The organism is Streptomyces sp. Mut1, from assembly GCF_030719295.1.
Taxonomy (GTDB): Bacteria; Actinomycetota; Actinomycetes; order Streptomycetales; family Streptomycetaceae; genus Streptomyces; species Streptomyces castrisilvae.
Genome location: NZ_CP120997.1, coordinates 4,285,172 through 4,509,191, shown reverse-complemented (window position 1 = coordinate 4,509,191; position 224,020 = coordinate 4,285,172). Strand labels below are relative to the sequence as shown.

Below are 224,020 nucleotides of genomic sequence, written 5' to 3'. Positions count from 1 at the left end.
TAGACCGTCGGTGGCTCCGTGTGGGCTCCGTCGCCGGTCAGCGAGAAGCCAAAGATCACGAAGGGCCCGGTGACCATCCCCGAGTGCGCACCAGCGGCGAACGGCGTCACGCGAATCGAGATATTCGGCAGCCCGGCGACGTAGACCAAGTGGGCAAGCTGCCGGGCCATCTCCTCGGGGCCTCCGACAGGCCGACGCAACACCGCCTCGTCCAAGGCGACACGCAACACCAGCGGGTCCATGGATCTGGTCAGACGCGACTGTCGCTCCATACGCAGACGAAGGCGCCCGTCCAGGTCCGCGTCACTGATCCCTCGGATGTGTGTACGGATGATCTCGCGCGCATAGCCCTCGGTCTGGAATTGTCCGGGAATGAGATCGGTCTCGTACACAGCCAGACTCTCCGCGGCCTCTTCCAGCGCGACGAAGACGCGGAAGCCCTCCAGCACCGAGTCGCCGTAGGCGTGCCACAAACCACGCGCCTTGGTCTCCTTGGCCAGGCCCATCAGCGCCTCGGTGAGATCCCGCGGAGCGCCGTAGACCAAGCACATTGCCTGAACATCCAGGCTCCGCAATGCGGTCTGCCCCGTCTCAATGCGCCACATCTTGGCCTCGGACCACTCCAGCTTGGCGGCCGCCGCACGCACGGTGAGATGTGCCCGATTGCGTAAGTCTCTGAGTTTACCCCCTAGTTGGCGTCTCGGAACAGTTGACCCCGTCGGCCGTTCAGCCACATCGACTCCTTCCGTATGCCCCGGAATGAAGGACATCCATCACTCGCAATGCAAGCACCACGACGTCCGTCATGCAGGACGAAGCAATCGTTCGACGCCTTTTGATCAGTGCAGGGCCATGAATTCTTGCGCGGGCATTGCATCGCTGTGCAGCCTGGAAGCCACTCTCCGTGAGCGCCCGACGTTGCTGACGACCGCGTCGATGCGCCCCCTTCGCCTGCCCTGCACGGCACTCGCCATGAGGAAGCCCCGTGATCGATCTCCCCCAGGTCATCCAGTCCGTCTGCTGCACCACCCCCGGCCCACCCCGCTCCCTGCTCCTCGCCGCCGAGCCCCAATCCGTGGGCCACGCACGGGCGTTCACTCGCGAACACGTCGGCCACCACGCCCCGCACGCGACGGAACACCACACGGACACCGTCGTCCTGATCACCAGCGAACTCGTCACCAACGCCTACCGGTACGGGACCGAGCCCGGGGACCTGATCGCCGTCGTCGTCGATATCGACGACGCCCGGACCCGTATCGAGGTGCACGACCCCGTACGACGCGTGCCCCGACGCCGGGCGGGCGGGGCGGAGTCGGGCCACGAACACACACGCGGGCGTGGCCTGTTGATTCTGGACGCGCTGTGCCCGAAGCGATGGGGCGTCGGTGACCGGCCGCTCGGAAAGTTCGTCTGGGCGGAGGTGCCGTACGCCGACTGACCTCGCACGAGGTGTTCGCGGCGGGTGCCGGGCCACGGTACGCGCGGCCGGCTCCGCGCAGCGAACGGATTGACCGCACCACCGGCGTTCGGCCGCACCGCGTGGCCGACCGAATAGAGGAGGCATACAGCATGACCACTGCCGTCATGGGGCCACGGGAAGCGTTCCCGCTGGCCGCCGAAAGGCTGAGCACCGTCCACAGGAGTGAGTCCCCGAGTGGGGTGTCCACCCGCCCGTGGGTCCTCCGGTTCGCCCGGACCCCCGACGCCACACAAGCCGTCGTCAAACCGCCTGCCGTCTACGACAACGACGCGCAGATGTCCGTGGGCCTCTACGACGGGCCACTCCCCTATATGCAGACCCACACACCCACCGTTCCGGACGGGAGCATCACCAATCCGCCGGCGCTCGACGAGGGCCCGAAGGACTGACGCCATGCCCGCCGTACTCGTGATCGCAGCGCGCGACGACTGGCCGACCGACCGCGTCGTCCGGGCCCTCACGGACGGTGGGGCGGAGGTGTTCCGCATGGACACCGCCGAGTTTCCGCAGGAACTCACCCTCGCCGGGCGCATCGACGCCCGGCGAGGGTGGACCGGCGGACTTGCCACCGCCCACCGCTCCGTCGGCCTCTCCGATATCTCCGGCGTCTACTACCGCGCCCCGACTCCATTCGTATTCCCCGCTTCCATGTCCGAGCCCGAGCGGCGGTTCGCGGCCGCCCAGGCACGCGCCGGTCTCGGCGGTGTCGTCACCGCACTCGACTGCCAGTGGGTCAACCACCCGGCCGCCATGTCCCGCGCCGAGTACAAGCCCCTCCAGCTCGCCACCGCGCGGGACTGCGGCCTGTCCGTCCCTCCCACGCTGATCACCAACAGCCCTGCGGCCGTCCTCGCCTTCTGCGGCGATGTCGGCGGGGACCTCATCTGCAAACCGGTGGCCACGCCCGTATTCATCGAGGGCGACCGGCTGAAGACCGTGTACACCCGCCGTGTCACCGAAGCCGATCTCGACGACCTGCGCGGCATCGACACCACGGCGCATCTGTTCCAGGCATGGGTGAACAAGGCGTACGAGGTGCGGCTCACCGTTGTGGGTGACCGGCTGTTCGCGGCCGAGGTTCATGCCGGGAGCGAAGATGCCCGTACGGACTGGCGCAGTGACTACGCCTCGCTCACCTACCGCCCCTGCACGACACCGGGCCGCGTGGCGAAGGGCGTGCGACGCTACATGGACGCGCTCGGGCTGCGGTTCGCCGCCCTGGACTTCGTCGTCGGTCCCGACGGGGCGTGGACATTCCTGGAGGCGAATCCGTGCGGCCAGTGGGACTGGATCGAACACGCCACCGGCCTGGACATCGCGCGGGCCATCGCCGACGAGTTGCGAGGAGTCCCCGGATGAGCGCGTCACCCCACGTCCCGGCCCGCCCCCACATGACCGCCCTCGCCGAGGCGCTCACGGCGGCCGGCGCGGTCCGGACGGACGAGTGGGCGGAGGTGTTCGCACGGGTGCCCCGGCACGTGTTCGTGCCGCGATGGTTCGAACAGGAGACGGATGCCCGGGGGATCACCGTGTGGCGTGAGCGCCGGGGCGGGTCCACCGAGGGCGATCTGGCCGCCGTGTACGGCGACCGGACGCTCGTGACCGCGCTCGATCCGGGCACCGCCGAGCGGGTGGACGAGAGCGCGTGGACGGGTATCCCGACCTCGTCCAGCACCCAGCCCGGTCTGATGGCCGGAATGCTGGAGGACCTGGACGTCCGGGACGGCCATCGTGTCCTCGAAATCGGCACGGGCACCGGGTACAACGCCGCTCTGCTGAGCGCCCGGCTCGGGGACGGCCGGGTGCACTCCGTGGACATCGACGCCGCGCTCGTCCGGGACGCGCGGCTCCGGCTGTCCGCCGCCGGGTTCGCGCCACGGCTCGCGACCGGCGACGGAATGCGGGGACACCCGGCCGGGGGCACGTTCGACCGGATCATCGCGACCTGTTCCGTACCCTCCGTACCGGACGCCTGGATCGAACAGAGCGGGCCGGGCACGGTCCTGGTGACCGACCTCGCCCTCGGCGTCGAAGGGGGAGTCGTCCGGCTGGTGGTCGACGAACGGGGCCGCGCGGCCGGGCACTTCACGACGAACGCCGGACGCTTCATGGCGGCACGGACCGAGGCCACGTCGTACCCGCCGGCTCGACGCCCCCGGCGGGCCGCCGAAACGGGCACCCGGCCGTCATCGGTCACCGCCGCCGACGTACGCGCCCACTACCCCTTCCGTCTGCTGCTCGGCTTCTGCCTGCCCGAGGCGGAACTCGTCTACCACGTCGACGATGCCGGAACCATGGCCCTCCAGATCCAGGGACCCGACGGCTCCTGGGCTCGCGCGCCCCTCACGGGCGACGCCAACAGCCGGGTCGCCCACGGCGGCGAACCCGCACTCTGGGACCGCATCGAGGAGGCCTGGCGCTGGTGGAACGAAGCCGGCCGCCCCTCCCACGACCGGTTCGGCTACGTCCGCGAGGCGGACGGAAGCGCGTACGCGCGGTACATCCCCGACGGCGCCCGCTGGGACCTGCCGGTACCCGGGTGACCCGGCCGCGCGTGCCCAACACGGCACTGCGACCGTCCGCCCTACGCCGCCGCCTCCCCCTCCGCGCCCTCCGCCTCGTCGGAACGGGCCACGGGGCCCGTCGTCGGTGAGCCTCGGAAGGACAGCAGGAGGGCCAGGGCGCAGCCGCAGGTGATGGCCCAGTCGGCGAGGTTCATCACGCTGAAGCCCCGGACGGAGATGAAGTCGACCACCGCGCCCTGGAGGCCGCCGGGGGTGCGGAAGAGGCGGTCGGTCAGGTTGCCGAGGGCGCCGCCCAGGAGCAGGCCGAGGGCGATGGCCCAGGGGGTGCTCGCCAGGCGGCGTGAGTAGCGGACCACGACGACGGCGACGGCCGTGGCGATCAGGGTGAAGACGATCGTCGTCGCCTCACCCATGCCGAAGGCGGCGCCGGGGTTGCGCTGCACCCGCAGGACCAGCCAGTCCCCGAGCACGGATACGGTCGTACGGCCTTCGAGCCTCGCGACCACCGCCAGCTTGCTCCCCAGGTCGACGGCGTACGCGAGGGCCGCGATCGCCCACAGCAGGTACGCGCGCCTGCGCGTGGGCGACGACGCGTCCGTCACCGTGTCGCTCGTCGTCACGTCCGGTCTCCTCGCACTCCTGGCCCTCGTCGCGCCACGCACAGCTCTTTCCCGTGAGGAGGGTATCCGGGCGACCGCACCGGGCCCGCCCGCCGGCCGCCCGCTCACCGACCTCCCGTCACCGGCCTCCCGCCCACCGGCCGCCCGTCACCGCCCGTCCGCCCGTTCCCGCAGTTCCCGTGGTTCGCGTAGTTCCCTGCGGAGGATCTTTCCCGAGACCGCGCGCGGGACCGTCTCGATGAACTCGACCTCCCGCACCTTCTTGTACGGGGCCACCCGTTCCGCCACCCAGGCCATCAGGGCGTCCGCCGTCAGGTCCGCTCCCGGGGTGCGGACCACGTAGGCCTTCGGGATCTCGTTGCCGTCGGGGTCGGGGACTCCGATCACCGCCGCGTCGGCGACCGACGCGTGGCCGAGGAGCAGCGCTTCCAGTTCGGCGGGGGCGACCTGGTAGCCCTTGTACTTGATGAGTTCCTTGACGCGGTCCACGACGAACAGCCAGCCGTTCGCGTCGACCCGGCCGACGTCGCCGGTGTGGACCCAGCCGTCCGGGTCGATCATGGCGGCGGTGGCGTCGGGGCGGCCCAGGTAGCCCTTCATGGTCTGGGGGCCGCGGATCAGGATCTCGCCGTCGGTGCCGATGCCCAGGTCCTCGCCGGGGGTGTCCAGGGACGTGATGCGCAGTTCGGTGTTGGGGAGCAGTTTTCCGACGGTTCCGGGCGGGGCGTCCCGGGCGTCGATGGGTACGACGTTGGCGCCGGGGGACAGCTCCGTCATCCCGTACGCCTGGAGCACGGCCGGTACGCCCACGCGGGCGGCGCACGCGGCGGCCAGGTCTGCGTCGAGGGGGGCGGCGGCGCTGACGATGTACTCGACGCCGGACAGGTCGTAGGCGTCGACGGCCGGGTGTTTGGCGAGGGCCAGGACGATCGGCGGGGCCACGTACAGGCCGGTGACGCGGTACTCCTGGATCACGCCGAGGAACTGGTCGAGGTCGAAGCGCGGCAGCACGACGACCGTGGCGCCGCTGCGCAGCGGGACGTTCAGCAGGGCGGTGAGGCCGTAGATGTGGAAGAAGGGGAGTACGGCCAGGATGATCTGGCCGGGCTCCATGGGGATGAAGGGGCGCAGCTGCTCCAGGTTGCTGCCGATGGAGCGGTGGGTGAGCATGACGCCCTTGGGGGTGCCGGTGGTCCCGGAGGAGTACGGGAGTACGGCGACGTCGTCGGCGTCGAACGCGATCTCCGGTTCCGGGGCGGTGGAGCCGAGCATGTCGAGGACGGAGGTGTGGCCCTCCGCCCGGTCGCAGACGTAGATCTCCTGGACACCGCCCGCCAGTTCGGCCGCCCGGCGGGCCACGTCGAGGAACAGCGAGACGGTCACGATCCAGCGGGCGCCGCTGTCCTCGATCTGTTTGGCGAACTCCTCGGCCGTGGCCAGCGGGTGCACGGTGGTGACCGCCGCTCCGGCCCGCGTCGCCCCGTAGAAGACGGCCGGGTAGGCGATCGTGTTGGGGCTGTGGAGGGCGAGGACGTCGCCCTTGCGCAGGCCGGCCTCGGCCAGGTGGGCGGCGATGCGGCGGTGGAACGTGTCCAGCTGGGCGTAGGTCACGCTCATGCCGTTGGTGCCGTCGATCAGGGCGACGGTGTCCCCGTGGGCCGCGGCCCCGCCGAGGACCACGTCGTGGATGGGCGCTTCCAGGACCGGAACGTCTGCGTACTCGCTGTGGAACACCATGGTCGTTCCCTTCGAGGGCGGGACGAAGGACTGCGGCCGGTGGCCGCCGCCCGTACGTACGACTGTGCTGCGCTCAGTACGACTTCGGCAGCCCCAGCGTCTGGTGGGAGATGTAGTTCAGGATCATTTCCCTGCTGACCGGTGCGATCCTGGCCACCCGGGCGCCCGTGATCAGGGACGCGAGGCCGTACTCGCGGGTGAGGCCGTTGCCGCCGAGCGTGTGCACCGCCTGGTCCACCGCCTTCACGCACGCCTCACCGGCCGCGTACTTCGCCATGTTCGCCGCCTCGCCCGCGCCGAAGTCGTCGCCCGCATCGTAGAGCCGGGCGGCCTTCTGCATCATCAGGCGGGCCAGTTCGATTTCGATGTGGGCCTGGGCCAGCGGGTGGGCGATGGCCTGGTGGGCGCCGATCGGCTCCTTCCACACCTGGCGGGTCTTCGCGTAGTCGACGGCCCGGCCGAGCGCGTAACGACCCATGCCGATCGCGAAGGCGGCGGTCATGATGCGTTCGGGGTTGAGGCCGGCGAAGAGCTGGAGCAGGCCCGCGTCCTCATCGCCTACCAGGGCTTCGGCCGGCAGCCGTACGTCGTCCAGGACGAGTTCGAACTGCTTCTCCGGCGCCTGGACCTCCATGTCGATCTGCGACCGCTGGAAGCCGGGTGTCTCGCGGGGGACGATGAACAGGCAGGCCTTGAGCTTGCCGGTCCTGGCGTCCTCGGTGCGGCCGACGATGAGCGTGGCGTCCGCGATGTCGACGCCGGAGACGAAGACCTTGCGGCCGGTGAGCAGCCAGTCCTCGCCGTCGCGGCGGGCGGTGGTGGTGATGCGGTGCGAGTTGGAGCCGGCGTCGGGCTCGGTGATGCCGAAGGCCATGGTGCGGGAGCCGTCGGCGAGGCCGGGCAGCCACTGCCGCTTCTGCTCCTCGGTGCCGAAGCGGGCTATCACCGTGCCGCAGATCGCGGGCGAGACGATCATCATGAGGAGGGGCGAGCCGGAAGCCCCCAACTCCTCCAGAACGATGGAGAGTTCGGCCATGCCCGCGCCCCCGCCCCCGTACTCCTCCGGGAGGTTCACGCCGAGGAAGCCGGCTTTCGCCGCCTCCGCCCACAGCTCGCGCGGGTGGGCGCCCTCGGTGACGAGGGAGGTCATGTAGGCGCGGCCGTACCGCTTTCCGAGGGCGGCGACGGCGGCGCGCAGGGCCTGGTGCTCTTCGGTTTCGAGGACGGTGCTCGTGCTCATGCGTGCTCCTCAGCAGAGTCTGCGGATTCCGTGACGACGGCGAGCAGGGCGCCCACCTCCACCTGGAGGCCGGGCGCGGCGTGCAGGGCGGTGAGGGTGCCGGAGGCGGGGGCGAGGACGCGGTGCTCCATCTTCATCGCCTCCAGCCAGATCAGCGGCTGCCCCGCCTCGACGGTGGCCCCGGCGGCCAGGCCGTCGGCGAGGCGGACGACGGTGCCGGGCATGGGGGCGAGCAGGGAGCCGGGTTCGGTGCGGCCGGCGGGGTCGGTGAAGCGGGGCAGGGCGGTGAAGGTGTACGCGCCGGAGGGGCTGTCCACGTACGCCCGGCCGTCGCGTACGGCCACGTGGAAGACGCGGGTCACGCCGTCGATGTCGAGGGTGGCGCGGATCCGGTCTGCGGAGACCACGCGGACGCCCTCCGTGCCGACGGTCAGGCCGTCGCGGGTGGGGCGGTAGGTGATCTCGTACTCGCGGCCGTCCGGTTCACTGCGGTAGCGCCGGAGCTGGGGCTGCGAGGGGAGGTTGCGCCAGGCGCCGAAGCGCATGAACCCCCCGGCGTCGAGCGTGGCGTTGCGGGCCGCCTCGACTACGGCGGCGGCGGTCGCGGCCTGCCGTACGGACGTCTCGTCGGGCGCGGGGGTCAGGGCGGCCAGGTGGCGGTCGTAGAAGCCGGTGTCCAGGCGGGCCGCCAGGAAGTCCGGGTGGCGCAGGGAGTGGACGAGCAGCTCCCGGTTGGTGACCGGGCCGTGGATACGGGCGCGCTCCAGGGCGCGGGCGAGGAGCCGTACGGCCTTGTTGCGGGAGGGGGCGTGGGCGATGACCTTGGCGAGCATCGGGTCGTAGTGCACGCCGATGGTGTCGCCGCCCGTGTAGCCGGTGTCCAGCCGCAGTCCGGGTTCCTCCGGTACGTCGAACGAGAGCAGTGCTCCGGTCTGCGGCTGCCAGTCCCGCGCCGGGTCCTCCGCGTAGAGCCGGGCCTCGACGGCGTGCCCGCTCGGCTCCGGCGGCGCGGCGGCGGGCAGCGGCTCGCCCTCCGCGATCCGGAGTTGCAGGGCGACCAGGTCGAGCCCGAACACGGCTTCCGTGACGGGGTGTTCGACCTGGAGGCGGGTGTTCATCTCCAGGAAGTACGGGCGTCCGTCGGCGGCGACCAGGAATTCGACGGTGCCGGCGCCCCGGTAGCCGACCGCGCGGGCGGCGGCCACGGCGGCCTCGTGCAGCCGTTCCCGCAGCTCGTCGGAGAGGCCGGGCGCGGGGGCCTCCTCGATGACCTTCTGGTGCCGGCGCTGGAGCGAGCAGTCCCGGGTGCCGAGCGCCCAGACCCCGTCGTGCCCGTCGGCCATGACCTGGACCTCGACGTGCCGGCCGCGCTCCACGTACGGCTCGGCGAAGACCTCCCCGTCCCCGAACGCGGACAGCGCCTCGGCCCCGGCGGCGGTCAACTCCCCCGGCAGCTCGCTCAGTTCCCGTACGATCCGCATTCCGCGCCCGCCACCGCCCGCCGCCGCCTTCAGCAGCAGCGGCAGGTCGTCGGCGGTGGCGGCGGCCGGGTCCACGGGGGCGAGGAGCGGCACCCCGGCGGCGTCCATCAGCTCCTTGGCGCGGGTCTTGGACGCCATCAGCTCGATGGCCCTGGCCGGCGGCCCGACCCACACGAGCCCGGCGTCCCGCACGGCGGCGGCGAAGCCCGCGTTCTCGGAGAGGAAGCCGTACCCGGGGTGCACGGCGTCCGCCCCGGCGGCGAGCGCGGCGGCCACGACGAGATCGCCGCGCAGGTACGTGTCGGCGGGGGCCGCGCCCGGCAGCCGTACGGCGGTGTCGGCCTCCCGGACGTGCAGGGCGCCGGCGTCGGCGTCCGAGTACACGGCGACGGTGGCGATGCCGAGCGCCCGGCAGGTGCGGAAGATCCGGCAGGCGATCTCGCCCCGGTTGGCGACGAGCAGGCTGGTGATCACTTCACTCCTCACATCCGGAAGACGCCGAAGCCGCCGCGGGCGCCCTCGACCGGTGCGGTGTGGACGGCGGACAGGCACATCCCGAGGACGGTCCTGGTGTCGCGCGGGTCGATGACCCCGTCGTCGTACAGCCGCCCGGACAGGAACATCGGCAGGGACTCGGACTCGATCTGCTGCTCGACCATGGCGCGCAGTCCGGCGTCGGCCTCGTCGTCGTAAGGACGCCCCTTCGCGGCGGCCGAGGCGCGGGCGACGATGGAGAGCACCCCGGCCAGTTGCTGCGGTCCCATGACGGCGGACTTGCTGCTGGGCCAGGCGAAGAGGAAGCGCGGGTCGTAGGCGCGGCCGCACATGCCGTAGTGCCCGGCGCCGTAGGAGGCGCCCATCAGGACCGACAGGTGCGGGACCTTGGAGTTGGAGACGGCGTTGATCATCATCGCGCCGTGTTTGATGATGCCGCCCTGCTCGTACTCCTTGCCGACCATGTAGCCGGTGGTGTTGTGCAGGAAGAGGAGGGGGATGTCGCGCTGGTTGGCGAGCTGGATGAACTGGGCGGCCTTCTGCGACTCCTCGCTGAACAGCACGCCCTGCGCGTTGGCGAGGATGCCGACCGGGTAGCCGTGCAGCCGCGCCCAGCCGGTGACCAGGCTCGTCCCGTACAGCGGTTTGAACGCGTCGAAGTCCGAGCCGTCGACCAGCCGGGCGATGACCTCGCGCGGGTCGAACGGCACCTTCAGGTCCCCGGGCACGATGCCGATCAGCTCGTCCTCGTCGTACTTCGGCGGTTCGGCCGGGCCCGGATCGCTGTGCGCCTTGCGCCAGTTGAGGCGGGCGACGATGCGGCGGGCCTGGCGCAGGGCGTCCTGCTCGTCCACGGCGAAGTGGTCGGCGAGCCCGGAGGTACGGGCGTGCATCGCTGCGCCGCCGAGCGATTCGTCGTCGCTCTCCTCACCGGTCGCCATCTTCACCAGGGGCGGGCCGCCCAGGAAGACCTTGGACCGCTCCTCGATCATGACGGTGTGGTCGGACATGCCGGGGACGTACGCCCCGCCGGCGGTGGAGTTGCCGAAGACCACGGCCACGGTCGGGATGCCGGCGGCGGAGAGCCGGGTGAGGTCGCGGAAGAGCGCGCCGCCGGGGATGAAGATCTCCTTCTGGGACGGCAGATCGGCGCCGCCCGACTCGACCAGGCTGATGACGGGGAGCCGGTTGGCGAAGGCGATCTCGTTGGCGCGCAGCGCCTTCTTCAGCGTCCACGGGTTGGACGCGCCACCGCGTACGGTCGGGTCGTTGGCGGTGATCAGGCACTCCACGCCCTCCACCACCCCGATCCCGGTGACGAGCGAGGCGCCCACCGCGTACTCGCTGCCCCAGGCGGCGAGCGGCGACAGTTCGAGGAACGGGGTGTCCCGGTCGACCAGCAGCTCGACGCGCTCGCGGGCCAGCAGCTTGCCGCGCGAACGGTGCCGCTCGACGTACTTCGCGCCGCCGCCCTCCAGCGCCTTGGCGTGCGCGGCGTCCAGTTCGGCGAGCTTGTCGAGCATGGCGGCCCGGTTGGCCGCGTATTCGGGGCTCGCGGTGTCGAGCCCGGTGGGCAGGACGGTCATACGTGGTCCTCCGGCTCCAGCAGGGTCACGGGTATGTCCAGGTGGCGGGCGCGCAGCCACTCCCCCACGGCCTTGGCCTGCGGGTCGAAGCGGTGCTGGGCGGCGACGCCTTCGCCGAGCAGCCCGTGGACGGTGAAGTTCAGGGCGCGCAGGTTCGGCAGGACGTGGCGTACGACGGTGAGTCCGGCGGTCTCCGGGAGGAGAACGCGCAGTCGCTCGACGGTCAGTTCGTGGGCCAGCCAGCGCCACGCCTCGTCGTCCCGGGCCCACACCCCGACGTTGGCGTCCCCGCCCTTGTCCCCGCTGCGGGCCCCGGCGACCCGGCCGAGCGGCGCGCGGCGGGTCGGTCCCGGCTCCAACGGCGGGGGCAGCGGCGGCTGTTCGACGTCCGTCAGGGCCTGCGTGCGTACGGGGTGCGCGATGGTCCGGCGCGTCCCGTCGGACAGTACGGCGACATGCTCGACCTCCCCCGCCGGTACGTACCCGGCCTCGAACACGCCGTAGGGTGCTCCCTTGCCGGGCGGGGCGGTGACATGGAAGCCGGGGTAGCTGCCGAGGGCGAGTTCGATCGCGGCGCCGGACAGCGCGCGCCCGACGGGGTCCGGCTCCCGGTCGCGGACGACGAGCCGGAGCAGGGCGCTGGCGGTCTCCTCGGTGTCGGCGTCGGGACTGTCCGTACGGGCCAGCTCCCAGCGCACCTCGTCGGGTGGCCGTCCGGCGCGCGCGAAGGCGTCCGCGAACTGGTCCCGCACAAGCCGCGCCTTGGCCTCGATGTCGAGCCCGGTGAGCACGAAGACGACCTCGTTGCGCCAGCCCCCGAGCCGGGTGAGCCCGGCCTTGAGGGTGGGCGGGGGCGCCTCGCCGCGCACGCCGGAGATCCTGACCCGGTCCGGCCCGTCGGACGACAGCCGTACGGTGTCGAGCCGGGCGGTGACGTCGGGGCCCGCGTACCTGGCTCCCTGGGTCTCGTACAGGAGTTGGGCGGTGACGGTGCCGAGGTCGACCACGCCGCCCGTGCCGTCGTGCTTGGTGATGACGGACGTGCCGTCGGCGTGGATCTCGGCGACGGGGAAGCCGGGGCGGCGGATGTCGTGGGCGCGGAAGAAGGAGTAGTTGCCGCCCGTGGCCTGTGTCCCGCACTCCAGGACGTGCCCGGCGACGACGGCCCCGGCGAGCGCGTCGTGGTCCTCCGGGCCCCAGCCGAAGTGGGCGGCGGCGGGCCCGGTGACGAGGGCGGCGTCGGTGACCCGGCCGGTGACGACGACATCGGCCCCGGCCCGCAGGCAGGCGGCGATGCCGGCGCCGCCGAGGTAGGCGTTGGCGGTGAGGAACCCCTCCGGTACGGGCAGGCCGTCGCCCTCGACATGGGCGACGCACACGGGCACGCCGACCTTCGCGGCCAGCTCGCGCACGGCGTCGGCCAGCCCGGCCGGGTTGAGCCCGCCCGCGTTGGCGACGATCCGCACGCCCCGCTCGTGGGCGAGCCCGAGCCCCTCCTCCAACTGCCGCAGGAACGTGGTGGCGTAGCCGCGCGAGGGGTCCTTGAGGCGGCCGCGGCCGAGGATGAGCATGGTCAGCTCGGCGAGGTAGTCACCGGTCAGGACGTCCAGAGGGCCACCGGTCAGCATCTCGCGCACCGCGTCGAAGCGGTCGCCGTAGAACCCGGAGGCGTTGCCTATACGGAGGGGCGGGGGCGACGGGGGCGCTGGGGACGCAGACGCTGGGGACTCGGGCGCCGGGGACCCGGGCGCCGGGGGCGGGGGCGCGGACGACGGGGACTCGGACGCTGGGGACCCGGCCGACGGGGTCCCGGGCGCCGGGGGCGGGGGCGCGGACGACGGGGACTCGGACGCTGGGGACCCGGCCGACGGGGTCCCGGGCGCCGGGGGCGGGGTCATCGGTGGGCCTTCGGCGGGCGGCCCGGACCGGCGGGGCCGGCGAAGGCCTGGGCGACGGAGAGCCAGGTGTCGGCGTCGGCCCCCTCCGCCCGGACGGCGAGGTCGTCGCGGTGGGCGCGCTGCGTGACAAGCAGGCAGAAGTCGTGCAGCGGCCCGGTGACGCGCTGGGCGCCACCCTCGGGACCGTACGCGATCAACTCGCCGTCCGGCGCCGTCAGCTCCACCCGGAACTCCTCGCCGGGCGGCTGCATCCCCCGGACGAGGAAGGCGTAGTCGCGGGCCCGGACCCCGATGCGCGCGACGTGCCGCAGCCGGGCGGTAGGGGCGCGGGTGGCCCCGAGGGCGTCGGCGACGTCCTGGCCGTGCGCCCAGGTCTCCATGAGCCGCCCGGTCGCGACGGACGCGACGCTCATCGGCGGCCCGTACCAGGGGAACTTCGCCCCGGCGGGCGCCGCCCGCAGCGCCTCCTGCAACCGCTCGCGCCCCTCGCGCCAGCGGGTGAGCAGCGCGTCCGGGGCGTACGCGGCGACGATCTCCCCGGCGGCCACATCGACGAAGCCCGCGGGGTCCTTCATCGCCTTCGCCACCTCGTCGCCGAACCGCCCGGGGTCGGTGACGGAGATCAGCGCGACGTCGTCGGTCCAGCTCAGGTGGGCGATCTGGTGGGCGACGCTCCACCCCTCGGCGGGGGTCGCCCCCGCCCACTGTCTCGCGCTCGCCCCGGCGACGAGCAGATCGAGCTCCCGGCTCTCGCTGCGCAGATCGTCGAGCACGGCTGAGGCATCGGACACGGTGCGCTCCCCTCGGGGCGTGGCGGTGTGCCCGGGAGCCTGCCAGCGGAACGGAAAACAATCAAGCATGCTTGCATGATTTTTATTGCCGTGCCCGGGTCCGCCCGCCCCTGTTAGCCTGCCGGAGGCCGTGCGAAGGACCGAGGAGGTGGTACCCGTGAACGTTGTATCGACATGGGTGCTCCCCTCAGGGGTCACGGTCGGGCGATAGGTCGTCGTCCGGGAGCGCCGTTCCACGCGCTTTCCCCGAAAGGCACGACCATGCGTTTCACCTCCGAGCAACGCCTCGACAACGGCGTCCTCGTACGCGAATTCACCCTCGGCGAGATCCCCGGCACCCTGTGGACGCCCGCGTCCGCCGAACCGGCCCCGCTGATCCTGATGGCCCACAACGGCGGCCTGCACCGGCGGGAATCCCGGCTGGTGGGCAGGGCCCGGCAGGCCGCATCCCGCGGTTACGCGGTGGCCGCGATCGACGCCCCCGGACACGGGGACCGGCCGCGTTCCGCCGACGACGACGCGGCCCGCGCCGAATTCCGCCGGGCGATGCGGGCGGGCGAACCGGCCGACGAACTCTTCGAGGCCTTCGTCGGCCCGCTGGTCGGCAAGACGGTCCCGGAATGGCGGACCACCCTGGACGCCCTCCTCGAACTGCCCGGCATCGGCGGCTCCGTCGGCTACTCGGGCTGGACCGCCGTCGGCGTCCGCCTCGCGGCCACCGATCCCCGCGTCCGGGCGGCCGTCTTCTTCGCCGGCGGCTACGTGCCCCGCGCCCAGCACGAGGAGGCCCGCCGGGTCACCGTCCCCCTGTTGCTCCTGCTCCAGTGGGACGACGAGGGCAACCCGCGCGAACGCGCCCTGGACCTGTTCGACGCCTTCGGCAGCGAGGAGAAGACCCTACACGCCAACGTGGGCGGGCACGCGGGCACCCCGTGGTTCGAGGTGGACGACGGCGAACGGTTCTTCGCACGCCACCTGAGCTAGGACGGGCGCCGACCCGGCAGCGGACGGTTGGCCGCTGCCGGGCCGGCCCGGGGCCTGTCGTCGGATTCCCGTCGTTCGCCCGGAGGGCGGGATTGTGTCGGCAGGCCCCAGCGGGCGTTCCGCTCCGCGGCGGCGTGCCACCAGCCGGGCGGGGACGGGCCGGTGACCCGGGATGTGGGCTGGCCGGGATGGAGTCCGAGCCGCCGCAGCTCGTCGGCGTGCACCCGGATGTCGAACCAGCCGTGCCAGTGGCCGTCGGGACCGATTCCGCAGGCCAGGTTCAACCGGATCTCCTCCGGGTCGAACGGCATCCAGTCGATGCCCCGGTCACGCAGTCAAGCGCGGACGGCCGCCGACGGGCTCGGGCGGCCCGGCAGGTTCTCGTAGGCGGCGACGGTGATCCACTCTGTGCTCGGTGTGTCCATGGCCCCATGGTGCCGGGCCGGGCCGCCCGCGGGCTACTGCCCCTTCGACGCCGCCTCGGCCATCTTCGCCGTCGTGTTCGCGCCGTCCAGCGCCTCGCGGATGATGTCGGCGTGGCCGCTGTGGTGGGCGATCTCGCGGAAGACGTGCCACAGGACGCGGCGGACGCTCCAGACGATCGGGTCCGGGGGCGACCAGGGGTACGTGGGGAGCGTGATCTCGCGGTCGAGGTCGGCCTCGTCGCGTACCGCGCCGTCGAACGCGGCGGACGCCGCGTGGAAGGCGTCCAGCAGCTCCGGCAACGTATCGGAGTCGGTCATCCGGTTACCGTCCGGGTCGAGGTCGCTCCACTCGACCTTGGCGGGGGCCGTGCCGTCGATGACGGACAGCCACATGCGCTGCATGAAGCCGAGGTGCTTGACGAGGCCGCCGAGCGTCAGCTCGCTCACCGTCGTACGGGCGCGTGCCTGTTCGTCGTCGATCTCGGCGACGGTGAAGAGGAAGTTGGCGCGCTGGTCGGTCACGAGCGCGAGCAGGTCGTCACGTTCCGTCATGGGGTCCTCTCGATCGGATCTTATGATCACCTTAGGAGCGGAGGCCCGGCTTCGGCAGTTGATCCACGAAGTACGCGGCACTTTCGGCGTCCGCCGGGCAGTACGGCTCGTTCGCGGCCTCGCCCCGACAGCCCCTGATGGAGTGCGCCGGGCCGGGGATCGGCGGCGACGGCGAACGGCCCGCCCCCGTCACCGCTTTCCGGCGCCCCGCACCTGCCCGCGCACCGCGCCCATGCTCGCGCCGATGACCAGGGCAATGGCGAGGGCGTCCGTCGTGGAGAGGGCCTGGTCGAGGAGGAGAAAGCCGGCCAGGGCCGCGATGGCGGGTTCCAGGCTCATCAGGATGGCGAAGGTGGGCGCGGGCAGGCGGCGCAGGGCGATGAGTTCGAGGGTGTACGGGAGGACGGAGCTCAGCAGCGCGACGGCGGCGCCGAGCCCCAGCGTGCTCGGGACGAGGAGCCTGGAGCCCGCGTCCATGATGCCGAGCGGCAGCGAGAGGAGGGCCGCCACCACCATCGCCAGGGCCAGCCCGTCGGCCTGCGGGAAGCGGCGGCCGGTGCGGGCGCTGAAGACGATGTACGCCGCCCACATCACCCCCGCCGCGAGGGCGAAGGCGGCGCCCACCGGGTCGAGCCGGTCGAAGCCCCCGCCGCTGAGCAGGACGACCCCGGCCAGGGCGAGGGCCGCCCAGACGACGTTGACCAGGCGGCGCGAGGCGATCACCGACAGGGCGAGCGGGCCGAGCACCTCCAGGGTGACGGCGGCGCCGAGCGGGATGCGGTCGGCGGCCTGGTAGAACAGCGTGTTCATGCCGCCCATCGCGAGGCCGAAGGCCAGCACCGTGCCCCAGTCGGCGCGCGAGTGGCCGCGCAGCCGGGGCCGGCAGACGACGAGCAGCACCAGCGCCGCGGCGGCCAGCCGCAGCGTGACGACGCCGAGCGCACCGGTCCTGGGCATGAGCAGCACGGCGATGGCGGCGCCGAACTGGACGGAGAGACCGCCCGCGACCACCAGCGCGACCGGAGCGAGCGCGGCCCGTCGCCCGCCGGTCCCGTCCGGGCCGCCGAGCCCGGGGGCCGCGACCGCCTCCGGCACGGCTACGGCGGCTGCGGCCGGCTCTGCGGCGGTGCTCTGGTCGTTCACCCGGGGCCTGTCCTTCTTGGTTCCATGAACATCACGAGTGCAGCATGATGCACCACCCGATACACGGTACTGCACTCATCGGATGCGGCCCGTCCGTCCACGGTAAGGACTCGCGCCGGGCTTACGAAATGAAATGCCGCCGGGGTCGGCCCCGGCGGCATCGAATGTCCATGGCGCTCTACGAGTTGCAGGCCGGCAGGAACTCAAGACCCTCCGGCACCCCGTACTCGAAGACGGCGGTGTACGCCTCCACGGCGTCGCACCCCTTGTCCATCCACTGCACCGCGACCAGGCTCCAGATCACAAAGGCGATGACGCACGCCCACCCCACCAGTTTTGACATGTTCGCGAATATCCCCGCGCATTCGGCGGAGTAGTCCCCTCCGGCCCCGGGCGTGGCCGGGGCCGTCCGGGTCAGTCCGTGAGCCCTTCCGCCAGCACCTCCGCCAGGTGCCGGCCGCGTACCCCGCCCAGCTGGGAGAGCTGGGTGCGGCAGGAGAAGCCGTCGGCCAGGACGCGGGTGCCGGGGGCCGCGTCCCGGACCGCCGGGAGGAGCTGGTCCTCGGCGCAGGCCACCGAGACGTCCCAGTGGCCCCGCTCGAAGCCGAAGTTTCCGGCCAGGCCGCAGCAGCCGCCCTTGAGGTCGCCGGTCAGGCCCGCCCGCTCGCGCAGCCTGCGGTCCGCCTCGTCGCCCAGGACCGCGTGCTGGTGGCAGTGGGTCTGGCCGGTGACCGGCGCGTCCAGGCGCGGGGGCGTCCAGTCGGGGACGTACGCCTCCAGGTACTGGGCCAGGGTGTGGACGGAGGCGGCGAGGCGGGCGGCGCGCGGGTCGTCCGGGAGGAGTTCGGGCAGGTCGGTGCGCAGGGTCGCGGCGCAGCTCGGTTCGAGGACGACCACGGGGTGGTCGAAGCCGTCCCCCAGCCGGTCCAGGGTGCGGCGCATCACCGCACGGGCCTGGTCGAGCTGGCCGGTCGAGACGTAGGTGAGGCCGCAGCAGAGCCCCTTCCCGGGCAGCAGGGCCGTACCTCCCGCCGCCTCCAGGACCCGGACCGCCGCCCGGCCCACCTCGGGCGCGAGGTGCTCGGTGAAGGTGTCGGGCCAGAGAAGGGCGACCCGGTCGCCGGGGACGGGCCGCGCGCCCTCGCCGGGAAGGGGCCGCGTGCCCCCGCCGGGGAGGCCCCGCGCGCCCTCGCCCCGGCGTCGCCGGCCACCGCCCCCGAGGACCCGCGCCCCCTCGCCCCGGTCCCGCAGCAGCAGCCACCGCGTGAACGTCTCCCGCGCCAGCACCGGAATCCCGCGTTCGGGTGCGATGCCCGCCAGCCGCTTGGCGAGGGCGGCGAGCGGGCGGATGCGGGCGAGGGCGTTCAGCGGGCCCGCGAAGGGGGCGGCGAGGCGCAGCCACTGCGGCAGCCGGCCCATCGCGTAGTGGGAGGCGGGGCGGAGCCGGTGGCGGTAGTGGTGGTGCAGGAACTCCGCCTTGTACGTGGCCATGTCCACGCCCACCGGGCAGTCGCTGCGGCAGCCCTTGCAGGACAGGCACAGGTCGAGCGCGTCCCGTACCTCCGTGGAGCGCCAGCCGTCGGTGATCACGCCGCCCGCGGCCCCGGCCAGCATCTCGTGCAGCAGCCGGGCCCGGCCGCGTGTGGAGTGGGCCTCCTCGCCGGTCGCCCGGAAGGAGGGGCACATCACGGACGGGCCCGCGGCCCGCTCCGTACGGCACTTGGCGACGCCGACGCAGCGGCGGACGGCGGCCGAGAAGTCGCCGCCGTCGTGCGGGTAGCCGAAGGCCACGTCGACGGGCCGGCGGGACAGGACGTCGAAGCGGAGGTTGTCGTCCAGACGGGCCGGGCGGGCGAGGATGCCCGGGTTCATGCCGCCGTCGGGGTCCCAGAGGTCCTTGAACCGGGCGAAGAGCGCGACGAGTTCGTCCCCGTACATCTTCGGGAGCAGTTCGGCGCGGGCCTGGCCGTCGCCGTGTTCGCCGGAGAGCGAGCCGCCGTGCGCGACGACGAGTGCGGCGAGGTCCTCGGAGAAGCGGCGGAAGCGGGCCACGCCCTCGGGGCTCAGCAGGTCGAAGTCGATCCGGACGTGGATGCAGCCGTCGCCGAAGTGCCCGTACGGGGTGCCGCGCAGGCCGTGCTCGGCGAGCAGCGCCCGGAAGTCGCGGAGGTAGCCGCCGAGCCGGGCGGGCGGCACCGCGCAGTCCTCCCAGCCGGGCCACGCCTCGCTGCCGCCCGGCATCCGGGTCGCCGTGCCGGCCGCGTCCTCCCGGATGCGCCACAGCGCCCGCTGCCCGGCCGGGTCGGTGACGACGGCGGTGTCCACGGCGTCGGCGGACGCGGCCCGTACGAGGCGTTCGGCGTGCGCCCGCGCCTCGGCGGGGGTCGCGCCGCCCGTCTCGGCGAACAGCCAGGCACCGCCGCGCGGCAGCCCGGCCGGTTCGCGTACGAGGTCGGCGGCCATGCCCTCCACGGTCAGCGGGTGGTACGGGAGGAGGCCGGGGGCGGCCTCGGCGGCGGCGGACTCGTCGGCGTATCCGAGGACGGCGAGGGCGCGGGCCGCGGGCGCCTCGACCAGCCGCAGGGTCGCCTCCGTGACGACACCGAGCGTGCCCTCGCTGCCGCAGAACGCGCGAACGGGGTCGGGACCGTTCTCGGGGAGCAGGGCGTCCAGCGCGTAGCCGGAGATGCGGCGCGGGAGGTCGGGGAAGCCGGTGCGCAGGAGGGCGAGGTGGTCCGCGACCAGCTCGCGGACGCCGGGCGGGCCGGGCGCGCCGCGCTCCAGGCGCAGGGTGTCGCCGCCGTAGCGGGCGACGGTCAGGGCGTGGACGTTGTCTGCGGTGGTGCCCCAGGCGACCGAGTGGGAGCCGCAGGAGTTGTTGCCGATCATGCCGCCGAGGGTGCAGCGGCTGTGCGTGGAAGGGTCCGGGCCGAAGGTGAGGCCGTGCGGGGCGGCGGCGGCCCGCAGGTCGTCCAGGACGACGCCCGGCTGGACGACGGCGGTACGGGACGCGGGGTCCAGCTCGACGACGGACCGCAGATGGCGGGTGAGGTCGAGGACGACGCCGGTGCCGGTGGCCTGGCCGGCGATGGACGTACCGCCGCCGCGCGCCACGACGGGTACCCCGTGCGCGCGGCAGACGGCGAGCGCGGCGGCGGTGTCGGCGGCGTCGCGCGGGGCCACGACGCCGAGCGGCACCCGCCGGTAGTTGGACGCGTCCATCGTCGTGAGCGCCCTCGCGGTGGCGTCGAACGCGACCTCGCCGCGTACGGCCGCCCGCAGGTCGCGGGCCAGCGCGGCGGGCGCGGTGGTGGTGGGCGTGCTGCCGTGCGGTGCATTGCCGGATGCCATTCGACCAGAATGCCGCCACAGCTCCACGGTCACCGGAACGACGTCGGTCAGTCGGAAATCGGTAGGGATGCGAACGGAAAGAGAACAGAGAACACCACAAGTTCTTCCCAAACAGATCGTCAATTCTCATATAGTGACCGAGACTTATCCAGGAATTCGCTGCTCCAGTTGTCCCGATTCACCCCGAGTGCCACCGACCCGCCCGAACCGCCCCGTCCGCCACCGTCCGCCCCCAAGGACTCCGCTTTGAGCCCCTCAATCCGGCCGACCTCACTGGCCCTTCTGGTCACGGTGGCCCTCACCGGACCGCTGTGCGCGTGGGCGATCGTCGCCGCTCCCGAATCGGCCAGGACCGCGGTGGCCTGGGGCGCCTGTGCCGCCGCCGTACTGCTCGCCGCCGCCGTCGCGACCGCCGTCCACGCCCGCGCCACGATCCGCCGGCTCCGCGAGGCGCACGCCGCCGAGAGCGGGCGCTTCACCGCGGAGGTCTCCCGCCTGGTCTCGGCCTCCGCCGCCGAGGCCCAGCGGTTCACCGCCGAGAACGCCCGCGTCAAGGCCTCCGCCGCCGCCGAGACGGCCCGGATCACCGCCGACGCCGAGGCCGCGACGGCCCGCCTCACCTCCGAGACCAAGGCCACCACCGCCCGCCTCACCACCGAGAACGCCGAGCTCAAGACGGCCGCCGCGCGCAGCAGGACCGAGCGCTCCGCGGCCCTCTCCTCCTGCGCCAACGCGGCCGGACGCATGCAGGCCCTGGCCACGGGCATGCTCGCCGACCTGCGCGAGATGGAGCACCGGCACACCTCCGAGGACGTGCTGACCGACCTGCTGCACCTGGACCACCGCACCGCCCAGGCCGGCCGCCTCGCCGACTCCATCGCCGTACTGACCGGGGCGCGTTCCGGGCGGCGCTGGGCCAGGCCGATCGTCATGGAGTCCGTCCTGCGCGGCGCCATGGGCCGGATCAGCGGCTACCAGCGCGTCCGGCTCCACTCCACCAGCGACGTCGCCGTCGCCGGCCACGCCGCCGAGGGCGTCATGCACGCCCTGGCCGAACTCCTCGACAACGCGGCGAACTTCTCGCCGCCCACCGCCGAGGTCCATGTGTACGTGGAGGAGGTCCCGGCCGGGATCGTGGTGACCGTCGAGGACAGCGGCCTCGTCATGAGCGACGTGCAACTGCGCCGGGCCGAGCGCGCGGTCTCCGCCGACGACACCGACCTCACCGCCCTGACCGGCACCCGCCTCGGCCTCGCCGTCGTGGGCCGGCTGGCCCGCAAGCACGGCCTCACGGTCTCCTTCCGGCCCTCGGCACGCGGCGGTACGGGCGCCCTGATGATGCTCCCGCAGGAGATCATCACCCGCACCCCGGCCCGCACCGGACCGGCGCCGGCCCAGGCCGCCGCGGCAGCCGAGCCGGAGCCCGTCCACACCTCCGGCGCCGAACCGGCCGCCCCCGGCGACCGGCACAGCGCGCCCGTCGCACCGCCCGCCGACGAGCCCATGCGCTCCGACTCGGCGTCCGACACCACCGGCAACCTCCCCAGGTTCGGGGAGAGCGGCCTGCCCAAGCGCTCGCGCGGGCGCACCCTGGCGGCCGCCGAGGCCCGCGCACGGTCGACCTCCGGCGCCGAGAACACGGAGACCGGTGCGGACGGCTCCGTACCCCGGCCCACATCGGACCCCGGGGCCCAGGCGGCCCGCTTCAGCAGCTTCCGCAAGGCCGTACGGCCCAACTCCCCAGACCCGGAAGGCAACACCCGATGACCGCGACCACCGACGAGAAGCTCAGCTGGCTGCTGGAGGGGCTCCTGGAGCGCACCCCCGGCACCCGTCACGCCCTCGTGCTGTCCAGGGACGGCCTCAAGCTGTGCCGCACCCCCGAGCTCTCCGTCGACCAGGCGGACCAGCTGGCCGCGATCTCCGCCGGCATCCAGAGCCTGTCGCACGGCGCCTCCGTGGAGTTCGGCAGCGGTGGCGGCGGCGTACGGTCGGCGATGACCGAGTTCTACGGCGGCATCCTGTTCATCGTGGAGGCCGGCGCCGGCGCCCATCTCGCGGTCGTCGCCGCCGAGAGCGCCGACGTGGGCCTCGTCGGGCACAACATGAGCGAGCTCGTCGAGCAGCTCGGCGAGCACCTGGTGGCCCCGCCGCGCGAACCCGCCGAGGCCGCCTCCGCCCCGGGCACGGCCGTATGACGCGCCGCCCCCGGCCCGGCAGGGACGACGGCCCGGACCGGCTCTACACCCTCACCGGTGGCCGTACCCGGTCCGACTCCGCCGCCTTCGACCTGGTCACCCTGGTGGTCGCCGAGTGCGAGCCGGCCCCCGGCATGCAGTCGGAGCACGCCGCGATCCTGCGGATGTGCGAACGGCCCACCGCCGTGGTCGAGGTCTCCGCGACCCTGGACCTGCCCGTCAGCATCGTGCGCATCCTGCTGTGCGACCTGCTCGACACCGGCCGGATCAGCGCCCGCCACCCGCGTACCGCACGCGTATCGGACCGGCTTCCCGCCCCCGACATCCTGGAACAGGTGCTCGTTGGACTCCGCAACCTCTGACCGCGCCGCCCTGCAGGCGACGGCCGACAACGGACTGAAGATAGTCGTGGTCGGCGGCTTCGGGGTCGGCAAGACCACCATGGTCCGATCCGTGAGCGAGATCCGTCCGCTCAACACGGAGGAGACGATGACCCGCGCCGGCGAGGCGGTCGACCACCTCGACGGCGTGGGCTCCAAGACGTCCACCACGGTCGCCTTCGACTTCGGGCGGATCAGCCTGGACGAACGCTCGGTGCTGTACCTGTTCGGCGCACCCGGCCAGGAGCGCTTCTGGTTCCTGTGGGACCGGCTGTTCTCCGGCACCCTGGGCGCCGTCGTCCTGGTCGACACCCGGCGGCTGGCCGACTCCTGGTACGCCATCGACCGGCTGGAGCACCACGGCACGCCGTTCATCATCGCCTGCAACGACTTCGGCGGTCCGCTCCACACCGAGCAGCAGATCCGGGAGGCGCTCGACCTCTCCCAGGACGTGCCACTCGTGGAGTGCGACGCACGCGACCGGTCCTCCAGCAAGTACGTGCTGATCACCCTGGTCGAGCACCTGCACCGGATGTCCGCCGCACGCGCCGGGGACGCCACCGGGCCCACCGCGCCCGACGCCGACCCGGCCCTGACGGCCGCCCTGACCTCGGAGCCCACCCCGTGACCCAGTGCCCCCACGCGGCGGCCGGTGCCGTACCGCTGTCCGGCCCCCGGTTCCAGGCCGAACCGGCCCAGCTGTACCGGGAGATCCGGCGCGAACACGGCCCGGTCGCCCCGATCGTGCTGCCCGGCGACATCCCCGCCTGGCTCGTGCTCGGCTACCGCGAACTGCACCAGGTCACCGGGGACCCGGTCCTGTTCACCCGCGACTCGCAGCTGTGGAACCAGTGGGACGCGATCCCCGAGGACTGGCCGCTGATGCCGATGATCAGCCGGACCCAGCCCTCGATCCTCTACACGGTCGGCGAACGCCACAGCCGGCGCGCCGGGATGATCGGCGAGGCGCTGGAGGCCGCGAACCCGTTCGAGCTGAAGAAGAGCACCGAGGCGTTCGCCGACGAGCTGATCGACGCGTTCTGCTCGGCCGGTACGACGGACCTGATCGCCCAGTACGCGATGCTGCTTCCCGTACGGGTGCTGGCGAAGCTCTACGGGTTCTCCGACGACAAGGGCCCCGCCCTCGTCACCGCGATGAACGACATGATCAACGGCGGGGCGAGCGCGCTGGCCGGCCAGAAACACATCGCCACGTCCATGTACCAGCTGCTGGCCGAGCGGCAGGCCGAGCCCGGCGACGACGTCGCGACCCGGATGCTCGCCAACACCGGCGGCTTCACCCAGGAGGACGTCGCCCGGGACCTGATGGTCATGATGGCCGCCGGGCACCAGCCGACCTCCGACTGGATCGGCAACTCGCTGCGCCTCATGCTCACCGACGACCGCTTCGCCGCCTCCCTCTCCGGCGGCCGGCACAGCGTCGCCGAGGCCATGAACGAAGTGCTGTGGGAGGACACCCCCTCACAGAACATCGCCGGGCGCTGGGCGGCCCGCGACGCACGCCTCGGCGGCCGCCACATCAAGGCGGGCGACCTGCTCGTCCTCAGCCTGGCCGGGGCCAACGCCGACCCCCAGGTCCGTACCGACGGGTCCACGCTGACCGGCGGCAACAACGCCTTCTTCTCCTTCAGCCACGGCGAGCACCGCTGCCCGTTCCCGGCGCAGGAGATCGCCGAGGTCATCGCCCGTACGGCCATCGAGGTCATCCTCGACCGGCTGCCCGACGTCGACCTCGCCGTCCCCGCCGAACAGCTGACCCGGCGCCCCTCCCCCTGGCTGCGTGGCCTGACGGACCTCCCCGTGAGCTTCACGCCCACCCCGGCTCTTGGAGACCCCAGATGACCGCCACCACCACCGATCCGGCCGGCACCGGCAGCGACCCCGACCGCATCGTCCTCGACCCGTTCGTCGCCGACCTCGCGGGCGAAAGCGCGCGGCTGTACGCGGCGGGCCCGCTCGCCCGCGTCGAACTGCCGGGCGGCGTACCCGTCTACAGCGTCACCCACTACGCCGAGGCGAAGGCGCTGCTCACCGACAGCCGCCTGGTCAAGGACATCAACGTGTGGGGCGCCTGGCAGCGCGGCGAGATCCCGCTCGACTGGCCGCTGATCGGCCTGGTCAACCCGGGCCGCACCATGCTCACCGCCGACGGCGCCGAACACCGCAGGCTGCGCGGCCTGGTCGCGCAGGCGCTCACCGTGCGTCGCGTGGAGCGGCTGCGCGCCGGCATCGAGGCGCGTACGAACGAGCTGCTGGACCGCCTGGAGCAGCACGCGGCGGGCGAAACGGTCGACCTGAAGGCGGAGTTCGCCTACCCGCTGCCGATGAACGTCATCAGCGAGCTGATGGGCATCGACTCCGCCGATCTGCCCCGGATGAAGGAACTCTTCGACAAGTTCTTCTCCAACATGACGCCCCGCTCCGAGGTGCCGCAGATGATGGCGGACATCCACACGCTGTTCTCGCGCATCCTGGACGAGAAGAAGGAGTCCCCTGCCGACGACCTGACCGGCGCGCTGCTGGTGGCGTCCGAGGACGGGGACCACCTCACCGACGACGAGATCCTCAACACCCTGAAGCTGATCATCGCGGCGGGCCACGAGACGACGATCAGCCTCATCGTGAACGCGGTCGTGGCGCTCCAGAGCCACCCCGAGCAGCGGCGCGCGGTGCTGGCCGGCGAGGTGAGCTGGGACGGAGTGATCGAGGAGACGCTGCGCTGGTCCGCGCCGACCTCGCACATCCTGATCCGGTTCGCCACGGAGGACATCGAGGTGGGCGACCGGGTGCTGCCCAAGGGCGAGGGGATCATGATCTCCTTCGCGGCCATCGCGCACGACGAGGGGCAGTGGGGCGGGACGGCGACCGAGTTCGACGTCACCCGCTCCCCCAACCGCCACATCTCCTTCGGCCACGGCCCGCACGTCTGCCCGGGGGCCGCGCTGTCCCGCCTGGAGGCGTCCGTCGCCCTGCCCGCGCTGTACGCCCGCTTCCCGGACCTGGCGCTGGCCGTTCCGGCGGGCGAGCTGCGCAACAAGCCGATCGTCACGCAGAACGACCTGTACGAACTCCCGGTCACGCTGCGCTGACGGCTGCCCGTACGGATGTTCCTCCTACGACCACGAGTCGGGAACCCTGTCTCATCCGACGGACAGGGTGCGTAGCCGCCGCACGGAAGGGCTACGCTCCGACTCGTGGCCGACATCCAGATTCCCGCTGACATCAAGCCCGCCGACGGACGCTTCGGCGCCGGTCCCTCCAAGGTGCGGACGGAGGCGCTCGACGCGCTGGCCGCCACCGGAACGTCTCTGCTCGGTACGTCCCACCGCCAGGCCCCGGTGAAGAACCTGGTCGGCGCGGTGCGCGACGGTGTGCGCGAACTCTTCTCCCTCCCCGAGGGCTACGAGGTGATCCTCGGCAACGGCGGCTCCACCGCCTTCTGGGACATCGCGACGCACGGTCTGATCGAGTCGAAGTCCCAGCACCTCAACTTCGGCGAGTTCTCCTCCAAGTTCGCGAAGGCCGCCAAGCTCGCCCCGTGGCTGGCCGACCCGACCGTCATCGCCTCCGACCCGGGCACCCACCCGGACCCGCGGGCCGAGGAGGGCGTCGACGTCTACGCCTTCACGCACAACGAGACCTCGACCGGTGTCGCGGCCCCGGTCAAGCGCGTGGCGGGCGCCGACGAGGGCTCCCTCGTCCTGGTGGACGCCACCTCCGGCGCCGGCGGCCTGCCCGTCGACATCGCCGAGACCGACGTCTACTACTTCGCCCCGCAGAAGTCCTTCGCCTCCGACGGCGGCCTGTGGATCGGCGTCTTCTCCCCGGCGGCCCTGGAGCGCGCGGCCCGTATCCACGCCTCGGACCGGCACATCCCGGAGTTCTTCTCGCTGCCCACGGCGATCGACAACTCCCTGAAGAACCAGACGTACAACACCCCGGCGCTCGCCACGCTCTTCCTGCTGGACGAGCAGCTGAAGTGGATGAACACCCAGGGCGGCCTGGCCTTCACGACCGGCCGCACGGCCGCCTCCGCCGGCCACCTGTACGGCTGGGCCGACGACTCCAAGTACGCGACCCCGTTCGTCACCGACCCGGCGAAGCGCTCGCAGGTCATCGGCACGATCGACTTCGCGGACGAGATCGACGCCTCGGCCGTCGCCAAGGTCCTGCGCGCCAACGGCATCGTGGACACCGAGCCGTACCGCAAGCTGGGCCGCAACCAGCTGCGCGTCGCGATGTTCCCGGCGATCGACCCGTCCGACGTCCAGGCCCTGACGGCCTGCGTCGACTACGTGATCGAGAAGCTGTAGGGCGTACGCCTCGAAACGGCCCTGCGCACCGCGAGGTGCGCGGGGCCGTTTCTGCTTCACCCGGCGACTTCACTCCACCGAGTGGCATATGCCGGAAACACGGTCCGTAGCCGTTCCGCCCTACGATGATGGTCTCGACACCAGCCCATTCCAGGAGGCCCGCAATGTCTGCAGCAGCAGTCGAGCACCCCTGTGACGATGGACCGGAGCCCCTGCTCGTCACCGCCAACCGGCTCGCCGAGCAGCATCCCGGCTATCGCGTCGAGATCATCGGAGGCGTCATCACCGTGGCTCCGCCCCTGGACGGCCCGCACGCCCGCGCCCTGACCAAGCTCATGCGTCCGTTCATCATGGCCGGGCTCGACGATGGGGAGACGGCAGTCCTCCAAGGCATCGGCCTGTGGCTGCCGGGCGGTCCGGAGGACTACGCGATCCCCGATCTCGCCCTGGTCGACGCGGATTTCGACGAGCATCCGATCGAGTACAACTGCTACGACCCGGCCGTCTTCCGCCTGGTCCTGGAGGTCACCTCCAGCAACTACAACAGCGACCTGCGGCACAAGGTCGCCGCGTACGCCGAGGCGAAGGTCCCCGTCTACGTGATCCTCGACCGGAAGCACGGCCGCGTCCACGTCCTGACGGAGCCGCTGGAGGGCTCGTACGACCGCCACGAGGTGTACGCCCCCGGCCAGCAGGCGCCGCTGCCCGCCTCGATCGGCGCCGAGGTGAGTCTCGATGTCGCCGAGCTGATCCAGGCGGGCCGGGCCAAACCCCGTACGCCCGAGACCTGAGGCTCACCCCTCCCCCAGCCGCCACCGTTCCTCGCCGTCCTCCCACTCCCCCGTCCGCTCCAGACCGGCCCCGGCGGCCACGGCGGCGGACGCGGTGTGCTCGGGGTGGATGTGGGCGACGACGGTCCGTATCCCCGTCCCGCGCAGGTGGCCGACGAGCCCCCGGGCCGCTTCCCCGGCGTACCCCCGCCCCTGCCACGGGACGCCCACCACCCAGGCGATCTCGGCGAGCCCGCCACGCACACTGGCCTGCACATAGCCGATCAGCCGGCCGGTCTCCCGCTCCCGCAGCACCCAGTTCCACCACAGCTCGGCGGGGTCCGGCGAACCGGCGGTCTGGCGTGTGTACCGCGCCCGCAGGGCCTCGGCGGTCTCCGGGGCGCCTCCGGTGAAGGTGTGCAGGGCGGGGTCGGCCAGCACGGCGGCCATCTCGTCCGCGTGCGCCACCCGCAGGGGCAGGGCGTCGAGGCGGGGAGTGGTGAAGGGGGCGGGGCTGCGAGGGCCGCGATCGGTCGTCATGGACCGGGGACCTTACGCGAAACGCCTGTCGCCCGGCGGCTGCCGGGATGACACCGGGCCGAACCGGCGCACCATGGAGGTATGGATACGATCCCGGAGCTCAAGCCCTACGTGAAGCAGTACACCGTCCTGCTGAGCACGCAGCGGCAGGACGGGACGCATGCCGACACCCCGGTGCACATCGCGGTCGAGGGCGACCACGCCTACATCCGTACGTTCTCCTCGGCGTGGAAGGTGGAGCGGATGCGCAACCACCCGAGGGTGCGGATCGGCCCGTGCACCGTACGCGGGCGCCCGACGGGGCCGCAGATCGAGGCCCACGCGCGCCTCCTCCCGGCCGGGTCGAAGGAGAACACGCACGCGTCCCGGATGCTGTCCCGGAAGTACCCGGCGATGCAGGGCGTGCTCGTACCGCTCACCCACCGCGTCAAACGGGACAGGACCCTGCACTACGAGATCCGGCCGCTGGAGACCTGAGCGCGCTCACCCCTTGCGGCGCCGCCGGCCCAGGAACAGCAGCAGCCCGATCCCGGCCAGCACGGCGACTCCGGTCAGCGTGGTGCCCTTCACCGGCACCCCGTCGCCGTCGGAGTCCGCCGACTCCTTGATCCCCCCGGCCCGGTGGGTGGCACCGCCCCCGCCGCCGTCCCCGGTCTTCGGCAGGTCCACCCGTACGACACGGCTCCGCTCGCCCTCGGAGCCGTACATCAGGGCGGCGCCGTCCGCCGTGTACGTCACGGACTCGGACTGCGGGAGGAGGGGCGATTCGACGGGGTAGTCCTTGCCGAGCCGGCCGTTGGCGAAGGTGTAGCCGCGGGCGCTGAAGTAGGAGCGCAGGACCAGTTCCTTGCCGTCCGGGGAGAACGCCCCGTCCGTCACCCACGGCACCTCTCCGACCCGCCGGAAGACGTTGTCCGAGCCGGTCTTCAGCTCGGCGGGCCCCTCGTACAGCCCGCCGCCCTCCTCGTTCTTCGACGCGATGTAGACGCGTCCGGTCCTGGGGTGGACCATCAGCGCCTCCGCGTTGCGCGGGCCGTCGGCGTACTTGACGTCGAACTGGGTGGCCCGGACGGTCGCGTCCTTCAGCACCTTCGGCTCGGGGAACCGGTAGATCCAGACGTGGTCCCAGCTGCCGTTGAGGTTGTCGCCGATGTCGCCGACGTACAGATTCCCGTCGGACCCGAGCGAGATCGCCTCCACGTCGCGCGGGGCGCCGACGCCCTTCATGGTGATCGTCGCGACGGTCTTCCCGGTGCGGGAGTCGACGGCGAAGACGTACGGCCCGTCGTCGCTGTCGTTGTGCGTCCAGTAGATCCCCGGGTGGGCGCGGCTCGCGGCGAGGCCGCTGGACTCGGTGATGCGGGGGTCCTCGATCGTGAAGGTCCGGTCGGCCCCGTCGTCATCGGCCGCGGCGGGCGCCGCCACGGCGAGGGAGAGCAGGGCGGCGGAGCCCAGGGCAGTCAGTCGGTACGAACGCATGGCACAAGTGTCCATCGTCACGTACCGGGCCGTAGCCAAGATCCGCCATGATGGCGCCATGCGTTTCATGTGTGTCGGCGATTCCATGACCATCGGGCGCGCCGGCGACTTCACGTGGCGCTACCGCCTGTGGCAGCACCTGTCGGCGTCCCTCGACGGCCCCTTCGCACTCGTCGGCCCGCGCACGGAGCTGTACGACACCGAAACGGGCGCCGCGGCCTCCTCCGCGTACGCCGCCGAGGACTTCCCGCTCCCGGCCCGCCGCCACCTGGCCGGCTGGGGCGAGGGCTGGCTGCACATGGCCCCGGTGATCGCGGAGACGGTCGCCGCGCACCGCCCGGACGTCCTGCTCGTCTCGCTCGGCCTGATAGACCTCGGCTTCTACACGAACAGCGGGCAGACCGCCCGGAACGCCCGCGCCTTCCTGGCCGCCGCCCGTACGGCGAACCCGCGCGTCCGGTGCGTCCTGCTCCCGGTCATCCCGAACATACGCGCCGAGTCGGACGCCCCGTTCGCCGCCGAGTGCGCCCGCTTCAACGAACTCCTCGCGAAGGCGGTGGCGGACCTGGACACCCCGGCCTCGCCCCTCCTCCTGGCCTCCCACCCCCCGGCGTACGACATCCACACGGACACGTACGACGGCACCCACCCGGGCCCGACCGGCGAACACCACCTGGCCGCCGCCTTCGCCGACGCGATGCACCAGGCGTGGGACGTGGGCGGGGCGTACGCGGGGGCGGCGGCGGGGCGGCCGGTTGCCGGGGCGGCTGCTTCAGGGGGCCGCTGAGGTCACCGCCCACCCGGAAACCGCCTTGACCTGCTGTTTCAACTGCTGTTTCTCCAGCACTCCCGACTGGCCCGGCCGCCTGTATCCGTTCTCGCAGTTGGACGCACCGGGCCCCCGCTGGGTACGGGGCCCGCGCCCGTCGCGAAGGGCCGGCCCGCTCCTATCCGGCGGGTTCGGGGGAGGGCCGAGGGAGGGTGGGGGAGGTGCTGGCGACGTATCCATGTTCCATGGAGAGTGCGCGGGCGGCCCGCAGGACGGATTCGGTGGCGCGGGTACGGGCCAGCGGGTCCCGCATCCGCTGGCCCGCGGCAGCGAGGGTGATGCTGGACGTGGTCTGGCCGGTGGAGCCGAATACGGGGGCGGACACCGCCCAGACGTCGTCGTCCAGTTCGTTCTCGCACACGTCGAAACCCTGCATCCGCACCTGGACGAGATGGGCCGTCACGTGCCCCGCCGTGTGCGGGGTGTCTGTGGTGTAGGCCGTTAGCTCCTGCTCGCGCAGCACCATGGCGACGGTCTCGGGTGTCTGGTAAGCGAGGATGCTGCGGGCCGAGGCCGCCGCGTGCGGTGGCATGTCCTGGCCCACCCGAACGAACAGGCGTAGCGGGTGTATGCCCTCGACCAGAGCCACGCAGAGCAGGCGTGAGCCTGTCAGTTCGGTGAGGAACACGGTCTCGCCGCTTTCCTTGGCGACCTCTTCCATGGGGCGCGGCGGGCTGACCGCCGTGCCCTGGGAAGTGACGGCCATCGTGGACAGCTCGCTGAAGGCCGGTCCGATGAAGTACCGGCGGTTGCTGGGAGAGCGGGTCACGTAGCGTTCCGCGACGAGCGCAGCCATCACCCGGTGCAGGCTGCCTATCGGGATGCCCAGCTCCTCATGCAGTTGTTGCAACGACATGCCGCGCAAATGGGCCGCGATGACCCGCAGGATGCGCAGCGTTCTGGTGTAACTGTCGGTACTCAGCGGTCCGTCCGTTCGTCGGGGGCAAGGGGCTACCGGGCGCGGACGGAGGACATCGTCCTGGCGCCGTTGTCACGCCCGCTCGCGAGTGCTCCAGTGATGTGCAGTCACCCGTGCGCTGTCGAGGTCGTGATCGCGGTGCCCGCCTGCGGATCGCCGTCGTCCGAGAGTAGCGCCGCCGCGCTCACCGCCACCCGCAGCATGGCGAGTTGCGCGGGGCGGTAGTCCTCAAGCCAGTCGTCGGTGGCACGGTTGGCGTGCGCGACCAGCACGGCACCTGCTCGTACGCCGAGGGCCCCGGCCACCGCCAGCACCGTCTCGGTCTCCATCTCCAGGCCGTCGATGCCCAGTCCTCGCAGGACGTCCATCCTGGCGGCCGCGCGCTCCTCGTGTCCGGGAAGTGGCCGTCCCTGCCCGAGGTAGTACGAGTCGACGGTGGCGACGGAGATCTCGGTGAGCGGTACGTCCAGGCCGCGCGCTGCCTGCCGGAGGGCGGTCAGCACGGCCGGATGGGCCGTCGGCCCATCCGGGTCGCCGGGATAGTGCGAGGCGGCGCCGCTGCCGGGTACCGCCCGAACAGCCGCGCACACGGTACCCGGTGGGATACGGCCGGTCAGGGCGCCCATGCCGCCGGTGCGCAGAACGGTCGTTACTCCGAGCCGGGCGAGCTCGACAACGGCGATCTCGGTGGAGGGGCCTCCGATACCGGTCGAGCAAACCGCGATCCGCCGGCCGCCGGGTGCTCGGCCGGTACCGATCCTGAACTCTCGGTTCTGGCCGAGGATTCGGAAGTCGTCGAGCACCTCGGCGGCCAGGTCGACCCGGGCGGGGTCTCCCGGGAGCAGACAGACCGGTGGGAGGGTGCCGGCTCCGGCCGGGAGATGGGGCGGCGCCCCCTTGCGCCATGGATCCTGTGCGCTTCTCGCCATCGGCGACGACCTCCTTATGAAGACTCAATTTTCATGAGTGGAAGAAGTGTGTGACCGGGAACGTAACTTTCCAGCACGCGGGTTGCTCCTGCGTCGGCCCCACACATCCGGAAAAAGCGAACACGCCTGACGGTATACCCGATTTGCGGGCCGAGATCTAGGGCCTTGACTATGGCCGAAAAAGCATCCAGTCTCTGACTAGCGAAGTGGAAGCCCGTTTTCCAAATACGGAAATCTTGGTGGTGTGCCGGTGATCCGGAACGATCCCGCTGGGCTCCGTACGGGCACCGACGCCGTGACGATTGAGGAGATCTTCATGCCACACCACTCCACACACACCGATGACGGGTGTCACCGCGGCACGAGCGTCTCGGACCGTGCGATGTCGGGGGGCGGGGTCCGCATGAGCCCTCTCCTGTCGGTCCGAGGGGTCCACAAGACCTACACCTCTGCCAAGCGCTCGACGGTGGTGGCTCTGGAGGACGTAGATCTGGACGTGGGCGAGGGCGAGATCGTCGCGCTCATCGGGCCCTCCGGGTGCGGCAAGTCGACACTGCTGAGGATGATGGCCGGCCTGGACACAGACTTCGAAGGAGACCTGGACTGGAGTGTCCCTCCGCGTCCGGGCAAGGACATCGGCTTCGTCTTCCAGGAGCCGGCGCTGCTTCCGTGGCGCACAGTCCGGCGCAATGTCGCCTTGGGTCTGGAGGCGCAGCGCGACACCTCGGAGCAGGGGCGCGAGCAGGTGGCGAACCTGCTCGACCTGGTCGGTCTCACCGACTTCGCCGACTCGTTCCCCAAGGAACTGTCCGGCGGCATGCGCCAGCGCACCGCCATCGCCCGCGCGTTGGCCTACAACCCCCGGATCCTGCTCATGGACGAACCCTTCGGGGCGCTGGATGCCATCACCAGGGACCGGCTCCACGACGACCTGCTACGCATCTGGGAAACGACCCACAAGACCATCGTCCTGGTCACCCACAGCGTCGAGGAGGCCACCTACCTCGCCGACCGTGTGGCCGTGATGTCGGCACGGCCGGGCCGCATCAAGGCCATCCACACCGTCCCCCTGGACCGTGACCGCACCCCCGAGACCAGGCAGCTGCCCGAATTCGCGAAGTTCTCCGGCATGCTCCGTCAGGAGCTGGTGTGAGTACGGAAACCCTCACCCGCCGCCCGGCTCCCGGCCGGGACGGGAAGCGTCCCGCAGGATCCGGCCTCCGCCACAGCGGCGCCCTCCGCAGGACCGTACGGATACTGACGCCGCTCGCCTACGCGGCGGCCGTGCTGGCGGCCTGGAGCACCTATGTCAGGCTGGCCGACGTACCGTCCTATCTGCTGCCCGCTCCCGGCGACGTACTGGACGCGGGGGTGAAGCTGGTAACGGACGGCACGCTGTGGCCCAACCTCAGCTACACCCTGCGCAACATCGTGCTGGGATTCCTCGGCGGGTCATTGATCGGTATCGCCCTGGGCTGGGTGCTGTGGGCCTCCCGTACGGTGCGGGAGATCCTCGCGCCCTACATGGTGCTGCTCCAGGCCGCTCCCAAGATCGCCGTCGCACCGCTGCTGGTGCTCTGGTTCGGTCTCAGCCTGACCTCTCAGTACGCGCTCATCCTGCTGCTGGTCTTCTTCCCGATGGCCATGGCCACGATGCTCGGGCTGAAGGAGGTCACCGCGGACGTCAGCTCACTCGGCCGGCTGCTGCACCTGTCCCGCTGGCAGTATCTGCGGAAGATCCAGCTGCCCGCGGCTGTCCCCGCGCTGCTGGCCGGCGCCAAGATCGCCGTCATCGACGCCATGACCGGCGCGTTCCTGGCGGAGTACCTCGCCTCCGAACGTGGCCTGGGATACCTCATGGTGCTCGGCAACACCTCCAGTGACACCCCCCTGCTGATAGCCGCAGTCCTCATCACGGTGGCGGTCGGGCTCCTCGGTTTCGGCCTCGTCTCCCTGGCCGAGCGCAAGCTCCTGCACTGGAACCGCTGAGTTTCACTCCCACCTCGCCCCAAGGAAAGATCATGAACAGAAGGTCCCAGAAGCTGGTCGGTATCCCCGCCGCCCTGGCCGTAGCCGCTCTTCTCGCCGCCTGCAGCCCTGGCTCCTCCGGCTCGGCGAAGACATCGTCCGACGGCACCAAGAAGGTCACCGTCCAGATCGACGGCGCCGCGGTGCCGTACTACGCCCCGCTGTACGAAGCCAAGGAACAGGGCTACTTCTCCGACGCGGGCCTGGACGTCGATTTCACCTACGCCCAGGGCTCCGACATCGTGAAGAACGTGGCGTCGGGCAACGTCGACTTCGGCTTCCCGAACGGCGACTCGGTCGTCACCGCGTACGGCAAGGGCATCAAGACCAAGGTCGTGCACACCACCTATCAACAGGGCATCGGCTCGCTGCTCTCCCAGCCCTCCGCGAACATCGACTCCCCCGCGGACCTGAAGGGCAAGACCGTCGCGGTCACCGACCTCGGCAGCCCGAACTACATTCAGCTCCAGGCGATGCTCCAGAGCGCCGGTCTGAAGGTCTCCGACGTGAAGGTCCGCACCCTGGGCACTGGCGTCATCGTGGACGCGCTGAAGAACGGGCAGGTCGACGCGATCATCTTCTCGCGCCTGCGGTACTACGCGCTCCAGTCCGCCGGGGTCGAGGTGAACCAGATCCTGAGCGACAAGTACCTGCCCTCCTTCGGCAACGTGATCATCACTGGTGAGGATGCCGTCAAGAGCGACCCGGACACGGTCAAGGCGTTCGGCAGCGCGCTGAACAAGGGGATCGAGTACACCGTCAAGAACCCGCGTAAGGCGGTCGATATGTCGGTAAAGAAGTACGCCACCTCGTTCAAGGGCCAGGAGGAGGAGATCACCACGATCGTCGAGGACCTCTTCGTCAAGAGCCTGTGGCAGTCGGACAACACGCAGAAGAACGGCCTGGGCTCACCTGACCTCGCCCGCTGGCAGAAGGCCATCGACTCCCAGAAGCAGTTCAAGCTGCTCGACACGTCCTTCGACGCGAGTGATCTGGTGGTGAAGCCGGATGACCTCGACTGAGGCGGCCGCCCGCCCTGGCCGGACGGCCGACGCCGTCCGGCCGGTACTGATCGGCATGCTGTCCCTGCTGGCCGGTGTCGCACTTTGGTGGCTGGCCACAGCGGCCTTCGGTATACCGGCTTACAAGCTGCCGAGCCCGGCCACGGTGGCCAGTCAGGCCTGGCAGTACACCGGGGACGGCGTGCTCACGGTGCACATCCAGCAGACGCTGGCCGAGGTGGTGCAGGGTGTACTGATCGGCTTGGTGGCAGGGGTCGTCCTGGCGATCCTCTTCACCCGCGTGCCGCTCGTCGAACGCATTCTGATGCCGCTGGTCATCGTGGCGCAGGTAACCCCGAAGATCTCGATCGCCCCGCTGATCGTGCTCTGGCTGGGGCTCGGCATCGGCTCCAAGATCGCTCTTGTGGCCATGGTGTCCTTCTATCCGATCATGATCAACATGGTGACACGGCTCCGGTCCATGCCCACGAGCATCGACGACCTGGTCCGCCTGCTGCGCATCGGGCCGGTCGCCAGAGCCGTCAAAATCGACCTGCCGTACAGCCTGCCGGCCATCGCCGTAGGTCTGCGCCTGGGGGTTCTGCAGGCGGTGACAGCGGCGGTCATCGGCGAGTTCATCGGAGCGCAGTCGGGGCTCGGTTACCTGGAGAAGCAGGCCCAGGACAACGACGACATCAAGCTCGTGATCATCTGCCTCGGGCTGCTCTGCCTCATGGCGTGGGTCATGTACGCCCTCATCGGCTGGGCCGAGCGCAAGCTCACCGAGCGATTCGGCGGCTGACGCCCCGCGCCCCCGCCGCCCCCGCGCCGGTGGCCCGGACACCGGCCGGCCCGGCGCGCTTCCGCCCCCTTTCCCCCGATCCCTCCGACGCAGAAGGCAGGCCCCCATGATGGAGGTCCAGGACCACAGTCCCGCAGTGCTCGACGACCGTGACCGGCACTTCGCGGACCACGCCGCGTACCGGACCGACCTCGCGGTCCGGCTCGGCCCGCTGCGTCTGGCCAACCCCGTCATGCCCGCGTCGGGCTGCTTCGGTCCTGAGCTCGCCGCTCTCCTGCCGGTACATGAGCTGGGCGCGGTGGTCACCAAGACGCTTTTCTCGCAACGGCGTTCCGGCAACCCCTCGCACCGGCTCACCGAGAGCGCAGAGGGCATGCTGAACAGCGTGGGGATCCCCAGTCCGGGCTCGACGGAGTTCATCCGCACGGTGCTGCCCCGCTATCGGTCGTTCGGGGTGCCCGTCGTGGTGAGCGTCGGAGGCCTCAGCGTGGAGGAGTACTGGCGGATCACCGAGGATCTCGCGGACGCCCCCTGCAGGGCACTGGAGGTGAACGTCTCCTGCCCGAACCTTGAGCACGGTGGGCTCGCCATCGGAACGGACGCGTCGACCGTGGAGCGCGTCGTCTCCGGTGTCGTGGCGCGCACTTCACTGCCCGTCATCGTCAAACTGACCCCGAACGTGACATCGATCAGTGACATCGCGCGGGCCGCCGAGCAGGCGGGCGCGACCGCCGTGACAGTCGCCAACACCTTCCCCGGCATGGCCATCGACGTGACCGGGCGGAGCGCGGTGCTGGGCAACGGAGTGGGAGGACTGTCCGGGCCCGCGGTCCGGCCCATAGTGCTGCGCCTGGTGTGGCAGGCCGCCTCGGCCGTCGGGATACCCGTCATCGGATGCGGCGGCATCAGCACCGCGCGGGACGTCCTGGAGTTCGTCCTGGCCGGAGCCACCGCCGTACAGATCGGCACGGCGACGTTCACCCGCCCGTACGCCATGACCGGGATCCTGCGGGACCTCGACGCCCTGTGCCGCGAACTCGGCATCGCCCGTCTCGCGGACGAACGCGGCACGGTGCGGACCTGACTCCTCTCCGCGGCCGGGCCACACCTCCCGGCGCCTTACCCCGACCCCGCGCGGTCTCCACCGACTCCCATCCACGGAGCCCCCATGAACCTTGCCCAGGCCCTGCACACGGCACCCGACGTCCCCAGCGCTTTTCAGAGCGCCCAGCAACGAAGCGCCGAACTGTACGCCGACATACTCGCGGTGGCCCCCGCCGGCGACGGCCGGGTCGACGTCGTAGCCGTCCAGAGCCGGCCGTCCATCCTGCGCCGCACCGCGGCGCTGCTCTCCGAGGCGCTCCCCCCCGGAACCGACCGGCTGGTGTGCGCCGCCCCCGACGGCATCGCCGCCACCACCGCCCTGGCCCTGCACACGGGGCTGCCGTTCGCGACGGTGACCGGAAGCGGACAGGACGCCCGCCTGACCGGCGAGGCCCACGCGGGCGAGTACACCGTCGCCGTCGTGCCGTTGATGCGCACAGCGCAGGACGCGGCACCACCGCTGCGGGCCGCCCTGAAAGCCGGGATGAGGGTCTCCCACGTCCTCAGCGTGCTCAACCGCAGCGACAACGGTGTGGCGGACACGCTCCTGGAACAGTACGGAGTACGGTTCCACGCGCTCTTCTCCGCCACCCCTTCGCGGGCCCCGCTCGGGCCCGCGGCCGACCAGAAGGAGGACGATCCCCGATGACCGAAAGCACCCTCGCGATCCTGTCCGCCGCCCGTGAACTCGGCGCGGCCACGGACGCCTACGGCACCACCCTGAACACACAGGTGTCCCCGGCCACGGCCGATCTCATCGGCCGGGCCGTCGCCGACGCCGTACGCGACCTGAGGCCGGACCACATCGCGGTGTGGGAGAGCAGCGACGACGCCGTGCTCGCCCACATCGTGGCCCTGGCGACGGGCGCGACCGTCCTACGGGTCACCGACGCGTCCGGAATCGCCACCGTCACCCCCACCATCACCCCCGGCGACCGGGTCGTGCTGCTGGCGACCGCCTGGGAGCCGCGCTGGCTGAAGGCCCTGCTCAGCCTTTTGCACGGCGCGGACGCCGAAGTGGCCGCGGTGGCAGCTGTCCTGCACACGCCGGCACTCGACGCCGCGGGTTCCGTCCCCGTGGTATCGCTGCTCTCTGAGGCGGAAGCCGCGTCGGCCGGACTCCGATGACCGCGCCCGCCCTCGCCTCCCTCCCGCGCGCCGACGCCGGCCGGCTCCAAGCGCACCTGGACGCCTTCGCCGGATTGTCGGAGCCCGGCCGGGGCCCTGGCGTCACCCGACTCGCGTACACCCCGCTCGAACGCCGGGCCCACGACAGGTACGCCGCGCACATGCGGGCGCTCGGCCTGGACGTGCGCACGGACACGGCCGGCAACACGATCGCCGAACTGCCCGGCACGACCCCCGAACTGCCGGGCCTCGGCACTGGCTCCCATCTCGACAGCGTGCCGGGCGCCGGCGCGTACGACGGCATAGCCGGTGTGGTCGCGGCGATGGAGGTGGCGCAGCTGTATGTCTCCAGCGAGACCCGGCTCACCCGTCCGGTCCGGTTCGTGGCCTTCGCCGCCGAGGAGGGAGCCCGCTTCGGACAGGCGTGCACGGGCAGCCGGATCGCCGCAGGACTGACCGGTCCGGCCGACCTGGAGACCAAGCAGGACGCCGAGTGCGTGTCGCTGGCGCAGGCCATGACAGCTGTCGGCCTCGATCCGAACGACACCGAGGCGGCCCGCTGGCGCGGCGAGGACTGGGCCGCCTTCCTGGAACTGCACATAGAGCAGGGATCCCTGCTGGCGTCCGAGTCCGTTCCCCTCGGACTCGTCGACCTGATCTCGGGCAGCACCCGGCTGCGCCTCGATCTCACCGGACGGGCCTCGCACACCGGGGGGACCCCGATGCGGCTGAGGGCCGACGCGATGGCCGCGGCGGCGGAGATCATCCTGATGATCGAGTCCCTCGCCAACGACAGCCGCCATCACGGCACCCGCGCAACCGTCGGACGTATGAATGTCTCACCTGGGTCCCTCACCACGATCGCAGGGAGCGTCGAGGTGTATGTCGACGTCCGGGACGTCGACAACGACCGACAGCGGCTGACCGCTGCGGAGATCGTCGAAGGCGCACAGAGCATCTGCTCCCGGCGCGGAATCGGATACGAATCCCGGCTGCTGGCCGACGCCTCCCCCGTCATCCTTCCCCGATGGCTCCGGGACACCGTCGCCGAGGCCGCGACGGAGGCCGGGGTCGCACACCGGGTCATGCCGAGCGGGGCCAGTCACGACGCACAGATGATCAACCATGTGGTGCCCACCGGCATGATCTTCGTCCCCAGTCACAACGGCGGGGTCAGCCACAGCCCCGAGGAGCTGACCCGTCCGGCCGAACTCGCCGTCGGAACCGACATCCTGGCAGCGAGTCTCCTGCGACTTGAGGCCCGGCTGTCCGCACAGGAGGCCCTCGTAGCATGAACACCCTCGACATAACGGACACAGCGGCCGGCGTACCGGTCCGGGACAGCGTGACACCGCTGTCCGGGTCCGAGACCGACCGGCCCGCCCCGACCTGGCACCGTGCCCGGGTCCTCGCCTCCGCCCCGCACGGCCGGGGCTACCACCTCCTGCGCCTGGAAGCACCGAGCATCGCCCGTACATGCCGGGCAGGACAGTTCGTCATGCTGACCGCGGCCCGGGACGGGGACACGGGCCCCGTCCTGCCGCGCCCCATGGCCGTGTACAGCCGGAACCCGGAGGCCGGCACCCTCGACATCGTCCTCGGGGTGGTCGGTGACGGCACCCGCCGGCTGGCCTCCTTCCGCCCCGGCGAACGGATGCTGGTCGTGGGACCGCTGGGCCAGGGATTCCGGATCGCCCCGCGAACGCGGCGCGTTCTTCTGGTCGGACGCGGTATCGGCACCTGTTCACTGACCACGGTCGCCCAGGAGTGCGCCGGGACCGAAGTCGAGATCGTCGCCGTGGCCAGCGGCAGAAGCGCGGACAGAGTCGTAGGTGCCGACGTCTACCGGGCGGCCGGCGTGACCCGACTGCACGAGGTCACCGACGACACCGGCAGCAGCGACGTGACCCGGCTCCGGGCCATGCTGACCGCAGACCTCGACCAGGCCCCTCCGCAGCAGATCCTGACGTGCGGTTCGGAACGGCTGGCCCGGCTCTGTGAGGAGCTCGGCCAACGCTGGGCATCGGACGTCCAGGTATCGCTGGAAGCCCACATGGCCTGCGGCCTCGGGTACTGCCATGGCTGCGCCACCGGGACCAGGAGCGGTCCCGAGGAGTCCCCGCTGATCTGCGCGGACGGACCGGTCTTCCGCCTCACGCGCCCGGACACCGACCGGTGAACGGCACCTGGGCGGACGGCCCCGCAAGGATGATGACCCTGCGGGGAGTACGGCCCCTCGGCGGCCCACCCCGGGACGTGACCGTACGGGACGGCCGGATCGCCACCGTGACGTCCCCCGGGAACGCGGGCGGCACGAGTGCCGCGGACACGACGACAGCCGACTGCGACGGCCTGATCATGCTGCCGGCCCTGGTGGACCTCCACACCCACCTGCGCGAGCCCGGCGACGCGGCCTCGGAGACCATCGCGAGTGGTACCGGGGCGGCGGCGCACGGCGGGTACTCCGACGTGCTCGCCATGGCCAACTGCGTGCCGGCGACCGACACCCCCGAGCGGGTACGGCACATCATCGAGCGGGCGGCACGAACCGCGTCCTGCCGGGTGCACCCGGTGGGGGCCGTCACCAGCGGGCTCGCCGGCCGCAGCCTCGCCCCCCTCGACGCCATGGCGGCCGCCGGCGCTCTGATGTTCTCCGACGACGGTGTATGTGTCGAGGACCCAAGGCTCCTGCTGCGGGCACTGGAGGCAGCCCGCCGCACCGGAACTTTCGTCGCCCAGCACGCGCAGTGCCCGCGTCTCGCGGAGCGCGGCCAGGTCAACGCCGGCGCGGCGGCGCACGCCACTGGTCTGCCGCCCTGGCCGGCTACGGCCGAGGAGACGATCGTCGCCCGTGACGTGGTAATCGCCGGGGCCACCGGCGGACGGCTGCACATCTGCCACGTCTCCACAGCGGGGACCGTTGAAATCGTCAGGTGGGCCAAGTCGCGCGGCTGGCCGGTGACGGCCGAAGTGACCCCCCACCACCTGCTGCTCACCGATCTCCTGGCGCGCGACGGGGACCCCCTGCACAAGGTGAACCCGCCGCTGCGCACCGCCGGGGACGTGGCGGCGCTGCGCGCGGCCCTGCGCGACGGGACCATCGACGCCGTTGCCACCGACCACGCCCCGCACACCGCGTTGAGCAAGGACAACCACTGGTGCGAGGCGCCCTTCGGCATGCTGGGCCTGGAGACTGCGCTCCCCGTGGTCGCAAAGGCCCTGGGCGACGGCGGCGAACCGGACTGGGGCCTCCTGGCCACGGTGATGTCGACCCGGCCGGCCGGTATCGCGGGACTCGCCGACGTAGCGGGCCGTCCGCTGCGCGCCGGGGAGCCCGCGACGTTCACCCTGGTGGACCCCGAGGCCGACTGGCGGGTGGACCGGACGGAGTCGGTCAGCGCGTCGGACAACACCCCGTTCCACGGCATGACGTTCGGCCATCGCGTCGTCGCCACCATGGTCGAGGGCCGTGTCACCGCCGACATCGGCCGCCGGCTGGCCTTCCCGACGGCCGATGCCGACAACCCTCCGGTGTCCAGCTCCACCGGTTGAGCCGAGGCCCTCGTGGTTGCCGTCACGGGCCACACCGAGCCCAGGGGGAAACGGGCCCACCAGGCGTCCCTTTCACGGGTGCGGCCGACTCGTGACGGGGGGGAAAGCGCATGGAACGCCATACCGTCGGCTCGACCGCGAGGGGCGGGCCCGGCTCCGGCAGCCGAACCGTCCGGTCCGCGTGAATCTCCTCCCCGCCGACGCGCAGGCGCCGCTCACCGCCCAGCGGCCTGAACTCCCATCCGGGCTTGAAGTGCAGGCCCTCCCAGCGGGAGTACACCAGATGCACGGCGGCCAGAATCTGCCTCAGCCCCGCCTGCCCGGTGACCTCGTTCTCGGGGACGTCGAACTCGTTCCACTCGCCCGGCATGTACGGGGATGTCGGCCGGGGCTGTGGACGACTGGTTGGCGAAGTGACTGGCCGGCGGGCGGGACGCACTGCTCTCCCGCTCGCAGGGTCGTCGCGTGGGAGAGCACCAGGTCCTGTCGGAGGCCGAGCAGGCCGCCGTGCGGCAGGCTGTCCTCGATCACATCCCCTCCGACCTGGCGCTTTCGGGTCGGCTGTGGGCGGGGGCAGATGGCCGAGCTGATCTTCAAGATGTACGGGATCCGCTTCACCGAGCCCGGGGGGGGTAGGTACCTCAAGCGTTGGGAGCTGACCTTCCAGCGTCCAACAAGCGGGCGGTAGAGCAGGACGCGGAAGCGGTCCGGGTCTGGCACGAGGAGACCTGGCGGGCGATCCGGGCCAGGGCGAAGGCGGACAATGGTGAAGTTCTCTTCGGCGCCCAGGCCGGGATCAGCTCGGACCAGGTCACCGGCCGCACCTGGGGCGCCGAAGGCACGACGCCGATTGCCCGCCGGACCGGGAACCGGTTCTCCGTGAACGCGATGTCCGACGTCCGCTACGTCCTGGACGAGGAGCCCATGAGTTTCTGACCAATATCACGACAAAGAACTCCCATCGGGATGCTCTGGGCCGTCGAAGGAATGCGAGAAATTCTTTAACCTCGATCTTTCTTGAGGGTCCGCCGACGGTGTCTCAATTAGTGTCGAGGCTGGTACGCACCATGCCATCCCATTGTCCGTAGGAGCCGGCGCTGGAGCCGAAGTGGGAACGCAAAATCTCATACACAACAGAATAGGCCACCCCATCATCTGTGAATTCCACGACCACACGGGGCGTGCGGGCCTGCTGTCTCACGCGCCCCCGGAGGCAAAAATGTACGAGATGGTCCTTGCGGCTCGAACCTCGCACTCCGTGAACTACGGAGAGCTCATCGCGGGAGTTCTTGTGGCCGTGATCGGCTCGCTCCTTGCGTTCAACATTCGAGGCTGCGCCGAGGCAGTCGCCGACTTCTTGGGGGAGATGATATTTTCGGCCTTCTACCGCAATGACCTCATCCTGAGGCTTCCAGCCGGATTCGCCGCAATAATGGGTACCGCATTCGCTTTCATAAACATCAAAATCCTACTTTTTGGGTTCTAGCCTCAACCTCTCCCAAGAGCCCCACCAACCCAGAGGGAGCGAGAATCCACCACCTTGAATAAGTTCACAGCTGTCACCCAGAGAGGCAGAACGTTCCACAGTAAGGTTCGTTACCTAGGACTGACTGCAACCGTAGCAATGTTCGGGGCAGGAGCATCCCTTGCGATAGTTCCAGGGAAAGTGGAGGAATCGCTGATCAATAGGTCACTCACAGGTGGAACCATTAGCGTGACAATCGCCTGGATGGCGTGGGTACTCACCGTCCGCCCGCAGGTGACGCTGTCCGACGAATCCGTCACGGTGCGCAATTTTGTAACGGAGAGCGTCATCCCGTACGGACAAATAAACAGAGTGAGCGTCAGTGATGGGCTGACCTTCAAGCTCAGAGACGGTAGCGAAATCAAGGGACGCGTGGTGGGCACTTCGATGATCGGCCAGCTCGCGGGCTATCCATCAGCCAAGCTACTCAGGTGCAAAATCCTCCCGTTCATGAGCAGTGCTGATCCTCACGAAAACGAAAGGATAGTGCAGACCTTTTCCTTGTCTCTCAGAGTTCCATTGATTGTCGCAGCGCTTCACGCGCTACTGTATGGATCCTTGAGATACATCTTTCACGTGTCATGACGAGCCGTACCGACGAAGATCGCAGGGGCTGCCGCCCGTCTTCCCTCCGCCACCGCACCCCGCCGCTCATGTGCCCCCGGTCCCCGCTTGAGCTTCGCTCGAATGTGCATCCGTTGCCGCTGCGGCCCGGACCGGCCCAAAATCTCCACCGGCTCCAGCCCCTCCGCGCACCATCAGTGCCGAAACAGGTGTCGAACCCACTGGGGGAGGGCTGCTCTCAAGAGCAGCAGGCAGCCCTCCCACAGTGGACGTGCTGCTTCAGCTGAGCGCTTGGAAGTTGAGCCATCCGGTGGTGCCGGCGACGGTAGGTGATCCTATGCCGGTCGTGGTGATGGACGGGTAGAAATAGATTCCCTTGTTGGTGTCGTGGCTCGTGGCATAGAGGTCGGGTTTGCCATCGCCGTTGCTGTCGCCTTCGGAAGTGATCAGCGGGTGGGTATTGCTGTCCCAGCCGCTGGATTTGAGGTCGATGGTGGTGTGGCCAAGGCCTTCACCCGCTGGGCCGGTTCCCGTGTAGAGGCGAGGTTCCTGGCTCATGAACTTCGCGTCGGGCCCAGCATGGAGTGGCGGAATTGACCCGCACGCGATTCCTGCCGGAGACCCGTGGCAAGACCACTAAGATTCGGCACATCGGGGTCCCTGTACCCACCAGGGCCCCCGGTGCGTCACCCGAACTTCGCGAGGAATTGTGAGATACAAGGACTTCAAATACGACATCTCTGGGGCGCTGTGGAGCTCGCCCGCGAAGACCGAAGCGGTTTACTCGAGAGTGGATACGCCACTTGGCGAGGTCACACTGCTTCGCGGCCCGTCCAGCACTCGCACCCCAGTCGCCCTGGCTGACGCCTGGGAGGATTGGGTCGTTACCCTGACAGGGGTAGCCGAGGTAAAGGTCAGGGACCTGGGCGTACCCCTCTACGCGGGTCGAAAGCGTCTGGAGTCCGGAGCCGAGGGTGAGTTGAACGGTACGGAGTTCAGCATCCGCACCCACTCGTCTCTTCGTCGATCCGCCAGAATCATTGCGTTTGACGGCCTGGGGATCACATTCACCGTGCGCAGGCTAAAGATCTACGTCCATGAAGGTGACAACTGCGTAGCCACGGCAGTCGCAGGCGATTGGGACATCGTCACACCCTCAGCAGCAGGAATAATGAGTATCTGCCTCTTCGTGTGGGCCGACATGGCCTACTTCCTGCGCACCCCCTTCTTCAGAATACTCTGACGTGTTCGAGCACATCCCCACCGAGTGGAGGGACATCCGCACGTCGCCTCTACCACTGCGGCCTCAACCGGCTGGAGGCCATACACCACCCCGACAACCCCGCCTCCGCCCGCGTCCTGATCAAGGCCGGACCCACATCGGGACGTCCGACCGGCAGACTCATGGCGAAACCACCGTGCCGTACCAGGTGTACGCCCGGGTCGGGACGGGCGTCGTCCAGGTCAGATGTCGCTTGGGGCGGCGACGGCGGCACAGGACTCCTGCGTCATCAGCGGGACCGAGCCGCGCTGCACGAACGTCGGTGGAACATACGTCACAGGGGTGGAGAAGGAGTACACGACCCCTGATCGACTAAGAACCCCTGACGAAATGAGTGGCGGGTACCGCTAGTCTCTGTGGCCATGAGTCAGAGCGGTTCGCAAGCGGCAGCGTTCTTCCGGGATGTCCGCCAAAGCAGAGTCGTCTGGCTCGTCCGGGATGACGACGGAATGCCGAGCCACCTCTCCGCGGACGGCGCGCGAAGTCTTCCCTTCTGGTCGACCCCGGCCCGCGCCCAGAGGGCAGCGAAGATCTGGGGGCATGGGCTACGCGTTGAATCCATGCCGCTGGAGACCTGGCGCGATCGCGAACTGCCCGATTACGCCCGGGATGGACTCAAGATCGGCATCAACTGGAGTGGGCCGCGCCTGGTCGGCTGGGATTTCACTCCCATGGAAGTTCTCAACCGGCTGACGGCGGCTGACTAGCCCAGGGCATCGCTCGCCGGAGCACACAGTCGCCGCCGGCAGATGAGTGCGAATCCGAGGGTGAGGAAGGATTCGTGGATGTCGTCGCGTATCTCCCCGCGGATCCGCAGGCGACGGAACCAGTGCAGATGGGCGAACACGCGCTCAACGACCCAGCGTTGGGTGCCCAGGCCGGAGCCGTGCCCGGCGCCGCGGCGGGCGATCAACGGCTTCACGCCGAGGTCCCGGGCCAGGCGACGGTGCTTGTCGTGGTCGTAGCCGCGGTCGCCCAGCACCACGTCCGGGCGGCGCCGGGGCCGGCCGCGCTTGCCCCGCACCGGCGGCACGGCCTGGAGAAGAGGGATCAGCTGGGTGACGTCGTTGCGATTGCCGCCGGTCAAGGTGGCGGCGAGCGGAATGCCGGTGGCGTCGGTGATCAAGTGATGCTTGCTGCCGCTTCTGCCCCGGTCAACAGGGCTTCGTCCCGTCTTGGAGCCCCCTTTAATGCGCAAATGTGGGAGCCGTCGACCGCGGCCCGGGAAAGGTCCAGGGCGTCCGCGCTGCGGAGCTTGGCGAGGAGGACCTCGACTCGAGCTCCGTCACCGGCTGCGGGCCCTGGCCGAGGACCGTATCCGGGCCGCCCGAGCCACCGGCCTGCGCAACCTGCCCCTCCACACCACCGCCGCACTGGACCAGCTCGCACTCCTGCCGAACCCCGGCTGACCAGTAACTTTCTCGTCCCTACGACAGCAGCCCGACATCGGAGCAGTGGAACTCGGCGCCTCCCCGAGATGACACTCGGGCCTTCGACCTGCCCAACCTCAGCTCACGGCACGAAAACGGGCCACCGACGGAATCGTCGGCCCGTCACGACACTTCGAGGTTAAGAGTGGGATGGATAAGGTGAGGGACACAATCAATGACCATTCCACTCTCCTCGGTTACGTCGGCGTGGGCTCGGAATCGCGTCCATGATCACGCCACTCGGTGGCGTTGCGGTCGCGGCCTTCTACTTGGGGACCGCCCTTGCCGCCGCAACGACAGAGACGCATGTGTGAGGAATAATTGGAATGGCTGTGAGACTGGAGCTGTAGGGCTAAGGTTTGCGGGGTGGGCTTTGGAGCAGCCAAAGCAGCCAACTCCATCCACAAAGGCGCCAGCTCATTCGGAAGGGCCAAGGGAGGCTTGACCTCGATAGAGTGGCGCCTTCTGCAGGGGGTGGACGGGTCACTGACGCGGGTTCCGTTCTGGCGGCGACCCTGGCTATCAACACCCCTATTATGGAATCAAACAGGGATTAGGCGCGTAAGGAATCACGACAATGAAGCAGCAGCCCCAGCCCCCTCACATTCTCTCGATTGAGCATGAAGACAAGGTACCCTTCTCTGCTCGCCGCACGCTGCAGCGTGCAAAACGACGTGAACGGTCGGGGCTGCTGTTCTACTGCACCATGCGGAACGGCTTCCGAAATGTGAACCGAAAGTGGTCGATCGCATCCGTCGAGGAGGGGGGGCAGGTGCTTTGCAAGATGGACAGCACAACCCTCAAGCGTACGAAATTTATCGATCTAACCCCAGGTCGACATGTCCTTACATTTCGGGTAATTCGTGCACGGAGAAGTGAGTGGACCAACTTTGAGCAAGAGGTGCTATTCCGAAAAGGGGATGTACTCGTGGCGATGTGCGATCCCGTGCAACCCGATACCTTTTATCAGAAAAGCCCGGAGCGAGACACTTGGAAAATGCTCCTAACGAGAATGCGAAAGTGAGACGTTTCCAACCTGACTGGTGGCTGAAAAGGGCTCAGTAGGGAATTCCGTACTCATGCGATCCTCGCTTTGGCGACTGGAACGCACGTTGAACCAAATGAGAAAGGATGCAAATGGGAGCTAGAGCTCCACTCCGGTACCGATGAAAAATGACCATTGGAGGAATTGCGACCATCGGCGTTTTCATCGCATCCAACCCACTACCGAACCCCTTCAATATTGTTGTTCCTGTGACTTTCGGGATAGGTCTCGGGAGTGCGATCGGTAGATCCCGAGAACAGCGATAAGCTGCGGCAGGCTAGAAATGTTCTACGGACATAGCTATTCAGCTGACTGGCGGAAACACAAAGGCGTGAACACGGAGCCTCTTCCGACCTCACGCTGAGGCGTGGTGGAGGAGGGCTGCCTGGACCATGGTCGTGATGCGATGCCACCAGGAGTGAGCGCTACCCGGGCTGTTGCCGGACATCTCGCGCCCCTTGGCCGGGCGAGGCCACCGCAGTCGCCCGGGTTCGTGGTCAGGCAGTCAGGCAGTCAGGCGCGTGGTGCCGCCGGCAACACGCCTTGCAAGGCTTCCTGCACGCAGGCTTCTACGGGGTGGGTTCGTTGGTCTGGTTCGCGGAGAGGTTCCTCTGGGACGGGGAGCGTCCTGAATGGAGGTGGGATCCATTGAAGTCCGTGGGGCCCATGCGGTTCGGTCAGAGCAGGGAAGAAGTCTCAGTCGCTCTGGGCGAGCCGGTCCACCGCTTGAGGTGCCGCCCCCGAAACGGTACGCCAACGGAGCTTGCGTAGGAGGCGCCAGTTCTTGAGAATGGCCATGGCCTGCTCGCAGTCGGCCAACCAGAGGAATGCCGTCGATGCTTACCTGCGGCCCACGGCAGCCCCTACTACTCCGGGAAACACAAACGCCACGGCATGAACACCCAGGAGACCGTCGCGATCCCGATGCCGAACCCGGCGGCCGGCTGGGCCCGCGCTTTCGTGGCCGAGCGTAGCGCCGACAAGGGGTCTTCCAATTCAACTAACCGACAAGTTCATATCTTCAGTGACGTCTCGTGGACGTGCTGACGCAAGACCACTACTTGGCGCGCCCCGAGGGGAGAAAATCCAATGCTGCTCGTATTCTCTGCCATATTTATAACAATCGGATTGGCGATTAGGAGAAATTGGTGGGGCGTAACAGACCAGCTCTCCGGTAAACATGTAAGCCACAGACCATTGGTGCACGAGAGGTCGTGGGCATGGCATGCAACTAGAGCCTCTGGGGGAGTTTTTATCGGCGTGGGCGGCATCACATTCCTGAGTTTCATATACTTCTCAATTCGACACTTCGCGCAGTAAACTCCACCCTCCCCCCCCCTTCCCTCTATTTTAACTAGGTCCACGAGATGCCGTCATCACTGATCCTCTCTCTCTTCCTGCCGCTCGGGGTGCTCTTTCTCTGGAATCCTGGAGGGTGGGCGGACGGCTTCAAGTCCGAGCTTGAGGGATACGGACTGCGCAGGCCACTCATGGTTGCGATCGCCATAGGGTGGGTGGTGGTCGGATCAGTGGCACTGCTGAGGTTGGGCTCGTGATGTCGCCGAGTTGCCCAGGCATCGTGCAGCCAGGAATGGGGGGGATGCTTGACATTTACAGCGCGCGACGAAATATTACGCCGCCGTTCCTGGCCCACCCGCTGCGACATATTGATCGCAGGTCTCGGGGTCGCGATGCCGGCTCCTTGCCATCCGGTCCTGAACCCGTTGATCGAGGTGACCCTGCACATCGCAGAGTCTTCGTTGGCACTGGCGGAAATTCTCGCGAGATTCGCCAATGGATTCGCTCTGGCTGCGCGACGATGGTTCTCGATGCCTCCGTCGCGCCCCGACCTCATGCACACGGTGTGCGAGCGCTGACGCCTCTCTCATTTTGTGCGCCGTTCTCGCAGTTCTCACCGGTTTCGGCGCGCTCTGAATGACGTTCAGTGGCCGGCAAGAGCCGGAACACCACACTGCGCCGAGTCAGTAGGCAGGATGGGAGGAGATAATCGGGTATGGCACGCAGCAAATACCTGATCCATCTGATCCCTCTGGGGATTCTGATAGTGGCGGTCACGACATGGGCCAGATGGCTCGGTGGTCTTTACGCAGTCATCCTGCCGCCCGCCTTCGCCATAGGATCGGCGGCCCTCCTGGGGCGATTCCTTCAACGACGCCTCGCAGGCAAGGCAAGGGATGACGGGCCCTTTTGAGGCGCCCGTCCGCTCCACGCCCCGGCGCGTCCCCGCGCCCCCTCACATTCGGCTGGGGAACGCCTCGTCCTGCGTAGGCACCGTCAGTTGGCCCGTCGTCAGGGCGTCCAGGACGTCGTCGAGGCGGAGGTAGCGGCCCTGTTTGATGCTCGGGGTGATGTTGGCGATCCTGCCGGCCTCGCGGAGGTGGAAGATCGTCCAGGGTGTCCCGAAGGTGTCCAGCCGTTCGCCGTCGCACAGGATGGCGCGGGTTCGGGCGCTCGCGGGGCGGGTTCCGTCGATCTGCTGGTTGACCGTCTCGACCGCGTCGACCCCGAAGACCAGGCCCTCGCCGCCCCGCTGGTACATGACGAGCATCTTGGGGCGCGCGAGCCCCACATGCGCGCCGCTGCCCAGTTGGCACACATACGCCCCGTGCTCCTTCAGGTCCGCCATGGTCCGGGCGTTCGCGGACACGATCACCGCGTGCTCCTGGAGGGAGCGGAACCAGGCCAGGGCGGGCGCTTCGTGCCACACCAGTTTGCCGCGGTTGCGGTAGGCGGGGGCGGCGAGAAGGCCCCGTGCCGCCATCCGCTCGGCGCCGCGTGGGGGCCGCCCCACCAGGGACCCGAAGTCGGCCCGCGTGATGACTTCCGGCAGCCCCTCGAACCAGGCCGTCGAACCCTCGTTACCGCTCACGTTCCCCCCGTACCTCTTTTCGGTTTCGCTCGTACGTGCATGCGTTCCCCCTGCGGTCCGAACAGGCTCAGGAACTCCACCGGGTCCGGGCCCGCCGCCCCCCACCAGTGCGGGGTGTGGGTGTCGAACTCGGCCGCCTCCCCCGCCGTGAGGATCAGGTCGTGGTCGCCCAGGACCAGGCGGAGCCGGCCGGAGAGCACGTACAGCCACTCGTAGCCCTCGTGCACCCGTTGTTCGACCGGGCCCGGAGGGGCCGTCGCGCCAGGCATGACCTGCTTGTACGCGTTCACGCCGCTGAGGTGGCGGGTGAGCGGGACGAAGGTCATGCCGTGGCGCTTGAAGGGCCGGAAGGTGACCCGGGGGTCGCCCGTGTCCGGGGCGCCGACCAGTTCGTCCAGCTGGACCCCGTACGCCTTGGCGAGCGGGAGCAGCAGTTCGAGGGTCGGTTTGCGGCCACCCGATTCCAGGCGGGAGAGCGTGCTGAGCGAGATCCCCGTCGTCTCGCTCAGCTGCGTCAGCGTCGTCCCGCGCTCGGTGCGCAGCGCCCGCAGGCGCGGGCCGACGCCCGTCAGCACGGACGCCAGCTCGTCGTCCTTCATGGGTCCGCCGCCGTCGCCATCGCCGCCGCCGCCGTCGTTCCGTTCCTTCGCTGCCATGAATCCATTTGCCGACCCGGCAAGCGGCCTTGTCAACCGGAAGGGACACCGGAGGAGACCCCGGAAGAGACCCCGGAAGAGACCCCGGAGGCCCGCTAGGAAGCCCCGGTGGCCGCCCCGGTGGCGCCCACCGACCCGTCCGCCGGGCCGATCATCGCCATCGAAAGCCTGGTCAGCTCGCTGGTCAGCAGGTCCGGCGGCATCTGGCGCGGGTGGCGGCCGTGGTGGGCGAGCAGCTCGTCCACGGACCGGGTCAGGACCTTCACGACCACCTCCAGGTCCCCGTCCACCGCGTGCCCGCGCCCCCGGGCGCGTTCCGCCTCGTGGCCCAGGAAGTCCGTCCACACCTGGCGCCACATCGTGAGGTGCTCGTCCATCGCCGGGCTCACGCCCAGCACCTCCACGAACGCCACCCTGGCCGCGTGCGGGTCGGGCGTGACGGCCCGGACGTAGGCGGCGAACAGCCTGTGGACCCGCTCCTCCGTCGGACAGGTCTCCATGCCCTCGGCCGCCAGCTCGGCCTGCGACGCCTGCATACCGGCCATCGCGACCTGGTCGTACAGGTCGGTGAGCAGCGCCTCGCGCGACTCGAACTCACGGCGGAAGTCCCTGACTTCCACCTGCGCCTCGGCGCACAGATGCTCGACCGACGTATGGGCGTAGCCGTACACCGCGAACAACGTCCTTCCGGCCGCCATCAGTTGTGCCCGGCACCGCGCGGGGTCACGCACCGCCCTTACTCCGTCCCAAAGTTCCACCACGGTATCCACCACGGGTCCTCCTCAGTCCGTCCCGGCCCCCGCCGCCCACTCTGCTCGTTCCACCGCGTCTACGGCGGAACCGCCACACCGGCGAACAGCCTTGCGCCTCACCGTTCCCCGGCATCCTTCTCAAGGACCGCCGCGACCCGCTCCCGCCAGGGCAGCCGGTCCGGCTCCTCGAAGTCCTCTCCCGGCCGCGACCGCGGCCACTTCGCCTCGTGCGCCTCCCAGGCCTCCGCCCGTACGCACGTCGGGCACACCGTCTCGTCCGCCCGGGGCCGGAACACATGCTCCGGCCCTCCCCCTTCGCACGGCACGTGCGGCCGTACCGCAGGCGCGTACGCCGGTTCCTCCGGCAGCTTCTGTACGAGCCGGTGCCGTACGAACCCGAACGCCGACCGCACCCCGTCCGCGGGCAGTTCGCTCACCAGCGCGAGCCGCAGCTCCGCCGCCTTCACGCCGCGCCGCAGCCAGTCGGCCGCCGCCCCGGACAGGGTCCGCGCCTCCCGTACGCCCAGGTGCAGTTGCGGGCTGGCGTGGCGCAGCGACAGCAACACGCGCTCGGCCTCCACGACTTCGGGGGCGCGCGCCACGGGCTCCGCCGGTTCGGCTGATTCGAGCGGTTCGGCTGATTCGGCTGATTCGGCTGGTTCAGCCGGTTCCGCCGGTTCGGCCGCAGGTGCTTCGGAGGGTGGGTGGGAGAAGTTCTTCTCACGTTCTTCAACCTCCGGTTGGTAACCACCGATCGACCGAGTCCCCGGATCACCGACCGTCGGATACTGATCACCCGGTGCCACCTGCGCGTTTGCGTCTCTCAGCCGCCGTGCCTCGTGGTCGGTGAGCGGTACGTTCGAGAACAGCTGGTCCGTCACCCACAGCCCGCCCTCACCCTGGCGGCGCCACTCGTGGACGAACCCGCATCCCTTCAACTGCTCCTTGGCCTTCTGGTACGCCCGCCCCTTGATCCCCAGCCTCTTGGCATGGTCGCTCAACGCCATGCCCGCACGCCTCTCGGGCAGGCCCTGCACGTACGTGATCAAGATCTTGGCGTCACTGCTGAGTTTCGGATTGCGCACAATGTCGTGCGCCGCCTTCACATAGCCGTAGGAAGGCGAGATAGCATGCCAAAGCATTCTCGGTGGACCTCTTAGCATCCATCGTTGGGTGAAGGCCCTCGGTCCGGGTGTTGGTAGCACCCCCGGGGGCCGCCCCATGCGCTGAAGCGCACGGAGCGTAATGACTCCGTCACCGTACAGCAGGAATCTCGTCCGCAACCACCTTCATCAGCAGCTCGAACAGCAGTGCCGTTTCCACAAACGGATCCTGCGCCGTCGGCCGCGAACGCCAGTCCAGCGGGTACGTCAGCCCGTCCAGCGCGGGCACTCCGACGAAGTCCGATCCCTTGCGCACGAGCGCGTCGACCCTCGCCGGCCACAGATGGGCACTCGCCGTGCCGGGCGGGACGAGGAAGTACATGCTCCGCTCCCCGATCCGGGACCGGACGATCGGGCCGGCCTGAAAGTCCGTGAACTGCATGATCTCGTACGCCACTTGCTCGCCGAGCAGCCCGGAGATCCGGATGGCGTCGAAGTGAATCCCCGCGTGCCGCAGGGCGTGCCCGCTCGCGGGAATCCACGAGGGCATCAGGTCCGGTGAATTTTTCGGTTCCATACGGAAAGCGTCGACCCCCGCACGTACCGTGACCAGGGACACAAGGCGTCTGTGCACTGTTGTGCACTTGGAGGTGGGGCTGTGCACTCCAGTAGTACCGGTGGCGGGACAGCCGAGATGTTCGGGGCGTTGTTGCGGCACTACCGCGAACTGGCCGGGCTGTCACAGGAGGGCTTGGGGAGCAGGATCGGTTTCTCCAAGTCGCAGGTTGCGATGGTGGAGCGGGGGCAGAGGCCGCCGAAGGGGGACTTCATCCCGCTGGCCGATGTGGCGCTCGGTGCCAACGGTGCTCTGATCGCTGCGGCGGTGAAGTTGCAGTTCAGTCGCGTGGCTTCCTGGTTCGAACCATTCGCCGAGGAAGAGGCCAAGGCCGTAGCGCGGTACGAGTACGAGAGCCACGTCATCCCCGGCCTGTTGCAGACCGAGGCACACGCGCGTGCCGTGTTCAGCCAAGCATGCCCGCCTCTTGATGACGACGAGATCGAGAGACTGGTCGCCGGACGTCTGGCACGGCAGACCCTGCTGATCCGCAAGCCGCTGCCGGACATCAGCTTCGTCCTGGAGGTCAGCGCACTCAAGCGCCCCATCGGCGGACGGGACGTGCACCGAGCGCAGCTCCAGCACATTCTTGAGGTCAGTCGACTGCGTCATGTGCACATCCAGTTGATGTCACCTCGGCGGGAATCCCACTCCGGCCTGGGCGGCTCTTTTGTCCTGCTGGAGACCGACGATCGGCGGCGACTTGGGTACATGGAGGTCCAGGGGCGGAACTTCCTTGCGAGCGAGCAGCCCTACTTGGGAGACCTGTTCGCCACGTATGGCATGCTGCGGACCCAGGCTCTCGGACCGGAAGAGTCGCGCGAGTTGATCAAGCAAATGGCAGAAGGACTATGAACACTGACCTCACTTGGTTCAAGAGCAGCTACAGCGGCCCAGAGGGCGGCAACTGCGTCGAGGTCGCCCTCTCCTGGTCCAAGTCCAGCTACAGCGGCACGAACGGCGGCAACTGCGTAGAGGTCGCCGCCTGCCCCCACACCGTCCACGTGCGCGACTCCAAGGACGTCACCGTCCCCGCCCTCACGCTCTCCCCCGGCGCCTGGTCCGCGTTCGTACAGCACACCGCTGCCTGAGGCGCGCTTCCCGCAGTCGGCGCGGCCGGAAATTCGTTACGGTCCGCGCCCCGGCGCTGCCATCATGAGCCGATGGACGCCCCCGCCCCCATCGACCTGAGCACCTGGCCGCGCGCGCAGCACTTCGCGCACTACCGGGACCGCGTGCCGTGCACGTACTCGATGACGGTGGAGGTCGACGTCACCGAGTTCACGGCGGCGCTGCGCCGGTCGCCGCGCAAGTCGTACATCGCGCAGGTGTGGGCGCTGGCCACGGTGGTCAACCGGCACGAAGAGTTCAGGATGTGCCTTACGGGGTCGGGCGACCCGGCGGTCTGGCCGGTCGTGCACCCGGCGTTCACGGTGTTCAACCCGGAACGTGAGACGTTCGCGTGCGTATGGGCGCCGTACGACCCCGACTTCGGGGCGTTCCACGACACCGCGGCCCCACTGCTCGCGGAGCACGGCCGGGCCACGGACTTCTTCCCGCAGGGGCCACCGCCACCGAACGCGTTCGACGTGTCGAGCCTGCCGTGGGCGTCGTTCACCGGGTTCAACCTCAACATCGGTGGCGGCTGGGACCACTTGGCGCCGATCTTCACCCTCGGCCGCTACACCGAACGCGAGGGCCGCACCCTGCTCCCCGTCTCCGTACAGATCCATCACGCCGCCGCTGACGGGTTCCATACGGCGCGACTGGTCAACGAGCTGGAGGAACTGATGGCGGAGTCTTCGGCGTGGCTGACCGCGCGGCGCGAGGGCGAGGGCGCGTAAGAGGGTCTGACGCGACCGTCCGGGACGCGACGCGGGGTGGTGCTGTTCCGCGCAGCCGCGAAACAGCACCACCCCGCTTCCTTCGGGTACGTCAGCCGATGTCCGGGCCGTTGTCGTTGGACAGGTCCAGGCCGAAGCGGGCGTTGAGCACCGGGGCGCCCAGGTCGACCGGGTTGAAGGCGAACGCGCCCGTCGCGGTCAGGCCCGAGGCGGTGCCGCGCAGGGACCACACCGCGCCGCCGTCCGCGACCGCGTCGAGGTCCTCGTCGGGGGCGCCGGCCGCCAGGTCCGCCTTGCCGTCGTTGTCGATGTCGAGCAGCCGGACCGATGCGCCGAAGTGGTCACCGGTCTCCGCCACGCCCGGCACACCGGCGGTCTCCTGGTGGAAGGCCTGCGAACCGGTGCCGCTCAGACCGCCGGGGCCGCCCTTCAGCAGCACCACCGCGCCGGCTCCCTGGGTTTCCTCGATGGCCTCGAACGGCACACCTGCGGCCAGGTCGTCGTAACCGTCGCCGTTGACGTCACCCGCGCTGAGCCGGGCACCGAACTGGTCACCCTTCTCGCTGACCCCGGGCACGCCCGCGGTGTCCTGGGTGATCGTCGTGGTCCGGGTGGTGCTCGGACCGGACGCGGAACCGTAGTAGATCTTGATGGTTCCGGGGTCCGTGGCCAGGTCCTCCACGTTGCCGTTGGGGATCACCCGGGTGGCGAGGTCGGCCTTACCGTCGTTGTCGAAGTCACCGACCGCGGTGGCCCCGGCGCTCGGGAGCGCGGTCGGTGACTTCGACAGGCCGTTCGGGGTGCCCAGCCACAGCTTGCCGCCGTCGGCGTGGTTGTTGCTCACGAAGAACGTGCACAGGTCGTCGATGCCGTCACCGTTGAAGTCGCCGGCCGCGGTGCCCGACATGGAGCTGCCCGTGTCGGACATGAAGATCCGCTGCTCGCGGGTGGGTGCCCCGTCCCGGGTGAACGGCCCGTAGAGCACGCTGCGCTGATCCCCGTCGTCCCCGTGCAGCATCATCAGGTCCGTCGTCCCGTCGCCGTCGAAGTCACCGGCGGTGAGGTTGTCTCCCAGCTGGGTGTCGGGCGCGGCCGGCATACGGACCGCGCCCTGCCCGGTGATGCCGTCGGTGTTGCCCCACAGCACGATGACGGAGCCGTTGATGGCGGAGCCTTCGAGCAGGAACCTTTCATGGGTGACCAGAGCGAGGTCGGTCAGCCCGTCGTGGTCGAGGTCCTCGGCGAGCAGCCGGTAGCCGAAGCCGTGATCGTCACCGGGCGCGCCCGGCACGCCCGGGGTGTTCTGATCGATGACCGTGGTGTTCGCCGTCGTCAGACCATTGGCCGAGCCGTAGCTGACGGCGATGTAGCCGGCTCGGGCATGGCCGTCCACCGTGGCGGCGGGGGCGGCGACGGCGAGGTCCTGATAGCCGTCCCCGTTGAAGTCCTCGCGCACGGTGGTGGTGGTGGCTGCTGTACCCCCGGGCGCGGCCGTACCCGCGGACGTCCCGCCGGGAGCTGCGACGGCCGTGCCGGCCGTACCGGCCGACAATGCCGCGGCCGCGCAGACGGCTATGGCCAGCGTGGTGCGCATGCCCACAAAATCCTCCTTGGTCGCGTACGCGGAGCCAATGGCGTACGAGGTATGAGGGCTCGCATGGGAGACACGTACGACGGGGAGAAGGTTGCGCGGCGAACGGACGGTGAACTCGCTTGCCGGGCAAGGCAGTCGGGGCAGCCGGGGGGCTGTCCTCGCCGCCCGCGCCGCTGTTGGGAGGGCCGGGAGCGTCCGGTACTGCGATCATCCCGATCGCGTCATGGCTTCGTAACCGCGGCTCCCGTTGGTCGCGGCAACGGGCAGAGTCATGATCAAGTACGGATGCGAGCCAGCCATGACCAAGCTTCGGCCGCATCACCACGACCCGTTCACGACCCATTGGGGGAACCCGCCATGCTTCGCAGCCACCTTCGCAAGACCGTCCTCACCGCCTCCGCCCTGCTGGCCACGACGCTGCTGCTCACGTCCTGCCAGGACGGGGACGCGGAAGGCGTCGGCGTGTCGGACGCGCCCTCGGCGTCCGAATCGGCAGCCAAGGGCGGGGCCGGCGGCAAGGGCGGCGACGACGCGCAGGCGGGCCAGGGCTCGGGCGACAAGGTGAGCGGCAGCTGGGCCGGCGCCGTCTCCTACATGGCGCCGGGCAAGTACATGGTGACCCGCAAGGGAGAGGCGGGTCAGGCGTTCTTCACCTCGGAGGACACCGACATCGAGGGCGCGGGCAAGATCTGCGGCGACGCGGACGGCCAGGCGGCGACCCCTTGCAGCGAGGACCAGCTCGAAGCGGCGGCCAAGAGGGGCTTCGGCGCGACGGTCAAGCTCGAAAACGGTGTCGCGGTCAGCATCATCGAGGACCACGCCGACAGCGGCGGCGGGACCGACGACGACTCGGGCAAGGGCGAGGCGACCGGCCTCTTCACGGGGACGCTCGGATACATGGCCCCGGGCAAGTACACCCTGACGAAGACGTTCGAGGGCCCGGACCGCATGTTCTTCACCGCCACCACCACCAAGATCAACGGCGCCGGGTGGATCTGCGGGGACCCGGACGGCCAGTCCACCAAGCAGTGCACCGAGGACGAGCTCGAAGCGGCGGCCAAGAAGGGCGACATCATCGTCGTCGTAGACGTCAAGGACGGTATCGCCGTCGCCATTGACGAGAACCACAACTGATCGAGGCGGGCCCGGAGCCCGAGCCGCCAGTGACGTCCGCCGCCTGCCCCTCCCGGGCAGGCGGCGGACGTCATTCGGCGGCGAGGTGGGCGGAGAGTACGCGCACCGCCTCCCGGGGGCTGTCCACGGCGAACCGGACCTCCCGTACGTCCTGCGGCGGCTGTCCGGGCTTGGGCACGACGGGGCAGGGCTCGCGCAGGGTGACGCTCAGTGTCGTGGAGTCGCCGATGGGCATCGCGAGGACACCCTCGTGGATCTGGACGGCCCTTCGGTAGCCACTGTGGCGGCTCATGCGGACGGACTCGACGTGGTCGAGAGGGATCTCGATCCGCACGAAGTGGGCGAAGCGGAGCACCATCCTGCCGTCACCGACGACATGCGGGCGGACGGACAGCGCCGCGACGAAGCCGAGGACCCAGAGGGTCCCGTAGACGGAGATCACGAGCAGCACGACACGCACGGCGGACCAGGGCACCAGGAACTCGACGGCGCCGATCTCCAACGGTACGAGGAAGACCATCGCCCACATGACCGGCTTGATCTCCGAGCCATAGGTCAGAACGTCATACCCGGCCGGTGCGTCCGGCTTACGACGTATCCACAGCCAGAGGGCGCGGAACAGGCCGAACTCCAGGCCCACCGCCCTGGCGACGGGGGACGGCAGCACAGCGGCCAACGCCCGGTCGAGGGCTTCCTGCCCGTCGGCGCCCCGGGCCCTGGACGCCTTGTACGCCCGCCCGGCCAGGGCGAACTCGGTGAGGACGATCCCGGCCAGCAACAGTTCGACCAGCAGCCCCACGGCCACGGCCTCACCCGGGCCGAAGACTCCGCCCCACACGAGGCAGATCTCGGCGACGACAACGGCGGGCGCCACCCACCGGACCCCGGCCCTCCACGCCCTCCGCACCGCCAACCGCCCTCCCCCGCCGGACACCCCCCTCCCACTGTTCCCCGAACGCGCCGCGCGCGTCGAGGCCGCGGGCAAGATCACGCCAGGGGCGAGGGCATGCCCGGCCGGGGTGGTCAGCCCCGCAGCTCGGCGATGTCCTCCTCGCTGAGGACGAGGTCGCCGGCCGCCATGTTCTCCTCCAGGTGGGCGAGGTCGCCCGTGCCGGGGATGGCGAGCATCACCGGGGACGAGGCGAGCAGCAGGGCGAGCTGCACCTGCGCGACCGTCGCGCCGATCCGGGCCGCGACCTTCTCCAGCCGCCGCGTGTCGAGGGGCTCACGGCCGCCGCCGAGCGGGAAGAACGGCACGTACGCGATCCCGGCGGCCTCGCACTCCGCCAGCAGCGCCAGGTCGTCGGCGTACGGGTTCTGTACGCACGCCACGGGCGCGACGGTACGCGCCTCGGCGAGCTGGGCGGCGTCGACGTTGCTGACGCCGAGGTGCCGGATCAGGCCCTCCTCGCGGAGTTCGGCCAGCGCGGCGAACCGCTCGGCCACGGACTCGCCGCCCGGTGCGCTGAGGCCGCCGACCCTGAGGTTGACGAGATCGAGGCGGTCGACGCCCAGGGCGCGCAGGTCGGCCTCGACCAGGCCGCGCAGCTGGTCGGGGGTAGCCTGCACGCTCGGCATGCCGTCCGGTCCGGGGAGCGGGCCGACCTTCGTCGCGATGACCAGGCCGTCGCGGTAGGGGGCCAGGGCCTCGCGGATCAGCGTGTTGGCCCGTACGTCGCCCCGGGCGTAGAAGGCGGCCGTGTCGATGTGGTTCACGCCCAGCTCCACGGCGCGGCGGAGCACCGCGATGCCGTTCTCCGGGGTGCGGGTGGGGCCGTCGAACGTGCTCATCGGCAGGCGCATGGCGCCGAAGCCGAGGCGGTTGACGGGGAGGTCGCCGCCGAGGTCGAAGGTGCTGGGGTGCGTGGAGATCGTCATGGCCTCATGGTGTCGCGGGCTCCCGGCGCGTCCCAGTCCGTGGCAGTTTGCTGCCAGACTTACGGAATGCGGAACGAACAGATCTTCTCCGTCCGCGGGGACGCGGAGCTTCTCGCGCGCGCCGGTCACTTCTTCGAGTCCGCCCGCACGGACTTCCTGTGCGCCGCCCGGGACCTGAGCACCTGGGCGCAGCCGGAGGCCAGGGCGGCGATCCAGCGCCGGATGCGCCCCGCGGCCTCCCCGGGCTTCACCACGCGCAAGCTGCTCAGCCCGGTCGCGCTGACCGATGAGGGGTCCCGCGCGCACCTGCGGCAGGTACGGAGCAACGGGGCGCAGGTGCGGATCACCGACTCGGTGCTGCCGCACGAGACGATCATCATCGACCGGCGCGTGATGATCCTGGCCGGCCGGGACTCACCGACCGGCCGCGAGTACTCCGTGACGACGTCGCAGAACATGATCGACGGCGTCCACTCGCTGTTCTCCGCGATGTGGGACCAGTCGACGGACTACGACGCCTACCTGCGCACCGACACCCCGCACCTGGACGCCGACGCCCGCGTGATCCTCGAAGCCCTCGGCTCCGGCCTCACCGACGCGTCGGCCTCCCGCCGCCTCGGCCTCTCCCTGCGCACGTACCGGCGCCGCGTGGCCGACCTGCTGGTCACCCTGGAGGCCGGCTCCCGCTTCCAGGCGGGGCTGCGGGCGGGCGAGCTGGGGCTGCCGGGGCGCTGATGGTTCGCGGGGCCTTATCCCCGCGGGATCGGCTGGGTGAGGTTCACCGCGTTGCCGTCGGGGTCGCGGATGTGGGCGACGCGCTGTCCCCACGGCATGTCGCTGGGGCCACCACTGACCGAGCCGCCCAGCGCCTCCACCCGGTTGAACGTGGCGCGGACGTCATCGACGCCGATGCTCAGCAGAATGCGCGGCGCCGCCCCCGGCTCCAGGTCCGGCTTCGCCACCACCCCGAGATCGGTGTCACCGATGCGCAGGCCGAGGTAGAAGGCCGGGCCCTCCGCCGGCACCCGGAAGATCTCCTCGGCGCCGAACAGATCCGTATAGAAGCCGACCAGAACGTCCTGGTCGGCGGTCAGGATGACGGGCTGAATGGTGGACATGGCACTCCTGTCGTGAACGATCGCGTCACTGGATGGACCGTTCGCGAACGCGGAACTCATCGGCGGGGTTTCGGCCGGGGCCGCCGGACTCGGCCGGGCCACCGACTAGGCCGTCGATCAGGCCGTTTCGCTCGGATCACGCGGCGGACCGACGGAAGACGCGGGCGAGGTGGCCCTCTGCCGGGCAGATGGTGGCGGCCTTCTCGTACGGTCACGACGCCTCGCCACTGCCTCAGACTGCGATGTGAGCTGCGAGCCGTTCGGCGACGGTGCGGGGGTTGCGGCCGAGCAGTTCGGCCAGCAGGGGGCCGGTTTCGGCGAAATGGCCGGCGCGGGCAGCCTGGTACCAGGTGAGCATGAGCCGGGCCATCTGCTCCGGGACACCGATCGCGACCTGGTCGGCCAACCACCGTTCGTCGTCCAGGACGACACGCTCAACCGGACGACCGGTGAGGTCGGAGGCAGTCTTGGCGACCTCGCCGAAGGTGACCGCGTTCGGCGCGGTGAGATCGACGGAGCCGTCGAAAGCGCGGTCCCCGGCGAGAACGACCGCGATGGCCTCGGCGATGTCGGAACGGTCGGTATAGGGGACGGGGCCGTCCTGCGGCTGGGCGATCACGCCGGTCCGCTGCCATGGGCCGAGCACCTGGTCAAGTGGACCGTAGGCGCCGTTCCGCAGCGCGGTCCAGGCGACGCCCGAATCGCCGAGAATCGCCTCGGTGGCGATGTGGATGCCCGACGGTCCGTACGGGTTGCCGGGGACGGCGCCCTGCTGGCTGGTGTAGAGGATGCGCCGGGCTCCGGCCGCGACCGCGGCCTCGACGGCGTTGCGGTGCAGGCCGACCATGTCGGCGTGCGGGTCGTTCCCGGATACCAGAAGAACCTGCTCGGCACCGGCGAAGGAGGCGCGCAGTGCGTCCGGATCCTCGTAGGTGCCCTGCCGTACGTGTACGCCGCGGTCGGCGAAGTGCCGCGCCTTGGCGGGATCGCGCACGCTGACGCCGATCCGGTCGGCCGGTACGCGCTTGAGCAGGTGCTCGACGGTGGTACCGCCCAGCCCACCCGTGGCGCCAGTCACAACGATCATGGTTTTGGCCTCTCGGGCTCGTAAGTTGACCACCGGGGTCAGATTTTGTTCCGGTCACGACCGTAAGTAAACTGACCACATGAGTCAAGTTGTACCGGCGAGCGGAACGGGACGGTGAGTGCGGTGCCTTCGGAACCCCGGCTGCGCGCCGACGCCCGGCGAAATTCCGAACAGATCCGCTCTGCCGCGATCGGCGCCTTCCGGGGGCAGGGCCTGACGGTGCCGCTGGAGAAGGTCGCCGAGGCGGCGGGGGTGAGCAAGGCCACGATCTTCAACCGGTTCGGCGGTCGGATCGGCCTCATCGAAGCCGTCATCGAAGAACTCGTGGCGAGTCAGCTGTTCGCCGTCATCGACCATGCGCGGGCCATCGATGACGTGGGTGAGCGGATCACGTACTACCTCACCGAGCTCCGCGACCTCCAGTACCGCCAGCCCGCCTTCAACGACGTGCTGTTGCAGACGTATCCGCATTCACAGCAGCTGATGGAGATCTGCCGGGTCGGAAGCGAGGCCAACGAGGAGATCGTCGCAGCGGCGCGAGCCGCCGATGTGCTGCGGCCGGAGTTCACGGCGGGCGACCTGCACGCACTCGTCGTGGACAACGCCCTCGCCCTCAAGCACGGCGAACGGCCTCCCCGGGACGGCTACGACCGCCGCACCATCTACCTCCTTGACGGAATCCGGCGCGCGCCCGCTCCCCGTCACAGCGGAGGGCCGGGGCGCCCTTGACGCCGGTCAGGGGTGAGGGCGACGCACATGCCGAGGCCGATACGACGGCTGCCCCGTGAACGACCGGGCACATCCCCGATGACCGGGAGGTCGACGCAGGCGCGGCCGGGGACGCCGGATTCCGCCCCGAACCAGCACCCCGGGTGCCGCTACGGCGCCAGCGTCCGCAGCACGCAGAATTCGTTGCCCTCCGGGTCCGCCATCACGACCCAGGTGCGGTCCGGGCCCTGGCCCACGTCCGTGCGGGTGGCGCCGAGGGTGAGGAGGCGGGTGACCTCTTCCTCGGTGGTGCGGTCGATGGGGCTGACGTCGAGGTGGAGGCGGTTCTTTCCGGCCCTGGACTCGGGCACCTGGAGGAAGACCACCGTGGGCGGCATCTGGCGGGCCCGTACCTCCTCCACGGTCGGCACCCAGGAGCCGATCTCGACCTTGCCCTCGGCGCGGTCGATCACCGTGAAGTCCAGGACCTCGCACCAGAAGGCGGCGAGGCGTTCCGGGTCGTGGCAGTCGACGGCGAGTTCGGTGAACCTGCTGGTCATGGCCGCGCCTTCCGGAGCGTGAACTCGTTGCCGTCCGGGTCGAGCAGCACGCCCCCGTCCGGTCCTCGCCGCGCGCCCAGGCCGGTCAGGCGGGTGGTCTCCGCCGCCTCGTCCGCGTCCGGCGGGAGTGTCAGCTCGAAGTACAGGCGGTTGGGGTCCGTCTTCGGGGCGACCGGCGGGCCGCCCCAGGTGAGCTTCGTGCCGCCGTGCGGGGACTGGACCGCGGTCTCCTCGTCCTGGTCCCAGACCAGCGGCCAGCCCAGCGCCTCGCCCCAGAAGTAGCCGACCGCCCGGGTGCCGTCGCAGGCGACCGCCCCGATGGCGCCGGTGTCGGCGAGGAACTTGTTGCCGGCCTCGATCACACAGAACTCGTTGCCCTCCGGGTCGGCGAGGACGATATGGCCCTCCTCCGGCTTCTGACCGACGTCGATGTGCCGGGCGCCCAGCTCCAGCGCGCGGGCCACCGTCCGCTGCTGGGCCTCCGGGGTGGCGCTCGTCAGGTCGAAGTGGCCCCGGCTCGTGAGGTCCTTGGCCTCCTGGTTCGTGACGAAGCGGAGGTCGAAGCCGTGGGCGTCGGGGGCCAGGACCGTGAACTCATCGGCTGCGGGGCTCGGTTCGGCCTGTTCCCGGTTCAGGAGCGCGGCCCAGAAGCGGGCCAGGTCCGCCGGGTCGGTCGCATGGAAGCCGATCGCTGACAGGTGGGGCGTCATGTTCCGTACGTCTCCGAATCGTTGGCGGGGCGCCCGCGCAGCCTAGGGACGGGGTGCGGAGGGCGCACCCCGTTTTTTGGGGTGCCCCTCAGTCCAGCGCCACCCGTGCCGTCACCGGCAGGTGGTCGCTGCCCGTGGCCGGGAGGGTGTGGATGCGGCCGACCGTGGCTCCGCGGGCCATCACCTGGTCGATCCGGGCCAGCGGGAAGGACGCCGGGAAGCTGAACGCGAAGCCGCGTTCCGGGGCGTTGAGCCGGGAGGTCAGGGGGGTCAGGCCTCGGTCGTCCACCGTGGCGTTGAGGTCGCCCAGCACGATCACCGCGTGCGTCTCCTCGGCGGCCAGGGCGTTGCCCAGCAGGCGGGCGCTCTCGTCGCGTCGGGCGGAGGCGAGACCGCCGGGGCCGATCCGGATGGACGGCAGGTGGGCGACGTACGCGGCGACCTCGCCGTGCGGGGTGTGGGCGAGCGTGCGCAGGCCTCGGCTCCAGCCCTCCGTGATGTCCTCGGGCTTGATGTCGACCACCCGGGTGCCGGAGAGGCGGTGCCTGGACCAGATGCCGACCGTGCCCCGGACCTCGTGGAACGGGTAGTGCGCGGCGAGGGCCTTCTCGTACCGGGGCAGCGCCTCGGGCACCAGTTCCTCCAGCGCGATGAGGTCGGCGCCCACGGCGTCCAGCGCTCGGGCGGTCCCCGCCGGGTCGGCGTTCACATCGCTGACGTTGTGCTGCACCACGACCAGGTCGCGGGCGCCCGGGTCCGGCGCCGGGAGCAGGAGGCCGCCGAACGCGTACGACCAGGCCGTCACCGGCAGGAGCAGCGCCAGGAGTGCGAGGAGGGACCGGCGGAGCACGGCGAGGGCGAGCAGGGGGACGACGGCCAGGCCCAGCCAGGGCAGGAACGCCTCAAGGAGGCTGCCGAGGCGGCCCGGGGTGTTGGGCACCGCCCGGTGGGCGACGAGCAGGAGCGCCGTCAGCGCGGCGAGCGCGGCCAGGACGCGCCCCCGCCGCCAACGGCCGGGGCGGTCCCACGCCCGCCGGGAGAAGGCGGACCTCGCCGCCCCAGCCGCACCACTGACCGCTTGCTTCACCATGTCCCCATGTGTCCCGTCCGCCCCTGTCGTCGCTTCCGAGGACGGGTCTACGGGTGCGAGCGGTTCCCCCCGGCCCTGCGCAGCCTGGAGCGTACGGCGCGCTGCGCGACCGGGCCGAGGCCCTCCAGCGCGGCGGCGAGCGCGGCGAGCTGGTCCAGTGCGGCCAGCGCCTGACCGGCCCCGTCCGGGTCGACGCCCTCGTACAGCTCCAGGCCGACGAAGGCCGCGGAGGCCGCCTTCGCGAGGCCCGCGACGTCCACGAACTCGGCGAGCGGCGTGCCCGCCAGGACCCGGCCGAGGACCCGCTCGATCTCCTCGGTCCACAGCGTGAGGCCCGCGGCCGTGGCGGTCGCGAGGCGCGGCTGCGTCTGGCCGCCGGCGAGCAGCTGCCCCAGCACCGCGACATGGCCGCCCGCACGTTCGGAGGCGTTCAGCTCGCGGGCCACGGCCAGGAGTTCGCCCAGGGAGCGGACCCGGTCCAGACGTTCGCGGTAGGTCGCGAGGCGCTGCTCGGCGCCGTGGCGGCAGGCCGCGGCGAGCAGTTCGTCGACAGTGCCGAAGTGGTAGAAGACCAGCGCCTGGTTGACCCCGGCGGCGGCGGCGATGCTCCGCGCGGAGGTCTTGGCGATGCCCTGCTCGGTGAGCGTGGCGAGGGCGCCGGCGAGCAGCTTCGTCCTGGTGTCCTCGCCGGAGGGCGTCCGGCCGGTGCCCGTCCGCTGCGCCGCGCCCGTGGCCGCGCGCTTCCGCTCGCTCACGCCCGTGCCTCCTCGCGTACCGGGCGCAGGTCCGGGCGTACGCCGTGCGCCTCCACGTCCGCGTACTCCGCGGTGAACGAGCCCTCGTAGCCGAACAGCGGGCCGAAGCGGCGGTTGGTGACCGAGACCTGGATACGGAAGCGGCCCGCCGCCTCGTCGAACGACTCCCTGACCACCGCGTCGCCCCCGATCAGATCCGGCACCCGGGCGTCCACCGGGCCCTCGCGGAAGCGGTGTTCGCCGGAGCGGATGACCAGGGCGCCGGCCTCGTCCACCGCCAGGTGCAGGTCGGTGGCCAGGTGCTGATGCGTACCCAGGTAGTCCACCACACAGCCGCGCTCCGGGCTGTGGACCATCGTCGCGTCGAACCGCCGGGGCCCGTCCGGGAAGGCGAACGTCCTCACGAAGGTCACCGTCTCGCGGCCGAAGGAGTCCGTGAACGGGACGTTCTCGATGGTGAACGGGACATCGCGGCCGGCGCGCGGGACGAGGATGTGGCGTATCCCGCCCAGCGCGAGGAACGGCCGCATCCACGGGCCGCCGTGCCACACCCGGTCCATCACGCCGCGCCCGACGCAGGATTCGCCGCTGTCGAGGCCGACGGAGAAGCGGCGTTGTACGCGCGGGTGGAGGCGGTCGAAGTCGGCCCCCAGGGCCTGCTGGAAGATCGAGGTCATGGTCGCTCCAGACGGTGGAGAAGGGCGGGCGGCGCGGTGGCACCGCGCTCGGGCGGGCGGCGCAGGCAGCGGGCGGCCGACGGGGTGCCCGGCAGCGGCGGCAGGAGGACGGCGGCGAGCAGGACCGGTACGGCGAGCAGGAGGGCCGGTACGCCGGCGAGCGGCGACGGCACGGGGGCGAGGGACGCCGACCACGCCGCCAGGACCACCACCGCCGGCCGGACCGCCGCCTCCGCGAGTCCGCGCCGCAGCGCGCGCTCCGGCGTGATCCCCCGCTCGCACCACAGCCGCAGCCGGTCGAACGACCAGGCGGTGGCCCAGCCCATCAGCGGGCGGAAGAGCAGACGGTCGGCGAGCCGGCCGGGGCGGCCCCAGCGGGGCTCGTAGTCGTAGCCGGTGAGGAAGCGGATGCCGCCGCCCACCCGGCCGCCCTCGCTCTCCGGGCCGACCCCGCCCTCCCGGATGCCGCTGCCCTCCGGGCCGCCGCCGCCCGCCCGGCCGCCCCCGTCCTCCGGGGTGCCGCCGTCCGCCGGGCCGCCGTCGCCCTCGCCCTCCCGGATGCCCTCGTCCTCCGGGCCGACCCCGCCCGCCCGGCCGCCCTCGCAGGACACGGGCACGGGCACGGGCACGTACCGCCAGTAGCCCCGGCCCTCGGTGAGGAACGACAGCGGGTGCGCGCAGGCGAAGCGGAGGGCGGACGTCCGGGTGCCGTCGGGGCGGTGGCGCTCGCCGGCGCTGGTGCCGGTCCCGGCGACGAGGAGCCCCGGCAGCACCCGTACCCCGTAGGTGAACCGCTGCGGCTCCCCCTCGGCGCGCGGCAGGTAGGCGATGCGGGTGAAGCGCAGGTCCCAGCGCTGGTGCTGTGCCGGGTCCTGGGTGCGTTCCCAGACGCACTCCAGACCGGCCCGTATCCGCGCCTCGATGTACAGGCCACCGCCCACGCCCCGCACCCCCTCCGGCGATTTGAGCGGTCGCTCAAATCGCGGTGCAGCAGAGAGTAGGGGAGTTTGAGCGAGTGCTCAAGTCAATGGGCGTGCGGACACCGGGGAGGCACGTACGACCAGGGCATGTCCGGCGGATGTTCGCGGGGCCGCGAAGATCCGCCGGACAGGCCTTGAGTGCCCCCGGGCGGGGAAGGCTCAGCGGTCCGGGAAGCGTTCCCCGCACGCGCCGCAGTACACCGGCGCGGACTCCTGGGACATCCGCCCGCACGCGGGGCAGACCCGGTCCAGCGCGCAGGGCGCCTCGCCGCCCTCCCGTGCCGGCGCCGCCGACTTGATCGTCAGCCCCGGGCGGCGGCGGTGCACCGTCAGATAGGCGAGGCCGTCCGGACCCGCCTTCAGGGAGCGCCGGGAGGTGCGGGGCAGCCAGGTGGCGGTGGTGGCGGTGAGGGTGAGGGGCGTACCGCCGTCGCCGGGGACGAGGCGGCCGCTGCCGGCGAGGATCACGAGGAGGACGTCGAGCACGTTCTCCTGGTGCTCCCCCACCTCCGCGCCCGGGGGCAGCCGCACCAGATTGGCGTCCAGCTCCCTCCCCTGCCGGTCGAGCTGCCACAGCGCCCCGCGATCGTCGGGGGCTGCGGCGGCGAGCAGATCGTCCAGTACGGCCAGAACCTCAGGAGTCGCATTCACGAAGCCAGGCTACGACCGCCGGGCCCCGCGGACTGCCCTTAGGCTGTGCCTCTTTGCCGCGTGCCACCGAACGAGGGAGACAACGTCATGGGGCGCCACCCCGATGAGAAGTACCCGCCGATCGAGCCGTACGACCGGGGCATGCTGGACGTCGGCGACGGCAACCTCGTGTACTGGGAGGTCTGCGGCAACCCCGAGGGCAAGCCGGCGGCCGTCGTCCACGGCGGGCCGGGGTCCGGATGCACCGAGCGGGCCCGGTCGAGCTTCGACCCGGAGCGCTACCGCGTCGTCCTCTTCGACCAGCGCAACTGCGGCCGCTCCACCCCGCACGCGAGCGACCCGGCCGTCGACCTGCGGTACAACACCACGGACCACCTGATCGCCGACATGGAGCGCCTCCGCGTCCACCTCGGCATCGACCGGTGGCTGCTGCACGGGGGTTCCTGGGGCTCGACGCTGATCCTCGCGTACGCCGAGCGCCACCCGGAGCGGGTCACCGAGATCGTGATCCCGGCCGTCACGACGACCCGGCGCTCCGAGATCGACTGGCTGTACCGGGGCGCGGGCCGCTTCTTCCCCGAGGCGTGGGACGACTTCCGGGCGGGTGTGCCGGAGGCCGCGAGCGACGCGACCCCGGACGTGCTCGCCGCGTACGCCCGGCGGACCGTGGACCCCGACCCGGCCGTACGGGCGCGGGCGACGGCCGGCTGGTGCGCCTGGGAGGACGCGGTGCTCTCGCAGGAGGCGTACACGGGACCGCCCCCGTTCAGCGGCAGGCCCGGCCGGGACCGGGCGGCGCTGGTGCGGATCTGCTCGCACTACTTCTCGCACGGCGCCTGGCTGGAGGAGGGGCAGCTGATCCGGGACGCGGGGCGGCTGGCCGGGATTCCCGGGGTGCTGGTGCACGGGCGGATGGACATGGGCGGGCCGCTGATCACCCCGTGGGAGCTGGCGAAGGCGTGGCCGGACGCGGAGCTGACGGTGATCGGGGACACGGGCCACCTCGGCGGCGCCGCGTCCACCCGCGCGGTGCTGGCGGCCCTGGACCGGTTCGCGGGGGCGTAGGCCGTGTCCCCGGGGCGGTGCTTGCTTCGAGCGCGCTCGAAGGAGTTGGGTTGGGGTCCATGAAGTACACGCAGCTCGGACGCACCGGACTCAAAGTAAGCCGCCTCGTCCTGGGGACGATGAACTTCGGCCCCCAGACCAACGAGAGCGACAGCCACACGCTCATGGACGCCGCCCTGGACGCGGGCGTCAACTTCTTCGACACCGCGAACGTCTACGGCTGGGGCGAGAACAAGGGCCGCACCGAGGAGATCCTCGGCACCTGGTTCGCGCAGGGCGGCGACCGCCGCGACAAGGTCGTGCTCGCCACCAAGGTCTACGGGAACATGGGCCCGGACGGCGAGGCGTGGCCCAACCACGACAAGCTGTCCGCCGTCAACATCCGCCGGGCCGTCGATGCCAGCCTGAAGCGGCTCCAGACCGACCACATCGATCTGTACCAGTTCCACCACGTCGACCGGTCGACCCCGGTCGAGGAGATCTGGCAGGCCATCGACGTACTGATCCAGCAGGGCAAGATCCTCTACGCCGGCTCGTCCAACTTCGCCGGCTACAAGATCGCCCAGGCCAACGAGGTCGCCCGGCAGCGGGGCAGCTACGGGCTGGTCAGCGAGCAGTGCATCTACAACCTGATGGAGCGCGGCGCCGAGATGGAGGTCATCCCGGCCGCCCGGGAGTACGGCCTCGGCGTCATCCCCTGGTCGCCGCTGCACGGCGGGCTGCTCGGCGGCGCGATCCGCAAGGAGCGCGAGGGCGGCGGCGCCCGGTCCACCTCCGGCCGCTCCGGCGAGGCGCTGGCCGACCCCAAGGTGCGGGCGCAGGTACAGGCGTACGAGGACCTGCTGGACAAGCACGGTCTGGAGCCCGGCGAGGTGGGCCTGGCGTGGCTGCTGACCCGGCCCGGCGTCACCGGTCCGATCTCGGGCCCGCGCACGCGGGAGCAGCTCGACTCCGCGCTGCGGGCGGTGGAGCTGGAGCTTTCGGCGGAGGTGCTGGCGGCCCTGGAGGAGATCTTCCCCGGCCCCGGCCCGTCGCCGGAGAACTTCGCCTGGTAGGTCCGTAAAGGCGTCCTAGCCGAGGGCGGCCGCCACGGCGACGACGGCGAACATCAGCACGAGCACGGCTGCCATGATGCGGTTTCTGGTCTTCGGGTCCACCCGACGAGCGTAACCGGCCCGGCATACGTGAACGCGACGCGGCCCCGTCCCGGATGATCCGGGACGGGGCCGCGACGCGTTCAGTGCAGCGTTCAGGCCGACCGCGTGGCGCAGCCGTGCGGGGCCGGACGGGGCCGGACGGGGCCGCGCGCCTATGGCCGGATCGGTACCACGTCCCTAAAGTCTATGCGGGTAGATATCTTGGCGTGCTCACTTCAATACTTGTTCCGCGAAGTGGTCACGCCGACAGCCGGTGCCCGATTCAGTGGACCTGAGGGAGCGAACATGTGCGATTCCTGCTCAACGGCGGACGAGGCGACGGCGGACGGAAGGGAACAGCGCGGCGGGCTCTCCCGTCGCGGGGTGATCGCCGGGACGGGGCTGGGACTGGCCCTTTCCGCGCTGGGACTGCTGACGGGGGCCACGACGGCCTCCGCGGCCACGGCGAAGAACGGGGCATGGCTCAACCCCGCCCTCGGCCGTTTCCCCGCCGGCGGACAGTACGGCGCCCCCCGGGGCGGCGGCGCACACGCCGGGCAGGACGTCTCGAACTCGACGGGTACCGCGGTCTACGCGGCGGCGGCCGGCACGGTCGTCCGCCGGTCATGGGGCGGCGGCATCGCCGGCCGGACCGGCAACGCCCTGGTCGTCTCGCACGGCAACGGCCAGTACACCTACTATGGCCACCTCAGCGTGTACCGGGTCGCACTCAACGCCACGGTCGCCGCCGGACAGCGCATCGCCGACATGGGCGCCACCGGCAATGTGACAGGACCCCATCTGCACTTCGAGACCCACTCCGGAGGGATCGGCGTGACGGTCAACCCGGTCACCTTCATGGCCACCCGGGGCGTGGACCTGGGCGGCGGCTGGCCCAGGATCGACCCCGGCGCGAGCGGGAAGACGGTCGTCGTCATCCAGTACCTGATGACGCAGCGTGGCTACAGTCTGGTCGCCGACGGACAGTACGGCTCGGTCTCGTCCGCCGCCGTGAAGCAGTTCCAGAAGGCCAAGGGCCTGGTGGCCGACGGCCAGGTGGGCCCGGCGACCTGGCCCCATCTCGTCTACACCCTGCGGCAGGGCGGCAGCGGATCGCACGTCCGGGCCCTCCAGAACGCCCTCAACCGACGCAGCGCCGGCCTGGCGGTCGACGGTACGTTCGGCGCGGTCACCACGTCCGCCGTGCGCACCTACCAGAGCCTCAACCGGCTGGTGGTCGACGGCGAGGCGGGTCCGGTGACCTGGAAGGCGCTGGTCGGCTGAGGGCACGCCGCCCCGCGCCAACAGCGCGCCCGCTCCAGCCCCGCGTGGGGGCCTCCCGGCCCCGTGGTCGGTGCCGGGACGCGCCGGACCGCACACCGTCCAGCGGGCAACGCGAACGCGGCCCCGTCCCGGATCATCCGGGCGGGGCCGCGTGGCGTTCACAGCGGTTCTCAGGCCACCGTCGCCAGTCGTTCGCGCGGAACGAAGCGCACGTGCGGGCGGCCCGGACGCAGGTCCACCTTCAGGCGCAGCCCGCCGACGCGGGCCAGCATCACGGCGACACCGATCGCGGCCACCAGCGACAGCGCGCCGCCGGCCACCATGCTGGTGCGGGGGCCGTACGCGTCACTGATCCAGCCGACGATCGGGGCGCCCACCGGCGTACCACCGGCGAAGACCATCATGTACAGGCTCATCACCCGGCCGCGCATGGCCGGGTCGGCCGCCATCTGGACGCTGGTGTTGGCGCTGATGTTGGTCGTCAGACCGATCATCCCGATCGGCACGAGCAGGATCGCGAACATCCAGACGGACGGCGCGAGCGCGGCGACGATCTCCAGCAGGCCGAAGGCCGTACCGGCGGCGACCAGCATCCGCAGCCGCGAGGAGCGGCGGCGGGCGGCGAGCAGCGCACCGGCCAGGGAGCCGGCCGCCATGAGGATGTTGAAGAACGAGTACATCCCGGCACCGCCGTGGAAGATCTCGTCCGCGAAGGCCGTCAGCCAGATCGGGAAGTTGAAGCCGAACGTGCCGACGAAGCCGACCAGGACGATCGGCCAGATCAGCTCGGGGCGGCCCGACACATAGCGCAGCCCCTCCCGGAGCTGGCCCTTGGCGCGTGGCACGACGACGGCCTTGTGCAGTTCGCTCGTCCGCATCATCATCAGGCCGACCAGCGGCGCGAGGAACGACAGGCCGTTGAACATGAAGGCCCAGCCGCTGCCGACCGTGGTGATCAGCACACCCGCGACGGCGGGACCGATGAGGCGGGCGGACTGGAAGTTCGCCGAGTTCAGGCTGACCGCGTTGCGCAGCTGCGCGGGGCCGACCATCTCGGAGACGAAGGCCTGCCTGGCCGGGTTGTCCACGACCGTGACCATGCCGAGCAGGAACGCGATCAGGTAGACGTGCCACACCTGGACCACGCCCGAGAGCGTGAGGACCGCGAGCACGACACCGCAGGCGCCGAGGGCCGCCTGGCTGATGAGCAGGAGCTTGCGCTTCGGCAGCCGGTCGGCGATGACGCCGCCGTACAGGCCGAAGAGAAGCATCGGGAGGAACTGGAGTGCCGTGGTGATGCCGACGGCGGCGGCGGACCCGGTGAGGCTCAGGACGAGCCAGTCCTGCGTGATGCGGGACATCCAGGTACCGGTGTTGGAGATCACGGCGCCCGTGGCGAACAGGCGGTAGTTGCGGATCTTCAGCGACGAGAAGGTCCCGCCGGGCTTGCTCTCGTGGGTGGAAGTCGGTGCGGGGGCGGAGTCTGCTCCGGATCCCGTACTCAAAAGGGTTCGCCTCCTCGGGCGTGGACATTGCGCGTGCTGACGGGGATGCGGCGGCGGGGTCGGGCGCCGGTGCTGCCCGGCGCGGCCCCTTCCGCTACAGGTGGGCGAGCTTCTCCAGCACGGGCGCCGCGTTGCGCAGCGTCTCCCACTCGTCCTCGTCCAGGCCTTCGGCGAGGGTGGTCAGCCAGGCGTTCCGCTTGTCGCGGCTCTCGGCGAGCATGGCCTCGGCCTGCTCGGTCTGGCTGACCATCTTCTGACGACGGTCATCGGGGTGCGGTTCCAGCCTGACCAGACCCTTCGATTCCAGCAACGCGACGATGCGGGTCATCGACGGCGGCTGCACATGCTCCTTGCGGGCCAGCTCACCGGGGGTGGCGGAGCCGCAACGGGCCAGTGTTCCGAGGACCGACATCTCGGTCGGGCTCAGCGACTCGTCGACGCGCTGGTGCTTGAGGCGCCGGCCGAGCAGCATGACGGCGGAACGAAGGGAGCTCACGGCGGCGGCACTGTCGCTGTCGTGGATCAGGTCAGGCATGTTTGTTAGCGTAACTCATTACTTACCCTAAATACCACTTGGTGGTACACGCGCGAGAGCCGGATCACAATCGATCACCCAAACGAGTGAGTCTGCGGCGGAAAATCACGCATGGCGGGCCCGCAGGACGTAACCCTGCTTGCCATGGGATCGACAGTGCTCAGCCTGCGCATAGACGGTGAGCTGCTCGACCGGCTCAAGCAGCACGCCGCCAAACGCGGAATGAGCGTCCAGGACTATGTGGTCCGGACGCTCATTCGCGATGACTTCGACGAGCGCTTCCAGTCGGCGGTCGACGAGACGGAGAAGTTCTACGGGGCGGAGGGGGTGCCGGCCGAGGAGGTCACCTGACCTCCCGGGCCGGGCCCCCGCGCCGCCCTTACGTGAGGCCGAGCGCGGGCATCATGTAGTAGAAGACGAAGACCGCCGACACCGCGTACATCGCGGCCGGCACCTCGCGGCCACGCCCAGCGGCCAGCCGCAGCACGCTGAACGCGATGAAGCCGATGCCGATGCCGTTGGTGATCGAGTACGTGAACGGCATCATGACCATGGCGAGGAAGGCCGGGATCGCGAGCGTGTAGTCGCTCCAGTCGATGTCCCGCACGGAACCCGCGATGATCAGGAAGCCCACCGCCAGCAGGGCCGGAGTGGCCGCCTGCGAGGGGACCATGGTCGCCAGCGGTGTGAGGAACAGCGAGACCGTGAACAGCAGCCCCGTGACGATGCTCGCCAGGCCCGTACGGGCGCCCTCGCCGACCCCCGCCGTGGACTCCACGAAGCAGGTCGAGGCGGAGGAGGAGCTCGCACCGCCCGCGGCGACGCCGATGCCGTCGACGAACAGCACCCGGTTGATGCCGGGGAAGTTGCCGTCCTTGTCGGTCAGCTTCGCCTCGTCGCCTACGCCGAGGATGGTGCCCATCGCGTCGAAGAAGCAGGACAGCAGCACGGTGAAGACGAACAGGATGCCGGTGAGGATGCCCACCTTCTGGAAGCCGCCGAACAGGCTGAAGTGACCCAGCAGCCCGAAGTCCGGGGTGGCGACCGGATTGCCCGGCCACTCCGGCACGGTCAGCCCCCACGCCTCGGCCGGCAGACCGGCGATGGCGTTGATGATCAGTGCGAGGACCGTCATCGCCACGATGGAGATCAGGATCGCGCCCGGCACCTTGCGGACGATCAGCACGAGGGTGAGCAGCGCGCCGAGGACGAAGATCAGGACCGGCCAGCCGTTGAGGTGGCCGTCGGCGCCCAGCTGGAGCGGGACGGTGGTCTCCGCCTTGTCCGGGATGCGCGAGACGAAGCCCGAGTCGACGAGGCCGATCAGCAGGATGAACAGGCCGATGCCGATCGCGATGCCCTTGCGCAGTGAGCCCGGTACGGCGTTCATCACACGTTCCCGCAGCCCGGTCGCGACGAGCAGCATGACGACGATGCCCGCGAGGACGACCATGCCCATGGCGTCGGGCCAGGTCATCCGGGGGGCGAGCTGGAGGGCGACGACGGTGTTGACGCCGAGGCCCGCGGCCAGCGCGATCGGCACGTTGCCGATGACACCCATGAGCAGGGTGGAGAACGCGGCGGTCAGCACCGTCGCGGTGACCAGCTGGCCGTGGTTGAGGTAGTTCTCGTTGATGTCCTTCGCGCCGCCCAGGATGATCGGGTTCAGCACGATGATGTAGGCCATCGCGAAGAAGGTCGCGAATCCGCCGCGGACCTCGCGGGCCACCGACGACTTCCGCTCGGAGATCTTGAAGAAACGGTCCAGGCCGCCGGTGGGCTGTGGAGCCGGGGGAGGCGTGGCGTCGACCGGAGCGGTGGCCGAGGGGGACATGTATGACCTCAGTCGTACGTAGAGGGGGTTAAAAGTGGTCAGCTTTGGACGTTCACACGAATAATTCGAGCCAGCCGTAAGCAGATTCAGTATGAATACATAAGGCGAAGATCGCTATCTCCGCGCGTAGACCCATGGGCCGACTGACCCGACGGCGCTTACATACGCGCCGCATACACTGACCGCATGGCGAAGTGGACACCGAAGCACGAGGCACCCGAGCCCCTGGAGGGGCCCGTCGTCGCGACCATCACCGGCGGCACGATCCTCTGGTTCGTCCTCTTCCTGGTCCAGATCCCGTTCTACGGCTGGTTCGACGACCACGGCCACCTGTGGTGGGTGTGGACCTGCCTGGCGGGCGCGGGCCTCGGCCTGATCGGCATCTGGTACGTGCGCGGACGCGACGCGGCCCTCAAGCGGGCGGCGGCAGCGGCGGAGGGCTCCGGACCGTCCGGATCAGAGGAAACGCCGGGCGCGACCGCCTGAGCGTGGAGCTCCGCACCGGCCCCGTACGACCGGGGGACCATCCCGCTCCTCCCCCGGTCTGATCTTCACACCCCCGGCGGGTGCACCGGACGTTCCGCCCGTACCGTCGGAACCATGACGCAGCGGGCATCCGACCCCTCCGGGGAGCAGCGAACCGGTCCCTCGGGGACCCCGGCGACGATCGACGCGGGGGCGGAGCTCGACCCGGTCCACCCCGTCGAGCTGCCGGACCCGCCGGCCGGGCGCGGGCTGACCGCCGCCGAGGTCGCCGAGCGGATCGCCCGGGGCGAGGTCAACGACGTACCGGTGCGCTCCTCGCGGTCCCTGACCGAGATCGTCCGGGCCAACGTCTTCACCCGGTTCAACCTGATCATCGGTGTGCTCTGGCTGATCATGCTGTTCGTGGCGCCGATCCAGGACAGCCTCTTCGGCTTCGTGATCATCGCCAACACCGGCATCGGCATCGTGCAGGAGTGGCGGGCCAAGAAGACACTGGACAGCCTCGCGGTCATCGGCGAGGCGAAGCCGACCGTCCGGCGCGACGGGGCGGCGGCCGAGATCCACACCTCGGAGATCGTCCTGGGCGATCTGGTCGAGCTGGGCCCCGGGGACAAGGTGGTCGTGGACGGCACGGTCGCCGAGGCGGACGGCCTGGAGATCGACGAGTCCCTGCTCACCGGCGAGGCGGACCCGGTCGTCAAGCGGACCGGCGACCCGGTGATGTCCGGCAGCTTCGTCGTCGCGGGAGGCGGGGCGTTCACCGCCACGAAGGTCGGGCGCGAGGCGTACGCGGCGCAGCTCGCCGAGGAGGCGTCCCGCTTCACGCTCGTACGGTCCGAGCTGCGCACCGGCATCTCCACGATCCTCAAGTACGTCACCTGGATGATGGTGCCGACCGCGATCGGCCTGATCATCAGCCAGCTGGTGGTCAAGGAGCACAACTTCAAGGACTCGGTCGCCCGGACCGTCGGCGGCATCGTCCCGATGATCCCGGAGGGCCTGGTCCTGCTGACCTCGGTCGCCTTCGCGATCGGCGTCGTACGGCTCGGCCGCAAGCAGTGCCTCGTCCAGGAGCTGCCCGCCATCGAGGGCCTGGCCCGGGTCGACGTCGTGTGCCTGGACAAGACCGGCACGCTCACCGAGGGCGGTATGGACGTCACCGAGGTCCGCGCGCTGAACGGCACCGACGAGCCGTATCTGCACCGCGTGCTGGCCGCCTTCGGCGCGTCCGAGCCCCGGCCCAACGCCAGCCTCCAGGCCATCATCGACGCCTACCCGGCCCCGGTGGACGGGGAGGACTGGGACGTCACGGGGACGCTGCCGTTCTCCTCCGCCCGCAAGTACAGCGGGGCCGCCTTCACGGAGGGCGGCGGTACGTCGTCCGCGTGGCTCCTCGGCGCCCCCGACGTGCTGCTGGCGGAGGACGACCCGGCGCTGGACGAGATCGGGCAGCTCAACGAGCAGGGGCTGCGGGTGCTGCTGCTGGCCCGTGCGCGGGGCGAGCTGGACGCCCCGGGCGCGGCCGAGGGTGCCGAGCCGGCCGCCCTGGTCGTCCTGGAGCAGCGGCTGCGCCCCGACGCGGGGCGGACCCTCGCCTACTTCGGCGAGCAGCGGGTCGCCACCAAGGTCATCTCCGGTGACAACGCCGTGTCGGTCGGCGCGGTGGCCGCGAAGCTCGGCATGCCGGGCGCCGAACACGCCCTGGACGCGCGCCGGATGCCCACGGACCCGGACGAGATGGCGACCGCGATGGAGGAGAACGCGGTGTTCGGCCGCGTCACCCCGCAGCAGAAGCGGGAGATGGTCGCGGCCCTCCAGTCGCGCGGCCACACCGTGGCGATGACGGGTGACGGGGTCAACGACGTCCTCGCGCTGAAGGACGCCGACATCGGTGTCTCGATGGGCTCGGGCTCCGAGGCGACCCGCGCGGTCGCCCAGATCGTGCTGCTGAACAACAGCTTCGCGACGCTGCCGTCCGTGGTCGCCGAGGGCCGCCGGGTGATCGGCAACATCACCCGGGTCGCGACCCTGTTCCTGACGAAGACCGTGTACTCGGTGCTGCTGGCCGTCCTGGTGGTCTGCTTCCAGGTCGAGTACCCGTTCCTGCCCCGCCACCTGACGCTGCTGTCCACGCTGACGATCGGCATCCCGGCGTTCTTCCTGGCCCTGGCCCCCAACAAGGAACGCGCGCACCCCCACTTCGTGCGGCGCGTCATGCGGTACGCGGTGCCCTCGGGCGTCATCGCCGCCGCCGCGACCTTCGTGACGTACCTGATCGCCCGCCACCACTACGCCGGCACGGGCGCCCTGGAGGCGGAGACGAGCGCGGCGACGCTCACGCTGTTCCTGGTCTCGATGTGGGTCCTGGCGATCATCGCCCGCCCCTACACCTGGTGGCGGATCTGCCTGGTGGCCGCGATGGGCCTGGCCTTCCTGATCGTGCTCGCGGTGCCGTGGCTCCAGGACTTCTTCGCGCTGAAGCTGGTGGGTACGCAGATGCCGTGGGCGGCGGTGGCCATCGCGGTGGCGGCGTCCGCGCTCCTGGAGTACGCCTGGCGGCTGGTGGGCCGCCGCTTCCCGGTGTAGCGGCGCCCCGTCCCCGGCGCGGGCCCGTCTGCGGCGCGGCGGTCAGCCGAACCAGCGGCCACGGGCCCGTCCCCGGCGCCGCGTCAGTCGAACCAGCGGTCCCGGGCCAGCTCCGCCGTGCGGGAGGGGTCCTCCAGCAGGGCGGCGACCTCGAAGCGGCGGGGCCACTGGCCGGCCGCCCAGGCCAGGCCCGCCGCGACGCCCTCCAGTGTCGAGGCGTGCACCACCCCGTCCGGGGTGCGGCGCCAGTCCAGCTCGACGCCGCCCGCGCGCAGCTCGCCGTGCTCGATGTACGTGTCCGGCGTGCCGGCGCCCAGCAGGACGCGGACCGGCTCGGGGACCTCGTGCTCCTCGCCGTCGCTGGTGACCCGGGCCTCGACGCTCTCGCCGAGCCGCCGCACCTGGAGCAGCTCGGCCAGTTCCGCCGCGTGCGCCGGGGCGACGGGCAGCAGCGGCAGCCCCTCGGTGAGCGGCAGCAGGTCCGGCGCGTCCGCGATGACCGCGTCCGCCGCGTCGACCACCCGCACCTCGCCGTCCACGACCGCCCGCAGGTCGTCGGGGAGCGTGACCTGTTCCGGGTCGAGCGCGGCCAGCGCCGTGTACAGGGCGTGGAGTTGTACGGAGCCGACCGGGCGGTCCTCGTCGGCGAGCCGGCCGAGGAGTTCGGCCGCGCCGCCCGGCTCGTCCAGCAGGGCGTCGAGCGAGGTCCGTACGCCGAGGGCGCGCAGCACCTCGGCGTCGTCGAAGCCGGTCGCGTCGGCGGAGTCGTACAGGCCGGCCAGCCGGGGGTCGCCCCCGTGGGCGCGCAGCCCTGCCGGGCGGCGGCCGTCGAGCACCGGGTGGCCGCGCAGCCACCAGGCGGTGTACGGGCGTACGGACTGCGTGGTGCCGTCCGGGAGCAGCACCCGCACCGGCTGGGTCAGGGCGTCGCGCAGCGGGGGCCGGGCGAGGAGGGCGAGGGCCTGGGGCCAGGCGTCGTCGTCCACGAGGTCGAGGTCGCGGACGGCGACGAGTTCCGTGGCGACCGGCGGCACCGGACTGTCCGGCAGCTGGTCGAGGATGTCCTCGCACCACACGTCGACGGCGTCGAGCAGCCCGGCGTCGTCGGGTTCGGCGAAGTCGCCGTCGCGCGGCTCCAGTTCGTCCGGGTCCAGGACGACATCGGTGGCGCGTACGAGGGCGAAGGTGGCGAGCACCCCGCAGGCGGTGAGCGGCTGCTCGCCCCAGCGGTCCGCCAACTCCGTGTCACACAGGGCGAGTTCACCTTCGCGCATGACGGAGGCGAACGCGCTGCCGGGCAGCACCAGCTCACCGGCCGGGGCGAGTTCGCCGTCCTCGTCGGTCAGCGCGAGCGCGCCGAGCCAGGGCTCGTCGCCCGGCTCAAGACCGGCGTCCCGGACCAGCGTGAGCACGGTGTCGGCCAGCTCGTCGCCGTCGAGCGCGTCCTCGTCCCAGATCTCGCCCGCGTCCAGCGAACCGGCGACGGCGGCCCGCACCTGCGGGGTCGTCAGCACGGCGCGCGGGGTGGCGGGCAGGGCGCCCAGCTTCTCCAGGAGCGGGTGCGCGGCGTCCGGGTGGGCGACCTTCAGCCCGAGCCGGGCGAGCCGGTCCAGGACCGGTCCGGTCAGCGCGTCCGGGAGCGGGAGGAGGACCTGCCGGGGGCCGATCGTGGTGCGCGGCAGGGCCGGGACGTCCGGGTCGGGCCCGGCGGACTCCGTACCGGCGAGCGGCACGGGCAGCCCGGACAGCCGGTCCGGGTCGACCCCGGCCAGGCTGTCGTACAGCCGCCGCCACCAGGCCGGATCGCGCTCAAGACCGGCCAGCCGGTCGATCGCCTCGGTCAGCGGGACCCGGGCGACGCCGAGCGTCCGCAGCTCGACACGCCGCTCAAGACCGGCGGGCAGCAGGCAGGGGAGCACCTCGGCGAGGACCGCGACGGTCCGCGCGCCGGCCCCCTCCACCACCTCGGCCTCGACCGGCCGCAGCGCGACGGTGTCCTTGCGGACGGCCTCGTCCCCGTCCCAGCCGTCCCACCGGTCCTCATCGGCGGCCGGGTCGCGCGGGGCGGCCGGCTCCAGGAACGCCACGCGTGGCAGCCGCTCCAGGATCGCGCCGCGCAGCGCGGCGTCCAGCCCGCCCTGCCCGAGCGGGCCCGGCACCAGCGCGATCGTCGCGACGGACACCGGCTCCCAGGCGCCGAGCAGCTCCGCGTACGCGTCGGCCGCGCGCTCCACCAGGAAGTCGGTGAGCGGCCCCGGCGCGGGGTGCCTGCGGGTGGTGTCCAGCGGCAGCGAGGCGATGAGCAGCGCGGGCAGGCCGAGCGGTTCGTCGGTGGGCGTCGGCGCGTGCACCACGGGTGCGGTACGGGGAGGCACCGGGGCGCCGGCCTCGTCCACCGGGACGGCCCAGGTCACCGACCAGTGCGGGCGCAGCCGTTCCTCCAGCGGACGGCCGGCGAGCAGGGCCGGCTCGATGGGGCCGTGGTGGGCGGCGGTGCGCCAGCGGTTCGTGCCGTGCGCGGAGTCCTCGATGTGCGTGTACGGGCCGTGCTGGGAGCGGCGCAGCGTCCGTACGGTCTCCGGGGTCTCCACGACGACCTCTTCGAGCCCGGCCAGCGTGAGCAGCAGCGCGTCGTCCACGGCGGCCAGCAGCCGGCCCACCAGGTCCTCGGCGACCCCGTCGCGCAGGGGCAGGACGACCACGGTGTCGTAGCCGTCGGGTGCGGTGCCCTCGGCGGGCAGCGGGAGGCGCAGCAGCGGTACGTGGCCGTCGCGGCGGCGCAGCTCGTCGCCCAGGCCGGGGCTGCCGACGGCCGCCTCGCGGGCCAGCGCGCGGGCCTCGGCGAGTGACCAGCGCACGCCGCCGTGCCGGCCGACGATCGCCGGCTCGTCGCTCACCGCGAGCACGGCGGCGAACCCGACGCCGAACCGGCCCACGGCTCCCTCGTGGCCCTCGCGCTTGGCGGAGGCCCGCAGCGTCGACAGCGACTCGACGCCGGTCGCGTCCAGCGGTGCGCCGGTGTTCGCGGCGGCGAGCACGGCGGGGGTGCCGTCGGCGGCCGGGTGCAGGGTGAGGCGGAGCCGGCCGGGGACCTGGGCGCGGGCGGCGGCGTCGGCGGCGTTCTGGGCCAGCTCGACGACGAGGCGGTCGCGGTAGCCGCCGAGCGCGAGGTCCTCCTCGGCGTTGGCGTCCTCCCGGAAGCGGGCGGGACCGGCGCCCCAGGCGTCGAGCACCCCGCGCCGCAGCCGCGCGGTGCCGAATGGGTCGGCGCCCTCGGTCGCATTGATGCCCACGCGCTGACTCCCTCTGCCGGCTTCCAGTGTGCGCCCGAAGCTACCGGGTGCGCGGGGGTGCGGGTCGCGGCCCCCGCTACAACGCCCACCCCGGTCCGGCGCCCCCGCCCCGAACGCTTCCGTCCTCAAACGCCGGACAGGCTGGGTTTCCCACGCGCAGCCGACCACACCGAGCCACCCGGCCCGGCCCGAGGCTTCCGTCCTCAAACGCCGGACGGGCTGAGGTGGACGGGCTGGATGGACGGGCTGGGGTGAACGGGCTGGGGTGAACGGGTTGGGATGGACGGGCTGGGGTGAACGGGCTGGGGTGAACGGGTTGGGTTGGACGGGCTGAGGTGGACGGGTTGGGGTTTCACCGGCACCCGGCCGCACTCATCGAGACCGGCCGGCCCCACCAAGCCCGTCCGGCGATTGAGGACGGAACCGGCACGCCGGAGCACAGCGCCCACAACCAAGCCCGTCCGGCGATTGAGGACGGAACCGGCACGCCGGAGCACAGCGCCCACAACCAAGCCCGTCCGGCGATTGAGGACGGAACCGGCACGCCGGAGCACCCGAGGTCACGGGCGCCCCGGGCCCCGGGCCCGGCTACCCCTTGCCCAGCTCCTCCGAGGCCTCCTCGGCCTCCACGGCCTCCTCGGCCTCCGCCCGGAGCGAATACTCGTCCACCCGCATCGTGTCCAACGCGTGCGCCGCCGGCTTCGGCGGCTTCGGCATCACCGCCGCCTCCGAGTGCCCCCCGCACCCGTACGCCAGCGACACCACATGCCCGTCCGCCGGCCCGAACTCGTTCGCGCACACCCCGAACGCCTGCCGCAGCGAGCCCGCCAGCGGCATCAGGAAGGCGCACGACACGCACGAGGCCGGCGCCGCCTGCGCCATCGGCGTCTTCGCGCCGAACTCCTCGTCCCAGCGGTCGGCCGCCGCGTGCAGCCCGTAACGGGACAGCACCCGCACCCGCCGTACGCCCAGTTCCTCCGCCACCGCCGCGATGGAACCGCGCCGCGGCGGCTCCGGGCGCGTCGTCAGCTCCGCGTCCTCGACGTCGACCAGGTCGGCCATCTCGCCGGTGACCACGGAATTCGGCGGCGGCTCGTCCGCACCGGTGTACCCGGGCTCCAGACGCAGATCGTCCGCCTCGGTGGGCAGCAGATCGCCCGGCCCCATGTCGCCCGGCCGCAGCCGCTCGCTCCACGGCACCCACTCCGGCGCGAGCAGCGCGTCGTCGCCCGGCAGCAGCACCGTCTCGTCCAGCGTGACGTTCTTCGCGCGGGAGGCACGGGCGACGGTCACGGCCCAGCGCCAGCCCCGGTAACCGGGGTCCTCGCACTCGAAGTAGTGCGTGACGACCCGGTCCCCCTCGGAGACCACGCCCACATGCTCACCCACGACCCCTGGCGCGGCGGCCTCCTCGGCCGCCGCGCGGGCGAGGTCTACCGCCTCGGCGCACAAACGGTCGGGAGCAGGGGTCCGGGCGGTACGGGCCGTACGGCCTCGTGTCGTCGCAGCACTCACAGGTCTCGCTTCTCTCCTACGCCAGTCTCACGAGCGCGCCAGCACATCCATCGGTTCCAGCCGTACGGTCGCGGACGGAGCGGACCTGGGGGCCGCGTCGACGTCCACACCCGTTGGGCCAGTCTCGGGCACGCCTTCCGCAATCCATTCTGCGGGATCGCCGAGAGGCGCGCGGCCGAGAACAACCGCCGGTGGCGCGCTACGCACGCTACCCTCTCCGCCGCTCCCCGCCCACCTGCCCGTCCCGAACGACGCCGTATCCGGCACCGAGTCCCGCCCCCGGCGGGACCTTCCGCACCCCCCGCCACCTGGTCGATCACTGACCCGACGGGGCGGTCCCGCCCGCGCCCCGCATCGATCCCGGTTCGCATCGCCCGGTACTGGGGCAGTATGACCAAGTGGCTTCTGCCAGGTCGCACGACGGTCCCAGCGCGCTCCGCAGGACGGGGCGGACGATCGGTCATGCCCTGAGGACCCCGTTCACCGGAACCGCCCGCTCCATCCGCAAGGCGACGCACGCGCACGGCGCCGGCGAGAGCGGCCTCGGCAAGCTGATCGAGTTGCACGCGGTGAACGGCGCGGGCGACGTGATGATCACCGTGGCGCTCGCGTCGACCGTGTTCTTCTCCGTACCGACGGACCAGGCGCGCGGCCGGGTCGCGCTGTACCTGGCCGTGACGATGGCACCGTTCATCCTCCTCGCCCCGGTCATCGGCCCGCTCCTGGACCATCTGCCGCACGGCCGCCGCGCCGCGATGGCCGGTGCCATGCTGGCCCGCGCGCTGCTCGCGCTCACCATGTCGGGCGCGGTCGCCACCGGCGGTCTGGAGCTGTACCCGGCGGCGCTCGGCGTGCTGGTCTGCTCGAAGGCGTACGGGGTGGTGCGCAGCGCCGTCGTACCCCGGCTGCTGCCACCGCGTTTCTCGCTGGTGAAGGCGAACTCCCGGGTGACCCTCGCCGGTCTGCTCGCCACCGGGGCCGCCGCGCCGATCGGGGCGGGGCTCCAGACCATCGGCCCGCCGTGGCCGCTGTACGGGGCGTGCGCGATCTTCGTCGGCGGCACGGTCCTCGCGTTCACCCTTCCGCCGAAGGTGGACTCGGCCAAGGGCGAGCGCAAGGCGCAGCTGGTGCCGCCGCACAGCGAGGGCGCGCCCCGGCCGGAGCCGCTGCGGATCGCCTCCCGGCAGGCCGGGTCCAGGGAGCGGAAGAGGAAGGAGAACGGCGAGCGGCGCCCGGGGCTGCGCTCCGTCGGCCCGTCCGTCCTGCACGGGCTCCAGGCCAACGCCTCGCACCGCGCGCTCTCCGGCTTCCTGATCTTCTTCCTGGCGTTCCTGCTGCGCGAGCACCCGCTGGCCGGGCAGAGCGCCGCGATCTCGCTGGGCATCGTCGGCGTGGCGGCCGGCGTGGGCAACGCGCTGGGCACGGCGGTCGGCTCCTGGCTGAGGGCGCGCGGCCCCGAGATCATCATCGCCTCGGTGCTGGGCCTGGCCCTGGGCGTCGCGGTCCTGGCGGCCGTCTTCTTCAGTACGGTCATGGTCGCCGCGCTGGCCGCGACGGCGGGTCTCACCCAGGCCCTTTCGAAGCTGTCGCTGGACGCGATGATCCAGCGCGATGTGCCGGAGGAGGTACGGACCTCGGCGTTCGCCCGCTCCGAGACACTGCTCCAGATGGCCTGGGTCGCCGGCGGCGCGATCGGGATCGCCCTCCCCCTCAACGGAGTACTGGGCATGTCGGTTGCCGCGGGCCTCCTGGCACTGGGCGCGTCCACGTCCGTACGGGGGCTGCTGGGCGCCGCGCGGCGCGGCTCGCCGCACCCCCGCGTGGCGTGAGCCGCGGCGACCGATAGCCTTCGGCCCATGACCGTTGCGTTCTTCTCCGGTAAGGGCCGTCGAATCGGCGTCGCTCTTGGTGCCGTGTCCGCGGGACTCCTTGTCCTCTCCGCCTGCGACAAGCCGACGCCGCTCGCCACCGTGACGGTCGGCGACAACTCGGTGAGCGCCGAGGCCGCCTGCTACAACGACGGCAAGGCCCTCAAGGAATCCGAGTACAAGAGCTGCCTGAACAAGAAGGCGGAGAAGACCGTCAAGGTCTCGATGGACGACAAGGTCCGCTTCGGCGTCGACCCCGACATCGCGGACAACGGCTGGACGATCTTCGTCAACGGCCAGCAGGCCGAGCAGGAGCCGAACAAGAAGACCTACCGGTCCATCCCGGGCAGCGCCTTCTTCTCCAGCCAGACCGGCGAGACCACGGACAAGACGCAGATCAGCATCGTGGAGACCAAGGGCAAGGACCTGCTGGGCATCTGGCACTTCGAGCTCAAGAAGACCGACTGACGCCCCCTGCGCCCTGCCCCGCCCTCCCCCCCTTGCTCCGCCCCCTCCTGACCTCGGAGGACCGCCCTCGTGCGTGTGCTTGTCGTGACCGCTGTCCCGGTGGAACGGGACGCGGTCACGCGTGCGTGCGGGGCCGGTGAGATCTCCGTACGCCGGGTGCCGGGCGCGGAGATCCACCGCGCGGGCCCGCTCGACGTCCTCGCGGGCGGTGCGGGACCCGCCGCGGCGGCGGCCTCGGCCGCGTACGCCCTGGCGGCGGGCGGCTACGGCCTGGTGGTCTCGGCCGGCATCGGCGGCGGCTTCGCGGGCGTCGCCCCGGTCGGCTCCCTCGTCGTCGCGAGCGAGATCGTGGCCGCCGACCTGGGCGCGGACACCCCGGACGGCTTCCTTCCGGTGACAGCGCTCGGCTTCGGCCGCGACCGGTTCGTGCCGCCGCCCGCGCTGGTACGGGAGACGGCCGCCGCGACGGGCGCCCGGCCCGGCGACGTCCTCACCGTCTCCACGGTGACCGGCAGCGCCGACCGCGCCGCCGCCCTGCTCGCCGCGCACCCCGGCGCCGTCGCCGAGGCCATGGAGGGCTTCGGGGTCGCGGAGGCAGCCGGGCTGCGGGACCTGCCCGTCCTGGAGATCAGGGCCGTGTCGAACGCGGTCGGCCCGCGCGACCGCGACGCCTGGCGCATCGGCGACGCGCTGACCGCGCTGACCGAGGCGTTCGGGAAGCTCATACCCGTACTGGAAGGCTGGACCCGCCATGACCGAGACGACACCGCAGGCTGACGCGCTGCGCATCGCTTTCTCGCCGTGCCCGAACGACACGTTCGTCTTCGACGCCTGGGCGCACGGCCGGGTCCCCGACGCGCCCGAGCTCGATGTCACCTTCGCCGACATCGACCTCACCAACGGCATGGCCGAGCGCGGCGAGCTGGACGTCCTCAAGGTGTCGTACGCGGTGCTGCCCTGGGTCCTCGACGAGTACGCGCTGCTGCCGTGCGGCGGGGCGCTGGGCCGGGGCTGCGGACCGCTCGTCCTGACCCGCGAGCCGGGCGCGGACCTGACGGGGAAGACCGTCGCCGTACCGAGCGAACGCTCCACCGCATACCTGCTGTTCCGCCTCTGGGCGGCCGAGGTGGTGCCGGGCGGGGTCGGTGAGATCGTCGTCATGCCGTTCGACCGGATCATGCCGGCGGTACGGGACGGCGAGGTCGACGCCGGTCTCGTCATCCACGAGGCCCGCTTCACGTACCAGAACTACGGCCTGCACAACCTGGCCGACATGGGCCGGCACTGGGAGGACACCACCGGCCTGCCGATCCCGCTCGGCGCGATCATCGCCAAGCGGTCCCTGGGCGCGGAGACCCTGAAGGTGCTGGCCGAGTCGGTGCGCGCGTCGGTCCGGATGGCGTGGGACGACCCGGAGGCGTCCCGGCCCTACGTCCAGAAGCACGCGCAGGAGATGGACCCGTCCGTCGCCGACCAGCACATCGGCCTGTACGTCAACGAGTTCACCGCCGACCTCGGCGAGGACGGCTACGCGGCGATCCGTGGCCTGCTGACCCGCGCGGCAGCCGAGGGCCTGGTACCGCCGCTCGGCCCGGACGCGCTGTCGTTCGTCTGAGCGCCGCGCGGCTCCGCGCCCCGCGGCCGGGTCCGTGCGGAACAGGCCGCGTCGGCCTCCGGCTTCAGGTTGGGGTAATCGAGCCTCTCGACCAGTTCGACCCGGTAGCAGGCCGTCGTCTTCTTGAGGTCGCCCGGACGGCCGTAGAGCGCGTGCATGGAGAAGGTCACAACCGTGACGTCGCTGTCCCGGGAGAGTCCGGCGACTTCGACGGCCCCCTCGGCGGGCAGCGGAACGGCGGCGAGTCCCGCCTCGGTGAGCGGGCCGCTTCGGGAAGCGTCGAAAAGAGAGTGGGCGTACTCCCCGGCACCGCGCTCCATGCTGTAACGCAGCTGCCTCTCGTCCGTCGTACCGGGCGGCGGCGGGCTGGGCCACGTCGCCACCGCCACCCCGAGAACGAGAAGGGTGACGGCCACGGCGATCCCGCCGCAGACGGCGATGGTGCGGTAGACCACCGACTGGCGCGCCGGAAGGCGGCCCGCCGAGTGGGGCGGTCCGGATCTCACGGCGCCCAGGAACGGACGCGGCCGTCCCGTCGCGTCCCGGAAGCGGTGCGGGACGCCGTGCCCGGGTTCCGCACCCGTAGGACCTCCCGCACCCTTCGCGTCGTCGCTCAGACGTCGAGCTGGTCCGCGACCGCACGCAGCAGGCCGGCGATCTTGGCGCCCGCGGCCTTGTCGGGGTACCGGCCGCGCTCCAGCATCGGTGTGATGTTCTCCAGCACGGTGGTCAGGTCCTGGACGATCGACGCCAGCTCGTCCGGCTTGCGGCGCTGGGCGGCCGCGACGGACGGTGTGGGGTCGAGGATCACCACGGAGAGCGCCTGGTCACCGCGCTGACCGGCGACCACACCGAATTCGACGCGCTGGCCGGGCTTGAGAGCGTCGACCCCGGCGGGGAGCACGGACGAGTGCACGAAGACGTCGCTGCCGTCGTCGCGGGAGAGGAAGCCGAAGCCCTTCTCACTGTTGAACCACTTGACCTTGCCAGTCGGCAAAGCACGCACCCCATCTCAACCCGTATGCCGGAACCGGAACAAAGCCCTCAGCAGGTCAGGCCGTCCTGTGGTCGTGCTCCCCTGCTGGCTGAAGCCTCCACAGGTGAAGTACCCCTCGTCAAGCCTGGTCATCCGGACTGTGTCCGGAAACGACACCTGCTTCACCCGCAGGCCGCCCGGCGCACGGTCGCGCCGCATCCGGGAACTACCCTGGCGGGGTGAGCACTCCATCTTCCGGCCCCGGTGACCGGCTCGTCCGGATCGGCGCGATCGTCTTCCTCATCGGCGCCCTCTGCACCCTCGCCACCATGGCCCCCCTCTTCCTCGGCACCCATCCCCTGCCGTCCGTCTTCTGGTCCCTGTGCATGCTGATGGGCGTCGGATTCGTGATCGCGGCGGCGGGCGTGGTGCGGTCGGTACGGGCGGGGGCGGGGGCGCGGGCCGCGGACTAGGTCCGGGGCTCAGGCCGCGTACGTCTCCAGCCAGGCCGGCAGCTCGGTCAGCGACGACAGGACGACGTCCGCACCGGCCTCCCGGAGGGCGTCCGCGTCGCACGGGCCGGTCGTGACGCCCACCGAGACGGCGTTCGCCGCGCGGGCACCGCGCACGTCGCCTATGTGGTCGCCCACGTAGATCCCTGCGCCGTACTCGCGCAGGGCCACCGCCTTGCCCTCCGCCCAGAGGCCGCCGACGGTCACGTCCGGTTCGATGCCGAGGTACGACAGGTGCAGCTTGGCGCTCGGCTCGTACTTGGCGGTGACGACGATCGTCCGCCCGCCCCGCTCCCGTATCGCCTCGACCGCCTCCCGGGCGCCCGGCATGGCGAGCGACGGGGTGATGGCGTACTCCGGGTACATCTCCCGGTACCGGTCCACCATCGCGGGCACCTCACTCGGCGGGAACCAGTGCGCGAGCTCGTGGTCGAGCGGCGGACCGAGCCGGCTCACCGCCAGATCGGCGTCGATCACGGCGCCCGTCTCGGCGGAGAGCGCCAGGAAGGCGGCCTTGATGCCGGGGCGGGAGTCGATGAGCGTCATGTCCAGGTCGAAGCCGACCGTGAGGGGGAGAGCCATGGAATCCATTGTGCCGGGTCCCCTCCGGGGGGGGGTGGGGGTGTGGGGCCTTGGGGTGAGCGGGTGCGTGATGCCCCGGGGGCCCGGGTGGAGGGTTCCGTCCTCAAGCGCCGGACGGGCTGGAAGGGGCGACGGGCGGGTGGGAGTGCGGGGGCGCGGGGGGCCTGGGGCGTCCGCGCACGTGGGCCCGCGGCCCTGCGGCGTCCCCGCACGTGAACCCCGGAGACCCCCGGCCGACGGTTCCGTCCTCAAACGCCGGACAGGCTGGAAGGGGCGACGGGCGAGGCAGGAGTGCGGGAGCCCCGGGGCCCTGCGGCACCCTCGCACGTAAGCCCGCGGCCCTGCGGCGTCCCCGCACGTGAACCCCGGAGACACCCCGGCCGACGGTTCCGTCCTCAAGCGCCGGACGGGCTGGACCGGACGGGCTGGAAGGGCGACGGGTGGGTGGGGTTATCTGCGTCTCGCTCGCCATACCAGGAACGCCGCTGACGCCACCGCCGCCGTGCGGAGCGTCACCGGCCATACGTCGCTCAGCGCGTCCGCCATGCCGTGTTCCGGGATGGGGGCGCCCCAGCGGCCCTCCATACGGCCCCACAGCCAGACCACGGCGGCTGCCGCGACCACTCCGGGCAGGCCCATGACGGCCCACTTCGCCTCCGTACGCGACAGCTTGCGGGAGAGGTACGCGAGCAGCCAGCCGCCGCCCAGGACCGGCAGCGAGCCCATCACCGCCCCGGTGACCAGCAGGGCGGCCGCCAGCAGGAGCATGGGGTGGGCGAAGCCCCGGGGGGAGGCGGCGGCCGCCTCCCCCCGGGAGCGGCGCACCTTCGGCAGCCAGCGCCTCCGCCGCCGCTCAGGGAGCGCGGCCTCCTCGTCCTCCTCCGGCTCCGCCGGTTCCTCGTCCTCGTCCTCGTACTCGTACTCCTCCGGCGCCGGGGGTCTCAGGATCGCCGGGATCTCCACCCCGCCCCGGAACCCGGGGACCTCCGTACCCGGCCCGAACTCCCCGAACGGGCCCGGCTCGACGCTCCACCACTCCGGCTCACCCCCGTCGGCACCCAGCTCGTCCGTGCCGGCCTGATGCGGGGCGGAGGGCTGAACCGGTGCCGGCGGAGCCGGCTCCGGCGCCGCCGACGCGCCCTTGCGCGGGGGGTCCTTGCGCAGGGGGTCCTTGCGCAGGGGGTCCTTGCGGCGGAGCTTCGGCCGGCGGGGGGTCGGGATGCCCGTGGCTTCCGGCCGAACCTCCGGCCGGCCCTGCGGGCGGGCCTCCTCCCGGGCCTCCGGGACCGGCGCCGCCACGCCCGTCCGCGCAGCCGCCTCGACGAGTTCGTCCGGCGTACCGAGCGTGCCGATGATGCGGCGTATCGCCCCCGGCGTGTCCGCCGCCTGCGTCCTGCGCTGCCGTTCGATCTCGCTCCGGAGCTCCGACACGAGCCGCATCCGGGTGCCCGACGACAGTTGTTGCTGCTGCGCCAGGTCCCCGACCCGGCTCAGATAGTCGTAGACCAGCTGGTCGCTCTCGATCCCCACGCGATGGTTCCCCTCGGTTCCCCTGCCGCCTGCACCGACGGTAGCGCCCTCGCGGCTGTCCGGAGCGACTACCGTGGGGCGGATGGGGACGACCACACCACCGCGGACGCTGGCCGAGGCTCTGCGCGCCCGGGACGACGAGTCACTCGCCGGGCTGCTGCGGGCGCGGCCCGACCTCCTCTCCCCCGTGCCGGGCGACATCACCCAGCTCGCCACGCGCGCCGGCACCCGTGCGTCCGTCGTCCGCGCCCTGGAGCACCTCGACCGGTTCTCCCTCCAGACCGCCGAGGCGCTGGCGGTCGCTCCCGACCCCGCCCCGTACGCCACCCTGCTCGGCCTGCTCACGGGTGACGGGCAGGACGACGGCGAGCACCGCGACGACGCGGGCGCCGCGATCGTGGCCGCGCTGCCCGGCGCGCTGGGGACCCTGCGCGAACAGGCCCTCGTGTGGGGCGAGGACGACCGGCTGCGCCTGGTGCGTACGGCCAGGGAACTGCTGTCCCCCTCGCCGCAGCACCCCTCCCCCACCGGTCTCGGGCCGACCGTCGCGGAGGCCACCGCCGGTATGTCGCCCGGCCGGCTCCAGGAGATCCTGGCCGCCGCCGGGCTGCCCGCCACCCACGACCCGGTCTCCGCCGTGACCGCCCTGACCGCGCTGTTCACCGACCGCACCCGAATGGGCGAACTCCTCGACACCGCCCCCATGGAAGCCCTCGCGGTGCTCGACCGGCTCGTCTGGGGCCCGCCGTACGGCGAGGTGACGCCGAACCCGACCCCGCCCGTGAAGTGGCTGCGCGACCGGGGCCTCCTGCTGCCCGTATCGACCCGCACCGTCGTCCTGCCCCGCGAGGCCGCCCTGCATCTGCGGGCCGGGCGCGCCCACCGGGTACCCGAGCCGCAGCCGCCCGCCGTGGCCGCCGCCGCCGAACGCGATCCACAGGCTGTGGACAGCGCCGCGGCCGGCCAGGCGTTCCTGGCGGTCACCACCGTCGAGGAACTGCTCAAGACCTGGGACGGCGGCGGCCCCACCGTCCTGCGGGCCGGCGGCCTCAGCGTCCGCGAGCTGAAGAAGACCGCCGCCGCGCTGGACGTCCCCGAACCCACCGCCGCGTTCTGGGTCGAACTCTCCTACGCGGCGGGGCTGCTGGCCTCCGACGGCGAGGCCGACGAACGGTACGCGCCGACGCCCGCGGCCGACGAGTGGGCCGAGCTGCCCGCCCAGGACCGCTGGGCCGACCTCGCCACCGCCTGGCTCTCCGCCACCCGCACGTCGGGTCTGGTCGGCGGCCAGGACGCCAAGGGCCGCGCCCTGTCCGCCCTCGGCCCCGACCTGGACCGCTCCGCCGCGCCCGAGGTCCGCCACCGCGTCCTCGCCCTGCTCGCCGAGCTGCCCGCCGGCACCGCGCCCGACCCCGAGACCGTGCTCGCCCGGCTCCGCTGGGAACGCCCCCTGCGCGGGGCCGCCACGACCGCCGGGGACGCGATGGACCTGCGGTCCCGGATCGCGCTGTGGACGCTGAACGAGTCCGAGCTCCTCGGCATCACCGGACGCGGCGCGCTCGCCTCCCCGACCCGTGCGCTGCTCGCCGGCCACCCCGCCGACGCCGCCGCCCGGCTCGCCCCGCTCCTCCCCGAACCCCTCGACCACGTCCTCCTCCAGGCCGACCTGACCGCCGTCGCGCCCGGCCCGCTGGAACGCCCCCTCGCCGAGATGCTCGGCGCGCTCGCGGACATCGAGTCGAAGGGCGGGGCGACGGTGTACCGGTTCACGCCCGGGTCCGTACGACGCGCCCTGGACGCCGGGCAGACCGCCACCGACGTGCACGCCTTCCTCGCCGCGCACAGCCGTACGCCCGTTCCTCAGCCGCTCAGCTACCTCATCGACGATGTGGCCCGCCGCCACGGGCACCTGCGGATCGGCGCCGCGTCCTCGTACGTGCGCTGCGACGACGAGGCCGTCCTCAACGAGATCCTGGCCGACAAGCGGTCCGCCGCGTTGCGGCTGCGCCGGCTCGCCCCCACCGTCCTGGCCGCCCGCACCGATCCGGCGTCCCTCCTCGACGGCCTGCGCGACATGGGTTACGCGCCCGCCGCGGAGTCCGCCGACGGCGACGTCCTGATCACCCGGGCCGGCGCGCACCGCACCCCACCGCGCACCGCGCCCTCCCCCGTACCCGAGGGCCCGCCCGTGCCCGACCCCACGCTGCTCGGCGCGGCGGTCCGGGCGATCCGGGCCGGGGAGACCGCCGCGACGATCGTCCACAAGGACGCCGAGGCCACCGCGTCGCCGGGAGCGCTGCCGCGCACCTCCTCGGCGGAGACCCTGGTCACCGTCCAGGCCGCCGCGATGACCGGCTCCGCGGTCTGGATCGGCTACGTCAACGCGGAGGGCACGGCGAGCCAGCGCGTCATCGCCCCGGTCCGGGTGGAGGGCGGCTTCGTCACCGCGTACGACCACACGGCGGACGAGATCCGCACGTATCCCCTCCACCGGATCACGGGCGTGGCGGAGCTGGCGGAGTAGCCCGCCACCCCGGTCCGGGCCGCGGGGTTCCGTCCTCAACCGCCGGACGGGCGGGGCCCTTGGGCGGGCGGCATCCCCGGGGCGCCCCGGTCCGGGGCGGAGGGTTCCGTCCTCAATCGCCGGACGGGCTTGAGTGGGGCGCCGGCCCCCACGGGTTTACCCCGTCCCGAGCCAACCGGTTCCGTCCTCAATCGCCGGACAGGCTTGGCTGCGGCGTCGGCCCTCGCGGGTTTGCCCCGGTCCGGGGCGAGGGGTTCCGTCCTCAAGCGCCGGACGGGCTTGGATGGGGCGTCGGCCCCCGCGGGTTTGCCCCGGTCCGGCCGACCCGTTCCGTCCTCAAGCGCCGGACGGGCTGAAGAGCACGCCTGCGCGTCCCGGGTGGGGTCCGGGGTCCCTCCGGGGCGTCTCCTCAGACGACGAACGTTCGGCGGGTACGCAGTCGTACCCGGGTATCCGTTCGTCGTCCTGCGGGGACTCCCCTGCACGCCCCCGGACCGGCCGCCACGCGTCTGCGACAGACGTACCACCGGCGTACAGACGCAGGTGGACGTGGGTGGGGGCGTGCAGGGCAGTCCCCGCAGAAAATGGCGTACGACCGGGGTCCTCCGCGTCGTCGGGTGAACACGCCATTTTTGAGGAGTCTGCCCGGAGGGACCCCGCCCCCACCCACCGGACGGTGGGCGACCCGCACCCCACGGACGACGACGCCCCCAAGCCCGTCCGGCGATTGAGGACGGAACCCCGCACCCCTCACCCCCGCACCCCCGCACCCCCGCCCCCCATACGGCACACTGGAGGTTTCCCCCACCCGAAAGGGCACACGCGCGTGACCGGACCCCTCATCGTCCAGAGCGACAAAACGCTCCTTCTCGAAGTCGACCACGAGCAGGCCGACGCCTGCCGCAGGGCCATCGCGCCGTTCGCGGAGCTGGAGCGCGCGCCCGAGCACATCCACACCTACCGGCTGACCCCGCTCGGGCTGTGGAACGCCCGAGCGGCCGGGCACGACGCCGAGCAGGTCGTGGACGCGCTCGTGACGTTCTCCCGCTACCCCGTACCGCACGCCCTGCTCGTCGACATCGCCGAGACGATGGACCGGTACGGCCGCCTCACGCTGTCGAAGCACCCCGTGCACGGCCTGGTGCTGACGACGACGGACCGGCCGGTCCTGGAGGAGATCCTCCGGTCGAAGAAGGTCCAGCCGCTGGTCGGGACGCGGATCGACCCGGACACCGTGGCGGTGCACCCGTCCGAGCGCGGGCAGGTCAAGCAGACGCTGCTGAAGCTGGGCTGGCCGGCCGAGGACCTCGCGGGGTACGTGGACGGCGAGGCGCACCCGATCGAGCTGGACGAGAGCGGCTGGGCGCTGCGCCCGTATCAGCAGCAGGCGGTCGAGGGGTTCTGGCACGGCGGCTCGGGCGTGGTCGTGCTGCCCTGCGGCGCCGGCAAGACGCTGGTCGGGGCCGGTGCGATGGCGCAGGCGAAGGCGACGACGCTGATCCTGGTGACGAACACCGTGTCGGCCCGGCAGTGGAAGCACGAGCTGGTGAAGCGGACGTCGCTGACCGAGGACGAGATCGGCGAGTACAGCGGGACCAGGAAGGAGATCCGGCCGGTCACGATCGCCACGTACCAGGTGCTGACGACGCGCCGGAAGGGCGTCTACCCGCACCTGGAGCTGTTCGACTCCCGTGACTGGGGTCTGGTGATCTACGACGAGGTGCACCTGCTGCCCGCGCCGGTCTTCAAGTTCACCGCCGACCTCCAGGCGCGCCGCCGCCTCGGGCTGACCGCCACCCTCGTGCGCGAGGACGGCCGCGAGTCGGACGTGTTCTCGCTGATCGGGCCGAAGCGGTTCGACGCCCCGTGGAAGGAGATCGAGGCGCAGGGCTACATCGCGCCCGCCGACTGCGTGGAGGTCCGGGTCAATCTGACGGACTCGGAGCGGCTGGCGTACGCGACGGCCGAGACGGAGGAGAAGTACCGGTTCTGCGCGACGACGGCGACGAAGCGGAAGGTCACCGAGGCGCTGGTGCGCAAGCACAAGGGCGAGCAGACGCTGGTCATCGGGCAGTACATCGACCAGCTCGACGAGCTGGGTGAGCATCTGGACGCCCCGGTGATCAAGGGCGAGACGAGCAACGCGCAGCGCGAGAAGCTGTTCGAGGCGTTCCGGCAGGGCGAGCTGAACGTGCTGGTGGTGTCGAAAGTGGCGAACTTCTCGATCGACCTGCCGGAGGCGACGGTCGCCATCCAGGTGTCGGGGACGTTCGGTTCGCGCCAGGAGGAGGCGCAGCGCCTGGGCCGGGTGCTGCGGCCGAAGGCGGACGGGCACGAGGCGCGGTTCTACTCGGTCGTCGCGCGCGACACGATCGACCAGGACTTCGCGGCGCACCGCCAGCGGTTCCTGGCCGAGCAGGGCTACGCGTACCGGATCGTCGACGCGGACGAACTGCTGTCGGAGAGCTGAGGGGAGGCGGCGCGGTCAGTGGCCGCGCCGCACGCCCGCCTCCTCCGCGTACTCGCCGAGGACGACGACACCGAAGGCGGCCCGCGCGAAGACCTTGACGGCGCGCAGGGCGCCGGAGGCGCGGCTGTGGGGGTGACCGGGGGCCGCGGTGGCGCCGGTCCTTCCGGGGTTCAGGGTGACGGTGCTCATGTATCCATGGTGCTCCGGGCGGGTGGCCCGGGGCGTCGCCCCGGAGGCGGAAGCCGGACACGGCGCGCGTACGCCTGGGGTCGCACGGTGTCCCCTACGGGGTGGACGGCACCGTAATCCGTTCGCGCGGGGCGCGGGCCGCCGGTACACTCGCCGGTCTGCCCGCCTCCCGAACCGTGGTACCGGCGGCCCGTGAGGGCCTGTGCCGGCAGCCGGGGGAGCGCCGCCGACCGGACGGAAACCGGCCGACAACCGTACGTGCGTCACCGTACGTACCAGTGATCGATCCCCGAGCGGACCGCATCGCCCCGCACAGACACGGGACGGGCTGCGGTCCGCCGTCCTGCGTTGAATGCCGGAGGCAACACCGTGCCCGCGCACGAATTCGAGAGCGACACCACCACCGACCCCCTCGCGCACGAGCGCGCCCATCTCGCGGCCTCGCGCGCCGCGCTGCGCGCCATGCGGGAGGACGCCCAGGCCCTGGACATCAGCGATGTCACGGCGAACTGGGTGAACGCCGCAGTGCTTCAGGCGCAGATCGACGAACGCATCAAGTCGCTCGCCGACCTCTCGCACACCCCGCTGTTCTTCGGGCGGCTCGACTATCTCCACGTGGTCGGGGCCGAGGAGGCGGAGGGTGCGCAGGGCGAGCAGTTCTACATCGGGCGCCGCCATGTCCACGACGCCGTCGGGGACCCGATGGTCATCGACTGGCGCGCGCCGGTCTCGCAGCCGTTCTACCGGGCGTCCCGCAAGGACCCGCTGGACGTGGGCCGCAGGCGCCGTTTCGGGTACACGGGCGGCGACCTGACGGCGTACGAGGACGAGCACCTGACGGACCCCGCCGAGGCGGAGCAGACGAGCAAGCTGCTCCAGGCGGAGATCGAGCGGCCCCGCGTCGGCCCGATGCGGGACATCGTGGCGACGATCCAGCCGGAGCAGGACGAGATCGTCCGCAGTGAGCTGGGCGGCACGGTGTGTGTGCAGGGAGGGCCCGGTACGGGGAAGACGGCGGTGGGCCTGCACCGGGTGGCGTATCTGCTGTACGCGCACCGCGAGCGGCTGGCCCGCACCGGGACCCTGGTGGTCGGGCCGAACCGGTCGTTCCTGCACTACATCGAGCAGGTGCTGCCCGCCCTCGGTGAGCTGGAGGTGAAACAGGCGACCGTCGAGGACCTGGTGGGCGCGCAGGTCGAGGTGCGCGGCACGGACGAGGCGCGGGCGGCCGTCGTGAAGGGCGACGCGCGGATGGCCGAGGTGCTGCGGCGGGCCCTCAGGTCGCATGTGACGCTGCCGACGCAGCCGGTGATGGTGGTGCGCGGCTCGCGGCGCTGGCGGGTCCCGGCGTACGAGATCGAGGAGATGGTCCAGGAGCTGCTGGCCCGCGACATGCGGTACGGGGCCGCGCACGAGGCGCTGCCGCAGCGCATCGCGCACGCGGTGCTGGTGCGGATGGAGGAGGCGGGCGAGGCGCCCGACGACCGGGTGCAGAACGCGGTGGCCCGCAACCCCGCGGTGAAGGCGGCGGTGAAGGCGGTCTGGCCGGCGGTCGAACCGGCGAAGCTGGTGCTGCGGCTGCTGGCGGACCCGGAGTTCCTGGCGGCGCACGCGGAGGGCCTGCTGACCGAGGACGAGCAGAAGGCGATCCTCTGGGTGAAGCCGGCGCGCAGCGTGAAGTCCGCGAAGTGGTCGGCGGCGGACGCGGTGCTGATCGACGAGGCATCGGACCTGGTGGCGCGTACGCATTCGCTGGGCCATGTGGTGATCGACGAGGCGCAGGACCTGTCCCCCATGCAGTACCGGGCGGTGGGCCGCCGCTGCTCGACGGGTTCGGCGACCGTGCTCGGCGACCTGGCGCAGGGGACGACGCCGTGGTCGACGCAGAACTGGGAGCAGGCGCTGCACCACCTGGGCAAGGCGGACGCGGTGGTGGAGGAGCTGACGGCCGGCTTCCGCGTGCCGCGCGATGTGATCGCGTACGCCTCGCGGCTGCTGCCGGTGATCTCGCCGGGGCTGACGGCGGTGGAGTCGGTGCGTGAGTCGCCCGGTTCGCTGTCCGTACGGGAGGTGGCGGGGGCGGACGCGCTGGACGCGGCGGTGATCGCGGCGTGCGAGGAGGCGCTCACGCACGAGGGGTCGACCGGTCTGATCGCCGCCGACGCGCGCGTCCCGGCGCTGGCCGACGCCCTGACGGCGGCGGGCTACCCGTACCTCTCCCCCGGCCAGGAGACGACCGCGGATTCCCGGCTGACGCTGGTCCCGGCGTCGCTGGCGAAGGGCCTTGAGTACGACTACGTGGTGCTGGACGAACCGGCGGCGGTGGTCGACGGGGAGCCGGACGAGCGCACGGGCCTGCGCCGGCTGTACGTGGCGCTGACCCGTGCGGTGTCCGGGCTCGCGGTGCTCCACTCGGCGCCGCTGCCGAGGGAGCTGGGGTAAGGGAGCGGGGGCGGGGGGACGCTCGTCCACCCCCGCCCCCGCCCGGTTCAGCCGGCCGTGCAGGCCCTGCCGTTCAGCTTGACCGTGCCCGGGTCGGCCGCCGGGCCCGAGAGGCTGCTGTTGAACCCGAAGTCGACCGACGCGCCCGGCGCGAGGGTCCGGTTCCAGGACAGCGGAGTGGCCGTCACCGTCCTGCCGTACTGCGCGAGTTCGGCGCTCCAGGTGTGACTGAGCTTCTGGTCGCCGGGGAGCAGCCAGGTCAGGGACCAGGGCGTGACGGGCTCGGTGCCGGTGTTCCTCACCGTGACCGTGGTGGTCGATCCGGTGCTCCACGGGTGCGAGGAGTACGTGACCCGGCAGGCGCGGTCCGGGCCCGCGCCGTCGCCCGCGTCGTCCAGGTAGGAGGCGACGAAGGCCAGCGGCGCGTTCCAGTTGATGGCGACCTCGTTGGTGGCGTACGAGCCGTTGTCGTCGAGGTAGCACATGGCGGCGGCGCAGCCCTTGAGCTTCGTCGCGGCCTCGGGGTCGCCGGAGGTGGGTGCGGTGAGGTTGGGGCCGCCCGCGAGGGAACCGGCCGGCGGGTGGGGCAGGGCGGGGTCGGACTGGTGCGCCCAGAACCGGTGGTGCTGGTTCTGCGAGAAGCGCTCGCCGTACCCGGTGACGTAGGACTGGTTGAGCGGGTTGCGCCCGAACAGGTAGTCCGCGCCGCGCAGGACGGCGTCGCGGTAGCCGGCCTCGCCGGTGAGATCGGCGGCGGTGGCCAGCACGATCATGTTGTTCAGCACCTGGCTGTTGGAGCCCCAGGTGTAGTTCTGGCCCTCGGGGGCGTATGGCACGCCGTACAGCTGGTCCTCGGTCTGCTGCTTGTAGCGGTCGGCCGCCGTGGTGACGACGGCCCGCACATCCGCGAGTTGATCGGCCGTCAGGTCGTTCGGGACGGTGGCCAGGGTGAGCACGCCGAGTCCGGCGGTGCCGCCCCACCACATGCCGCCGTCGGCGGGGAAGGCGGCGTCGGGGTCTGCGTGCAGCGGCGATTCGAGCAGGGCCTGGCGGTAGGTGTCCTTGCCGGTGGTGGTGAACAGTTCGGCGGCGGCCCAGTAGAACTCGTCGCTGACGTCGTTGTCCTCGTAGGTCCCGCCTCCGACACCGTCGGCCGGGCTGGCGTACACCGCCGGGTGGGCCTTCGCGGCGGCCCACGCCGTCTCGGCGGCGGTACGGCACTGGGCCGCGAAGTCCGCGTCGAACGGCTCGTACAGCCGGGCGCACTGGGCGGCGGTCGCGGCGAGGTTCAGCGTGGCGGCGGTGGTCGGCGGGTGCAGTTCGCGCTGTTCGGGGTCGAGTTCGGGCCGCATCGGCAGACCGGTCCAGTTGGCGTCGTGCACCTTGTGGTGGACCATGCCGGCGAGCGGGTTCCCGGCCGGAACCTGCATGCGCAGCAGGAAGTCCAGCTCCCAGCGTGCCTCGTCGAGGATGTCGGGCACGTCGTTGCCGTGCTCGGGCACCCGCAGCGCGCCGTCGCCGAGTTCGGCGGACTCCGCCCCGTCGGCGGTCAGGGTCCGCTCGTACGTGTCCATCAGCTCAGCGACCGCGATACCGCCGTTCACCACGTACTTGCCGTGGTCACCGGCGTCGTACCAGCCGCCCCGCACATCGAGCCGGTAGTCACAGACCCCCGGCTGGCACGGCACGTCCGTGTCGCCCTTGTTGGGCGCCACACCAAGGTGCCCGGCCGGTCGCGCGTACTCCTCACCTACCAGATCCGCGTCGATCTCGATGCCGCTGCGGTTCTGGTAGAAGTACGCGAGCGAGTCGGAGCGCAGGCTGTCGTAGAGGTCGGCGCGGATCGAGAAGGGCTCGCTGACCTGCCCGTCCGCCTCGATCGTGAAGCCGTCCCCGGTGTCGGTGACAGCACCGAAGTCGAAGGTGTGGACGTTCTGCCGGGAGGTCGGGTCCTCCCCGCCCGGCACGGTCGTCCCGCTCGCGACCGCCGCCCCGTCGGCCGACTTCAACGTCCACGGCAGCGGGTCGGTCGCGTCGGTGACCAGGGTCCCGGTCTTGGGGCCCTGGGGGAGGTAGCCGACCTGGTTGACGCGGACGGGCGACCCGGTGTCGGGCTCGTACACGGGCGGTTCGGCGCCGCCGCGCAGGGACACGTCATCCAGGCAGAAAGTGGCCGCCTCGGACCCGCCGCCGACCTGGAAGGCGACCTGGGCCGCGTCCCGGTCGGCGGTCGCGGTGAAGACATGGGTGACGGGTGCGGCCTCGGCACCGATCTGATCGGTCGCGGAGAGATCGGTGGTGTACGGCTCGGTGGCCATCTGCACGTTGGTGTGAATGGACAGCGGTACGGTCGAACTGGCCGTGTACGTAAGGGTGTACGTCTCCCCGGCAACAAGCGGGATGTCGTTCTGCCCGACGATCGCGTCCCACGGGTTGGCGGTCCCCGCCTCCACGTCCGCGCAGAGCCGGCCGTCCACAACGGCGGCGGGCGCGTTGGCCGTCCACCACCAGGGCGCGGTCCCGGCGGAGAAGTCTCCGTTGGTGATCTGCTCGGGGGCCGGCTCGTCGTCGGCGGCGGCACCGGGCGCACTGAGGACACCGCCGAACAGCGCGGCGAGGGCCAGTACTCCGAGCGCGCGGCGTCTGCGGCGGGTGGGGGGCGGAGGCGGGGAGGCGTTCACCGGGGGCCTTTCGTAGCAGTAACGGGGCAGCCGAGCGGAGAAAGCAGGATGGGAGCGCTCCCACGACAGACGGGCATGCCGGGGAGGCGCGCCATGGGAGCGTTCCCATCACCGCGCAGCCATTGTGGAGCGGGGGAGGACTGTTGCGCCAGGGTCATGACACCCACACCTGGGAACCCCCGCACCCGCGAGACGTCCGGGTGGGGGCGCGCAGGGCAGTCCCCGCAGAAAATGGCGTACGACCGGGGTCCCCCACGTCGTCGGGTGAACACGCCATTTTTGAGGAGTCTGCCCGGAGGGCCCCCACCCCCACCCACCGGACGGTGGGCAACCCGCACCCCGCGAACGCCGCCACCCCAAGCCCACCGACCGGCGGGCAACCCGCCCCCACGGAGCAGCCCCACCCCAAGCCCGTCCGGCGCTTGAGGACGGAACCCCGCACCCCGCGAACGACGCCGCCCCCAGCCCGTCCGGCGATTGAGGACAAAACCCCCGCCCCGGCAAGGGCCGAGCCCCAAGAATGCCGCCCGCCCAAGGGCTACGCGTCGAGCACGTCCCGCCACTCCCGCACCGCGGCCTCGGCCACCGCCCCCGACCAGCCCCCCGTCCGCGCCGCGCCGCCGATGTGCACGGCGTCGATGCCCGCGTCCAGCAGCTCCGGCAGGTGCTCCAGGCGCAGACCGCCGCCGACGAGGATCTGCGGCTCGTACCCCGGCTCACCCTTGCGGGCCGCCTCGACGACCAGCGTGGGGATGCCGTCGTCCACCCCGGCGGCCGAACCGGCGGTGAGGTACGTGTCCAGGCCCGGCAGGTCCGCGAGGGCCTTGCGCAGGGCGTCCCGGTCGGCGGCCCGGTCGATCGCGCGGTGGAACGTCCAGCGGCAGCCGTCCAGTTCGGCGACGAGCCGCTCGACCGCGACCAGGTCGGGGTTGCCGTCCGCGTCCAGGAAGCCGAGCACGAACTCGTCCGCGCCCTCGGCGCGCAGCTCGCGCGCCTTGCGTACGAGTACGTCGATGTCGCCGGCCGCGAAGCCGTCGGCGACCCTGAGCATCACGCGCAGCGGGATGTCCACCGCGGCCCGGATCGCCGCGAAGGTCGCACAGGACGGGGTGAGGCCGTCCGCCGCCATGTCGGTGACCAGCTCAAGCCGGTCCGCACCACCCGCCTGGGCAGCGACCGCGTCCTCCGCGTCGAGAGCGATCACCTCCAGGACTGCACGGTTGCTCATGGGAACCCAATCCTCCAGGAAGCAGCTATAGGTCTAGTCCAATGGCCAGCCTACGGGGCGGTAGGCCGGCCGCGCAGCCCTCACCGTGAACGTGAAGATACGCGAGGTCAAACACCCGCCGGTCGAACGGTGGCGCGCGACCCCCGCGCCAACAAGGGATCGCCCTTGCGAATGGATAGGGGGTAGGGGTATACATGAACCACAACCAGATACCCCCCAGGGGTATGAAGACGAAGACATCCCACCCCACCTCACCCACAGAGGAGGCCACCATGTCCGCGCAAACCGCGGCCACCACCGCTGCCGGCGCCGCCGCAGAGGTCGATCTGACCATCGGCGGCATGACGTGCGCCTCGTGCGCGGCCCGTATCGAGAAGAAGCTCAACCGGATGGACGGCGTCACCGCCACCGTCAACTACGCCACCGAGAAGGCCCACGTCAGCTACGACGAGGACGCCGACGTCTCCGTACAGGACCTCATCGCCACGGTCGAGAAGACCGGCTACACCGCGCACGAGCCCGCTCCCCCGGCCCGTACCACCGACGTCTCCTCCGCCGCCCCCGCCGAGGAGGCGGACGAGCTGCGCCCGCTGCGGCAGCGCCTGATCACGGCCGTGCTGCTCGCGGTACCGGTGATCGCGATGGCGATGATCCCGCCGCTCCAGTTCGACAACTGGCAGTGGCTCTCCCTCACCCTCGCGGCCCCCGTCGTCACGTACGCCGGCTGGCCGTTCCACCGGGCGGCGTGGACCAACGCCCGGCACGGCGCGGCCACGATGGACACGCTGATCTCGGTCGGTACGTCGGCCGCGTTCCTGTGGTCGGTGTGGGCGCTGTTCTTCGGCACCGCCGGGATGACCGGCATGACGCACCCCTTCGAGCTGACCATCGGCCGCAGCGACGGCGCCGGGAACATCTACCTCGAAGCGGCCGCGGGCGTCACCGCGTTCATCCTCGCCGGGCGCTGGTTCGAGGCCAGGTCCAAGCGGAAGGCGGGCGCCGCGCTGAAGGCGCTGATGGAGCTGGGCGCGAAGGAGGTCACCGTCCTGCGCGGCGGACGCGAGGTGACCGTGGACACGGCGGATCTCCGGGTCGGTGACCGCTTCCTGGTCCGGCCGGGCGAGAAGATCGCCACGGACGGCGTGGTCGTGGAGGGCGGCTCGGCGGTGGACGCGTCGATGCTGACCGGCGAGTCCGTGCCGGTGGAGGTCGCGGTCGGCGACGCGGTGACCGGCGCCACGCTGAACGCGGGCGGCCGGCTCGTCGTGGAGGCGACCCGGGTCGGCGCGGACACACAGCTGGCCCGGATGGCGAAGCTGGTCGAGGACGCGCAGAACGGCAAGGCGGCGGCGCAGCGGCTGGCCGACCGGATCTCGGCGGTGTTCGTCCCGGTGGTGATCGTGCTCGCGCTCGGCACGCTGGCGTTCTGGCTGATCGACGGGGCCGGCCTGACGGCCGCGTTCACGGCGGCGGTGGCGGTCCTGATCATCGCCTGCCCCTGCGCCCTGGGCCTCGCGACACCCACCGCCCTCATGGTCGGCACCGGACGCGGCGCCCAGCTCGGCATCCTCATCAAGGGCCCCGAAGTCCTGGAATCAACCCGCCGCGTCGACACCATCGTCCTCGACAAGACCGGCACCGTCACCACCGGCCGCATGACCCTCCAGACCATCCACACCACCCCCACCACCACCGAAACCGACGTCCTCCGCCTCGCCGGAGCACTCGAACACGCCTCCGAACACCCCATCGCCCAAGCCATCGCCACCGGAGCCACCGACCGCACCGGAGCCCCCCTCCCCACCCCCGAGGACTTCACCAACGCCCCCGGACTCGGCGTCCAGGGCATCGTGGAGGGCCACGCGGTCCTCGTGGGCCGCGAGCAGCTGCTCGCCCAGTGGGAGATCCGTCTCCCGGCGGAGCTGGCCCGCCGCAAGGCCGAGGCGGAAGCGGCCGGCCGTACGGCCATAGCGGTGGCCTGGGACGGCGAGGCGCGTGCGGTCCTGGAGGTGGCCGACGCGGTGAAGGACACCAGCGCGGACGCGATCAAGCGGCTGCGCCGGCTGGGCCTGAAGCCGATCCTGCTGACCGGCGACAACCGGGCGGTGGCCGAGTCGGTCGCGGCCGAGGTCGGGATCGACCAGGTGTACGCGGAGGTCCTGCCGCAGGACAAGGTCGACGTCGTCAAGCGCCTCCAGTCCGAGGGCCGTTCGGTGGCCATGGTCGGTGACGGCGTCAACGACGCGGCCGCCCTCGCCCAGGCCGATCTGGGCCTGGCGATGGGCACCGGCACCGACGCGGCGATCGAGGCGAGCGACCTGACCCTGGTGCGCGGGGACCTGCGGACGGCGGCGGACGCGATCCGGCTCGCGCGCCGGACGCTCGGCACCATCCGTACGAACCTGTTCTGGGCCTTCGCGTACAACGTGGCCGCGCTGCCGCTGGCCGCGATGGGGCTGCTGAGCCCGATGATCGCGGGCGCGGCGATGGCGTTCTCGTCGGTCTTCGTGGTCGGCAACTCGCTGCGGCTGCGGGGGTTCAGGGCGGGGGCCTAGGACCTGTCGTCAAACTGCCGTCTGCCGGGCGACGACGGCAGTTTGACGACAGGCCCGAGGGCCTGTCGTCAGACATGCCGGTACGCCGTGACCGGCTTCGGTTCCGGTCAGCGCAGGCGGGTGGCTGCGATCCCGCCGTCGACGTCGAGCGTCGCGCCGTGGACGAACGCCGCCTGGTCGGAGGCGAGGAAGCGGACCGCGTGGGCGATGTCGACAGGCCGTACGGGGACCCCGGCAGGGGTTCCCTTCGTCAGTTCGGCCAGCTGGTCCGCGCCGGCAGACGTGCCGCGGGTGGCCGTTGCTCCCGGCGCGACGGTGTTCACGCGGACGCCACGAGGACCGTACTCCGCCGCCCAGGCCCGGGTCAGCTGTTCCACGGCCGCCTTGGTCGCCGGGTACAGCGCCTTGAAGGGGACGCCCACCCGGGCCATCCACGAACCGATGTTCACGATGACGCCGGTTCCCCTCTCGGCCATGCGTGGCGCCAGCTCGGCGACCAGCACGTGCGGGGCACGGATGTTGGTCGCCCACAGCGCCTGCATCTCCTCGTCAGTGAGCGTCTCGGTACGCAGGCCCGGGTACACACCCGCGTTGTTGACGAGGATGTCGACGGCTCCGCCGAGGGCGTCCTGCGCGCGCTGGGCGAAGGCACGGATGTCGGCGGGCTCGGCGCCGAGGTCCGCGGTGACCGCGTGGGCCCGCCCGCCGTCCTTGACGATCCGGTCCACGACGCTCTGTGCCCGCCCGGCATCGCGGCCACTGACGACGACCTCGGCACCCGAGGCAGCGAGAACCCGGGCGGTGGCCTCGCCGATCCCGCTCGACGACCCGGTGACCAGCGCGGTACGCCCGGCAAGCGCGGTGTCGGAGGGAAGGGAGGCGAGAAGCTGCTCATTCGTTTCCATGCCTCAATCGTCCGCCTTCGTGCCGCCTCGCCCCTTGCCTGACACGATCAGCCCCTTGCCAGATCGTGTCCGCCGCGGCGACCGGCAGGAACAGGGCTTTGGATAGGGGCATGGACGCCGCGACTGCCCAGAGCCTCGATCGAGCGGCCGAGATCGTGTCGCGGCATGCCCGGGACCAGGCACGGGCGCAGACGCTCGGTCTCCGGCTCAGCCATGTCACCGCCGCGACCGAGCCCGGATACCAGCACTACACCCCGTCCCTGTCCACGGTTCTCGCGGGACGCAAGCGCACCCTCATCGGCGGTGACGACCAGGTCTGGGGCCGGGAGAAGTTCATCATCACTCCGGTCGGCCTGCCGCTCGTCTCCAGCGTCGTCGAGACCGACCCGCAGCGGGGCTTCCTGGCAGCCCGGTGGCAGCTCGACCCGAACCTCGTGGCGGAAGTCGCCGCCGTGATGCCACGCAAGGCGCACCCTGCGGGGCGAATGGACCGGCTGGGCATGTGGTCACCCGCCCTGGCCGACGCCTTCGCACGGTTGCTCGCCCTGCTCGACGAGCCCGAACACATCCCCGTCCTCGGCCCGCTGATCTCACGGGAGATCGTGCTGCGCCTGCTGCAGACCGATCAAGCGCCCCGCGTCCTCGCCGCACTCGACGACGGCGACCCCGTCGTACCCCGTGCCGTGAGCCTGCTGACCGACCGCATGGCCGAGCCGTGGTCCATGAGGACGCTCGCCGCCGAGATCCGCACCAGCGAGCCGACCCTGTACCGACGCTTCAAGGAAGCGACCTCCATGACACCCACGCAATACCTCAAGCGCCTTCGCCTCGGCGAGGCCCGCCACCGCATGGTCGTCCTCGGAGAATCCGCAGCACAAGCGGCCATCGCAGTCGGCTACCGAAGCGTTCCCCACTTCACCCGCGACTACCGTCACCTCTACGGAGCATCACCGGCGGCGGACGGCACCCGCCTGCGAGAACAGCTGCGCCGGGGAGGGTTCGGTGGCCTGCCCGGTAGCGGCGATGCCCAGCCTCCCCCGCCCTCGGAGCACTGAGAGCGGGGGCCGTGGACCGTACGGCCCCGTTGTCAGTGCCCGCGCCGGCGCTCCGCCCACTCCTCGTACAGCAATCCGTAGACCACCCGGTCGTACCACTGGTCGCCGACGCGGACGGCGGAGCGCCGCCGTCCTTCCTCGACGAAGCCGGCGCCCCGGAACGCACGCATGGCGCGCTCGTTACCGCTCCAGGTGTCCAGTTCGACACGCCGCACACGGCACGCTCCGAACAGGTGCTTCAGGAGCAACCGCAGGGCCTCGGAACCGTATCCGCCTCCCCAGTGGCTGCGTTCGCCGATGACGATGCCCACCGTCGCCTCCCCCGCGAATGGATCGATGTCCCGGTAGTCGGCAGTGCCGATGGGGCGGCCGTCGGCCAGGTCCTCGACCGTGAACGAGGCCTCGACACGCGGGTCCTGGCGGAGCCGGGCGTCGTGGAAGCGCTCCAACGACTCGCGAGTGATGGGGCCGTAGTGCGGGTCTCCGCCAGCGGCCCAGTGCACGACCTCGGGGTCGTTGCGCCACCGGAGATGGGCGTCGAGGTCCGAGGCACGAAGGGCACGTATGCGGACCAGCTTTCCGTCGATCATGCGGTGATCGTAGGGGAGACGAGGCGGCGCGCCCCGGCGGGCGGAACGGTCCGCACCGGCCGGTCCCCAGAGGCCGGCCGGCCCCACCGCCCCGCCCCGCAGGCCCGTTGTCAGTGCCCGCGTCTACGCTCCTGCCATGAGCGACTTGCTGCACGATGCCCTCCCCGGGCACGAGGTCAACCTCGTCTTCGCCCGGGGTCTCTCCCTGTCCGCACTCACCTCCGGACTGCGCGAGCTGAACCGCGAGCCGCTCGCCGAGGGCGAGGCGGACGGCTGGATGTGGGCGGTGCACGACATGGTCAACGACGAGCTGGAGGACTGGGAGAACGTCGACTACCGGCGGGTCTGCCCGCAGGGGGCCGAGGTCGTGGTGTTCGTGACCGAGCCGTGCAGCGCGAAGGCGCATGGCCCGAGCTTCGACTATCTGCGCGACGGCGCCTACACGCTCTCCTTCAGCTTCGAGGACCTGCGCAGCCGGGTGGGCGAGAACCCCGACTACATGTCGGCCGAGCTGCTCGCGGCGAACCTCATAGGCCCGGAGTCGGAGTGCACCCGGTGCGAGACGGAGGAGGGCCACGACTGCTACGAGGACCATGACTTCGACCGCGAGGAGCGGATCGCGGGCGCGATAGCGAAGTGCTTCGGCCTGCCGTCGCCGCCGCTCGCCCCGGCGGTGACGGCGCGGTGACCACACCCCTCATCGCCCCGGACACGTTCGTCACGTACGCCAGGGGCCTGGACCTGCCCGTGCTGAGCGCGATCTGCGCCGAGGTGGGCCTGCCCGCCCGTGCGGAGGGCGAGGCGGACGGCTGGGTCTGGGTGACGCACGACGCGGGCACCAGCACCGGCGGCAAGGTGGCGGACCAGGCGGGTCACGTCACCGGGTTCCGCTACGAGGACCGGCTCGGCAGCCCCAACCCGGTGGAGACGGTGTTCCTGGCCTCGACCCCGGCGTGCGACTGCCCGCACGGGCAGAACTACATGGTCCCGCACTGCGACGCGCACCCGTTCCACTTCATCCACAGCCGGCGCGGGTTCTCGCAGACGTACTTCAACATAGGCCGGCGCCGCGAGTCGCGACGCCACGGCGACCTGCTGGTACGGGAGTTGCTGGCGGCCGGCATCGTCGGCCGGGAGACCCCGCGCTACGAGGCCGAGCCCGGGTTCAACGACGACGGTGCCGAGACGCTGCGGATCATCGCCGACCGCTTCGGCCTGCCCGCTACGGGGTGAGCGCCGGACCGGACGGGGCACCCGCCCGCCGGGCCGGACAGGGCACCCGCCCCCTCAGCCCTCAGCCCTCAGCCCTCAGCCCTCAGCCCTCAGAAGATGTTCAGCTCGCTCTCGCGCGCCCCGTCCAGCTCGTACCGCGTACCGGTCAGCGGCCGGCCCGCGTACAGGCGGATCAGGGTCGCCCCGTCCCCGGTGTACCGGGCCGGTTTCCGGTCGTCCCGTCGCGCGCCGAGCGTCAGCTCGGTCGCGGCGCCGGTCAGCCGGGCGGTGAGCGGGAGCGTCTCCCGGGCACGGGTCACGGCCGCGAGGAGGGCGAGGGCGGGGCCGAGCCCCGGGCCCTCGTAGGCGCCCCGCAGGCCGAACGCCTCGCGGACGTCCCCGGCGTGCACCCACTCGCCGAGCGCGATCCCGTCCATCGCACCGCCCGAGGCCGCGACGACCGGCCCCGCCTCGGTCATACCGCGCTCCAGTTCGTCCACCACCTGCGCGTTCGTCCAGCCGGCCCGGTCCGCGATGTCCCGGTCGTTGGACTCGGGGCTGAACACCCCCCGCTCGAAGCGGCCCTCCACCACCCGGTTCAGGGCGGCCCCGCAGTGCGCGAGGACGTCCCGCACGGTCCAGCCGGGGCAGGCGGTGCGCAGCTCGAAATCACGGTCGGATGCGTCCCTCAGCAGCGGCACGAAGAGGTCGCGCTCCGTGCGCAGGAGGAGACCGGGCAGGTCGGGATCACGTGGTTCGGTCACGGCCCCATGCAACCACCGATGGCCGGGAACCACCGGCTCGCCATGCCGAAGTGACGCACACTCAATTACCCTTGTGTACCAAGAGAGTTGGCATACACCTTAAGTCTCCGGGAGCCATCGTGTCCCTCTTGATCGATCTCGCCGGCCAACTTGTCCCTCACTTCTCCTACTTCGCCGCCCGCATGACCGATGGTGTGATGGAGGGCGCCGTGCAGCGGATCACGGACCGGACCGTCGACGCGGGCGAGGGCGCCTTCCGCCACCTCGTCGGGCTGGACGGAGCGGCGGCGGCCGACGACGAGGCCGCGCTCACCCCGCGGGCCGCCGACGAGCTGGACAGCATGGTGGCGAGGTTGAACACCGAGGAGCGCGAGCGGCTCGCCGCGGCGCTGACCACCTGGCTGGAGAACCCGCGCGGCCGTGACAGCCTCGTGGACCTGGTGGAAGCTCCCCGCTCCCGCCCCGGTCCCGGCCCGCACATCTCGGTCGAGTCGCACGGCGACTACACCACGGTGATCGGCAGCGTCGGAACGTTGAACCAGTACCCGAGAGACGACCTGTCGTGAGCCACGACCCCGGCGACAACGGCGGAATCTCCAGCCGGTCGTACGGTCGCGACAGCACGGTCATCGGCCGGGCCGACACGCTGTTCCAGGTCTTCATCCAGCGGGCCTCCTTCGTCACGGGATGGCTGTTCCTCGTCCTGACCGTCGCCCTCACCGGCTACGCCGTGTGGAACTGGCCCGGCGGCTCGCGCAAGCAGTACGTCGTCTTCTTCGTCTTCCTCGTCCTCGCCTTTCTAGCCGCCGTCGCCCACATAGGCGTACGCAGACCCGAGCGCGGCCGGGCCGGCGGGGTGGGCCGGGGGACCGGGGGCGCGCGGCCCCGGCTGCCCGATCTGCTGCTCATCGCGTCGCTCGTCTTCTCTCTGATCAGCTGGTGGTCGTTCCAGAACGTCGTACGCAACGGCGAGGTGGCGACGGTGATCCAGGTGACCGGGAAGCGGCCGCTGACCGGGGCGTCGGGCAGTGTGCTGACGCTGACGATGCCCCAGCCGGAACGCGCCGACCGGCGGGACCGGCTCCGGCTCACCCTGGAGGTCGGGGAGGACGACCCGAGCGCCCCGGCGTGCTCCCACAAGACGCGGGTCCAGCTCACCGCGGTCACCCAGGGGGTCAGTCCGCGCCGGTCCAATCTGCCCGCCCGTTCCACCACCGACTTCGCCCTCGGCGATCTCGCCGCCCGGTCCGGGACCTCCTTCGAACTGCGGGTGCGGACCGTCGAAGGCTGCACCCTGCGGCTGTTGGACTGGCAGGCCGTCCTGCACAACACCTGACGACAACTCACAGGGAGCGAGGCATGAGATGACAGGAGCAGCCCGACACCGGCGGGCGGTGACCGTCACGGCGGCCGTCGCGACGGCCGTTCTGTACGCGGCGGCGACCGGCTGCGACTCCGAACCCGAGTCGATCCTCAGCGACCGGACGGAGGTCGGGGCCAAGAGCGACCAGCCGGGCACGAGCTTCTCGCCGCACGACGGCGAGTACAACGGCTTCGACATCTCCGTGGTCGGGACCCTCATGAACATGCTCGGTTACGACACTCCGCGCTTCAGCGGGGTGCTGTCCAAGAACCGCGCCAAGCTGCTGCACGACGACCACGTCCAGTTGGTGGCCGCGACCTACTCGATCACCCCGAGCCGGATGGCGCCGAAGGACAAGGGCGGCGACGACCTCGACTTCGTCGGCCCGTACGCCTCCACCCAGCAGGGCTTCCTGATCCGCAAGGACGACCGGAGCATCCGCACCCTGGCCGACCTCGACGGCAAGGTCGTCTGCGTCTGGAAGGGCACCACGTCCGCCAACGAGCTCAACAAGCCGGCGCACGACAAGATCGTCAAGCGTACGGAGGAGGACGCGAGCTACTGCGTGAAGGCGCTCAAGGACAAGGAGGTCGACGCGGTCTCCACGGACCAGCTGATCCTTTACGGGTTCATGCAGGCCAATCCGTCGCTCAGGGTCGTGCCCGGCATCAAGTTCGGGGAGCCCAACGACTACGGCATCGCCATGGCCAAGGGGCACCGCAAGGACTGCGTCCGGCTGCGCGACGCGCTCACGCAGTACATCCGCCAGGCGACCTCCTGGGAACGCGACTTCCAGAACAGCCTTCCCGCCGTCCCCAAGGAGACCCGGGACGAGGCCAAACCCACCGAGGACGAGATCATGGCCCTGTCCTGCGTGGACCGGCCGGGCGACAGCCCCGCCGACTGACCGGCGGGGACCAGGGCCCTGTCGTCGCATTCCCGTCCGCCGGCCGACGCCGTGCACGCACTCCCGCCGCACCGGCCCGCCCTCCGGGCGAACGACGGGAACGTGACGACAGGCCCTAAGGGCTGTCCCGTAATTCCTGGTGGATCAGCGCCCGGCGTCAGATGCGGTGCATCGCAAGGCAGAGAGGCGCCCGCATACGGGATGTATTCGGGCGTTTCGACAACGCGGCGAGGTGCCGTAGCTGACGTCGTGCGCCCGCCAGGAATTGCGGGACAGCCCTTAGAGTCGCCGCCATGACCGACAGCGCGCAGAGTCTCCGCATCCGATGGCAGGAAGCCCTCGTCGCCGCCCGGGGCGGCGACGAGGGCCCCGACCCGCTGCCGTACGCCGACAACCTCCTGGCGCGCTGGGCCGAGCCGCAGCGCAAGTACCACACCACCGCGCACCTCGCGGCGGTCCTCGACCGGATCGACACGCTCGCCGGTCATGCCGCCGACGCGGACGCGGTACGCCTGGCCGCCTGGTTCCACGACGCGGTCTACCGGCCCGACCGCTCGGAGAACGAGGAGCGCAGCGCCGTACTCGCCGAGCGCGCGCTGCCCGAGGCGGGGGCGCCGGACGCCGTCACCGCGGAGGTCGCCCGGCTGGTCCGGCTCACCGTCACGCACGATCCGGCCACGGGCGACGCCAACGGCGAGGTGCTGTGCGACGCGGACCTGGCGATCCTGGCGGCGGCGCCGAAGGAGTACGGGGAGTACGCGGCTCAGGTGCGCGAGGAGTACGGCTTCGTCCCGGACGAGGCGTTCCGGGAGGGGCGGGCCGCCGTGCTGCGGCAGCTGCTGGGGCTGCCCAGGCTGTTCCGTACGCCGTACGGGGCGGCCGAGTGGGAGCCGAGGGCGCGGCAGAACCTGCTGACGGAACTGGAGCTGCTGACCGGCGCGTGACCCGGCGCACGCGCCGGCGGGAGCGCCGGAGCGCGCGGCCAGGAGGCACCCACGGCGACGGCCGCCGGGAACACCCCGGGAATACCCGGGGAATGCCAGGGCTGTTTTCGCTGTTGGCAGCTGTCATGCCCGACTCCGCCGCTCGCGGCCGCTCCCGTATGCCTCTGGCCGTCTACATCCTCGGCCTCTCGGTCTTCGCCCTCGGAACGAGCGAGTTCATGCTCTCCGGGCTGCTGCCGCCGATCGCCGAAGACATGAACGTGTCGATCCCGCGTGCCGGGCTCCTGATATCCGCCTTCGCGATCGGCATGGTGATCGGTGCCCCGCTGCTCGCGGTGGCGACCCTGCGGCTGCCCCGCCGCACCACGCTCATCGCGCTGATCTCGGTCTTCGGCCTCGGGCAGGTCGCGGGCGCGCTCGCACCGACGTACGAGGTGCTGTTCGTCTCCCGCGTGGTCAGCGCGTTCGCGTGCGCGGGGTTCTGGGCCGTCGGCGCGGCGGTCGCCATCGCGATGGTGCCGGTGAACGCGCGGGCCCGCGCCATGGCCGTGATGATCGGCGGGCTGTCCATCGCCAATGTGCTGGGCGTGCCGCTGGGGGCGTTCCTCGGGGAGAACCTCGGCTGGCGTTCGGCGTTCTGGGCGGTCGGCGCGGCCTCGGCGGTGGCGCTGGTGGGGGTGATGACGCTGATCCCGCGCATCCCGCTCCCGGCCGAGAAGCCGCAGCTGAGGCGTGAGATGGCCATCTACCGCGACCGGCAGGTGTGGCTGTCCGTCGTGCTCACCGCGCTCGCGGCGGGCGGGGTGTTCTGCGCGTTCAGCTATCTCGCACCGCTGCTGACGGATGTCGCCGGACTCGAATCGGGCTGGGTGCCGACCGTGCTGGCGCTGTTCGGGTTCGGGGCGCTGGTCGGTACGACGATCGGCGGCCGGGTCGCGGACGCGCACCTGTTCGGGGTGCTGCTGAGCGGGATCGCGGCGTCCACCGTGTTCCTGGCCGCGCTCGCGCTGTTCGCCTCGAACCAGGCGGCCGTGATCGCACTGTCGTTCCTGCTGGGCCTGTCGGCGTTCTACACGGCGCCGGCGCTGAACGCCCGGATGTTCAACGTGGCGGGCGCCGCCCCGACCCTCGCCGGGGCGACGACGACCGCCGCGTTCAACCTGGGCAACACCGGAGGGCCCTGGCTGGGCGGCGCGGTGATCGACGCGGACTTCGGGTTCGAGGCGACCGCGTGGGCGGGCGCGGCGATGACGGTGGCGGCGCTGGCGACCGTGGTGGTGTCGCTGCGGCTCCAGCGGGCGCGCGGCTCGGCGTCCCGGCTGGTGGCGGCGGGCTCGGTGGGCAAGGGCGCGGCGGTGGAGTCCGCCGCCGACTGCGCGGCCGGCTGAGCCGGAGGCGCGCGCACACCCGGCCGCCACGCACCCTCACACGCGCGGCGCCGGGCGGTGCTTCGGGCGGCGCAGGCCGGCCTCAGTGATGCGGCGGACCAGTTCCTTGGAGCCGATCTGCTGGGCGCCCGCCCGTACCGCGTCCTCGTATCGGGCGTCCGGGATGTCGTAGTGGTCCCGCTCGAAGGCCCGGGGCGGGCAGCCCATGGACGCCGCGAAGGCGTGCAGCTCGTCGAACGAGACATCGCTGACCAGGTGGGACCAGAACCTGCCGTGTCCCGGCCAGTTCGGCGGGTCGATGTAGAGGGTCACGGGCGCGGTATCCCGCTGAGCCCGCCGACCGGCGCGACCGCGACCGCGGTCCTGGCGCAGACCCAGTGCGGGTGCGGGCCGAGCTCCGGTTCGACGTCCAGGGCGTGCGGGTCGCCCGCGTCGCAGACCGGGCACAGCGGCCAGCGGCCGTACTTCTCCAGCAGCGCGTCCTGTACGTCCTGGGCGACCAGGCCCACGACGAACTCGACGCCGTCCGGCCACTGCTCCACCCACCAGCGCCGGTGCGTCACCGCGTCCTCGACCATCGAGACGATCTGCGCCTCGGCGACGTCTCCGGCGGCGAGGTCGGCCATGACGAGTGCGCGGGCGGTGTGCAGCACCTGCTCCAGACGGTTCGGCTCCATGGGGCCATTCTCCACCTGCCCGGTGGCGGATTCCGCGGCTTCCGCCACAGGTCGGTACCAAAGGGGGGTTGACGGACTCCGGGGTTGAAAATATCTTTCAAAGGTGACCAATGACCTGAAGGAAAGTTTCAGTCCGGACTCGCCACCCGCCCCGGCAGCCCTGGCCGCCAAGGTGCGGACGCTGTCGCCGTCCATGACCCGCTCGATGCAGCGGGTCGCCGAGGCCGTCGCCGGCGACCCGGCCGGCTGCGCCGCCCTGACGGTCACCGGTCTCGCCGAGCTCACGGGCACGAGCGAGGCCACCGTGGTCCGCACCGCCCGCCTCCTCGGCTATCCCGGCTACCGCGACCTCCGCCTCGCGCTGGCCGGTCTCGCCGCCCACCAGGAGTCCGGCCGGGCGCCCGCCGTCACCGCGGACATAGCGGTGGACGACCCGATCGCCGACGTGGTCGCCAAGCTGGCCTACGACGAGCAGCAGACCCTCGCCGACACGGCCGCCGGGCTCGACACCGTGCAGCTCGGCGCCGCCGTCGCCGCTGCCGCGACCGCCCGCCGGATCGACATCTACGGTGTGGGCGCCTCCTCCCTCGTCGGCCAGGACCTGGCCCAGAAGCTGGCCCGGATCGGCCTGATCGCCCACTCCCACACGGACCCGCACCTCGCGGTGACCAACGCCGTGCAGCTGCGCTCCGGTGACATGGCCATCGCGATCACGCACTCCGGCTCGACGGGCGACGTCATAGAGCCGCTGCGGGTCGCCTTCGACCGGGGCGCGACGACGGTCGCCATCACCGGCCGCCCCGACGGCCCGGTCACGCAGTACGCGGACCACGTGCTGACCACGTCCACGGCCCGCGAGAGCGAGCTGCGCCCGGCCGCGATGTCGAGCCGCACCAGCCAGCTCCTGGTCGTGGACTGCCTGTTCATAGGCGTCGCGCAGCGTACGTACGAGACGGCGGCCCCGGCCCTCGCCGCCTCCTACGAGGCGCTGGCCCACCGGCACAACCCGCGCACCCGCTGACCGTCGCCGGGCCACCCCGGCACCCGCACCCGCACCCGCAGAACCGCACGCGTTACGAGAAAGCAGAGCCGCTCTCCATGACCTCCCTCACCGACGCCGACGCCACCACCCCCGACGGGTACGGCGAGCTGCGCGCCCAGCTCGCCACACTGACCACCGAGGCGTTCCGCCCGGAGCTGGCCGAGATCGACCGGCTGGCCACCGACGAGATCGCCCGGATCATGAACGGCGAGGACCAGACCGTCCCCGCCGCCGTCGCCGCGCGCCTCCCCGAGATCGCCGCCGCGATCGACGCCGTCGCGGAGCGCATGGCCCGGGGCGGCCGGCTGATCTACGCGGGCGCGGGCACCGCGGGCCGGCTCGGCGTGCTGGACGCCAGCGAGTGCCCGCCCACCTTCAACACCGACCCGGCCGACGTCATCGGCCTCATCGCGGGCGGCCCGTCCGCGATGGTCACCGCCGTGGAGGGGGCCGAGGACAGCAAGGAGCTGGCCGCCGCCGACCTCGAAGCGCTGGGGCTCACCGCCGATGACACGGTGGTCGGCATCTCCGCCTCCGGCCGTACGCCGTTCGCGATCGGGGCCGTCGAGCACGCCCGCGCGAAGGGCGCCCTGACCCTCGGCCTGTCGTGCAACGCGGACTCCGCGCTGGGCGCCGCCGCCGAGCACCCGATCGAGGTCGTCGTCGGCCCCGAGCTGCTGACCGGCTCCACCCGCCTCAAGGCGGGCACCGCGCAGAAGCTCGTCCTCAACATGATCTCCACGATCACGATGATCCGGCTCGGCAAGACGTACGGAAACCTCATGGTCGACGTGCGCGCCTCCAACGAGAAGCTGCGCGCCCGCTCGCGCCGCATCGTCTCGCTGGCCACGGGAGCGTCGGACGAGGAGATCGAGACGGCGCTCACCGCCACCGACGGCGAGGTGAAGAACGCCATCCTGACCATCCTCGGCCAGGTCGACGGCCCCACCGCCGCCGGCCTCCTGTCCGCGTCGGACGGCCACCTGCGCGCCGCCCTCGCCGCCGCCCCCCGCACCACCTGACCCACCGCACCACCCCTCCCCCGCACAGCAAGGCACCACGCACCATGGCTACAGAAGACAAGAACCGCGCCACTGCCGCCGCGATCCTTCCGCTCGTCGGTGGCGCCGCGAACGTCAGCTCCATCTCCCACTGCATGACCCGGCTCCGGCTGGGCCTGCACGATCGTTCGCTCGTCCAGGACGAGGCACTGAAGGCCGTGCCCGCCGTCATGGGCGTGGTCGAGGACGACACGTACCAGATCGTGCTCGGTCCCGGTACGGTCGCCCGCGTCACCCCGGAGTTCGAGAAGCTGGTCGAGGAGGGCCGGGCCGAGGCCCCTGCCCCCGCCGCCCCGCTCACGGCGGAGGAGCTGGCCGCGCAGGGCGCCGAGATGAAGGCGGCCCGCAAGGCGAGGAACGCCACGCCGTTCAAGCTGTTCCTGCGCCGGATCGCGAACATCTTCGTGCCGCTGATCCCGGCTCTGATCGGATGCGGCATCATCGCCGGGCTCAACGGCCTGCTGGTCAACCTCGGCTGGCTCCCGTCGGTCACCCCGGCGCTCGCGGCGATGGCGTCCGGCTTCATGGCGCTGATCGCGGTCTTCGTCGGCTTCAACACGGCCAAGGAGTTCGGCGGCACCCCGATCCTGGGCGGCGCGGTCGCGGCGATCATCGTCTTCCCGGGCGTCGCGAACATCGAGGCGTTCGGCCAGAAGCTCTCCCCCGGCCAGGGCGGCGTGCTCGGCGCGCTGGGCGCGGCGGTGCTCGCGGTGTACGTGGAGAAGTGGTGCCGCCGCTGGGTGCCGGAAGCGCTGGACGTCCTCGTCACACCGACGCTGACGGTCCTGATCTCCGGCCTGGTCACGATCTTCGGCCTGATGTACGTGGCGGGCGAGATCTCCACCGCGATCGGCACGTTCGCGGACTGGCTGCTCTCCAACGGCGGCGCGGGCGCGGGTCTCGTCCTCGGCGGCTTCTTCCTCCCGCTGGTCATGCTGGGCCTGCACCAGGCGCTGATCCCGATCCACACGACGCTGATCGAGCAGCAGGGCTACACGGTCCTGCTCCCGATCCTCGCCATGGCCGGAGCGGGCCAGGTCGGCGCGGCCATCGCGGTCTTCTTCCGCCTCCCGCGCAACGAGTCGATCCGCAGGACCATCAAGTCCGCCCTGCCCGCGGGCTTCCTGGGCGTCGGCGAACCCCTGATCTACGGCGTCTCGCTCCCGCTGGGCCGCCCGTTCGTCACGGCGTGCGTGGGCGGTGCGTTCGGCGGCGCGTTCGTCGGCTTCTTCAACCAGCTGGGCGACGCGGTCGGCTCCACGGCGATCGGCCCGTCCGGCTGGGCCCTGTTCCCGCTGCTCGACGGCAACCACGGCCTGGGAGCGACGGTCGCGATCTACGCGGGCGGCCTCCTCGTCGGCTACCTGGCGGGCTTCGTCGCCACGTACTTCTTCGGCTTCAGCAAGGACCTCCTGGCCGAGTTCAACGTGTCCCAGGACCCGACGGCCACCCCGGCGACCGCTCCGGACCCGGACCCGGCCCCGGCCCCGGCGTCCGCGACGGCGAAGGAACCGGCGGCGCTCTGAGGCGCAAGACCGACAGCAGTTGGTGACCGGCATGAGGTGCAATGCCCCACCGTCAGGCGCGTGATGCCGCAGGGAGTTCTCTCAGCTCTGTACAGGTGCGCTAGCTGGTCCGTCGTGAGCGGTGGGGTTGTGTGGTTGGCGGCGGTAGACGGCTACGTCGTTGTGGAAGCCGATGACGAGGTCGCCGGTGCTGGTGAACGCTACGGAGCGTGGGTCGTCGGTGAGAAACTCCGCGACCGGCCGGCCATCGGTCAGGTCCCACACCCGCACCGTGCCGTCCCCGCTGCCGGTGACTGCAACGGGGTGACCGTCGAGCATCGTGCACGCCACCGCCACCGCGTCGCCGGTGTGGCCGGTGAAGGGCTCACCGATGAGCCGGCCAGCGCTCAGGTCCCACACCCACACCGTGCCGTCCCCGCTGCCGGTGACTGCAACGGGGTGACCGTCGAGCATCGTGCACGCCACCGCCACCGCGTCGCCGGTGTGGCCGGTGAAGGGCTCACCGATGAGCCGGCCATCGGTCAGGTCCCACACCCACACCGTGCCGTCACTGCAGCCGGTGACAACAACGGGGCGACCGTCAAGCATCGTGCACGCCACCGCCACCACGGTGTTGATGTAGCCGGTGAAGGGTTCGCCGATGGGCCGGCCATCGGTCAGGTCCCACACCCGCACCGTGCCGTCACTGCTGCTGGTGACTGCAACGGGGCGACCGTCAAGCATCGTGCACGCCACCGCCACCACGGTGTTGGTGTGGCCGGTGAAGGGTTCGCCAATGGGCCGGCCATCGGTCAGGTCCCACACCCACACCGTGCCGTCACTGCAGCCGGTGACAACAACGGGGCGACCGTCAAGCATCGTGCACGCCACCGCCACCACGCCGCCGGTGTGGCCGGTGAAGGGCTCACCAATGAGCCGGCCATCGGTCAGGTCCCACACCCGCACCGTGCCGTCCCCGCTGCCGGTGACAACAACGGGACGACCGTCAAGCATCGTGCACGCCACCGCCACCACGCCGCCGGTGTGGCCGGTGAAGGGCTCACCGATAGGCCGGCCAGCGCTCACGTCCCACACCCGCACCGTGCCGTCCCCGCTGCCGGTGACAACAACGGGACGACCGTCAAGCATCGTGCACGCCACCGCCACCACGGTGTTGATGTGGCCGGTGAAGGGCTCACCGATAGGCCAGCCAGCGCTCAGGTCCCACACCCGCACCGCGTCGTCACTGCAGCCGGTGACAGCAACGGGGTGACCGTCAAGCATCGTGCACACCACCGCCACCACGATGTCGGTGTGGCCGGTGAGGGGTTCGCCGATGGGCTGGCCATCGGTCAGGTCCCACACCCGCACTGTGCCGTCCCCGCTGCCGGTGACTGCAACGGGGCGACCGTCAAGCATCGTGCACGCCACCGCCACCAAGAGGTCCGTGTGGCCAGTGAGGGTGTCGCGCAGAGCAGGGCTGAACGTGCTGCCGGTGGCCCACACCGGTGCCCAAGTGCCGACTGGGATGCGACGGGTGAGGTCGCGGTGGAGGTGGCGCGCCCCGGCGCGGGCGGCGTCGAGGGCGAGGAGTTGGCGGCGCTTTCCTGGGCTGGTGTTGCGGTGGAGGTGGAGTCCGGTGCGGTAGACGGCGGCGGTCAGACGGGCGGTGTCGTGGTGGGCGTGGTGGAGGTGGGGGGTGAGGCCGCGGGGGTGGGCGTGGACGAGGTATTCGGGGTCGGCGAGGAGTTGGTCGATGAGCCCGGCGCGGGCGGCGTGGTGGGCGAGGTGCGTGAGGGTGTAGGGGTGGGCACGGGACCAGTCGGGGGTGCCGTCGGCCCGGTAGGGCACGCGGTCGGTGAGGACGCGTACGTACGCGGTGTGCACCGCCCGGTCGTCGGTGTTCTCGCGCAGGTGCTCGGCCATGGCCTCGTGGTAGAGCCGGTAGGCGGAGCGGTCGTCCTGTGTGGCCTCGACGACGTAGGAGCCCGCGTTGTGGCGCAGCCACAGGAGGTCGTCGTCGGTGTAAGTACGGCCGGAGACTTCGGTGGCGAGGGGGGCCCAGATGTCTTCCCAGGGCAGGCCCTGGCCCTGGGCGTGGGCGAGGGGGCGCAGGAGGTCGGCGGCGCGGTCGGCGTGGTGGCCGAGGCGTTGGCGGAGGTCTTCGCGCATGGCGTCGCCGGCGTGGCGGGGCAGGGAGGCCCGCCAGGCGGGATCGGCGGGGTCGGGGACGGTGGGGGTGGCGGCGAGGGTGCCGGCGGTGATGCGGGCGATGAGGAAGGAGTGTCCGGCGGCGGTGGCGACGGCCTCAGCGACCGGCTCTACGGCGTCGAGCCGGTCGCGGTAGGGGGAGGTGGTGCGGGCCTGGAGCAGGGTGCGGGCGGTGTAGGCGGTGAGGGCGGGGCGGTCGGCGTAACGGGGGCTGTCGAGGTCCAGGACGTGGCGGGTGTCGGGGGCGTCGATGCCGAGCCGGGGCAGGAGGTAGGGACGGGTGCCCAGGAGGAGGCGGATGCGGCCGCGGGAGTGCTCGATCAGGGGGCGCAGGACGGTGGTGCAGAGGGTGTGGGGGGTGGCGGCTTCGTCGAGGGCGTCGATGAGGACGGTCAGCGGTTGCGGGCGCCCGCTCAGGGCGTCGAGGAGTTCGCCAACGGTGGCGGTGCGCAGGCGGGCGGCGGCGGCGATGGCGTCCAGGACGTCGGTGTCGGTCAGGTGCTGGGCGTAGACGGCGGCGTCGATGGTGCCGGGTGCGAGGAGGTCCTGCGGTAGGCCGAGTGCGTGGAGGGGAACGGTGCGGCGGCGCTCGGGGTGTGCGAGGGCGGCGATGAGGCCGAGGACGGCGGTCTTGCCGGAGCCGGGGGCCGCGGTGACGACCCGGCACGCCCGGTCGTTACTGCTCGTGGGGGCGTTGAGCCAGGCGGCGAGGTCGTGCAGGACGATGCGGCGGCCGCTGAACCACCAGGCAGGGGCGGTTGAGTCGTCGTCGGGCCCGTTCTGGTATCCCATGGCGCGTACCAGCAGGCGGGAGATGAACTCCATCTCGCGCCGCTGGTCCTGTTCGTCGAAGGCAGCGGCCTGCTGCAGAGCAAGATCGACGCCGTTCAGGCGGGTGTCGTGGCGGGGGTTGGGGAAGAACGCGGGCGGCTCGCCGTCCAGGCCGACCATGGTTAGGCCGATCCGCTGGTGTCCAGGCCGGTCCTCGGAGCCGTTGATGTGCTGCACGATGGCGTTCACCGACAGCGTGACGGGGGCGTGCCCGGCGACCGACAGGCCGGTGACCGCCTGTTCCAGCAACGTCGGGAACAGCCCTGCCGTCGCCGGCTGGTGCGGCTGGGCCGACGAGACGACGACCAGCCCTGACCCGGACGTCCTGCCCCAGGCCGCGCCCAGACGCTCCAGCGCGGCGGCGGCCGTCTGGTTGCCGCCCTGTCCGACGTAGCAGGCGTCCAGCAGCAGCATCACCTTGCGGATCCGGGTGCCGCGCAGCATCGTCCGCGTCAGTTCCGCCGTGGGGAGCGCGGTGTAGACCAGGTCGTCGGGGTCGGTGTCGGCGGTGAGCAGGACGTGCTCGTCACCATCGTCGAGGATCTCGCCGTGGCAGGACAGGTACAGCGTCAGCAGATCGTCCTCACGCCGCTCCGGTGAAGCGCAGAACGCGCGCAGGGCGTCGGTCAGTTGTTGCCTGGTGGGGCTGAGCGGCAGCGGGTCGTGGAGCCGGTAGCCGAGCGGGCCGGTGAACAGGCCGACGACCCTGTCGCGGGCCTCGACCAGGCCGGGTCGGTTCCAGTCCCGGTTCTTCGGATAGTCGGCGACTACGGCGGCCATCAGAAACCGTCGGGGCCCGGCCGCCGTACCGTCATGCGCGTCGCTCACGTCAGGCCCTCGGCGATCGCCTGCCCGCACAGCGCATCGGTGAGGTAGGCGGTCGCGTCGTGTGCGTGCGCACCGTTGGACAGCAGCGCCGAACGAACCTGCTGGCCGAAGACGGGGCGCAGGTCCTTCACCAGCGCGACGACATCGCCGGTGGCGGCCAGGTTCGTCCACACCAGGCCCTCGCCGCCCGGCCAGGCTCCGCGCACCGCCGTGCCCGTGCCGGTGGGGGCGGGTTGCAAGCGGTGGACGACGAGGTGGGGGATGCCCAGCGGCGAGCCGATCGTCACCAGCGCCCGCACCCCGTGGCCCGGCAGCGCGCACAGTGCCTCGTAGGCGACCACCGAGCCGAGCGAGTGCGCCACCACGACGCGGGTGTCCGCACCGATGAGGGCCGTGACCCGGCCGCGTGCCTCCTCGCGCGTCCGCGGGTCCGTCAGATAGGCGCGTACCTGCTTGAGGTCCGCGACCATCGCCCGCAGCGCAAGGTCCGCGAAGAACTTCGACCCCGACAGAGCCCGCAGAGCCGCCTGCACCGACCGCGGGGTCGCCACCAACGTGTCCTCGGCGGCCGGCGACACCACCTCCGCATCGACCTCGGCCGCGGCCCGCCACCACGCGGCCAGCAGCTCCCGCTCGAAGCCCTCCGCGACGTCCGCCGCGGTGTAGGGCGGATCACCGGCGGCGAGGAACTGCCCGGCCGGACGGAACAGATCCCCGTAGAAGGCCACCACCACATCCGCCTCCGTCACCAGGCCCTCCGCCCCGGCCCGCCGCAGCCCGTCGCTCAACGCCGGCCACCACGCGGACCGCAGCCGGTCCTCCCCCTGCACCTGCTGCCCAATCCCATGCACACACACCACCCGCGCCATGCCCGCCCCATCCGCAAGAAGGATCCGGTCCCGCCGCCTCCACACCTACCAGGCCATCGCCATCCCCGGCTGGGGAATCCCAACAGCGGCAGCAATGTCGCAGGCCGTACCGGTGGCTGTGGCGGATGCGGCTGAGACTATTGCCGCCGTGACAACACACCGATACGACGGCCGCCAGGCGCTTTTCCGACAGGCCAGGGCGCGGTCGCTTGCGGCACAGCGGTTTGCCGAGAAACGGAGCAGGAGTAGGCAGCGGGCAGCTCGGGCACGAAGCGCAAGCAGCGCGGGCGGGATGCTGTGATCGCGACATTGGTCCTGGCCCAGGGGGCTGCTGAAGGGTACGCCAACTGGGTTTTCCTGCAGGCTGACGTCACACCCAGCGGCACCTGGATCGACCGTTGGTGTGGCCTGCGCAACGCGGCCTCCAGCCTCGACCGTGACGACAAGTCCGGCCTCCCGAAGGAACATCGCACGTTCTTCGAGGAGTTGGGCGCCTGGCGCAATTACCTGCTTCACAGCGACGCAAAGTCCCGGAACTCCCTCCGTCGTGCCGAGGCGTCGTTTCGCGGCGCGGGGCCGCTCTCCTCAGCGTCCCACGATCGGGTGAGCGGCGCACCGGCCACCGCGCGGGCTTCCCGGCCGCGCGCCGGGGCCTGGCTCATCCGCCGGTCGGTCCCAGCCCCCTGACCAGCGCCAACAGCGCGTCGTGCGTGGCCGGGTCCGCCGCCACGACCAGGCCGCCCGTGCCCGTGTGGACGGGCCGGCCGTCGATGCCGGTCACCACGCACCCGGCGGCTTCGCAGAGCGCGATCCCGGCGGCGAAGTGCACGCTGTCCAGGCGCAGCCCCGTGCCGCCGTCGGTGACGTACGCGGCCCGGCGTCCGGCGGCGACCCAGGCAACGGCGAGCGTGCTGGAGATGACGCGCGGCCGGAACCCGGCAGCGAACCCCGGCATGGCGAGCAGTTCCACCGCACGGAAGCCGGGGGCGTGCGGAAACGGCGGATCGAGGTTGACGTCGACCAGTCGCGACCCGGCCGACGGGACGAGCCTCTCGTCCGCCCCGTCCCCCGCCCGCACCCACGCGTGCGCGCCGTCGGTCCAGAACACCTCACCGCTGAACGGATCGGCGGAGGCGGCCGCCGTAATCCCGGAACCCACCCGCAGCGCGACGTTCACCGCGACGAGCATGCTGCCCACCGCGTAGTTCAGCGTGCCGCACAGCGGATCGACCAGCCACCTGCGCTCCGCGCCCGGGGCCCCGCTCGCCCCGCTCTCCTCACCCGTCACCGCGTCCTCGGGCCGGGCCGCGCGGAGCACGCCGAGTATGGCCTCCTCGGCCGCGAGGTCCGCCGCCGTCGCGAAGTCACCGGCCGACTTGTCGAACCGTGCCAGCGACTCCCCGTACATCTCGCGGACGACGGCCGCACCCGCGCGGGCCGCCCTGACGGCCAGTCGGGCATCGCTCTCCATGCTCATGCTCATGGTCACCATGCCCGAAGGCTATCGACGGTTGCGCTTTCGACGGCCGCGTTGTCGGCGGCCGGTCACCGAGGCAGCTTCCCCTCCCGGTTCAGCTCCGTCACCCGGGCCCGCAGCACGGCCCCCGGCGGGGCCGGCCGGACCGAGTCGGGCGGGCAGTCCCACTCCGGCCCACCCCCCGGCGGCCGAAGCTGCACGTACGGCCCGACGCGCCCCATCACCCGGCCGACCCGCCCGTCCCGCGCGTCCACGGCGAAGGACCCCGGCTCCGGCGTACACGCCTCCGGTCCGCCTCCGTCACCCGCCATGGCCCGCTGCCTTCCCATCCAGCACACCGCACAGCCGAAGCGCCGTGTCGAGGTTGCAGCGCCCGAGGTCGACCAGCACGTTCGTCTCGTCGCTCGCGCACGAGACGGGGTCGACCCGCAGCGAAGGCAACGTGACCCCGACCCCCGCGAACCCTTCCCTCAGCCGCGCCACCATCTCCTCGGCCTCCCGCACTCTGCTCGCCGCCGCTTTGCGCCGTTCCGTAGTCGTCATGATCCATTCCTTCCACGCTGAGTAATGAAGATGCATACCCAGAGTGGTGATTCTCTCGTTAGCCTGGAAGAGGTGCAGCCCCAACAACCGCACGTGTGCAACCGGGAGTTGTCATGCCAGGTCCCAGAAAGCTCGACCCCTCCTCCTCCCCGCGCGCCCTCCTCGGCGCGGAACTCCGCCACCGAAGAGAGCGAGCCGGCCTCTCCCAGACCGAACTGGGCGCCCCGCTCTTCCTCAGCGGCTCGTTCATCGGCCAGCTGGAGTCCGGGGTGCGGCGGATGCAGATGGACCAGGCGGCGAAGTTTGACGAGATCCTGGACGCGGACGGCTTCTTCGTACGGAACTGCGCGGCGTTACAGAAGTCCAAGTACCCGGAACACTTCGCGGAGGCGGCCGAGGCGGAGGCCCGAGCGACCACGATCAAGGAGTACGCGCCCCAGCTCATCCCGGGCCTGTTGCAGACGGAGGCGTACGCGCGGGCGGTGTTCCGGGGCGGACTTCCCACCGCCGCCGCCAGCGTGATCGACGATCTGGTGGCGGCTCGCCTGGAACGCACCCAACTGCTCGCCGATCCAACACAGCCGATGTTGTGGGTCGTACTGGACGAGGCAGTGCTGCGCAGACAGGTGGGCGGCCCGGAGGTCATGGCAGCGGCACTTCGCCACATCGCGGGCCTGATGACACAACACAGAATCATCATGCAGGTGCTGCCATTCTGTGCAGGTGCCCACATGGCACTCGAAGGCTCGCTCAAGTTGATGGCCTTCTCCGACGCACCACCGCTCGCCTACCTGGAAGGCTTGGGCACAGGACAGTTGCAGGACGATCCGGCATCCGTACGGCATTACGAACTGACCTACGATCTGGTCGTGGCCAGCGCGCTCTCACCGACAGCATCCCTGGCCCTGATCGAGTCGGTGGCGGAGGATTACGAGCATGAAGCGCAGCGGATCTGACTACGACCTGTCCACGGCCACCTGGCACAAGTCCAGCTACAGCGATGCCAGCGGCGGCAACTGCGTAGAGGTCGCAAATTGGCGCAAGTCCTCGTACAGCGGCGGCGACGGCGGCAACTGCCTCGAAGTCCTCGACGGCAACGCCGACATCGTCCCCGTCCGCGACTCCAAGGTGCCCAACGGCCCGGCCATCGTCTTCCACACGACCGCCTGGCACCCCTTCATCACCGACCTCAAGCACGGCTGAACCACCGGCAATACGAGTGGCCCTGATCGAGTCGGTGGCGGAGGATTACAAGCATGAAGCGCAGCGGTTCTGACTACGACCTGTCCACGGCCACCTGGCACAAGTCCAGCTACAGCGGCGCCAGCGGCGGCAACTGCGTGGAGATCGCTACCTGGCGCAAGTCCTCGTACAGCGGACCGAGCGGCGGAGACTGCCTCGAAGTCCTCGACGGCAACCCCGACATCGTCCCCGTCCGCGACTCCAAGGTGCCCAACGGCCCGGCCATCGTCTTCCACACGACCGCCTGGCACCCCTTCGTCACCGACCTCAAGCACGGCTGAACACCCCGGCTCGGGGCTCAAGCTCCGAGCCCCGAGCGCTCTTTCAGCGGAATGGTGGGGAGGGCCTGTACCCACCCACCCACCCTCGTGACCCGCAAGGGTTCACTTTTCGCGTTCGAGTTGCGACCGGCCGTAGTCACGATCTAGCTTCAGCGAGGACACAGACCAAGACGGCCCCTGCCGGTGTTTGAGCACCGCCAAGGGCCTGACCACCTCGATCGAAAGCAATGGAGTACCGATCAGATGGCTGCCAGCCAGTTTAGTGGTGCCTCCGCGCCCGACCACCCGATGGCCAACCCCGGTTACGGCAAGCGCTCCGCGCCGGACCAGCGCCCCCGTACCAGCGCCGACTTCACCCACCTCGTCCCCCGCGACGCCGCCATCGCCTCGTACATCGACTCACTGCGCGACGGCGCCGACATCTCCGTGAAGACCCTCGCCAAAGCCCTCCCGTACGGACAGTGCGCGATCCGCACCACCCTCAACCGCCTCCAGGAAGAGGGCCACCTGCGCCGGGGCAGCGAATGCGTCGCCAGCGGCGAAAACCTGATCTGGGTGACCCGGACATTCTTCTCCCGCACCGCCCGCGACGACACCTGGTGGGCCGCCTTCAGCCGAGGCGACGTACCAACAGAAACCCAACGCACCACCCGCTCCCGCGCGTTCATCCTGCTCGCCGCACTCGGCCGCACCGCCCCCGCCCTCACACTCTCCCACCGCGACTGCGTAACCCTGGAACCACAGATGACGGAATGGCTGACCCGGGGCGCCACCGAAGCCGAGATCACACACGCCCTGACCGCAGGCCTCCCCGACCGCATCCACCACCCGGCCGCCCTCATCGCCACACGCCTCCAGACCAAACTGCCCCCAGCCCGCGAACCCCACACCGTCCTGCGCTCCCTCGAATGCAGCGAATGCCGAGCCCCCGGCACCCTCGAAGCCCTACCCGGCGGCAAATGCCGCACCTGCCGAGGCACCCCCACCCACCAGGAACCCACCCTCCCCGCCCAAAAGGTCCGCGCCCACGCCCAAGCCGTACGATCCGGTCTCCACCCCAAGCCCTGACGGACCCCGGAACCACTCGCTCCACACCTTGAGGTCAGTGGGCTATTTCAGCGTGGCCGCTGATCGGGTGACGGGGCGGTGCGGGGTCGGAGTGCGCGACGGATCGGTGCCGGCAACCAGGTCACCACTTGCCAAGCGCCGCGCACCGGGCGGCGAACCCACACCCACCGAGCAGACCGCGAACCGGACCCTGTCCGCAGCCCGTGCACCCGTCGAGCGAGGTAAGGCACGACTGGAACCCTGGCAGATCCTCCGCAGATCCCGCATCAGCCCCAACCGCATGAGCGACATCACCAGAGCCCTCCTCACCCTGGAGACACAACGCTGAAAACGCTCACTGACCGCGTGTCCTTCCGGCTCCAAAACTGCGTGCGCGCGGCCCGGAGAGGTCTTTACCCTCCGGGTATGGATCTTCGCGAAGAACTTCCGAGCGACAGACAGGCCGTGCGGGATGTTCACCTGCAGGCGTTTGGTGACCATGGCCTTGTCGTGGCCGACCTGATCGATACCCTGCGGGACACCATCATGCCCGAGGGCGGTCTCTCGCTGGTCGCCGAGCGCGACAGGCAGGTCGTCGGCCACGTCATGTTCACCCGCAGTCTGCTCGATGCCCCGCGGCGGCTGGTCGAAGTGCAAGTCCTCAGTCCGTTGGCCGTGATGCCTGAGCTCCATAAGCGCGGTATCGGCTCGGCCCTGGTCCGACACGGACTGGGGGTCCTCGCCGAGCGAGCTGTTCCCGTCGTCTTCCTGGAGGGCGATCCTGGCTATTACTCGCGTTTCGGCTTCGCGGCCGGTGGTGACCTCGGCTTCCGAAAGCCATCCCTGCGTATCCCGGACGGTGCCTTCCAGGCCATCAGGCTCCCGGGGTATGAGCCATGGATGACGGGGACGCTGGTCTATACAGAGCCGTTCTGGCGGCATGACGCAGTCGGCCTCCGTGACCCCAACGCATAGTGACGCGAACGCCCCGAAGTCATTCTCTGCCTTGGGGAGTTCGGCCCGTTCAACCTCCAGCCTCACCCCGGACGGCATAGGACCGAGCGTGGCGGACGGCACAAGGACCCGGCCGAAAGCCGAGGCCGCGTCGGCGGGCGGCCTACACCCGCCCGCACAGAGTCCGGTACCTGTTCGCCGCCGACGAACGCCTCCGCGAGGTGGTCGACAGGGCGAACGTTGCCTGCCGCGCACTAGCTAAGGGCTGTCCCGCAATTCCTGGCGGGACAGCCCTTAGCGGGCCTGCAGTAACGGCCCCGTCGGCAATCTTCCGAAGGGGCCGTTGCTGTCAAGCAGACATTGCCGTGATCCGTCCGGCAGGTTTGGCAGTGACCACAACACGAGGCAGACGATCGCTGTCCCGTAGCGTGCGAGGTACCGCGCACGAAGCCGGCGGCCGTCTGTTTCGCGTGGCGTCGCCGTGCAGGGCGCCCCCGCTCACCGTCGCGCTGAGACGACCGCGGTCACACCCAGACGCTCCGCTGGGTTCCCCAGCCCCAACTGCCGAGCCCGTTTCCACCGTAAGCACCAGCTTGCAGGTAGACACGCCCGTCCGGGCGCAGAGGACCGGTCACGTTGATGTCCTCGTACCGCCACGTTCGATCGCCGCAGGCGCCCTCCGCATACCGCCAGCTTTCTGCACTGGACCCGAAAGCCAGACCCCATTTCTGGTCCGGCCCCGACGAGTGGAAGCACTTCGCCTTCACTTTGCCCTTCAGCTCATAGCGATCGCCGACCCGGGTGACCGTAGCCGTAATCTCCACGTCGTACGAGTTGCCGCTATTGGTGCTGATGGCGCTCTCGTACGTCACTCGGACGTCCTCTGACGCGGCAGCAGCCGGGCTGATTCCACTCAGCGCGACCGCCGCCGCTGCCGCTGCGCAGAGCACGAACCGGTTCACGGGCCGCCAAGCCCTCGTCGCCCATTGCATGGACGTCATGGTTCCTCCAGAGGAGTCGAAGAAGGTGAGGTCATCTCACAGGGACTGCGATGTGAGAACGATCAGTCACCCCCGCGGACACGCAAACATGCCGATTGCACGCGAATACCGCCCCGGGGGCCACTTCGCACATAGAAGCCCTGAAGCAGCTGGGATATCCGTGGCGAGATCGCTGAAGTAGGGCTCCGATTCCTGAGCCAGGCAAACTACGGCCAGGGCTCCGGAAACAGGTACTGAGTGGCTTGCCGGACTGTCGCGAGTGCCGGCGCGAAGCCCAACTCGGTGCCGAACGTCCCTGCGGCAACGGGTGACTGCGACTCCGGGATTCGCGAGGCAGAATGATCATTCGTGGTCTTGCACGGCGAAGGGGAGCCCTCGATGCCGTACCCGAGCTTTGGCGGCGTGGGTGTGGCGGAGGAGTCCCCGGAGCCGCCTCAAGAGCACATCCGGACGAGAGAAGTCACGGGACATGAATCCTGAAGCAACATCGCGAAACGGTAATCAGCGGAGGAGCCTGCGGCGGCAGGCAGCCAAATGAGACGACTTCTAAACCGTCAGGAGGGATCTCGATGGTGATCCAGATCTTGAATGTCACGCCCGGTGCATGCCAGGGCCAGATCTGCTCGCTCTACACATACCGGAACATCGTTGACCCGGAGATAAATAGGCCGCCATGAGCTCCGTACCTGAGCATGTCCACCTGCTCCACAGTCCCCCCGCTCCCTCGGCGGCAGCCCCGCTGCAAGGTATCCATTCTGACGTACCCCCAGCTGAGTTTGAGGCGGTCTGGCGCCAACCGGCCGGCCCGCCGAGTGGGTCGTCCCCCCGGGCAGCGCCGACCGGTCAGCTTCGGCCTCCAGGCAGTTACGCCCCCCGCAGCACCGCGAACACCCCCCGCGCCTCCGTGTCCTCCGGCGTGCGCCAGGGGCCCGCGATGTGGCCCGTCGCGCCCTCCGGCGGAGCGTCGGCGGGGCGCAGGACGCGGTTCAGGTGGAGGGTCGCGCCCTTGGCGGCGATGTCCGTGCCCGCCTCGTCGTCGGCAGCCGTGAAGGGGCCGGACAGGACGTTCGGGATGGTGCGGGAGTAGGTGATCGTCGGGTCCGGGGTGTCGGTCTCGCTCTGGGCCTGGGGCTCCGCGCGGCCGGCGAGGAGGGCGAAGAGCTGTTCGGCCAGGACCGGGTCGTGGCCGCCGTCGTACACCCAGCGCTTCCCCAGCACGCCGTGCTCCGTGGTGCCGACCAACGCGTCCTCCGCGCCGTCGAGCGGGGCGCCCCGGTAGGTGAGGGGCACGAAGTACGCCACCGGCTCGGCGCCCGAGGTGTCGGTGGCGACCATGAGCTCCATGCCCACCTCGCCCTGCGGGTCGTCCAGCCGGAAGCCGCCCGACCTCGACAGGACCGGGTGCGTGGGGCCCGCGTACCAGGGGCGGGTCGGGAGCCAGGGGGTGAGCAGTTCGAGCTTGGTCGGCGACAGAGTGGTGCGGTGGATGACGGCCATACCGGAGATCTCTCCCGTGCGTCGAGTGGGCGGCTGGTTTGCCTGGCGCGCGGGGCCGTCGCCGGACCCGCGCGCTGTGCTGAGCGTATGCAACCAGGGCCTGTCCGGCGGATCTTCGCGGGCCCGCGAAGATCCGCCGGACAGGCCCTAGCCGCCCCCTCGGCCTTCGGGCCGTCAGGAAACGGTCACCACGCGCCCGGTGCCGGAGGCGGTACCACCTCCGGGCGGTCGTCGCAGGTGATCGTGTTGGGCAGCAGCCAGGGGGCGAGCCAGTCGCCGTCGTTGCCGCCCAGGTCCGTGAGGGTGAACTCCGAACCGGTGGCGGGGAAGTTGAACGAGCCGCAGTTGTTGACGCCCACCGCGCCGACGTTGCGCGCGTCCACGTTCTCGAAGGTCGCGCCGCCCGCCGCGCGGGCGCTCAGCACCGAGGTGCCGGTGCCGTCCACCCGGATGTCCTTGAAGTGGATGTTCTCGATCACGTACTGGTCCTTCACCGCCCAGTCGGAGACCAGCATGACCGCGTTGTAGGTGCTGTCGAGGAAGTCGTTGCCGGTGACCCGGATGTCGGCTCCGTCGATGCTGCGGTCCAGGGCGAAGACCCACAGGGCGCCGAGGCCGATGTTCCAGTTGAGTTCGTACGTACCGGCGCGGACCGTCGTGTTGCCCTTGACGTCCAGCTTCCCGGCGAAGGGTTCGGCGCCGAAGCGGGCGCCGATGTGCAGGGCGCTGCCCTCGCGGACCGGGTCGGCGACGAGGTTGTCCGAGACGGTGGTGTCGGTGCCCCCGTAGATCGCGATGCCGTTGGCCAGGACCGGGGTCTGGACGGTGTTGTGGGAGAAGGTGTTGCGGGCGTTCGTCGTCTTCTCGGCCCACATCGCGAGGCCGTCGTCGCCGGAGTTGCGTACGAAGGTGTCCGTGACGCTCGAATCGGTCACGCCCGTGTGGAAGTTGATGGCGTCAGCGATCTGGTCGACGATGATGCTGTCGGAGATCCGCAGGTTCTTCATCGGGCCGTCGAACCACATGCCGACCTTGGTGTGGCTGATGTGCAGGCCCTTGATGGTGGAGTCGCTCATCGCACCGCCGATGGCGTTGACCTGGTCGGTGTCGACGCGTTCGCGTACGTCGCCCTCGATGGCGAAGCCGGACAGGTGGACGTTGCGGCTGCCGCCCTCGGCCGCGGACTTCCCGTAGAAGCCGACGCCCGTGTGCACCGAGCCGTCGGCGGCGGGCTTGTCGAGCGCGACCTCGCGGCCCTTGATCTTCGTGTACCAGTTGCCCGCGCCGACGATGGTGACGTCGTCCACGACGATGTGGCGGTCGACCCGGTACGTCCCCGGCGGGATGTACACCTTGAGGTGCGTGCGCCGGGCGAACGCGATGGCCTTGTCGATCGCGTCCGCCGCGTCCCGCCGGCCGGTCGGATCGGCTCCGAACGCCCATACGTTGGCGGCGAGCAGCTCCACGTGCGGGAGGCCGACCCGCTCCGAGTCGAGCAGGTCGATGACCGTCGACCCGGCCCGGCTGCCGGCCGGCACCGTCAGCCGCACGGTGTCGCCCGCGCGGTAGGTCCGGCCGAGCAGGAGGCGCTGCTCGTCGTAGAAGTGGCTGGGCCGGTACGGCTTGTCGATGACCGGGGCGGGGGTCGTCTCGGCGGGCACGCAGGAGCACTCGGTGATCCACCAGTCCGGGTGGAGGAGCCCGGCGCCGGGGTCGTTGGAGAACGGGTACTGGTTGTACAGCCAGGAGTACTGCGAGGTCAGCGTCATGGTGGAGCGCTTCGTACCGTTCACCGCGACGTCCAGCGGTGCGGTGATCCCGCCGCCGCCCGGCGCGTCCGGGATGCTGTAGCGCACGGTGATCGCGTTGGCCGGGGCGGGCAGCGTGAACTCGACGTGCTGCCCCGGCGCCAGGCTCACCGCCTTACGGCCCGACGCCTCCGAGGGCAGCGTGTACGCGTCGCGGTCGGGGCCGATGACCGTGCCGTTGGTCACCGCGTTCTCGGCCTCCTGCTCGGCGAAGGCCACCTTGGCGCCCTTCCCCGCGACCAGCGCCGGATCGAGGGCGGCCCGGGTGACGACCGGGGCGGCGCTGCGCGGGCCGGCGAGCGCGGGCGTACCGGCGAGCACCCCGAGCCCCACGGCCGCCGCGGTCACCGAGGCGACGGCGGTCGCGTACAGCCCTGTCCTGCGCGGTCTTCGCGCCCTCACCGAAGCGTCGGTGGTCATCCGTGACATCGCGTGCCCGTTTCTCTCGGGGGGTCAACGGCCGTGCGCGCGTGGGGAGTCGCCGCCGTCATGAGTGAGGTGACAGTAGGGCGCCCAGCTCCCCGTTCACAAGACTCCTGCGATCAGTTTCCAACTTCCTGGCGTAGTAGTGCGTTGGTTCGTCATTTTTTTGCGTAACCTCGCGCAAGGCAGGACGATCTCACTCCACCGGAAGCATCAGCTCCGAGTCCGCGTGGACCGTGACGCGTACCGGTACGTACTCCGTGGCGTCGGTCCGGGACGCCCCCGTGCCCGGGTTGGGCGCGAAGCGCGGGTGGGCGCCGCCGCTGATCTGCCAGCGGACGCGGTGGCCGATGCCGAAGCGGTAGGCGGTGTGGCCCATCGGGACAGTCACGCGGACCGGGTCCGGGCCCGTGGTGCGCAGCTGGGCGAGGCCGTCGCAGACGTTGGTGGAGCGCCCCTCGGGGTCCACGTCGCACAGCCGGGTGAACACGTCCCCGTGGCCGGTGTCCGTGGACGCGCTGATCCGGGCGGAGACCGGGCCGAGGACGGTGAGGGGTTCGGTGAGGACCGGCCCGGTGAACGTCAGGACGTCCTCGCGGGCCTCCAGGGCGCCGTTGTCGCGCGCTCCGGCGGTACGGGAGAGGAGGGGGCCGCCCACGGAAGGCGTCGGGCCGGCCGGGTCATGGCGGAAGGATGCCAGGGGCGCCGCGTCCGTGGGCGGCTCGGCGGTGAGGTGGCCGTCGGGGGCCGGGAACCACGAGGCGGTGGCCGCCCCGGCCGGCGGCCACGCTTCGAGGTCCCGTACGGCCGGCTCCGTACCGCCCAGGTGTACGCGTACGGGGGTGGGGCGCAGGCCGGAGGGGTCGGCGCACAGGTGGGCGCGGAGCCAGGCGAGGGATTCGGCGAACACCTCGGGCCAGCCCTTCTGGAGCGCCGAGGTGTGGGTCCACGGGCCGACGAGCAGCGTGGCGTCGGCGCCCGCCCGGCGCAGCCGGCCGTACTGCTCGAAGGTCTGGCCGGCGAGGACGTCGTGCCATCCGGTGATCAGCACGGTGGGGACGGCCGCCCGGTCCGCCGCGCCGGCGAGGGACGCGCCGTCCCAGTGCGGGTCGTCGGGGTCGGGATGGTCCATCACCCCGTCCAGCCAGGGCACTTCACCGCCGAGCGCGTCCGCGTACGCCCCGCGCGACGGGCGCGCGGTGACGACGGAGCGCATCCGGCGCTGGAGGCGCAGGGTCGCCCGGAGGAACGGGCCCATGCCCCGGTGCTGGTACGTCATGCCCGAGCCCACGGCGAGCGCGGTCTCCAGATGGAGGACGCCGTCGGTGTGGAAGAGGGCGTACGGGTCGTGCAGCCCCACCTGGACCACCATGGCCTTCAGCTCCGGCGGCGGTTCGAGGGCCAGAGCCCACTGGACGTAGCCGAGGTAGCTGGGGCCGACCGTGCCCAGGCTCCCGTCGAACCAGGGCTGTTCGCGCAGCCAGTCGACGGTGGCCCGGCCGTCGGGGGCCTCGTTGCGCCAGAAGTGGAAGTCGCCGCCCGAGCCGCCGGTGCCCCGGCAGCTCTGGAGGACGACGTGGAAGCCCTGTTCGGCGAAGAGCATCCCGTACTGCGGGGACCACGGCACGCCCCGCCCGTAGGGCGAGCGCACCAGGAGGGTGGGGAAGTCGCCCTCGGCGCGCGGGAAGTAGTGGTCGGTGACCAGCGGGCTGCCGTCGGCGGCGGGCACGGTCAGGCCCCGCTCGACCCCCACCTCGTGACGGGCGGCCGGCAGGCCGCGCCAGGTGGACCGCATCAGCCGGGAGGCGAGCGGCGGTTTCCCGGCCGGCGGCTTCCGGGCGGACCTCGGGCGGGCTTCGGGCGTGGGTCGTGTCATCGTGCGCCTCCCTCGGGCATCATGCTCGGGCGAGCATTCTCGTACACAGTACGAGAATAGTGGATGCTTGGATGGGACGGTGGAGCAACCCAGGTGAGAGGGGATGAGACCGTGACCCGCACCGACGGGCCCGGCGCGGGCGGCGTCGACCCGCGCGAACTGTGGTCGGCGCCGGACCGGCCCCGCCGGGGGCGCAGGCCCGCCTTCAGCCGCGACGCGATCACGGCGGCGGCGGTCGCCGTCGCGGACGCCGAGGGGCTCGACGCGGTCACCATGCGCCGGGTCGCCGCCGAGGTGGGCGCGGGCGTCATGTCGCTGTACAGCTACGCCCCCGACAAGGAGACGCTGCTCGACCTGATGATCGACCGCGTCTCCGGCGAGCTGCCCACCAGCGACCCGCTCACCGGCGACTGGCGCACCGACCTCAAGACCATCGGCCGCCTCCAGCGCACCCACATGCTCCGCCACCCCTGGCTGCCCGCCGCCGTGCAGGAGCGCCGCACCCTCGGCCCCCACACCCTCGCCTTTCTCGAACACGCCCTGACCGCCCTGCGCCCCAGCGGGCTCGACGGGGCCGCCCGGCTGGAGGTCTTCGCCCAGCTCACCGCGTTCGTGGCGGGCCACACGGCGTACGAGGTGAGCCGGGCCAGAGCCGAGCAGGCGCCCGGCCGCGCCGCCGCCGAGGCGCTCTACCTCGCCGAGGTCGCCGCCGACGGCCACCACCCGGAGCTGGCCCGCGCCCTCGCGTCGGCCGGACGGCCCGGCACCCCCGACGCCACGTTCGAACGCTTCCTGAGCCGCCTCGTCGACGGCCTCGACGCGGGCTGACCGGGCGCCGGAAACCGCCTCGCGGACTGACCGGGCACCGGAAACCGCCGCGCGGGCTGACCGGGCGCCGGAAACCGCCTCGGCCCCGGCCCGCCGGGCCGGACGAGAACCCCCTTTCCGGCCCGGCGGCCAGAGGGGGAACCCCCGTCCGGCCCGGCGGGCCAGACGAAAAACCCCCGTCCGGCCCGGCGACCAGACAAGAAACCCCCGTCCGGCCCGGCGGACAGACAGGAAACCCCCGCCACCCGCCCTCCGGCCGCGCGGGGAACAGGCGGGCCGAACCACCTCGGACCCCACCCCGCGACCGCGCGGGAAACGCCTCGCGCCCCGCCCGACGCCTGTGGAACAGTCCGGATCATGGACCCCACCGCACACGACGACGCCATCCTGATCACCCCGCTCTCCGAGCGGCCCGCCCTGATCACCCGGATATACGAGATCGACAACACCTGGCCGCCCTTCGTCCCGCACGACCTGGTCGGCAACGCCCTGGTGGGCCGGGTGCCGGGTGAGTTCCCCGCGTACTGCGTGGTGGCGACCGACGGCGACCGGGTGGTTGCGCGCGGGCTCGCCGTGCCCTTCGACGGCACGGCCGAGGGCCGCGAGACAACCCCCGACCAGGGCTGGGACCGGGTGCTGAGCTGGGCGTTCCTGGACCACTGGGACGGGCGGGCGGTGTCGGCGGCGAGCGCGCTGGAGATCGTCGTGGACCGGGCGTACCTCGGGCGCGGCCTCTCGTACCGGATGCTGGAGGCGCTGCGGAACGCCGCCGCCCAGCAGGGACATGACGCGCTGTTCGCTCCGGTCCGCCCCACGGCCAAGCATCTGCATCCGCACGTCCCGATGGCCGCGTACATCGGCCGCCGGCGCGACGACGGGCTGCCGGAGGACCCGTGGCTGAGGGCGCACGTCAGGTCCGGCGGCACGATCGAGAAGGTCGCCCCGGCGTCGATGACGGTCACCGGTTCGCTCGCGCAGTGGCGGGAGTGGACGGGCCTGCCCTTCGACCGCGACGGCGACACCGAAGTGCCGGGCGCCCTCGTCCCGGTGCGGTGCGATCTCGCGCACGACCTGGCGGTCTACGCCGAGCCGAACGTCTGGGTACGGCACCGGACGGCCCGACGGCTCCCCTGAGAGGCGCCGCGTGTCATACCCAGGTGCCAGGACCCGCCCGGCACGATGAGCACCCCGGTATCACGCGCTCTCCGGCACCGGGCGGGCATCGTGAGGGCCGTCCGCCGCACACGCCGTCCGTGTGCGATGCCGCCCGAACCGGGGAGTTCCAGGTGACCGCAGTCCCGCGTACGCGTATCCACGACCGCCGGCAGGTGCTCGTCACCGGGCTCGCCGCCTCCGCCCTGCTGGCCACCTCCGCCGTACCGTCGGCGGCGGCCGGCCGCCGGGGCGCGGGCGCCCCGTCCGCGAAGGGCGCGCCCACCGCCCGGCTGCCGCGCCCCACCGGCCCGTACGACGTCGGGTGCACCGCCCTCCGGCTCGTCGACCGCACCCGGCCCGAGCCGTGGGCGCCGGACGCGTCGCCGTACCGGGAGCTCATGGTCAGCGTCCACTACCCCGCCGCCCCCGGCCGGGCCGGGCGCCGGGTGCCCCACATGACCGCCGCGGCGGCCGCCCACTTCGGGGGACCCGAGGGGGCCGCCGCGATGAACCTGGGCATGGCCCCCGGGTCGGCGGACTGGGCGGCCACGGTCGGCCATGCCCACCGGGACGCGCCCGTCGACCCGCGCGCCGGGCGGCTGCCCGTCGTCCTGTACTCCGCCGGGCTCGGCGACCCCCGCACCTGGAACACGGCACTGGTGGACGACCTCGCCAGTCACGGGTACGCGGTCGTCACCGTCGACCACACCTACGAGGCCACCGAGGTGGAGTTCCCCGGCGGCCGTCTCGCCACCATGCGGATCTTCGACGGCGCCCCGCCCACCGACCCGGACGCGGTCAGCGCCCTGCTGCGCAAGGTCGTGGCCGTACGGGTCGCCGACACCCGGTTCGTGCTCGACCGGCTGCCGGGGCTGAACCGGACGCTGTTCGGAGGCGTACTCGATCCGGGCCGGACCGGGATGTTCGGCCACTCCGCGGGCGGCTTCACCGCGGCCCAGACGATGCACGACGACCCGCGCGTCCTGGCCGGCGTCAACATGGACGGGCAGATGGACTACGTCGGCGGGGAGCCGGACGGCAGCCGGCTGAGCACGGTGGCGCGGGACGGTCTTGACCGGCCGCTGCTGCTCATGGGTACGGACGGCGAGGGCTCGGGCGACTACCGGAAGCAGCCGTCCTGGGCGGCCTTCTGGCGCAACACCCGCGGCTGGAAGGCGAACGTCACGCTGACCGGCTCACGCCACGCCTCGTACACGGACGCCCAGTTGCTGCTGCCGCAGCTGGCCCGCCAAGGCGCGGAGCCCGCCGGCGGACTGGCGGAGACCGTCGGGACGGTACGGCCGGACCGGGCGGCGGCCGCGAGCCGGGCGTATGTGACGTCGTTCTTCGACCGCCGGCTGCGCGGCCACGACGACGGGCTGCTGGACGGCCCGTCCGACCGGTTCCCGGAGATGGTCTTCAGCCGGTGACGGACCCGGCGCGTGTGAGGACGGCAGACGGCACCGGCCCCCGGGGATCTCTCCCCGGGGGCCGGTGCCGTGCACAGCTGAACAGGAACTGCCGATCCGTCAGGATCAGAAGTCCATGTCACCGCCCGGCATGCCGCCCGGGGCGCCCGCCGGAGCGGCCTTCTCCGGCTTGTCGGCGATGACGGCCTCGGTGGTGAGGAACAGCGCGGCGATCGACGCGGCGTTCTGGAGGGCGGAGCGCGTGACCTTCGCCGGGTCGAGGATGCCCTCGGCGATCATGTCGACGTACTCGCCGGTCGCGGCGTTCAGACCGTGGCCGACGGCCAGGTTGCGCACCTTCTCCACGACGACGCCACCTTCGAGACCACCGTTGATGGCGATCTGCTTCAGCGGGGCCTCAAGGGCGAGCTTCACGGCGTTGGCGCCGGTCGCCTCGTCACCCGAGAGCTCCAGCTTCTCGAAGACGGCCGAGGCCTGGAGCAGAGCCACGCCACCACCGGCGACGATGCCCTCCTCGACGGCGGCCTTGGCGTTGCGCACCGCGTCCTCGATGCGGTGCTTGCGCTCCTTGAGCTCGACCTCGGTCGCGGCACCGGCCTTGATGACGGCCACGCCGCCGGCCAGCTTCGCCAGGCGCTCCTGGAGCTTCTCGCGGTCGTAGTCCGAGTCGGAGTTCTCGATCTCGGCACGGATCTGGTTGACGCGGCCCTGGACCTGGTCGCTGTCACCGGCACCGTCGACGATCGTCGTCTCGTCCTTGGTGATGACGACCTTGCGGGCGCGGCCGAGCAGGTCGAGCCCGGCGTTCTCCAGCTTGAGGCCGACCTCCTCGGAGATGACCGTGCCACCGGTGAGGATGGCGATGTCGCCGAGCATGGCCTTGCGGCGGTCGCCGAAGCCCGGGGCCTTGACGGCGACGGACTTGAAGGTGCCGCGGATCTTGTTGACGACCAGGGTCGACAGGGCCTCGCCCTCGACGTCCTCGGCGATGATCAGCAGCGGCTTGCCGGACTGCATGACCTTCTCCAGCAGCGGAAGGAGGTCCTTCACGTTGCTGACCTTCGAGTTCACGATCAGGATGTACGGGTCGTCGAGGGACGACTCCATGCGCTCCATGTCGGTGGCGAAGTACGCCGAGATGTAGCCCTTGTCGAAGCGCATACCCTCGGTGAGCTCCAGCTCCAGACCGAAGGTCTGGGACTCCTCGACGGTGATGACGCCTTCCTTGCCGACCTTGTCCATGGCCTCGGCGATGAGCTCGCCGATCTGGGTGTCGGCGGCGGAGATGGAGGCGGTCGAAGCGATCTGCTCCTTGGTCTCCACATCCTTGGCCTGCTCCAGGAGGGCGGCGGAGACGGCCTCGACGGCCTTCTCGATGCCCCGCTTGAGAGCCATCGGGTTCGCACCCGCGGCCACGTTGCGCAGACCCTCGCGGACGAGCGCCTGGGCGAGAACGGTGGCGGTGGTCGTACCGTCGCCGGCGACGTCGTCCGTCTTCTTGGCGACCTCCTTGACCAGCTCCGCACCGATCTTCTCGTACGGGTCCTCCAGCTCGATCTCCTTGGCGATGGAAACACCATCGTTGGTGATCGTGGGGGCGCCCCACTTCTTCTCAAGGACGACGTTGCGGCCCTTGGGGCCGAGGGTGACCTTGACGGCGTCGGCGAGCTGGTTCATGCCGCGCTCAAGACCGCGCCGGGCCTCCTCGTCGAACGCGATGATCTTGGCCATGTGAAGTGGTCCTCCCGGACAGGGGTGGATTGCTCCGGACCGAGTGGCGCCCGCGACGGACGGCCTGCGTGCCTGGCGGTTCCTTGCCCCACCAGGCGTGCGGGCCTCACCGGCCCGGTCCAAATTCTGTCACTCTCACCTGGAGAGTGCTAAGCCAATGATTAGCACTCGACCCCCGAGAGTGCAAGCGTCACCCGTCGGCATGTGGACAGGCCCAGGGACGGACAGGCCGGACGCGCGAAGGGTCCGTACCTCTCGGTACGGACCCTTCGCGCGTGCCTGGTGTCGTGGCCGACTGTGTCGTGGCCGTGCCGGGCTCAGCCGACGGCGAGCTTGACCATGTCCGCCTGCGGCCCCTTCTGGCCCTGCGAGATCTCGAATTCAACTCGCTGACCCTCTTCGAGGGTGCGGTACCCGTCCATCTGGATCGCGCTGTAGTGGACGAAAACATCCGCACCACCGTCGACCGCGATGAAGCCGTACCCCTTCTCCGCGTTGAACCACTTGACGGTGCCCTGAGCCATGCCTAACTCCCCTATTACTGGCCCTTGCACAGGCCCACACTTCGCGGACCCGGGTCAGAACCCACCCTCCGACAGGAGAGAGTGTGTGCGCTGGAGCGCGCCGACCGCGGCTGAATGTATCTGTCCAACTGCCCTCTGCAACAGGTCAATCGGACGACAATTCTGCGCGGCACCGATCGCCCGAATACGGGGAACTCGCGAGATTGCGGGGCAAGTCGGGCCCGGCAAAGGCGACTTATGGCGCAAGGGGACCAGGCACTTTGGCTGCTTCTAGTCGTGGCGCGGCGCATTCTCATATGCGAGTGACACGGGCAGCGAAGGGGACTTCCCACACTCTACCCCGTTCAACCATGCAGAATTGCCCCCTCCGCTTCTCGTGCGGAGGGGGCAATTCCGTTAATGCGTCGAAGTCGGGGCCGATCTTGAAAGGCCCCCGGCGTCAGCAGCCGCCGGCGACCGCGGGAATGATCGAGATACCGGCGCCGTCCGGGGTCACCGCGTCCAGACCGCCCTCGAACCGGACGTCGTCGTCGTTGACGTACACGTTGACGAAGCGGCGCAGCTTGCCCTGGTCGTCCAGCACGCGGGCGGCGATGCCCGGGTGGTCCTTCTCCAGCGAGGCGATGACCTCGGAGAGGGTCGCGCCCTCGGCCGGGACCTCGGCCTGGCCGCCCGTGTAGGTGCGGAGGATGGTGGGGATGCGGACCTTGACGCTCATGTTCGGGTGCCCTTCCTGGAGACTGGAGTGGGTCGGAGGCTGCTCAGCTGGTGGCGAGTCCGGCCGCGCGGAAGGCGTCCAGGCTCGGGCGGATCGTCGCGGTGGCCTGCGAGGTGGCGGCGACCGCGTCCAGCGTCTTGAGGCCGTCCCCGGTGTTCAGGACGACGGTGGTGAGCGACGGGTCGAGCAGACCGGCCTCGATCAGCTTCTTCGTCACGCCGACCGTCACCCCGCCCGCCGTCTCGGCGAAGATGCCCTCGGTGCGGGCCAGCAGCTTGATCGCGTCGACGACCTGCTCGTCGTCGACGTCCTCGACGGCGCCGCCGGTGCGGCGGGCGATGTCCAGGACGTACGGGCCGTCGGCCGGGTTGCCGATCGCCAGGGACTTGGCGATCGTGTTCGGCTTCTGCGGGCGGACCACGTCGTGGCCGGCCTTGAAGGCGGCGGAGACCGGGGAGCAGCCCTCCGCCTGGGCGCCGAAGATCTTGTACGGCTTGTCCTCGACCAGGCCGAGCCGGATCAGCTCGCGCAGCCCCTTGTCGATCTTCGTCAGCTGCGAGCCGGAGGCGATCGGGATGACGATCTGGTCGGGCAGCCGCCAGCCGAGCTGCTCGCAGATCTCGTACGCCAGGGTCTTGGAGCCCTCGCCGTAGTACGGGCGGAGGTTGACGTTGACGAAACCCCAGCCCTCGCCGAGCGGGTCGCCGATGAGCTCCGAGCAGAACCGGTTGACGTCGTCGTAGTTGCCCTCGATGCCGACCAGCTCACCGCCGTACACCGCGGCCATGACGACCTTGCCCTGCTCCAGGTCGTGCGGGATGAACACGCAGGACCGCAGCCCCGCGCGGGCGGCGGCGGCGCCGACCGCTCCGGCGAGGTTGCCGGTGGAGGAGCAGGACAGGGTGGTGAAACCGAAGGCGCGGGCGGCCTCGACGGCGATCGCGACGACGCGGTCCTTGAAGGAGTGCGTCGGGTTGCCGGAGTCGTCCTTGACGTACAGGCCGCCGGTCACACCCAGCTCGCGGGCGAGGTTGTCGGCCTTGACCAGCTTGGTGAAGCCGGGGTTCAGATTGGGCTTGTCCGCGACATCGGAGGGGACCGGGAGCAGCGGCGCGTAGCGCCAGATGTTGTCCGGACCGGCCTCGATGCGCTTCTTCAGCTCGTCGGGGGAGCCGCTCGGCAGGTCGTACGCCACTTCGAGCGGCCCGAAACAGGACGCGCAGGCGAAGATCGGGCCGAGTGCGAACCGCTCGCCGCACTCGCGGCAGGAAAGCGCCGCGGCGGGACCCAGGTCCACAGTGGATTCGGTGTGTGCTGCGACAGTCTCAACAGCCATGATGGCGAGGCCCTTTCTCCTCATCTTCCTCGTGACGCGTTTCGCCACAAGACGGAATTGGCACCTTCCCCACCGAACCTCGCGGTCGGCAGGAGGGTTGCCGGGACTTCAACGGGCCGTTCCCTCTGTCCCTCTGGATGAGCGCTGTGGCACTGGACCATGGATCCAGGCGTTTGTCGGCGTACGGACCCCGGCATGCGACGGTCGTACGCGTTGTTCAAGACTGTAACCGAAGCATCGGACTGTTGAGATAGTCGTCCGAACCGCGAGATGGATCACATACAGGGAGTATCGACCGTGCTCGAAGAGGTCGAACGCTGGCTGGCCAGGCGTTCCTGGTCGGCGGCCGACCGCCCGCAGGCGAGTGCGCAGGCCGTCGTGAAGGGTACGCACGGTCCGGGCGTGAGCGTCGTTCTACCCGCTCTCAACGAAGCCGAGACCGTCGGGGACATCGTCGCCACCATCCGGCGCGAGCTCATGGAGAAGGTCCGGCTGGTCGACGAGCTCGTGGTGATCGACTCCGGCTCCACGGACGCCACCGCCGACGTCGCCCGCCGTGCCGGGGCCCGGGTGGTCCACCGCGACGCGATCCTGCCCCGCCTCCCGGCCGTCCCCGGCAAGGGCGAGGTGCTGTGGCGCTCGCTCCTGGTGACCAGCGGCGACATCCTGTGCTTCATCGACGCGGACCTGAAGGACTTCTCCGCGGACTTCGTCTCCGGCATCGTCGGCCCCCTGCTGACCGAACCCGATGTGCAGTTCGTCAAGGCCATGTACGACCGGCCGCTCGGCGAGGTGGCGGGCCAGGGCGGCCGCGTCACCGAGCTGGTGGCCCGGCCGCTGCTCAATCTGCACTGGCCGCTGCTGGCCGGCTTCGTCCAGCCGCTGGGCGGCGAGTACGCCGTACGCCGCTCGCTCCTGGAGCGGCTGCCGTTCCCGGTCGGTTACGGGGTGGAGCTGGGCCTGCTCGTCGACGCCCTGCACACCGTCGGCCTGGACGCCCTCGCCCAGGTCGATGTCGGCGTCCGCGTCCACCGCCACCAGGACGGCCAGGCGCTCGGCCGGATGGCGGCCGCCATCTACCGCACCGCGCAGGTGCGGCTCTCCCGCGGCCATCTGGTCCGCCCCTCGCTCACCCAGTTCGAGCGCGGACCGCACGGATTCGTCCCGCACACCCACCCGATCGACACGCAGGAGAGGCCGCCGATGCGGGAGATCGAGGAGTACACGGCCCGCCGCGCGGCCTGATCACACCCCGTCCCCGTCCGACTTCGTACGTTTGGGCGGTTGTGGATCGGGCTAGATTCCGGCCATGGTCTCCGAGCACGCCCCCCAGCCCGCTGCCCAGGTCCTCGTCGCGTCCAACCGCGGCCCCGTGTCGTACGCGGTGCGCGAGGACGGCTCACTCGAAGCGAAACGGGGCGGGGGCGGGCTCGTCTCCGGCCTGAGCGCCGTAGACGACAAGATGTGGGTCTGCGCCGCCCTCGGTGACGGCGACCGCGAGGCGGTGCGCCGCGGGGTCGGCGAGCCGGGCGTCCGGATGCTCGACATCGACGCCGGCACGCACGCCGACGCGTACAACGGCATCGCGAACTCGGTGCTGTGGTTCGTCCACCACATGCTCTACCAGACCCCCGTCGAGCCCGTCTTCGACGCTGAGTTCCGCAGGCAGTGGGCCTCCTTCGAGGCGTACAACCGGTCCTTCGCCGAAGCGCTCGCCGAGGAGGCGGGCCGGGGAGCGGCCGTCCTGGTGCAGGACTACCACCTGTCCCTGGTCCCCGGCATGCTCCGCGAACTACGCCCCGACCTGCGCATCGGCCACTTCTCGCACACCCCGTGGGCGCCCGTCGACTACTTCCGGCTGCTCCCCGACGACATCGCCGAACAACTGCTGCGCGGCATCCTGGGCGCCGACCGCGCCGCCTTCCTGACCCGCCGCTGGGCGGACGCCTTCATCGGCTGCTGCACGGAGATCCTGGGCGGCACCGGCCGGACCAGGATCGGGGTGCACGGGCTCGGCGCCGACGCCGCCTTCCTGACCCGCCGCGCGCACGAGGCGGACGTGGACGAGCGGATGGCCGCCCTGCGCGAGCAGGTGGGCCCCGGCCGCAGGACCGTCGTCCGGGTCGACCGCACGGAGCTGTCCAAGAACATCGTGCGCGGCCTGCACGCCTACCGCGCCCTCCTGGACGAACACCCCGAGTGGCGCGAGCGCGTCGTGCACGTCGCGTTCGCCTACCCCTCGCGCCAGGACCTCGCCGTCTACCGCGCCTACACCGCCGAGGTCCAGCGCGTCGCCGACGGCATCAACAAGACGTACGGGACGGCGGACTGGACGCCGGTCGTCCTCCACGTCAAGGACGACTTCGCCCGCTCCCTCGCCGCGTACCGCCTGGCCGACGTGGCCCTCGTCAACCCGATCCGGGACGGCATGAACCTGGTCGCCAAGGAGGTCCCGGTCGTCTCCGACGAGGGCTGCGCCCTGGTCCTCTCCCGGGAGGCCGGCGCCTACGAGGAGCTGGGCGAGCACGCGATCACGGTGAACCCGTACGACGTCTCCGCCACCGCCGAAGCGCTCCACGAGGCGCTGACGATGCCGGACGACGTCCGCGCCGCCCGCTCGCAGCGCCTGGCCGAAGCGGCCACCGCGCTGCCGCCGCAGCAGTGGTTCCTGGACCAGCTGGAGGCGCTGCGGCGGGGGTAGGTCAGCCGGTACGGTCCGCCAGCCGGCCGGCCAGCGCCCGCAGGTACTCCACGACAGCCCCCGGCCCCGGCAGCAACAGGTCGGCCTGATCGGCGAGTTCACGCACCTCGGTGCTGCCGCTGCAGAGCAGGAGCCCCGGGACCGGGTCGGCCTCGTCGGTGCGCAGCTTCTCCACGGCGGCGTACGCGGCGAGGTCGCCCAGGTCGTCGCCCGCGTAGAGCACGGAACGGGCGCCGGTCTCGCGCACGTATTCGGTGAGGGCCACGCCCTTGTCCATGCCGGGCGGGCGCAGCTCCAGGACCATGCGGCCCGGTTCGACGATCAGCCCGTGGCGGGCGGCCAGTTCGCCGAGGGGGCCGCGCAGCGCGTCGAACGCGCCCTGCGGGTCGGCCGCGCGGCGGGTGTGTACGGCGAGCGCCCGGCCCTTGTCCTCCGTCCAGGTGCCTTCCCAGGAGCCGAACCGGTCCAGTACGCCGGGGAGTTCGGCCCGTGCGGCGGCGACTCCGGGGGGCGGGGCGGGGGTCTGCACGGTTCCGGTCGCGGCGTCCCAGCGCTCGGCGCCGTAGTGGCCGAGGACGACGAGGTGGTCCAGGCCGGCGACCCCGGCGAAGCCGCCGTGGCGCACGGCGACACCGGCCGGGCGGCCCGTGATCACGGCGACCGACGCGACCTGCGGGGCGAGCTCGGCCAGCGCCTCGACGGTACCGGGGTGGGCGCGGGCCTGGTCCGGGTCCGGGACGATATCGGCGAGCGTTCCGTCGAAGTCGAGCGCGATCAGGGCCTCGGCCGGGCGGGCGAGGATGGCGGCGAGGCCGTCCCGGCCGGCGGGGGTGGTCGGGGTGGGAGTGTGCGGATGGCTGCCCATGCGCCGAGCGTAGCGGCGCGGCGCGCCGGATGCGGGCCCAACGCCCTTCGGGGGCGCTGCCCCCGTACCCCCGCTCCTCAATCGCCGGAGGGGCTTGATTTCGGGCGGGTAGGGAACAGGGCCACCGCAGGCGTAACGCACCCGCACCCCGACGCCCCTCTACCGCCGCCCCCGCCGGGCCTCCCGCACGCGGCGTAGGCGGTTGACCGTCACCGGGTCCTCCTCCAGCGCCCGCCGGTCGTCGAGCAGCGCGTTCAGGAGCTGGTAGTAGCGGGTGGGAGAGATCCCCAGCCCTTCCCGGATCGCCCGTTCCTTGGCGCCCGGACCCGCCCACGACTGCCGCTCCACCGCCAGGACCGCGCGGTCGCGGTCGGACAGGGGGGCGGGCTCGTCGGGGCCGGTGGGGCCGTTCGGGGGGAGGGCGGTCATATCAGCCAATATATGGCGCGGACTCTCCCCACGAAACGGAGAGCCACCGCCGCTCCCACGAAACGGGGGCCGCCGCCGCGCGGGCGCTCCGGCTACTCCGCCGCCTCGGCCGCGGTCGCCTCGCGCGCTATCTTCGCGAGCACGGTCTCCGGGTTCGCGCCCGACTCGACCGCCTTGCCGATGTTCTCCTTGATCGACTCGCTGGCCTGTGCCCAGGACGTCTTGCCGAAGGGGTAGAACTCCGCCTCCGGCAGCGTGGTGAGGAACTGGTGCAGCGGCTTGAAGTCGGGGTTGTCCTCCATCGACGCCGACGCGCTGTCCGTGACCGGCAGCATGTCGTACGTGTCGGCGAACTCGATCACGTTCTTGTCGCTGAACATGAAGTCGAAGAACTTGCCGATCTCGGCCCGGTGGCCGTTCTCCTTGAACCCCATGATCCAGTCGGCGACGCCCATCGAGCCCTCGGTGGGGCCCGTCTCGCCGGGCAGCGGGACCATGCCGACGTCGATGCCCTTGCGCTCGGCCTCCTCCATCAGCGTGGGGTGGCCGTTGAGCATGCCGACCTGCCCCTTGGTGAACGCCTCGAAGGCTTTCGCGCGGTTGAGCTTGCCGGGGGCGACGGGGCCGACGAGGCCCTTGTCGACGAGGTTGGACTTCAGCCAGGTGAACGTCTTGACGTTCTCCTCCGAGTCGATGTCGTACGAGCCGACGTCGTCGGTGTAGGAGCCGCCGCCGCTGAGCATCCACATCAGGGTCTCGGCCTGGGACTCCTCCTGGCCGAGCGGCAGCGCGAAGGGGTACGTCACCCCGCGCTGCTTGAGCGCCGCGGCGTCACCGGCGATGTCGCTCCAGGTCTGCGGGGCCGGGAGGCCGGCCTGGCCGAACAGCTTCTTGTTGTAGAAGAGCAGCCGGGTGCTGGCGACGAAGGGCAGCCCGTACTGGATGCGGTCGACGCGGCCGGCGTCGGCGAGCTTGGGCAGGAAGTTCGCCTGGACGGGGATGCTGAGCATCTGGTCGGCGGAGTAGAGCTTCCCGGCCTTGGCGTAGTCCGCGTAGGCGCCGATCTGCGCGATGTCGGGCGCATCGCCCGCCTTCACCATCTCGGCGACCTTGCGGTCCACGTCCGTCCAGGGGTAGACGGTGACCTCGACCTTGATGCCGGGGTGGGACGCCTCGAAGCTGCGGGCGACTCCGTCCCAGTACTTGTCGGACTTGTTCGCGTCGCTCGTGCCGTAGTCGGCGGCGACCAGCTTCAGCGTGACGTCTCCCGAGCCGCCGCTGCCTCCGCAGCCCGCCAGCGTGGCCGTCATCCCCAGTGCGGCGACAGCCGCCGTCAGTCCCAAGTAACGCCGCTGCACAGCCTGTCCGTCCTCGTCGTTTACGCCTCCCGCGGTCCCCGCATCCGCAGGAGGCCCTTCGGGTGGGCTGCGATTTTCTCCGCCATCGACGCAAAGGTCTACACCACGGAGCCATCGCCTCCACAACGCAGCAGCATTGCACGGGACGTGCGGCGGCTGCTAAGTAGGTCTCGACGTAAGGGTCTTATTGGTCCAGACCTTCAACCCCCGGCGTCGCCGGTATCGCCGAGCCGTTCCTCCCGCAGCCCCACCCGCCCAGCCGCAAGGAGCCGTCCCGCATGTCCCGTACCGCATCTGAAATTGCCACCCAGCCCAGCTGCTGGCGGCGTGCCGCGCAGGCGGGCGCGGAGTTCGACGGGCTGCCGCGGCCCGGTGAGCGGGTCGCCGTCACCGGGTGCGGCACCTCCTGGTTCATGGCCATCGCCTACGCGGCGCTGCGGGAGGCCGCCGGGCAGGGCGAGACGGACGCGTACGCCTCGTCGGAGTTCCCCGTCGGGCGGCCGTACGACCGGGTGGTCGCGATCACCCGGTCGGGTACGACGAGCGAGGTGCTGGCACTCCTGGGCGAGCTGCGCGGGAGGACGGCCACCGTCGCGCTGACCGCCGACCCGAAGACGCCCGTGATGGAGGCGGCCGACGCGGTGGCCGTGCTGGACTGGGCCGACGAGGAATCGGTGGTCCAGACCCGGTTCGCCACCACCGCGCTCGCCTTCCTGCGGGCGGGCCTGGAGGCGGCGGGGCCGCTCCCGGCGGGCGTGAAGACGGTCACCGAGGCGGCCGTGGACGCGGAGCTGGCGGTGACCGAGCCGCTGGACGAGGCGGTGGTCGCGGCCGAGCAGTGGACGTTCCTCGGACGCGGCTGGACGTACGGCCTGGCCCAGGAGGCCGGGTTGAAGATGCGCGAGGCGGCGGGCGCCTGGACCGAGTCGTACCCCGCGATGGAGTACCGCCACGGCCCCATCTCGATCACCGGGCCGAACCGGGTGGCCTGGGTCTTCGGCGCCCTGCCCGAGGGCCTGGCGGGCGAGGTGGCCGCGGTCGGCGGGACGCTGGTCGCCCACCGCTCGGCGGACCCGATGGCCGATCTGATCCGGGCGCAGCGGCTCGCGGTGGTGCTGGCCGAGTCGAAGGGGTACGACCCGGACCATCCGCGCAATCTGTCGCGCAGCGTCATCCTGCCGGGGTGAGCCGGGCCCCCGGCCGGACCGGGGGCCGTTCTCGACAATCCGGGCCGATCCCCGTAACCGGTACCGGGGATTTTGTATGGATGCGCAACAAACAGGGATAGTGGACTAGACCTTTTGGGGTCCGTCGGGCGAAACTGTTTCCCGTGAAACACGTCATCGCCCTCGATGTGGGCGGCACCGGAATGAAGGCCGCACTGGTCGGGGCCGACGGCGCCCTGCTCCACGAGGCACGGCGCGCGACCGGCAGAGAGCGCGGACCCGACGCCGTCGTGGAGTCGATCCTCACCTTCGCCGCCGACCTGCGCGCACACGGCGAGAAGCACTTCGGGCAGAGCGCCCTGGCCGCGGGCGTCGCCGTCCCCGGCATCGTCGACGCCGAGAACGGGATCGCCGTCTACGCCACCAACCTCGGCTGGCGCGACGTACCCATGCGCCGGCTGCTCGGCGACCGGCTCGGCGGAGTGCCGGTGGCGCTCGGCCACGACGTGCGCACCGGAGGGCTCGCCGAGGGCCGGATCGGCGCCGGCAGGGGCGCGGACCGCTTCCTGTTCGTCCCGCTCGGCACCGGCATCGCCGGAGCCATCGGCATCGGGGACGCGATCGAGGAGGGCGCCCACGGCTACGCGGGCGAGATCGGCCACATCGTGGTCCGGCCGGACGGCCCGGACTGCGGCTGCGGCCAGCGCGGCTGCCTGGAGACCCTGGCCTCCGCATCCGCCGTCAGCCGCGCCTGGGCGGCGGCTTCCGGCGACCCGGAGGCGGACGCCGCCGACTGCGCCAAAGCCGTCGAGTCGGGCGACCCGAAGGCCGTCGCCGTCTGGCGCGACGCCGTCGACGCGCTCGCCGCCGGCCTCGTCACCGCGCTCACCCTGCTGGACCCGCGCACGATCATCATCGGTGGCGGTCTCGCCGAGGCCGGGGAAACCTTGTTCACACCACTCCGTGCGGCCGTCGAGGAACGCGTCACGTTCCAGAAGCTGCCCCACATCGTCCCGGCGGCCCTCGGGGACACCGCCGGATGCCTGGGCGCAGGGCTGCTCGCCTGGGATCTTCTCTCCACGGAGGTATCCGCCTGATGGCCGGACGCGCAGACAGCACCGTTCTCGCAGGGGCCCGGGTGGTACTGCCCACCGGAACCGTCGAGGACGGGCGGGTGATCGTAGAAGGCACCCGGATCTCCGGCAGCCGGAACGAGGACGCCCGCACCCTGGACCTCTCCGGCCACTGGATCGTCCCCGGCTTCGTGGACATGCACAACCACGGCGGCGGTGGCGGCTCCTTCACCTCCGGCACCGTCGAGGACGTCCTCACCGGCGTCCGCACCCACCGCGAGCACGGCACCACCACCCTGGTCGCCTCCACCGTCACCGGCGAGATGGACTTCCTCGCCGAACGCGCCGGAATCCTCTCCGAACTGGTCGAGCAGGGCGACCTCGCCGGAATCCACTTCGAGGGCCCCTTCATCTCCCCCTGCCGCAAGGGCGCCCACAGCGAGGACCTGCTCCGCGACCCGGACCCGGCCGAGGTCCGCAAGCTGATGGACGCCGCACGCGACACCGCGAAGATGTTCACGCTCGCCACCGAACTGCCCGGCGGCATCGAGTCCGTACGGCTGCTCGCCGAGAACGGCGTCATCGCGGCCATCGGCCACACCGACGCCACGTACGAGCAGACCGTCGAGGCCATCGACGCCGGCGCCACCGTCGCCACGCACCTCTACAACGCGATGCCCGGCCTCGGCCACCGCGTGCCCGGCCCGATCGCCGCCCTCCTGGAGGACGAGCGGATCACCGTCGAGCTGATCAACGACGGCACGCACCTGCACCCGGCCGCACTCCAGCTCGCCTACCACCACGCGGGCGCCCACCGCGTCGCCCTGATCACCGACGCCATGGACGCGGCCGGCTTCGGCGACGGCCGCTACCAGCTGGGCCCGCTCGCCGTGAACGTCGAGAACGGCGTCGCCCGGCTCGTCGAGGGCAACTCCATCGCCGGCTCCACTCTCACCCTGGACACCGCCTTCCACCGGGCCGTGACCATCGACCGCATCCCGGTCGACGACGTGGTGCAGTCCATCTCCGCCAACCCCGCCCGGCTCCTCGGCGTGTACGACAAGGTCGGCTCGCTGGAGCCCGGCAAGGACGCCGACCTGGTCGTCCTGGACGAGGACTTCCGCCTCCGGGGCGTCATGCGCAAGGGCGAGTGGATCATCCGGCCCGAGGCCGTTCCCGCGTGAGCCGAGTACGCGACTCCACGTGAGCCGGGTACGCGGCTCCGCGTGAGCCGAGTACGTGACTCCGCGTGAGCCGGGTACGTAACGAAGAGACGGCGGTTGGCCCGGAGGCCTGGGCCGACCGCCTCCCTCTTTGGCATGATCACCCGGGAAACCAGCACAGAAAGCGCGTTCCGGCACGGAATCAGCGCTCAGCACGGAGCGAAGGGGCGGCCGAGGTGATCCTCACGGTCACGCTGAACACGGCACTCGACCTGACCTACGGCATCCCCGCCCTCGTACCGCACTCCAGCCACCGCGTCACCGACCTCTCCGAGCGCCCCGGCGGCAAGGGCCTCAACGTCGCCCGCGTCCTCACCGCCCTCGGCCACGACACCGTCGTCACCGGCTTCGCCGGAGGCGCCACCGGAACGGTTCTGCGCGACCTGCTCGCCGCGCTCCCCCGGCAGGGCGCCACCCTCACCGACGCGCTCGTCCCCGTCTCCGGCGACACCCGCCGCACCCTCGCGGTCGTGGACGGCACCACCGGCGACACCACCCAGTTCAACGAACCCGGACCGCACGTCACCGCCGAGGAGTGGACCGCCTTCCTCGGCACGTACACCCGGCTGCTGGACACCGCCGACGCCGTCGCCCTGTGCGGCAGCCTGCCGCCCGGCATCCACGTCGGCGCCTACGCCGAACTCGTCCGGCTCGCCCGCACCGCCGGCGTCCCCGTCCTCCTGGACACCAGCGGCGAACCGCTGCGCCGGGGCATCGCCGCCCGCCCCGACCTGATCAAGCCGAACGCCGACGAGCTCGCCCAGCTCACCGGCTCCCGCGAGCCACTGCGCGCCACCCGTGACGCCCGCCGCCGCGGCGCCCACGGGGTCATCGCCTCGCTGGGCCCGGACGGCATGCTGGCGGTCACCCCGGACGGCGTCTGGCGGGCCTCGCCGCCCGCCCCCGTCAAGGGCAACCCGACCGGAGCGGGCGACTCCGCGGTGGCCGGGCTGCTGTCCGGCCTCGTGGAGTCCCTGAGCTGGCCGGACCGGCTGCGACGGGCGGTGGCACTGTCGACGGCGACCGTGCTGGCCCCCACCGCGGGCGACTTCGACCGCGCGGCGTACGAGGAACTGCTGCCGCGCGTCGCCATCGAGGAACACGCGGCGGGCACGGCCTGACGCCGCGCCCCCGCACCGCACCGGGCCCGCCCGCCGGGCCCGGGGAAACCACAGAGGTCAGCAATGCCGCTCGTCAGCACCGGTGAACTCGTCTCCGCCGCCCAGGCACGGGGACACGGGGTCGCCGCCTTCAACGTCATCACGCTGGAACACGCGGAGGCCATCGCCACCGGCGCCGAGCGCGCCGGGGCCCCCGCCATCCTCCAGGTCTCCGAGAACGCCGTGAAGTTCCACGGCGGCCGGCTCACCGCCATCGCCGCGGCCGCCGCAGCCGTCGCCCGCACCTCCAGCGCCCCGCTCGCCCTCCACCTCGACCACGTCGAGTCCGTGGACCTGCTGCACCGCGCCCACGACGAGGGCTTCGGCTCGGTGATGTTCGACGCCTCCAAGCTCGCTTACGAGGACAACGTCCGGGCCACCGCCGAAGCCGTCGCCTGGGGCCACGAGCGCGGCATCTGGATCGAGGCCGAACTCGGCAAGGTCGGCGGCAAGGAGGGCGAGGCCCCGCTCGACGCCCACGCCCCCGGCGTCCGCACCGACCCGGCCGAGGCCGCCGCGTACGTCGCCGCGACCGGCGTGGACGCCCTGGCCGTCGCGGTCGGCTCCTCGCACGCCATGACCGAGCGCACCGCCGCCCTGGACCACGAGCTGATCGGCCGGCTGCGCGACGCCGTCCCCGTCCCGCTCGTCCTGCACGGCTCCAGCGGCGTCCCGGACGACGAGATCCGCCGGGCCGTCGCCTCCTCCGGCATGGTCAAGATCAACGTCGGCACCGCCCTGAACACCGCGTTCACCGGAGCCGTACGCGCCCACCTGGCCGAGAACACCACGGGCGTCGACCCCCGCAAGTACATCGCACCCGGCCGTGAGGCCATGGCCGCGACGGTGGCCGGCTTCCTCGCCCTGATGGGCTGAGCCGGAGACGCCGCGGCCCCCTCACCCGGAGGCGAGGGGGCCGCGGCGCGCGGTGGTGGGACGGATCAGCTGGTCTGGTGACCGGCCTTCAGCGACAGCTGGTCGAGGTTGGCGTCGCACTCGTCGCCCTCGTTGCACGAGATCATCAGCGTGTTCTCGCCCTTGACGAGGTTCACGTAGGCGAAGGTGCGGGTCCAGCCCTTCTCCAGGTCGCCCTCGGGGGCGTTGGCGTAGTTCTTCATGTTGATGCCGCGCGGGTCCTCGGAGTTGACCGTCAGGGACGTCTTCGCGTCCTTGCCCGGCACGCCGTACGTCACGAACAGCGTGTACTCACCGGCCTCCGGCACCTCGACCGACCAGGTCGCCGACCGGCCGACCTCGTTGAGGTTGATGTACTGCCCGCTGGCGCTCTTGGCACCCTTCACGGAGTTGTCGAGCTGCGCCGTGCCGCCCAGCTTCAGCGACGCCGCGTCCTGCTTCGGCAGCTCGACCGGGGCCGAGGAGGACGGGGAGGGCTCCGGCGTCGGCGACTGCTCGACCTCCGCGCCGGGACCCGCCGACGAGGTCGCCTCGTCCTTCTTCTTGTCCTTGTCGCCGTCGTCCGTCATCAGCGCCGCGCCGATGCCGATGAGCACCACCGCGACCACCGCGACCGCGGCGATCAGCAGGCCCTTGGTGTTCGGACCGCCCTTGCCCGACCCGCCGGAACCGCCGCGCCCGCCCTGCTGCGGCACCTGAGCGGTGGCCGCGCCGCCGGGATACGTCTCCGGGGCCGCGTACTGCGCGTTCTGCTGGCCGTACTGGCCATTCGGCTGGCCGTAGGGCGCCTGCGGCTGCCCGTACGGCTGCTGGTGCGGGACCTGCTGCCCGTACTGGCGCTCGCCGACGGTCCGCACCTGGTTGTACGAGGTCCGGGGCACACCTGGCTGAGCGGCTGGACCCGGGTAGCCGTAACCGCCCTGCCCCGGAGGCTGCGCACCGGCCGCCTGCCCGTCCTCGTAGAGGTAGCCGAACGGATCGTCGTCCTCGGGTGTGCTCGCGCCGTTGTTCCCGGCCATCCCTGGGTCACTCCTCACCATGTCGCCAGCCGTCGCCGAATATCGCCAGCCGTCGCCGACCGGCCGAGCCTACCCCGAATGGACCACGCCAAGAATTGCCGCAGGTCGCGGCGGGAACCCGGACGGGTAGCCGCGGCGAACGTCAGCCGGCTCTGCGGTGAACCTTCGCACGCGACCGCTTCTCGATGTACATCCGCTGGTCGGCGGAGCGCAGCACCTCTTCGGCCGTCATCCCGCAGGCCGCCCAGCCGATGCCGAAGCTCGCCCCGACCCGCACCGCCCGCCCGTCGACCCGGATGGGCGGAATGATGGCGTTTCGCAGGCGTACCGCCAGGTCCGCGGCGTCCGCCGCGCCCAGGCCGTCCGCGAGGACGACGAATTCGTCACCCCCGAGCCGGGCGACCGTGTCCCCGTCCCGTACGCACGTGGTGAGCCGGCGGGCCACCTCGATGAGAACCGCGTCACCCGTGTGGTGGCCGAAGCGGTCGTTGATCGACTTGAAGCCGTCCAGGTCGCAGAAGAGGACCGCGAGCCCCTTCGAACCGTCGTCGTGCTCCGCGTCCGGCGCGACCGCGTGCACATGGTGGTCGAACGCGGTCGCGCCCGGACCGCCCGGCGTGAAGCCCTGCGCCCGCACGTCGTCCGCGTCGCCGTACGCCGCGTCCAGCGCTTCCACGTCGGTGGTGGCCGCCGCGTCCGGGCGGTTGCACAGCCGGGAGCCGAGCCGGGAGCGCAGCTCCGCGCTGTTGGGCAGCCCGGTCAGCGCGTCGTGCGAGGCGCGGTGGGCGAGGTTCAGCTCGTGGCGCTTGCGCTCCTCTATGTCCTCGACATGCGTCAGCAGGAAGCGCGGCCCGTCCGCGGTGTCCGCGACGACGGAGTTGCGCAGCGAGACCCAGAGATAGGTGCCGTCCCGGCGGCCGAGCCGCAGCTCGGCGCGGCCGCCCTCGGCGGAGGTACGGAGCAGGGTGCCGATGTCCTCGGGGTGGACCAGGTCGGCGAACGAATAGCGGCGCAGCACCGAGGCGGGGCGGCCCAGCAGCCGGCACAGCGCGTCGTTGGTCCGCAGCAGCCGCCCGTGCTGGTCGCCGCCCACCTCGGCGATGGCCATGCCGCTGGGGGCGTACTCGAAGGCCTGGCGGAAGGACTCCTCGCTGGCCCGCAGCGCCTGCTGCTCGCGCTCCAGGCGGACCAGGGCCCGCTGCATGTTGGCCCGGAGCCTCGCGTTGCTGATCGCGATGGCGGACTGCGAGGCGTACATCTGGAGGGCCTCGCGCCCCCAGGCGCCCGGGCGGCGGCCGTTGCGGGGCCGGTCGACGGATATGACGCCCAGGAGGTCGGAGCCGCTGCCGGAGGCGTACATCGGGGCGTAGAGCCGGTCCTGCGGGTGCCACTCGTCCTCGAAGCGGGGCTCGGGGCCCTCGGTGTGCCACTGCGGTACGTCGTCGTCGAGGAGTATCCAGCCGTCGGTGTGCGGTATGAAGCGCAGCTCGTCCCATATCTCACCCATGGCGAGCCGCCGCTCCCAGGAGGAGCGGGAGCCGACCCGGCCGGTGATCAGGGCCTCGGCGGCGTGGTTGCCGGCGAAAGCGGCGACGACGAGATCGCCGTCCGGGCGGACGAGGTTGACGCAGGCCAGCTCGTAACCGAGACCGGCGACGATCCCGTCGGCCACGGTCTGCAGTGTGTCGGCCAGGCTCCGCGCCGTGTTGAGATCGGCCACGGCCTGGTGCAGCTGCCGCATCGTCGCAAGACGGACGTACGGCTCCGACTCGGCCTCCATTGCTCGCACTCCCCGAGACCTCGACAGCACTCCAGATTTCATATCGACGTACGTGACGTACTTACTGCAGTGTCACGGCCACTGAATCACAGCGAGCTGTGCACCCGGTACACAGGGTCAACAAATATTGCACTCTGTGACTCAAGTCACAAGATTCGGCAAAGGGGTCGTGGAGAAGCCCGTCGGCGGACGGCAATTCGGCGACGGGTCCTAGGACCCGGCTGGTCCCCTGGCCCGATGCGGGGGCATACCGGGCACGGCTAGCGTTCCCGGTGTGTTGCAGACGAAGCCCCCCACCCCGCGTACCGAGCCCGTCCCCCATGCTGAGGGGGTGAGCAACGAAGAGTTCCGCGGTGCCCTCGCCCGGCTGGCCGCCGGCGTGGTGCTGATCACCGCCCAGGAGCCGCCGCTCGACGAAGACGGGCGCGGCGAGGACGTCGGCATGACCGCGACCGCCTTCATGTCGGTGTCGCTCGACCCGCCGCTGGTGATGGTGAGCCTGCGCAACGACTCCCGGATGGACGACCTGCTGGCGGAGCAGCCGCTGTGGGCGGTCTCGGTGCTGGCGGAGAGTCAGCGGCACGTCGCCGGGCGGTTCGCGATGAAGGGCCGGATCAGCGACCGGCTGCTGTTCGAGGACATCCCGTACGCGCGCGGCGAGATCACCGGGGCCCCGCTGGTCGGCGGGGCGCTCGCGACGCTGGAGTGCCGGACGGAGCAGCGGGTGCCCGCGGGCGACCACACGCTGGTGATCGGGCGGGTGCTCGGCGCGCGGGTGCCGAGCGGTGAGAGCGGCCCGCTGACGTATTTTCGCGGGCGTTACCGGCAGTTGGGCTGAGGCGGCGGGCCGGGGGCCGGGGCTGGCGGCGGGGCGGGGGTCCCGGCAGGCGACGGTTCCGGGCGGGCGGCGGGCCGGGGGGGCGCGTCGGGCGGCGGGTCGGTCCCGCGCGGGCCTCGGGGCCGGATCGGCGGGTCCGGGCGGGCGGCGGCTCGGGGGTCGGGGCCGGGCGGGCGGGGCCGGACGTGGCCGCTGCGGTTACCAGTCGCGGCCCGAGCGGCCGCGCTTCGTGTCGCCGCGCTGTTTCTTCTCGCGCAGCCGGCGCTCGTTGATGCCGCGGGGCACCTTGCGCTTCACGCGCGGCCTGGGGGGCGGGGCGGTGGCCTCGGCCAGCAGGGAGGTGAGCCGGACGGCGGCGGTCTCGCGGTTGCGCCACTGGGAGCGGTGCTCCGAGGCGCGGACGGAGATCACGCCGTCGGTCAGCCGGCTCGCGAGCCGTTCGAGGGCGCGTTCCTTCCACACCTCGGGCAGTGCCTCGGTGGCCGCGAGGTCGAAGCGCAGCTCCACCTGCGTGTCGCTGGTGTTGACGTGCTGCCCGCCGGGCCCGGAGGACCGCGAGAAACGCCACATGAGCTCGGCCTCCGGCAGGGAGACCGAACCGCGGATGACATAGGGCCCGGACATGACACCCATGTTCCCTGCCCCGGCGGGTGTTCGTCACCTCCTTTTGAGATGCCCCGAACACCCTTTCGGCAAAGAAAGTAAAGGCGGACGGAACCTCCCGGTCCCCTGTCGGCGTTATGAACGGTGACGGTAGCTTCGTGATGGCACGAAGCCCGTACCCGACAGATGAAAGGGACTTCCCATGGCAGTAAGCCTGTCCAAGGGCGGCAACGTCTCCCTCACCAAGGAGGCCCCCGGCCTCACCGCCGTCACGGTCGGCCTCGGCTGGGACGTCCGTACCACCACCGGCACCGACTTCGACCTCGACGCCTCGGCGATCGCGGTCAACGCGGAGGGCAAGGTCTACTCGGACGCCCACTTCGTCTTCTTCAACAACAAGGCGACGCCGGACCAGACCATCGTGCACACCGGTGACAACGTCACGGGTGAGGGCGAGGGCGACGACGAGCAGATCAACGTCAACCTGGCGGCCCTGCCGGCCGACGTCGACAAGATCGTCTTCCCGGTCTCCATCTACGACGCCGAGACCCGCAGCCAGAACTTCGGCCAGGTGCGCAACGCCTACATCCGCATCCTGAACCAGGCCGGCGGCGCGGAGATCGCGCGCTACGACCTGAGCGAGGACGCCGCCACCGAGACCGCCATGGTCTTCGGCGAGCTGTACCGCAACGGCGCCGAGTGGAAGTTCCGCGCCGTGGGCCAGGGTTACGCCTCCGGCCTGCGCGGCATCGCGCAGGACTTCGGCGTCACTCTCTGACGCTCCGTCTCTGACGCTCCGTACGTCCGCTTCACAGGAGCCCCCGGCCGAACGTCCTGCGGCCGGGGGCTCCCGCGTGTCCGCTCCCGGGCCCGACTCGCCCCAAGTCCGCCGGATAACGGACACGAACGCACCCCAGTCGGACAAGAACTGGTCAAAGAAATGTGAGGTATTTGTTAGTACACCGTCAATAGCGGTCATTCGGTGGCACGCTCTCGGCTCGTAACCCCCCACGGAACGAGCAACGGAGCACGTATGACCCCCCACATGAACACCCGTCGTGCCGCAGCCCTGGCCGCCGTGGCCGCGATGGTCGTCGTCGGGATGCAGACCGGTGCGGCGAACGCCCACCCGAACACCCCGGGCGACTCCCCCTCCGTCTCCCCCGTCTCCACCCCGGCCTTCAGCAGCGCGTCGGCCCGTACCGCCGCCATCAAGTCCGCCCAGACCGACGCCTCTTCGACCGCGAGCACGCTGAAGCTCGGCGGCAAGGAGAAGCTGATCGTCCGTGACGTGATCAAGGACGCCAACGGCACGGTCCACACCCGCTACGAGCGCACCTACGACGGCCTGCCCGTCCTCGGCGGCGACCTCGTCACGCACACCGCCGCGAACGGCAAGCTCAAGAGCGTCACCAAGGCCACCACCGCACGCATATCCGTGCCGTCCACGACGGCGAAGATCAAGACCGCGGCGAGCGCCCGCAAGGTGATCTGGGCGGGCAGCGGCACCCCCGTCCTCGCCCTGGAGTCGGTGAAGACCGGCGTGCAGAAGGACGGCACCCCCAGCCGCAAGCGCGTCATCACCGACGCCACCACCGGCAAGGTCCTCCAGAGCTACGAGGAGATCGAGACCGCCGGCGTCGGCAACAGCCAGTACAGCGGCAAGGTCGACCTCACCACCACCGCGTCCGGCTCCGGCTTCGAACTGACCGACGGCGACCGCGGCGGCCACAAGACGTACGACCTGAACCAGGGCTCCAGCGGCACCGGCTCCCTCGTCACCGACGACGACGACACCTGGGGCGACGGCACCGGCGACGACCGCCAGACCGCCGCCGTCGACGCCCACTACGGCGCCGCCCTGACCTGGGACTTCTACAAGTCCGCGTTCGGCCGCGACGGCATCGCGGGCGACGGCAAGGCCGCCTACTCCCGCGTCCACTACGGCAACGCGTACGTCAACGCCTTCTGGGACGACAGCTGCTTCTGCATGACCTACGGCGACGGCGCCGACAACAAGAGCGCCCTCACCGCGGTCGACGTCGCGGGCCACGAGATGAGCCACGGCCTCACCGCCTCCACCGCCGACCTCAACTACTCGGGCGAGTCCGGCGGGCTCAACGAGGCCACCAGCGACATCTTCGGCACCGCCGTCGAGTTCTTCGCCGACAACACCACCGACGCCGGCGACTACCTCATCGGCGAGAAGATCGACATCAACGGCGACGGCAGCCCGCTGCGCTACATGGACGAGCCCAGCAAGGACGGCGGCTCGGCCGACTACTGGGACAGCAGCGTCGGCAACCTCGACGTCCACTACTCCTCCGGCGTCGCCAACCACTTCTTCTACCTGCTCGCCGAGGGCAGCGGCGCCAAGACCATCAACGGCGTCGACTACGACTCCCCCACCGCCGACGGCTCCACCGTCACCGGCATCGGCCGGGACAAGGCCGTCCAGATCTGGTACAAGGCCCTCTCCGAGTACATGACCTCCACCACCGACTACGCGGACGCCCGCACCGCCACCGAGCAGGCCGCGACCGACCTGTACGGCGCCGACAGCGCCGAACTCGAAGCCGTCGACGCCGCCTGGAACGGCGTCAACGTCAAGTAACCCGAATGCCTCGGCCAGGAGCCGGTCAGCCGTCCGCGGCGGGCCGGCTCCTGCCGTACAGCCACGCCTTCCACAGCCCCGACAGATCCTGCCCGGTCTCCTTCTCCACGTACGCGGTGAAGTCCGCCGTCGACGCGTTGCCGTGCCGGTGCGCCTTCGTCCAGCCCTTCAGCAGCGCGAAGAACTCCTCGTCGTCGTCCACCGCCTCACGGATCTTGTGGATGACCATCGCCCCGCGCCCGTACACCGGGTCGTCGGAGACGGCCGCCGCCGAGGGCGGATCGGCGGGCGGGAACGCCCAGTTGTCCTCGTCCTCGTAGGCGTCCTCGAACGACTCCTCGGCCGGGGTGCCGTTCTTCTCCTCCTCCCACAGCCACTCCGCGTACGTCGCCGGCCCCTCGTTCAGCCACATGTCGCGCCAGCTCTTCGGCGTGACCGAGTCGCCGAACCACTGGTGCGCCATCTCGTGGACGAGCAGCCCGACGCTCGGCGGGCCCGGGAAGAACGGCCTGTTCTGCGTCTCCAGCGCGTACCCGGAGTCGTCCTCGCGGTCCACGATCGCGCCGGTCGCCGAGAACGGGTACGGACCGAAGTGCTCGGCCTCCCACGCCACCACCTCCGGCACCCGGGCCACCGTCCGCGCGCTCGCCTTCGCCACCTCGGGGTCCACGGCGGTGAACACCGTGATCCCGCCCGCCATGGTCGACGTCTTCGTCTCGAACCGCCCGACCGCCAGCGTCGCGAGATAGCTCGCCATCGGCTCCGCGGTGTGCCAGCGGAAGGTGGTGCGGCCCTTCTCCGTCGTCGGCGGCCCGGCAAGCACCCCGTTGGAGACCGCCGTCAGCCCCTTCGGGACGGTGACCGTCAGGTCGTACGCGGCCTTGTCGCTCGGGTGGTGGTTGCCCGGGAACCAGGCCATCGAACCGGTCGGCTCGCCGAGCGCGACCGCCCCGTCGTCGGTGGGCAGCCAGCCCTCCTCGGACCCGTCCGGATCGGTGATCGTCTTCGGCGAGCCCGAGTAGCGCACGACCACCCGGAACGTCTCGCCCCGGCGCAGCCGGTCCTCGGCCTTCGCGTCCGCACGCAGCGTCAGCTCGTCGCCCGCCCGGTTGACGGCGGCCGGACGCCCCTCCACCGTCGCCGAGTCCACGGTCAGCCCGGCCAGGTCCAGATTGAACGAACTGAGGTCCTGAGTGGCCCGCGCGGTGATCTCGACACTGCCGCGCAGCCGCTGCTCGTCCGGGTCCACGTCCAGCGTGATGGCGTAGTGCGACACGTCGTAGCCGCCGTTGCCCAGCTTCGGGAAGTACGGATCGCGCACCCCGGACGCGCCCGGCTTGCCCTCCACCCCGCCGGAACAGGCGGGCGCGAGGAGCGCGAGGACGAGCAACGGGAGGGCGGTCCGGGCCACCCTGGGGACTGCGCCGCGTACCGGGGTTCGATGATCCACGCCGATGATCCTATGTGCGGAATGTCGGACTCCGGGGCGGTGCGCCGGCGCGATGCCCAACGGCCGCCCGCCCGACGCCGGCCGCACCGGAGGCGCCGCCGCCCCCGGGCCGCTGGTGCGAGGCCGACACGCCGGGCATGACACCATCGAACCGTGCTCGACATCGGCTACTCCCTCTCCCGCCGCTTCCCCGACCCCCCGCAGACCGACTACCGCCGGGCGGACGTCCACGCCCTGCGCCACGACCTGTTCTCCGGGGACGTCTACCTCGCGGACACCAAGGAGGACCGCGAAGTATCCACAGCCTGGGGATGGGTGCCGGTGCTCGACTTCGCCTGGGCCCTGTGCGACATCGTCGAACAGATCGACCAGGACCCCCGCGGCAGCCGCTCGCACCGCCGCCAGTACGCCGAACTCGACTTCACCGAGTCCTCCGACCGCATGCTCTTCGAACGCCGCTTCGGCTGGGTCGACATCGAGGCCGACTGGATGGACCCCGAGGAACCGCCCCTCACCTTCGGCCACTCCCTCCTGCGCCGCGAGGCCCGCGACTTCCTGCACGACCTGATCGCCGACCTCGCCGACATGCACGAGGGCCTCGCCGACAACCCCGCCGTCTGGGACCTCCAGGCCCGCTTCCCCCGCCTCTGACCGGCCCCGCAGACCGCCTCACGCCTCCACGCGCACCCCGATCTGCGCCGCGAACGCCGGAGCCAGCTCCATCAGCTGCGCCGGGCTGATCACCGCACCCGCCAGCCGCTCCACACCCCGCGCGATGTCCAGCTCCGCGACCGACCGCAGATCCACCGACTCCATCCGCACCGCGCTGAAGTCCACCCGCTTCAGCACACAGTCCCGGAACTCCACCCGGGTCAGCTGCGCGCCCCCGAAATCCGGTTCCGCCAGCACACAGCCCTCGAAGACCACGTCCTTCAGCCGGGCCTCGCGCAGATTCAGGTAATCGATCTTCCCGCCCCGCACCAGCACCCGCTCCAGCACCGCCCCGTGCAACTGCACCCCGCCCAGGCGCGCGTCCACCACCTCCACGTCCCGCAGCGACGCCGACGAGAGATCCGTGCCCACCCCCCGTACCCCCGTCAGGACCGAGTCGATGAACCGCGCCCGGCTCAGCTCCGTACGGTCCAGGGCGCAGCCCTCCAGCGCACAGTCCATGAACCGGGCCCCCCGGCCCGACTCGTCCGCCAGATCCACGGACCCGAACCGCACCCCGTCGTAATCCCCGTCGGCCTCCAGTCCGCCCCCCTCGAAATCCGTCAGCGGCGGCAACCGCACCTCCGGACGCCGCGCCGCCGCGATCCCGCCACCACTCCGACCACCACTGCGCACCATGCCCCCATCGTGACGCACACCACTGACAACGCCCCGCCACCCCTTGACCTCAACCATGCTTGAGGTCAGAGGGTGGGCCCGACGAAACCCACACCACCCCGGGGGAGCCCGCCATGCACGCCGTACGCCTCCACGCCTTCGGCCCCGCCGAGAACCTCGGCTACGAACGGACCGAGGACCCCGAGCCCGGCCTCGGCCAGGTCCGCATCGCCGTCCGCGCCGCCGGCGTACACCTCCTCGACACCACCCTGCGCCAGGGCCACACCGGCCCCTTCCCCGCCCCCACCCCGCTCCCCACCGTCCCGGGCCGCGAAGTCGCCGGCACCGTCGACGCGCTCGGCGAAGGCACCGACCCCGGCTGGCTCGGCCAGGACGTCGTCGCCCACCTCGGCACCGGCCCCGGCGGCTACGCCGAACTCGCCGTCACCGACGCCGAACGGCTCCACCGCATACCCGAAGGACTGGGCCACGCCGAGGCCGTCGCCATGATCGGCACCGGCCGCACCACCCTCGGCATCCTCGCCTTCACCCCGCTCGGCCCCGACTCCGTCGCACTCGTCACCGCCGCCGCCGGAGGCATCGGCACCCTGCTCGTCCAGCACGCCAGGAACGCCGGGGCCACCGTCATCGGCCTCGCCGGCGGCCCCGCCAAGACCACCCTCGTCCGGGACAACGGCGCCGACCTCGCCGTCGACTACACCCGCCCCGACTGGCCCCGCCACGTCCGCACCCACCTCGACGCCCTCGGCCGCCGCGCCACCGTCGTCTACGACTGCGTCGGCTCCACCACCGCCCGCGCCGCCGTCGACCTCCTCGGCAAGGGCGGACAGCACCTCGTCTACGGCTGGGCGGGCGGCCGCCCCCTCACCCTGACCGACGAGGAACTCGCCGCACGCGGCATCACCTCCGAGCACGTCCTGGGCCCCGCCATGCTCAGCAGGGGCGGCGGCCTGCGCACCCTCGAAACCCGCGCCCTCGCCGAAGCCGCCGCGGGCCGCCTGCGCCCCGCGATCCGGAGCTACCCGCTCGCCCGCGCCGCCGACGCCCACCGCGACCTGGAAACCCGCGGCACCACCGGCAAGGTCGTCCTCATCCCCTGAACCCCCGGGCCCGGGGGTTCGTCAGACCCCCGCCCCGCCCAGCTCCGCCAGCGCCCCGTCCGTCAGCCGGTACACCGTCCACTCGTCCTGCGGACGCGCCCCCAGCGCCTCGTAGAACGCGATCGACGGAGCGTTCCAGTTCAGCACCGACCACTCCAGGCGCTCGTAACCCCGCTCCACACAGATCCGCGCCAACTCCGTCAGCAGCGCCTTCCCGTGCCCGCCGCCACGCCGCTCGGGACGCACGTACAGGTCCTCCAGGTAGATCCCGTGCGTCCCGCGCCACGTGGAGAAGTTCAGGAACCACAGCGCGAAGCCCACCACCGAGCCGTCCTCGTCCGACTCCGCGATGTGCGCGAACGCGGCCGGCCGCTCCCCGAACAGCGCCTCCCGCAACTGCTCCTCGGCGACACGCACCTCGTGCAGCGACTTCTCGTAATCGGCCAGCTCACGCACCATCGCGTGCAGCTCGGGGACATCGGCGGCAGTAGCAGTACGAATCATGGGGGCAGCGTAAACAGCGCCCGCCGGCCGCCCGCCGCCGCCTACCCCCGGCCCAGCAGCACCCGGGCGATGTGCGCCTGCTCCGGCACCAGCCGACCCGCACCGCCGTCCCCGACGCTCCAGCACGCGTTCTGCAGCACCCGCCCCAGCGTCCAGGCCACCGCCCGCCCCCGGTCCAGCCCCAGCACCCCGGTCAGCACGTCGAACCGCCGCCCCACCGCGTCCGCGTCGAACCGGTTCCACAACGCGGGCAGCAGCTCGAAACCCGGGTCCCCCACCAGCGGCTTCGGATCGATCGCCACCCACCGCCCGTCCGGGCCCGCCAGCACGTTCCCGAAGTGCAGATCCCAGTGCAGCAGCCGGTCCCCCGGCTCCCCCGCCACCTCACGCACCGCCGCCGCGCAGTCCCGTACCAACCGCCGCTCCCCCTCGTCCACCAGGCCCGCCACGACCCCCGGCGCACCGGCCACCATCCGCTCGGCCGCCTCCCCCAGCCCCCGCAGCCCGCACCCGGCCGGCGGCCGCACCTCCGTCAGCCCCGCCAGCAACCCGGCGATCACCCCCACCGCCCGGCCCGCGTCCGCCATCCCGTCGAGCGAACGCCGCCCGTCCAGCCGCTCCAGCAGCATCGCCCCCGTCACCGGATCGTGCTCCAGCAGCCCCACCGCCCCGGCCGACGCCTCCCCCCACAACCGCAGCGCGACCGGCTCCCCCACCGTCTCCTCATCCACCAACTGCAACTTCAGCACCGCCGGGCGCCCGTCCCCCACCCGCACCACCGGCAGGACCAGCGCACACACCCCGTGCATCACCGCACCGTCCCGCCGCAGCCCCCATCGCTTCAGGAACTCCGCCGCCATCCCCGGCAACCCGGCGACGAACGCCCGCCCGGCTTCCCCGTTGCAGGCGTTCTGAGCAGCGACCAGCGCATCCGGAATGTCGATCACGCCCCCGATCGTAGGAGCGTGCGTCAATCGGCTATGCCCACCGGCCACCCAGCCCCGCCCACCCGGCCCCGCACCACCCCCGCCGCCCGGCTCCGCGCCACCGGCTCCTGGATCCGCAGCGCCCCCGGCACCTACATCTGGCTGACCGCCCTCTTCGTCACCACGGTCATCGTCCACCAGATGTCACCGGCCTTCGAGGAGGAGTTCCTCCGCCAGCGCTCCACCAACATCCACGAGCTGTCCCGCAACCCCGTCCGCGTCCTCATCAGCAGCGCCTTCTGGATCGACAGCGGCCAATGGCTCCCCTACGCCATCCTCTACACCGTCTTCCACGCCCCCGCCGAACGCCGCCTCGGCACCCTGCGCTGGCTCACCGTCGCCGCCACCGCCCACGTGCTGGCCACCCTCGTCAGCGAGGGCGTACTCGCCTGGGCCATCCACCACGGCCACGCCCCGCCCTCCGCCGCCAACACCCTCGACATCGGCGTCAGCTACGCCCTCGCCGGCGTGGTCGCGGTCCTCACCTACTACGTCCCCCGCCCCTGGCGCCCCGCGTACCTCTTCGCGGTCCTGGTCATCTACACCGTCCCCCTCATCACCCGCCCCACCTTCACGGACATCGGCCATCTGACAGCGGTGCTGATCGGATTGGGGTGCTACCCGCTGACGCGGCGCGGGACATGAAAAAACCAGGCCGGCGGGGAGCCGGCCTGGTCGATGGAGCCCCCTATCGGATTCGAACCGATGACCTACGCATTACAAGTGCGTTGCTCTGGCCAGCTGAGCTAAGGAGGCGTGCCGGAGCAGTCTAACCAACACCGCGCGCGGCGCGGTGCAGAAATCTCACACCCCAGGAACTGCTGACAGATCCGAAACCGCCAGGTAGCGTCCTTGCAGGTTCACTCCGATGGACCAGACCACTCCCTTACAACGGATCGTCCGGCACGTACCTGCCGGTGGAGGAGAAGCATCAGCATGGCCAGTGTCACGTTCGACAAGGCGTCCCGTGTCTACCCCGGCTCCACGAAGCCCGCGGTCGACCAGCTCGAGATCGACATCGCGGACGGTGAGTTCCTCGTCCTCGTCGGTCCCTCCGGTTGTGGCAAGTCCACCTCCCTGCGCATGCTCGCGGGTCTTGAGGACGTCAACGGCGGTGCGATCCGCATCGGTGACCGTGACGTCACGCACCTGCCGCCGAAGGACCGGGACATCGCCATGGTGTTCCAGAACTACGCGCTCTACCCGCACATGACCGTCGCGGACAACATGGGCTTCGCGCTCAAGATCGCCGGTGTGAACAAGAGCGACATCCGGGCGAAGGTCGAAGAGGCCGCCAAGATGCTGGACCTCAGCGAATACCTGGACCGGAAGCCGAAGGCGCTCTCCGGTGGTCAGCGTCAGCGTGTGGCGATGGGCCGCGCGATCGTGCGTGAGCCGCAGGTCTTCCTCATGGACGAGCCGCTGTCGAACCTCGACGCCAAGCTCCGCGTCTCCACCCGTACGCAGATCGCCTCGCTCCAGCGCCGGCTGGGCATCACGACCGTGTACGTCACGCACGACCAGGTCGAGGCCCTGACCATGGGCGACCGGGTCGCGGTCCTCAAGGACGGTCTGCTCCAGCAGGTCGACTCGCCGCGCAACATGTACGACAAGCCGGCGAACCTCTTCGTGGCCGGCTTCATCGGCTCGCCCGCGATGAACCTGATCGAGGTCCCGATCACCGACGGTGGCGTGAAGTTCGGCAACAGCGTCGTCCCGGTCTCGCGTGAGGCGCTGACCGCCGCCGCCGACCGTGGCGACACGACCGTGACGGTCGGTATCCGCCCCGAGCACTTCGACATCGTCGAGCACGGTGGCGCCGCCGCGAAGACCCTCGCCAAGGACTCCTCGGAGGCCCCGGCCGGTCTGGCCGTCTCGGTCAACGTGGTCGAGGAGCTCGGCGCCGACGGCTTCGTCTACGGTGCCGCCGAGGTCGGTGGCGAGCACAAGGACCTCGTGGTCCGCGTCGGCGGCCGCGCCGTCCCGGAGAAGGGCACCAAGCTGCACGTCGTGCCGCGCCCGGACGAGCTGCACGTCTTCGCCACGTCGACGGGTGAGCGTCTCACCGCCTGATCCGGCAAGCGCTGTACGGTGGCCCCGCACGATCTTCGTGCGGGGCCACCGCGCGTCGGGGCCGGTCGAGGGGTTTGAACAGCCGAGGGAAAAATCCCCGGCACAACGGTCATTTCGCTCCGACTCGTCAACACGCGATTCGAAAAGACCACTCGAACCATCCCCCGCGAGGGTGACGTAATGTCGCCATGTCATCACCGACCGCTACGCTCGCTGCGTGACCCACTCCGTGCGCCGTATCGGCCGAACTCTCGCTCTCGTACTGCCCGTCGTCATGGTTCTGTCCGGGACCCTCGCGGTCACCGCCGTGCCGTGGGCAGCCAGCAACTCCGACTCGCAGCTGCTCGCCGCGTCGGCTCGTACCGTCTCCGACGCCAAGGGCGCCAAGGAGGTCAAGGAACGTGCCCCGCAGGACATCCTGCGCGACCGGCTCCTCGTGGAGCTCCGGGAGAAGGACCCCGGTGTCGCCCTGACGGAGCTCCAACGTGCCGTCGAGGGGCGACCGTCGCTCGCCCGGCACTGCATGTCGATCGCGAAGGCGCTCGGGAAGGCGGCCGTCGCGCAGTACGGCCCGACGCGGGCGCACCGTTTCTCCCGCCCCGTCTGTGACACGTCGTTCGCCTCGGGTGTCGCCCAGTTCAGCTGACCGACCGGAGCCGGGCACGGCATATCGTGCCTGGCATGCATACGTTTCCGACGCAGGCCGTGATCCTGGCAGGTGGCCAGGGGTCACGGCTGCGCCCGTATACCGATGACCGCCCCAAGCCGATGGTCGAGATCCCGGGTACCGGGACCCCGATCATCGGCCATCAGCTTTCCTGGCTGGCCGCCGAGGGCGTGACCGATGCCGTGGTCTCGTGCGGGCATCTCGCCGAGGTGTTGCAGGAGTGGCTGTCCGACGCGGTGCTGCCGTTGCGCGTGACGACGGTGGTGGAGTCGGAGCCGCTGGGGCGCGGGGGCGGGCTGAAGTACGCGGCGGCCCGGTTGCCGGCGCCGGACGAGCCCTGGTATGCGACCAACGGGGACATCTGGACGCGGTTCTCGTTGCGTGAGATGGCGGCGTTCCACGCGGAGCGGGACGCGACCGCGACGCTGGCGCTGGCCCGTCCGAGGATTCCGTGGGGGGCGGTGGAGACGGACGCGTTCGGGCACATCACGGACTTCATCGAGGCACCGCCGTCGCCGTATCTGATCAATGCCGGGGTGTACGTGTTCTCCCCGGCGTTCACCGCGCTGCTGCCGGACCGGGGGGACCATGAGCGGACGACGTTCCCGCGGCTGGCCAGGGAACGGCGGCTGGCGGGGTATCCGTTGCCGCACGGGGCGTACTGGCGGGCCATCGACACGGCGAAGGACCTGACCGAGGCCGCCAAGGAGCTGGACGGGCGGTAGCCGGCACGGGGCTACGGAGAAGGGGCGGGGCCGGAGGTTTTCCTCCGGCCCCGCCCCTTCTCGTCGGGTGCCTCCGGGTCAGCCGAGGAGGCCGCCGATGGGGTTGCGGCCGCTGGTGTCGCCGCTGCCGCCGGTGGAGCCGGTGGCGGGGTCGGGGTCGGTGCCGCCGGTGGTGGAGCCGCCGCCGTCGCCGGTGGAGCCGGAGGAGCTGGGGCCCGCGCTGGTGGTGGGCGGCTGCTGGGGGGTGGTCTGCTGCGGGGGCTGCTGGCCGGTGCCCTGGGTCTCGCTGGGCTGTCCGGCGCCCGCGCCCGCCGCCTGGCCCGTTTCGCGGACGCTGTCCGTGGCGGGGGTGGAGGCGTCGGCGGAGGGGGTGTGGGGGGCGGTGCTGTGGGACGGGGTGGGCTCTTGGCCGGTGGGGCTCTTGGAGGCCTTGCCGCCGCGGGACTTGTCGGGGAGCGGGGAGCCGGGGAGCTGGTTGGTGGGGACGCCGTGGGGGCCGGGGACGGTGACGACCTCGGTGGAGCGGACGGCGCCGCCGAGGATGGAGCCGATGAGGAGGGTGAGCCCGACGACGATGCTGGCGACGACACCGCCGCGGCGCAGGACCCGGCGGCGCAGGTCCCAGATCTCGGAGCGGGGACCGAGCTTGCGCCAGGCCTCTCCGGCGAGGCGTCCGTCGAGGGAGTAGACGGGGGCGCCCGCGATGATCAGGGGGCTCCAGGCGGCCAGGAAGATGATGTCGGGCGCGTCGTAGGCGGCGACGGTGCGCCAGCTGACGGTCACCAGGAGGGCGGCGGACAGCAGCGCGCCGACGGTGGCGGCGACGCGCTGCCAGAGGCCGAGGACGGTGAGGACGCCGACGACGACCTGGAGGAAGGCGATGGAGAGGCCGGCTCCGACCGGGTGGGACAGGGCGAAGTCGCGCAGCGGTTCGGCGAGGGCCCAGGGGTGGAGGGAGTTCAGCCACTTGACCATGGAGCCGCGTTCGCCGCCGTCGAAGTAGACGGGGTCGCAGAGCTTGCCCATGCCGGCGTAGATGGAGATGAAGCCGAGGAGGACCCGCATGGGCAGGAGGACGACGCCGAGGTTCATGCGGCGGCCGGGGTAGTACGCGTGCCGGACGTCGTCGGCGCCGTTCTGGCGCCGGCCCCGGGTGCCGTTGTCCTCGTCGGTGAGGTCGACGGCGGGGTCGTCGTCGTAGCGGTCCGGGTCGCGGTGGAGGTCCGGGTGGTACGGCCCGGGGTCGACGGGGTCGTAGGCGCCGACGGCCCGGCGCATGGGCGGGAGCAGGGGGCCGCCGGGGCGGGGTGCGCCGATGACGGGGTTGGGCTGGGTCTCGTCGAGGGGCAGGTCGTCGAGGCGCGGGATGACCTGGGTGCCGACGCCGTGTCCGCGGTCGGACTCGTAGGGGACGTACGGCTCGTAGGGGTCGTACGCGGTGTCGGGGCGGCCCGCGGTGGAGTTCCGTACGGCCTGGAGAAGCCCGGTGGCGCCGGGGTCGCCGGGGGCGGACCTGCCGCTCCAGACGACGGGGGCGCGTCGGCCGCGGCCGGCTCCGGCGCCGCTCATGGCGGGGATCCTGGGCGGGCCGACGGGGCTCACACCGCGCAGCCGCGCGCGCTGGCCGGGGGCGAGCTGTACCCGGAAGCTGGCGTGGTTGACGATGACCTGCGCGGGGTCGCAGTCCACCTTGGTCATGCTCAGGGCGGGTAGTTCGTCGAACCGAGGCGTTCTGGTGTCCACACTCATCTAACCGAGTGATGTGTGATTAGGACACTGCCTTGACGGTGTCGAAGTGTCCGAGACCCGTCAACAGGTGGTGGGGGGTCGCGCGGGGGCGCGCGCACGTGCGCTCGCGCCCCCGCCGGGCCCCTCCGGGCCGGGTGCTCAGGCGCGGCGGCGGGCGACCTCGTACATGACGATTCCGGCGGCGACACCGGCGTTGAGGGATTCGGCGCCGCCGGGCATGGAGATGCGGACGCGGTAGTCGCAGGTCTCGCCGACGAGCCGGCCGAGGCCCTTGCCCTCGCTGCCGATGACGATGACGACGGGGCCGCCGAGGGCTTCGAGGTCCTCGACGGTGTGCTCGCCGTCGGCGGCGAGGCCGACGACCGCGATGCCTTCCTTCTTGTACGCCTCCAGGGCGCGGGTCAGGTTGGTGACCCGGGAGACGGGCGTACGGGCGGCGGTGCCGGCGGAGGACTTCCAGGCTCCGGCGGTCATGCCGGCCGCGCGGCGCTCGGGCACGACGACGCCGTGGCCGCCGAAGGCGGAGACGGAGCGGACGATCGCGCCGAGGTTGCGGGGGTCGGTGACGCCGTCGAGGGCGACGATGAGGGGGTCCTCGCCGTTGTCGTACGCGGCGGCGGTGAGGTCCTGCGGGTCGGCGTACTCGTAGGGCGGGACCTGGAGGACGAGGCCCTGGTGGTTGAGCCCGTTCGTCATGCGGTCGAGCTCGGGGCGCGGGGCTTCCATCAGGTTGATGTTGCCGCGCTCTCCGGCGAGCTGGAGGGCTTCGCGGACGCGCTCGTCGTTGTCGATGTACTGCTGGACGTAGAGGGTGGTGGCGGGAACGCCGTCGCGCAGGGCCTCGTAGACGGGGTTGCGGCCGACGACCATCTCGGAGGTGCCCTTGACGCCGCCGCGGCGGGGGGCGGGGCGGCGGGCGGCGGCCTGCTTGGCCTGGGCGTTGGCGACGCGGTTCTTCTTGTGTCCCTTGCGGGCGGAGGCGGGCGGCGTCGGTCCCTTGCCTTCGAGACCACGGCGTCGCTGGCCACCGCTGCCGACCTGCATGCCCTTCTTGTTGGACGTGCGGCGGTTCCTGCGCTGGCTGTTCCCGGCCATGACCTACCTGTTTCGTTGCTTCAGACGTGCGTACGTATAAGTGAGAGTGTGCCGCCCGGCGGGCCGGGCGGCACATGGAGGGACTACTGGCGGGGGCCGAGTGTCCACCGGGGTCCGGCCGGGCTGTCCTCGATGACGAGGCCGGACTGGTTGAGCTGGTCGCGGATGGCGTCGGCGGCGGCCCAGTCCTTGCGGGCGCGGGCGGACTGGCGCTGGTCGAGGACGAGGCGGACGAGGGTGTCGACGACGCCGTGGAGGTCGTCGCCCCGGTCGCTCTCGCCGGCCCAGTGGTCGTCCAGCGGGTCGAGTCCGAGGACACCGAGCATGGCACGGACCTCGGCGAGCCGTGCGACGGCGGCTTCCTTGTCGTCGGCGGCGAGGGCGGAGTTGCCCTGGCGGACCGTGGTGTGGACGATCGCGAGGGCCTGCGGCACACCGAGGTCGTCGTCCATGGCTTCGGCGAAGGCGGGCGGCACCTCGGCGGCGGGCGCGACGGTCTCGCCGGCCTTCTCGGTGACGCGCTGGACGAAGCCCTCGATCCGCGCGAACGCGGACTCGGCCTCGCGCAGGGCCTCCTCGCTGTACTCGATCATCGACCGGTAGTGCGGGGTGCCGAGGTAGTAGCGCAGCACGATCGGGCGCCACGCCTTGACCATCTCGCTGACGAGCACGGAGTTGCCCAGCGACTTCGACATCTTCTCGCCGGACATGGTGACCCAGCCGTTGTGCACCCAGTACTTCGCGAACTCGTCGCCGAAGGCCTTGGCCTGGGCGATCTCGTTCTCGTGGTGCGGGAAGATCAGGTCGATGCCGCCGCCGTGGATGTCGAAGGCGGTGCCGAGGTACTTGTGCGCCATGGCGGAGCACTCCAGGTGCCAGCCCGGACGGCCGCGGCCCCAGGGCGTCTCCCAGCTCGGCTCGCCGGGCTTGGACGCCTTCCACATGGCGAAGTCGCGCTTGTCGCGCTTGCCGGTCTCGTTGTCGCCGGAGGGCTGGCGCAGGTCGTCCAGATCCTGGTTGGAGAGCTCCAGGTAGCCGGGGAACGAGCGCACGTCGAAGTAGACGTTGCCGTCGGCGGCGTAGGCATGGCCCCGTTCGATGAGGCCGCGCATCATCTCGATCATCTCGGGGACGTGACCGGTGGCGCGGGGCTCGTAGGTGGGCGGGAGGCAGCCGAGCGCGTCGTAGCCCGCGTTGAACGCGCGCTCGTTCTCGTAGCCGATCGCCCACCACGGCCGGCCCTGTTCGGCGGACTTGGTGATGATCTTGTCGTCGATGTCGGTGACGTTCCGGACGAACGTCACGTCGTAGCCGCGGTAGGCGAACCAGCGGCGCATGATGTCGAAGTTCAGTCCGGACCTGATGTGCCCGATGTGCGGGGCGGCCTGGACGGTAGCGCCACAGAGGTAGATCGAGACACAGCCCGCTGTGAGCGGGACGAAGTCACGGATCTGCCGGGCGCTGGTGTCGTACAGGCGAATAGTCACCCCTCAAGGGTAGTAGGCCCGCACCAGTGCCCCGAGCCCCTTCCGGGGATTGCGTGACACTTGTTATGGCCTCGGGGATTTTCTCCCGCTTCGCGGGCGCTCCCGGGGGCAGGGCCAGGGCGAGGACGGCTCCGGTGAGGGGGACCGCGGCGAGTGCGGCCCAGCGCAGCGGCGCGGGCGCGTCGAGCAGGGCGCCGGTGGCGGCGCTGCCGCCGAGTACGGCGAGTCCGGACACGGAGGAGAGCGCTCCGGTGGCGAGGCCGAGGTGCCGGTCCTCGACCAGGTCGGGTACGAGCCCCCGGGCGGCGGGCACCAGGAGCATCTGGCCGAGCGTGAGCAGCACGACGAGCGAGGTGGCGGGCAGCAGCCCGGCGGGTCCGGCCGGGGCGAGGGGTACGGCGGCGAATCCGGCGGCCACGGTGGCGAGTCCCGTGACGAGCGCGGTGCGGGGCGTGACCCGGTCGGCGGACCAGCGGGTGAGGGGCAGCTGTACGCAGACGACCAGGAGGGAGGAGAGCGCGAAGAGCCGGCCGAGGGCGGTCTGCGATCCGGTGGCGGCTTCCACTTCGGCGGGCAGCGACAGGTAGAGCTGGTTGTAGGCGATGAGGTAGCCGCTGTACACGAGGCAGAGCAGCAGGAACGGCCGGCGGGTGAGGACCTGGCGCAGCGATCCGCGTGCCCCCGTTCGGTGGACGGGTGCGCGGCGCGGCATGAGCAGGGCGTGTCCGGCGAGGACCGCGGTGAAGACGAGGACTCCGGCGAGGCAGGCGGCGCGGAATCCGTCGTCGAGGAGCAGGAGCAGTGATCCGAGGAGCGGGCCGAGGAAGGCACCGGCCTGTCCGGCGGCCGAGAAGCGGGCGAGGACGCGGGCGCGCGGGGTGCCGGTGAGCTGTTCGTGGCGGACGGCTTCGCGGGCGGTCTCGGACTCGACGGCGGGTGAGAAGAGGGCGGCGGCGAATCCGGTGAGCACGACGGCGCCGATGACGGTCGCGGTGGAGCCGGCGACGGCCAGCCAGCCGAATCCCGCGATCCGCAGGGCGCAGCCGGCGAGGACGACGGGCCGGGGGCCGTACCGGTCGGTGAGTGCGCCGCCGATGACGAAGAGGCCCTGCTGGCTGAAAGTGCGTAGGCCGAGGACGAGTCCTACAAGCCAGCCGGTCATGCCGAGGCCGGTGCCCAGGTGGGTGGCGAGGTAGGGCAGGACGGCGTAGAAGCCGATGTTGAAGGCGAGCTGGGTGGTGGTGAGGAGGCGGAGGTAGGGGGTGGTGGCGGCGCTCATGCGGCGGTGTTCCGGGCGGTGTGTCCCTTTACGGAGGCGGTGTTCCGGGCGGTGTGTCCCTTTACCGGGGCGGTGGTGTCCGGGGCGGTGGGTCCTTCCGCGGCGGCCGTGGTGTTCCGGCCGGTGCGTCCCCGTACGGCCGCCGTGGTGAGGACGGTGAGGGCGCCGAGGACGGCGAGGGCGGCGGCGGGGGCGAGGACGGACCAGGGGGCGCGTTCGGCGTACGGGAGGTTCTCGGAGAGCATGCGGCCCCACTCGGGTGAGGGGGGCGCCGTGCCGAGGCCGAGGAAGCCGAGGGAGGCGAGGGCCAGGGCGAGGGCGGGGACGCGCAGGGCGGCGTGCCGGGCGACGGGGGGCACGATGCCGGGCAGGAGGTGGCGGCGCAGCAGGTGGAGTCGTCCGGCGCCGAGGGCGCGGGCGGCGGTGAGGTGCGGGGCGGCGCGTTCCTGGGCGCGCAGCGCGCTGGTGTGGGCGGCGAGCGGGGCCCAGGCGACGGCGGTGACGGCGGCCGCCGCGCTCCAGGGTCCCGGGCCGGCGATGCCTGCGACGACGAGGCCGGTGAGGATCGCGGGCAGGGCGTTGGCGGTCTCGGTGAGGGCCGTGGCGCGTACGGCTCCGACGGCGAGGCCGATGAGCAGGGTGGCGGCGGAGACGGCGAGGGCGGTCAGGACGGTGCGGGCGGCTCCGTGTCCGAGGCGGGCGAGGATGTCGCGGCCGAGGGAGTCCGTGCCCAGGGGGTGGGCGGCGGAGGGTCCGGCGAGGCGGGCGGCGGCGTCGATGTGGAGCGGGTCGCGCAGGAGTCCGGTGAGGGTGACGGCGGCGAAGAGGGCGGCGAGGAGCAGTGCGGCGGCGAGGAGGGCCGGGCGGGCGCGGGCCGCGGGCGGGACGAGCGCGGGCAGGGCGCCCGCGTCGAGGGCGGGGCCGAGCAGGGTGCGGGAGGCGAGGCGGGCGGCGAGTCCGGCGGCCGTGCCGAGGAGCAGCAGGATGAGGACGCAGGCCTGGAGGACGGGGAGGTCCTGGGCGAGTGCGGCGGCCAGCGCGGTGGATCCGAGGCCGGGGATGGCGTAGAGGGTTTCGACGGCGACGGCTCCGCCGGTGAGGCCGACGACGATCAGGCCGAGCTGGGGCAGCAGGCCGGGCAGGGTGCGGCGCAGGGCGTGGCGGGCGGCGCGGCGGGCGGGCAGGCCGTGGGCGGTGGCGGCGCGGGCCCAGGGTTCGGCGAAGGCGGCGGGCAGGGCGTCGTCGAGGAGCCGGCCGAGGAGGGCGCCCGCCGGTATGCCCATGGCGAGGGCGGGCAGCACGGTGTGCTGGGCGGTGCCCCAGCCGAGCGCGGGGAGCCAGTCGAGCCGGACGGCGACGATCGCGGCGAGTACGGCGGCGATGAGGAATTCGGGGAGTGCGGCGAGGACGGCGGCCGTGGTCCCGGCCCGTGCGGTGGCGGAGCGGTGGAGGGCTCCGCGGCGCAGGGTGCGGGCGGTGAGGGCGGCGGCGGTGAGGAGGGCGACGGCGAGCGAGGCGCCCATGAGGGCGAGGGAGACGCCGAGGGCGGACATCGCGTCGGGGGCGACGGGCTGTCCGGAGACCCAGGAGGTGCCGAGGTCGCCGCGGAGGAGTCCGGTGAGCCAGTCGCCGAGGAGGCGGAGGGGCCCGCCGTCGAGGCCGGTCTCGGCGCGGATGGCGTCGAGGGTCTCGGCGGTGGGGGGCCGGTCGGCGTAGCGGGCGTGCAGGATCGTGAGGGCGGGGTCGGTGCGGGTGAGGCGGGGCAGCAGCCCGATGACGGCGAGGACCGCGAGGAGGGCGGCGGCCCGTCCGGCGAGGTGTCTCACCCGGTCACCCGACGTGGGTGTCGGCGGTGATGAGGGTGCGTTCCAGGGGGTCGAGGGAGACGCCGTGGACGCGGGTGTCGTCGTAGCCCTGGACGAAGCGTTCGTGGACGAGCGGTACGAGGGCGTCGGTGGCGAGGACGCGGGCTTCGGCTGCCGCGGCGGCGGTGTGGCGGGCGTCGGTCGACGCGGTGCCGGCGGCCTCGGCGACGGCGGTGTCGACGTCTTCGTCGCAGAGCTGGGAGATGTTGAAGCTGCCGTCGCAGGTGAAGTCGGAGGCGAGGTAGGAGACCGGGTCGGCGGTGTCCAGGAGGGTGTTGCGGGCCTGGATGAAGGCGTCGTACTTCCCGGCGAGGGCGTCGGCCTCCATCTGGGCGTAGTCGCGGACGACCTGCTTGACGGTGAAGCCGCGCTTCTGGAGCTGCTGTTGGACGACGGTGGCGGCCTCGGGGAGTTCGGGCCGGTTGGTGTAGGTGGCGAGGACGATCTGCCCGGTCTTCGCCACCTGCGCCTTGCCGGCGGCCTTCGCCCGGCCGGCCGGAGCCGTGCGGGCGTCGGCGGCCCAGGTGACACCCGGCCCGAGAAGTCCTCGCGCGGTGTCGGCACGGCCTTCGTAGACGGCCTTGACGAGGGCCGGGGAGTCGATGGCCTCGCGGGCGGCCGCGCGCATGGCGGGGTCGGCGAAGACGCCGCGCGCGGTGTTGAGGGAGAGGCCGTTGGTGCGGGCGGAGGAGAACGCGTGGACGAGTCCGTCGCCGAGGAGGGAGGCCTGGGAGACCGGTACGTATTCGGCGACGTCGACGGCCTTGGTACGCAGGGCGTTGGCACGGGCGGTGCCGTCGGCCACGAAGGTCACGTCGGCGCCGGGGGCCTTGGCCTTGCCGCCCCAGTAGGTGTCGTTGCGTTCCAGGGTCGCGCTGACGGCGCCCTTGACGGAGGCCAGCGTGAAGGGGCCGGTGGCGTGGCCCGCGGGGTCGACCCTGCCGTTGGCGTAGGCGGCCGCGGACAGGATGGCGAGGGAGGGGTTGGCGAGGCGCTGGGGCAGCAGCGGGTCGGCTTCCCCGGTGACGATCCGTACGGCGTCGGCGCCCCGGGCGGTGGCGGTGATGCCGGTGTCGGAGAGGACGCGGGGGCCGGGTGAGGCCTTGTCGGCGGCGTTCAGCGAGCGGACGACGGCGGCCGGGTCCACGTCGCTGCCGTCCTGGAAGACCGCCTTGCGGAGGGTGAAGGTCCAGGTGGTGGGGTTGTCGCGCTTCCAGGACGTGGCGAGCGCGGGCTCGGCCGCGCCCTCGCTGTTCAGGGTGGTGAGGCCCTCGATGACGGCGAGGCGGCTGAGGGTGACGGCGTCGTCCCCGTAGGGGGACATGGCCTGGGCGGGCGGGAAGGCCATGACGACGCGGAGGCGTTGCCCGCCGTCGGTGTCGGACGCGCCGCCGGAGCAGGCGGTGGCGAGCGGGACGAGGAGGGCGGTCGCGGACAGGGTCAGCGGCAGCGCGGAACGACGACGGCGGGGAGCGGGCATGGCAACGACCTTATATGAAAACGATTGTCATCTAAGCGGTGGGGTACGGGGCGCCCGGAGCCCCCGCGCGGACCCCGGACTCCGGCAGCGGCAGCGGCAGTTCGAAGTGGACGATGCCCTGGCCGCCGCCCGGCAGCGCGCGCTCGTCGCACACCTCCCGCGCGAGGGACCGCCAGAACGGCTCGGCGCCCGGCACGGCCGGGTCGGTGTGCAGGTAGACCGCCTCGTAGCCGCCGGCCCGCGCGACGAAGGCACACAGCTCGCGCACCATGCGGCGGGCCAGACCGTGCCTGCGGTGCTCCGGCCGCACGTAGATCCGGCACAGCTGCGCCGTGGTGCCGGACGGGAAGCGGTCGGCCACCCACCGCGGATTGGGCGGCGCCTGCGGCCCCCGGTCGCGCACGGCACCCGTGGCGACGATCTCGCCCGCCCACTCGGCCACCAGCAGCGTGCAGCGGGCCGGGCGCAGGTAGGCCGCCTCGGGGTCGATGATGTCGGCGTGCCAGCGCGGTACGTAACCGGAGCGCAGGTCGCGGTAGACGGTGTCGAGCATCACGGCCCGCGCCCCGCCGATGTCCTGCGGCCCGGCGGTGCGCAGTGCGTAGTCCCCGGCGCCGGCCGGGATCACGGCCGTCGTCGCAGTAGTCATCCCGGAACTCCACCGTCCTCGCGCACCACGTCCTTGCCGTACCAGCGTACGTGCGAGTGATGTGCAACAAGGGTGGGGGGCCGGGGACCCCCGGGCCGGCCCGCGTCACAACGAACGACCGGCCGCGGGGCGGCGCCCCGGCGGCCCGCCGGGGGGTGGCCGCTCAGGGCGGGCACGGCGGCGGTACGGAGGCGGAGGCGGCGATCCAGCCGGTACGGCCACTCAGCCGGCCCGGCCCCTCAGCCCGCGCGGTACACCAGTGCGGTCGCGAGGCCCGCGATGCCCTCGCCGCGGCCGGTGAAGCCGAGCCCGTCGGAGGTCGCGGCGGACAGCGAGACGGGGGCGCCCACGGCGGCGGACAGCACCCGCTGCGCCTCGTCGCGCCGCTTCCCGATCTTGGGGCGTACGCCGACCACCTGTACGGCCACGTTGCCGATCTCGAAGCCCGCCGCGCGGACGATGCGGGCGGCCTCGGTGAGCAGGGTGACGCCCGCGGCGCCGGACCACTCGGGGCGCCCGGTGCCGAAGTGCTGCCCGAGGTCGCCGAGGCCGGCCGCGGAGAAGAGCGCGTTGCAGGCGGCGTGCGCGACGACGTCGGCGTCGGAGTGTCCGGCGAGACCGGGACCCTCACCGTCCCAGCGCAGGCCCGCGCACCACAGCTCGCGGCCCTCCTCGAAGGCGTGGATGTCGGTGCCGATGCCGACGAGCGGGATGACCGGCGCGGCGGGGTGCCGGCCCGGTCCGGGGGTCTCAGAAGCCATCGTTGGCCCTCCTGCGTGCGAGTACCGCTTCGGCCAGGACGAGGTCCAGCGGCCGGGTCACCTTGAACGCCTCTTCATGTCCGGGTACGACGACGACGGGCGCGCCGAGCTGCTCGACCATGCCGGCGTCGTCGGTCGCGCCCTCGCCGCTGACGGCGACCTGCTCGTGGGCGCGGACGAGGGTGTCGCGGTCGAAGCCCTGGGGGGTCTGTACGGCCCTGAGCCGGGCGCGCACCGGGGTGGAGAGCACCGGCTCGGGCGCGCCGGGGGCCCCGGGCTCGACCTCCTTGACGGTGTCGGCGAGCGGGAGGGCGGGGACGACGGCGGGGGCGCCCTCCCGTACCGCGTCCACGACGGAGTCGACGGTGTCGACAGGGACGAGGGGGCGGGCCGCGTCGTGCACGAGGACGGCGGAGATGGAGTCCGGGAGTGCGTCCAGGCCCCGCTTGACCGATTCCTGGCGGGTCTCGCCGCCGGGCACGACGACGAAGTCGGTGCGTTCGGGCAGGGCGTGTTCGGCGAGGAGGTTGCGGACCTCGGGGGCGCCGTCGGGCGGGGCGACGACCACGACCAGGGAGACGTGGCGGGAGGCCGCCATGGCCCGTACGGCGTGGATGAGCATGGGCGTCCCGTTGAGCGCGCGCAGTGCCTTGGGGGCGCCGGGGCCGAGCCGTACGCCGCGGCCGGCCGCGGGAATCACGGCGGCCGTGCGGTAGGGACGCGGTTGTTCAGACATCGGTTGCACTCCGAAGCTTCGGCATGTTTGTGTCCACGGCCGACGTGGGTATGGCCACAAGCGAGCCGGGCTCCGCGCCATGACTCGACCGGGACCCTTTCCGTGACCCCGGGCGCGTCGGGACATGCTCCGGCCGCTCGGGAGGCCTCACCCGCCGGCTTCAGCAAGATCGCGAGCAACGTACCAAGGACACATACCGGGGGATCATCGCCGGGCGTCCGGTTATGGCCGGGTTATGGCCGGTATCCATCCGCAAGTGGCGGGAAGTGGCTGGAACCGATAGGCGACAGGATCGGGACCGGCTGGAATTCGCCGTTCCTTCCTGCCCGGAAGCCGTTCTTTCCCGCCGTGCGCATCCTTCTCCGTCCGGACATGCCGCAGCGCCCGGCGACTCACCGTGAATACGGTTGGCCAGCGGGCACCGCGGCACATTCGCTACGACCGGCGCGATCCGGTCACTGCGACCGGTGCCGTCCGGTTCAGGATGCGAGGACCTCGTCGAGGAGAGCCTCGGCCTTGTCCTCGTTGGTGTTCTCCGCGAGGGCGAGTTCACTCACCAGAATCTGCCGCGCCTTGGCGAGCATGCGCTTCTCACCGGCGGAGAGTCCGCGCTCACGCTCGCGACGCCACAGGTCACGAACCACTTCGGCGACCTTGATGACATCGCCGGAGGCGAGCTTCTCCAGATTTGCCTTGTAGCGCCGGGACCAGTTCGTCGGCTCCTCGGCATACGGTGCGCGGAGCACCTCGAAGACTCGGTCCAGCCCTTCCTGCCCGACTACGTCGCGCACACCCACGAACTCCGCATTGTCCGCCGGTACACGCACCGTCAAGTCGCCCTGAGCGACCTTGAGCACCAAGTAGGTCTTGTCCACGCCTTTGATCTGGCGAGTTTCGATAGCCTCGATCAGCGCGGCCCCGTGATGGGGATAGACCACGGTGTCGCCAACCTTGAACGTCATGTGACAGGTACCCCTTCCGTGGCTATCAAGCGTAACACGAGAATCGCTTCTCCTGAATGGCGTTTTCGCAGGTCAGGGCATATCTCGGGGCTTGACAACTGCGACACGAACGTGCTGCGAACGGCCTTCGGGAGAAGGTATTCGCAGGTCGGAGCCACTGCGCGGGGACGGAGAAACGCGGACGTTACACGCACTCCGACCCACTCCGAAGGAGCCGAACGTCCCGTTTTGTCGGGTTCCGCTTGCTGAAGATTCCGTACTCCGTTCGGTGATGGATCACTCGTACGGCGGTAAGGGCCGATGGTCAATGAAATTGATCAACGTGCGGCGCGGTGCGGATTATGCGCAAGGAATGCGCCACCGTCCGTGAACAGCCGCTCAAGCGGCGGGACGAACGTCCGGGCGGAATTGATCAAGCGCGTTATGTGGAGGCCCTGCGAATGTGCCCGCACGCCCCGGCCGGTGATCCCGGGGACGGTCGGGGGCGGGTCGGGTGCGGAGCCGCGATGGGGGCTCGGTAACCTGACGGCTGACAGACCCTTAGGGCGGCTTTACCCCGCTCGCCCGACCCGTCCGTACCCATCCGCTCGTTCAAGGAGTTGCCGCCGCCGTGAGCCGCAGCCTTCGACACGGCGCCCTCGCCGCCACTGCCATCGCGTTCTCGCTCACCGCGCTCACCGCGTGCGGGGCGGGTCATAACGCGCAGACGCTCGAAGTCAGGCCGGACAACGCCGCCACCTCGTCCGGCGACATCAAGATCCAGAACGTCAACGTCATCACCCAGCCCGAGCTCGACGCCGAGGGCCCGGCGGTCGTCACCGCCACGGTGTTCAACAACGGCACCAAGGCGGAGACCCTGGACTCGATCACCCTGACGGGCAGCGGCGGCTCCGTGGCGCTGCACCCGGCCAAGGGCTCGGGCCCGGTCGTCGTCCCGGCCGGCGGCCGGGTCATTCTCGGCGGCAAGGGCAACGCCACCGCCGTGATCGAGAGCGGCAACGAGGCCGCCCAGGCCGGCAACGTGCAGCCGCTGGTCTTCACGTTCAGCCGGACCGGCGAGCTCTCCCTCGGCGCGTCCGTCGTTCCGTCGAAGGGCTACTTCAAGGACTTCGGCCCCAGCACGCTGCCCGAGGCGCCGAAGACCCCCGACGCCTCGGCATCGGCGTCGGCGGACGGGTCCGGGGCGACCGGCGACGCGGCGGGCGACACGTCGGCCACCCCGACCGGTACGGCCTCGGCCGACGAGTCCGGGCAGAACGGCTGAGCGGCACCGCCCGTACGAGACATGGCTGAGGCGCCTCCCCGCCGCGGGGAGGCGCCTCAGCCATGTGTCCGTCGCGGGCCGGTCTACGGCTCGAACTTGTAGCCCAGACCGCGCACCGTCACGAGGAACCTGGGGGCGCCCGGGTCCGGCTCGATCTTGGCGCGCAGGCGCTTGACGTGGACGTCGAGGGTCTTGGTGTCGCCCACGTAGTCCGCGCCCCAGACGCGGTCGATCAGCTGCATCCGGGTGAGCACCCGGCCGGCGTTGCGCAGCAGCATCTCCAGGAGGTCGAACTCCTTGAGCGGCAGGTCGACCTTGGCGCCGGAGACGGTGACGACGTGCCGGTCCACGTCCATGCGGACCGGTCCGGCCTCCAGGGCGGCCGGGGTGACCTCCTCGGGCTCCCCGCGCCGGCGCAGCACCGCGCGGATGCGGGCGACGAGCTCGCGCGAGGAGAAGGGCTTGGTGACGTAGTCGTCGGCCCCTATCTCCAGGCCGACGACCTTGTCGATCTCGCTGTCCTTGGCGGTGACCATGATCACGGGGACGTTGGACCTGCTGCGCAGCTGCCGGCAGACCTCGGTGCCGGGCAGTCCCGGCAGCATCAGGTCGAGAAGCACGAGGTCGGCGCCGTTGCGCTCGAACTCGTCCAGGCCGTCGGGTCCGGTGGCCGCGATGGCGACCTCGAAGCCTTCCTTGCGGAGCATGTAGGACAGGACGTCGCTGAAGGATTCCTCATCCTCGACGACAAGCACTCGGGTCACGGAAGGGCCTCCGGGGCAGGGAATGGTTCAGAAGTGTCGGGTGCGGTGTCCGGGCCGGGCGCCTCGTCGCCGTTGACGATGAGCGGGCCGCCCGACGGGCGGTCCCGGTCCCGCGCGGAGCCCGCTTCGGGCAGCCGCAGGGTGAAGGTGGAGCCCTGTCCCTCCGAGCTCCACACGGTGACCTCCCCGCCGTGCGAGGCGGCCACGTGCTTGACGATGGCCAGGCCGAGACCCGTGCCACCGGTGGCGCGCGAGCGGGCCGGGTCGACGCGGTAGAAGCGTTCGAAGACCCGTTCCCGGTCTGTCTCGGAGATGCCGATGCCCTGGTCGGTCACGGCGATCTCGATCTCGTCCCCGCCGGTGACGACGACCCGGCGGGCGGCGATGCCGACGCGGGTGCGGGCGGGGCTGTAGTTGACGGCGTTCTCGACGAGGTTGCCGAGGGCCGCGGCGAGCTGACCGCGGTTTCCCCATATCCGCAGGTCGGCGGCGCCGCCGGAGGCCATGGTGATCTGCTTGGAGCCGGCCTGCTGCCGGCAGCGGTCGATGGCCTCGGCGACGAGCTCGTCCACGCGGACCGGCTCGGCGTCCTCCAGCGGGTCGTCGTTCTGCACCCGGGAGAGGTCGATGAGCTCCTGGACGAGGTTGGTGAGCCGGGTCGCCTCGATCTGCATGCGCCCCGCGAACCGCTCCACCGCCTCCTGGTCGTCGGAGGCGTCCAGGACGGCTTCCGAGAGCAGGGACAGGGCGCCGGTCGGCGTCTTGAGCTCATGGCTGACGTTGGCGACGAAGTCGCGCCGGACCGCTTCGATACGGCGGGCCTCGGTGAGGTCCTCGACCAGCAGCAGCACCAGGCGGGAGCCGAGCGGGGCGACCCGGGCGGAGACCGCCAGGGCCTCGCCCCGGCCGGTGCCACGGCGCGGAAGGTCCAGTTCGACCTGGCGTATCTCGCCGTCCCTGCGGGTGTCGCGCGCCATGTTCAGCATCGGTTCGACGGCGAGGCGTCCGCCGCGCACCAGTCCCAGCGCGTACGCGGCGGAGCTGGCCTTGACGACGCTGTCGCTCTCGTCCAGCACGACGGCCGAGGAGCTGAGCACGGACAGGACCGTGTCGACGCCGGGGGGCAGCGGGGCGTTGCTGTCGGGCCGCAGGGAGGTACGCGTCGGCTTCTTCTGGTCGCGCTCGCTCCAGCGGAACGCCAGCATGGCGATCACACCGGTACCGACCCCGGCGATCGCGGCAGCTGCGGCGACCGCCGCGTTCACGTCCATGTCTCCAGGTTATGCGCCACCTCGGACACTCTCCCAGCGGTGCGGGTGCCTCCTCGGGGACTCGTCGCCCAGAGTTCACCGAGGGGCAAGCACCGGTTCACTTGGCCGGTCGGAATCCGACGCGTACGGCCGTCACGGTGGCGTCATGGGGGTCGGCGCCGGCACCCGGCGGGCTTCGGATCCGGTGCGCAGCCGGCCCCGGCCCCGGTTCAGGACTGGAGAGGGACATCCATGCGTGACGCATACCACGAGGAACTCGACTCGATCGGCGAGGGGCTGGTCGAGATGGCCCGGCTCGTCGGGTCGGCGATCGGCCGGGCGACGACGTCCATGCTCGACGCCGATCTCAAGCTCGCGGAGTCGGTGATCGCCGCGGACCAGAAGGTGGACGACCTCCAGCACGATCTGGAGGCGCGGGCCATCGCGCTGCTGGCACGCCAGCAGCCGGTGGCGACCGATCTGCGGATCGTGGTCACCTCGCTGCGGATGAGCGCCGACCTGGAGCGCTCGGGCGACCTCGCCCAGCACGTCGCCAAGCTGGCCCGGCTGCGCTTCCCGCAGTCGGCGGTCCCGCACGACCTGCACGCCACCATCCTGGAGATGGGCCAGCTCGCGCAGCGGCTGATGGCGAAGGCCGCCGAGGTGATCATCACCAAGGACGTCGACCTGGCACTCCAGCTGGAGCAGGACGACGACGAGATGGACCTCCTGCACCGCACGCTGTTCCAGCACCTGATGGACGACCGCTGGAAGCACGGCATCGAGACGGCCGTCGACGTGACGCTGCTGGGCCGCTACTACGAGCGGTTCGCCGACCACGCGGTGTCGGTGGCCAAGCGGGTGGTCTACCTGGTGACGGGCGAGCACGCGGACGAGATCCAGCAGCCGGTGCCGGTGGAGGGCGCGTAAGGAGCGGCGAGCGGGGTGTACGAGGCCGGGGGCGCGGGAAGGCCGGGGCGTGGACGGCCGGGGCGCGCGCCCGCGCGCACGGCTCGCACACACGTTCCTGCACACATGCGCCGTTGATGCGCCCGTCCGGGTGGGCATCCAATGGGGTGGGGCGGCACGACCTGTCCGTACGCCCCGGTCGCGGGGCCCGTGCCGTGCGGCCCTGTCGTACGCCTTGAGGAGGAACCATGGCCGATTCCCCCATGACCGACCCCCAGCAGGAGGCTCCCGCCGAGGCGGTGCGCCTGACCGTCCTCGGCGCCTGTGGCTGCGGCTCGGGCTGCGGGTGCGGCTGCCAGTCCGGAGCACCGTGCCAGTGCGGGGGCTGCTCGGGCTGACGGGGCGGCGCACCGCCGTACGGGGTACGAGGGCGGCCTGCCCCCGTACCCCCGCGCGGTCTCAGCCGGCCTGTTCCACGGCGGGCCGGGCGGCGCGGGCGTCGGCGGGCTGCGGGGCGGCGGGGCTCTCCGCCGCTGCCTCGTCCCCGGCCGGCAGGTTGTGCATGAGCAGCCAGTAGCCGGCGGCCGCGGCGGTGCCCAGGAGAGCGCAGGTCCCCCACAGCCACCCGGCGCCGAAGTGGTCGATGACCACGCCGGACATCAGGGGTGCGACGAGCGCGGCGGCCGACCAGGACAGGGTGTACATGCCCTGGTAGCGCCCCCTGCCGTGGGCGGGCGACAGCTGGACGACCAGGCCGTTCTGCACGGGCGCGTTGATGATCTCGGCGACGGTCCACACACAGATGGTCAGCGCGTACAGGCCGACGGAACCCGCGAAGGCGGTCAGCCCGAATCCGTACCCCGCCAGCAGCGAGGACATGACGAGCAGCCTGCGCGTGTCGCGGTTCTGGATGAACCGGGTGACGGGGATCTGGAGCGCGACGATGAGCACCCCGTTGACCGCGATCACCGTGCCGAAGTCGGAGCTGCCGAATCCGTCGGCGCCCATCGCGACCGGCAGGCCCACGTAACCCTGCTGGAAGATCAGCGCGATCACGAAGGACAGCCCGACGACTCCCATGAACCGCCCGTCGCGCAGCACGGTGGCCAGCCGTACGCCGTCGTCGTGCGCCGCTCCGGAGGCCGGGCGCGCCGACGGGTCCCGCTCCGGCCGGGACTCCGGCACCTTCAGGAAGACGACGACGGCGCAGGTCAGGGTCATCACGGCCTCGCAGAGGAAGCCGGCGCGATAGCTGTACTCGGCGATGAACCCGGCACCGGCGGACGCGACGGCGAAACCGAGGTTGATGGCCCAGTAGTTGAGCGAGAAGGCCCGCACCCGGTCCTTGGCGGGGACGATGTCGGCGATCATCGCCTGGACCGCGGGGCGCGAGGCGTTGGTCGCCATGCCGACGAGGAAGGCGACGGCGGCAATGGCGACCGGGTGGACCATGAACCCGAGCGCGGCGACCGAGACGGCGGTGGCGACCTGGGCGATCAGCATCGTGGGCCGCCGCCCGAAGCGGTCCGTCATCACCCCGCCCCCGAGCGAGGACACGACCCCGCCGAGCCCGTGCAGGGCGACGACAAGACCGGCGTACGAGGCGGAGTAGCCGCGCTCCATGGTCAGGTACAGCGCCATGAAGGTGGCGACGAACCCCCCGAGGCGGTTGACCAGGGTGCTGGTCCACAGCCACCAGAACTCCCTGGGGAGACCGGAGACCGTTTCCCGGGCGGCCCGGGTGGCCCGTCCGGGACCGGCGGCGGCAGACATACGGGTTCCCCCCAGGGAGTACGGCGGATCGGCATCGGGAAGGGCCGGAAAGGGTAAGCGGCCCACCAGCGGTCCGAACATTACGAAGCCGCGAGGAGCCCCGGCCACCCAATTGACACGGCCCGTCAATCGAGAACGGCCCCTCCCCCGCCCCCTGTCCGCCCTGTGGCCGGTCGCGCGCTGCCCGCACGGGTTCGATTACGCTCGGGCTCATGGCCGACGCACCGTACAAGCTGATCCTCCTCCGCCACGGCGAGAGCGAATGGAACGCGAAGAACCTGTTCACCGGTTGGGTGGACGTCAACCTCACCGAAAAGGGCGAGAAGGAGGCGGTCCGCGGCGGTGAGCTGCTGAAGGACGCCGGCCTGCTCCCCGATGTGCTGCACACCTCCCTCCAGAAGCGCGCCATCCGCACCGCCCAGCTCGCGCTGGAGTCCGCGGACCGCCACTGGATCCCCGTCCACCGCTCCTGGCGCCTGAACGAGCGCCACTACGGCGCCCTCCAGGGCAAGGACAAGGCCCAGACGCTCGCCGAGTTCGGCGAGGAGCAGTTCATGCTCTGGCGCCGCTCGTACGACACCCCGCCGCCCGCCCTTGAGGACGGCACCGAGTTCTCCCAGAGCGACGACGCCCGCTACGCGACGATCCCGCCGGAGCTGCGCCCGCGCACGGAGTGCCTGAAGGACGTCGTCGTCCGCATGCTGCCGTACTGGTACGACGGCATCGTCCCGGACCTCCTGGCCGGCCGCACGGTCCTGGTCGCCGCCCACGGCAACAGCCTCCGCGCCCTGGTCAAGCACCTCGACGGCGTCTCCGACGCCGACATCGCGGGCCTGAACATCCCGACCGGCATCCCGCTCGCCTACGAACTGGACGCGGACTTCCGCCCCCTGAACCCGGGCGGCACCTACCTCGACCCGGACGCGGCGAAGGCGGCCATCGAGGCTGTGAAGAACCAGGGCAAGAAGAAGTAGCCCTCCCGCACGAAGAGGCCCCCTGCTCGCGGATGTCGCGCGGGCAGGGGGCCTTCGCGTGGACCGGTCCTGACTCCCCGTTTCCCCGGCCCCTGTGACGCCGCTCACCCCGCGTCGTACCCTGTGGCGCATGCGGGGAGATCGGGAGGGCGGATATGGGTGAGCCGCTGAAGACCTTTGTCGGGGGTGCCGAGGTCGAGGTGCCCAACAGCATTCCGGCGATCCGCGAGGCGCTGCCCGAGGAGCGGCGCGAGGAGTTCGACCGGGCGATCAACGATGCCGGGGTGCATGAGATCCAGGCCGTGATGCGGCACTGGATGCTGGAGGCGGTGCCCGATCCGGAGGCCGAGCGGATTCTGGACCGGCTCGCTCAGGACGAGGCCGAGAGGCGGAGCGTCGCTTGAGCTTCCGGATCTCCTACGCGCCACCCGCCGACGACACCCTGGCCAAGATGCGGGACGGTGACGCCTTCCGGGACGAGATGGCGGGCACCCTGGGCTGTGAGCCGTACGGGCACGGGTCGTCGGCCGTCAAGGGGGAGCACGATCGCCGGGAGGCGACGGTCGCCGGGGCGATCGTGCTCTATTACGTCTCCGGTTCGGTCCTGACCGTCACCGTCGTACGGCTCGTCCCGCTGCCCTTTCCCTGACGTCCGGTCAGGCCAGCTTGGCGGCCTGCGCGTCGATCACCGCGGTCGGCATGTCGAAGTCGCCGCCGGAGGCCGCCGCGGCGAAATTCAGCGAGGCGAGCGAGGCCACCGTGGTGCCCTGTCGGATCACGACGAGCTTCAGCGCGTTCTTCTCGCCTTCCGCCTCCACCGCCACCGTCCAGCCGACGGCCTCCTCGCCGCCCTTGACCTGCTCCTCCGCGATCTTGACGACCTTCTGCTTGGACCCGGCGGCGGTGAGCGTGAAGCCCGAGGCGCACTCGGTCGCGGCGGTGCGCAGCGAGGACAGCGTCTCCTCGGCGCCCTTGCCCTCGTAGGAGGCGAGCGTGGCGAGCGTCGTCGTGATGTCGAAGGCGGCCTCGAACGCCTCGGGGTCGTCGCTGTCCATCGCGGCGTCCTTCTTCGGCTCGCTGACCACCTTGCGCTGGGTGGAAGCGGCGGGTGAACCGGCCTTGGCGCCCATCAGCACATCGGCGAAGACGTCACAGGCCGCCTTGTCGACGGTCACGTCCTTGCCGTCGACGGCGTCGCCGGGACCGGCCTTGGTGATCTTGTGGGCCTTGACGTCGCCCTGCTTCAGCGAGGCCTTCTCCAGCTCGGCGGCGGACAACACCTTGGCGGGGGCCTGGTCCGCGCCCTTGTCGGCTCCCTTGTCCGAAGGCTGGACCGAAGCGGAGCCCGCCGCCTTGCCGCTGTCCTTGTCGTCACTGTCCGAACCGCAGGCAGCGGTGAGCAGCGCCAGGGACATCACAGTGGCGGCAACGGCGGTACGGCGTATGGCAGTGGGTCGCATGGCCCGTCCTTCTTCTGTCTCAAGTGTGTTTCGCCCGCACGAGAACAGCCACGCAGGGTTCGGCGCGGCTTGAATGGGGTTCGTGGGGGTGATCCAACTCTATGAGCACGCTGTGGTTTGACAAACCTTTACCGTGGGCCTCGCACGTGATCGTGACGACGTCGTGATCACTTCGCTCACACCGTCCAGGGGGAGTTGGCCGTGCTGATCGATTCCGTTCTCTCCGATGTGCTCGGCTCGTCGGGCGTGCCGCCTGAGCTGGTCGCCTCGTGCGAACCGCTCACCGGAGGCACGTACAACACCGTCACCCGCGTGACACTGGCCGACGGGCGGGAGTGGGTCGTGAAGGTCCCGCCGCCGGCCGCCGGGGACTGTCTGGCGTACGAGCGCGATCTGCTGGTCAACGAGGTCACGTTCTACTCCGCGGCCGCCGGTGTCGCCGAGGAGACCACTGTGCCCCATGTGGTGGCCGACCAACTCGATCCGGCCGCGCCCACGGGGGCGTACGTGGTCATGTCCGCGCGCCCCGGGCAGCCCTGGCACGAGCTGGCCGGAGCCATGGCCGACGGGGAGGAGGCGCGGCTGCGCACCGAACTGGGGCGGATCGTGGGCCGGTTGCACGGGGTGGCGGCGCCGGGCGGGTTCGGCTATCCGTCCGGGGCGCTCGGACCGCTCGCGGCCACCTGGCGGGAGGCGTTCACCGGGATGACGGACGCGGTACTGGCCGACGCGCGGAGGTATGCGGCGCGGCTGCCCCGTACGGCGGCGGACATCGGCGTGCTGCTCGGTTCCGCCTCGTACGTGCTGGACGACGTCACCCGGCCCGCGCTCGTGCACTTCGATCTGTGGCAGGGGAACATCCTGGTCACCGGTGGGCCGGGGGTCCGGCGGGTCGGCGGGATCATCGACGGGGAGCGGATGTTCTGGGGCGACCCGGCCGCCGACTTCGTGTCGCTCGCGCTGTTCGGCGACATCGCGGACGACAAGGACTTCCTTGCCGGGTACGGGGCTTCGGCGCCGGGCGGGCCGGTGGAGTTCGACGGTTCGCTGCGGCTGCGGCTCGCGCTCTACCGGGCGTATCTGTATCTGATCATGCTGGTGGAGACGGTGCCCCGGGGTGCGTCGGGCGAGCGTCTCGAGTGGACTTGGAACGAGGTCGCGCCCCGCCTGGAAGCCGCCCTGGACGAGGTGGAGGCGGCGGCGCGCGGGTGACGGCGGTCAGCCGGCCGGGCGTCGGGTGAGGTGGGCGAAGGCGTCGAGGTTCCGGGTGGACTCGCCGCGCGACACGCGCCAGGCGTACTCCTTGCGGATCGCGGTCGCGAAACCGATCTCCAGCAGGGAGTTGAAGGCACCGTCGGCCGCTTCGAGCACCGAGCCGAGCAGCCGGTCCAGCTCATCGGGCGTCACCACGGAGAGCGGCAGCTTGCCGGCGAGGTAGATGTCCCCGAGCGGGTCGATCGCGTAACTCACGCCGAACAGACGCAGGTTGTGTTCCAGCAGCCAGCGGTGGACCGCCGCGTGGTTCTCGTCGGGGTGCCGGATGACGAACGCGTTGAGGGAGAGGCTGTGGGCGCCGACGATGAGTGAGCAGGTGGTCGCGAGCTTGCGGGTGCCAGGCAGCTGGACGACGTAGCTGCCGGGTGCGGGGCTCTCCCAGTCGAGTCCGGCGTCCGCGAAGGCCGCTTCGATGACCTGGGCGGCCCGGGTGGCGTCCGGGGCCGGGGGGACCTGCGTGGCGGGTGCGGCCTGTGCGGCGGGTGCGCCCCCCGTGGCGGGTGCGGCGGGTGCGGCCTGTGCGGCGGGTGCGGCCTGCGTGGCGGGTGCGGCGGGTGAGGCCTGTGCGGCCCGCGTGGCCTGGTCATCCGCCGGTTCCGTGACGTCGTTCTTCGCCGGTTCCGTGGCCTCGTTGTTCGCCGGTTCCTCGGGTGCGTCAGCCATGTTTCGAGCGTACGTCAGGCGGCAAAGGCGTGCGGGCGGGGCGGGGGACCTTACGCGTGGCCGGCCCGTACCCGCCTGCGGTGTTCCTGAACCGCCGCCGTGTACACCTCGGCCGTCGCCGCCGCGGCCGTGTCCCAGCCGAAGCGCTGCGCGTGCTCCGCCGCGGCCCCGCCCATCCGGGCGACGAGGTCCGGCGCTCCGGAGAAACGTTCCAGCGCCCGCGCGTACGCCACCGGATCGTGCCCGGGGATCAGAAAGCCGCTGACCCCGTCGCGCACGGCCACCGGGAGGCCGCCCACGGCCGCCGCGACGACCGGGGTCCCGGCCGCCTGGGCCTCGATGGCGACCAGGCCGAAGGACTCGCTGTGCGAGGGCATGACCAGCACGGACGCGGCCCGGAACCAGTCGGCCAGCTGGTCCTGCCCGACCGGCGGATGGAACCGTACGACGTCCGCGATACCGAGCCGGGCCGCGAGCTTCTGCAACCCTTCCGGCTTGGCGAGCCCGCTGCCGCTGGGGCCGCCGACGACGGGCACCACGATCTTGGAGCGCAGGGCGGGGTCGCGTTCCAGCAGCACGGCGACCGCGCGCAGCAGCACGTCGGGGGCCTTCAGCGGCTGGATGCGGCCCGCGAAGAGCGGAATCAGGGCGTCCTGGGGCAGGCCGAGGCGGGCGCGGGCGGCGGCGCGGCCGTCGGCGGGGCGGAAGCGGTCCAGATTGACGCCGGGGTGGACGACGGCGACGGCCCGCGGGTCGGCGTCGTAGAAGCGGACGAGTTCGTCGGCCTCCTCGGCGGTGTTCGCGATCAGCCGGTCGGCCGCGTCGACGATCTGGGTCTCGCCGATGACCCGGGCGGCGGGCTCGGGGGTGTCGCCCTCGGCGAGCGCCGCGTTCTTGACCTTGGCCATGGTGTGCATGGCGTGCACGAGGGGAACGCCCCAGCGCTGGGCGGCGAGCCAGCCGACGTGGCCGGAGAGCCAGTAATGGGAGTGCACCAGGTCGTAGTAGCCGGGGCGCTGGCCGGCCCACGCCTGCATCACGCCGTGCGTGAAGGCGCAGAGCTGGGCGGGCAGCTCCTCCTTGGCCAGGCCCTCGTACGGGCCCGCGTCGACGTGCCGGACCAGGACGCCGGGCGCCAGCTCGACGGCGGCGGGCAGCCCGCCGGTCGTGGAGCGGGTGAAGATCTCGACCTCGATATTGATCGCGGCCAGCCGCTTGGCCAGCTCCACGATGTACACGTTCATGCCGCCCGCGTCGCCCGTCCCCGGCTGGTGCAGCGGGGAGGTGTGTACGGACAGCATCGCGATGCGGCGCGGCCTGCGGTGGCCCCCGGAGAAGGAGCCGGTGAGACCTGCGGGGAACCTGCGACGCGGTGCGCCACGGCTGCTGCCGAGCCGAGAGACGTACTGGGTCACGTCGTCCTTCCTCCTCGCTGGGCCCGGGTGCCGGCACGGTCCACGGCATGGCACCGAAGGGGCGCAACGGTCCCTCCGACGGTGGGGAACAGCGGAATCTCTCCTTTCATTTCCGCTTTACCAAATCATTACGGTGATGCTGCGGCGCGTCGCCCCACCTGTGCCGATCGCCACGATCGTGCCCCGCCCGCCGGCCACCCGCATCCGCGGGCATCGTTACGCTCTGTGTCATGCGCCCGATCGGCACCGCGACCCGCGGGACCACCAATCCGAACCGGCTGCGCCGCATGGACCGCTGGATCGCCGCCACGCACGGCCCCGCCCTGCGCCGCGCCGAGTCCCCCGTCGCGGTCGACCTCGGTTACGGGGCCGCGCCCTGGACCGCCGTCGAACTGCTGGAGCGCCTGCGCACCGCCGAACCGCGCACCCGGGTGGTCGGCGTCGAGATCTCCCCGGAACGGGTCGCCGCCGCGCAGCCGTACGCACGCGACGGCCTCACCTTCCGGCACGGCGGCTTCGAGATCCCGCTGCCGGAGCGGCCCGTGCTGATCCGGGCGGCGAACGTACTGCGCCAGTACGACGAGGGCGAGGTGGCCGCCGTCTGGCAGCGGCTGTGCGAGCGGCTCGCGCCGGGCGGGCTGCTGGTTGAGGGGACCTGTGACGAGATCGGGCGCCGGCACGTCTGGGTAGCGCTCGGCCCCGAAGGGCCGCGCACGGTGACCTTCGCGACCCGGCTCGGCTCGCTGGACCGGCCCTCCGATCTCGCGGAGCGCCTGCCGAAGGCGCTGATCCACCGCAATGTGCCGGGTGAGCGGGTGCACGCGTTCCTGCGGGACTTCGACCGGGCGTGGGCGGCCGCGGCCCCTTACGCGTCCCTCGGGGCCCGGCAGCGCTGGATCACGGCCGTGCGCGCGCTGTCGGGCGACTGGCCGCTGACGGACGGGGTACGCCGGTGGCGCCAGGGCGAAGTGACGGTGGAGTGGGCGGCGCTGGAGCCCGGGGGGCTCTGAGGCGCGGTCAACGCGGGGCCGCTCGGGGCGCGGGACCGGGATTCACCCTTTCGAGGGGAACGCCGGCCGCGCATCGTTCGTCGGAGTGAGTGGGACATCGCGATCGCGGGGGTGGCGGGGAGTGACGGAGCAGCGGGCGGTGTCCACGGATCGGGGTGTGTCGGGTCGGGGCGTGTAGGCCGGGGTGTGTCTGCCTCTGTTGCTTTTCCGTACGGCATGGCACGATCTCGATCGACGCTGGATGTTACTGACGGTAAATCAGATAGCTGGGCTGGGAACTGCTCGGAGGGGGAGCCCGTGTACCGACGTCACTGTGCCGCCGCCGCGACCACTCTGGTCTGCGCGCTGGCGGTCCTCGCCTCGCCGGTCCAGGCGTTCGCCGCACCGGCAGCGCCCGTGCCGGCCGCCCCTTCCGAGGCGCCGGCGAAGGCCGGGAAGAAGAGCCTCGAAGAGGTGCGCCAGGAGATCGACGCGCTGTACCTCAAGGCCGGTGCCGCCACGGACGCGTACAACCTCGCCGAGGAGAAGGCCAGGAAGCAGTCGGTCGAGCTGGTCGAGCTGGCCCAGGCGATAGTCGAGGGCCAGGCGAAGATCGCCGACCTCAAGGACCGGGCCGGTGCCCAGGCCCGCGAGCAGTACCGCAACGCCGGACTGCCGGCCGGCGCACGGCTCATGCTCAGCGGCGACCCGCAGCTCTTCCTCGACGGAGTGAGCCGCGCCCGCCAGGGCCAGCACGCCACCAAGGGCCTCCTGGGAGAACTGACCAGGACGCAGAACGACTTGGAGACGTACACCAAGGACGCCAGCACCAACTGGACGAAGCTCGAAGCCAATCGCGTCAAGCAGGCCAAGGCCAAGAAGAAGATCAACGCGCAGATAGCGGCGGCGAAGAAGCTGGAGTCCCAGCTGGAGAAGGAGGAGCGCACCCGGCTCCTGAAGATGGAGCAGGAGGCGGCGTACCAGGCACAGACCGCCTGGCTGAGCTCCGGCGCGCTCAAGGAGATCAACCGCGAGGCGAGCCCCAGCGGCAAGAAGGCGGTGGCCTTCGCGACCACCCAGATCGGCAAGCCGTACGTGTGGGGAGCGGAGGGCCCGAAGTCGTACGACTGCTCCGGGCTGACATCCCAGGCCTGGGCCGCGGCCGGCCGGCCGATCCCGCGCACCTCGCAGGAGCAGTGGCGGCTGCTGCCGCACATCGCGATCAAGGACATGCGCCCCGGCGACCTGATCATCTACCACAGTGACGCCACCCACGTCGGGATGTACGTCGGCGACGGCGCGATCGTGCACGCCCCGCGCCCCGGCCGCAACGTCACGCTGGCCGGAGCGGGCTCGATGCAGATACTCGGCGTGGTCCGCCCCGACGCGTAGTCCTTGGGCGGACGGCGGGGGGGGGGGGCGGCCGGTGCCCGGAACGGTTCTTGGCGGGGACGCCCCGGCTCGGGCGCCCCGGCTCGGGCGGCGGAGGCGGGGGCCGGTGCGCGAGGGTCGCGGGTGACGCGGGGCGGTTCTTGGCGGCGGGGCGGTTCCGGGCGGACGGGGAGCGCCCCCGGCTCGGGCGGCGGGCTGGCCGTCGATGTGACCGAACCCCCGGCTCGGCGGTGGGCCGGGCGCCGACGTGGGCGGCGCCCGGAGTGTGCGGCGCCCTGGCGTGCCCGTGGCGGGAGCGGGGCCGTTTCCGCCACCCCCGGTCGGCGTGACCATTGTCATGCCGTCGTGGGCGGTCCCGGGGCGGCCGGCCGCGCCTGATCCGTGACCTGACGCGGCTTATGGCGGCGCATATGCCGGGGGTCGTGTGCGAGTCGCCATTCCGTTCCCGCGCCCCGTACCGCTATGGTCCCCGTCTGGCGGGTCGTCGATCGTCGTTCCGCCGCGCCCTCGGGGGGAGGGAAGGAAACCCGAACCGATGCCCGTATCCGTACCGCAGCCGTGTTCCGCCCCCGCTGCGGAGACCAGCTCCGGCGCCGGCCTCACCCTCCTGGTGATCGAGGACGACCCCGCGGGCACCTTCACCGCACCGGAGCTCTCCGCCGCGGCAGGTGCCCGGGTCCGTATCCGGGCCGCCCGCAACCTCACCGAGGCGGGCCGTCTCCTCACCGACGACGTGGACTGCATCCTGCTGGACCTGGCACTGCCGGCCGGCGCCGAGTCGCGCGGCGACCGGGAGGGCGACGAGGACGGGCTCGCCACGCTCAAGCACGTACTGCGGATGGCGCCCCGCCACGCCGTGCTCGCCCTCACCGCGGAGGACGACGCCGAGCTGGCCGCGGAGGCGGTCCGGGTGGGCGCGCAGGACCATCTCTTCCGCGGCGAGCTGGACAGCAGGCTGCTGAGCCGGGCCATCCGTTACGCCGTCGAACGTAAACGCGCCGACGTCGCGCAGCACCAGCTCACCGAGTCCCGGCTGCGCGCCCAGGAGAACGCCCGGCTGGAACGCGGGCTGCTCCCCACCCCGCTGCTCGAAGGCTCCGACCTGCGCTTCGCGGCCCGCTACCGGCCGGGCCGCAGCCGGGCCCTGCTCGGCGGGGACTTCTACGACACGGTCCGCACCCCGGACGGCACGGTCCACGCGATGATCGGTGACGTCTGCGGCCACGGCCCGGACGAGGCGGCGCTCGGGGTGGAGCTGCGCATAGCGTGGCGGGCTCTGACGCTGGCGGGGCTCTGCGGCGACGAACTGCTGTCGACCCTCCAGCAGGTCCTGGAGCACGAGCGGGAGAGCGAGGAGATCTTCGCGACGCTCTGCACCGTCGACATCGCCCCGGACGGCCGCCGGGCGGGCCTGTGCCTGGCGGGCCATCCCGCCCCGCTGATCGCCCGCCGGGGACGGGCGGCGCAGCTCCTGCCGTACGAGGACGGCGGACCCGCGCTGGGCCTGCTGCCGCGTGCGCGGTGGCCGCGCAGACAGGTGGAGCTGGGCGGCTCGTGGAGCCTGATGATGTACACGGACGGACTGATCGAGGGCCGCGTCGGCGACGGCACCCGGCGGCTGGGCCAGGACGGCATGGTCGCGATGGTCAACCGGCAGCTGGCCGAGGGCCTGGCCGGCGAGGAACTGCTGGAGGCGGCGGTCACCCACGTGCGGGAGCTGAACGGCGGAGAGCTGACCGACGACGTGGCGGTGCTGCTGCTCGACCGCGACCAGGAGACCGTGCGTCTCCGGCCGGCGGGCGCCGGCCGGAGTGTGAACATCCCGCGTCCCCGCCCCGGCCGGTCCTCACCCGCGGGGGCTCAGCGCCCGCCGTTGTAGGGCCCGTACGGGCCGTCGCTGCTGGAGCCGCCGCTGCGGCGGCCGCCGCCGGAGACGGCCTTGAGGGCGGGCCGTACGTCGACCAGGAACACGATGGACGCGACGAGCCCGGCGATCTGGATGAACACCATCGGCACCCAGAGGTTCACGACCACCGCGATCCCGAGGATGACCAGCCAGAAGGGCTTCGTCTGCTTGCCCGCCGCGCGGTACGCGTCCTCGCGGGCGATCGCGGCCATGACCAGCGCCACGACGGCGAGGACGGTTATGACCGTGAAGATGAGCCCGAGGAACGTCTGGAAGCCTTCGAGCAACATGATGTGCACCGCCTAGTGAGTGGGTGAGCGCCTCCCGGCCAAGGTACCGGGAGCGCGGGACGGACCCGAACAAAAGCTGCCCGCCCGCCCTCCCGGCACACCTGCCGGAAGCACGGTCCTACTTGGCGGAGGGCGGCGTGACCTTCTTCGCTGCGGGCTTGCGCGCGGGCGCCTTCTTGACGGCGGCGGGCTTCGCGGTGTCGGCCGGCTTCGCGGCAGCCGGCTTCGCCGCGGCGGCGGGCTTCGCGGCCGGGGCGGGCTTCGCGGTGGCGGGCTTCGCGGCGGGAGCGGGCTTCGCGGCGGCCGGGCGGGCCTCCTTGCGCGGCTCGACGACGACGGCGATCTCGACGATCTCCTCGGCGTTCTCGCCCCGCCACGTCCGCACGGTCTGCTCGCCGCGCTCGGCGACCTTCTCGTACGTCTCCCGGGCCCTGACCGCGTACTCGGCGGCCACGCCCACCCCGCGCAGCGCCAGGTCCTGGGCGTTCTCACCGAGCTTCTTCAGGTCGGTGTCGAACGCGCCGATCACCTCGGTGACCTTGGCCTGCAACGTGGCCTGCGCCTCCTTGGCCTGCCCGGCGACCTTCTCCTGCACGGCCTTGGGGTCGGCGTTGCGCACGGCCTCGATGCGCTCGGGCGCCTCGGCCCGCAGCTGTTCGAGCAGCGCCGGGACCTTACGGGCCTGGCGCACCGCGAGGTCGGCGGTGCCGGCGGCGAAGTAGAGGGGGGTCGGGTCGGTGAGGGTCTTGCGCAGGTCATCGGTGATGGCCATGACTGTGGTCCTCCCGGATCATCAGACTGAGTGTGAGGGTGGTGGAAGCTCTCAAGGTGTATCGGCAGCACTGCCACCGGGACTGAAGGGCGCGTCCGGTGCGGACGCCTCCGCTTCCTCTGCCCCGGGCTCGTCGTCCAAGCCGTTCTCCTTGCGGAAGGAGGCGTAGATCTGGAGCAGCACGCTCTTCTGCCGCTCGTTGATCGACGGATCGGCGAGGATCACCGCCCGCGTCTCCAGCTCCTCCCGCTCCCGCTCGTCCAGAATCCCGGCGCGCACGTACAGGGTCTCGGCGGAGATCCGCAGCGCCTTGGCGACCTGCTGCAACACCTCGGCGCTGGGCTTGCGCAGCCCGCGCTCGATCTGGCTGAGGTAGGGGTTGGACACCCCGGCCGCGTCGGCGAGCTGCCGCAGCGAGAGCTGAGCGTTGCGGCGCTGCTCGCGCAGGTAGTCGCCGAGGTTGCCGACGTTGAGTGATGCCATGCGTCGATGGTGCACCCGCCCTGCTAACTTTTGCAAGCAGGTGCTTGCAAAAGTGTTCGAGACCACTCGGGCGAGCCTCTGTGACTCGCAGCGGTATCGGTCACGTGGCAGTCGTATCTGTCACCACCACCGATCTGACGCAGCGACCAGCGGTTCCCGCCGGCCCAAGAGGCGTTGGTGACAAGTACGGCGAGCAGTTGGTGCCAGATACCGCTGCGAACTGGGAGGCGTGCCGCTGATCAGGGTGCTGCCCTGGTGACAGCTATCGCTGCAAGTCACAGCCTCCGGGCGCCGCGTTTCCCGTTGTCCGTTCTCAGCGGATGTGGCGGGTCCCAGCGCTTCCGGCGAACGACCTGGCGGAGTCCCGGCGAAGCCGGCCGGTCTGTACGGTCCACGGCATGGTTGACGCGTTCGATGTGGCTCAAGCTCTGCGTGGTGGGATACCCGACAGGGTGCGGGCCTGGGCCTTCGTCCGGGACTTCGCCGCAGCGTGGGCGGAGCCGCTCGCCGACAGCGCGGGCACGCGAGCGGAGGAGTTGGGGCGAGCCGAGGAGAGGCTGGGGCTCACGCTGCCGACCGCGTTGCGCGAGGCGTACTCGCTTCTCGGTACGCGTCACGACCTCACCGGCAACCAGGACCCTCTCCTACGGCCCTCCGAATTGTTCGTGCACGACGAGTTCGGCGGAGTGCTCGTCTTCCGCAGCGAGAACCAGGGGTGCGCATTCTGGGGAGTGCGGCTGCGGGACCTCGGTCAGGACGATCCGCCGGTGTTCGTCCAGTCACAGGATGGGTGGGTCCGCTACCTGGAGCGGGTCTCCCTGGCCTGTGTCGAGCTCGTACTCAGCGAGACGCTGCTTGGCGGCGAAGGGCGGCTCTACAACGCCCGCGAACTTCCCGCCGGCCTGATTCGAGAACTGCCGAGTCGGTTCGCGCCGGTGGAGTTTCCCGAGTACCCGATGTGGACGGGGAAGGAAGAGTCTCCCGTGTGCTGGTTCTCCGCGCCGGGAAAGCTCTTGCGGCTCGACGGACTGAGTGACCACAGCTGGCTGCACGTTCGGGGACGTACGTCCGCCGACCTGGAGTCGCTCTGCGCCACCCTCCCCGGCCACTGGGTACGTGGGGACTCGGAGCCGTTGGGAGCCGACGAGGTGCCGTCCCAGGCAACCGGGGGTCTGTTCGGATGACCGGGAAAGTCTGCGAATCCGGAGTTTCCCCTCGCCGCGGAGCCGGAACGGCACCGTGTGACCATGCCGATATGACATCGGGTCGGATCGTCTTTCTCAATGGCACCTCCAGTTCAGGGAAGTCGAGCATCGCCCGGGAGCTTCTGGACATCCTGGACGACGGCGTCTTCTTCCACCTGGCGGTCGACAGCTTCAACGCGATGCGCAGCAAGCGGGAGCTCGGAGCGGAGGAGCTCGACGCCGCGCTGCGACGGACCAGGATGGGCTTTCACCGCTCGATTGCGGCCATGGCCGAGGTCGGCAACGACCTCGTGGTCGACCATGTGCTGAGCGAGCCGTGGCGACTGCTCGACTGTCTGACGGTGCTGCCACCCGAGGACGTACTGTTCGTCGGTGTCCACTGCCCGCTGGACGAGCTGGCCCGCCGCGAACTCGCCCGGGGCAACCGGCCGGCGGGCCTCGCGGCACACCAATACGCCCTGGTCCACGCCCACGGCGACTACGACGTGGAGTGCGACACCAGCACGGCGAGCCCACGCGAATGCGCACAGCGCATCAAGGAGTTCCTCCGGCACCGCCCCAGCCCCACCGCCTTCACCCGCCTCCGACGACGCCATCCGAGGGACAGCCGAGAACCGCCGACGGCGAAGCACAGCCTCTTCGGCTAGGGCCAAACGCGCTCATGCCGCGCTGGACTTGCGCAGAAGCCAGGTGCGGTGAGAACAGCGAGACACTGCTTGGCGGCGAAGGACCGCTCTACAACGCGTACGAGCTTCCCGCCGGCCTGATTCGAGAGCTGCCGATTCGGTTCGCGCCGGTGGTGTTTCCCTCATTGCCGCGAGAACGCCAATCAGCGCGCGATGATGCAAAAAGGATGCCCGGCAGGGTCTGTGAGGACCCGCGCCCTGTCCCCATGCGGCTGGTGATCCGGCTTGCCCGCACCCAGTTCCAGTAGCCGGGCCTCGGCCTCGTCCAGGCTTTCCGTGACCTTGAAGCAGATGTGAAGCTGCTGGGGAACGATCTGGCCGGGCCAGCTCGGGGCCCGGTAGTCCTCGACCCGCTGGAAGCCGATGAAGAGTCCGTCCTCGCGGTTGAGACCGGCGAACTCGGCGTCCGACTTCGGGTGCGGCTCGAAGCCGGTGGCCTGCTGGTAGAACGCCGCCAGAGCCGGCGGATCAGGGCAATCGAGGGTTATCGCGACCAGTTCCATCTTCAGGGGCATGAGACCTCCGAGCCGATCAGTGGACTTCCGAGCACGCCACAGAGGCGGCTGCCTACCGTTGAGCGGGACGGAGAGAGGGCGTTCGTTCCGCTCAGCCGTCAGCACAGCAGGCCAGTGCCTCACCACGCCAACGGATATCCGCGACGGGACAGGACAGCGGTGGACCTGCTGGAGTCCGGCCGTTCCGGCGTCTACCGCACGGCCGGCCGGTCGGCGCTGATCCGGCCGGCGACGGAGAATTCGGTTGTGCAGTCCGGGCACGTCGCGCGTCCGAACACGTGAGTCAGCGCGTGGGCGACCTCGTGTTGGCCGTCGGAGAGTGCGATGTCGTGGAGGCGTCGGCCGATGCCGTCCAGGTTGGCCGGATTCGCCGGCAGCAGGGGCCTCGTTTCGACGTCGTCGTCCGAGAGCGCGTAGTCCTCGCTTGTGGAGAAGAATCCCCGCTCGCCGAGGACGATGAACAGACCGGTCCGGCAGCCGGGGCAGTCGACCTCGTACTCCTCGTTGCCCAGCCCCCAGGCCAGATCTTCGCTCCAGCCCGCGACGCCCTCGAAACCCAGCATGGCTTCCAGCAGGTGGATGTAGTCGGTGCGATCGGATGGCATCCGGAGCCGCTGGTTCACCGCCGCCAGGAGGTTCCCGATCGCCTCGGCGTGCTGCGCACGGACGTCGCCGGCCCCGTGCGACTGCCCGGCGCCCGCCATGATCGCGCCTGCCAGAGCCAGGGCGTTCAACGCCTCCTCCCGGTCGTCACCGCCCGCTACGCCGGCCAGCCAGGGCAACGCGGCGAAGCCGGCCGAGTAGACGCTGCCCTGGTGGCACAGAGCAGACCACAGGTCGCTCCAGAGCTCGGGCTTCGGTTCGAATGCGATCCGGTCCAAGAGGGTGGGTATGTCTTCTGCTGGACCGTAGGCGTGGCTGAGTTGCGACCAATCCGTCATACGGAAATCCAACCAGGTCTCAGCTTCATCCTCATGAGGAGTTTCGTCCCGGATGAGCCGGCCCCCTGCCGGGATGCGGCGCCGGGGTCGAAGCCCTGCCGGCCGAGCAGTACGAGGCCGGGGCGGTGCCCCGATGCCGTCGAGGATCACGTTCTACCGGCTTGTCGAGGCAGGAGCACGGTCACGCACGCCTTGGGTTCGGCTGCTTCCCGCCGCTTCCGGGCTCGGACGCCTGCCTCCGCTTGTGCAAGCGGGTCGTGACGAGTTCCGGTCCTGTTCGAGAGTCGGCGCGGACCGGGTTTCGCGGCGCCCGGCTCGTCCGGCGCGTCCGGCTCACGCAAGGCGTCGCCCGAGCGTCCCGGTCAACGGCCCGCTCCGGGCGATCAGGTCAGCAGGGTGGCCGTGAACGTCTCGCGGTGTTCCGCCAGCCAGGTCTGCATACGGTCCCAGCGGTCCCAGCCACCGCGCTCGGCCAGCGCCTGGAGATAGACGGGGTCGCCGTCGGCCACGCGGCGGGCGACGAAGGCCCGGCAGACCTCGGTGGCCTGCTCGATGACACCGGCCAACTCGGCGCGGTCCCGCGGCGAAAGGCCGTAGCTGTCGGCAAGGGTGCGCAGCCGCGCGGGCGCGTCCAGCCCGGCGGGGTAGAGGGCGGCCGCGGAGGCGGGATCGACCACGGGCACCCAGTAGCGGGCGGTCATGGCGACGTCCCAGAGGGGGCGCCCCGGAGCCGCCAGATCGAAATCGATCAGGGCGGCTGCGCGGCCGTCGCGGAAGACGACGTTGTCCGGGCACACGTCGTTGTGGCACAGCGTCGTTCCCCCCTCCGGGTCGGCCAGGTCCCCGGGCCACCCGGCACAGGTGTCGACCTCGACGGACGCACTGGTGTCATGCAGGCGCCGCAGCAGGCGCCCCACTGATTCCAGGGCGGTCGTCGTCATCGCCCAGTCCGCGAACGGCGGCAGAGCCACGTCTCCGGGGACGAAGGTGAGCTGTTCACGGCCGTCCTCGGTGAGGCCGAGAGGGGTCGGCGCCGCGTCGAAGCCGTGCTCCTTCAGGGCGCGGAGGTACGCGTGCAGGGCGCGAGCGTTACGCGGCGCCGGGCGCTCCACCAGTGCACCGCGGCGGAAGACCGCCCCCGCATTCGCCATGCCGCCGGCCAGCGCCTCGCCCTCAGCCGTCATGACGATCACGCTACCGCCGCTCCGGTTCCACGCGGTCCGGGCCGGGGAATCCGGTCGATGACACCGGCTCACGTACACACTCCGTGCGACGCACTGCCCACGCCCCGGCCGAGGCAGGCAGGCAGGCAGGTCAGGACAGGACGTCAGGTCATGGCTGGGGCGGGCGCAAGGTGCCGGAGATGACCGTGGTCACCATCTTGTGGATGGCGGCGGGCTGCGGTGGGGCGCTCGACCGGTCGGCGAACAGCAGGTGTCCGGCTCCGACGAGGGTGGGGGCGAGTGTGTCGATGTCGGCGTCGTCGGCCAGGCGTCCCGCCTCCCGCTCGGCGGTGAGGTAGGCGGCGATCATGGCGGCGCCCTGCATGAGCAGCGGGATGCCGGTCAGGCCGGCCTCGCGCAGCCGGGCGCGGAGGCCGTCGCGGAAGGTGATGAGCGCGACGACCGCCACCGTGACCGGCCCGAACAGGTCCCGCAGCGCTTCGGCGAGGTTGTCCACCACGCTGCCGGTGCCGGTGGCCGCGCGCAGAGTCGTGGTCCGGTCCTCGATGACGCGGACGCGGTCGAGGACCAGCTCCGCCAGGAAGGCGTCGAAGTCGGTGAAGTGCCGGTGCAGCACACCCTTGGCGCAGTTCGCCTCCTCCGTGACCGCACGGCTGGTCAGCGCGTCGGGCCCGTCCCGAAGCAGGACGCGCTCGGCGGCCTCGAACAACTGGCCGCGCACGTTGTGGATGTGCACCCCTGACGGCATGGTCTCCCTTTCCGCGCCGCGCCGCCTTAACAAGTGGGCGGCTGCCCATTAGTGTGGGCGCATGCCCACTCTATCGCGGGGACAGTCGGACGCGTCCGGCCCCGAGCCCCATCGCCACCGGCAGACGGCCGTGTCGTTCGGCGTGGACGCCGAACGCTACGACCGCGCCCGACCGCCGTATCCCGAGGCCCTGGTGGACAGGATCGTCGCCGCCAGCCCCGGCCCGCACGTCCTCGACGTCGGAGCCGGGACCGGCATCGAGGCCCGGCAGTTCCGGGCGGCCGGCTGCACGGTGCTCGGTGTCGAGCCCGACGAACGGATGGCCGCCTTCGCGCGACGCGGCGGTGTCGAGGTCGAGGTCGCGAGGTTCGAGGACTGGCAGCCGGCCGGGCGGCGGTTCGACGCGGTCGTCGCGGGGACCGCCTGGCACTGGGTGGACCCCGTCGCCGGTGCGGCCAAGGCGGCCCAGGTGCTCCGGCCAGGCGGCCGGCTCGCCCCCTTCCACCATGTCCCCCAGCTCCCGGCCGAGGTGGCCGACGCCCTCACCGAAGCACTCCGACGGGTCGCCCCCGACTCCCCGTTCAACCCCGGCCTGCTGAAGGGGCCGGCCGTGGACGCGTACCAGCCGCTGTTCGAGCGGATCGCCGACGGGATCCGGCAGACGGGCAGGTTCAGCGAGCCGGAGCAGTGGCGCTTCGCCTGGGAGCGCGTCTACACCCGGGAGGAGTGGCTCGACCAGCTCCCCACCTTCGGCGGCCTCACCCAGCTCCCCACGGACAGGCTGGCGGAGGTCCTCGACAGCGCCGGGGCCGCGATCGACCTGCTCGGCGGCCACGCGACCATGCCCTACACGTCCGTCGTGATCACCTCGACCCGGTCCGGTACGGACTGACCCGCCCCGGACTTCGGACGTTGCCGGGCGCGAGCGGGCCGGCCGGCCCGGATGCGACCGGCGGGGCGGATGCGCCCCGGGGGCGAATGCGCCCCGGAGAGGCCGGATGCCCCCTGGGAGGCCGGTCCCAGCGGTTATTTCCTTTCCGCGCGACGCCGAAGTCCGGAACACTGGGCGCCCATGGATGAGGTCGAGGTCGTTGTCGCCCATTCCGAGCGGGCGACCCTGCGCGTCGGTGACGTGTTCCTGAAGGTGGACGCCGACCAGGCGCGTATCGATGCCGAGGTCGAGGCGATGTCCCTCGCTCCGGTCCCGACCCCGGAGGTCCTGTGGCGCAAGCCGCCCGTGCTCGCGATCGCCGCGGTGCCGGGGACGACGCTCGGGCGCCTCGGCGGGCCGTCGACCGGGGCGCCGGCGGCGTGGGCCGCGGCGGGCGCCGCCATCCGGAAGCTGCACGAGGCGCCGCTGCCGCCCCGAGTCGGCCGGGCGGGCCGGAGCGTCGTCGCGCTGGCGGCGGAACTCGACGCCGAGTGCGAGGCGCTCGTGGCGAACGGCCTCCTGCCCGCCGCCCTGGTCACCCGCAACCGCCGGGTCGCCGAGGCCGCGCTCCGGCCGTGGACCCCGGCGTTCACGCACGGCGACCTCCAGATCGCGCACGTCTTCCTGGACGGCGACGAGGTCACGGGCATCATCGACTGGTCCGAGGCGGGCCGGGGCGACGCCCTGTACGACCTCGCCACCTTCACCCTCGGCCACGAGGAACGCCTCGGCGACGTCCTCGCCGGCTACGGCACCGGCATCGACCTCGACGTGATCCACGCGTGGTGGTCGCTGCGAAGCCTGCTGGCGGTCCGCTGGCTGATCGAGCACGGCTTCGACCCGTTCGCGCCGGGCTGTGAGGTCGACGTGCTGAGGTCCCTGATGTGAGTGGCGCGGCCCGCCCGCCGGGGCGGTCACACCGTCGAGGAGCCGGCCGACTTTCCCCGGCGCGACCTGCGTGGGCGGCCGACGGAGAGGCCGGAATGCGGCCGGGACACCGGACACCCGGCCGGCGCGGTCAGGACGGCTGGACCTCGTCGAAGACGGCGAGGGCCTCGGCGGGGTCCGGGCCGACGAGGCGTTCCAGGCCGGCCGTCGTCATCCGCGCCCACCTGCCGGCCCGCGCCCACATCCGCTCCTCGAAGGCGCGGACGGCCGCGTCCGGGTCCGCGGGGCCGGTGGCCAGGGACTCGGCGAGTTCGGCGCCCTCCAGCATCGCGAGGTTGGCGCCCGCACCCAGCGGGGGCATCAGATGGGCCGCGTCGCCCAGGAGCGTGACCCCGGGGACATGGGTCCAGGTGTGGGAGACGGGCAGGACGTGGAGGGGGCGGTGGACGAAGGCGGTGCCCCGGCGGAGGAGGTCGAGCACGGGGGCGGCCCAGCCGTCGAACAGGGTCAGCAGGCTCGCCCGCACGGCGTCGGCGTCGGCCGGGTCCAGGTCCGCGTGCCAGTCCAGCGGCGCGCGGAACTGCGCGTACACCTTGATGTGGCCGCCGCTGTTGCGCTGGGCGACGAGGGCCCGGTTCACGCCGTACACCGCCACGGAACCGTCACCGGTCAGCCGGGCGAGGTCCGGGTGGCGGGTGTCGGCGTCGTCCAGGGAGGTCTCGACCGCGGTGATGCCCGTGTAGTGCGGCGTCACCGGGGAGAGCGCCGGGCGGGTCCGGGACCAGGCGCCGTCCGCGCCGATCACGAGGTCGAACGTCTCCTGCCGGCCGTCCTCGAAGTGGACCCGTACGCCGCCGGCCCCGGGCACCACCCGCGTCACGCCCCTCCCCCACTGGACGCCGAGGGGGCCGAGCAGCAGGTCACGGAGTTGCCCGCGGTCGATCTCGGGGTTGGCCCGGTCGTCCGGGCGGGGGCGCCAGTCACGCAGGACGGTCCCGTCCGGGTCCAGGATGCGCATGGCCTGCCCCTCCGGGCGGGACAGCGCCCGGAAATCGGCCAGCAGCCCCGCCTTGTCCAGTGCGAGCTGGCCCAGCCCTTCCTGTAGGTCCAGCGTGCCGCCCGGGGGACGGGCGTCGGGGGCGGGATCGCGTTCGAAAACGGTGACGGGGTGGCCGTGACGGTGCAGGACCCGGGCGAAGGTGAGGCCGGCGGGGCCGCCGCCGACCACGGCGATGCGATGTCTCATGTCGATACACTGTATTGGTACGGTACGCCGTATCGCAACGTACGGTGTGACCATGACTGTGTGGGACCGGCCGGAGCCGCCGATTCAACCCGTGCCCCTCGACCGGGAACGGATCGTCGCCGCCGCCCTCGCGCTGGCCGACGAGGGCGGGCTCGCGGCGGTGTCCCTGCGCAAGGTCGCCGCCCGCCTGGACGCCGGCCCGATGCGGCTGTACCGGTACATCTCCACCAAGGAGGAGCTGTTCGACCTCATGGTGGACGCGGTCCAGGCCGAGATCCTGCCCGAGGAGCAGCCGGATGACTGGCGGGAGGCACTGCGCGGCCTCGCCCATCGCACCAGGCGGGCCGCCCTGCGGCACGAATGGCTGGCCGACCTGCTCGGCGGCCGCCCGGCCATGGGCCCGAACGGCCTCGCCGTCGCCGAGGCCACGCTGTCCGCCTTCGACGACATCGCCGACATCGACACCGCCATGCGCGCCGTGGAGACGGTCAGCGCCTACTTCATCGGCGCGATCAGGCGCGAGACCGCGCATGTGCGGGCCGAGCGCGCCTCCGGCCTGTCCAAGCACGACTGGCAGCGGGCGTCCGGCCCGCACCTGACGGACATGCTGGCCACCGGCCGCTTCCCGGCGGTGGCCAGGGTCGTGCACGACGGCGCGGACGTGGACGCCGAGACGTCCTTCGGCACCGGCCTGGACTGGATCCTCGACGCCGTGGCCGCCAAGCTCACCCCTCCACCGGGGGCGTGACCCTCACAGGCCGCACCTCACCCCGGCAGCGCCCAGAAACCCCGACACCGCCGCCGCGAACGTCTCCGCGTCGTCCACCCACGGATAGTGACCCGCCCCCGGCTGCATGACGAGCGCCGCGTCGGGGAACAGCGCGGCGAACTCCGCCACCGCGCCCGGCGGGCTGTTCAGGTCGTACTCGCCGGCCAGGAGGAGAACGGGTACGGCGAGCTTCGCGAGGGTACGGCGCGTCGCGGCCGGGTCGAAGGCACCCTCGGCGGCGAAGAGGGCGACGGACTCCGGATCACCCTGACTGCCCAGCTCCTGCTGCCGGCGGGCGGACTCGTCCCAGCGGCCGTGGAGGAACGGCGCGACGGCCTCCCAGTCGGCGCCCGTCCCCCGGGTGATCGCCTCCAGCGCGGCGAAGGCGCTTGGGAACCAGGGCTCGGCACACCGCAGCCGCGCGAGCGCCCGGCGCTGCTCCCCGGTGACCCCGATGCCGACGGCCCGCGTGCTCGGGGCGATCAGGGCGAGCCGGCCGATCCGCTCCGGGTGCCGGTCCGCGTACCGCACCGCGATGTTCGCGCCCGCGGAGTGGGCGAGCAGCTCCGCACGGTCGAGGCCGAGATGGCGGCGCAGCGCCTCCACGTCGTCGGCGAGGCGGTCGCAGCGGTACGTGGAGGTGTCGGCCGGGACCGCCGACGCGCCGTTGCCCCGCAGGTCGGGGACGACCAGGCGGCGGTACGCGGACAGGCCGCCCAGGTCGCCGAGGTAGCGGGAGTCCGCCGGGCCGCCCGGGACGCAGACGAGCGGGTCGCCGGGGGCGTCCCCGTACGTGCGATAGGCGAGCCGGGTCCCGTCGGGCGCGCGGAACGTCGCGGTTGCTGGAGGCTGCATGAGGGAAGAGTGACAGCCATAACCTGGTTGTACAACCAGGTTATAGTCGCTCGTTCTCGGTGTATAACTGGGTGATGGCAGGTGAAGGCGGCACCCAGCAGGACCCCGGCGGGCTCACCGAGGAGCAGGCCGGGCGCATGCTCGCCGGGATGAACGAGGTCATTCGCGCGGGCGAGGAGATGCGCGGGCTCCGCGCCGAAATGATCAAGGTGTTCGTCGGTCTCGGCTGGACCCAGGACCGCATCGCCCGGCTCACCGACATGAGCCAGCCCGCCGTGTCCAAGCAGGTGGCCAAGCACCGCGACGCCGGACCGCGGCCGCCGCTGGACCTCTCCCTCGGCCAGGGCGACCCGCCGTGGCTGGAGGGGCGGCTGTGGGGCGTCGCCGAGGACATCGCCGAGAGGTACGCCGCGACCGCCCGCTGCGGGCCCGCCGCCGACGCCCTCGCGCGGGGCCGGCGGCACTTCACGCCGGAGAACGTAGACGCGCTGCGAAGGCTCGTGGAGGAGGACCTGCGGCGGTACGGGGACGAACTGGCCGCGCACCGGGCCGCGTACGACGAGATCAGCCGCGCGCTCGACGTGCCGTCCCGGCCGGACACCGCCCCGGCCGGCCCGGCGTCCGTACGCCGCACCCTCGCCCACCGGCTCCAGCGCGACCGGCTCGAAGGTGGTGGCGACGCCGGGCGCGGCGCCCTCTAGGCTCGGCCCATGGACCAGTTCCTGCCGCTTCTCGTCTGCGTGGGCGTCCTCGCGACCGTCATGGGATTCCTCGGCTGGGTGGCCGTATCCGTGCGTCGGCGCGGGGCCGCCGGGGCGGCGATGCAGGCCGCGATGGCCTCGTACGACGAGGCGTTCCGGGCGACGGCCCACGAGTCGTACTACGAGATCCGGGCGCAGGCGGACCGGAAGGCTCCGATGGCCTCGCCCGACGACCCGTGGCGGCCGGTGTACGACCGGCGCGACCGGACGCACGCGACCGGCGCCCGTGGCTCCCGGCGGCACCGCAACGCGTTCGTCCGATGGTGGCGGCACAGCGGCTGACATCGGCCGGCATCGGCTGACATCGGCTCAAAGAACCAGTCAGGAGCCGGGCAGGAACCGGGCAGGAACCGCTCACGAGTCGTTCAGAAACCGCTCACCGCCGCAGTCGCCGCCCGCAGCGCCCCCGCGTCCCGGCCCATCAGCACGTCCGTGCTGTCCGCCCACTGGTCCACCGTCCCGGTCAGCGGCAGACCCCGCAGCTCCGGGTCCGTGACGGACGCGGCGAGGGGGCGGGCGAAGCGTTCCGCGTGCAGGACCAGGTAGGGGCGGCTGTGGTACGGACGGGGCGTGGGGTCCACCGGGTCGATGAGGCCCAGGGCGTTCTGGCGGTTCGCGACCGCCTCGTACGCGGCGCACAGGTGCCGTTCCCGTTCCGGATACTCCGTCGCGGCCAGCGCGCCGAGCAGGGCCGGCATCAGCGCCCCGGCCGTGTCCAGGCGGGCGAACGCACTGCCCAGCCACTTCGTGTACGGGACGTAACGCCGTTCCATGAGCAGGCTCAGGCGCATCAGGTCGCGGACCAGCCGGGCCGCGACGACGGCGGAGCCGAGCGCGTCGCCGGTCTCGGCGCAGCGGCCGACGAACGCCTCCTCCTGGGAGATCCGCTGCCACTGGCAGGCCAGGACGTGGCGCCAGACCTGTTCGGGGTAGCGGGCCAGGCGGCGGCGCGCGGTGCTGAGGAGACCGGGCCCGTCGTGGTGGACGGCGCCGGCGGTGATCCCGGCCAGCTTCTGCTGCGGGATCGCGAGCCAGTCCCGGGCGGACGGTCCGGCGGCGGAGGCGTCGAACCCCGCCTCCGCGGTCAGCCACGCCGTGAGGTCGTGGATGAGGACGCGATGGTCCACGGGCCCCTCGGTCGCCGCCATGTGCGCGGCCGGGTCGAGCGGGTCGTCGGCGGGGCCGAAGTGCGTGGGCCAGCCGCGGATCTCCTTGGGCAGCCGGTCCGCCAGCAGCCGCCGGATCTCCTCGCCGTGCGCCGCCGCGTCGGCCGGGGCGAAGAAGAGGTCCAGGCGCGGGCCCCAGTCGTGGTCGGCCGAGCGCGCGGTGTCGAAGCCCAGCACCTCGGAACCGGGACCGAGCCGCGCGGCGGCGTACGGCAGACCGGGGAAGCACTCGTCGAGGAGGGGCCGCACCGCATCCTCGTACAGGACACGGGAGAGCTCGATGCCGGGCAGGAAGGACGGTTCGCGGTGGGACGCCATACCGCCACCCTGCGGGGTCTGCGGGCCTCCCGGCCACCGGATTACGCCCGCGCCCCGCCTCGCCGCCTGCCCGCTTTCCCCACCTGGCCCCCGCCGAACCCGCCCGACCCTCCGCATCCCCCGCGCCCGCCTTCCCCGCCGGGCCCCCGCCGAACCCACCGAACCCGCCCGACCCTCCACGCCAGCCGCGCCCGCCTTCCCCGCCGGACAGGCCCTAACCCTCCGCGTCCACCCCGCCCGCCGGTCCCGAACCCTCCAGGCCCGACCGCAGTTGGGCGAAGCCCCGTTCCGCCGCCTCGACCGCCTCCGCGTACAGTTCGTCCGCCCGGCCGCCCTCGCTGACGCGCCGCCAGTTCTCCGAGGCCAGGACGCGCTGGACCGCGACGATCTGGCCCGCGGCCAGCCGGTCCGTCGCGCGGCCGCCCAGGGCGCGGGCGAGCGCGTCCTCCGAGCGGCTCAGGTAGGCGAAGAGGCGGGCCACCAGGGCGGGGGTGCCGTACAGCAGCGCGTGGTACGCCAGCACCTCCGGCGCGTCGCACAGACCGGTGATCGGGTCCCGGCGCTCCAGGCCGTCCTGGAAGTGGCGCCGCAGCGCGTCCAGGGGCGATTCGCCTTCCGCGCGGGCGGCGACCACCCGCGCGGCCTCGTCCTCGTGGTCGGCGAACCGGAGCAGGGCCAAGTCCTCCTTGGCCGGGAAGTACCGGAAGAGCGTCGGTTTGGAGATGTCGGCCGCCGCCGCGATCTCCGCCACCGACACCTTGTCGAAGCCGCGCTCCAGGAACAGGGTGATCGCGGCGTCGGAGACCGCCTGGTACGTCAGCTGCTTCTTCCGCTCCCGCAGGCTCATCGGGGCGGGCGGCCCGTCGGCCGCACCCCCGTCCGCCACGCCCGACCTGGCCTTCTCTGCGCTCATGACCATGAAGCGTACGCCCTTGACCTCAACCGGACTTGAGCCCTCCGCCGGTCCGGTGGCCGGCTCAGAAGACGTCCGGGCACCAGGGCCGCCGCGCCGTCCGGAACACCGCGTCCGCTGCCGCCGCCGCGCCCGGGACCGATTCCTCGACGCGGCCGAGCGCCACCAGCCGGGAGACCGACTCGTCGCCGAGCCAGAGCGTGCCCAGTTCCCGTACGTCCATCGCCAGGTCGGCCGAACGCGTCGTCGGGACACAGGTGGCACCGCTCGGCGAGGCGTCCAGGTGGAAGCGGCCGGCCGCGAGGCCCGACCCGTCGTGGACCTCCAGGACCAGGGAGCCGGGCACCGCGTAGGTGCGGGCCTCCAGGGCGCGTACGACGTCCAGGACGCGCGCCCACAGGAAGTCCGCCTGCGTCACGACGCGCGCCGCTCGCGGGTCCGGGAGCAGCAGCGGGAGGAGGTCGTCGGCGGGGCGGGGCCCGGTGCGGATCGTGGCGATCCAGTCCACCGAGCACAGGAAGTGCCACAGCGCCCGTTCGGCCGCCGGGGTCGTGGCGATCAGGCTGCGCACGGTCGCCCGGTTCAGCGGCTGCTTGGCGTCGCTCCAGTTCGCGTCGGCTCGGTAGGCGAGCATCCCGTCGACCGTCCCGTCGGGGCCCCGATAGAGGGCGTAGAAAGGTTCGGTCCAGGGGTCGTCGGGGAAGAGCGACTGTCCCGTGAGCAGCTCCCACCAGCGTGGGTCGCGGCTCACCACGCCGTGCTGCCGGGCCCGCAGCCGGTCGTGCAGGGCGGGGCCCAGCTCGCGGATCTCGGCGCCGTCCACCAGGTCGATCCGGCCGCCGTCACCGGCCTCCGGGACCCGGCGGTGCGGGTCGAGGCCGGTGCGGTGGACGTCGATCTCCCACTCGGTGGTCCCGGCCGCCGGGCCGAATCCGTACCGCCCGTAGATCGGATACTCGGCGGCTATCAGCGTCGCCGCCACGTCGCCGCGCTCCTTCGCCGCCGCCAGGTCGGCGGCCATCATCCGGGAGAGCAGCCCGCGCCTGCGGTGGGTGGGCGAGACGGTGACGTTGGTGACCGCGTCCGTGGGCACCGTCGCGCCGCCGACGACCGTCAGCTCCTGGGCGAACGAGCGGAACGTCGCGACGCACCGCCCCGCGTCGAACACCCCCTGGACGCGGGACAGGTCCATGTACGACAGGCGCCCGGCCACCTCCTCGTCCGACGGGGTGGGCGGCCTCAGGAAGCCGGTGTTCAGGGCGCGCAGCCAGTCGGGGAACTCGGACGGGGTGACGGTACGGATATCCAGGGCGGTCATGCGGCCCACGCTAGGAGAGCGTGCCGGGCGCTGTCGCATGGTTTTGACGGCCGTACGGCCGGGAAGAGCACGGCCTTCGCGGCCAGGGGCCTCAGAACGCCGCCCTGATCTCCCCCACCTCCACCGCGCCGCCCGTCAGCGGCGCCCGGCCGATCCGCGAGACCACCGGGGCATCGACCCCCAGCAGCCCCAGCGCGCGGCCCAGCACCGGGCGCAGCGCCCGGGTGGAGCCGTCGTCGATCTTGAAGGCGAGGGCCCTGCCGTCCGCCAGGGCGACCGCCTGGACGGCCTCCGCGCCCATCTTGGAGAGGGTGCCGGGCACCTCGCGCATCAGCCAGGTGTCGGGGCGCCGCGTGCCCGCCACGTACTCCGGGTGCGCGCGCATCGCGTCCGCCACCCGGCGCTCGGCGGTGCCCTCCCGTGCCGTGACGAACGTACGGAACGCCCGCGCGAGGCCCACCAGCGAAATGGCCATCAGCGGCGCTCCGCAGCCGTCGGTGCCGACGGCCGCGACCGGTTCGCCCGCGGCCTCCTCGACGACCTGGTGGACCAGCTGCTGGAGGGGGTGGCCGGGGTCGAGGTAGCCGGGCAGGTCCCAGCCGTTGCGGGCGCAGGCCGCGAGCATCGCCGCGTGCTTGCCGGAGCAGTTCATCGTGAGGCGCTCGCGGACGTGCCCGGCGGCGAGATACGTCTCGGCCTCCACCGGGTCCAGGGGCAGGTCCGGCGGGGTCCGGAGGTCGTCCGGCGACAGTCCGTGCTCGGCGAGCATCTTGCGTACGAGATCGAGGTGGAAACCCTCGCCGGAGTGGCTCGCGGCGGCCAGCGCCAGCCGCTCGCCGGACAGGTCGAGCCCTGCCCGCAGCACGGCCGCGGCCTGCATCGGCTTGTTGGAGGAGCGCGGGAAGACCGGCGCCGCCGGGTCGCCCAGGGCCAGCTCCACGCTGCCGTCGGCGGCGAGCACCACCAGTGAGCCCCGGTGGTGGCCCTCCACGAATCCGGACCGTACGACCTCGGCCAGCACGGGCAGGCCGGGGGCCGGGTCGGATATGGCGGGGGTGCGGGCTGCGCTGGAGGTCATGGTGGCCTTCCGGGGACGGACGGGACCCGCCCCCGGAAGGATCGCCTCAGGTGAGCAGGTCGTCTACTTGTGCTTCCCCGTCACGGTACCTGCGGGCGATCTCCGCGCCGCAACCGTCGGCCGTGCGCTGGAGCCGGTGCCGGCGGCGGGAGACCTGCTGTTCGTAGCGGACCAGGCGCCCCATCGCGGTGTGCAGCTCTTCGTCCGTCCGGGCGTCGAGGTCGGAGAGTTCGACCTCGGCGAGCGTCTCGGCGGCCAGCTTGCGGTACTCGGCGCTGCGCGGCACGGACAGCGTGACGTGCCGTGCGGACGAGCGGTGCGGCGACGGGGCGTCGGCGAGGATCTCCGACAGCCGGTCCACCACCGGCGACTCCGGGTCCCGGCGCCGGGACAGCTCGGCCCGCAGGATGTCGATCCGCCCCTGGACGAGCCGCCGCACATAGCTGAGGTCGGCCTCGTCGCGCTGGGCGTCGCGGCGCAGCGCGCGCAGCTCCGGCAGTCTCAGGGCGCCCAGTTCGGTCCGGGGCCCGCCGCCGTCGCCCTCGTCACCGCCCTGACCGGTCCGCTGCACGGGCGGGCGCATGGTGCTGGTACTCGTACCGCTGCCCGTACCGGTGTTGCTGCTGACGCCGGGGCGCGCGACCGGCACTGCGCCCGGGGACTGCCCGGTTCCATGGGTGCTCATGCTTGTGTCCATCCCCTCGACCGGTGCGTCGGCGCACCGCCTCCCGAGCATGGTGCCACCCCGAGGGTCCTTGTGGAGATGCTCTGTACCCGTTCAGCCCAAGATAGGTTGGTCTGTATGCGTGCAGTGGTACAGAGGGTGGATGGCGCGAGCGTCTCGGTACGGGACGCCGCGGGCGACGGCGGGGGCTCGTCCGTCGTCGGTGAAATAGTCGGCGAGGGCCTGTGTGTGCTGGTGGGAGTGACCCACGAGGACACCCCGGAGAAGGCGGCGCAGCTCGCCCGCAAGCTCTGGTCGGTCCGCATCCTGGAGGGCGAGAAGTCCTGCTCCGATGTGAATGCGCCGCTTCTGGTGATTTCGCAGTTCACTCTCTACGGGGACGCCCGGAAGGGCCGCCGGCCCACCTGGAACGCCGCGGCGCCCGGCGAGGTCGCCGAGCCGCTGGTGGACGAGGTGGTGGCGCGGCTGCGGGCGCTCGGGGCGACGGTGGAGACGGGCCGGTTCGGGGCGGACATGCGCGTCTCGCTCACGAATCACGGCCCGTTCACCGTCATCGTCGAGGTCTGAACCCCGGCCCGGCGGACAGGCCCTAAGGCTCGACGACCGTCTCCTGGGCCGCCGCCGTGTCCCCGGCCAGCAGCTCCGCGTCGACGGCCACGTTCCGCTTCACCAGGGCCAGGGCGATCGGGCCCAGTTCGTGGTGGCGGGCGGAGGTGGTGACGAAGCCCAGCTGGCGGCCCTCGGCGCCGTCGGCCGCCAGCCGGACGGGGGTGCCGTGGCCGGGCAGATGGACCTCGCTGCCGTCCAGGTGGAGGAAGACCAGGCGGCGGGGCGGCTTGCCCAGGTTGTGGACCCGGGCGACGGTCTCCTGGCCCCGGTAGCAGCCCTTCTGGAGGTGGACGGCGGTGCCGATCCAGCCCAGCTCGTGCGGGATGGTGCGGTGGTCGGTCTCGAAGCCGACCCTCGGCCGGTGGCCCTCCACGCGCAGCGCCTCATGGGCCAGGACCCCGGCGAGCGGGCCGTGCCCGGCCGCGTACGCCTCCAGGCCGGCGCGCGGGAGGAACAGGTCGCGGCCGTACGCCGTCTCGCGTACGACGGCCCCTTCGGGCACCTCGGCGATGGAGCCGGCCGGCAGGTACACCACCGCGTAGTCCTCGGTGCGGTCGGCGACCTCCACCCGGTAGAAGAACTTCATCGACTCCAGATAGGCGATCAGTTCGCCCTGCGTACCCGGCTCGACGTGCATCCACACCGTCTCGCCGTCGTCAACGAGGTACATGGCGTGCTCGATGTGGCCGTTCGCGCTGAGGATCAGGGCCTCGGTGGCCTGCCCGGGGGCGAGTTCGGTCACGTGCTGGGTGATCAGGAGGTGCAGCCAGGCCAGCCGGTCGCCGCCGGTGACGGTGACGACGCCGCGGTGCGACAGGTCGACCAGACCCGATCCGTCGGCGAGGGCGCGCTGCTCGCGGAACAGGTCGCCGTAGTGCGCGGCGACGCCTTCGTCGCGGCCCTCGGCGGGGACGGCGCCGGGCTGGGACAGCAGGGGGCTCTTCATGCGACCAGCGTACGACTGGTTCAGGCCCCGGCGGCCGGTGCGGGGTCTCCGGACGGCCCCGCGGTGCCCGGCCCGTCCGCCGCCTTCGCCGCGCAGCCGGCGCAGCGGCCGAAGATCGCGAAGTGCTTCATGTCCGTTTCGAACCCGAACGCCCCGCGCAGCTTCGCCGTGAACTCCTCGACCACACCGACGTCGGCCTCGATGACGTCGGCGCAGTCCCGGCAGACCAGGTGGATGTGGTGGTGCCGGTCGGCCAGGTGGTACGTCGGGGCGCCGTGGCCCAGATGGGCGTGGCTGACCAGCTCCAGCTCCTCCAGGAGCTCCAGGGTCCGGTAGACGGTGGAGATGTTCACGCCGGACGCGGTCCGGCGCACCTCGGAGAGGATGTCGTCGGGCGTCGCGTGTTCCAGCGTGTCGACGGCTTCCAGGACGAGCTGGCGCTGCGGCGTCAGCCGGTAGCCACGCCGGCGGAGGTCGGTCTTCCAGTCGGTGCTCACCACAGCCCCCAGTGTAGATCCGGGCGGAACGACTGCTCCGGGAAAGCGGGGACCACCGCTTCGGGCAGTGCCTGCTTGACGAAGGCGTGCCTGCTTGAACGTGCGGAAGGCGCGCCTACTTGAAGAAGGCGATGCCGTCGTCGGGCAGGTCGCCGAGGCTCTTGGCCATCGCCTCGACCTCCTCGGGCGTGACGGTCTTCTTCAGGTGCGCCGACATGTACGGCCGCAGCTCGACCTCGGGCGTCGCCTTCTCGCCGACCCACATGAGGTCGCTGTTCACATAGCCGTAGAGCCGCTTGCCACCGCTGTACGGGCCGGAGGCCGCGGTCCGGGCCACCGCGTCGGTGACCAGGTCGATCTGCGGCTTCTTGTCGGCCAGCTCGCCGTACCAGATCTCGATGACGCCCTGGTCGCGGGCCATGACGACCTCGACCTTGCGGTCCTTGTCGATGCGCCAGTACCCGGTCTCGGTCTCCAGGGGGCTGACCTTGCCGCCCTCGGCGTCGAGCACCCAGGACCGCGAGGTGTACTCCAGGAAGTCCCGGCCGTCGTGGCTGAAGGTGACCTCCTGGCCGAAGTTGCACTTCTCGGCACCGGGGAAGTCGGACACCCCCGCGCCCACCCAGTTGCCCAGGAGGAAGGCCAGCGGGACGAGGTCCGGGTGGAGGTCGGACGGGATCTCGATCATGAGCGGCTCAGTCGATCTGTGAGGCGGGAGGCGGGGACGCCGGGAACGGGGAGGTGGTCAGCGCTGACCCTGGTACAGCTTCTTCACGGTCACACCGGCGAAGGCGAGAACGCCGACGCAGACCAGGACCAGCAGGGCGGAGAAGAATGCCTCAAGCACGGGGGCTCCTCGAACGAGCGGTATGGCGGCAGTACAGGGCAGTACAGGACCGGGCCCCAGCCTAATGGGTGGGGCCCGGTGTCGCCGGTCCGGGGCGTCCCGCGGGGCGGCTCAGCCCAGGAGCTGGTTCTGGAGGATCACCGTCTGGTGGAACGGGATGCGGGCCGTGCCGCCGGCGCCCTTACGGGACTGGACGACCACGGCGACCGTGTCGCCCGCGACGACGTAGCCGATCCGCATCTGCTCGGCACCGAACGGCTTCGGCTCGTTGAAGACGTACGACGCGGTGTTCTCCACCTTGCCGCCGCCCCGCCAGCTCTCGTCGAGCTCCAGGAACTGCGCGCCGGGCACCCCGTCGCCCGGCGACGACGCCCCGATGTAGCGCTCGTCGCGGAACGCGTCGGCGTCCTCGGACGAGCTGAACCGGAGCAGGTAGATCCGGCTCGACGTGCCGTCCGGCATGGTCCAGCCGCGCGCCGCGATGTGCCGCAGGGTGCCTTCGCGCAGGGTGTCGACGAGTTCGGTACGCCGCTCCTTCACGTACTCGGACGCGAACTGCTCCGTGCTGACCCAGCCGCCCTTGAGCTTCTTGTCCACCGTGGCCCCGGCCGGTGCGGGGAGCAGCAGCTCGCGCAGGTCGGCGTGGTGGACCTCGGACGGGTTGCCCGCGCTGAAGGGGCGCGGCTCGCCGGCCGGGAGCGCGGGCAGGGTGAGCCGGGGGTAGTCCCAGCGCCCGTCGGCCTCGGTGGCCAGTCCCGGGACGTCCGTACGTTCCATCGAGGTGATGCCGTACGCCGTACCCGCCCCGACCGCCCCGAACACCAGCACGGCGACGGTCCAGCGCGCCACGGCCCGCAGCGCGCGGCGCGGAGGCCGGGGGGCGGCCGGAACGGGGAGCGGCGGCGTGAGCGGCATGGGCGGCGCGACGGGGGCCTGCGGCGGTACGGAGACGGGTTCCGCCGCGGCCTCGGGCTGCGGTGCGGCCGTCTGCTCGGTCATATGTACTCCCCCGGGGACGTGATGTGGTTGAGCTGGTCCTTCACCAGCTCGGCGACGGCCGCCTTGTCGAACGGCTTGGTCCCGGACGCCGAGAACGTGACCATCACCTCGCCCTCGTACGCCATGCAGAACATCCCCTCGATCCGCTGCTTGCTGTTCTTGGGATCGCGGAAGCACTTGGCGTTCTTCTTGTGGCCGTCGATCTTCGGCCCGTCGCGCAGGGCGTCGATGCTGTCGAAGAGTCCGGCCCGGAAGGAGTAGAGGTCCTTCAGGGCCTTCCTGTCCTTCATCCGCACCAGCTGGGTGGCGATGACCAGGTCGTTGTCGTCCGAGGTGTACGTGCGGACGGCCAGGCCCTGGACGCGCAGCTTGTCGACCCGCTTCTCGAAGTCGCGCCGCTGCCGGCCGGACAGGCCGCGCCCGCCCTCCTTCATCTCGGCGGCGGCCGCGCGGCCGCTGACCTCCGCGTCGTTGCCGTAGGTGCCGGAGTCCGGGCCGAGCCGGTAGCCGGGCGGGACGGGCAGCAGCAGCTTGCTCAGCTCGGTGGAGGCCCGGCCCCGGGCGACGTCACCGGCCGGGTCCTTGCCCGGCTCGTGCGCGGGCTCCTCCCACAGCTGGGTCGTGACGGTGCGGTCCGCGTCGTCGACCGTGGTCTTCGTGTACGCGGCGGCGCCGCCGACGGCGGCGAGCACCAGCACGACGGGCACGGCGGTGAGCACCACCCGCCGCGTCCGGCCCCCGCGCACGGGAGCGGGCGCGTCCGCAACGGCCGCGGGCTCGGGCTCGGGAGCGGGGTCGGGGACGAGCGCGGGCGCGGGCTCGGTTACGGGAGCGTGGTCGGCGGCCGGGGCGGGCTCGGGCGTGTGGTCGTCGTTCACAGGCGCTCCAGCTGTTTCTCGGCCAGCGTCCGGATGTCCTTCTCGCTGATCGGCGCGGTGTCGAAGACGTTGATGTCGACCATGACGTCGCCCCGCTGGAAGACCGCCCTGGCGTGGTGGACAGGCATGTATCCGGGCTTCCGGTCGGCCGGGAAGATGTAGTACCGGCCGTTGTCGCTGCCCTTGAGGGCGGTGCCCTCGTTGCCCGCGCCGTGGTCGGTCCTCGGCATGTACGAGCGCTGGTCCTCCGCGTGGTGGGCCGCCGCGGCGCCCGAGCGGAACTGCACCAGCCAGACGGTGGCCGTGCGGTACTCGCCCTTCTTCCAGGCCGCGCCCGCGACCCGGCGGATGCCCTGGTCGAGGAGGTTGCCGTACATGTAGTCCTCGTCCTCGAAGTCGAGCGCGTAGTCCTCGACCCCCAGCCACCCGTCCCAGCCGAGCGTGGTCAGCAGCTTGTCCTCCTCCCAGCCCTTCGGCCGGGGCGCGACGAGCTTGCGCAGATCGCCGTCCGTGCGGACCTGGCGGTCCTGCGACGCGGGCAGCGGGTCCGGCTTCCTCGCGGCGGGCAGCGCCTTCGCCGGGTACGCGAGATCCGGCTGCGAGAGCGCGGTGAGCGGTGTCGGCGCGCGTCCCGCCTGGACGTCGTAGCCGACCGCGACGCCGCCCGCGATGCCCAGCAGGGCCGCGGCGGCGATGATCAGCGTCGTACGCCCGCGCGGGCGCCGCCCACCGGCGACGGCGGGTGCCGGTGGCTCCTCGGGCGCCGGCATGTCCGCGGGCGCCGGTGGCCCCGGTGGCCCCGCGGGCGGCTCGGGCTGCCCGTCGGAAATGTTGTCGTCCCTGTACAAAATGGGTCCCCCCACGAGACCTTGAAGCGCGGATTCCGTTACCCGCGCACACAACTGACCCACAGGTTGCCGACGGGGTTGTGCAGCCGACGATTACAGTTCCGTATATGCCGAAGAAGCTCGTGATCAAGGTGACCGCAGGTGCCGACTCCGCCGAGCGCTGCTCGCAGGCCTTCACCGTGGCGGCCGTCGCCGTCGCCAGTGGGGTGGAGGTTTCGCTCTGGCTGACCGGGGAATCCGCGTGGTTCGCCCTGCCGGGGCGCGCCGCCGAGTTCGAACTGCCGCACGCCGCGCCACTGCCGGACCTGATCGAGTCGATCCAGGCGGGCGGCCGGATCACGCTGTGCACGCAGTGCGCGGCCCGGCGCGACATCACCGAGGAGGACGTCCTGGAGGGCGTACGGATCGCGGGCGCGCAGGTCTTCGTCAGCGAGATCATGGCCGACGGCGTGCAGGCACTCGTCTACTGAGCGGGCTCCGCCGCTGAGCAGGAGTACGCCGCTGCGCGGGGGTCCGCTGCCGAGCGGGCCCGGCCGCCGGGCAGGGGTCCGACGTCGCAGGCTCCGCGCCCGTCAGCCGCGCCGTTTCCGGCCGTCCAGCTCGTCCCACCACGCGTCGGACTCCGGATCGCCGGTGCGGCAGGCGGGCCCGCCGGGCCCGTTCTTGCGGGGCCGTGCGTCGGGGGACGGCGGTGCGTCACCGGGCTCGCGCGCGTCGGTGGACGGGGGCGGACGGGGCGCGGGGTCGTCCCACCAGCGGTCCTCCGGCCCTTTGCGGTTGCCGACCATCGCGGCGACGGGCGGGATCACCATCGCGACCACGCACATCGCGATGGCGGCGGGCATCGACCAGAGCCTCACAAAGGCCCAGGCCGAGACGAAGAGGACGAGGCATACGCCCATCAGTACGAAGTAGGCGCGCCGGCGTCGGCGGTACATGAGTCCAGCGTAGGACGGATTGGCCCGCTCGGCCGTTCCGGAGCGGGCGGCCGTTGCGGAGGCCCGGAATCCGCGTCCGGACAGCCCGAAGGGCCGTACCCGCGTCAAGGAAGCGTCCAACCCCCTGGGGCACGGCCCTTCGGCCGGTCTCCGGCTGTGCGCCGGCACCACTGCTAGACGGCGATGGCCACCTCGGCGAGGCCACCCGTCTGCGCCACGACCGTGCGGTCCGCGCTGCCGCCGGGGACGAGGGCGCGCACCGTCCAGGTGCCCTCGGCCGCGTAGAAGCGGAACTGTCCGGTGGCCGAGGTCGGGACCTCGGCGGTGAACTCGCCGGTCGAGTCCAGCAGGCGGACGTAGCCGGTGACGGGCTCGCCGTCGCGGGTCACGCTGCCCTGGATGGTGGTCTCACCGGGCTTGATGGTCGAAGCGTCGGGGCCGCCGGCCTTTGCTCCACACATGGTGTTGTGTCCTTCGGGTCTCAGTCGTGCTGGTCGGGAGTCCGCCCGCTCGCGCGGGCGGAGTGGCGCGGGGCCTTACTTGTTGGCGCCGAGCTCGATCGGCACGCCGACGAGGGAGCCGTACTCGGTCCACGAACCGTCGTAGTTCTTGACGTTGTCGACGCCGAGCAGCTCGTGCAGCACGAACCACGTCAGGGCCGAGCGCTCACCGATGCGGCACAGCGCGATGGTGTCCTTCGCCAGGTCGACCTGCTCGGCCTCGTAGAGGGCCTTGAGCTCTTCGTCCGACTTGAAGGTGCCGTCGTCGTTGGCGTTCTTCGACCACGGGATGTTGCGCGAGCTCGGCACGTGGCCGGGGCGCTGCGACTGCTCCTGCGGGAGGTGGGCCGGGGCGAGCAGCTTGCCGCTGAACTCGTCGGGCGAACGCACGTCGACGATGTTCTGGTTGCCGATCGCGGCGACGACGTCGTCGCGGTAGGCGCGGATCGACTCGTCCTGCGGCTTGGCCTTGTACTGCGTGGCCGGGCGGGACGGGACCTGGTCGCCGTCCACCAGGTCGCGGGAGTCGAGCTCCCACTTCTTGCGGCCGCCGTCGAGCAGGCGGACGTCCTGGTGGCCGTAGAGCTTGAAGTACCAGAACGCGTAGGACGCGAACCAGTTGTTGTTGCCGCCGTAGAGGACGACCGTGGTGTCG

The 224,020-nt window shown here is 71.6% G+C and carries 220 protein-coding genes, 1 tRNA gene, 3 pseudogenes and 1 riboswitch (2 of these 225 cut by a window edge); of the genes and pseudogenes, 108 read left to right on the top strand and 116 right to left on the bottom strand.

Annotation, left to right across the window (positions count from 1 at the left end):
* Positions 1-734 carry the 5' portion of a helix-turn-helix domain-containing protein gene (locus P8A18_RS19490; RefSeq protein WP_306056165.1) on the bottom strand. It extends 154 nt beyond the left edge of the window, so only the first 734 of its 888 coding nucleotides appear in the window; it begins with the start codon at positions 732-734; the stop codon falls past the left edge of the window.
* A 251-nt stretch (positions 735-985) separates the two neighbouring features.
* Here P8A18_RS19490 and P8A18_RS19485 point away from each other — a divergent pair, with 251 nt between their 5' ends.
* The 4 genes from P8A18_RS19485 (at position 986) to P8A18_RS19470 (ending at position 4,026) form a co-directional block, all read left to right on the top strand.
* The gene (locus P8A18_RS19485; protein ID WP_306056164.1) at positions 986-1,441 is read left to right on the top strand and encodes an ATP-binding protein; all 456 of its coding nucleotides are present in this window, start codon (positions 986-988) and stop codon (positions 1,439-1,441) included.
* A 131-nt stretch (positions 1,442-1,572) separates the two neighbouring features.
* Complete coding sequence (gene tgmA / locus P8A18_RS19480; protein WP_306056162.1) at positions 1,573-1,872, top strand: putative ATP-grasp-modified RiPP; 300 nt, start codon at positions 1,573-1,575, stop codon at positions 1,870-1,872.
* Between the two features lie 4 nt (positions 1,873-1,876).
* Positions 1,877-2,842: an ATP-grasp ribosomal peptide maturase gene (gene tgmB, locus P8A18_RS19475; protein ID WP_306056161.1), complete on the top strand. Its 966-nt coding sequence runs from the start codon at positions 1,877-1,879 to the stop codon at positions 2,840-2,842.
* Positions 2,839-4,026 (top strand): methyltransferase domain-containing protein, encoded by a 1,188-nt coding sequence (locus P8A18_RS19470; RefSeq protein WP_306056159.1) that lies wholly within the window; start codon positions 2,839-2,841, stop codon positions 4,024-4,026. The genes tgmB and P8A18_RS19470 overlap by 4 nt, the downstream gene beginning before the upstream one ends.
* 41 nt (positions 4,027-4,067) lie before the next feature.
* Here P8A18_RS19470 and lspA read toward each other — a convergent pair whose 3' ends face one another.
* The 7 genes from lspA to P8A18_RS19435 all read right to left on the bottom strand — a co-directional run bounded on the left by lspA (position 4,068) and on the right by P8A18_RS19435 (position 13,856).
* Positions 4,068-4,628 (bottom strand): signal peptidase II, encoded by a 561-nt coding sequence (gene lspA / locus P8A18_RS19465; RefSeq protein ID WP_306056158.1) that lies wholly within the window; start codon positions 4,626-4,628, stop codon positions 4,068-4,070.
* Positions 4,629-4,775: 147 nt separating this feature from the next.
* A complete protein-coding gene (locus tag P8A18_RS19460) occupies positions 4,776-6,365 on the bottom strand; it encodes a 4-coumarate--CoA ligase family protein (RefSeq protein ID WP_306056156.1) in 1,590 nt (529 codons plus the stop codon).
* 73 nt (positions 6,366-6,438) lie between these two features.
* Complete coding sequence (locus P8A18_RS19455; RefSeq protein WP_306056154.1) at positions 6,439-7,605, bottom strand: acyl-CoA dehydrogenase family protein; 1,167 nt, start codon at positions 7,603-7,605, stop codon at positions 6,439-6,441.
* Positions 7,602-9,560, bottom strand: coding sequence for an acetyl/propionyl/methylcrotonyl-CoA carboxylase subunit alpha (locus P8A18_RS19450; protein ID WP_306056152.1), 1,959 nt, complete (start codon positions 9,558-9,560; stop codon positions 7,602-7,604). The genes P8A18_RS19455 and P8A18_RS19450 overlap by 4 nt, the downstream gene beginning before the upstream one ends.
* 8 nt (positions 9,561-9,568) lie before the next feature.
* Positions 9,569-11,167, bottom strand: coding sequence for an acyl-CoA carboxylase subunit beta (locus P8A18_RS19445; protein ID WP_306056150.1), 1,599 nt, complete (start codon positions 11,165-11,167; stop codon positions 9,569-9,571).
* The gene (locus P8A18_RS19440; RefSeq protein ID WP_306061007.1) at positions 11,164-12,846 is read right to left on the bottom strand and encodes an acyclic terpene utilization AtuA family protein; all 1,683 of its coding nucleotides are present in this window, start codon (positions 12,844-12,846) and stop codon (positions 11,164-11,166) included. Before P8A18_RS19440 ends, P8A18_RS19445 begins: the two co-directional genes overlap by 4 nt.
* Before the next feature lie 215 nt (positions 12,847-13,061).
* A complete protein-coding gene (locus tag P8A18_RS19435; RefSeq protein WP_306056148.1) occupies positions 13,062-13,856 on the bottom strand; it encodes a TIGR03084 family metal-binding protein in 795 nt (264 codons plus the stop codon).
* A 261-nt stretch (positions 13,857-14,117) separates the two neighbouring features.
* Between P8A18_RS19435 and P8A18_RS19430 the strand changes: the two genes are divergently transcribed.
* Positions 14,118-14,840, top strand: coding sequence for a dienelactone hydrolase family protein (locus P8A18_RS19430; protein WP_306056146.1), 723 nt, complete (start codon positions 14,118-14,120; stop codon positions 14,838-14,840).
* Positions 14,841-14,953: 113 nt separating this feature from the next.
* On the opposite strand, the pseudogene P8A18_RS19425 reads toward P8A18_RS19430, so the two are convergent.
* From P8A18_RS19425 to P8A18_RS19405, 5 genes and pseudogenes are all read right to left on the bottom strand, one after another.
* Positions 14,954-15,151 (bottom strand): annotated as a pseudogene (locus tag P8A18_RS19425) (hypothetical protein); the annotation flags it as partial.
* Positions 15,152-15,298: 147 nt separating this feature from the next.
* A complete protein-coding gene (locus P8A18_RS19420; RefSeq protein WP_306056144.1) occupies positions 15,299-15,817 on the bottom strand; it encodes a DinB family protein in 519 nt (172 codons plus the stop codon).
* A 189-nt stretch (positions 15,818-16,006) separates the two neighbouring features.
* Positions 16,007-16,960 carry an EamA family transporter gene (locus P8A18_RS19415; RefSeq protein WP_306056143.1) on the bottom strand — a complete coding sequence of 318 codons (954 nt, stop codon included), beginning with the start codon at positions 16,958-16,960 and terminating at the stop codon, positions 16,007-16,009.
* A 178-nt stretch (positions 16,961-17,138) separates the two neighbouring features.
* Positions 17,139-17,303: a hypothetical protein gene (locus P8A18_RS19410; protein ID WP_018553154.1), complete on the bottom strand. Its 165-nt coding sequence runs from the start codon at positions 17,301-17,303 to the stop codon at positions 17,139-17,141.
* A gap of 71 nt (positions 17,304-17,374) precedes the next feature.
* Positions 17,375-20,311 carry an FAD-binding and (Fe-S)-binding domain-containing protein gene (locus P8A18_RS19405; protein WP_306056141.1) on the bottom strand — a complete coding sequence of 979 codons (2,937 nt, stop codon included), beginning with the start codon at positions 20,309-20,311 and terminating at the stop codon, positions 17,375-17,377.
* A 246-nt stretch (positions 20,312-20,557) separates the two neighbouring features.
* On the opposite strand from P8A18_RS19405, the gene P8A18_RS19400 reads away from it, so the two are divergent.
* From P8A18_RS19400 to P8A18_RS19365, 8 genes are all read left to right on the top strand, one after another.
* Complete coding sequence (locus P8A18_RS19400; RefSeq protein WP_306056139.1) at positions 20,558-22,078, top strand: sensor histidine kinase; 1,521 nt, start codon at positions 20,558-20,560, stop codon at positions 22,076-22,078.
* On the top strand, positions 22,075-22,509 hold the full coding sequence (locus tag P8A18_RS19395; protein ID WP_306056137.1) for a roadblock/LC7 domain-containing protein: 435 nt from the start codon (positions 22,075-22,077) through the stop codon (positions 22,507-22,509). The genes P8A18_RS19400 and P8A18_RS19395 overlap by 4 nt, the downstream gene beginning before the upstream one ends.
* Positions 22,506-22,871 carry a DUF742 domain-containing protein gene (locus P8A18_RS19390; RefSeq protein WP_018553158.1) on the top strand — a complete coding sequence of 122 codons (366 nt, stop codon included), beginning with the start codon at positions 22,506-22,508 and terminating at the stop codon, positions 22,869-22,871. The genes P8A18_RS19395 and P8A18_RS19390 overlap by 4 nt, the downstream gene beginning before the upstream one ends.
* Positions 22,852-23,517 (top strand): GTP-binding protein, encoded by a 666-nt coding sequence (locus P8A18_RS19385; protein ID WP_306056136.1) that lies wholly within the window; start codon positions 22,852-22,854, stop codon positions 23,515-23,517. Before P8A18_RS19390 ends, P8A18_RS19385 begins: the two co-directional genes overlap by 20 nt.
* The gene (locus P8A18_RS19380) at positions 23,514-24,752 is read left to right on the top strand and encodes a cytochrome P450 (RefSeq protein ID WP_306056134.1); all 1,239 of its coding nucleotides are present in this window, start codon (positions 23,514-23,516) and stop codon (positions 24,750-24,752) included. The genes P8A18_RS19385 and P8A18_RS19380 overlap by 4 nt, the downstream gene beginning before the upstream one ends.
* Entirely contained in the window at positions 24,749-25,999 is a 1,251-nt protein-coding gene (locus tag P8A18_RS19375) for a cytochrome P450 family protein (protein ID WP_306056133.1), read from the top strand. The genes P8A18_RS19380 and P8A18_RS19375 overlap by 4 nt, the downstream gene beginning before the upstream one ends.
* A gap of 105 nt (positions 26,000-26,104) precedes the next feature.
* On the top strand, positions 26,105-27,223 hold the full coding sequence (gene serC / locus P8A18_RS19370; protein WP_306056132.1) for a phosphoserine transaminase: 1,119 nt from the start codon (positions 26,105-26,107) through the stop codon (positions 27,221-27,223).
* A gap of 164 nt (positions 27,224-27,387) precedes the next feature.
* Positions 27,388-28,014, top strand: a complete 627-nt coding sequence (locus tag P8A18_RS19365; protein ID WP_306056130.1) for a Uma2 family endonuclease — start codon at positions 27,388-27,390, stop codon at positions 28,012-28,014.
* Between the two features lie 3 nt (positions 28,015-28,017).
* On the opposite strand, the gene P8A18_RS19360 is transcribed toward P8A18_RS19365, so the two are convergent.
* Positions 28,018-28,533: a GNAT family N-acetyltransferase gene (locus tag P8A18_RS19360; RefSeq protein WP_306056128.1), complete on the bottom strand. Its 516-nt coding sequence runs from the start codon at positions 28,531-28,533 to the stop codon at positions 28,018-28,020.
* 81 nt (positions 28,534-28,614) lie between these two features.
* On the opposite strand from P8A18_RS19360, the gene P8A18_RS19355 reads away from it, so the two are divergent.
* The gene (locus P8A18_RS19355; protein ID WP_306056126.1) at positions 28,615-29,010 is read left to right on the top strand and encodes a PPOX class F420-dependent oxidoreductase; all 396 of its coding nucleotides are present in this window, start codon (positions 28,615-28,617) and stop codon (positions 29,008-29,010) included.
* A 6-nt stretch (positions 29,011-29,016) separates the two neighbouring features.
* On the opposite strand, the gene P8A18_RS19350 is transcribed toward P8A18_RS19355, so the two are convergent.
* Positions 29,017-30,012 carry a WD40 repeat domain-containing protein gene (locus P8A18_RS19350; protein WP_306056124.1) on the bottom strand — a complete coding sequence of 332 codons (996 nt, stop codon included), beginning with the start codon at positions 30,010-30,012 and terminating at the stop codon, positions 29,017-29,019.
* A 58-nt stretch (positions 30,013-30,070) separates the two neighbouring features.
* On the opposite strand from P8A18_RS19350, the gene P8A18_RS19345 reads away from it, so the two are divergent.
* Positions 30,071-30,799 (top strand): GDSL-type esterase/lipase family protein, encoded by a 729-nt coding sequence (locus P8A18_RS19345; protein ID WP_306056122.1) that lies wholly within the window; start codon positions 30,071-30,073, stop codon positions 30,797-30,799.
* 160 nt (positions 30,800-30,959) lie between these two features.
* Here P8A18_RS19345 and P8A18_RS19340 read toward each other — a convergent pair whose 3' ends face one another.
* Positions 30,960-31,736: an IclR family transcriptional regulator gene (locus tag P8A18_RS19340; protein ID WP_306061005.1), complete on the bottom strand. Its 777-nt coding sequence runs from the start codon at positions 31,734-31,736 to the stop codon at positions 30,960-30,962.
* Positions 31,737-31,867: 131 nt separating this feature from the next.
* Entirely contained in the window at positions 31,868-32,689 is an 822-nt protein-coding gene (locus tag P8A18_RS19335) for a nucleoside phosphorylase (RefSeq protein ID WP_306056120.1), read from the bottom strand.
* A gap of 403 nt (positions 32,690-33,092) precedes the next feature.
* Between P8A18_RS19335 and P8A18_RS19330 the strand changes: the two genes are divergently transcribed.
* From P8A18_RS19330 to P8A18_RS19270, 14 genes are all read left to right on the top strand, one after another.
* Positions 33,093-33,842 (top strand): ABC transporter ATP-binding protein, encoded by a 750-nt coding sequence (locus P8A18_RS19330; RefSeq protein ID WP_306056119.1) that lies wholly within the window; start codon positions 33,093-33,095, stop codon positions 33,840-33,842.
* Complete coding sequence (locus P8A18_RS19325) at positions 33,839-34,678, top strand: ABC transporter permease (RefSeq protein ID WP_306056117.1); 840 nt, start codon at positions 33,839-33,841, stop codon at positions 34,676-34,678. The genes P8A18_RS19330 and P8A18_RS19325 overlap by 4 nt, the downstream gene beginning before the upstream one ends.
* Positions 34,679-34,710: 32 nt before the next feature.
* Complete coding sequence (locus P8A18_RS19320) at positions 34,711-35,739, top strand: ABC transporter substrate-binding protein (RefSeq protein ID WP_306056115.1); 1,029 nt, start codon at positions 34,711-34,713, stop codon at positions 35,737-35,739.
* Positions 35,726-36,520, top strand: a complete 795-nt coding sequence (locus P8A18_RS19315) for an ABC transporter permease (RefSeq protein WP_306056113.1) — start codon at positions 35,726-35,728, stop codon at positions 36,518-36,520. Before P8A18_RS19320 ends, P8A18_RS19315 begins: the two co-directional genes overlap by 14 nt.
* 106 nt (positions 36,521-36,626) lie before the next feature.
* Entirely contained in the window at positions 36,627-37,604 is a 978-nt protein-coding gene (locus tag P8A18_RS19310; protein WP_306056111.1) for a dihydroorotate dehydrogenase, read from the top strand.
* A gap of 84 nt (positions 37,605-37,688) precedes the next feature.
* The gene (locus P8A18_RS19305) at positions 37,689-38,273 is read left to right on the top strand and encodes a hypothetical protein (protein WP_306056110.1); all 585 of its coding nucleotides are present in this window, start codon (positions 37,689-37,691) and stop codon (positions 38,271-38,273) included.
* Positions 38,270-38,752 carry a hypothetical protein gene (locus P8A18_RS19300; RefSeq protein ID WP_306056109.1) on the top strand — a complete coding sequence of 161 codons (483 nt, stop codon included), beginning with the start codon at positions 38,270-38,272 and terminating at the stop codon, positions 38,750-38,752. Before P8A18_RS19305 ends, P8A18_RS19300 begins: the two co-directional genes overlap by 4 nt.
* Entirely contained in the window at positions 38,749-40,047 is a 1,299-nt protein-coding gene (locus P8A18_RS19295) for a Zn-dependent hydrolase (protein ID WP_306056108.1), read from the top strand. The genes P8A18_RS19300 and P8A18_RS19295 overlap by 4 nt, the downstream gene beginning before the upstream one ends.
* Positions 40,044-40,931: an iron-sulfur cluster-binding protein gene (locus P8A18_RS19290; protein ID WP_306056107.1), complete on the top strand. Its 888-nt coding sequence runs from the start codon at positions 40,044-40,046 to the stop codon at positions 40,929-40,931. Before P8A18_RS19295 ends, P8A18_RS19290 begins: the two co-directional genes overlap by 4 nt.
* Positions 40,932-40,960: 29 nt before the next feature.
* A complete protein-coding gene (locus P8A18_RS19285) occupies positions 40,961-42,304 on the top strand; it encodes a dihydroorotase (protein WP_371933781.1) in 1,344 nt (447 codons plus the stop codon).
* Positions 42,267-42,992: a winged helix-turn-helix domain-containing protein gene (locus P8A18_RS34445; RefSeq protein WP_445978196.1), complete on the top strand. Its 726-nt coding sequence runs from the start codon at positions 42,267-42,269 to the stop codon at positions 42,990-42,992. Before P8A18_RS19285 ends, P8A18_RS34445 begins: the two co-directional genes overlap by 38 nt.
* Positions 42,953-43,240 carry a hypothetical protein gene (locus tag P8A18_RS34440; protein WP_445978195.1) on the top strand — a complete coding sequence of 96 codons (288 nt, stop codon included), beginning with the start codon at positions 42,953-42,955 and terminating at the stop codon, positions 43,238-43,240. The genes P8A18_RS34445 and P8A18_RS34440 overlap by 40 nt, the downstream gene beginning before the upstream one ends.
* Positions 43,241-43,523: 283 nt before the next feature.
* Positions 43,524-43,790 (top strand): hypothetical protein, encoded by a 267-nt coding sequence (locus P8A18_RS19275; RefSeq protein ID WP_306056104.1) that lies wholly within the window; start codon positions 43,524-43,526, stop codon positions 43,788-43,790.
* Positions 43,791-43,844: 54 nt separating this feature from the next.
* On the top strand, positions 43,845-44,414 hold the full coding sequence (locus P8A18_RS19270; RefSeq protein ID WP_306056103.1) for a hypothetical protein: 570 nt from the start codon (positions 43,845-43,847) through the stop codon (positions 44,412-44,414).
* 258 nt (positions 44,415-44,672) lie between these two features.
* On the opposite strand, the gene P8A18_RS19265 is transcribed toward P8A18_RS19270, so the two are convergent.
* Positions 44,673-44,951 (bottom strand): hypothetical protein, encoded by a 279-nt coding sequence (locus P8A18_RS19265; protein ID WP_306056101.1) that lies wholly within the window; start codon positions 44,949-44,951, stop codon positions 44,673-44,675.
* 151 nt (positions 44,952-45,102) lie between these two features.
* Here P8A18_RS19265 and P8A18_RS19260 point away from each other — a divergent pair, with 151 nt between their 5' ends.
* Both P8A18_RS19260 and P8A18_RS19255 read left to right on the top strand, forming a co-directional pair.
* Positions 45,103-45,636: a hypothetical protein gene (locus P8A18_RS19260; RefSeq protein ID WP_306056100.1), complete on the top strand. Its 534-nt coding sequence runs from the start codon at positions 45,103-45,105 to the stop codon at positions 45,634-45,636.
* Between the two features lie 401 nt (positions 45,637-46,037).
* Entirely contained in the window at positions 46,038-46,382 is a 345-nt protein-coding gene (locus P8A18_RS19255) for a DUF2750 domain-containing protein (RefSeq protein ID WP_306056099.1), read from the top strand.
* Here P8A18_RS19255 and P8A18_RS19250 read toward each other — a convergent pair.
* The 6 genes and pseudogenes from P8A18_RS19250 to P8A18_RS19225 form a co-directional block, all read right to left on the bottom strand.
* Positions 46,379-46,947, bottom strand: a pseudogene (locus P8A18_RS19250) (IS5 family transposase); the annotation flags it as partial. The gene P8A18_RS19255 and the pseudogene P8A18_RS19250 overlap by 4 nt on opposite strands.
* A gap of 3,457 nt (positions 46,948-50,404) precedes the next feature.
* Positions 50,405-51,040, bottom strand: a complete 636-nt coding sequence (locus P8A18_RS19245) for a hypothetical protein (protein WP_306056097.1) — start codon at positions 51,038-51,040, stop codon at positions 50,405-50,407.
* On the bottom strand, positions 51,037-51,639 hold the full coding sequence (locus P8A18_RS19240) for a helix-turn-helix domain-containing protein (RefSeq protein WP_306061003.1): 603 nt from the start codon (positions 51,637-51,639) through the stop codon (positions 51,037-51,039). Before P8A18_RS19240 ends, P8A18_RS19245 begins: the two co-directional genes overlap by 4 nt.
* A 152-nt stretch (positions 51,640-51,791) precedes the next feature.
* Positions 51,792-52,427 (bottom strand): TetR/AcrR family transcriptional regulator, encoded by a 636-nt coding sequence (locus tag P8A18_RS19235; protein WP_371933693.1) that lies wholly within the window; start codon positions 52,425-52,427, stop codon positions 51,792-51,794.
* A gap of 137 nt (positions 52,428-52,564) precedes the next feature.
* Positions 52,565-53,590 carry a hypothetical protein gene (locus P8A18_RS19230; protein ID WP_306056093.1) on the bottom strand — a complete coding sequence of 342 codons (1,026 nt, stop codon included), beginning with the start codon at positions 53,588-53,590 and terminating at the stop codon, positions 52,565-52,567.
* A 112-nt stretch (positions 53,591-53,702) separates the two neighbouring features.
* The gene (locus tag P8A18_RS19225) at positions 53,703-54,101 is read right to left on the bottom strand and encodes a hypothetical protein (protein ID WP_306061001.1); all 399 of its coding nucleotides are present in this window, start codon (positions 54,099-54,101) and stop codon (positions 53,703-53,705) included.
* Positions 54,102-54,209: 108 nt separating this feature from the next.
* Here P8A18_RS19225 and P8A18_RS19220 point away from each other — a divergent pair, with 108 nt between their 5' ends.
* The 3 genes from P8A18_RS19220 to catA all read left to right on the top strand — a co-directional run bounded on the left by P8A18_RS19220 (position 54,210) and on the right by catA (position 56,011).
* On the top strand, positions 54,210-55,022 hold the full coding sequence (locus tag P8A18_RS19220) for a helix-turn-helix domain-containing protein (RefSeq protein WP_371933692.1): 813 nt from the start codon (positions 54,210-54,212) through the stop codon (positions 55,020-55,022).
* Positions 55,019-55,258 carry a DUF397 domain-containing protein gene (locus P8A18_RS19215; protein WP_306056092.1) on the top strand — a complete coding sequence of 80 codons (240 nt, stop codon included), beginning with the start codon at positions 55,019-55,021 and terminating at the stop codon, positions 55,256-55,258. The genes P8A18_RS19220 and P8A18_RS19215 overlap by 4 nt, the downstream gene beginning before the upstream one ends.
* A gap of 72 nt (positions 55,259-55,330) precedes the next feature.
* Positions 55,331-56,011, top strand: coding sequence for a type A chloramphenicol O-acetyltransferase (gene catA, locus P8A18_RS19210; RefSeq protein WP_306056090.1), 681 nt, complete (start codon positions 55,331-55,333; stop codon positions 56,009-56,011).
* 91 nt (positions 56,012-56,102) lie between these two features.
* On the opposite strand, the gene P8A18_RS19205 is transcribed toward catA, so the two are convergent.
* Positions 56,103-57,605 (bottom strand): FG-GAP and VCBS repeat-containing protein, encoded by a 1,503-nt coding sequence (locus tag P8A18_RS19205; RefSeq protein ID WP_306056088.1) that lies wholly within the window; start codon positions 57,603-57,605, stop codon positions 56,103-56,105.
* A 357-nt stretch (positions 57,606-57,962) separates the two neighbouring features.
* Here P8A18_RS19205 and P8A18_RS19200 point away from each other — a divergent pair, with 357 nt between their 5' ends.
* On the top strand, positions 57,963-58,739 hold the full coding sequence (locus P8A18_RS19200; protein ID WP_306056086.1) for a hypothetical protein: 777 nt from the start codon (positions 57,963-57,965) through the stop codon (positions 58,737-58,739).
* A 70-nt stretch (positions 58,740-58,809) separates the two neighbouring features.
* On the opposite strand, the gene P8A18_RS19195 is transcribed toward P8A18_RS19200, so the two are convergent.
* Positions 58,810-59,613, bottom strand: coding sequence for a hypothetical protein (locus P8A18_RS19195; RefSeq protein ID WP_306056084.1), 804 nt, complete (start codon positions 59,611-59,613; stop codon positions 58,810-58,812).
* A 149-nt stretch (positions 59,614-59,762) separates the two neighbouring features.
* On the bottom strand, positions 59,763-60,617 hold the full coding sequence (locus P8A18_RS19190) for an oxidoreductase (RefSeq protein ID WP_306056081.1): 855 nt from the start codon (positions 60,615-60,617) through the stop codon (positions 59,763-59,765).
* Positions 60,618-60,683: 66 nt separating this feature from the next.
* Here P8A18_RS19190 and P8A18_RS19185 point away from each other — a divergent pair, with 66 nt between their 5' ends.
* On the top strand, positions 60,684-61,352 hold the full coding sequence (locus P8A18_RS19185; protein ID WP_306056079.1) for a helix-turn-helix domain-containing protein: 669 nt from the start codon (positions 60,684-60,686) through the stop codon (positions 61,350-61,352).
* A gap of 14 nt (positions 61,353-61,366) precedes the next feature.
* On the opposite strand, the gene P8A18_RS19180 is transcribed toward P8A18_RS19185, so the two are convergent.
* Positions 61,367-61,735: a VOC family protein gene (locus P8A18_RS19180; protein ID WP_306056077.1), complete on the bottom strand. Its 369-nt coding sequence runs from the start codon at positions 61,733-61,735 to the stop codon at positions 61,367-61,369.
* Positions 61,736-61,967: 232 nt separating this feature from the next.
* Positions 61,968-62,822, bottom strand: a complete 855-nt coding sequence (locus P8A18_RS19175) for an NAD(P)H-binding protein (RefSeq protein ID WP_306056076.1) — start codon at positions 62,820-62,822, stop codon at positions 61,968-61,970.
* Between the two features lie 114 nt (positions 62,823-62,936).
* Here P8A18_RS19175 and P8A18_RS19170 point away from each other — a divergent pair, with 114 nt between their 5' ends.
* A complete protein-coding gene (locus P8A18_RS19170) occupies positions 62,937-63,551 on the top strand; it encodes a TetR/AcrR family transcriptional regulator (protein ID WP_306056075.1) in 615 nt (204 codons plus the stop codon).
* 149 nt (positions 63,552-63,700) lie between these two features.
* Here the strand turns inward: P8A18_RS19170 and P8A18_RS19165 are convergent, their stop codons facing one another.
* The 7 genes from P8A18_RS19165 to P8A18_RS19135 all read right to left on the bottom strand — a co-directional run bounded on the left by P8A18_RS19165 (position 63,701) and on the right by P8A18_RS19135 (position 68,953).
* Positions 63,701-64,090: a VOC family protein gene (locus tag P8A18_RS19165; RefSeq protein WP_306056074.1), complete on the bottom strand. Its 390-nt coding sequence runs from the start codon at positions 64,088-64,090 to the stop codon at positions 63,701-63,703.
* Positions 64,087-64,800, bottom strand: a complete 714-nt coding sequence (locus tag P8A18_RS19160; RefSeq protein ID WP_306056073.1) for a VOC family protein — start codon at positions 64,798-64,800, stop codon at positions 64,087-64,089. The genes P8A18_RS19165 and P8A18_RS19160 overlap by 4 nt, the downstream gene beginning before the upstream one ends.
* Before the next feature lie 88 nt (positions 64,801-64,888).
* Positions 64,889-65,890, bottom strand: a complete 1,002-nt coding sequence (locus P8A18_RS19155; RefSeq protein ID WP_306056071.1) for an endonuclease/exonuclease/phosphatase family protein — start codon at positions 65,888-65,890, stop codon at positions 64,889-64,891.
* 47 nt (positions 65,891-65,937) lie between these two features.
* The gene (locus P8A18_RS19150; protein WP_306060997.1) at positions 65,938-66,558 is read right to left on the bottom strand and encodes a TetR/AcrR family transcriptional regulator; all 621 of its coding nucleotides are present in this window, start codon (positions 66,556-66,558) and stop codon (positions 65,938-65,940) included.
* An 83-nt stretch (positions 66,559-66,641) separates the two neighbouring features.
* Entirely contained in the window at positions 66,642-67,322 is a 681-nt protein-coding gene (locus P8A18_RS19145; RefSeq protein WP_306056070.1) for a DUF4166 domain-containing protein, read from the bottom strand.
* Positions 67,319-68,263 carry a hypothetical protein gene (locus P8A18_RS19140; RefSeq protein ID WP_306056069.1) on the bottom strand — a complete coding sequence of 315 codons (945 nt, stop codon included), beginning with the start codon at positions 68,261-68,263 and terminating at the stop codon, positions 67,319-67,321. Before P8A18_RS19140 ends, P8A18_RS19145 begins: the two co-directional genes overlap by 4 nt.
* 198 nt (positions 68,264-68,461) lie before the next feature.
* Positions 68,462-68,953 carry a hypothetical protein gene (locus P8A18_RS19135; protein ID WP_306056067.1) on the bottom strand — a complete coding sequence of 164 codons (492 nt, stop codon included), beginning with the start codon at positions 68,951-68,953 and terminating at the stop codon, positions 68,462-68,464.
* 87 nt (positions 68,954-69,040) lie between these two features.
* Here P8A18_RS19135 and pip point away from each other — a divergent pair, with 87 nt between their 5' ends.
* The 3 genes from pip to P8A18_RS19120 all read left to right on the top strand — a co-directional run bounded on the left by pip (position 69,041) and on the right by P8A18_RS19120 (position 72,438).
* Positions 69,041-70,018 carry a prolyl aminopeptidase gene (gene pip / locus P8A18_RS19130; protein ID WP_306056065.1) on the top strand — a complete coding sequence of 326 codons (978 nt, stop codon included), beginning with the start codon at positions 69,041-69,043 and terminating at the stop codon, positions 70,016-70,018.
* Between the two features lie 59 nt (positions 70,019-70,077).
* Positions 70,078-71,073, top strand: a complete 996-nt coding sequence (locus tag P8A18_RS19125; RefSeq protein WP_306056064.1) for an aldo/keto reductase — start codon at positions 70,078-70,080, stop codon at positions 71,071-71,073.
* 387 nt (positions 71,074-71,460) lie between these two features.
* A complete protein-coding gene (locus P8A18_RS19120) occupies positions 71,461-72,438 on the top strand; it encodes a peptidoglycan-binding protein (RefSeq protein WP_306056063.1) in 978 nt (325 codons plus the stop codon).
* Positions 72,439-72,608: 170 nt separating this feature from the next.
* Here the strand turns inward: P8A18_RS19120 and P8A18_RS19115 are convergent, their stop codons facing one another.
* Positions 72,609-73,943: an MFS transporter gene (locus tag P8A18_RS19115; protein WP_306056062.1), complete on the bottom strand. Its 1,335-nt coding sequence runs from the start codon at positions 73,941-73,943 to the stop codon at positions 72,609-72,611.
* A 94-nt stretch (positions 73,944-74,037) separates the two neighbouring features.
* Positions 74,038-74,478: a MarR family winged helix-turn-helix transcriptional regulator gene (locus P8A18_RS19110; RefSeq protein ID WP_018554360.1), complete on the bottom strand. Its 441-nt coding sequence runs from the start codon at positions 74,476-74,478 to the stop codon at positions 74,038-74,040.
* A gap of 144 nt (positions 74,479-74,622) precedes the next feature.
* Here P8A18_RS19110 and P8A18_RS19105 point away from each other — a divergent pair, with 144 nt between their 5' ends.
* Positions 74,623-74,829: a hypothetical protein gene (locus P8A18_RS19105; RefSeq protein WP_199783847.1), complete on the top strand. Its 207-nt coding sequence runs from the start codon at positions 74,623-74,625 to the stop codon at positions 74,827-74,829.
* Between the two features lie 28 nt (positions 74,830-74,857).
* On the opposite strand, the gene P8A18_RS19100 is transcribed toward P8A18_RS19105, so the two are convergent.
* A complete protein-coding gene (locus tag P8A18_RS19100) occupies positions 74,858-76,312 on the bottom strand; it encodes an NCS2 family permease (protein ID WP_306056060.1) in 1,455 nt (484 codons plus the stop codon).
* Positions 76,313-76,498: 186 nt separating this feature from the next.
* On the opposite strand from P8A18_RS19100, the gene P8A18_RS19095 reads away from it, so the two are divergent.
* Positions 76,499-76,798 carry a DUF2530 domain-containing protein gene (locus P8A18_RS19095; RefSeq protein ID WP_306056059.1) on the top strand — a complete coding sequence of 100 codons (300 nt, stop codon included), beginning with the start codon at positions 76,499-76,501 and terminating at the stop codon, positions 76,796-76,798.
* A gap of 114 nt (positions 76,799-76,912) precedes the next feature.
* The gene (locus tag P8A18_RS19090; RefSeq protein ID WP_306056058.1) at positions 76,913-79,384 is read left to right on the top strand and encodes an HAD-IC family P-type ATPase; all 2,472 of its coding nucleotides are present in this window, start codon (positions 76,913-76,915) and stop codon (positions 79,382-79,384) included.
* Positions 79,385-79,467: 83 nt separating this feature from the next.
* On the opposite strand, the gene P8A18_RS19085 is transcribed toward P8A18_RS19090, so the two are convergent.
* Entirely contained in the window at positions 79,468-82,677 is a 3,210-nt protein-coding gene (locus tag P8A18_RS19085; RefSeq protein WP_306056056.1) for a sacsin N-terminal ATP-binding-like domain-containing protein, read from the bottom strand.
* Positions 82,678-83,265: 588 nt separating this feature from the next.
* A complete protein-coding gene (locus P8A18_RS19080) occupies positions 83,266-84,192 on the bottom strand; it encodes a DUF3027 domain-containing protein (RefSeq protein ID WP_306056055.1) in 927 nt (308 codons plus the stop codon).
* A gap of 398 nt (positions 84,193-84,590) precedes the next feature.
* Here P8A18_RS19080 and P8A18_RS19075 point away from each other — a divergent pair, with 398 nt between their 5' ends.
* From P8A18_RS19075 to P8A18_RS19060, 4 genes are all read left to right on the top strand, one after another.
* Positions 84,591-86,021, top strand: a complete 1,431-nt coding sequence (locus tag P8A18_RS19075) for an MFS transporter (RefSeq protein WP_306056054.1) — start codon at positions 84,591-84,593, stop codon at positions 86,019-86,021.
* Positions 86,022-86,048: 27 nt separating this feature from the next.
* The gene (locus tag P8A18_RS19070) at positions 86,049-86,528 is read left to right on the top strand and encodes a hypothetical protein (RefSeq protein WP_026250145.1); all 480 of its coding nucleotides are present in this window, start codon (positions 86,049-86,051) and stop codon (positions 86,526-86,528) included.
* A 69-nt stretch (positions 86,529-86,597) separates the two neighbouring features.
* Positions 86,598-87,305 (top strand): futalosine hydrolase, encoded by a 708-nt coding sequence (locus P8A18_RS19065; RefSeq protein WP_306056053.1) that lies wholly within the window; start codon positions 86,598-86,600, stop codon positions 87,303-87,305.
* The gene (locus P8A18_RS19060) at positions 87,280-88,143 is read left to right on the top strand and encodes a 1,4-dihydroxy-6-naphtoate synthase (protein ID WP_306056051.1); all 864 of its coding nucleotides are present in this window, start codon (positions 87,280-87,282) and stop codon (positions 88,141-88,143) included. The genes P8A18_RS19065 and P8A18_RS19060 overlap by 26 nt, the downstream gene beginning before the upstream one ends.
* On the opposite strand, the gene P8A18_RS19055 is transcribed toward P8A18_RS19060, so the two are convergent.
* Both P8A18_RS19055 and P8A18_RS19050 read right to left on the bottom strand, forming a co-directional pair.
* A complete protein-coding gene (locus P8A18_RS19055; RefSeq protein ID WP_306056050.1) occupies positions 88,056-88,649 on the bottom strand; it encodes a hypothetical protein in 594 nt (197 codons plus the stop codon). The genes P8A18_RS19060 and P8A18_RS19055 overlap by 88 nt on opposite strands.
* A 107-nt stretch (positions 88,650-88,756) precedes the next feature.
* Positions 88,757-89,140: a cold-shock protein gene (locus P8A18_RS19050; RefSeq protein ID WP_018554372.1), complete on the bottom strand. Its 384-nt coding sequence runs from the start codon at positions 89,138-89,140 to the stop codon at positions 88,757-88,759.
* Positions 89,141-89,358: 218 nt separating this feature from the next.
* Between P8A18_RS19050 and P8A18_RS19045 the strand changes: the two genes are divergently transcribed.
* Positions 89,359-89,592 carry a hypothetical protein gene (locus tag P8A18_RS19045; RefSeq protein WP_306056049.1) on the top strand — a complete coding sequence of 78 codons (234 nt, stop codon included), beginning with the start codon at positions 89,359-89,361 and terminating at the stop codon, positions 89,590-89,592.
* Positions 89,593-89,601: 9 nt separating this feature from the next.
* On the opposite strand, the gene P8A18_RS19040 is transcribed toward P8A18_RS19045, so the two are convergent.
* Both P8A18_RS19040 and P8A18_RS19035 read right to left on the bottom strand, forming a co-directional pair.
* Positions 89,602-90,222: an HAD family hydrolase gene (locus tag P8A18_RS19040; protein ID WP_306056047.1), complete on the bottom strand. Its 621-nt coding sequence runs from the start codon at positions 90,220-90,222 to the stop codon at positions 89,602-89,604.
* 441 nt (positions 90,223-90,663) lie between these two features.
* Positions 90,664-91,743, bottom strand: a complete 1,080-nt coding sequence (locus P8A18_RS19035) for a hypothetical protein (protein ID WP_306056046.1) — start codon at positions 91,741-91,743, stop codon at positions 90,664-90,666.
* Between the two features lie 82 nt (positions 91,744-91,825).
* Here P8A18_RS19035 and P8A18_RS19030 point away from each other — a divergent pair, with 82 nt between their 5' ends.
* Both P8A18_RS19030 and P8A18_RS19025 read left to right on the top strand, forming a co-directional pair.
* Positions 91,826-94,267 (top strand): helicase C-terminal domain-containing protein, encoded by a 2,442-nt coding sequence (locus P8A18_RS19030; RefSeq protein WP_306056045.1) that lies wholly within the window; start codon positions 91,826-91,828, stop codon positions 94,265-94,267.
* 826 nt (positions 94,268-95,093) lie between these two features.
* Positions 95,094-96,737 (top strand): DNA repair helicase XPB, encoded by a 1,644-nt coding sequence (locus P8A18_RS19025; protein WP_018554899.1) that lies wholly within the window; start codon positions 95,094-95,096, stop codon positions 96,735-96,737.
* 15 nt (positions 96,738-96,752) lie between these two features.
* Here P8A18_RS19025 and P8A18_RS19020 read toward each other — a convergent pair whose 3' ends face one another.
* Positions 96,753-96,926 (bottom strand): hypothetical protein, encoded by a 174-nt coding sequence (locus tag P8A18_RS19020; RefSeq protein WP_306056044.1) that lies wholly within the window; start codon positions 96,924-96,926, stop codon positions 96,753-96,755.
* 369 nt (positions 96,927-97,295) lie between these two features.
* Between P8A18_RS19020 and P8A18_RS19015 the strand changes: the two genes are divergently transcribed.
* Positions 97,296-99,368 carry a HelD family protein gene (locus tag P8A18_RS19015; protein WP_306056042.1) on the top strand — a complete coding sequence of 691 codons (2,073 nt, stop codon included), beginning with the start codon at positions 97,296-97,298 and terminating at the stop codon, positions 99,366-99,368.
* Positions 99,369-99,415: 47 nt separating this feature from the next.
* Here the strand turns inward: P8A18_RS19015 and P8A18_RS19010 are convergent, their stop codons facing one another.
* Both P8A18_RS19010 and P8A18_RS19005 read right to left on the bottom strand, forming a co-directional pair.
* Complete coding sequence (locus tag P8A18_RS19010) at positions 99,416-102,049, bottom strand: glycoside hydrolase family 9 protein (RefSeq protein WP_306056041.1); 2,634 nt, start codon at positions 102,047-102,049, stop codon at positions 99,416-99,418.
* A 538-nt stretch (positions 102,050-102,587) separates the two neighbouring features.
* The gene (locus tag P8A18_RS19005) at positions 102,588-103,277 is read right to left on the bottom strand and encodes a copper homeostasis protein CutC (RefSeq protein ID WP_018554895.1); all 690 of its coding nucleotides are present in this window, start codon (positions 103,275-103,277) and stop codon (positions 102,588-102,590) included.
* Positions 103,278-103,549: 272 nt separating this feature from the next.
* Here P8A18_RS19005 and P8A18_RS19000 point away from each other — a divergent pair, with 272 nt between their 5' ends.
* The gene (locus tag P8A18_RS19000) at positions 103,550-105,832 is read left to right on the top strand and encodes a heavy metal translocating P-type ATPase (RefSeq protein ID WP_306056040.1); all 2,283 of its coding nucleotides are present in this window, start codon (positions 103,550-103,552) and stop codon (positions 105,830-105,832) included.
* Between the two features lie 107 nt (positions 105,833-105,939).
* Here P8A18_RS19000 and P8A18_RS18995 read toward each other — a convergent pair whose 3' ends face one another.
* The gene (locus P8A18_RS18995; protein ID WP_306056038.1) at positions 105,940-106,737 is read right to left on the bottom strand and encodes an SDR family NAD(P)-dependent oxidoreductase; all 798 of its coding nucleotides are present in this window, start codon (positions 106,735-106,737) and stop codon (positions 105,940-105,942) included.
* A 110-nt stretch (positions 106,738-106,847) separates the two neighbouring features.
* On the opposite strand from P8A18_RS18995, the gene P8A18_RS18990 reads away from it, so the two are divergent.
* Positions 106,848-107,792: an AraC family transcriptional regulator gene (locus tag P8A18_RS18990; protein WP_306056037.1), complete on the top strand. Its 945-nt coding sequence runs from the start codon at positions 106,848-106,850 to the stop codon at positions 107,790-107,792.
* Positions 107,793-107,824: 32 nt separating this feature from the next.
* Here P8A18_RS18990 and P8A18_RS18985 read toward each other — a convergent pair whose 3' ends face one another.
* Complete coding sequence (locus P8A18_RS18985; protein ID WP_306056036.1) at positions 107,825-108,382, bottom strand: GNAT family N-acetyltransferase; 558 nt, start codon at positions 108,380-108,382, stop codon at positions 107,825-107,827.
* Between the two features lie 136 nt (positions 108,383-108,518).
* On the opposite strand from P8A18_RS18985, the gene P8A18_RS18980 reads away from it, so the two are divergent.
* Positions 108,519-109,070, top strand: coding sequence for a hypothetical protein (locus tag P8A18_RS18980; RefSeq protein ID WP_306056034.1), 552 nt, complete (start codon positions 108,519-108,521; stop codon positions 109,068-109,070).
* Positions 109,067-109,615 carry a hypothetical protein gene (locus tag P8A18_RS18975; RefSeq protein ID WP_306056033.1) on the top strand — a complete coding sequence of 183 codons (549 nt, stop codon included), beginning with the start codon at positions 109,067-109,069 and terminating at the stop codon, positions 109,613-109,615. Before P8A18_RS18980 ends, P8A18_RS18975 begins: the two co-directional genes overlap by 4 nt.
* 89 nt (positions 109,616-109,704) lie before the next feature.
* Here P8A18_RS18975 and P8A18_RS18970 read toward each other — a convergent pair whose 3' ends face one another.
* Positions 109,705-110,358: a maleylpyruvate isomerase family mycothiol-dependent enzyme gene (locus P8A18_RS18970; RefSeq protein WP_306056032.1), complete on the bottom strand. Its 654-nt coding sequence runs from the start codon at positions 110,356-110,358 to the stop codon at positions 109,705-109,707.
* Between the two features lie 119 nt (positions 110,359-110,477).
* Here P8A18_RS18970 and P8A18_RS18965 point away from each other — a divergent pair, with 119 nt between their 5' ends.
* The 5 genes from P8A18_RS18965 (at position 110,478) to P8A18_RS18945 (ending at position 114,960) form a co-directional block, all read left to right on the top strand.
* Positions 110,478-110,924, top strand: coding sequence for a hypothetical protein (locus P8A18_RS18965; RefSeq protein ID WP_306056031.1), 447 nt, complete (start codon positions 110,478-110,480; stop codon positions 110,922-110,924).
* The gene (locus P8A18_RS18960; RefSeq protein ID WP_306056029.1) at positions 110,921-111,694 is read left to right on the top strand and encodes a hypothetical protein; all 774 of its coding nucleotides are present in this window, start codon (positions 110,921-110,923) and stop codon (positions 111,692-111,694) included. Before P8A18_RS18965 ends, P8A18_RS18960 begins: the two co-directional genes overlap by 4 nt.
* 28 nt (positions 111,695-111,722) lie before the next feature.
* Positions 111,723-112,628: a transporter substrate-binding domain-containing protein gene (locus tag P8A18_RS18955; protein ID WP_051094697.1), complete on the top strand. Its 906-nt coding sequence runs from the start codon at positions 111,723-111,725 to the stop codon at positions 112,626-112,628.
* Between the two features lie 293 nt (positions 112,629-112,921).
* Positions 112,922-113,572 carry an HD domain-containing protein gene (locus P8A18_RS18950; RefSeq protein WP_306056028.1) on the top strand — a complete coding sequence of 217 codons (651 nt, stop codon included), beginning with the start codon at positions 112,922-112,924 and terminating at the stop codon, positions 113,570-113,572.
* Between the two features lie 158 nt (positions 113,573-113,730).
* Positions 113,731-114,960 (top strand): Cmx/CmrA family chloramphenicol efflux MFS transporter, encoded by a 1,230-nt coding sequence (locus P8A18_RS18945; RefSeq protein WP_026250245.1) that lies wholly within the window; start codon positions 113,731-113,733, stop codon positions 114,958-114,960.
* A gap of 36 nt (positions 114,961-114,996) precedes the next feature.
* Here the strand turns inward: P8A18_RS18945 and P8A18_RS18940 are convergent, their stop codons facing one another.
* Together P8A18_RS18940 and P8A18_RS18935 are read right to left on the bottom strand one after the other, a co-directional pair.
* Positions 114,997-115,272, bottom strand: a complete 276-nt coding sequence (locus P8A18_RS18940) for a DUF4031 domain-containing protein (RefSeq protein WP_018554885.1) — start codon at positions 115,270-115,272, stop codon at positions 114,997-114,999.
* Positions 115,269-115,637 (bottom strand): DUF8819 family protein, encoded by a 369-nt coding sequence (locus tag P8A18_RS18935; protein ID WP_026250244.1) that lies wholly within the window; start codon positions 115,635-115,637, stop codon positions 115,269-115,271. Before P8A18_RS18935 ends, P8A18_RS18940 begins: the two co-directional genes overlap by 4 nt.
* 103 nt (positions 115,638-115,740) lie before the next feature.
* Between P8A18_RS18935 and P8A18_RS18930 the strand changes: the two genes are divergently transcribed.
* From P8A18_RS18930 to P8A18_RS18920, 3 genes are all read left to right on the top strand, one after another.
* Positions 115,741-116,658: a MurR/RpiR family transcriptional regulator gene (locus P8A18_RS18930; protein WP_018554883.1), complete on the top strand. Its 918-nt coding sequence runs from the start codon at positions 115,741-115,743 to the stop codon at positions 116,656-116,658.
* 77 nt (positions 116,659-116,735) lie between these two features.
* Positions 116,736-117,701: an N-acetylmuramic acid 6-phosphate etherase gene (gene murQ, locus P8A18_RS18925; protein WP_306056026.1), complete on the top strand. Its 966-nt coding sequence runs from the start codon at positions 116,736-116,738 to the stop codon at positions 117,699-117,701.
* A 44-nt stretch (positions 117,702-117,745) separates the two neighbouring features.
* A complete protein-coding gene (locus P8A18_RS18920) occupies positions 117,746-119,266 on the top strand; it encodes a PTS transporter subunit EIIC (RefSeq protein WP_306056025.1) in 1,521 nt (506 codons plus the stop codon).
* A gap of 81 nt (positions 119,267-119,347) precedes the next feature.
* Here P8A18_RS18920 and P8A18_RS18915 read toward each other — a convergent pair whose 3' ends face one another.
* Both P8A18_RS18915 and P8A18_RS18910 read right to left on the bottom strand, forming a co-directional pair.
* Positions 119,348-123,115 (bottom strand): caspase family protein, encoded by a 3,768-nt coding sequence (locus P8A18_RS18915; RefSeq protein ID WP_306056024.1) that lies wholly within the window; start codon positions 123,113-123,115, stop codon positions 119,348-119,350.
* The gene (locus P8A18_RS18910; protein ID WP_306056023.1) at positions 123,112-123,984 is read right to left on the bottom strand and encodes a hypothetical protein; all 873 of its coding nucleotides are present in this window, start codon (positions 123,982-123,984) and stop codon (positions 123,112-123,114) included. Before P8A18_RS18910 ends, P8A18_RS18915 begins: the two co-directional genes overlap by 4 nt.
* A gap of 297 nt (positions 123,985-124,281) precedes the next feature.
* Between P8A18_RS18910 and P8A18_RS18905 the strand changes: the two genes are divergently transcribed.
* A complete protein-coding gene (locus P8A18_RS18905) occupies positions 124,282-124,671 on the top strand; it encodes a hypothetical protein (protein ID WP_306056022.1) in 390 nt (129 codons plus the stop codon).
* Here the strand turns inward: P8A18_RS18905 and P8A18_RS18900 are convergent.
* The 3 genes from P8A18_RS18900 to P8A18_RS18890 are packed head-to-tail and all read right to left on the bottom strand — an operon-like array spanning position 124,643 to position 126,004.
* A complete protein-coding gene (locus P8A18_RS18900; RefSeq protein ID WP_306056021.1) occupies positions 124,643-125,476 on the bottom strand; it encodes an inositol monophosphatase family protein in 834 nt (277 codons plus the stop codon). The genes P8A18_RS18905 and P8A18_RS18900 overlap by 29 nt on opposite strands.
* 53 nt (positions 125,477-125,529) lie before the next feature.
* Positions 125,530-125,772: a hypothetical protein gene (locus P8A18_RS18895; RefSeq protein WP_306056019.1), complete on the bottom strand. Its 243-nt coding sequence runs from the start codon at positions 125,770-125,772 to the stop codon at positions 125,530-125,532.
* Positions 125,762-126,004 (bottom strand): hypothetical protein, encoded by a 243-nt coding sequence (locus P8A18_RS18890; protein ID WP_360467737.1) that lies wholly within the window; start codon positions 126,002-126,004, stop codon positions 125,762-125,764. Before P8A18_RS18890 ends, P8A18_RS18895 begins: the two co-directional genes overlap by 11 nt.
* Before the next feature lie 113 nt (positions 126,005-126,117).
* On the opposite strand from P8A18_RS18890, the gene P8A18_RS18885 reads away from it, so the two are divergent.
* From P8A18_RS18885 to P8A18_RS18860, 6 genes and pseudogenes are all read left to right on the top strand, one after another.
* Positions 126,118-126,960, top strand: coding sequence for a helix-turn-helix domain-containing protein (locus P8A18_RS18885; RefSeq protein ID WP_306056017.1), 843 nt, complete (start codon positions 126,118-126,120; stop codon positions 126,958-126,960).
* Positions 126,941-127,207: a DUF397 domain-containing protein gene (locus tag P8A18_RS18880; protein WP_306056016.1), complete on the top strand. Its 267-nt coding sequence runs from the start codon at positions 126,941-126,943 to the stop codon at positions 127,205-127,207. The genes P8A18_RS18885 and P8A18_RS18880 overlap by 20 nt, the downstream gene beginning before the upstream one ends.
* Positions 127,208-127,260: 53 nt before the next feature.
* On the top strand, positions 127,261-127,527 hold the full coding sequence (locus P8A18_RS18875) for a DUF397 domain-containing protein (protein WP_306056014.1): 267 nt from the start codon (positions 127,261-127,263) through the stop codon (positions 127,525-127,527).
* 288 nt (positions 127,528-127,815) lie between these two features.
* Positions 127,816-128,595: a hypothetical protein gene (locus P8A18_RS18870; protein WP_306056013.1), complete on the top strand. Its 780-nt coding sequence runs from the start codon at positions 127,816-127,818 to the stop codon at positions 128,593-128,595.
* Between the two features lie 136 nt (positions 128,596-128,731).
* Positions 128,732-128,923 (top strand): annotated as a pseudogene (locus P8A18_RS18865) (IS5/IS1182 family transposase); the annotation flags it as partial.
* 77 nt (positions 128,924-129,000) lie between these two features.
* Positions 129,001-129,549 carry a GNAT family N-acetyltransferase gene (locus P8A18_RS18860; protein ID WP_306056012.1) on the top strand — a complete coding sequence of 183 codons (549 nt, stop codon included), beginning with the start codon at positions 129,001-129,003 and terminating at the stop codon, positions 129,547-129,549.
* 503 nt (positions 129,550-130,052) lie between these two features.
* Here the strand turns inward: P8A18_RS18860 and P8A18_RS18855 are convergent.
* The 4 genes from P8A18_RS18855 to P8A18_RS18840 form a co-directional block, all read right to left on the bottom strand.
* Positions 130,053-130,400, bottom strand: a complete 348-nt coding sequence (locus P8A18_RS18855) for a hypothetical protein (RefSeq protein WP_306056011.1) — start codon at positions 130,398-130,400, stop codon at positions 130,053-130,055.
* A 993-nt stretch (positions 130,401-131,393) separates the two neighbouring features.
* Positions 131,394-132,026, bottom strand: coding sequence for a maltokinase N-terminal cap-like domain-containing protein (locus tag P8A18_RS18850; protein WP_306056009.1), 633 nt, complete (start codon positions 132,024-132,026; stop codon positions 131,394-131,396).
* 185 nt (positions 132,027-132,211) lie between these two features.
* On the bottom strand, positions 132,212-134,254 hold the full coding sequence (locus P8A18_RS18845; protein WP_371933691.1) for a glycosyl hydrolase family 28-related protein: 2,043 nt from the start codon (positions 134,252-134,254) through the stop codon (positions 132,212-132,214).
* Positions 134,255-134,453: 199 nt separating this feature from the next.
* Positions 134,454-136,133, bottom strand: a complete 1,680-nt coding sequence (locus tag P8A18_RS18840) for a CocE/NonD family hydrolase (RefSeq protein WP_306056006.1) — start codon at positions 136,131-136,133, stop codon at positions 134,454-134,456.
* Positions 136,134-136,244: 111 nt separating this feature from the next.
* Here P8A18_RS18840 and P8A18_RS18835 point away from each other — a divergent pair, with 111 nt between their 5' ends.
* The 3 genes from P8A18_RS18835 (at position 136,245) to P8A18_RS18825 (ending at position 139,546) form a co-directional block, all read left to right on the top strand.
* Complete coding sequence (locus tag P8A18_RS18835) at positions 136,245-136,961, top strand: TetR/AcrR family transcriptional regulator C-terminal domain-containing protein (RefSeq protein ID WP_306056005.1); 717 nt, start codon at positions 136,245-136,247, stop codon at positions 136,959-136,961.
* A 357-nt stretch (positions 136,962-137,318) separates the two neighbouring features.
* Positions 137,319-138,095, top strand: a complete 777-nt coding sequence (locus P8A18_RS18830; RefSeq protein WP_306056004.1) for a GNAT family N-acetyltransferase — start codon at positions 137,319-137,321, stop codon at positions 138,093-138,095.
* Between the two features lie 152 nt (positions 138,096-138,247).
* Positions 138,248-139,546: an alpha/beta hydrolase family protein gene (locus tag P8A18_RS18825; protein WP_306056003.1), complete on the top strand. Its 1,299-nt coding sequence runs from the start codon at positions 138,248-138,250 to the stop codon at positions 139,544-139,546.
* 105 nt (positions 139,547-139,651) lie between these two features.
* Here the strand turns inward: P8A18_RS18825 and groL are convergent, their stop codons facing one another.
* From groL to thrC, 4 genes are all read right to left on the bottom strand, one after another.
* Positions 139,652-141,277 (bottom strand): chaperonin GroEL, encoded by a 1,626-nt coding sequence (gene groL / locus P8A18_RS18820; protein WP_306056001.1) that lies wholly within the window; start codon positions 141,275-141,277, stop codon positions 139,652-139,654.
* Positions 141,278-141,594: 317 nt separating this feature from the next.
* On the bottom strand, positions 141,595-141,801 hold the full coding sequence (locus tag P8A18_RS18815) for a cold-shock protein (protein ID WP_003967346.1): 207 nt from the start codon (positions 141,799-141,801) through the stop codon (positions 141,595-141,597).
* 439 nt (positions 141,802-142,240) lie between these two features.
* On the bottom strand, positions 142,241-142,519 hold the full coding sequence (locus P8A18_RS18810; RefSeq protein ID WP_018553641.1) for a MoaD/ThiS family protein: 279 nt from the start codon (positions 142,517-142,519) through the stop codon (positions 142,241-142,243).
* A 43-nt stretch (positions 142,520-142,562) separates the two neighbouring features.
* A complete protein-coding gene (thrC, locus tag P8A18_RS18805; RefSeq protein WP_306055998.1) occupies positions 142,563-143,855 on the bottom strand; it encodes a threonine synthase in 1,293 nt (430 codons plus the stop codon).
* Between the two features lie 17 nt (positions 143,856-143,872).
* Positions 143,873-143,999, bottom strand: a riboswitch (SAM riboswitch).
* Between the two features lie 153 nt (positions 144,000-144,152).
* Between thrC and P8A18_RS18800 the strand changes: the two genes are divergently transcribed.
* Positions 144,153-145,100: a glucosyl-3-phosphoglycerate synthase gene (locus P8A18_RS18800; protein ID WP_306060993.1), complete on the top strand. Its 948-nt coding sequence runs from the start codon at positions 144,153-144,155 to the stop codon at positions 145,098-145,100.
* Between the two features lie 64 nt (positions 145,101-145,164).
* Positions 145,165-146,556: an alpha,alpha-trehalose-phosphate synthase (UDP-forming) gene (locus P8A18_RS18795; RefSeq protein WP_306055996.1), complete on the top strand. Its 1,392-nt coding sequence runs from the start codon at positions 145,165-145,167 to the stop codon at positions 146,554-146,556.
* Between the two features lies 1 nt (position 146,557).
* Here the strand turns inward: P8A18_RS18795 and otsB are convergent, their stop codons facing one another.
* The 3 genes from otsB to P8A18_RS18780 all read right to left on the bottom strand — a co-directional run bounded on the left by otsB (position 146,558) and on the right by P8A18_RS18780 (position 149,160).
* Entirely contained in the window at positions 146,558-147,421 is an 864-nt protein-coding gene (gene otsB, locus P8A18_RS18790) for a trehalose-phosphatase (RefSeq protein WP_306055995.1), read from the bottom strand.
* 159 nt (positions 147,422-147,580) lie between these two features.
* The gene (locus tag P8A18_RS18785; RefSeq protein WP_018553646.1) at positions 147,581-147,850 is read right to left on the bottom strand and encodes a DUF3263 domain-containing protein; all 270 of its coding nucleotides are present in this window, start codon (positions 147,848-147,850) and stop codon (positions 147,581-147,583) included.
* 92 nt (positions 147,851-147,942) lie between these two features.
* Positions 147,943-149,160 (bottom strand): extracellular solute-binding protein, encoded by a 1,218-nt coding sequence (locus P8A18_RS18780; RefSeq protein ID WP_306060991.1) that lies wholly within the window; start codon positions 149,158-149,160, stop codon positions 147,943-147,945.
* 326 nt (positions 149,161-149,486) lie between these two features.
* Between P8A18_RS18780 and P8A18_RS18775 the strand changes: the two genes are divergently transcribed.
* The 5 genes from P8A18_RS18775 to P8A18_RS18755 all read left to right on the top strand — a co-directional run bounded on the left by P8A18_RS18775 (position 149,487) and on the right by P8A18_RS18755 (position 154,706).
* Positions 149,487-150,395 (top strand): SIS domain-containing protein, encoded by a 909-nt coding sequence (locus P8A18_RS18775; RefSeq protein WP_306055994.1) that lies wholly within the window; start codon positions 149,487-149,489, stop codon positions 150,393-150,395.
* A 143-nt stretch (positions 150,396-150,538) separates the two neighbouring features.
* The gene (locus P8A18_RS18770; RefSeq protein WP_306055992.1) at positions 150,539-151,471 is read left to right on the top strand and encodes an ROK family protein; all 933 of its coding nucleotides are present in this window, start codon (positions 150,539-150,541) and stop codon (positions 151,469-151,471) included.
* Positions 151,471-152,631 (top strand): N-acetylglucosamine-6-phosphate deacetylase, encoded by a 1,161-nt coding sequence (gene nagA, locus P8A18_RS18765; RefSeq protein WP_306055991.1) that lies wholly within the window; start codon positions 151,471-151,473, stop codon positions 152,629-152,631. The genes P8A18_RS18770 and nagA overlap by 1 nt, the downstream gene beginning before the upstream one ends.
* Positions 152,632-152,846: 215 nt before the next feature.
* Positions 152,847-153,791 carry a 1-phosphofructokinase family hexose kinase gene (locus P8A18_RS18760; protein WP_306055990.1) on the top strand — a complete coding sequence of 315 codons (945 nt, stop codon included), beginning with the start codon at positions 152,847-152,849 and terminating at the stop codon, positions 153,789-153,791.
* A 63-nt stretch (positions 153,792-153,854) separates the two neighbouring features.
* Positions 153,855-154,706, top strand: a complete 852-nt coding sequence (locus tag P8A18_RS18755; RefSeq protein ID WP_306055989.1) for a class II fructose-bisphosphate aldolase — start codon at positions 153,855-153,857, stop codon at positions 154,704-154,706.
* A gap of 65 nt (positions 154,707-154,771) precedes the next feature.
* On the opposite strand, the gene P8A18_RS18750 is transcribed toward P8A18_RS18755, so the two are convergent.
* Both P8A18_RS18750 and cdgB read right to left on the bottom strand, forming a co-directional pair.
* A complete protein-coding gene (locus P8A18_RS18750) occupies positions 154,772-155,764 on the bottom strand; it encodes a carbohydrate-binding protein (protein WP_018553653.1) in 993 nt (330 codons plus the stop codon).
* A 142-nt stretch (positions 155,765-155,906) separates the two neighbouring features.
* Complete coding sequence (cdgB, locus tag P8A18_RS18745) at positions 155,907-157,544, bottom strand: diguanylate cyclase CdgB (RefSeq protein WP_306055987.1); 1,638 nt, start codon at positions 157,542-157,544, stop codon at positions 155,907-155,909.
* Positions 157,545-157,875: 331 nt separating this feature from the next.
* Between cdgB and P8A18_RS18740 the strand changes: the two genes are divergently transcribed.
* Positions 157,876-158,382 carry a flavin reductase family protein gene (locus tag P8A18_RS18740; protein ID WP_018553655.1) on the top strand — a complete coding sequence of 169 codons (507 nt, stop codon included), beginning with the start codon at positions 157,876-157,878 and terminating at the stop codon, positions 158,380-158,382.
* Positions 158,383-158,580: 198 nt separating this feature from the next.
* Here P8A18_RS18740 and arfB read toward each other — a convergent pair whose 3' ends face one another.
* Positions 158,581-159,006 carry an alternative ribosome rescue aminoacyl-tRNA hydrolase ArfB gene (arfB, locus tag P8A18_RS18735; protein WP_026249992.1) on the bottom strand — a complete coding sequence of 142 codons (426 nt, stop codon included), beginning with the start codon at positions 159,004-159,006 and terminating at the stop codon, positions 158,581-158,583.
* 181 nt (positions 159,007-159,187) lie between these two features.
* Here arfB and P8A18_RS18730 point away from each other — a divergent pair, with 181 nt between their 5' ends.
* Together P8A18_RS18730 and P8A18_RS18725 are read left to right on the top strand one after the other, a co-directional pair.
* Positions 159,188-159,763 carry a TerD family protein gene (locus tag P8A18_RS18730; RefSeq protein WP_306055986.1) on the top strand — a complete coding sequence of 192 codons (576 nt, stop codon included), beginning with the start codon at positions 159,188-159,190 and terminating at the stop codon, positions 159,761-159,763.
* Between the two features lie 255 nt (positions 159,764-160,018).
* On the top strand, positions 160,019-161,599 hold the full coding sequence (locus P8A18_RS18725) for a M4 family metallopeptidase (protein ID WP_306055984.1): 1,581 nt from the start codon (positions 160,019-160,021) through the stop codon (positions 161,597-161,599).
* A gap of 25 nt (positions 161,600-161,624) precedes the next feature.
* Here the strand turns inward: P8A18_RS18725 and P8A18_RS18720 are convergent, their stop codons facing one another.
* Positions 161,625-163,049, bottom strand: a complete 1,425-nt coding sequence (locus P8A18_RS18720) for a M1 family metallopeptidase (protein WP_306055983.1) — start codon at positions 163,047-163,049, stop codon at positions 161,625-161,627.
* Between the two features lie 153 nt (positions 163,050-163,202).
* Here P8A18_RS18720 and P8A18_RS18715 point away from each other — a divergent pair, with 153 nt between their 5' ends.
* Complete coding sequence (locus tag P8A18_RS18715) at positions 163,203-163,700, top strand: hypothetical protein (protein WP_306055981.1); 498 nt, start codon at positions 163,203-163,205, stop codon at positions 163,698-163,700.
* 18 nt (positions 163,701-163,718) lie between these two features.
* Here the strand turns inward: P8A18_RS18715 and P8A18_RS18710 are convergent, their stop codons facing one another.
* Complete coding sequence (locus P8A18_RS18710; protein ID WP_306055980.1) at positions 163,719-164,399, bottom strand: pentapeptide repeat-containing protein; 681 nt, start codon at positions 164,397-164,399, stop codon at positions 163,719-163,721.
* Positions 164,400-164,512: 113 nt separating this feature from the next.
* On the opposite strand from P8A18_RS18710, the gene P8A18_RS18705 reads away from it, so the two are divergent.
* A complete protein-coding gene (locus tag P8A18_RS18705; RefSeq protein WP_306055979.1) occupies positions 164,513-165,499 on the top strand; it encodes a zinc-binding dehydrogenase in 987 nt (328 codons plus the stop codon).
* Between the two features lie 21 nt (positions 165,500-165,520).
* Here P8A18_RS18705 and P8A18_RS18700 read toward each other — a convergent pair whose 3' ends face one another.
* Together P8A18_RS18700 and P8A18_RS18695 are read right to left on the bottom strand one after the other, a co-directional pair.
* Complete coding sequence (locus P8A18_RS18700) at positions 165,521-166,003, bottom strand: GNAT family N-acetyltransferase (protein ID WP_306055977.1); 483 nt, start codon at positions 166,001-166,003, stop codon at positions 165,521-165,523.
* 41 nt (positions 166,004-166,044) lie between these two features.
* Entirely contained in the window at positions 166,045-166,950 is a 906-nt protein-coding gene (locus P8A18_RS18695; RefSeq protein WP_306055976.1) for an aminoglycoside phosphotransferase family protein, read from the bottom strand.
* Positions 166,951-166,983: 33 nt separating this feature from the next.
* On the opposite strand from P8A18_RS18695, the gene P8A18_RS18690 reads away from it, so the two are divergent.
* Positions 166,984-167,634, top strand: coding sequence for a rhomboid-like protein (locus P8A18_RS18690; protein WP_306060989.1), 651 nt, complete (start codon positions 166,984-166,986; stop codon positions 167,632-167,634).
* 34 nt (positions 167,635-167,668) lie between these two features.
* On the opposite strand, the gene P8A18_RS18685 is transcribed toward P8A18_RS18690, so the two are convergent.
* Positions 167,669-167,745 (bottom strand) — tRNA-Thr (locus P8A18_RS18685).
* A 180-nt stretch (positions 167,746-167,925) separates the two neighbouring features.
* On the opposite strand from P8A18_RS18685, the gene P8A18_RS18680 reads away from it, so the two are divergent.
* The 3 genes from P8A18_RS18680 to P8A18_RS18670 all read left to right on the top strand — a co-directional run bounded on the left by P8A18_RS18680 (position 167,926) and on the right by P8A18_RS18670 (position 170,454).
* Positions 167,926-169,062 (top strand): ABC transporter ATP-binding protein, encoded by a 1,137-nt coding sequence (locus P8A18_RS18680; RefSeq protein ID WP_306055975.1) that lies wholly within the window; start codon positions 167,926-167,928, stop codon positions 169,060-169,062.
* Positions 169,063-169,279: 217 nt separating this feature from the next.
* Positions 169,280-169,708, top strand: a complete 429-nt coding sequence (locus P8A18_RS18675) for a hypothetical protein (RefSeq protein WP_306055974.1) — start codon at positions 169,280-169,282, stop codon at positions 169,706-169,708.
* Between the two features lie 35 nt (positions 169,709-169,743).
* A complete protein-coding gene (locus P8A18_RS18670; protein WP_018553668.1) occupies positions 169,744-170,454 on the top strand; it encodes a nucleotidyltransferase family protein in 711 nt (236 codons plus the stop codon).
* Positions 170,455-170,532: 78 nt separating this feature from the next.
* Here the strand turns inward: P8A18_RS18670 and P8A18_RS18665 are convergent, their stop codons facing one another.
* The 10 genes from P8A18_RS18665 to P8A18_RS18620 form a co-directional block, all read right to left on the bottom strand.
* Positions 170,533-172,152, bottom strand: coding sequence for a DoxX family membrane protein (locus P8A18_RS18665; protein WP_306055973.1), 1,620 nt, complete (start codon positions 172,150-172,152; stop codon positions 170,533-170,535).
* A 189-nt stretch (positions 172,153-172,341) separates the two neighbouring features.
* Positions 172,342-173,298, bottom strand: coding sequence for a 23S rRNA (guanosine(2251)-2'-O)-methyltransferase RlmB (gene rlmB, locus P8A18_RS18660; protein WP_018553670.1), 957 nt, complete (start codon positions 173,296-173,298; stop codon positions 172,342-172,344).
* Between the two features lie 83 nt (positions 173,299-173,381).
* Positions 173,382-174,785, bottom strand: coding sequence for a cysteine--tRNA ligase (cysS, locus tag P8A18_RS18655; RefSeq protein WP_306055972.1), 1,404 nt, complete (start codon positions 174,783-174,785; stop codon positions 173,382-173,384).
* Complete coding sequence (locus P8A18_RS18650; protein WP_306055971.1) at positions 174,742-176,064, bottom strand: MFS transporter; 1,323 nt, start codon at positions 176,062-176,064, stop codon at positions 174,742-174,744. The genes cysS and P8A18_RS18650 overlap by 44 nt, the downstream gene beginning before the upstream one ends.
* Positions 176,061-177,890 carry an ABC transporter permease subunit gene (locus tag P8A18_RS18645; protein WP_306055969.1) on the bottom strand — a complete coding sequence of 610 codons (1,830 nt, stop codon included), beginning with the start codon at positions 177,888-177,890 and terminating at the stop codon, positions 176,061-176,063. The genes P8A18_RS18650 and P8A18_RS18645 overlap by 4 nt, the downstream gene beginning before the upstream one ends.
* A 4-nt stretch (positions 177,891-177,894) precedes the next feature.
* A complete protein-coding gene (locus P8A18_RS18640; RefSeq protein ID WP_306055968.1) occupies positions 177,895-179,409 on the bottom strand; it encodes an ABC transporter substrate-binding protein in 1,515 nt (504 codons plus the stop codon).
* 31 nt (positions 179,410-179,440) lie between these two features.
* The gene (locus P8A18_RS18635) at positions 179,441-180,058 is read right to left on the bottom strand and encodes a GNAT family N-acetyltransferase (RefSeq protein ID WP_306055967.1); all 618 of its coding nucleotides are present in this window, start codon (positions 180,056-180,058) and stop codon (positions 179,441-179,443) included.
* Between the two features lie 239 nt (positions 180,059-180,297).
* Positions 180,298-180,819, bottom strand: coding sequence for a 2-C-methyl-D-erythritol 2,4-cyclodiphosphate synthase (gene ispF, locus P8A18_RS18630; protein ID WP_306055966.1), 522 nt, complete (start codon positions 180,817-180,819; stop codon positions 180,298-180,300).
* The gene (ispD, locus tag P8A18_RS18625; RefSeq protein WP_306055965.1) at positions 180,809-181,555 is read right to left on the bottom strand and encodes a 2-C-methyl-D-erythritol 4-phosphate cytidylyltransferase; all 747 of its coding nucleotides are present in this window, start codon (positions 181,553-181,555) and stop codon (positions 180,809-180,811) included. The genes ispF and ispD overlap by 11 nt, the downstream gene beginning before the upstream one ends.
* 479 nt (positions 181,556-182,034) lie before the next feature.
* A complete protein-coding gene (locus tag P8A18_RS18620) occupies positions 182,035-182,517 on the bottom strand; it encodes a CarD family transcriptional regulator (protein WP_006380568.1) in 483 nt (160 codons plus the stop codon).
* Between the two features lie 610 nt (positions 182,518-183,127).
* Between P8A18_RS18620 and P8A18_RS18615 the strand changes: the two genes are divergently transcribed.
* Positions 183,128-183,781, top strand: a complete 654-nt coding sequence (locus P8A18_RS18615) for a copper chaperone PCu(A)C domain-containing protein (RefSeq protein WP_306055964.1) — start codon at positions 183,128-183,130, stop codon at positions 183,779-183,781.
* An 83-nt stretch (positions 183,782-183,864) separates the two neighbouring features.
* Here the strand turns inward: P8A18_RS18615 and phoP are convergent, their stop codons facing one another.
* Positions 183,865-184,536 (bottom strand): two-component system response regulator PhoP, encoded by a 672-nt coding sequence (gene phoP / locus P8A18_RS18610; protein WP_511101561.1) that lies wholly within the window; start codon positions 184,534-184,536, stop codon positions 183,865-183,867.
* 5 nt (positions 184,537-184,541) lie between these two features.
* The gene (phoR, locus tag P8A18_RS18605) at positions 184,542-185,816 is read right to left on the bottom strand and encodes a two-component system sensor histidine kinase PhoR (RefSeq protein ID WP_018553680.1); all 1,275 of its coding nucleotides are present in this window, start codon (positions 185,814-185,816) and stop codon (positions 184,542-184,544) included.
* A gap of 231 nt (positions 185,817-186,047) precedes the next feature.
* Here phoR and phoU point away from each other — a divergent pair, with 231 nt between their 5' ends.
* Both phoU and P8A18_RS18595 read left to right on the top strand, forming a co-directional pair.
* Positions 186,048-186,725 carry a phosphate signaling complex protein PhoU gene (gene phoU, locus P8A18_RS18600; protein ID WP_018553681.1) on the top strand — a complete coding sequence of 226 codons (678 nt, stop codon included), beginning with the start codon at positions 186,048-186,050 and terminating at the stop codon, positions 186,723-186,725.
* Between the two features lie 227 nt (positions 186,726-186,952).
* Positions 186,953-187,102, top strand: coding sequence for a hypothetical protein (locus P8A18_RS18595; RefSeq protein ID WP_199783824.1), 150 nt, complete (start codon positions 186,953-186,955; stop codon positions 187,100-187,102).
* 61 nt (positions 187,103-187,163) lie between these two features.
* Here the strand turns inward: P8A18_RS18595 and P8A18_RS18590 are convergent, their stop codons facing one another.
* Entirely contained in the window at positions 187,164-188,477 is a 1,314-nt protein-coding gene (locus P8A18_RS18590) for an MDR family MFS transporter (protein WP_306055961.1), read from the bottom strand.
* Between the two features lie 212 nt (positions 188,478-188,689).
* Between P8A18_RS18590 and P8A18_RS18585 the strand changes: the two genes are divergently transcribed.
* The 3 genes from P8A18_RS18585 (at position 188,690) to P8A18_RS18575 (ending at position 190,100) form a co-directional block, all read left to right on the top strand.
* The gene (locus P8A18_RS18585) at positions 188,690-189,451 is read left to right on the top strand and encodes a phosphoglyceromutase (RefSeq protein WP_018553683.1); all 762 of its coding nucleotides are present in this window, start codon (positions 188,690-188,692) and stop codon (positions 189,449-189,451) included.
* A gap of 155 nt (positions 189,452-189,606) precedes the next feature.
* The gene (locus P8A18_RS18580) at positions 189,607-189,855 is read left to right on the top strand and encodes a DUF6694 family lipoprotein (protein ID WP_018553685.1); all 249 of its coding nucleotides are present in this window, start codon (positions 189,607-189,609) and stop codon (positions 189,853-189,855) included.
* A complete protein-coding gene (locus P8A18_RS18575) occupies positions 189,852-190,100 on the top strand; it encodes a hypothetical protein (protein WP_018553686.1) in 249 nt (82 codons plus the stop codon). The genes P8A18_RS18580 and P8A18_RS18575 overlap by 4 nt, the downstream gene beginning before the upstream one ends.
* Before the next feature lie 7 nt (positions 190,101-190,107).
* On the opposite strand, the gene P8A18_RS18570 is transcribed toward P8A18_RS18575, so the two are convergent.
* Positions 190,108-190,911, bottom strand: a complete 804-nt coding sequence (locus tag P8A18_RS18570; RefSeq protein WP_306055959.1) for a hypothetical protein — start codon at positions 190,909-190,911, stop codon at positions 190,108-190,110.
* Positions 190,912-191,112: 201 nt separating this feature from the next.
* On the opposite strand from P8A18_RS18570, the gene P8A18_RS18565 reads away from it, so the two are divergent.
* Positions 191,113-192,123: a phosphotransferase family protein gene (locus tag P8A18_RS18565; RefSeq protein WP_306055958.1), complete on the top strand. Its 1,011-nt coding sequence runs from the start codon at positions 191,113-191,115 to the stop codon at positions 192,121-192,123.
* A 6-nt stretch (positions 192,124-192,129) separates the two neighbouring features.
* Here P8A18_RS18565 and P8A18_RS18560 read toward each other — a convergent pair whose 3' ends face one another.
* Both P8A18_RS18560 and mshA read right to left on the bottom strand, forming a co-directional pair.
* A complete protein-coding gene (locus P8A18_RS18560; protein WP_306060987.1) occupies positions 192,130-192,600 on the bottom strand; it encodes a type III secretion system chaperone family protein in 471 nt (156 codons plus the stop codon).
* Positions 192,601-192,899: 299 nt separating this feature from the next.
* Positions 192,900-194,264, bottom strand: a complete 1,365-nt coding sequence (mshA, locus tag P8A18_RS18555) for a D-inositol-3-phosphate glycosyltransferase (protein ID WP_018553690.1) — start codon at positions 194,262-194,264, stop codon at positions 192,900-192,902.
* Between the two features lie 230 nt (positions 194,265-194,494).
* Here mshA and P8A18_RS18550 point away from each other — a divergent pair, with 230 nt between their 5' ends.
* The 3 genes from P8A18_RS18550 (at position 194,495) to P8A18_RS18540 (ending at position 198,524) form a co-directional block, all read left to right on the top strand.
* The gene (locus P8A18_RS18550; protein ID WP_306055957.1) at positions 194,495-195,274 is read left to right on the top strand and encodes a class I SAM-dependent methyltransferase; all 780 of its coding nucleotides are present in this window, start codon (positions 194,495-194,497) and stop codon (positions 195,272-195,274) included.
* 297 nt (positions 195,275-195,571) lie between these two features.
* Positions 195,572-196,645 (top strand): C40 family peptidase, encoded by a 1,074-nt coding sequence (locus tag P8A18_RS18545; RefSeq protein WP_306055956.1) that lies wholly within the window; start codon positions 195,572-195,574, stop codon positions 196,643-196,645.
* A 535-nt stretch (positions 196,646-197,180) separates the two neighbouring features.
* The gene (locus tag P8A18_RS18540) at positions 197,181-198,524 is read left to right on the top strand and encodes a PP2C family protein-serine/threonine phosphatase (RefSeq protein ID WP_306055955.1); all 1,344 of its coding nucleotides are present in this window, start codon (positions 197,181-197,183) and stop codon (positions 198,522-198,524) included.
* Here the strand turns inward: P8A18_RS18540 and P8A18_RS18535 are convergent.
* The 3 genes from P8A18_RS18535 to P8A18_RS18525 form a co-directional block, all read right to left on the bottom strand.
* Positions 198,506-198,841 (bottom strand): DUF2516 family protein, encoded by a 336-nt coding sequence (locus P8A18_RS18535; RefSeq protein WP_026249999.1) that lies wholly within the window; start codon positions 198,839-198,841, stop codon positions 198,506-198,508. The genes P8A18_RS18540 and P8A18_RS18535 overlap by 19 nt on opposite strands.
* A gap of 118 nt (positions 198,842-198,959) precedes the next feature.
* Positions 198,960-199,613, bottom strand: a complete 654-nt coding sequence (locus P8A18_RS18530; RefSeq protein WP_306055954.1) for a hypothetical protein — start codon at positions 199,611-199,613, stop codon at positions 198,960-198,962.
* Between the two features lie 51 nt (positions 199,614-199,664).
* Positions 199,665-200,096 carry a helix-turn-helix domain-containing protein gene (locus P8A18_RS18525; protein WP_018553696.1) on the bottom strand — a complete coding sequence of 144 codons (432 nt, stop codon included), beginning with the start codon at positions 200,094-200,096 and terminating at the stop codon, positions 199,665-199,667.
* A 398-nt stretch (positions 200,097-200,494) separates the two neighbouring features.
* On the opposite strand from P8A18_RS18525, the gene P8A18_RS18520 reads away from it, so the two are divergent.
* Both P8A18_RS18520 and P8A18_RS18515 read left to right on the top strand, forming a co-directional pair.
* A complete protein-coding gene (locus P8A18_RS18520) occupies positions 200,495-201,280 on the top strand; it encodes an SMI1/KNR4 family protein (RefSeq protein WP_306055953.1) in 786 nt (261 codons plus the stop codon).
* Between the two features lie 71 nt (positions 201,281-201,351).
* Positions 201,352-201,948 carry a chloramphenicol phosphotransferase CPT family protein gene (locus tag P8A18_RS18515; RefSeq protein ID WP_306055951.1) on the top strand — a complete coding sequence of 199 codons (597 nt, stop codon included), beginning with the start codon at positions 201,352-201,354 and terminating at the stop codon, positions 201,946-201,948.
* 182 nt (positions 201,949-202,130) lie between these two features.
* Here the strand turns inward: P8A18_RS18515 and P8A18_RS18510 are convergent, their stop codons facing one another.
* From P8A18_RS18510 to P8A18_RS18495, 4 genes are all read right to left on the bottom strand, one after another.
* The gene (locus P8A18_RS18510) at positions 202,131-202,502 is read right to left on the bottom strand and encodes a VOC family protein (protein ID WP_306055950.1); all 372 of its coding nucleotides are present in this window, start codon (positions 202,500-202,502) and stop codon (positions 202,131-202,133) included.
* A gap of 191 nt (positions 202,503-202,693) precedes the next feature.
* The gene (locus P8A18_RS18505; RefSeq protein ID WP_306055949.1) at positions 202,694-203,383 is read right to left on the bottom strand and encodes a hypothetical protein; all 690 of its coding nucleotides are present in this window, start codon (positions 203,381-203,383) and stop codon (positions 202,694-202,696) included.
* A gap of 443 nt (positions 203,384-203,826) precedes the next feature.
* Positions 203,827-204,627 (bottom strand): phosphotransferase family protein, encoded by an 801-nt coding sequence (locus P8A18_RS18500; RefSeq protein WP_306055948.1) that lies wholly within the window; start codon positions 204,625-204,627, stop codon positions 203,827-203,829.
* Between the two features lie 148 nt (positions 204,628-204,775).
* Complete coding sequence (locus P8A18_RS18495) at positions 204,776-205,375, bottom strand: TetR/AcrR family transcriptional regulator (RefSeq protein WP_306055947.1); 600 nt, start codon at positions 205,373-205,375, stop codon at positions 204,776-204,778.
* Positions 205,376-205,436: 61 nt separating this feature from the next.
* Here P8A18_RS18495 and P8A18_RS18490 point away from each other — a divergent pair, with 61 nt between their 5' ends.
* On the top strand, positions 205,437-206,267 hold the full coding sequence (locus P8A18_RS18490; protein WP_306055946.1) for a class I SAM-dependent methyltransferase: 831 nt from the start codon (positions 205,437-205,439) through the stop codon (positions 206,265-206,267).
* A gap of 180 nt (positions 206,268-206,447) precedes the next feature.
* A complete protein-coding gene (locus P8A18_RS18485) occupies positions 206,448-207,194 on the top strand; it encodes a phosphotransferase family protein (RefSeq protein ID WP_306055945.1) in 747 nt (248 codons plus the stop codon).
* Between the two features lie 130 nt (positions 207,195-207,324).
* Here P8A18_RS18485 and P8A18_RS18480 read toward each other — a convergent pair whose 3' ends face one another.
* Entirely contained in the window at positions 207,325-208,440 is a 1,116-nt protein-coding gene (locus P8A18_RS18480; RefSeq protein WP_306055944.1) for an FAD-dependent oxidoreductase, read from the bottom strand.
* Positions 208,441-208,492: 52 nt separating this feature from the next.
* Here P8A18_RS18480 and P8A18_RS18475 point away from each other — a divergent pair, with 52 nt between their 5' ends.
* On the top strand, positions 208,493-209,188 hold the full coding sequence (locus P8A18_RS18475) for a TetR/AcrR family transcriptional regulator (RefSeq protein ID WP_306055942.1): 696 nt from the start codon (positions 208,493-208,495) through the stop codon (positions 209,186-209,188).
* 3 nt (positions 209,189-209,191) lie between these two features.
* Here the strand turns inward: P8A18_RS18475 and P8A18_RS18470 are convergent, their stop codons facing one another.
* The gene (locus tag P8A18_RS18470) at positions 209,192-210,064 is read right to left on the bottom strand and encodes an alpha/beta fold hydrolase (protein WP_306055941.1); all 873 of its coding nucleotides are present in this window, start codon (positions 210,062-210,064) and stop codon (positions 209,192-209,194) included.
* Positions 210,065-210,138: 74 nt separating this feature from the next.
* On the opposite strand from P8A18_RS18470, the gene P8A18_RS18465 reads away from it, so the two are divergent.
* Both P8A18_RS18465 and P8A18_RS18460 read left to right on the top strand, forming a co-directional pair.
* Positions 210,139-210,765 (top strand): sigma-70 family RNA polymerase sigma factor, encoded by a 627-nt coding sequence (locus P8A18_RS18465; RefSeq protein WP_306055940.1) that lies wholly within the window; start codon positions 210,139-210,141, stop codon positions 210,763-210,765.
* A gap of 9 nt (positions 210,766-210,774) precedes the next feature.
* The gene (locus P8A18_RS18460) at positions 210,775-211,107 is read left to right on the top strand and encodes a hypothetical protein (protein ID WP_306055939.1); all 333 of its coding nucleotides are present in this window, start codon (positions 210,775-210,777) and stop codon (positions 211,105-211,107) included.
* Between the two features lie 83 nt (positions 211,108-211,190).
* On the opposite strand, the gene P8A18_RS18455 is transcribed toward P8A18_RS18460, so the two are convergent.
* The 5 genes from P8A18_RS18455 to P8A18_RS18435 all read right to left on the bottom strand — a co-directional run bounded on the left by P8A18_RS18455 (position 211,191) and on the right by P8A18_RS18435 (position 216,303).
* Positions 211,191-212,309, bottom strand: coding sequence for a DUF4037 domain-containing protein (locus P8A18_RS18455; RefSeq protein ID WP_306055937.1), 1,119 nt, complete (start codon positions 212,307-212,309; stop codon positions 211,191-211,193).
* A gap of 214 nt (positions 212,310-212,523) precedes the next feature.
* Positions 212,524-213,228, bottom strand: coding sequence for a TetR/AcrR family transcriptional regulator (locus tag P8A18_RS18450; protein ID WP_371933690.1), 705 nt, complete (start codon positions 213,226-213,228; stop codon positions 212,524-212,526).
* 58 nt (positions 213,229-213,286) lie between these two features.
* Positions 213,287-214,540: a GNAT family N-acetyltransferase gene (locus P8A18_RS18445; RefSeq protein WP_306055934.1), complete on the bottom strand. Its 1,254-nt coding sequence runs from the start codon at positions 214,538-214,540 to the stop codon at positions 213,287-213,289.
* 91 nt (positions 214,541-214,631) lie between these two features.
* Positions 214,632-215,618, bottom strand: a complete 987-nt coding sequence (locus P8A18_RS18440) for an asparaginase (protein WP_306055933.1) — start codon at positions 215,616-215,618, stop codon at positions 214,632-214,634.
* Between the two features lie 46 nt (positions 215,619-215,664).
* A complete protein-coding gene (locus P8A18_RS18435; protein ID WP_306055932.1) occupies positions 215,665-216,303 on the bottom strand; it encodes an RsiG family protein in 639 nt (212 codons plus the stop codon).
* A gap of 117 nt (positions 216,304-216,420) precedes the next feature.
* Between P8A18_RS18435 and dtd the strand changes: the two genes are divergently transcribed.
* A complete protein-coding gene (gene dtd, locus P8A18_RS18430) occupies positions 216,421-216,870 on the top strand; it encodes a D-aminoacyl-tRNA deacylase (protein ID WP_037710977.1) in 450 nt (149 codons plus the stop codon).
* A 22-nt stretch (positions 216,871-216,892) separates the two neighbouring features.
* On the opposite strand, the gene ygfZ is transcribed toward dtd, so the two are convergent.
* From ygfZ to P8A18_RS18400, 6 genes are all read right to left on the bottom strand, one after another.
* Positions 216,893-217,858, bottom strand: coding sequence for a CAF17-like 4Fe-4S cluster assembly/insertion protein YgfZ (ygfZ, locus tag P8A18_RS18425; RefSeq protein WP_306055931.1), 966 nt, complete (start codon positions 217,856-217,858; stop codon positions 216,893-216,895).
* Between the two features lie 20 nt (positions 217,859-217,878).
* Positions 217,879-218,358: a Fur family transcriptional regulator gene (locus P8A18_RS18420; protein ID WP_306055929.1), complete on the bottom strand. Its 480-nt coding sequence runs from the start codon at positions 218,356-218,358 to the stop codon at positions 217,879-217,881.
* Positions 218,359-218,470: 112 nt separating this feature from the next.
* Positions 218,471-219,043 carry a heme-binding beta-barrel domain-containing protein gene (locus P8A18_RS18415; RefSeq protein WP_306055928.1) on the bottom strand — a complete coding sequence of 191 codons (573 nt, stop codon included), beginning with the start codon at positions 219,041-219,043 and terminating at the stop codon, positions 218,471-218,473.
* 270 nt (positions 219,044-219,313) lie between these two features.
* Entirely contained in the window at positions 219,314-220,201 is an 888-nt protein-coding gene (locus tag P8A18_RS18410; RefSeq protein ID WP_306055927.1) for a hypothetical protein, read from the bottom strand.
* Positions 220,198-221,079, bottom strand: a complete 882-nt coding sequence (locus P8A18_RS18405; protein WP_306055926.1) for a hypothetical protein — start codon at positions 221,077-221,079, stop codon at positions 220,198-220,200. Before P8A18_RS18405 ends, P8A18_RS18410 begins: the two co-directional genes overlap by 4 nt.
* Positions 221,076-221,849 carry a hypothetical protein gene (locus P8A18_RS18400; protein ID WP_371933689.1) on the bottom strand — a complete coding sequence of 258 codons (774 nt, stop codon included), beginning with the start codon at positions 221,847-221,849 and terminating at the stop codon, positions 221,076-221,078. The genes P8A18_RS18405 and P8A18_RS18400 overlap by 4 nt, the downstream gene beginning before the upstream one ends.
* A gap of 185 nt (positions 221,850-222,034) precedes the next feature.
* Here P8A18_RS18400 and P8A18_RS18395 point away from each other — a divergent pair, with 185 nt between their 5' ends.
* Entirely contained in the window at positions 222,035-222,397 is a 363-nt protein-coding gene (locus P8A18_RS18395; RefSeq protein WP_018101651.1) for a DsrE family protein, read from the top strand.
* Between the two features lie 102 nt (positions 222,398-222,499).
* Here the strand turns inward: P8A18_RS18395 and P8A18_RS18390 are convergent, their stop codons facing one another.
* The 3 genes from P8A18_RS18390 to P8A18_RS18380 all read right to left on the bottom strand — a co-directional run.
* Positions 222,500-222,865, bottom strand: a complete 366-nt coding sequence (locus P8A18_RS18390; protein WP_306055924.1) for a DUF3099 domain-containing protein — start codon at positions 222,863-222,865, stop codon at positions 222,500-222,502.
* Between the two features lie 173 nt (positions 222,866-223,038).
* The gene (locus tag P8A18_RS18385) at positions 223,039-223,326 is read right to left on the bottom strand and encodes a DUF1416 domain-containing protein (RefSeq protein ID WP_018519671.1); all 288 of its coding nucleotides are present in this window, start codon (positions 223,324-223,326) and stop codon (positions 223,039-223,041) included.
* Between the two features lie 75 nt (positions 223,327-223,401).
* A protein-coding gene (locus P8A18_RS18380; protein WP_306055923.1) for a sulfurtransferase crosses the window boundary here: on the bottom strand, positions 223,402-224,020 show its 3' portion. The gene runs 227 nt beyond the window's last position; only the last 619 of its 846 coding nucleotides appear in the window; its start codon lies off the right edge, out of view — the gene reads right to left on this strand; it ends in the stop codon at positions 223,402-223,404.

Coding starts and splice junctions, on each gene's coding strand:
- P8A18_RS18845 (WP_371933691.1), bottom strand. CDS start 134,254: ATGACCACCGACGCTTCGGTGAGGGCGCGAAGACCGCGCAGGACAGGG.
- ispF (WP_306055966.1), bottom strand. CDS start 180,819: ATGGCTTCTGAGACCCCCGGACCGGGCCGGCACCCCGCCGCGCCGGTC.
- P8A18_RS19375 (WP_306056133.1), top strand. CDS start 24,749: ATGACCGCCACCACCACCGATCCGGCCGGCACCGGCAGCGACCCCGAC.
- P8A18_RS18510 (WP_306055950.1), bottom strand. CDS start 202,502: ATGCCCCTGAAGATGGAACTGGTCGCGATAACCCTCGATTGCCCTGAT.
- P8A18_RS19460 (WP_306056156.1), bottom strand. CDS start 6,365: ATGGTGTTCCACAGCGAGTACGCAGACGTTCCGGTCCTGGAAGCGCCC.
- P8A18_RS19390 (WP_018553158.1), top strand. CDS start 22,506: ATGACGCGCCGCCCCCGGCCCGGCAGGGACGACGGCCCGGACCGGCTC.
- P8A18_RS19175 (WP_306056076.1), bottom strand. CDS start 62,822: ATGATCGTTGTGACTGGCGCCACGGGTGGGCTGGGCGGTACCACCGTC.
- P8A18_RS18990 (WP_306056037.1), top strand. CDS start 106,848: ATGGACGCCGCGACTGCCCAGAGCCTCGATCGAGCGGCCGAGATCGTG.
- P8A18_RS19410 (WP_018553154.1), bottom strand. CDS start 17,303: ATGTCAAAACTGGTGGGGTGGGCGTGCGTCATCGCCTTTGTGATCTGG.
- murQ (WP_306056026.1), top strand. CDS start 116,736: ATGACCTCCCTCACCGACGCCGACGCCACCACCCCCGACGGGTACGGC.
- P8A18_RS18665 (WP_306055973.1), bottom strand. CDS start 172,152: ATGACCAAGGTGGACTGCGACCCCGCGCAGGTCATCGTCAACCACGCC.
- P8A18_RS18955 (WP_051094697.1), top strand. CDS start 111,723: ATGACAGGAGCAGCCCGACACCGGCGGGCGGTGACCGTCACGGCGGCC.
- P8A18_RS19310 (WP_306056111.1), top strand. CDS start 36,627: ATGATGGAGGTCCAGGACCACAGTCCCGCAGTGCTCGACGACCGTGAC.
- P8A18_RS19030 (WP_306056045.1), top strand. CDS start 91,826: ATGGGGACGACCACACCACCGCGGACGCTGGCCGAGGCTCTGCGCGCC.
- P8A18_RS19200 (WP_306056086.1), top strand. CDS start 57,963: ATGCTTCGCAGCCACCTTCGCAAGACCGTCCTCACCGCCTCCGCCCTG.
- P8A18_RS18850 (WP_306056009.1), bottom strand. CDS start 132,026: ATGGCCGTCATCCACCGCACCACTCTGTCGCCGACCAAGCTCGAACTG.
- P8A18_RS19290 (WP_306056107.1), top strand. CDS start 40,044: ATGAACACCCTCGACATAACGGACACAGCGGCCGGCGTACCGGTCCGG.
- P8A18_RS19155 (WP_306056071.1), bottom strand. CDS start 65,890: ATGGTGAAGCAAGCGGTCAGTGGTGCGGCTGGGGCGGCGAGGTCCGCC.
- P8A18_RS18595 (WP_199783824.1), top strand. CDS start 186,953: ATGGCCGATTCCCCCATGACCGACCCCCAGCAGGAGGCTCCCGCCGAG.
- P8A18_RS18650 (WP_306055971.1), bottom strand. CDS start 176,064: ATGAGCGCCGCCACCACCCCCTACCTCCGCCTCCTCACCACCACCCAG.
- P8A18_RS19070 (WP_026250145.1), top strand. CDS start 86,049: ATGACCGTTGCGTTCTTCTCCGGTAAGGGCCGTCGAATCGGCGTCGCT.
- P8A18_RS18415 (WP_306055928.1), bottom strand. CDS start 219,043: ATGATCGAGATCCCGTCCGACCTCCACCCGGACCTCGTCCCGCTGGCC.
- ispD (WP_306055965.1), bottom strand. CDS start 181,555: ATGTCTGAACAACCGCGTCCCTACCGCACGGCCGCCGTGATTCCCGCG.
- P8A18_RS19120 (WP_306056063.1), top strand. CDS start 71,461: ATGTGCGATTCCTGCTCAACGGCGGACGAGGCGACGGCGGACGGAAGG.
- P8A18_RS18590 (WP_306055961.1), bottom strand. CDS start 188,477: ATGTCTGCCGCCGCCGGTCCCGGACGGGCCACCCGGGCCGCCCGGGAA.
- nagA (WP_306055991.1), top strand. CDS start 151,471: ATGGCCGGACGCGCAGACAGCACCGTTCTCGCAGGGGCCCGGGTGGTA.
- P8A18_RS19330 (WP_306056119.1), top strand. CDS start 33,093: ATGAGCCCTCTCCTGTCGGTCCGAGGGGTCCACAAGACCTACACCTCT.
- P8A18_RS19305 (WP_306056110.1), top strand. CDS start 37,689: ATGAACCTTGCCCAGGCCCTGCACACGGCACCCGACGTCCCCAGCGCT.
- P8A18_RS18690 (WP_306060989.1), top strand. CDS start 166,984: ATGCCCACCGGCCACCCAGCCCCGCCCACCCGGCCCCGCACCACCCCC.
- P8A18_RS18870 (WP_306056013.1), top strand. CDS start 127,816: ATGGCCAACCCCGGTTACGGCAAGCGCTCCGCGCCGGACCAGCGCCCC.
- P8A18_RS19205 (WP_306056088.1), bottom strand. CDS start 57,605: ATGCGCACCACGCTGGCCATAGCCGTCTGCGCGGCCGCGGCATTGTCG.
- P8A18_RS18815 (WP_003967346.1), bottom strand. CDS start 141,801: ATGGCTCAGGGCACCGTCAAGTGGTTCAACGCGGAGAAGGGGTACGGC.
- P8A18_RS18495 (WP_306055947.1), bottom strand. CDS start 205,375: ATGCCGTCAGGGGTGCACATCCACAACGTGCGCGGCCAGTTGTTCGAG.
- P8A18_RS18530 (WP_306055954.1), bottom strand. CDS start 199,613: ATGGCCATCACCGATGACCTGCGCAAGACCCTCACCGACCCGACCCCC.
- P8A18_RS18730 (WP_306055986.1), top strand. CDS start 159,188: ATGGCAGTAAGCCTGTCCAAGGGCGGCAACGTCTCCCTCACCAAGGAG.
- P8A18_RS19345 (WP_306056122.1), top strand. CDS start 30,071: ATGCGTTTCATGTGTGTCGGCGATTCCATGACCATCGGGCGCGCCGGC.
- P8A18_RS19395 (WP_306056137.1), top strand. CDS start 22,075: ATGACCGCGACCACCGACGAGAAGCTCAGCTGGCTGCTGGAGGGGCTC.
- P8A18_RS19000 (WP_306056040.1), top strand. CDS start 103,550: ATGTCCGCGCAAACCGCGGCCACCACCGCTGCCGGCGCCGCCGCAGAG.
- P8A18_RS18480 (WP_306055944.1), bottom strand. CDS start 208,440: ATGAGACATCGCATCGCCGTGGTCGGCGGCGGCCCCGCCGGCCTCACC.
- P8A18_RS18490 (WP_306055946.1), top strand. CDS start 205,437: ATGCCCACTCTATCGCGGGGACAGTCGGACGCGTCCGGCCCCGAGCCC.
- P8A18_RS18585 (WP_018553683.1), top strand. CDS start 188,690: ATGGCCGACGCACCGTACAAGCTGATCCTCCTCCGCCACGGCGAGAGC.
- P8A18_RS18935 (WP_026250244.1), bottom strand. CDS start 115,637: ATGGAGCCGAACCGTCTGGAGCAGGTGCTGCACACCGCCCGCGCACTC.
- P8A18_RS18945 (WP_026250245.1), top strand. CDS start 113,731: ATGCCTCTGGCCGTCTACATCCTCGGCCTCTCGGTCTTCGCCCTCGGA.
- P8A18_RS19455 (WP_306056154.1), bottom strand. CDS start 7,605: ATGAGCACGAGCACCGTCCTCGAAACCGAAGAGCACCAGGCCCTGCGC.
- P8A18_RS18985 (WP_306056036.1), bottom strand. CDS start 108,382: ATGATCGACGGAAAGCTGGTCCGCATACGTGCCCTTCGTGCCTCGGAC.
- catA (WP_306056090.1), top strand. CDS start 55,331: ATGGACGCCCCCGCCCCCATCGACCTGAGCACCTGGCCGCGCGCGCAG.
- pip (WP_306056065.1), top strand. CDS start 69,041: ATGGGGCGCCACCCCGATGAGAAGTACCCGCCGATCGAGCCGTACGAC.
- P8A18_RS18910 (WP_306056023.1), bottom strand. CDS start 123,984: ATGGCGCGGGTGGTGTGTGTGCATGGGATTGGGCAGCAGGTGCAGGGG.
- P8A18_RS19240 (WP_306061003.1), bottom strand. CDS start 51,639: ATGAAGGACGACGAGCTGGCGTCCGTGCTGACGGGCGTCGGCCCGCGC.
- P8A18_RS18580 (WP_018553685.1), top strand. CDS start 189,607: ATGGGTGAGCCGCTGAAGACCTTTGTCGGGGGTGCCGAGGTCGAGGTG.
- P8A18_RS19005 (WP_018554895.1), bottom strand. CDS start 103,277: ATGAGCAACCGTGCAGTCCTGGAGGTGATCGCTCTCGACGCGGAGGAC.
- P8A18_RS18470 (WP_306055941.1), bottom strand. CDS start 210,064: ATGCAGCCTCCAGCAACCGCGACGTTCCGCGCGCCCGACGGGACCCGG.
- P8A18_RS19285 (WP_371933781.1), top strand. CDS start 40,961: ATGATGACCCTGCGGGGAGTACGGCCCCTCGGCGGCCCACCCCGGGAC.
- P8A18_RS18410 (WP_306055927.1), bottom strand. CDS start 220,201: ATGACCGAGCAGACGGCCGCACCGCAGCCCGAGGCCGCGGCGGAACCC.
- P8A18_RS19300 (WP_306056109.1), top strand. CDS start 38,270: ATGACCGAAAGCACCCTCGCGATCCTGTCCGCCGCCCGTGAACTCGGC.
- P8A18_RS18885 (WP_306056017.1), top strand. CDS start 126,118: ATGCCAGGTCCCAGAAAGCTCGACCCCTCCTCCTCCCCGCGCGCCCTC.
- P8A18_RS19360 (WP_306056128.1), bottom strand. CDS start 28,533: ATGACGACCGATCGCGGCCCTCGCAGCCCCGCCCCCTTCACCACTCCC.
- P8A18_RS19430 (WP_306056146.1), top strand. CDS start 14,118: ATGCGTTTCACCTCCGAGCAACGCCTCGACAACGGCGTCCTCGTACGC.
- P8A18_RS18680 (WP_306055975.1), top strand. CDS start 167,926: ATGGCCAGTGTCACGTTCGACAAGGCGTCCCGTGTCTACCCCGGCTCC.
- P8A18_RS18635 (WP_306055967.1), bottom strand. CDS start 180,058: ATGACTACTGCGACGACGGCCGTGATCCCGGCCGGCGCCGGGGACTAC.
- P8A18_RS19105 (WP_199783847.1), top strand. CDS start 74,623: ATGGGATCGACAGTGCTCAGCCTGCGCATAGACGGTGAGCTGCTCGAC.
- P8A18_RS18710 (WP_306055980.1), bottom strand. CDS start 164,399: ATGGTGCGCAGTGGTGGTCGGAGTGGTGGCGGGATCGCGGCGGCGCGG.
- P8A18_RS18980 (WP_306056034.1), top strand. CDS start 108,519: ATGAGCGACTTGCTGCACGATGCCCTCCCCGGGCACGAGGTCAACCTC.
- P8A18_RS18390 (WP_306055924.1), bottom strand. CDS start 222,865: ATGTACCGCCGACGCCGGCGCGCCTACTTCGTACTGATGGGCGTATGC.
- P8A18_RS18455 (WP_306055937.1), bottom strand. CDS start 212,309: ATGGCGTCCCACCGCGAACCGTCCTTCCTGCCCGGCATCGAGCTCTCC.
- P8A18_RS18525 (WP_018553696.1), bottom strand. CDS start 200,096: ATGGCATCACTCAACGTCGGCAACCTCGGCGACTACCTGCGCGAGCAG.
- P8A18_RS18810 (WP_018553641.1), bottom strand. CDS start 142,519: ATGAGCGTCAAGGTCCGCATCCCCACCATCCTCCGCACCTACACGGGC.
- P8A18_RS19225 (WP_306061001.1), bottom strand. CDS start 54,101: ATGCCCTCGTGGATTCCCGCGAGCGGGCACGCCCTGCGGCACGCGGGG.
- P8A18_RS18780 (WP_306060991.1), bottom strand. CDS start 149,160: ATGACGGCCACGCTGGCGGGCTGCGGAGGCAGCGGCGGCTCGGGAGAC.
- P8A18_RS19335 (WP_306056120.1), bottom strand. CDS start 32,689: ATGGCGAGAAGCGCACAGGATCCATGGCGCAAGGGGGCGCCGCCCCAT.
- P8A18_RS18840 (WP_306056006.1), bottom strand. CDS start 136,133: ATGACACGACCCACGCCCGAAGCCCGCCCGAGGTCCGCCCGGAAGCCG.
- P8A18_RS18640 (WP_306055968.1), bottom strand. CDS start 179,409: ATGCCCGCTCCCCGCCGTCGTCGTTCCGCGCTGCCGCTGACCCTGTCC.
- P8A18_RS18535 (WP_026249999.1), bottom strand. CDS start 198,841: ATGTTGCTCGAAGGCTTCCAGACGTTCCTCGGGCTCATCTTCACGGTC.
- P8A18_RS18880 (WP_306056016.1), top strand. CDS start 126,941: ATGAAGCGCAGCGGATCTGACTACGACCTGTCCACGGCCACCTGGCAC.
- P8A18_RS19040 (WP_306056047.1), bottom strand. CDS start 90,222: ATGGATTCCATGGCTCTCCCCCTCACGGTCGGCTTCGACCTGGACATG.
- P8A18_RS18395 (WP_018101651.1), top strand. CDS start 222,035: ATGCCGAAGAAGCTCGTGATCAAGGTGACCGCAGGTGCCGACTCCGCC.
- P8A18_RS18725 (WP_306055984.1), top strand. CDS start 160,019: ATGACCCCCCACATGAACACCCGTCGTGCCGCAGCCCTGGCCGCCGTG.
- P8A18_RS19350 (WP_306056124.1), bottom strand. CDS start 30,012: ATGCGTTCGTACCGACTGACTGCCCTGGGCTCCGCCGCCCTGCTCTCC.
- P8A18_RS19320 (WP_306056115.1), top strand. CDS start 34,711: ATGAACAGAAGGTCCCAGAAGCTGGTCGGTATCCCCGCCGCCCTGGCC.
- P8A18_RS19275 (WP_306056104.1), top strand. CDS start 43,524: ATGTACGAGATGGTCCTTGCGGCTCGAACCTCGCACTCCGTGAACTAC.
- P8A18_RS18895 (WP_306056019.1), bottom strand. CDS start 125,772: ATGGCGGGTGACGGAGGCGGACCGGAGGCGTGTACGCCGGAGCCGGGG.
- P8A18_RS19255 (WP_306056099.1), top strand. CDS start 46,038: ATGAGTCAGAGCGGTTCGCAAGCGGCAGCGTTCTTCCGGGATGTCCGC.
- P8A18_RS18475 (WP_306055942.1), top strand. CDS start 208,493: ATGACTGTGTGGGACCGGCCGGAGCCGCCGATTCAACCCGTGCCCCTC.
- thrC (WP_306055998.1), bottom strand. CDS start 143,855: ATGGCTGTTGAGACTGTCGCAGCACACACCGAATCCACTGTGGACCTG.
- P8A18_RS18520 (WP_306055953.1), top strand. CDS start 200,495: ATGGTTGACGCGTTCGATGTGGCTCAAGCTCTGCGTGGTGGGATACCC.
- P8A18_RS19215 (WP_306056092.1), top strand. CDS start 55,019: ATGAACACTGACCTCACTTGGTTCAAGAGCAGCTACAGCGGCCCAGAG.
- P8A18_RS19090 (WP_306056058.1), top strand. CDS start 76,913: ATGACGCAGCGGGCATCCGACCCCTCCGGGGAGCAGCGAACCGGTCCC.
- P8A18_RS18830 (WP_306056004.1), top strand. CDS start 137,319: ATGGACCCCACCGCACACGACGACGCCATCCTGATCACCCCGCTCTCC.
- cdgB (WP_306055987.1), bottom strand. CDS start 157,544: ATGGAGGCCGAGTCGGAGCCGTACGTCCGTCTTGCGACGATGCGGCAG.
- P8A18_RS18785 (WP_018553646.1), bottom strand. CDS start 147,850: ATGACCGCCCTCCCCCCGAACGGCCCCACCGGCCCCGACGAGCCCGCC.
- P8A18_RS34445 (WP_445978196.1), top strand. CDS start 42,267: ATGCCGACAACCCTCCGGTGTCCAGCTCCACCGGTTGAGCCGAGGCCC.
- P8A18_RS18460 (WP_306055939.1), top strand. CDS start 210,775: ATGGACCAGTTCCTGCCGCTTCTCGTCTGCGTGGGCGTCCTCGCGACC.
- P8A18_RS19145 (WP_306056070.1), bottom strand. CDS start 67,322: ATGACCTCGATCTTCCAGCAGGCCCTGGGGGCCGACTTCGACCGCCTC.
- P8A18_RS19185 (WP_306056079.1), top strand. CDS start 60,684: ATGCGGAACGAACAGATCTTCTCCGTCCGCGGGGACGCGGAGCTTCTC.
- P8A18_RS19020 (WP_306056044.1), bottom strand. CDS start 96,926: ATGAGCACCGTCACCCTGAACCCCGGAAGGACCGGCGCCACCGCGGCC.
- P8A18_RS18435 (WP_306055932.1), bottom strand. CDS start 216,303: ATGAGCACCCATGGAACCGGGCAGTCCCCGGGCGCAGTGCCGGTCGCG.
- P8A18_RS18485 (WP_306055945.1), top strand. CDS start 206,448: ATGGATGAGGTCGAGGTCGTTGTCGCCCATTCCGAGCGGGCGACCCTG.
- P8A18_RS18755 (WP_306055989.1), top strand. CDS start 153,855: ATGCCGCTCGTCAGCACCGGTGAACTCGTCTCCGCCGCCCAGGCACGG.
- P8A18_RS18550 (WP_306055957.1), top strand. CDS start 194,495: ATGCGCCCGATCGGCACCGCGACCCGCGGGACCACCAATCCGAACCGG.
- P8A18_RS18890 (WP_360467737.1), bottom strand. CDS start 126,004: ATGACGACTACGGAACGGCGCAAAGCGGCGGCGAGCAGAGTGCGGGAG.
- P8A18_RS19420 (WP_306056144.1), bottom strand. CDS start 15,817: ATGACGGAACGTGACGACCTGCTCGCGCTCGTGACCGACCAGCGCGCC.
- P8A18_RS18620 (WP_006380568.1), bottom strand. CDS start 182,517: ATGACGTTCAAGGTTGGCGACACCGTGGTCTATCCCCATCACGGGGCC.
- tgmB (WP_306056161.1), top strand. CDS start 1,877: ATGCCCGCCGTACTCGTGATCGCAGCGCGCGACGACTGGCCGACCGAC.
- P8A18_RS18500 (WP_306055948.1), bottom strand. CDS start 204,627: ATGACGGCTGAGGGCGAGGCGCTGGCCGGCGGCATGGCGAATGCGGGG.
- P8A18_RS18445 (WP_306055934.1), bottom strand. CDS start 214,540: ATGACCGCCCTGGATATCCGTACCGTCACCCCGTCCGAGTTCCCCGAC.
- P8A18_RS18465 (WP_306055940.1), top strand. CDS start 210,139: ATGGCAGGTGAAGGCGGCACCCAGCAGGACCCCGGCGGGCTCACCGAG.
- dtd (WP_037710977.1), top strand. CDS start 216,421: ATGCGTGCAGTGGTACAGAGGGTGGATGGCGCGAGCGTCTCGGTACGG.
- P8A18_RS19180 (WP_306056077.1), bottom strand. CDS start 61,735: ATGTCCACCATTCAGCCCGTCATCCTGACCGCCGACCAGGACGTTCTG.
- P8A18_RS18700 (WP_306055977.1), bottom strand. CDS start 166,003: ATGATTCGTACTGCTACTGCCGCCGATGTCCCCGAGCTGCACGCGATG.
- P8A18_RS18860 (WP_306056012.1), top strand. CDS start 129,001: ATGGATCTTCGCGAAGAACTTCCGAGCGACAGACAGGCCGTGCGGGAT.
- P8A18_RS18515 (WP_306055951.1), top strand. CDS start 201,352: ATGACATCGGGTCGGATCGTCTTTCTCAATGGCACCTCCAGTTCAGGG.
- P8A18_RS19060 (WP_306056051.1), top strand. CDS start 87,280: ATGACCGAGACGACACCGCAGGCTGACGCGCTGCGCATCGCTTTCTCG.
- P8A18_RS18995 (WP_306056038.1), bottom strand. CDS start 106,737: ATGGAAACGAATGAGCAGCTTCTCGCCTCCCTTCCCTCCGACACCGCG.
- P8A18_RS19125 (WP_306056064.1), top strand. CDS start 70,078: ATGAAGTACACGCAGCTCGGACGCACCGGACTCAAAGTAAGCCGCCTC.
- P8A18_RS19165 (WP_306056074.1), bottom strand. CDS start 64,090: ATGACCAGCAGGTTCACCGAACTCGCCGTCGACTGCCACGACCCGGAA.
- phoR (WP_018553680.1), bottom strand. CDS start 185,816: ATGGACGTGAACGCGGCGGTCGCCGCAGCTGCCGCGATCGCCGGGGTC.
- P8A18_RS18540 (WP_306055955.1), top strand. CDS start 197,181: ATGCCCGTATCCGTACCGCAGCCGTGTTCCGCCCCCGCTGCGGAGACC.
- P8A18_RS19230 (WP_306056093.1), bottom strand. CDS start 53,590: ATGCTTTGGCATGCTATCTCGCCTTCCTACGGCTATGTGAAGGCGGCG.
- tgmA (WP_306056162.1), top strand. CDS start 1,573: ATGACCACTGCCGTCATGGGGCCACGGGAAGCGTTCCCGCTGGCCGCC.
- P8A18_RS19160 (WP_306056073.1), bottom strand. CDS start 64,800: ATGACGCCCCACCTGTCAGCGATCGGCTTCCATGCGACCGACCCGGCG.
- P8A18_RS18385 (WP_018519671.1), bottom strand. CDS start 223,326: ATGTGTGGAGCAAAGGCCGGCGGCCCCGACGCTTCGACCATCAAGCCC.
- P8A18_RS18775 (WP_306055994.1), top strand. CDS start 149,487: ATGTCCCGTACCGCATCTGAAATTGCCACCCAGCCCAGCTGCTGGCGG.
- rlmB (WP_018553670.1), bottom strand. CDS start 173,298: ATGGCCGGGAACAGCCAGCGCAGGAACCGCCGCACGTCCAACAAGAAG.
- P8A18_RS19095 (WP_306056059.1), top strand. CDS start 76,499: ATGGCGAAGTGGACACCGAAGCACGAGGCACCCGAGCCCCTGGAGGGG.
- P8A18_RS19365 (WP_306056130.1), top strand. CDS start 27,388: ATGTCTGCAGCAGCAGTCGAGCACCCCTGTGACGATGGACCGGAGCCC.
- P8A18_RS18570 (WP_306055959.1), bottom strand. CDS start 190,911: ATGCGACCCACTGCCATACGCCGTACCGCCGTTGCCGCCACTGTGATG.
- P8A18_RS19110 (WP_018554360.1), bottom strand. CDS start 74,478: ATGCCTGACCTGATCCACGACAGCGACAGTGCCGCCGCCGTGAGCTCC.
- P8A18_RS18950 (WP_306056028.1), top strand. CDS start 112,922: ATGACCGACAGCGCGCAGAGTCTCCGCATCCGATGGCAGGAAGCCCTC.
- P8A18_RS19470 (WP_306056159.1), top strand. CDS start 2,839: ATGAGCGCGTCACCCCACGTCCCGGCCCGCCCCCACATGACCGCCCTC.
- P8A18_RS19315 (WP_306056113.1), top strand. CDS start 35,726: ATGACCTCGACTGAGGCGGCCGCCCGCCCTGGCCGGACGGCCGACGCC.
- P8A18_RS19265 (WP_306056101.1), bottom strand. CDS start 44,951: ATGAGCCAGGAACCTCGCCTCTACACGGGAACCGGCCCAGCGGGTGAA.
- P8A18_RS19355 (WP_306056126.1), top strand. CDS start 28,615: ATGGATACGATCCCGGAGCTCAAGCCCTACGTGAAGCAGTACACCGTC.
- P8A18_RS18705 (WP_306055979.1), top strand. CDS start 164,513: ATGCACGCCGTACGCCTCCACGCCTTCGGCCCCGCCGAGAACCTCGGC.
- P8A18_RS18875 (WP_306056014.1), top strand. CDS start 127,261: ATGAAGCGCAGCGGTTCTGACTACGACCTGTCCACGGCCACCTGGCAC.
- otsB (WP_306055995.1), bottom strand. CDS start 147,421: ATGGGCAGCCATCCGCACACTCCCACCCCGACCACCCCCGCCGGCCGG.
- P8A18_RS18440 (WP_306055933.1), bottom strand. CDS start 215,618: ATGACCTCCAGCGCAGCCCGCACCCCCGCCATATCCGACCCGGCCCCC.
- P8A18_RS18920 (WP_306056025.1), top strand. CDS start 117,746: ATGGCTACAGAAGACAAGAACCGCGCCACTGCCGCCGCGATCCTTCCG.
- P8A18_RS18670 (WP_018553668.1), top strand. CDS start 169,744: ATGCATACGTTTCCGACGCAGGCCGTGATCCTGGCAGGTGGCCAGGGG.
- P8A18_RS19445 (WP_306056150.1), bottom strand. CDS start 11,167: ATGACCGTCCTGCCCACCGGGCTCGACACCGCGAGCCCCGAATACGCG.
- groL (WP_306056001.1), bottom strand. CDS start 141,277: ATGGCCAAGATCATCGCGTTCGACGAGGAGGCCCGGCGCGGTCTTGAG.
- P8A18_RS18795 (WP_306055996.1), top strand. CDS start 145,165: ATGGTCTCCGAGCACGCCCCCCAGCCCGCTGCCCAGGTCCTCGTCGCG.
- phoU (WP_018553681.1), top strand. CDS start 186,048: ATGCGTGACGCATACCACGAGGAACTCGACTCGATCGGCGAGGGGCTG.
- P8A18_RS18750 (WP_018553653.1), bottom strand. CDS start 155,764: ATGGCCGGGAACAACGGCGCGAGCACACCCGAGGACGACGATCCGTTC.
- P8A18_RS19100 (WP_306056060.1), bottom strand. CDS start 76,312: ATGTCCCCCTCGGCCACCGCTCCGGTCGACGCCACGCCTCCCCCGGCT.
- arfB (WP_026249992.1), bottom strand. CDS start 159,006: ATGTCCGGGCCCTATGTCATCCGCGGTTCGGTCTCCCTGCCGGAGGCC.
- P8A18_RS18900 (WP_306056021.1), bottom strand. CDS start 125,476: ATGGTGACCATGAGCATGAGCATGGAGAGCGATGCCCGACTGGCCGTC.
- P8A18_RS19405 (WP_306056141.1), bottom strand. CDS start 20,311: ATGGCATCCGGCAATGCACCGCACGGCAGCACGCCCACCACCACCGCG.
- ygfZ (WP_306055931.1), bottom strand. CDS start 217,858: ATGAAGAGCCCCCTGCTGTCCCAGCCCGGCGCCGTCCCCGCCGAGGGC.
- P8A18_RS19295 (WP_306056108.1), top strand. CDS start 38,749: ATGACCGCGCCCGCCCTCGCCTCCCTCCCGCGCGCCGACGCCGGCCGG.
- P8A18_RS19190 (WP_306056081.1), bottom strand. CDS start 60,617: ATGACGATCTCCACGCACCCCAGCACCTTCGACCTCGGCGGCGACCTC.
- P8A18_RS18450 (WP_371933690.1), bottom strand. CDS start 213,228: ATGGTCATGAGCGCAGAGAAGGCCAGGTCGGGCGTGGCGGACGGGGGT.
- P8A18_RS18400 (WP_371933689.1), bottom strand. CDS start 221,849: ATGCCGGCGCCCGAGGAGCCACCGGCACCCGCCGTCGCCGGTGGGCGG.